This is a genomic window from Fuscovulum ytuae, from assembly GCF_029953595.1.
Taxonomy (GTDB): domain Bacteria; phylum Pseudomonadota; class Alphaproteobacteria; order Rhodobacterales; family Rhodobacteraceae; genus Paragemmobacter; species Paragemmobacter ytuae.
The window spans coordinates 1,210,001-1,438,951 of sequence record NZ_CP124535.1 but is presented as its reverse complement, the minus strand read 5'-3'; the positions used below and the strand labels follow the sequence as shown (position 1 = coordinate 1,438,951).

Sequence of the window (228,951 nt, the reverse complement as noted above, 5' to 3'; positions counted from 1 at the left end):
CGAAACTCCGCGTCCAGATGCGGACCGAGATTCGCGAACTCCACCAGCGCCTGAAAACCACCACCGTCTACGTCACCCATGACCAGATCGAAGCCATGACCATGGCCGACAAGATCGTCGTCATGCAGGGCGGCCGGATCGAACAGGTCGGGGCCCCGCTGGAACTTTACGACCGCCCGGCCAATACCTTCGTGGCCTCCTTCATTGGCTCGCCGTCCATGAACATGATCGAAGGCGTGGTGCAGGGCGGTGCCGTCCGCGCGGGCGGCGCGACCCTTCCCCTGCCGCCGGGGATGAAAGTCGCCGATGGGCGCGAAGTCACCTATGGCATCCGCCCCGAAAACCTCGGCCCCGCTGCATCGGGCATCTCCGGCACCGTGGCCGTGGTCGAACCGACAGGCGCGGAAACCCATGTCGTTATCCGCATCGAAGGCCGCGACCTGACCGCCGTCTTCCGTGACCGCGTCAGCCATCGCCCCGGCGATGCCATCACGCTGGCCCCCGTCGATCCGGCCTCTGTCCATCTTTTTGACCGCGCCAGCGGCACCCGCTTCTGAACCCCGCGCGGGCAGGCGGCTTGACCCCGCCCGCGCCGCGCGCCACGCTCCGCCGCCAAGGGAGGATCACATGCTCAAGGGTATCGACAACCGGCTCAACGCCGATGTGCTGCGCGTCCTGCGCGCCATGGGGCACGGCGACGTGCTGATCGTGGCCGACACCAATTTCCCCTCCGACAGCGTGGCCCGCGCCACCGTCACCGGGGAACTGCTGCGGATGGAAAACCTCACCTGCGCCGAAGCCGTGCAGGCCATCCTCTCCGTCCTGCCGCTCGACACCTTTGTCGATGATTTTGCAGGCCGGATGGAGGTGGTGGGCAACCCCGCCGAAATCCCCCCCGTCCAGCAAGAGGTGCAGGCCGAGATTGACCGCGCCGAAGGCCGCCCCCGCCCCATGATCGGAATTGAACGCTTCGCCTTCTACGACATGGCCCGCCAATCCTATGCCGTCATCCAGACGGGCGAGCGTCGCTTCTACGGCTGCTTCATGTTCCGCAAGGGCGTGATCCCGCCCGACGCCTGATCTCAGGGAACCAGATCCATGTCCGATATCGTCATCCTTGGCATCTTCGTGGCCGACACCGCCTATCGCGCCGACCGCCAGCCCAAGATGGGCGAAACCATCCTCGGCACCTCCTTCGTCCTCGGCCCCGGTGGCAAGGGCTCGAACCAATCCGTGGCCGCCGCCATGGCGGGCGGCAAGACCAGCATCATCACCCGTCTCGGCAAGGATGCCTTTGCCGATATCGCGCGGGCCACTTGGGCCAAGGCGGGCGTGACGCCCCATGTCACCGAGGATGCCGAAAGCTACACGGGCGCCGCCTATATCTTCATTGAGAATGCCACCGGCAACAACGCCATCATCGTGGCCGCAGGCGCCGCAGGGCGCATCTCGGTTGAGGATGTCGAGGCGAACCGCGCCCTGATCGAAGGCGCCAAGGTCTTCATCACCCAGTTGGAACAGCCCATCCCCGCTGCGCGCCGGGCGCTCGAGATTGCCCGCGCCGCCGGCGTGCGCACCATCCTCAACCCAGCGCCCGCTGCGCCGCTGGATGATGACCTTCTCGCCCTGTGCGACATCGTCACCCCGAACGAATCCGAAACCGAAAGCCTGACAGGCCTGCCCGTCACCACCTTGGCCGAGGCAGAGCTTGCCGCCGACGCGCTTCTCGCGCGCGGGGTCGGGGCCTGCCTCATCACCTTGGGCGAAAGAGGCGCGCTCTACCGCGACCGCACCCGTTCGGTCCATGTGCCGGTCATCAGCGCGGGCAAGGTGCTGGATACGACCGGGGCAGGGGATGCCTTCAATGGCGGCTTCGCTGTGGCGCTTACCGAAGGCCGCGACGTGATCGATGCCGTACGCTTCGGCTGCGCGACCGCAGGCATTTCCGTCACCCGCCCCGGCACGGCCCCGGCCATGCCGTCACGGGCAGAAATCGACGCCCTTCTGGCCTGCGGTTCCTGACGCAGGAACCGCGACGGAATTTGACGCAAATTCCGTCCCCCGCCGTCGCTCCCCGCCCGGTTTCTGCGTCAGAAACCGACGCGGAATTTGCGTCAAATTCCGCAGCCGCCCTAATGACCGGGACGCAAAGCCATAACCCAAATCCATGACCCCGGCCCGAATCCCGACCCGAATAGATGGTTAACGCGACCTTTTCCCACCGTGCGTGGCCACAGGTGGCGGCACAAAAGGCGGCACAAAACAGGGCACAGCCATTTTCGCCCTCCCAAAAGGATTAATCCTTTTCTGCCAACACCTTACCTCCTCATTCCAATACCCCCCGTTGACAGCCCCTCCCCCCCGCCGCACTCTCCCCCGCATGACCATTCCCCAGCTTCTCATCTTCGATTGCGACGGCGTTTTGATCGATTCCGAGGTCATCTCTGCCCGCCAGCTCATCGCCGAACTCAAGGGCTACGGGGTCGACATGGACATGGCGTTCGTGAGCCGCCATTTCCTCGGTCGTTCCTATCCCGTCGTCCTGAAAGAGGTGCGCGACCGCTGGGGTGTGCAGCTTCCCGACCGGTTCGAAGCCGACTACCGCGCCCGCCTCCTTGCCGCTTTCGAACGCGAGTTGACGGTGATGCCGGGCGTCGTTGAAACCCTCCGCGCCCTTGCCATCCCCTATTGTCTCGCCACCTCCTCCAGCCCCGAACGCATGCGGAAATCCCTTGAAATCACGGGACTTTCCGCCCTGTTTGACGGCCTTGCCTTCACCGCCTCGGAAGTGGCGCGCGGCAAGCCCGCACCCGATCTTTTCTTGCATGCCGCCGCCCGCATGGGCGCCGACCCCACAGCCTGCATCGTGCTGGAAGACAGCCTGAACGGCCTGCGCGCAGGTCTTGCTGCGGGCATGCGCGTCTGGCGCTTTACCGGGGGCAGCCATCTGAAAGGGCTTGACCTGACCCCGCCCGAAGATGCCATTCCTGAGGCAAGCTTCGACAGTTTCGCCGCCTTGCGCGCTGCGCATCCGGCCCTGTTCGCGGCGGAAAGAGTGACGCCATGACCCTGCACGATGCCGAACCCAGCCAAAGCGACGATGCCGCCCGCGCGGGCTGGCTGTACTACGTCGCGGGCATGACGCAGGACCAGATCGCCCGCGAACTCGGCGTCAGCCGCCAACGCGCCCAACGCCTCGTCAGTCGCGCCATGGCCGAAGGCCTCATCCATGTCCGCATCGAACATCCCATCGCCGCCTGTCTTGAACTGGAACAAGCCCTGAGCGATCGTTTCGGCCTGATCCGCGCCCGCGTCGCCCCCGGCCTTGGCCCGGGTGCCGATGCCGTCCGCGCCATCGCACCCTCTGCCGCGCAGGAATTGGAACGCTTCCTGTCCATGCCCGATCCCTTGGTCATCGCTTTGGGGACAGGGCGCGCCCTGCGCGGCATGGTGGATGCCATGACAACGATGGACGCGCCCCAGCACAGCCTCGTGTCAATGATCGGCAATATCGCACCCGACGGCTCTGCCTCTTTCTTCGATGTCATCATGCGCATCGCTGACAAGGTCCGCGCGCCGCATTACCCCATGCCGATGCCGGTGATTTCCTCGACATTGCAAGAGTTTGCCGCCTTCACCGCGCTTGCGCCCATCGCGCGCGTGCGGGAATTGGCCACCCGCGCCGACGTGGTCTTCGTGGGCGTGGGCCAAATGGGTGATGATGCGCCGCTCCTGGCCGACGGCTTCATCACGCGCGCCGAACTGACTTCGCTTCAGGCGCGCGGAGCGGTGGGCGAGGTGGCGGGTTGGGTCTTCGACGCCGAAGGCACCTATCTGGAAAAACCCGAAAGCACCCGCAATGGCGGCGTCCGCATCGCGCCGCATTTGCCCCGCCCAGCCATCGGCGTGGCGGCAGGCCAGTCCAAAGTGCCCGCGATCCACGCCGCCCTGAAAGGCGGCCTTCTGAACGGCATCGTCACCGACGAAGCCTCGGCCCGGGCGATTCTGCTGCACCGCTAATACCGCAGTGCGGCATAGGCCAACCGCTGCATTAACTTGCCGTCAATCCGGCTGGTTCACCCTGTCCTTTCCCGAAGCGATGACGTTTCAAGCGGAATTTATGCCCGCTGGATGCAATTTTGCTCACGAACAGACTTGACGCAGGGGGGCAATGTGTGGGTAATTGCTCATTAAGCGATGAAATGCTCAATCGCTTCTATGGGAGGGAACCAATGACACTTTCGCTGCGCGCGCTTCTTGGCGCGACGGCCGCGCTTGCCCTGACCGGGGCGGCCATGGCCGAAACCACCATCACCGTGGCCACCGTGAACAACGGCGACATGATCCGCATGCAGGGCCTGATGGATGACTTCTATGCCAAGCATCCCGACATCAAGGTCGAATGGGTCACGCTGGAAGAGAACGTCCTGCGCCAGAACGTCACCACCGATATCGCCACCGGCGGCGGTCAGTATGACGTGCTGACCATCGGCACCTACGAGGTTCCGATCTGGGGCAAGCAGGGCTGGCTCGTCTCGCTGAACGATCTGCCCGCCGAATATGACGTGGATGACCTGCTGCCCGCCATCCGCGGCGGTCTGACGATTGACGGCAACCTCTTCGCCGCGCCCTTCTATGGCGAAAGCTCCATGGTCATGTATCGCAAGGACCTGATGGAAGCCGCAGGCCTGACGATGCCCGACGCGCCGACCTGGGCCGATATCGAAAAGGCCGCCGCCGCGATGACCAACCGCGATGCCGAAATCAACGGCGTCTGCTTGCGCGGCAAGGCGGGCTGGGGCGAAAACATGGCCTTCCTCACCGCGATGTCGAACTCCTTCGGCGCGCGCTGGTTCGATGAAAACTGGAACCCCCAGTTCGATCAGCCGGAATGGAAGGCCACGCTCGACTTCTACCTGAACCTGATGAACAGCTACGGTCCCGCCGGTGCCTCGAACAACGGGTTCAACGAAAACCTGACCCTGTTCCAACAGGGCAAGTGCGGCATGTGGATTGACGCGACCGTTGCGGCCTCTTTCGTGACGGGTGCCGATTCCACCGTGGCCGACAAGGTCGGCTTCGCGCTGGCTCCCGACAACGGTCTGGGCAAGCGCGGCAACTGGCTCTGGGCTTGGTCGCTCGCGATCCCGTCCTCGTCGGACTCTCAGGATGCTGCAAAGGCCTTCATCAACTGGGCGACCAGCAAGGATTACCTCGCTCTCGTCGCCTCGAAGGAAGGCTGGGCGAACGTGCCTCCGGGCACCCGGACCTCGCTTTACGAGAACCCGGAATACGCCTCGGTTCCTTTTGCCAAGATGACGCTCGACAGCATCAATTCGGCTGACCCGAACAATCCGACGGTCAAGCCTGTGCCTTATGTCGGCGTGCAGTTTGTCGCCATCCCGGAATTCCAAGGGCTTGGCACGAGCGTGGGCGAAATCTTCTCGGCGGCGCTGGCTGGCCAGAAGACGGCGGATGAGGCGCTTGCCGAAGCGCAGGCTGCTGTGACCGATGAAATGAAAGCATCGGGCTACATCCAGTAATCCTCCCAACCGGGGTCGGCCTTCGGGCCGGCCCCGTGTTTTCCGATATATTTCAGTTGCTTGCCCAATTGGTTAAGCGGGGATTAACGTAATCCCCCTGCGGCTCGCGCGCCCCTGTGCCCGGCCGTCCCTTCGCGCCCCGAAATCGGAGACCGCCCATGTCCACGCAGTCCACCCGTCTCGCCGCGCGCCTGATGGTGGCGCCTTCGGTGATCGTCCTTCTGATCTGGATGATCGTGCCACTTGCCATGACGCTCTACTTCTCGTTCCGCTTCTACCGCCTACTGACCCCGGATCGGTCCGGATGGGTGGGGTTCAACAATTATCTGTGGTTCTTCAACTCGCCCGATTTCTGGCTCGCGATCTTCAACACGCTGGCCCTTGTCGGAGGGGTTCTTGTCATTACCGTGGTTCTCGGTGTGCTTATCGCGCTCTTGATCGACCAGCCCGTGAAAGGGCAGGGGATGCTGCGCATCCTCGTCATCGCGCCTTTCTTCGTCATGCCCCCGGTGGCGGCCTCGATCTGGGAAAACCTCTTCATGCATCCGCAGAACGGGCTTTTCTCGGCCATCGCCCGGGGTTTCGGGGCGCAGCCGATCCTGTTTCTGGAACAATACCCGCTCTGGTCCGTCATCGGCATCGTCAGCTGGGAATGGCTGCCCTTTGCCACGCTGATCTTCATCACGGCGCTGCAATCGCTGTCTTCAGAACAGCTTGAAGCCGCCGAGATGGACGGCGCGACCCCCGTCAACCGCTTTCGCTATATCATCCTGCCGCATCTGACGCGGGCAATCACGGTGGTGATCCTGATCCAGACCATCTTCCTGCTGGGCATTTTCGGTGAGATTTTCACCACCACCCAAGGCGGCCCCGGCTCTGCCTCCACCACGCTGCCCTACATGATCTTCAAACAGGCCATCGTCGCCAAGGATATAGGCCGCGCGGCTGCGGGTGGGATCATCGCCGTCATCCTTGCCAATATCGTGGCCTATTTCCTGATGCGCGGCATCGGGCGGCATCTGGACAACTGAAGGGGAACCCGACCATGGCCCGCGCCCAATCCCCCCGCCGTCGCCTGATCACCACGCTCGCCGCTTGGGGTGTGGCGCTGACGATCTTCTTCCCCGTCCTCTGGATGATCCTGACCAGCTTCAAGACCGAAGCCTCAGCCGTCGCCATGCCGCCGCAACTCTTTACCGCCGACTGGACGCTCGAGAATTACGCCGAGGTCTGGCAGCGCTCCGACTACCCGCGCTTCTTCTGGAATTCCGTCATCATTTCCGTGGGTTCCACGCTGCTTGGCCTTGCCATCGCGATCCCGGCGGCATGGTCTATGGCCTTTGTCCCCGGCAAGCGGACGAAGGACCTTCTGATGTGGATGCTGTCCACCAAGATGATGCCTGCCGTCGCGGTGCTGATCCCGCTTTATCTGGTGTTCCAGCGCATCGGTTTGTTCGACACCAAACTTGGCCTCATCCTTGCGCTGATGCTGATGAACCTGCCGATCATCATCTGGATGCTCTACACCTATTTCAAGGAAATCCCCGGCGAAATCCTCGAAGCCGCTCGCATGGATGGTGCCAGCCTCTGGAACGAAATCGTCTATGTCCTGACGCCCATGGCGCTGCCGGGCATCGCCTCCACCATGCTTCTGAACATCATTCTGGCGTGGAACGAGGCGTTCTGGACCATCACCCTGACCACCACCAAGGCGGCGCCCCTGTCTGCTTTCATCGCCAGTTTTTCGGCCCCGCAGGGCCTGTTTTACGCAAAACTTTCGGCAGCCAGCGCGATGGCGATCCTGCCGATCCTGATCCTTGGCTGGTTCAGCCAAAAGCAACTCGTCCGCGGCCTGACCTTCGGCGCGGTGAAGTGAGGACATAATGGGACAGATCCAGCTTTCAGCCGTCCGCAAATCCTTTGGCGAGGTGGATGTCATCCCCGGCATCGACCTGATGATCGAGGATGGCGAATTCGTCGTCTTTGTCGGCCCGTCTGGCTGCGGGAAATCCACGCTCCTGCGCCTGATCGCGGGGCTGGAGGATACGACATCGGGCACCATCGCCATCGATGGCAAGGAGGCCACCCACCTGCCACCCGCCAAGCGGGGCCTTGCCATGGTGTTCCAATCCTACGCCCTCTATCCCCATATGACAGTGCGGAAAAACATAGCCTTCCCGCTGAAAATGGCCGGAATGTCCGAAGCCGAGCAGACCGCCCGCGTGGAACGCGCGGCCAAGGTTCTGAACCTCACCTCCTATCTCGACCGCCGTCCCGGCCAGCTTTCAGGGGGCCAGCGTCAGCGTGTCGCCATCGGGCGGGCCATCGTCCGCGAACCGGCGGCCTTCCTGTTCGACGAACCCTTGTCGAACCTCGACGCCGCGCTGCGGGTGGGGATGCGGCAGGAAATCACCGAACTGCACCAGTCGCTCAAGACCACCATGATCTACGTCACCCATGATCAGGTAGAGGCCATGACCATGGCCGACAAGATCGTGGTCCTGAACGCGGGGCGGATCGAACAGGTGGGATCGCCCCTCGAACTCTATCACCGCCCGCATAACCTGTTCGTGGCAGGCTTCATCGGCAGCCCAAAGATGAATTTCCTTGAAGGGGCCGAGGCCGCGAAACATGGCGCAGCCACCATCGGCGTGCGCCCCGAACATTTGGACATTGGCGCAGAGGGCCCGTGGAAAGGCATCGTGGGCCTGGCCGAACATCTCGGATCGGACACCTTCTTCAAGGTCACGCTCGATACCGGAGAGACGATCACCGTCCGCGCCAGCGGCGAGGTGGCGCTCCGCCATGGCGACCGGATCGCTCTTACCCCGCAGGACAGCAAGATCCACCGCTTTGACGCAGCCGGAAAGGCCATGGCATGAGGTTGCAAGGCAAGACCGCGCTCATCACTGGGGCCGCACGCGGCATCGGTCTGGAATTTGCCCGCGCCTATATCGCCGAAGGCGCGCGCGTGGCGCTGGCCGATATCAATGCCGAAGCCGTTGAAAAGGCAGCGCAATCCCTTGGCCCTCAGGCCAGTGCGGTGCAGATGGATGTCACGCAGCAAGACAGCATCGACGCAGGCTTTGCCTCGGCCATCGCGGCGCTTGGCCATCTGGATATCCTGATCAACAACGCCGCTCTCTTCTCCGCCGCCCCCATCGCGGAAATCACGCGCGCCGATTACGACCGCCTTTTCGCGGTGAACGTGGCGGGCACCATCTTCTGCACGCAGGCCGCTGCCCGGCACATGATCGACCGGGGGCAGGGTGGCACCATCATCAATATGGCGTCGCAGGCGGGCCGTCGCGGCGAAAGCCTTGTTGCTGTCTATTGCGCCACCAAGGCCGCGGTCATCAGCTTTACTCAGTCGGCGGGGCTGAACCTCATTTCCCATGGCATCAACGTCAATGCCATCGCCCCCGGTGTGGTGGATGGCGAACATTGGGACGGGGTCGATGCCTTCTTTGCGAAATACGAAGGCAAAGCGCCGGGTCAGAAAAAGCGCGAAGTGGGTGCCGCTGTTCCCTTCGGCCGCATGGGCACTGCCACCGATCTGACCGGGATGGCGATCTTCCTCGCCACGCCCGAGGCGAAATACATCGTCGCGCAATGCTTTGGCGTCGATGGCGGGAACTGGATGGCCTGACATGCGGCTTCAGGGCAAAACGGCATTGATCACAGGCGGCGCGCGCGGCATCGGTGCCGCCTTCGCCCGCGCCTTCCTGCGCGAAGGGGCGATGGTGACGGTGGCCGACCTGACCGACAGCGTCTATGCCGCCGCCGCCGGCATGGGGGCGAAGGCCATTGTCATGGATGTCACCCGGCAAGACAGCATCGAGGCAGGCGTCGCCCAGACAATCGCCGAGATGGGCCATATCGACATCCTCGTGAACAATGCCGGGGTCTACGACCTTGCCCCCATCGCCGATATCACCCGCGACAGTTACGACCGCCTTTTTGCCGTCAACGTGGCCGGAACGCTGTTCACCCTGCAGGCCGTCGCACGGCATATGATCGCGCGAGGACAGGGTGGCAAGATCATCAACATGGCCTCGCAAGCCGGACGCCGGGGCGAACCGTTGGGTGCGATCTATTGCGCCACGAAGGCCGCCGTCATCTCGCTCACCCAATCGGCGGGGCTGAACCTCATCCGTCACGGGATCAACGTCAACGCCATCGCCCCCGGCGTCATCGAAAGCGACATGTGGGATCATGTGGATGCCCTGTTCGCCAAGGCCGAGGGCCTGCCCATTGGCGAAAAGAAGCGCATCGTGGGCCAAGCCGTCCCCTTCGGTCGCTTTGGGACACCGGACGAGGTGGCGGGAATGGCTGTCTTTCTTGCCTCGCCCGAGGCCGATTACGTCGTGGCGCAATGCTACGGCGTCGATGGGGGGAACTGGATGTCATGATGAACGTCACGCACCCGACCCCCGATCTTCCCCTTGCAGGTCACGGCCTGCGCTGCCCATCGCGGGCCATACCGACCGAGGTTTCCCATGACCACGCATGACCCCCTTCCCGTCGCGCACCCCGCCTATGACCGCAGCCGTCTGACCCCTGGCATCGTTCATATCGGCCTTGGCAATTTCCACCGCGCGCATATGGCCGTCTATCTGGACGACCTCTTCGCCAAGGGCCTTGCGATGGATTGGGCGATCCTCGGCGCGGGGGTGCGCGCCCCTGATTCTCGGATGCGCGACGCGCTTCGGGCGCAGGATTGCCTCTCCACCGTCATCGAACTGGACCCTGCCGGAAAAACCGCCCGCCGCATCGGCGCCATGGTGGATTTCATCGAGGTGCAGCCTGACAACGCCGCCCTCATCGCCGCCATGACGCGGCCCGAGATTCGCATCGTTTCTCTGACTGTCACGGAGGGCGGCTATTACGTCGATCCGGCCACAGGCCGCTTTGATCCAACCCATCCCGACATCCGCGCCGACGCGGCACAGCTTGACCGCCCCGCCACCGCCTTCGGCGCGATCCTCGCCGCGCTCCAGGCCCGCCGTGCGGCTGGTGTGGCCCCCTTCACCGTCATGTCCTGCGACAACCTTCCCGGCAATGGCCACGTGACCCGCGCCGCTGTGGCTGGTGTTGCCCGCCTGTCCGATCCCGCGCTCGCTGACTGGGTGGAAACCCATGTCGCCTTCCCCAACGGCATGGTGGACCGCATTACCCCCGCCACTGGCCCGCGCGAACGCGCCATGGCGGCGGCCTTTGGGCTGGGCGACGATCCCGTCCCTGTCACCTGCGAACCCTTCCGCCAATGGGTGCTGGAGGATCACTTCCCTTCCGGTCGCCCGCCGCTCGAACAGGTCGGCGTCACCTTTACCGACCATGTCCACGCCTTCGAGGCGATGAAGATTCGCATCCTGAACGGCGGTCACGCGATCATCGCCTATCCGGGCGGGTTGCTCGACATCGAATATGTGCATGAGGCCATGGCCGAACCGCTGATCTCCGGTTTCCTCGACAAGGTGGAACGCGAAGAGATCATCCCAATCGTGCCACCCGTGCCAAACACGGACCTAGCCGCCTATTACACCCTCATCCGTGATCGATTCTCGAACCCCGAAGTGGCCGATACCGAACGCCGCCTTTGCCTTGATGGATCGAACCGACAACCAAAATTCATCATCCCCTCCATCGCCGACAATCTGGCACGGGGGCATCTGCCACGCGGGCTTATCCTCGAATCCGCGCTTTGGTGCCGCTATTGCATGGGCATGACGGATGGTGGCGCGGTTATCGAGCCGAATGATCCCAACTGGGACAGGCTGCAAAGGGCTGCCCGCGCAGCCTCGGCGGATCCGATGGCATGGCTTGGGATGGAAGATATCTACGGCGATGTCGGACGGGACCCGCATCTGCAAGAGGCTTTTGCAGGCTACCTCAACGATCTTGGGGCGCGTGGTGTGCGTGCCGTGCTTGCGGATTACCTTGCCGGATGACGCAGAAAAGGCCCGGAACACTTCCGGGCCTGCATCGCCCTTAGGTCAAATAACCTAACCCCATTCCCGCGCGCCGATGAGGCGTTCCAGCTCTTCGACAAGGGGCTGCGCCTCTTCGTCGGAAAGATCGACATTTTCGATCTTGACCTGATCGATGCCGTGCTTGGTTATCTCTGTCGGGAGAGGCGGATCCCCCCTGCCGAAATGTTCGTCATAGTAACGTCGCGACATGATGACAAAGCGCGACGTGCCGTGTTCCGACAGACTCACAGGCCCAACCGTCGCCGCCTCATAGACGTCGCTGGCCTTCCGGTTCATAGCGGTCTTCGGAAATTCCCTCATGCTCATGCGGTTCATTCTCGAATTGTCCCTGTGCTGCATACAGACATTAAAGCTGCAGCTTAAAGTACAGGGATGGAAAACAACGGCGATAAACCGAATGAGTATGCGACCCGGTTATCCACCCGTGAACGGCAGTTATCCACAAAAATAAGGCGATTTCTACTCCCGGTTAGCATTTATTGCCAAATCGTCGGGCAACCCAATGCTTTGTGCCGTCGCGCCTGTGGAAAAGGCATCTGGGATGGCACTGTCAGGCGGATAGGTTTGCGCAGCGCCTATGAAATGGGCGTTTTGAACAGAAAAGCGGCAGCATGCGGCGTGGTCCCGTTCCTTTCCCTGTCTTCGATTGCGAGCGCGTTGAACGCGATGCGGGGCGGGCCTTGGATGGGGTTCAGCAACCAGCAAACGGCGCATGACTCTGATTTCCGCCATACCGTCTTCCCCTATGCAGCGCAGTTCTGGCGAGGCATCGGTGCGCCTGCGTCGCGACGGATCGCGAATACAGCTGGTCGGCTTGCGTCAGCAGGGGTCGGCCAAGGCGATCCTGCCCCGTGTCTCGGCTGTGCCCGAGGTGGTCTTTCTGAACACATCCGGCGGGCTTACCGGTGGAGATCGGCTGTCCTATGCGGTCGCGCTGGAAGAGGGGGTGCAGGCAGTTGCAACAACCCAGACCGCCGAACGCGCCTATCGCTCGGTTTCGGGGGCGGCACGCGTCGATGTGGGCATCGAGGTGGGCGCAGGCGGCTGGATCGACTGGCTGCCTCAGGAAACGATCCTATTCGATGCCTCTTCTCTCGATCGTCGAACGCAGATCAGTCTGGGGCCAGACGCAGGCTGCCTTGCGCTTGAGGCGGTGGTTCTTGGTCGACATGCGATGGGCGAAACCGTCCGCAGCATTGCGTTTCGCGACCGCCGCGAGTTTCGCCGTGCAGGCAAGATCCTGCATCTTGAACCCCTTGCACTAAACCACGCGGCCCTAGATGCCGGGCAGGCCGTTCTGGGCGGCGCGCGCTGCTTTGCCAGCCTCGTGATGATCGCGCCCGGCGTGGCCGATGCCCTTGCTCCTCTGCGACAGGTGCTTTCTGAACCGGGTGTCAGTGCCGCCGCCTCGGCTTTTGATGGACGCCTTGTCCTTCGGGTGATGGCAACAGATGGCTGGCCGCTGCGCCGTCAGATCGCGCGGGCGCTTTCGGTCTTGCGGCGTGGGGCGGTCTTGCCGCGCGTCTGGCAGTTTCAGGAGAATGGTCGATGAACCTTACCCCCCGCGAAAAGGACAAGCTGCTTGTCAGCCTTGCCGCCATGGTGGCCCGCAACCGATTAGAACGTGGCGTCAAGCTTAACCATCCCGAGGCGGTGGCGCTTATTACAGACTATGTCGTCGAAGGGGCCCGCGATGGCCGCACTGTTGCCGATCTGATGGAGGCGGGCGCCCATGTCATCACCCGCGATCAATGCATGGAAGGGATCGCCGAGATGATCCACTCCGTGCAGGTGGAGGCGACTTTCCCCGACGGCACGAAGCTTGTCACCGTTCACCACCCAATCCGCTGAGAGGTTCCTATGGCCCGTATCCTTGCCCCAATCCTGACCTTTGCCGCACTGCCCGCGATGGCCCATGACGGGTTTCACCCGCATCCGCATGGCATCGAATATGGTTGGGTAATCGCCGCCTTGGTCGGCCTTGCGGGCGGTCTGACCATCGCTTGGCTGCGGGGGCGGAAATGATCCCCGGTGAGGTTTTTCCAGCCGAGGGCGAGATCATCCTGAACGACGGGGCCGAAGTGACCGTTCTGATGGTGGCCAATACCGGGGACCGCCCGGTTCAGGTGGGCAGCCACTACCACTTTGCCGAAACCAATGCGGGCCTGGACTTCGATCGTGACGCGGCGATGGGCAAGCGGCTGGATATTCCCGCCGGAACAGCGGTGCGTTTTGAACCGGGGCAAAGCCGCGAAGTGCGACTTGTGCCCCTGTCCGGTGGGCGCAGGGTCTATGGGTTCAATGCCAAGGTGATGGGGCAGTTGTGACTTCGCTTGACGCAAGGGCAAGGCGGGTGGAACGCTGATAGTGCCGGAGGAACGCCAAAGGCGTTTCGCCGGTTCCCAGCAGCAGAGAGAGGATTGACCGATGTGTGATGCCTGTCTGATCGAATCCGTGAAGAAATCCATGCTGTCGCGCCGCGCGCTTTTTACCGGGGCGGCGGCGACGACGGCGGCTGTCATGGCCTCTGGCCTGACGACGGCAAGGCCCGCCTTGGCGCAGTCAACGGGCAAGGTCGTTGACCTGACGCACGCCTATGACGGCGCTTTCCCCACCTTCGACGGCAATCCCGGCATCCTCTACGAACCTGCCGTGAAATTCGCGGATTCCGGTTACCAGCTGTGGAAACTGACGATCTTCGAACATACCGGAACGCATATCGACGCGCCGCTTCACTTCACCAAAGACGGAACATCGGTCGCTGACCTGCCGCCGGATCGGCTGGTTTGCCCACTCTGCATCATCGATATCAAGGCCAAGGCGGCAGAAGAACCGAACGCAATGGTCGAACCCGAAGATATCGAGGCCTTTGTGACCGCCAATGGCGCGATCCCTGCCGGGGCCTGTGTCGCCATGAATTCGGGCTGGGCGGCGAAAGTGGGCGACCCCTCCTATCGCAATGACGCGGAAGGCAAATTTGCTTTCCCCGGATTTTCCAAGGCCGCGACAGATATGTTGGCGGGTATGGATGTGGCCTGTATTGGGGTGGATACGCTCTCGCTCGACCCCGGCAATTCCGCCGACTTCGCGGTGCATTTCAGCTGGCTTCCGGGCGGGCGTTTTGGCATCGAAAACCTTGCTGGGTTGGATGGCTTGCCCGCAGCAGGTGCCACGGTCTTTGTCGGGGCGCCGAAACATAAGGGCGGCACAGGCGGACCGGCCCGTGTCATGGCAGTGGTCTGATGGCGGTCGCGCCGATCCTTTCGGACGATGCGGCGGGGGCGGAGGCCCTCGCCGTCTTCGACGATATCCGTGCCAAGCGGCAGACCGATTATGTGAACAATTTCTGGCGCGCGCTGGCGGCGGACCCGGCCCTTCTGAAGGCGACGTGGGATCGTTTGCAGGTGGTGATGGGTCCAGGCAGCCTCGACCCGCTGGTGAAAGAGATGATCTATATCGCCGTCTCGGTCACCAACGGCTGCAGCTACTGCATCCATTCCCACACCGCTGCGGCAAAGGCCAAGGGAATGACGGCGGCCCAGCACGGAGAGCTGATGGCGGTGATCGCCATGGCATCGCAAACCAATGCCCTTGCCACCGCACTTCAGGTGCCTGTGGACTCGCGCTTTTTGGCAGAGGAGGAGAGAGGATGATGCCGGTCGATCTGGTACGCATGCAGATGGCGATGGCCTTTGGCATGCTGGATATGCAGCAAAAAATGGTCAGTGGCGCTTGGCAGATGGCACTTTGGTGGCTGCCGGGTGCTGCAGCGGCGGCGGCTCCGGGTGCGGGCAATATCTGCGCACCGGCTGGGCGTCGGCGGGCAAAGACCTGATCGCCCTTCCAATCGCTCAGCCCATTCTTCCTTGACCTAGGAGTCCTGAAATGCCCTTCGCCATCCCGCGCGCAGCCTATGCTGATATGTATGGTCCCACCGTCGGTGATCGGGTCCGTCTGGGCGATACCGACCTTATTGTTGAGGTGGAGCGGGATCTCATCGCCGAACGGTCTTCGTCAGGGGCCAACGCGCTGCGGTATGGGGAAGAGGTGAAGTTCGGTGGCGGCAAGGTCATCCGTGACGGGATGGGCCAAAGCCAGATCACCCGCGCAGGTGGGGCGATGGATACGGTCATCACCAATGCGCTGATCCTTGATTGGACGGGCATCTACAAGGCCGATGTCGGGCTGCGGGATGGACGTATCGCCAAGATCGGCAAGGCGGGCAACCCTGATACCCAACCGGGGGTGGATGTGATCGTTGGCCCGGGGACCGAGATCATCGCTGGCGAAGGGCGCATCCTGACCGCAGGCGGGATGGATGCGCATATCCATTTCATTTGCCCCCAGCAGATCGATGACGCGCTGCATTCGGGGATCACCACCATGCTAGGTGGCGGGACGGGACCTGCGCATGGCACACTCGCCACGACCTGCACGCCGGGGCCATGGCATATCGGGCGCATGTTGATGGCCGCTGATGCTTTTCCGATGAACCTTGCCTTCGCAGGCAAAGGCAATGCTTCGCTGCCGGACGCTTTGGAAGAACAGATCCGCGCCGGGGCGTCTTGCCTGAAACTGCACGAGGATTGGGGCACGACCCCCGCCGCAATCGACTGCTGCCTGACAGTGGCCGATGCGATGGATGTGCAGGTGATGATCCATACCGACACATTGAACGAAAGCGGCTTTGTCGAAAACACGCTTGCCGCAATCCGGGGGCGCACGATCCATGCGTTTCACACGGAAGGGGCTGGGGGTGGCCACGCACCCGACATTATTAAGGTGGTGTCGTCGCAAAACGTGCTGCCATCGTCGACCAATCCCACCATGCCCTATACGGTGAACACGATCGAAGAGCATCTCGACATGCTCATGGTTTGCCACCACCTTGATCGGAAGGTGCCCGAGGATGTGGCTTTCGCCGAAAGCCGCATCCGGCGCGAGACGATCGCGGCCGAGGACATTCTGCACGACATCGGGGCCTTTTCGGTCATCTCATCCGACAGTCAGGCCATGGGGCGGGTGGGCGAGGTCATCACCCGCACATGGCAGACCGCGCATAAAATGAAGGTGCAGCGTGGCCGACTGGAAGGGGAGCAGGGTGCGAATGACAACCTGCGGGCCCGCCGCTATATCGCGAAATATACGATCAACCCGGCGATCGCGCATGGGCTTTCCGCCCATATCGGCAGCGTCGAGGAAGGCAAACGTGCCGACCTCGTCCTGTGGTCGCCTGCCTTCTTTGGCGCAAAGCCGGAAATGGTGCTGATCGGTGGCTGCATCGTGGTGGCGCAGATGGGTGATCCTAACGCATCGATCCCCACACCGCAGCCGGTGCACACGCGCCCAATGTTCGGTGCCTATGGGCGCAGCGTGGAACGGAATGCCGTGACATTTGTTTCGAAGGCGGGGTTAGAGGCGGATGTGAAGGGCGCGCTTGGCCTTGCAAAGGATGTGCTGGCGGTGGAAGGCTGCCGTGGCATCGGCAAGCGCGACATGCGGCTGAACGATGCCACGCCAACGATCGAGGTTCATCCCGAAACCTACGAGGTGCGGGCTGATGGCGTTCTTCTGACCTGCGAACCGGCGCGCGAATTGCCCTTGGCACAGCGCTATTTCCTGTTCTGATCGCGGGGCGGTTCAGTGCGGCCTAGCACGTCAATGCATAGACCTGTCGGCACCCGCGCCTTGTCCGGATCGCCGGATCGGCCAACCTGGACGAGGCCCGCGTGCTTGCACGGGCAGGGTGCGGACAACCATCCGAAAGCTTTCCCGCCAGAAGGCCGGGTTTTCCCTTATCTCGCGCGGCAGAAGCGCGGCATCAAATTGGCGGACCCGCTGCTCTGTCACCTCGGCCCGGTGCCAACGCCCGGTCAGCATGTCGGCAGGGGCGGCCAGAAGGCTGGCCCGCAACTCCGCCTCGCGCGATTGCAGGCGGGCGATTTCGGCGCGGATTTCGGCAAGTTCGTCGGCGGCGGCGATGGGATGCATGGGCGACTCCATTCTGGGTGGCGGAAGCGTCGCAGGCATGAATTAACAAGCCGTAAGGACGCATGCAGCAAGCGGTGCTAGCATCCGCGGTAACGGCAACTGAAACGGCAGTGGAAAAGGAGGCGGCTGTGGCAGATTACCCCAACGCGATGGCCCTTGTGCGGGCGGCGGAACGGGCCGGTCGTGCTGTGGTGGATCAGGTGGTGCTTGGCTACGAAGATCGTTTCCTGCGGCGCAAGCGGCTGATGACCGAAGGCGGGCAGGGGGTTCTGGTGAACCTTGCGGAAACGGTAAGTGCCGAGGCCGGCGATGCCTTTGAATTGTTGGATGGGCGGCTGATCCTGATTGAAGCGGCTGCAGAGCCGGTGCTGGAAGTGCGAGGTGATCTTCCCCGTCTTGCCTGGCACATCGGTAACCGTCACACGCCGTGCGAGATCGCGACTGACCATCTGGTGATCCGCGACGACCATGTGCTGAAGGCCATGCTTTTGCAGTTGGGCGCACAGGTGACCCATGCGATGGCCCCCTTCCGGCCTGAAGGCGGGGCCTATGGGCACGGGCGCACGATGGGCCATGACCATGGCCACGGGCATGTGCCGCATGTCTTTTCTCTCTCGCATGGCCATGGCCCCCTGAATGTGCAGACCCATGCCTTTCGCCGTGTCGAAGATGAGCCGGAGCCAGCAGAAGAGTGACCGCCGCCCTGATGACACTGGTGCAATGGCTATCCCCTGCTTTTCCGACGGGAGCCTTTGCCTATTCGCACGGGATGGAGCAGGTGATCGCCGACGGTGGCATCCGATCTGGCGTCGATCTGGAAAGCTGGCTGTCGGATGTACTTCGGTTCGGGGCGGGCAAGCAGGATGCCATCCTCCTTTCTGCCGCGCTGGAAAACGGGGCGGATTGGGATGCGTTGGCCACGCTTTGCATCGCCCTTCAACCTTCGGCGGAACGGCTGCGTGAGGTGGCCGAACAGGGCGCGGCTTTCGCTCATACTGTGGCCGCCCTTACACATACCGTCGTGCCTGAACGCCCCCTGCCCGTAGCGGTTGGTGCCGCAGCCGCGGGACTGGGGCTGCAAAAGCACGAAGTGATCGCGCTTTACCTGCATGCCTTTGCTTCGAACCTTGTCTCGGCGGCGGTTCGTTTCGTTCCTTTGGGTCAGAATGACGGGCAGGCGGCGCTGTCGCGCCTGCATCCTCTTATTGCGCAGCTTGCAGAAGAGGCGGCGCTTTTGAGCGTCGATGATATATCGAGCGCGGCCTTGGGCGCCGATCTGGCCGCGATGCGGCATGAAGGCATGGATGTGAGGATCTTCAAAACATGAAAGCGAACGGACCCTTGCGCGTGGGGATCGGTGGGCCGGTCGGCGTGGGCAAGACGACCCTGACAGAGCAGTTGTGCCGTGCCTTGGCGCATCGCTGTTCCATGGCTGTGATCACCAATGACATCTACACGCGCGAGGATGCTGAATATCTGATGCGCGCGCAGGTCCTGCCCGTGGAACGCATCCGGGGGGTCGAAACGGGGGGGTGCCCCCATACGGCGATCCGCGAAGACGCCTCGATCAACCTTGCTGCGGTGGCCGATCTGCGTGGGGCTTTTCCGGATCTTGACTTGATCCTTATCGAAAGCGGCGGGGATAACTTGGCCGCGACCTATAGCCCGGAATTGGCGGACCTAACCATCTACGTGATCGACACGGCGGCGGGGCAGGATATCCCCCGCAAGCGCGGGCCGGGCGTCACGCGGTCGGACCTTCTGGTCGTGAACAAGACAGACCTTGCGCCCTATGTGGGCGTCGACCCGGTTTTGCTGGAAGAGGATACAAAGCGCGCGCGGGGGCAACGGCCCTATGTCATGGCGCGTCTGCGGCAGGGCCTAGGTGTGCCAGAGGTGGTGGATTTCCTCTGCCGCGAAGGTGGGTTGGTGCTGGCTGCCTGATTTGCAGGCAGGGCGCGCAAGGGTCGGCCCGGATCGGGTCGGCCTTTTGCATTTCTGGCCCTTTATCGGCCACCTTTGACCTGAGTCGCTACTTTGAGCCATAGTTAATGCCCAAAAAGGCAGCGCAACCGCTGGATATGCGCAAGCTTTGTGCGGAAAGCCCCGGTTTCAAATTCTGCCTTGCCTGTTCGTAAGGCGATGGTTGCCGCAGCGCGGCGAAGGCGGTCTTCTTTCACCTGCGGGGTCGCTGCGACAACCGTGAAAGAAAAGATGTGCGGCAGGGGACATGATGTGGAAGTCCGCCCCCGCCGCACGGGGTGCAACCAGAGTTGCCTCTCGAAGATAGTCACCCCATCCCAGAAAGGGAAGGGTGCCTTCGGGTGGCCTCGAGAGAGGATTATCCATGAACGGGATCAAGGGGATGATGCTGGGCGGTGCGATGGGCATGGCCCTTGCAACCACCGCGCTGGCACAAGATGAGACGATCAAGGTCGGCGTCCTGCACTCGCTGTCGGGCACGATGGCGATTTCCGAGACGACGCTGAAAGACACGATGCTGATGCTGATCGAGGAGCAGAACGCCAAGGGCGGGCTCTTGGGCAAGCAGCTTGAGGCGGTCGTTGTCGACCCGGCCTCGGATTGGCCGCTTTTCGCGGAAAAGGCGCGCGAGTTGCTGACCGTGTCCAATGTGGATGTGATGTTTGGCTGCTGGACCTCCGTCAGCCGCAAGTCGGTTTTGCCGGTGATCGAGGAACTGAACGGGCTTCTGTTCTATCCGGTGCAGTATGAGGGCGAAGAATCCTCGAAGAACGTCTTCTACACCGGCGCCGCGCCGAACCAGCAGGCGATCCCGGCCACCGACTATTTCCTTGAAGAACTTGGCGTTGAGAAATTCGCCCTGCTGGGCACGGACTATGTCTATCCGCGCACCACGAACAACATTCTGGAATCTTACCTGATCTCCAAGGGTATTCCGAAGGAAGACATCTTCGTGAACTACACGCCCTTTGGCCATTCCGACTGGTCCAAGATCGTGGCCGATGTCGTGGCGCTGGGCGCGGATGGCAAGAAGGTTGGCGTGATCTCCACCATCAACGGGGATGCCAATATCGGCTTCTACAAGGAACTGGCTGCCGCTGGCGTTTCGGCGGATGAAATCCCTGTCGTGGCCTTCTCGGTCGGGGAAGAGGAACTGTCGGGTCTGGATACTTCGAACCTCGCCGGCCACCTTGCCGCGTGGAACTACTTCCAATCCGCAGATACCCCTGCAAATGCGGCCTTCATCGAAAAGTGGAAGGCTTTCGCAGGTGCTGATCGTGTGACCAACGACCCGATGGAAGCCCATGTCATCGGCTTCAACATGTGGGTACAGGCTGTTGAAAAGGCCGGGACCACGGATGTGGATGCGGTGCGCGAAGCGATGTACGGCCTTGAAGTGCCGAACCTGACCGGTGGTATCGCCAAGATGCTGCCGAACCACCACCTGACCAAGCCGGTTCTGATCGGCGAGATTCGGGCGGATGGTCAGTTTGACATCATCAGCCAAACCGAACCTGTTGCGGGTGACGCTTGGACCGACTTCCTGCCGGAATCGGCGGTGCTTGAGGCGGATTGGCAGACCCTGGACTGCGGGATGTACAATACGCAGACGAAGACCTGCGTTCAGATCAAGTCGAACTACTGATCCAAGTGCGACATGCGGGGGGCCGGATGACCCGGCCCCCCCTTTTTTCTGCCGCAGGGTGTGATGCGACATTTCCTTCTTTCCCTAGCCACGGCGCTGCTGCTGGCCTTTCCGGGGTTGGCGCAAGCGCAGAGTTCGGCGACCGAAATCCTGAATGAAAACAGTGATTTGGTCGAAAAGCCGACACGGGCCAAAATCGCCCCGGTGATCGAGGCTTTGGCAGCCAGCGGCGACCCTGTGGCGGCAACAGTGCTGGCCGCTTGGGCCGAAAAGGGCTTGGGCTTACGCAAGTCCGACGGCACGTTCTTCCTGATCGAGGCCAGCGGCGATACGTGGCTCTTGCGGGATATCACCGGGGCCGATGCGGGAACGGCCCCGAAATCCGACGTGGTGGAGTTGCGCCCTAATGCGGGGGTGCGGGGTTTGATCGCAACCGCGCTTGTGCAATTCACCCTGTCTGACCCCGATCCGGCAAAGCGGGCCGAAGCGCTGACCTCTATCGCGCGCGACCCGGAGGAGTCGCATCTGGACCCTTTGCGCGCGGCCATTCCGGGCGAGACGGACCCGGCCTTGAAGGCAAGGAAAGAGCGGCTGGAGCGCCTGCTGACCCTGCGCTTCGACCCTGATAGCGCGGAGCGAGTGGCCGCGATTGAAGGCTTTGGCGCCGATCTCGGCCTTGATCTGCGTGGTGCGTTGAACCCATTGCTTGCCACTTCGCGCATCGCCTTTACGGGTGATCTGTCTGACGGCAGCAACCTCGCGCGAGAGCTGGAGCCGGGGAAAGACCTGTCCGAGGTTGAAGCCTACGACCTGCTGGTTGCCGCAGGCATGGCCCCGGCGCGGCTGACAGTGGAAGAGGCGCGGACGGCACTTCTGGCCAACATCGTTGATGGGGCAGTGGCTGGCATCCCTGTGGCTGACCTGGGCACCCAAGAGGCCCGCGACCGCGCCTATACCGCCCTTGAAGCGGCAGGCAGCGTGCCTGCGGCCGCAACCGACGCAGAGGTGGAAGCTGCAATAGCCGCCCATCGCTTTGCCGAAGTCTATGCGGAACCTGACCCTGCCGTGACGACGGCTGCAAAGGCCGCCCTAGACAAGATCGGCACCAAGGTCGGCGCGATGCAGGCGGCAGACCTTGCCCTTGATGCGATCTCGCTCGCCTCGATCTATTTCCTTGCGGCCATCGGCCTTGCCATCACCTTCGGCGTGATGCGCGTCATCAATATGGCGCATGGCGAATTCATCATGATGGGGGCTTATACGGGCTATGTCGTCCAGCTGTTCATCACGAATTATACCCTTTCCATCCTGATCGCATTGCCATTGGCGTTTGCCGTGACCTTTGCGGCGGGCGTGGCAATGGAAAGGTTGGTGATCCGCCACCTGTACAAGCGACCGCTTGAGACGCTGCTAGCGACCTTCGGCATTTCCATCGCATTGCAGCAGATCGCCAAAAACATCTTCGGCACGCAAGCCCGCCCTCTGACCGCGCCCGGTTGGCTGGACGGCGCGCTGACCTTCAACGACGTGGTGTCGATCAGCTATATCCGTATCGCGATCTTCGTTCTGGCGATGGTGTTCCTGCTGTTCTTCCTTTGGCTTATGAAGCGCACGCGACTGGGGCTAGAGGTGCGGGCGGTGACGCAAAACCCGTCTATGGCCGCCAGCATGGGCATCAACCCTGACCGGATCAACATGCTGACCTTCGGGATCGGGTCCGGTATCGCGGGAATCGCAGGCGTGGCCATCGGCCTTTTCGCCAAGGTCACTTCGGAGCTTGGGTCCGATTACATCGTGCAAAGCTTCATGACCGTGGTTGTGGGGGGCGTGGGCAATATCTGGGGCACGCTTGCCGGGGCTGCACTGATCGGGGCTTTGCAAAAGGGGATCGAATGGTTGAACCCGTCCAACACATTGGCGGCGCAGACATATATGATCCTGTTTATCATCCTTTTCATCCAATTCCGTCCGCGGGGGATCATCGCCCTCAAGGGCCGCGCGGCGGGGGATTGAGCCAGTGGGACTGCTATTTTCTGTCTTCAAATATCCAGCTTTGGTCCTAGGGGTGACACCCTCGGTCCTGGCAGCGATACCAGCGCGAGGCTGACATGACGCGCCAAACCTTTGTAGAGCGGTCCTTTTTGGCCAAGAACCCCTCGGTCCTGTGGTTCATCCTGATCCTTGCGATCTTCACGCTGGGCGTAACGGTCCTGTCCGAGGCCTATGGGGTGGCCTTCCTTTCCACCTCCTTCATCAAGACGCTGGGCAAGACGCTTTGCCTTTGCCTCGTCGCTTTGGCGATGGACTTAATCTGGGGCTATGCGGGCATCCTTTCCCTTGGTCACATGGCCTTTTTCGCCATTGGCGGCTACATGCTTGGCATGTGGCTGATGTATGCGCGGACCGAGGAGATCGTGGTCGCGGCACTGGCGCAGGGGGGGCTGCCCGCTACGGCGGAAGAGATCCGGCAGGGTATCGCTGTACAGATCTTCGGAGTGGTCGGCGCGTCGGAATTCCCGCCGATCTGGGCCTTTGCCCATAGTTTCTGGGCGCAGCTCTTTCTTGTTGTGGCGGTGCCGGGAGTGTTGGCCCTGATCTTTGGCTGGTTGGCCTTTCGTAGCAGGGTGACGGGGGTCTATCTGTCGATTCTGACACAGGCGATGACGCTGGCCCTTGCTCTGTATCTCTTTCAAAATGACAGCGGATTGCGCGGCAATAACGGGCTGTCGGGGTTGCAGAACCTGCCAGGTCTTTCGGATGTATCGCAGGATGACCTGTCGGTCTGGTTCTTCTGGGCCTCGGCTTTTGCCTTGGGGGCGGGCTATGTGCTGCTGGCCTGGGTCGTTTCGGGCAAGTTCGGATCGGTGATCCGGGCCATCCGCGATGACGAACAACGGGTGCGCTTCCTTGGCTATTCCGTTGAAGGATATAAGCTTTTCGTCTTTACCCTCACGGCGGTGATCGCGGCGATTGCTGGGGCGCTTTATTATCCGCAGGCCGGGATCATCAACCCGGCGGAGCTGGCCCCCATCGCGTCGATTTATCTGGCGGTCTGGGTGGCGATTGGTGGGCGTGGGCGGCTTTACGGGGCGGTGATCGGGGCTGCCTTCGTTTCGCTGCTGTCATCTTGGTTCACTGGGGGGCGGGCGCCTTCGATCCCCTTGGGCTTCTACACGATCAACTGGGTGGATTGGTGGCTGGTTCTGCTGGGGTTGTCTTTTGTCGCTGTAACGCTGTTCGCGCCGAAGGGGATTGGTGGGCTGTTCGACCTGTGGCAGGGGCGCAAGAGCCCAGATCGCAAGGGGGCCGCCTTGGGGCCGGATGACGGGGCTTTGCAAGAGAAGGAGGCGTTGAAATGACTGCGCTTCTGGAAGTATCGGGCGTGTCTGTCACCTTTGATGGGTTCCGCGCCATCAACAACCTGTCCTTTTCCATTGGCGCGCAGGAATTGCGGGCCATCATCGGGCCGAACGGGGCGGGCAAGACCACGTTTATGGACATCGTCACGGGAAAGACGCGGCCCGATGCTGGGACGGTAACCTTCGGGGAACGTTCGATTTCCTTGCTATCCTTGTCCGAGGCCGAGATTGCGCGGGTCGGGGTAGGGCGTAAATTCCAGCGACCGACGGTGTTTGAAGATCAGACGGTCGCCGAAAACCTGACCATGGCGCTGAAGGCGCATCGCGCGCCGTGGCGCGTGTTGTTCTGGAACGAGGGGCCGAATGACCGTGCCAAGGTAGAAGAATTGGCGCAAGAGGTTGGTTTGGCAGAACATTTGCCGCGAAAGGCGGGCGAGTTGAGCCATGGGCAGAAGCAGTGGCTAGAGATCGGTATGCTGTTGGCGCAGGGGCCGCGGCTTTTGCTTGTGGACGAACCCGCCGCGGGCATGACGCTGGCGGAGCGGGAGCATACGACCGCGCTGCTGGTGGAGATGGCAAAGACCCGGGCGGTGGTGGTGGTGGAGCATGATATGGAGTTTGTGCGGCGGCTGAATTGCAAGGTGACGGTGCTGCATGAAGGGGCGGTTCTGGCCGAGGGGTCGCTGGAACATGTCACGAAAAATCAACAGGTTATCGAAGTCTATCTGGGGCGCGGCTGATGATCAGGACCGAAGGGCTGACACTGCATTACGGCGGGTCGCAGATCCTTTATGGCATCGACATGGAGGCGAAGGCGGGCGAGGTGACCTGTGTGATGGGGACGAATGGGGTGGGAAAAACCTCACTTCTCAAGGCCTTGGCGGGAACACACCCACGGTCCGGCGGGCGGGTGTTTCTGGGCGGGGAAGAGGTTCCGAAACTGCCGCCGCAGGGGATGGCGAAGCGGGGGTTGGCGGTGGTGCCGCAGGGGCGGATGATCTTTCCCCTGTTGACGGTGAAGGAGAATATGGAGACGGCATTCGCGCTGCTGCCCAAGGCGGAGCATCGGATTCCAGACGAAATTTATGAGCTTTTCCATGTGCTTAAGGATATGGGCCATCGCCGGGGGGGGGATCTTTCGGGCGGGCAGCAGCAGCAACTGGCGATTGCGCGGGCGATGATCATGCGTCCCCGCGTGTTGCTTTTGGATGAGCCGACCGAGGGCATCCAGCCCAATATCATCCAGCAGATCGGGCGGGTGATTGCCTATCTGCGGGAGAAGGGCGACATGGCTATCATATTGGTGGAACAGTATTTTGACTTCGCCTATGGGCTGGCGGATCGGTTTTATGTCCTGAAACGGGGGGCGGTGGCCTTGCAGGGGACGAAGGCCGAACTGTCGCAGGACACGCTGCGGGCGACGGTGTCTGTCTAGTTGCCTTGCCCCTGCATCGGTTGTGCCCTGTTTTGTGCAGGATTTTGTGCAGCAAACTGTGGGCACAGAGCGCGCGGTGGAATGACGCTTTGGAAAAACTTGGCGCGGTGGAGGGGCGGTTCTGCCCCTGCATCGGTTGTGCCCTGTTTTGTGCAGGGATTTGTGCAGCAAACTGTGGGCACAGAGCGCGCGGTGGGGTAACGGGGCAAAAACGCTTTCGAAGCCCGGCAGGACTGGGAGGCCACAAAGGAAAAGGCCCGTCTGCCGGGTGGCAGACGGGCCTTTCCTTACCCGGAAGCCGGGATCAGTTGGTCGCTTCGCCTTCGGCAGGCGCTGCCTCGCCTTCAGCCGGAGCGGCCGAGAAAGAGGCGAGGAAAGCCGCCACATTGGCCGCTTCGGTTTCGTTGTTGAGCTTGAAGGACATCTTCGACTTCGCTTTGTCGTCACCCAGCTTTTCCTTCAGGAACTTGGCCGGGTCGGCAAGGTAGACCGCAAGGTCGGCCTCGGTCCAGGTGAAGCCGCCAGCGCCAAGTGCGACGATCGATTCACCATATTTGAACTCGGGGTAGGTCCCTGCTGCACGACCGATAACGCCATAGAGGTTCGGCCCGGTCTTGGCATTGCGGCCAGCCAGCACTTCGCCGGCCTCATTGGCGACGACGTGGCAGGTCTGGCACTTGTTGAATACCTTGGCGCCCGCTTCGGCATCGCCGGCCGCGAAGGCAGGCGCTGCGAGGACAGTGGAGAGCACGGCAAGGGCAGTCAGTTTGGTCTTCATGGGGATCCTCCCGGTTTCTTGGCGCATCCTAAGATGGTTCGGTCGCATTGTCTGGCAAGTGTTCGTGAAGAAGTTGTGATGATTTCCGCCTATGCCACGGCATGCGCCACGGCGCAGCGCTGCCAAAGAGACGAAAGCGCCGTCACCAGATGGTCGATATCGGCGTCGGAATGCAGCGGGCCGGGGGTGATGCGGAGCCGTTCGGTTCCTTTCGGAACCGTGGGGTAGTTGATCGGCTGCACATAGATGCCCCAGTCATCCATCAGGATGTTCGACACCATCCGGCATTTCACCGGATCGCCGATCATCACGGGGATGATGTGGCTGTCATTGGCCATGTGCGGGATGCCCGCCCGATCCAGCCGCGCGCGGAGTTTGGCGACATTGGCCTTTTGCATGCGCCGTTCTTCATCGGATTGTTTCAGGTGGCGGATGGAGGCGGCGGCAGCGGCGGCCACGGCAGGGGGCAGGGCGGTGGTGAAGATGAAGCCGGAGGCAAAGCTGCGGACAAAGTCGCACAGCGCGGCAGAGCCTGTGATATAGCCGCCGACGCAGCCGAAGGCCTTGCCCAGCGTGCCTTCGATCAGATCGATGCGATGGGCGAGGCCCAACTCTTCCGTCACGCCGCCGCCATGGGGGCCGTACATGCCCACGGCATGCACCTCGTCGATATAGGACAGCGCGCCATGGGCTTCGCAGACCTCGACGATCTCGCGGATGGGTGCGATGTCGCCATCCATGGAATAGACGGACTCAAAGGCCACGACCTTGGGTCGGTCACCCACGGCATGCAGCTTGCGGTCAAGGTCGCGCCAATCGTTGTGCTTCCACAGCACCTTGTCGGCGCGGGAATGGCGGATGCCTTCGATCATGGAGGCGTGGTTCTTTTCATCCGACAGGATGACCGCGTTGGGGATGCGTGCGCCGAGGGTGGAGAGCGCGGCCCAGTTGGAGACATAGCCCGAGGTGAAGAGAAGGGCGGCCTCTTTGCCGTGCAGGTCGGCGAGTTCGTGTTCGAGAAGCAGGTGGTGGTGGTTGGTGCCCGAGATGTTGCGCGTACCGCCTGCACCTGTGCCGCAGGTTTGCACCGCCTCGACCATTGCCTTCACCACGGTTTCGTTCTGCCCCATGCCGAGATAGTCATTCGAGCACCAGACGGTGACATCGCGCACCTTGCCGTCCTTGTGGTTGGCGGCCTTGGGGAAAGACCCGCAGCGACGTTCGAGATCGGCGAAAACGCGGTAATTGCCTTCGGCCTTGAGCGTGTCGAGCTGGTCTTGGAAGATTGCGTCGAAGTCCATGGGGATTATTTCCTCACTGTCAGTGGCTGGTCGGGTCTTGTGAGGCCCGTTGTCTTAGCGGTGGTCAGGTCGGGGCGCTGGGCAGGAAGCATCCAGCGCCAGAGTTTCTGATCGGGCAGCGGCACCACCATGAACCAGTGTTCAAGGAGGGCGAGCAGGGTCAGGGCGGAGAGAAGGGTATAGCCGATCACCTGACCTTCGGTCTGGGCGGACCAGAGCCGTTCAAGGAAACAGGCCACGGCGAAGGAGAGCGCGGTGATTGAGGCCGGGAAGAATGCGTTCATCGAGGCCCGGCGGAAATGGCTGGCCAGATGCGCGAGAGGCCGAGGCAGAAATTCGGTATGGATGCGCGGGACGCCGAAGAAGAGGTTCAGCTTGGCCGAGATGCGCGCGAAGAAGAGGATGGCGAAGGTCCAAAGGGCGAAGCGGTTGGTGGCGCCTTCGCTGATCTGGGCGATGACGCCGAGGGTGCCCATAAGGGCAAGCTCGTGCCACAGGATCGTGCCCACGGCGCGGATGAACCGTTCCCACAGGGGCGCATAGGGCGGGCAGGGGGCCGTATTCGGCCCTGCGATGATGCCTGACAGGAAGGCCAGCTCCAGCCAGCCCCAGATCGCGAGCGCGGCCACGAAGGCGGTGAAGGCCCCGATGGCGGTATCATCTTGAAGCGTGTGGCGCAGCGCGACGAAGCCGCCGAGGAGAAGGGGCAGGCCGAGGATCACACTCCACAAATGGGCGTCGCGGCCTTCCTGATCGGCGCGTTTGACGCGCCACAGGATGATGCCAGTGGAAAACCACCATAGGAACAGGGCCGCGACGGCTGCGATCCACGGGGTATTCATGCGCGGCCCCCCCCTTCTGAGGGGGACCGCGCCGGGCGGTGGGACGCGCCCATCCCGCCGCCGCAACCGCCGCTTTCGCAGCGATATGCAAGATTAGGGGTCAAAAGGACGGCTCCAGCCGGACATTGGCCGGGGGCGTCATGTGTTTGACCGGGATCAGGTAGAGGCCCGCGAAGGCCAGCGCCGCGCGGGCGGAGGCGGTCTTGTGCCCGATCCATCCGGCGATGCCGCCCTTGCGCTTTGCCGCGTCCATGTCGCGCATGGCCTGATCCATGCGGCGCAGGCCTGGGATCCAGCGCGGGTGGTCGATGTCAAGCTCTACCGGGAAGACCTGCCGCGCGATGATGGAGGTCTTGCGGTAGACCTCTTGGTCATACCAGTCGATATCGACGCCGAGGGCGTTGTGGAAATCGACGCGGGCATGATCGCGCACCCACATGGTGGAATAGACGGCGGTCAGGAAGAAGCGGATCCAGAGCTTGTTCGCGAAGGACTGGGTCAGCGCGGGGTCGGTGCGCATCAGAAGCGCGAAGGCCTCACCATGGCTGAACTCGTCGTTGCACCATTCCTTGAACCACTTGAAGATCGGATGGAAGCGCTGTTCGGGATGCGCCTCGAGGTGCCGATAGATGGTGATGTAGCGGGCGTAGCCGATCTTTTCCGAAAGGTAGGTGGCGTAGTAGATGAACTTGGGCCGGAAGTAGGTGTATTTCTTGGCCTTGGTCAGAAAGCCCAAGTTGACGGCCACGCCGGCCTCGCGCAGGGCATCGTTGATAAAGCCTGCATGACGGGCCTCGTCGCGGGACATATAGCTGAACAGCTCGCAGATATCGGGGTTGGAGCCGCGGCGTTTCATTTCCTTGTAAAGCACGCAGCCGGAGAATTCGGCGGTGCAGGAGGAGACAAGGAAGTCGATGAATTCGGCGCGAAGGGCGGGGTCCATGCCCTGCCAATCGACCGTGTCCCAATCAGCGTTCTTCTTGAAGTGTCCCTTGTTCGGGTCGGATTTCATCTGACCCAGAAGCTTGTCCCATTCCGCGCGGACAGGCGTGACGTCGATGCGGTCCATCTCGTCGAAATCGGTGGTGTAAAAGCGCGGGTTGAGAAGCGTGGTTTCGGTCGCCATCGCGGTGGTGTCGAAGGCATCGGCCATTTCGGCGTGCAGCTCGCCGTGGGTGGTGTCGTGCTGCGGTTGGGTATGGGCGTTCACAGCGTCACCTCTTCGGAGAAGGAAAATTCGCAAAGCTCCATGAATTCCAAGTCGCCCGTCAGACGGGTCCATTGGCGTTCTAGCCAGCTTGCGCGGGTGATCGTGGCGGTGCGGTCTTCGATGACGACCTCGCCATAGGCCGCCATGACGGGCGTGCCGTGGACAAGAACCTCGTCACCGGGGTGGACCACGGCGCCGTTGTTGAAACGCACGTGGGCGTGCAGGCTTTCGAAACGATGACTTACTTCGACGGTGCAAGGCACCTGTTCTTTCTGGCGTGTTAGAAGTCCCATTTTTCGGTTCCCTTATTGATCAAGCAGCCGTTCAAACGCGGCTTTGTTGTCGGCACCAAAGGCGTAAAGTTCGGCGCTCCAACCCGTGGTCGGGTCTTCGGCGACGAGGCGGCCATTGGCGTAGCGGACGATGTTGACGGGTGGGTTCCCTTCGACCCGGTGGGTGAGACGCTCGCGCGCCATGGCGTTCTGGATGACGGTGATGAAGCCGCCATGCGGCAGGTCGGCCAGAAGGGTGCCATCAGGGTTCAGAACCTTGACGGCCTGGGCATCAAGGCCTTCGAGGATGATCGCGCGGGTTTCGACCACATCGGCGGCCTTGGGCTGGCCGACGGTGGGGCGACCTGACACCACGGCAGCCGTGGTGATGGCGAGCGTGACCACTGCCAGCGCGAACATGGCGCGCAGGAGGGCGGTGGGGATCATCTCGGCCTTTTGGTTGTGCAGGGCGGGTTGACGGGTTTGCATGATCGTCCCTTTCATTCCGCAGCCACGGCATCGCCCATCGCCGGATCGGCACGGGTGATGACAGGCATGGCAAGGCGGGCCTCGGCGGCCTCGGCCAGTAGTCTGGCCACCCGTTCGGCATCGGGGATGCAGCGCAGGGCGGGTTCGGTGCGTTTCAGGCGGCCGGGGCGCAGATGCGGCCAGAGCGCCAGAAAGGCCAGACGCGTGTCGCCCATGGTTTCCAGCGCGATGGTGCCGGTACCTTTGGATTTCAGGTCCAGCCGCGCCGTGGCAACTTGCGCGAAGGGGATGTTGTAGGTGACCGAAAGCGCGGCGCCGATCTTCATAAGGACGCGGGCCGAGGTGACGGTATAGACCGTCGCCCGCGCCTGTGCCCAAGCGAGAAGCCAGACCACCGCAACGGCGGCAAGGGCAAGGACGGCATAGGGCAGGCCGCGCAGCAAGGCGAGGGCGAGACCGCCATCGACAAAGCCGGCACCCGCCTTCCAGAGCACGATCAGCGCCATATAGGCGGCGATCCAGCGGATCTTAAAAGCCTCGCGCGCAAGGGCCGAGGTGTCGGGGCGGCCCTGCCAGAGGACCTCTTCCCCTTTGGGGAGTGGCGCGGGAATGCCCGGGGCCACATCGAAGGCGAAATCATCATGGTCTGACATCGTTCAGACCCTCCGTAAGCTGAGGTAAGACGGGGCGGCCCGGGCGCAGGCCGCCCCCCTTTGCGTCAGTAGCCGTGCTTGCGCTTGGCTGCGTCGTACATCCAGCCACCCGCGACGTAGCCCGAGATCTTGTCTTCTTCGAGTTTCGTCACGGTGGTGAGGGATTTGGTCTGCGGGATGCCTGCAAAGCTGTCCGAGGCCAGCGCGCGGACGCGGACGCGGTCCGGCCAGATCCGCGCGAGCATCATCGGCACAAGGCGCTTGCCACCATCGTTCAGTTCGATCTCCAGATAGCGGACGAGCTGTTCGGGGGCGTCGACCCACATGTCGGAGACGCGGCCCACGACTTCGAGATCGGCGGCTTGCACCGGCAGGCCGCGCGGGTCGCGCCCGGCGCTGATGACGAAGCCCTTGGCCTGCCCCATCGGGACGATCTTGGCATGGCCGTGGCCGTCAAGTTCCGGCTCGTCGCGGCGCGGCACCCAAGAGGCGGGGCCGACGCCATCGGCCAGCGGATTGCCGGTCGGGGCGTGGGGGAAGCCTTCGGAGACGGCGGTACGGGCCAGTGCCAGATCGCTGCGGCGGTGGGCCGCTTCGTTGGCGGTGGACGGCACTGTCACCTCACCCTTGCCATGCGGCAGTTTGAAGGTCTTGGGCTTTGGCACCGGGAAGGGCCCTTGGTTCGGGGCGGGCGAGCCGTCCTCAAGTTCCAGCGGGTAGCCTTCACGCATGTTTTCGGTTTGCAGATAGTAGATCAGCAGCGCGAAGAAGGCCCAGAAGAGCCAGATCGACAGGCTTGCCAGATCGAAGTTTCCAAAGAAGTTGACACCTACCATGTTCGTGGTCCTCCGGGGTCAGGTTGGGAATTCGGCGAGGCGCAGGCGCGTATCGCCGGAGGTCTTGTCGTTCGGGTCGAGAAGGGGGCGCAGCCGGACCATCGGTCCGAGGGCGGCAAGGGTTGCAAAGAGCAGCCCGATTTCGAGGTGATAGACGAAGGAATAGCCCATCGCCGGGTCGGCCAGTCCGGCACCAAGAGCACCGGACGTGGCCAGATGGCCCACCACGTCGCGGATCGTGCCGCCCATGAAGATCGACAGGCCCTGCGCGGTGGCCTGTGCCGCGCCCCAGGCGCCAAGGGCGATGCCCGCGCCGGCGAGGCTGCCCACCGGCATCGTCATCGCGACGGTCAGGGTGGCGATGGCGAAGAGGCCGCCGCCAAAGCCGATGAGGCCCGCGCCCGCAAAGAAAAGCGCGGTGGAATGAAGGGGGGCCGCGAAGATCACCGCCGAGAAGGCGGCGATGCCCGCAAGGATGCCACGTGCGGCTAGGCGGTAGGGATCGACCTTGCGCGCCAGCCAGCGGGCGGCAAGCAGGAAGCCGGTGAGCGCCCCCGCCGCCGACATGGCGGTGAGGAAGGTGGTCTGCGACACGGACAGGCCGAGGATTTCGCCGCCATAGGGTTCCAGCAGCACGTCCTGCATTGCAAAGCCCAGCGTGCCGAGGACGACCACGACCAGCAGACGACCTGCAGTGCCACCTGCCATCAGATCGGCCCAAGCGTCGGAAAAGCGGGCGCGGGGTTCTTCACGCTCGGCCTTTGACATGGGGCGGAAGCGTTCCTGCTTCCACAGCGCGATGAGGTTAAGGATCAGGGTGGCAAGACCGCAGCCCTGCACCACCTTGACCAGCGTGAGCGGGTCGAAGTTCTGCAAGAGCCAGCCAATGGCCAGCGCGGAAACCCCCATGCCCAGAAGGTTTGCCACGTAGAGGAGGGCCACGACGCGGGGGCGGGTGTCATCGGTCGCCCGATCAGAGGCCAAAGCAAGCCCCGCCGTCTGGGTCATATGCATGCCGAGGCCGGTCATCAGGAAGGCGATGGCGGCAAGGATTTCGCCGGCATAGGGCACTTCGAAGGTGCGGTCGCCCGATAGGACCAAAAGGGCGAAGGGCATGACGGCGAGCCCCCCCATCTGCCAGAGCGAGCCGAACCAGAGATAGGGCACCCGCTTCCAGCCAAGGGCAGAGCGGTGGGTGTCGGAGCGGTGACCCAGAAGCGCGCGGAAGGGCGCGACAAGGACCGGGATGGCGATCATCGCCGCCACGATCATGGCGGGAACCGACAGTTCCACGATCATCACCCGGTTCAGCGTGCCAAGGAGCAGAACCTGCGCCATGCCAACTGACACCTGAAACAGCGACAGGCGCAAAAGCTGCGCGAGCGGTAGGCTTTCCGAGGCCACATCGGCGAAGGGCAGCCAATTGGCGGTGAATTTCTGCAGGTCTTTCTTGCGGAGGATCATGCGCGATACTCCAGACATTCGGAAATGTAGAAGCCGCGGCTGACCCGTTCGACGCGGGCCACCGCGCCGCCCGTGTGGCGGGCGATGGCGCGCCAATCTTGCGGGATCATGGTGGGGGAACGGTCGGCGCGCGGGAAGGCCTTGCCGATGGTGAAGAAGGTCATCAGGAAGGGCGTGCGCGGGGCCACGGTGAAGGTGATATGTCCCGCCGTGCGGTCGGCCAGCTTGCGCAGCGCCGTCGCGATATCGGGGGTGCGGTAGTAGATCAGGCTGTCCATCGCCATGACAAAGTCGAAATGGCCATGCGCGGTGCTGGTCATGTCGCCAGCGGCGAAGGTGACGCGGGGGCGCAGGTCTTCGGTCAGCCGTTGTTCGGCAATGGCGATGAGCTGGGGCGAGATGTCCACTGCCACCACATCCGCGCCGCGCGCGGCAAGTTCCGCCGTCATCAGCCCCGTGCCGCAGCCCGCATCCAGAACGCGCGCGCCCTTCAGATCGGCGGGCAGGCGCGACAGCATGATGGCGCGCATCCGGTCGCGGCCTTCGCGGACGGTCTGGCGGATGCGGCTGACGGGTGCGTCAGAGGTCAGGCGCTCCCACACCTTGGTGGCGCTGCGGTCGAAATAGTCTTCGACGCGAGAGAGCGTGGCGGAATAGTCCTGCATTCTCAGTCAAATCCCAGAAGTTCAAAAATGTCGCGGTCGGGCAGGGGATCGGGGGTCGATCCGGGGCCGCCCACGGACCGCCAGAGCGTTTCGGCCAGCCGCAGATACTCGGCGCGGGCGGTGACGATGTCCTGTTCGTCATCCATCTCGAACAGCGTCTTTTTCTTCAGGCGCGAGCGGCGGATGGCGTCGATATCGGGCATATGGGCGAGGCGGTTGAAGCCGACGCGGGCGCAGTAGCGGTCTACCTCATCCGTCTCGCGCGAGCGGTTGGCGACGCAGCCTGCAAGCTGGACCTTGTAATTGCCCGACTTGGCCTGAACGGCGGCGATGATGCGGTTCATCGCATAGATGCTGTCAAAGTCGTTGGCGGTGACGATCACGGCGCGGTCGGCATGTTGCAAAGGGGCGGCAAAACCGCCGCAGACCACATCGCCCAGCACGTCGAAGATCACCACATCGGTGTCTTCCAGCAGGTGGTGCTGCTTCAGCAGTTTCACCGTCTGGCCCACGACATAGCCGCCGCAACCCGTGCCTGCCGGGGGACCGCCGGCCTCGACGCATTTCACGCCGTTCCAGCCAGTGGCGACGTAATCCTCGGGGCGCAGTTCCTCGGAATGGAAATCGACCTCTTTCAGGATGTCGATCACCGTGGGTTGCAGGCGGCCCGTCAGCGTGAAGGTGCTGTCATGTTTCGGGTCGCAGCCGATTTGCAGCACGCGTTTTCCCATCACGGAAAAGGCCGCCGACAGGTTCGAAGAGGTTGTTGATTTGCCGATCCCGCCCTTGCCATAGACGGAAAAGACCTTGGCCCCTTCGATCTTAAGCGCGGCGTCCTGATGCACCTGCACCGAACCTTCGCCATCCAAGCCTCTCAGCAGGGGGATTTCGTCTCTCGGGCTCATGCGGTCTGCTCCTTCATCTTGGCAGAAATACTCCGGGGGGTGCGGGGGGCTGGCCCCCCGCTCTGCCGGTGTCGCTGGGCGCGCGTTTGGGTCATTCCGCCGCGATCCCTTCCAGCCGATCCTCAAGCTCATCCGCGGCGCGTTGCAGCGCGGCGAGCGTGTCGGCATCGGGTTGCCAATAGTTGCGATCCGATGCCTCAAGCAGGCGCTGGGCCATGCGGGAGGAGGCTTCGGGGTTGAGGGCGGCCAGACGGCGGCGCATCGCCTCGTCCAGCACGAAGGTTTCCGACAGGCGCTGATAGACCCACGGGTCGACCTGCGCGGTGGTGGCGGACCAGCCGAAGGTGTTCGATACCTGCGCCTCGATCTGCCGCACGCCTTCGGCGCCATGGCGCAGGAGGCCTTCGAAATACTTGGGATTCAGGCTGCGCGACCGGGTTTCCAGCGCGATCTGATCCTTGAGCGTGCGGACCGTACCGCCACCGCGGGTCTGGTCGCCGATATAGATCGGGGTTTCGGCCCCGCCGCGCGCGCGTTTGACGGCGCGGGCAATGCCGCCCAGCGTGTCGAAATACTGGTCCACCGTTGTGACGCCCAGTTCCACCGATTCAAGGTTCTGATAGGCGAGGTCGACATCCTTGAGTGTCTTTTGCAGAAGGGCCGCGTTCTGGACGGGTTTGCCATTGCGGCCATAGGCAAAGGATTTGCGGTTCTCATAGGCGTCGGCGAGTTCGTCTTCTTCACCGAAGGCCGAGGAGCCGACCATGACGTTGACGTTGGACCCATAGGCCCCTTCGGCATTGGAGAAGACGCGCAGGGAGGCGGTTTCCATATCCACCCCCATCTCATCGGCATAGGCCAGCGCATGGGCGCGGATGAAGTTCTGCGAAAGCGGTTCCTCGGCCACGGCGGCCTTGTAGGCGGCCTCGGCCAACATGCGGGTTTGCAGGGGTAGGAGGTCGCGGAAGATGCCCGAGAGCGTCATCACCACATCGATCCGGGGGCGGCCCAATTCGGCAAGCGGGATCAGGTCCGCGCCACAGAGGCGGCCGTAATGGTCGAAGCGGGGCTTTGCGCCCATCAGGGCGAGGGCTTGGGACAGCGGGCCGCCGTCGGATTTGATATTGTCCGATCCCCAAAGGACAAGGGCCACGCTGCGCGGCAGGGTCGGATGGGTATCGAGCAGGCGCTGGGCCTGTTGCGCGCCGTCTTTCAGCGCAAAGGCCGTGGGCATGCGGAACGGGTCGAAAGCATGGATGTTGCGGCCCGTGGGCAGGATATCCGTGGACCGGATCAGGTCACCGCCCGGAACGGGGCTGGTGAAATGGCCCCCAAGCGCGCGCAGGATGGCCGGGATTTCGGTCTGGGCCTGAAGCTTGGCATCCAGCGCATCCGCCTCGGCCCCCGTCGCGCCGATCAGGTCGATATAGTCGCGGCGTTCCTGCGGGCCCATCGGGCGGCCCAGGACATGCAGGCCGTCGGGGATGAGTGCGCCTTCGGTTTCCAGAAGCTTGACCCAAAGCTGGTTGGGATCGGTCGGATCAAGGTCCACGGTGCGGGCCTGTTCGACGATCAACTCCCACAGGTCGGCGCGGTCGGGTGCGTCATCGGACGCCGCGCGCCAGCGGGAGAGGGAATCCTTGAGGTCCTGCAAGCCCTTGTAGAGGCCGGACTGCGCCAAGGGCGGGGTCAGGTGGGTGATCGTCACCGCGTTGGAGCGCCGCTTGGCCAAAGTCGCCTCGGACGGGTTGTTGGAGGCGTAGAGGTAGACGTTGGGCATGTTGCCGATCAGGCGATCAGGCCAGCAGGTTTCCGACACGCCAGCCTGTTTGCCCGGCAGGAATTCCAGCGCGCCATGCATGCCGAAATGCAAAAGAACGTCGGCACCGAAATCGTCGCGCAGCCAGCGGTAGAAGGTCATCATGGCGTGGGTCGGTGCGAAGCCCTTTTCGAAGAGAAGGCGCATCGGGTCGCCCTCATAGCCGAAGACGGGCTGCAGGCCGACAAAGACCTTGCCGAATTGGGCACCCAACACCATGACGCCGCGCCCATCGGTCTGCAGCCTGCCGGGAGCAGGGCCCCAGACCCGTTCGACATCCGACAGCCAGCGTGTCTTTGCCACCACTTCGGCGGCGGGGATGATGGTGTGGACATTTGCGGGCTGGCCATAGATGCGGGCCGAGCCACCCATAACCGCTTCGCGCAGATCATCCAGCCTGGCGGGGGGCGTGAGGTCATAGCCTTCTGCCGCCATGGCGTGGAGCGTGTTGAACAGGCTTTCGAAAACGCCGAGATAGGCGGCGGTGCCTGCGGCCCCTGCGTTCGGCGGGAAGCCGTATAGAACGATGCCCACCTTGCGTTCGGCCACCTGCGAACGGCGCAGGGCGGCAAGACGGGCGGTCTTGTCGGCCAGCGCGGTGATGCGTTCATGGCAGGGGGCCATGGCGCGGGTGGTGATGGCCTCGGCGCTGGCGGCTTGGCATTTGTTGTAGCAGCCTGCGCAGCCGTTCAGATCGTGGCGACCTGCAAAGACGGTGGGATTGGTCGCGCCGTCAATTTCGGGCAGGGCGATGAGCATGGTGGTTTCGACCGGGCCAAGCCCGCCGCCCGAAGCGCCCCATTGGCCGAGCGTCTGGAATTCCAGAGGATGGGCGGCGATATAGGGAATATCGAGGTCTTCGAGGGCGGCGACGGCGGCGGGGCTGTCGTTATAGGCGGGGCCGCCAACGAGGGAGAAGCCCGTCAGCGACACCATCGCATCGCAGCGTCCCTTGAAGAAGGCGTCGATCGCGGGGCGGCCGTCGAGGCCGCCTGCAAAGGCGGGAAGGACGGCGATGCCCCTCGCCTCGAACGCCCGAATGACCGCGTCGTAATGGGCGGTATCGGAGGCAAGGATATAGGACCGCAGCATGAGAAGGCCCACAGTCGACACCGCGCCCACCGGGCGGGGGAGGTCCGCCACATTGGTGGTGATACGGGCCGGAAGGTCGGGGTGGTAAAGCCCGACATCCGGGTAGTCGACCGGGGGTTTGGCCGAGACCGCCTTCCAATCGCGATTCGCCGAATAGCGCGAAACGAGGAAGCGGATCATCTGTTCGATATTGTCGTCGGACCCGCCCAGCCAGTATTGCATGGACAGGAACCAGGCGCGCAGGTCCTGCGCCTTGCCGGGCAGGAAGCGCAGGATCTTTGGCAGGCGGCGCAGGATCTTCATCTGCTTTTCGCCTGACGAGCCCGACGGCGCACCAGAGCCGCGCAGCTTCTTCAGAAGTTGCATGGCTGCCGAGGCGGGTTTCGCCATGTCGAGATCGCCCATGCGGGTGAGTTTGACGATCTGCGGATCGGCGATAACACCGACGAAGGCATCAAGCCCGTCGCGCACGGCGCGCAGGTCTTCGATGACGGCGGTGATATGTTCTTCGATGAAAAGAAGGTTCGCCACCACGATATCGGCAGCGCGGATCGCGGCACGGGCACGCGCCAGCGCGGCGGGGTTTTCGGCCCATTCGGCGGCGGCGTGGATCGACACTTCGATGCCGGGGAAATCCTTGGCGAGCGCCGGGGCCACGCGGGCGGCAGGGCCTGCGGCATGGGCGTCAAGGGTGACGATCACAAAACGATAGACCCCGTCGCCGCGATGCGGCGCCGTTTTCTTGTCCGGCGATGTAAAGCTGTCATCGCGCATAATGGGCCTTGGCTTCGTAAAGGGTGTCGACGCTGATCTTGGTCACGCCACGGTCGGCGGCGTATTTCTCGGTGTTGCGCTTGGCCTTGCCGCGGACGAAGAAGGGGATCTTTTTCAATTCGCGTTCGGCATCGGGCAGCCAGATCACCTCGCCCGAGGGGGTGACGACGGGAATCCCTTCGGAAGCCTTCGTCCCTTCATCTTGATCCAATTGCGCGACGGGGGTCTGGGGGGGTGAAACCCCCGGCTCTTCGGCATCCGTGCGCGCCACGGCCTTGCCGCCGTGATGGCTGGCCCCGGCTTCGTCGTGGAATTCGAAATCCTCGCGGAACATTGTCAGGAGATGTTCTTCCAGCCCCATCACAAGGGGGTGGATCCATGTGTCGAAGATCACATTCGCGCCTTCGAACCCCATCTGGGGCGAATAGCGGGCGGGGAAGTCCTGCACATGGACGGGAGCAGAGATGACGGCGCAGGGGATGCCCAGACGCTTGCCGATATGGCGTTCCATCTGCGTGCCGAGGATCAGTTCGGGTTGCAGGCGGGCGATTTCGGCCTCGACCTCTAGGTAGTCGTCGGTGATGAGGGGGTCGACGCCGTAGGCCTTGGCAACGGCGCGTAGGGGCCTTGCGAATTCGCGGTTGAAGCAGCCCATGCCGCAGACCTCGAACCCGATTTCGGTGGCTGCGATGCGGGCGGCGGCCATCACATGGGTGGCGTCGCCGAAGATATAGACGCGCTTGCCGGTGAGATAGGTCGAGTCGACGCTGGCCGACCACCAGGGCAGGCGCAGGCCGGATTCGTCCACTTTCGCAGAAAGACCCGTTATCCCGCTGACTTCATGCAGGAAATCGCGCGTGGCGCCGACGCCGATGGGAACGATCTTGGTGTAGGGCTGGCCGCATACGCGTTCGAGGTGGCGCGCGGCGGTTTCGCCGGTTTCGGGGTAGAGAAGCACATTGAAATGCGCCTGACCCATGCGGGCGATATCGGCAGGCGAGGCGCCCATGGGGGCGGCCACGTTGACCGTGATGCCCATGAGGTTGAGGAGTTTCGTCACCTCGGCCACGTCATCGCGGTGACGGAAGCCAAGCGCGGTTGCACCGAGGATATTGCAGGTGATGGCCTCGGTCCGGGGCATTGGTTTGGCCAATGCCTTGACGATCTGGAAGAAGGTTTCGTCCGCGCCGAAATTCTCTTTCCGCTGGTAGGAGGGGAGTTCGAGCGGGATGACGGGGATGGGCAGGCCGAGTGCCTCGGCCAGACCGCCGGGATCGTCCTGGATCAGTTCGGCGGTGCAGGAGGCACCGACGATCATCGCTTGCGGTTGGAAGCGGGCATAGGCGTCGCGGGCGCTGTCCTTGAAGAGGTTGGCGGTATCCGCGCCCAGATCGCGCGCCTGAAAGGTGGTGAAGGTGACCGGAGGGCGGTGATTGCGCCGTTCGATCATGGTGAAGAGAAGGTCGGCATAGGTGTCGCCCTGCGGGGCGTGCAGCACATAGTGCAGCCCGGTCATGCCGGTCGCGACGCGCATCGCCCCCACATGGGGCGGGCCTTCATATGTCCAAAGCGTGAGTTTCATTCCGCAGCCTCCTTTTGCAGAAGGGCCTTGCGACGGAGGGGGCGGCTGAACAGTCCGGCGAGGTCGCCCGCCTGTTCGTAGAAATGCACCGGTGTGAAGACGAGTTCGATGGCCCATTTGGTGGAGAAACCTTCGGCCTCCAGCGGGTTGGCCAGGCCGAGGCCGCAGACCGTCAGGTCGGGCCGGGCGGCCCGCTGACGGTCAAGCTGCTTGTCCACGTCTTGGCCTTCGGAAATGACCGGGCCCTGCGGCAGAAGGTCGAGGTCGGGTCCGACGAGGCCTTCATGCAGATAGGGGGTGCCCACCTCGATCGCCGTCATGCCGCATTCGCGGGTGAGGAAGCGGGCGAGGGGAATCTCCAACTGGCTGTCGGGGAAGAAGAAGACCGATTTGCCGCGCAGCTCTACCGATTGGGTGGCGATGGCCTTTTGGGCGCGGGCGCGGGGGGCGGCGGTGACCTGTTCGAAGAGGTCGCGGCTGACGCCGAATTCATCCGCGATGGCGCGCAGCCATGCGGTGGTGCCCTCTTCGCCAAAGGGGAAGGGGGCCGGCAGGTGCCGCGCGCCGCGCCGGGTAAGGGCGGCATGGGTGTCGCCCAAGAAGGGTTGGACGAGGGCGAACACGGTGTTGCCGCCCACGGCGGGCAGGTCGCTTGCGCGATGGGCGGGCAGCATGCGGACCGGGCCGATGCCGAGTTGCGCCAGCAAGGATAGGCACTGGTCTTCGACGACATCCGGCATGGCACCCACGATCAGAAGTTCGCGCGCCGTCGTGGCGGGAAGCGTTGGGACCATGGCGGCAAGGCAGGCGTCTTCGCCTTGGGTGAAGGTCGTCTCGATGCCCGAGCCGGAGTAATTGTAGACGCGCACATGCGGTGCGTGGACGGCCGAGAGCCGTTCGGCCGCGCGGGCGAGGTCGAGCTTGATGACCTCGGACGGGCAGGAGCCGACGAGGAAAAGCTGCTTGATGTCGGGACGGCGGGCCAGAAGCCGGGCCACTTCGCGGTCAAGTTCGGCATTGGCATCGGCAAGACCGGCAAGATCCTTTTCTTCGAGGATCGCGGTGCCGAAACGGGGTTCGGCAAAGATCATGACGCCGGCGGCGGCCTGCAGAAGATGTGCGCAGGTGCGGGAGCCAACGACGAGGAAGAAGGCATCCTGCATCTTGCGGTGGAGCCAGATGATTCCCGTCAGGCCGCAAAACACCTCGCGCTGGCCACGTTCCTTGAGGACGGGGGTGGAGCGGCAGCCGGTGGAGGGAAGATCGAGGCTCATACCACCACCTCGGCCATTTGGCGGTTTTCTTCGATGGCCTCAGCCTCGGCATCCAGCCGCGCCATGCGCAGTTTCCACAGGAACTGGCCCGCATTGACGACGTAGGTGGCATAGGCGGCAAGCGCGAGGAACATCTGTTCCGTGGGCGTCAGGGCGCCCGTCCAGAGCGCCCAGAGATAGGCGGTATGAAGCGCGATGACGGCGAAGGAAAACACGTCTTCCCAGAAGAAGGCCGGGGCGAAAAGGTATTGGCCGAAAACGACTTTCTCCCAGATCGCGCCGGTTACCATGATGACATAGAGAAAGCCTGTCTTGATGATGATCGAGACGGTCGCGGCGGTGTAGCCATCGCCTGTCATCAAAAAGCGGATGACCAGCACGACAGACACGGCGAAAGCCACGAATTGGGCCGGCGCCAGAAGGCCCTGAACCAGCGTCCAGCGGGTGGCATCGCGTCTTGCGCGTTCATCTTCGGTGTAAAGCCGCTTGCGCGGTGTTCTGGCTGTTCCGGGGTGCATCGGTAGACGCCGCTCCTTTCGTCTCCTCGCTGGGAAAGGTTAGCGTGGAGGGGCGAAGTGTCAACTAAAACTTACATACATGCGGTGGCTAATGGAGTCGATGCGTCATGGACTGAAAGTTGGAAAAATTGCCTGAAAAATGGGATTTTTTAGTTATTCCTTTGGTTTTTGCGCGGGAAGAATTTTTTCTTTCGGATGGGGGTGTCAATTTGCTTTGACAATCTAGAACCAAAGGGGGACAGTTAAGAGGAGCCGTCTGGGCAGCATTCGTATCTGTGGATGCGGGGTGCCTTGCGGTTCGGGAGCCGGAAATGCAGCATGAAGTTCATCTGGGGTCGGCGCATTTGGCCGAAGGCTCGCAGGGCGGTGTTTCGCGCTTTGCTGCGGAGGTCGTTGCGCGGCTTGTGGCCAAGGACGCGGCCGATGGTTCTGGTTTGCGAGAAGAGCTTGTGATGCGCTTTATGGCGGCGGTGTCGTCTATGGATGCGGCGGCTTTCGAAGAGATGAAACCCGAACTCAAACGCGCGCGTGTATCGGCAGTGATGCTGGCCGATCTTTACATTCCAGAGGTGGCGCGCAGGCTGGGTGAGGCTTGGGAGGCGGATTGCGTGAGTTTCGCGCAGGTCACGATGGGCGTGGCCCGCTTGCAGGCCATCCTGCGCGAGATCGGCAGTGGATGGTCGGCCGATATGGCGGGTGGTTGCGATGCGACGACGCTGCTTTTGGTGCTGCCGCAAGGCGAGCAGCATACGCTTGGGGCCATGGTTCTGGCCGGAAGGCTGCGCCGGATGGGTATATCTGTGTCGGTGAAGATCGCGCCGAGCCTTGCTGAGTTGGCCGATTGTGTGGCGTCGCGGGCATTCGATGGCGCGCTAATCTCTATTGCCTGTGAAGACAGGCTTGAAACTTGCCGGAAACTTGTGACAACCCTAAAGGAAGCAAGCAAAGGCCGTCTGAAAGTGGCCATCGGCGGTGCTTTGGCCGAGGCTGATGAAAACGTAGTGCGGTTGACCGGTGCCGATGTGGTGACCAATGACATTGCACTCGCCCTTGAAAGGGTGGGAGTCGCGTCGGGAATGTTGCCAGAGTTGGAAACGAGTTAACCCTTTTTCGTGGTCGCAGAGAGAGAGGCGGCCTAGGATCGGAAAGAGTGTGACGACCGACGGAAGACATTTGCTGAATGGCGGAAAGTTGCCGCTGATCGCGCCAGATCTCTTGAGTGAGATTATTGCGACAGCGTCAGACATTGCCCTTCTGGTGTCGCCTGCGCGGCGGATCATTTCGGTTCTGGTCAATCCCCATCATCGCAGCTTTGGGCAGTTGACGGATTGGGAGGGCGCGCATCTGAAGGATGTGCTGGCCCCGGAAAGCCTGAAGAAGCTGGAGACGCGCATCAGCGGGATGCATGGCGCGCGTCACGGCGATGTGGCGGTAGAGTTGAATCACGCGGATCAGTCCAACTGGGAATTCCCGGTGCGCTATTCGCTACATCGGATTGGGTCGGACGAATCGATCCTCATGTTGGGCCGCGATCTGCGCCCCATTGCCGAAGTGCAGCAGCAGCTGGTGCAGGCGCAACTGGCGCTGGAACGGGATTACGAGTCGCAGCGGGAAATGGACACGCGTTATCGCGTGGTCATGGAGGTGATGCGCGACCCGATCCTGATGGTGGCCATGGGGTCGGGGCGGATCACCGACATAAACCCAGCGGCGGCGCAGCTTTTGGGTGGCCAGCGGAGCGAGTTGATCGGCGTGGCGGTGGCGCAGGAATTCGAAGGGCGGCGGCGCGGCGAGTTTCTGGAAAGCCTTGCCAATATCGCCGTGGCGGAAAGTTCTGCACCCATCGAGTTGACGGCGAAACGGTCCGGCAAGCGGGTCTTTGTCACGCCGACGGTGTTCCGTGCGGCGGGTGAGCGGGTTCTTTTGTGCCAGCTTGACACGTCTGAGGCCGGGATGGCCGCGACGGATGAATTGGGCGATAGCCTTGCCCGGCTTTACCATGAAGGCGTGGATGGCATCGTCTTTGCCGATGGCGATGGCAATATCCGGGCGGCGAACGAGGCTTTCCTGAACCTGACGGATACGGCCAATATCGCGGCGGTGCGGGGGCGGTCCTTGACCGATTTCCTGGCGCGGGGGGCTGTGGACCTGCGGGTTTTGCTGGATAACGTCAAACGCACCGGGCAACTGCGGCTTTATGCAACGCGCCTGACGACGGATTTCATGGGTCAGATCGCGGTGGAGATTTCGGCCACATGGTTGAATGACCGGCCGAACCCGATCCTTGCCCTTGTGGTGCGGGATGCCAGCCGGGCCGACACGCTGCGCCGCCCGATCGGGCAACCCGATGACGGGGTGCGCAATGTGATGGAACTGGTGGGGTCCAGCACGTTGAAGGACATCGTGGCCGAAACCACCGATGTGATCGAGAAGATGTGCATCGAAACAGCGCTGGAACTGACGCGGAACAATCGCGTGGCAGCGGCCGAGATGCTGAGCCTGTCGCGGCAGTCGCTTTATGTGAAGCTGCGCAAATATGGGCTGTTGAACAAGGACGGCGAATAGGGCTTTGGCCCGAAGAAGGCTGGTTGCGGCGGCGTTGCCGTGCGGAATTCCTTTCATCTTGCCCCCCTTCCCAGCTTGCGCCTTTTCCCAATCCCTTCATTTGTTTTTGGTCTGATTTGACCTGTGTCAAGGTTTTGCGTCAGAAAACTGTCAACTTCAGTTGACAGCTGCGCGGAGGCCAAGATGCGGATCGTTTTCGTCCATCCGAATTATCATTCCGGCGGAGCCGAGATTGCAGGGAACTGGCCGCCCGCTTGGGTCGCCTATTTGACGGGCCATCTGCGGCGGGCGGGGTTCAACGACATCCATTTCATCGATGCGATGACGCATCACATCGGGCCCGAAGAATTGCGGGCGCGGCTGAAGGCGTTGAAGCCCGATGTGGTGGGCCTGACGGCCATCACACCCGCCATCTATGAGGCGGAGGAGGCGCTGCGCATCGCGCAAGAGGTGTGCCCGGACGCGTTGCGGGTGCTGGGCGGAATCCATGCCACCTTCATGTTCCGGCAGGTGCTGGAAGAGGCGCCATGGGTCGATGTCATCGTCCGGGGTGAGGGGGAAGAGATCCTTGTCGCGCTGATGGAGGCGGTGCGCGATGGGCGCTGGCCTGCGGATCGGCGGCGGATCAAGGGGTTGGCCTTCCGCGATGGTGATGAGATCGTGGCGACGCAGGCCGCCAGCACAGTGAAGGACCTGGATGCGATCGACCCGGATTGGTCGATCCTTGACTGGTCGAAATATATCTATGTCCCCTTGGGCGTGAAGGTCGCGATCCCGAACATGGCGCGGGGCTGCCCCTTTACCTGTTCCTTCTGCAGCCAGTGGAAATTCTGGCGCGATTACCGGGTGCGCGATCCGAAAAAGGTTGCAGATGAGATCGAGCGGTTGGTCACCGATCACGGGGTGGGGTTCTTCATCCTTGCCGATGAGGAACCCACCATCAACAAGAAGAAATTCGTCGAATTCTGTCAGGAGTTGATCGACCGGGGGCTCAACAAGCGGGTGACCTGGGGGATCAACACGCGGGTGACGGATATCTACCGCGACCGCGATCTGTTGAAATTCTACCGCGAGGCGGGGCTGGTGCATGTGTCGCTTGGGACAGAGGCGGCGGCGCAGTTGAAGCTGGATATGTTCAACAAGGAAACCACAGTCGCCGAGAACAAGGAGGCGATCCGCCTTTTGCGCGAGGCCGATATCTTCGTCGAGGCGCAGTTCATCGTGGGCTTGGACAACGAGACGAAAGAGACGCTGGAAGAAACCTTCCAGATGGCGTGGGATTGGCAGCCCGATCTGGCCAATTGGTCGATGTATACGCCTTGGCCATTCACGCCCCTGTTTCAGGAAATCCGCGATCAGGTCGAGGTCTTCGACTATTCGAAATACAATTTCGTGACGCCCATCATGAAGCCTGCGGCGCTGACGCGGGGGGAACTTTTGGACGGGGTGATGAAGAATTACCGCCGTTTCTACATGAGAAAGGCGCTGTTTCATTACCCGTGGCGGGGGACGGGGTTCCGGCGGCGGTACCTGCTTGGTTGCCTGAAGGCCTTTCTGAAGGCCGGGGTGGGGCGCACCTTCTATGACCTTGGCAAGGCGGGCTATTGGGGGCCGCAGACCAAGGGCAAGGTGGATTTCCATTTCGACGAGACGCGGACCATCGCGGATGCCCAGATGGCGGATTGGGAAGCAAGCGCCGACCGCGCGGCAAAGGCAGCGGAGCGGCGTGCGGCGGTCAAGGCGCAGATGGCCGAGCGGGCCGAGGAGCGGCGCGCCTTCAAGATGCCCGAAGTCGCGGCCTGCGGCGGCGGCAAGGAGCAGATGGGCGAGGAGGCCTGAGGTCATGGATGGCGGCTTTGTCCCCGTAGCGGCGGCAGAGGCGCGGATCGGGCCGAATGCGATCACGCAGCTGGTGGCCGTGCTGGACCGGGTGGAGGGCCGGGCCTTGCGCGATCAGGTCATGGGGGCGGCAGGGGTGGCCGTGCCGGACCCCAGCCTTGGCATGATCCCCGAGGCGGAGGCGGCGGCGGTGCATCTGGCGCTGCGGATGGCGGTGCCGGAGCGGGCGGAGGGTCTGCTGCGCCTCGCCGGGTTGGCGACGGGCAGCTATATCCTGAAGCATCGCATCCCGAAGGCGGCGCAATGGGTGATCCGGGTTCTGCCTGCGCCCATGGGCGCGCGGGTGCTGGCGGCGGCCATAGCGCAACATTCTTGGACCTTTGCCGGATCGGGGGCGTTTCGCATCACAGGCTGGCATCCCCTGACCTTTGAGGTGGCGGGCAATCCGCTGGTGGCGGGGCTGCGGTCCGATCATCCGCTGTGCCATTGGCATGCGGCGGTGTTCGAGCGGCTTTTCGCGCGGCTGGTCTGGAAAGGATGCGTGGTGCGCGAGGTGGCCTGTATCGCGGCGGGCGATCCGGTTTGCCGGTTCGAGGTTGTGCCGCGCCCCTGACCTGCGGCGTGGCGCGGGGTGGAGCCGTCGGAATTTGAGTATTTGGGCCAAGATGAAGCCCGGGTGTCAGAAAAAGTTGACACATGCGACGTATCGACTCTTGCCCGACTCTCCAATGTACTATGTAGTTGACACATGACTGTCAGCATATCCATACAGCCCCGCCGCCTTCCTGAACCGCGCGCCATGCTGCGGCTGATCAAGCCCATTACATGGTTCCCGCCGATCTGGGCCTATCTCTGCGGATCGGTTTCCGCTGGGGTGCCGCTGTCGGGGAATTGGGGGATGGTGCTGCTGGGCATGGTGCTGGCGGGGCCGATCGTCTGCGGGATGTCTCAGGCCGCGAATGACTGGTGCGATCGGCATGTGGATGCGGTGAACGAACCGGATCGACCGATCCCTTCGGGGCGGATCCCGGGGCGCTGGGGGCTTTATATCGCCTTGGCGATGACCGCGCTGTCGCTGTGGGTTGGGTCCCTGCTGGGGACATGGGGGTTCTGGGCGACCGTGGCGGGTGTGATCGCGGCTTGGGCCTATAGCGCCGAGCCGGTGCGCTTGAAGCGGTCGGGTTGGTGGGGACCGGGGCTTGTCGGGCTGTCCTATGAAGGGCTGCCGTGGTTCACCGGTGCCGCCGTGCTGTTGCAGGCCGCGCCACGGTTCGAGATCGTGATGATCGCCCTGCTTTACGCCTTCGGCGCGCATGGGATCATGACCTTGAATGATTTCAAGGCGCTGGAGGGGGATCGGCAGCATGGCGTGCGGTCCTTGCCTGTGGTGCTGGGGCCGGAGGTGGCGGCCAAGATCGCCTGCACGGTGATGGGCATGGCGCAGGCTTTGGTGATCCCGCTGCTGGCGCTGTGGGGCAAGCCTTTGCATGCGCTGGGCGTGCTGGCGGTGCTGATCTTGCAGATTGCCGCGATGCGGGTCCTGTTCCGCGACCCGAAGGGCAAGGCGCCTTGGTATAACGGGACTGGCGTGGTGCTGTATGTCACCGGCATGATGATTTCGGCCTTTGCACTGCGGGGGCTGGCATGAAGCTGGGCTGGGTCCAGATCGTAAGGCTGGGCCTGGTGCAGATGTGCCTTGGCGCGGTGGTGGTGTTGACCACCTCGACGTTGAACCGGCTGATGGTGGTGGAGCTGGCGCTGCCTGCGGTGTTGCCGGGGCTGCTGGTCGCTTTGCATTACGGGATACAGATCACGCGGCCCAATTGGGGGTTCCGGTCGGATACCAAAGGGAACCGCACGACCTTTATCATCGGGGGGATGGCGGCGCTGTCCCTTGGGGCCTTTCTGGCGGCGGTTGCGGTGGTGCTGTTTCCATCAGGGTTCGGCCTTGGGCTGGCGCTATCGGTACTGGCATACGCGCTGATCGGGGTGGGGGTGGGGGCGTCGGGGACGTCTCTCCTTGCGCTTTTGGCGACGGCGACCGAGCCGCGGCGGCGGGCGGCGGCGGCGACGATTACGTGGCTGATGATGATCCTTGGCATCGCGGTGACAGCAGGGACGGTCGGGGCGCTGTTGGACCCCTACACGCCTGCGCTGCTGTTGGAGATCGTGGGAGTTGTAACCGGAGGCGCAGTGGTTCTGACCACCTTGGCCGTCTGGGGGATCGAACGGCGCGTGGTGGCAGAGCGGGAGGCAGAGACGCTGCCCTTTCGGGCTGGTCTGGCCGAGGTTTGGGCCGAGCGGCGGGCGCGGGTCTTTACCCTGTTCATCTTTTTGTCGATGACCGCCTATTTCATGCAGGAACTGATCCTTGAGCCTTATGCGGGGTTGGTTTTCGGTTTTGCGCCGGGGGAAAGCACGCAGCTTTCGGGGGCGCAGAATGGGGGCGTCTTTGTCGGCATGCTGCTTGTGGGCATCGCGGCGACAGGGCTGCGGATTGGCACGCTGCGGATGTGGGTGATGGGGGGATGCGTCGGATCGGCGCTGTCCCTCATCGCGGTGGCGGCTTTGGGCCAGACGGGGGGCGCTTTGGTGCCTGCGGTGGTGGCCTTGGGCTTTTTCAACGGGATGTTCGCTGTGGCGGCCATCGGGTCGATGATGGCACTGGCCGGGCAGGGGCGCGGAGCGCGCGAGGGCACGCGGATGGGCCTTTGGGGCGCGGCGCAGGCCTTGGCGGCAGGGTTTGGCGGGCTGGTTGGGGCGGCGGCGGCGGATGGTCTGCGATTTGTCCTGCCGGTATCGGATGCCTTTGGCGCCGTCTTTCTGGCCGAGGCGGGGCTGTTTCTGATTGCGGCGCTGATCGCGCTGCGGGTGATCGAAGGGCGGGGCGGTGAGCGCCTGCCCGATGCGCAACTGATACCGGGGGAGTGACCCATGGCATATGACGTCTTCGTGGTAGGTGGCGGGCCTTCGGGTGCGACGGCGGCCGAGGATCTGGCGCGGGCTGGGAAAAGCGTGGCGCTTCTGGATCGGGCGGGGCGGATCAAGCCATGTGGCGGGGCGATCCCGCCGCGCGCCATTCGGGATTTTGAGATCGAGGATGCGCAGATCGTGGCCAAGATCACCACGGCGCGGATGATTTCGCCCACGGGTCGGATGGTCGATATCCCGATCGAGAATGGCTATGTGGGTATGGTGGATCGCGAACATTTCGACGAATACCTGCGCGCAAGGGCGGCCAAGGCCGGGGCGGAGCGGCTGACCGGAACCTTTCTGCGGGTGGAGCGGGACGCAGGCGGCACCCATGTCGTCTGGCGCGACAAGGCGACGGGAGAGGAGCGGCGGTCGGCCACCCGGATTGTGATCGGTGCGGATGGCGCGCGCTCGGTCGTGGCGCGGGCAGAGGTGCCCGGTGGCAGCACAATTCCTTACGTCATCGCCTATCACGAGATCATCAAGGCCCCCGAACCTTCGCCTGATTATGACCCCGACCGCTGTGACGTGATTTATGACGGGCGGATTTCCCCGGATTTCTATGGCTGGGTCTTTCCGCATGGCAATCAGGCCAGCGTGGGGATGGGCACGGGGCTGGATGGGGTGGATCTGAAGAAGGCCACGGCGGACCTGCGTGCGGCATCGGGCCTGACGGATTGCGAGACGATCCGCAAGGAGGGCGCACCGATCCCGTTGAAGCCCTTGGACCGTTGGGACAATGGGCGCGATGTGGTGCTGGCGGGCGATGCTGCCGGGGTGGTTGCGCCCTCATCCGGTGAGGGCATCTTTTACGCCATGGCCGGGGGGCGGGTGGCTGCCACGGCAGCGCAAGCGGTTCTGGCGTCAGGCAAGGCAAGTGATTTGCGGATCGCGCGCAAACTTTTCATGCGCGAGCATGGCACGGTGTTCCGGGTCTTGCGGTCGATGCAGGATGCCTATTATCGCAGCGACGAGCGGCGCGAGAGGTTTGTCAGCCTGTGCCATGATGTGGATGTGCAAAAGCTGACCTTCGAGGCCTATATGAACAAGAAGCTGGTGAAGGCGCGGCCCATGGCCCATGTGAAGATCGGGATGAAGAACATGGCGCATCTGTTACGGCTAGTCTCGCCGGTCTGGACCTGAAGCCATGGCCATGCTTGCCCCCACATCCGCAGCGCTTGAAGAGAATATCCCGGCTTGGGTGGATGGTCGTCTTGTTCCAGTGGGGAAGATGGAGGTGCATCTAAAGGGGCTGCGCCACAAGGCCGTGTCCGTTTTTGTGATGCAGGGGCGGCGGGTGCTGATCCAGCAGCGGGCGCTGGCCAAGTATCACACGCCGGGCCTGTGGGCGAATACCTGCTGCACCCATCCGCGCTGGGACGAGGATCCGGCGGCCTGCGCGGTGCGCCGCTTGCGCGAGGAATTGGGGATCGAAGGGCTGTTTCCGGTCTTTGCCGATCGGGTCGAATACCGCGCCGAGGTGGGGGGCGGGATGATCGAGCATGAATTGGTTGATATTTTTGTGGCCGAAGCCCCTGCCGCGCTGACGGTGGTGCCGCACCCGGACGAGGTGGCGGCGGTGCGTTGGGTCGATCTTTATGATCTGTCAGCCGAAGTGCTGCGGTCGCCGGAACGGTTCACGCCTTGGCTGCGGATTTATCTGGAACAGCATATGGATCGCATCTTTGGCAGTCTGGTCGCGGGGCGCTGAGCGGATTTAGGCGGTACGTCTGGCGGGGACGCCGGAGGCAAGCCATTCCTTTGGCGTTCCGCGCCGTAGGCGTGATCGCCGGGGGCTATGTCGTCTGGGGAGGGTTTCCCAGCCGATTGCGCAGGGCCGGGAGCTTTCTGGTCAGGGAAAGCAAGGGTCAATCCGGGGTCAATCCGGCGAGGAAGTGCAGGATCAGGTCGGCGACGGCTTGGGGCGCCTCTTCATGCACCAGATGGCCGTGATCGGCCAGTTCGACATAGCTGGCCGCCGACATCTGATGGGCCGCATCGCGCGAGATGCGGGCAGGGACGGCAAGATCGCCGGACGAGGCAATCAGAAGGGTAGGGGTGGCGATGGTGGGCAATTGGCGCATCAGATCGTCCAGCCGCCATTGGGCCATCATGCCAAGCGTGCCGTCCACATGGGCTGCATCGCGGACAAGCGTCAGATATTGCGCTTGCCCCGCCGCATCGAGGGGGGAGCCTGTGGCGGTGAGGAGTTTGTTCACCGTGGCGGGATTTCCCCAAAGCTTTGCGACGACATGTGGGATGAAAGGGGTGACGGCTAGCACGCGCGCCAGAAGCGGGAACATCACGCCTGCCGCCCCGTCAAAGGCCCCAAGGGCCGCGTTGATGCCGACGATGCCCTTTGGATTGAGGAGTGGGGACAGCCGCAGCGCGAGGGCCGCGCCTGCCGAATGGCCAATGATGGCGGAGACGGCGATATCCATCGTTTTGCAGAGCGTGGCCACGTCTTCGGCCATAGCGTCGATGCCGTATCGGCCCCGCGCCCCGGATCGGGTGAAGCCTTGCCCCGGCAGATCGGGGACGATGACCCTGTAATGGGTGGCGAGCAGGGGGATAAGGTTGCGGAAACTGTGGCCCGCGCCGCCTGCGCCATGCAACATAAGGAGGCAGGGGCCTTTGCCGATATCCACGACCGACCAGTCATGCGGGCGTGAGGCGACGCGGCGGGTCTTGTCGCGATAGGGCCAATCCTGCGGCATGCGGTCGGGCGGCATGCTTTCCTTGGGCCTGCGGGGGGCGGTCATGTCAGGTCTCCAACGCCTCGCCCAACACGGTGGACAGACGGCGCGCATCGGCGCGGGGCAGGGCGAGGTAGGGGGCATCCATGATCTGGGCAAGGGTGCGCAGCGCGGGTTGCGGGCGGTTGGCCACGTCGATCACAAGGGCGGGGGTGGCAGACGCGCGGATCTGGCGGGCAAGGAGGGTTGCCTCATCCTCGGCCCGCGCGCGGTCGGGGGTGCCATCGAGGGCGATATTGCCGCGCCCATCGGTTAGAATGGCGATGGTCGGGGTCATGCCGCGCTGTTTCGCCTGTGCTGCCGTGGCCAGCGCCAGTTGCAGGCCAGAGGCGAGCGGGGTGCCGCCCCCGCCCGGAACGCCCGCCAACCGCCGCTTGGTTTGCACCAGCGAGCGGGTTGGGGGCAGGATGAGTTCTGCCGCGCGGCCCTTGAAGGCCAGAAGCGAGACATGGTCGCGGCGCGCATAGGCCTGCGCGAGGAGAAGTTCGATTGCCCCTTTCGCCTCGGCCAGACGGGCGAAGGCGGCGGAGCCGGAGGCATCGACGGCGAAGATCAGCACGCGGTCTGAGGTTTCGCGGAAGCGTTTGAGGCGGATATCGGCAGCGCGGACCAGAAGGGCGGCATCGCGGTCGGGCGTCTGGGCGCGGCGGAGCGGTTGCCACGGGGCGGCGGCGCGCAGAGTGGCGACAAGGTCGATGCGCGCGCCGGGTTCAAGGCGGCCGGGGCGCGAGGGCAGGGGGCGACCCCGGCGGTTGCCGCCCCGTTCGGCCCCGGTGCCGCCTGCGGATTTCGCGGCACGGGCGGCGCGGCCAGCGGCCAGCGCCTCCAACAGATCGCGGGGCAGGGCGGCGAGGGCGGCCTCGACCAGCATGTCCTCGGGGATGGATTGGGATTGGTCTTCGGACTGTGCCTCACCGTCATCCGGGGTCTGATCGGGGGGTGGGGGGGAGTCGGGAGGTGCTTCGGCCTGATCGGGAAGCGGCGTGGTGCGGTGGCCATAGACCAGGGCGGCCCCTCCGGCGAGGTCGTCTTCGGTGATGGCGTCGTGGCCTGCCCAAGCGGCATGAGCGCGGGCAGCGGCAGCGGCCAGCAGCGGCGCACGGAGGGAGGGGATGCCAAGTTCGGCGGCGGCGCGGGTGAGGGCGTCGAGTTGATCGGGGGTCAGGGTGAGGTGGGGCAGGTTTGCGCGGGCCTTGGCAAGCTGTTGCGGATCAAGGGAAATCTCGCGGGAGTCGGAGAGGGAGATATCGGTCAGATCAAGAAACAGTGCCAGTCGGTCAGAAAGCGCGGGGGCAAGGGTTTCGTCCGCCTCGGCCCCTTCGTCCAGCGCGATAAGGGTGTGGGCGGGGGCGTCCAGCGCTGTGGCGAGGCGGGCGGCAAGGCCGGGGGGGCAGCGTTCGGCCATGGTCAGGATGAGCGCGGCAGGCTGGGCGAGAAGGCCTTGCTGCATCACGGGATGGCCTGTGGCCAGCGTGGCGGCAAGGTCCAGCCCACCAAAAAGCGCGTCATCGGCGATGGTGGGGTGGAGGCGGCGCTGCGGCAGGGGCAGGGCGGCAAGGCCTGCCGTCACGCGGTCGCGCACGGGGCCCGAGCGGGCACGCAGCCACAGCCCCTTGAGCCCGCCCGGATCGGTGGCAAGGCAGGCGAGCGCGGTTTCGACCCGGCCCCAGGGATCATCCATGGTCAGGGCAGCACCTCGGTCACGGCGCGGATGACGCGGGAGGTGGACCCGGCCTCGTCCAAGGGATCGCGGCGCAGACGGTGCGAGAGGCACATGGGGGCCACGGCCTTGAGGTGGATGCGGCCCACCGCATCATCCCCTTCGAAGGCGGCCAATGCGCGGGCGGCGCGCAGCAGGGTGAGTTCGCCGCGCAAGCCGTCAGAGCCGATGGCGATGCAGAGGCTGGCGCAATCATGCAGGACGGTATTCGGGGTCGTGATCTGTGGCAGCGCGGCGCGGGCGGCAAGGATGCGGTCGCGAAGGGCTGCATCCTGCGGGCGCCAGGTTTCCATGAAAGCCCCATAGTTGGTTTCATAACTGTCGCGGCGGCGGATCACCTCGACCCGTGTATCGACATCGCGGGGGGATGTGACTTCGACGGAAAATCCAAATCTATCAAGGAGTTGTGGGCGAAGTTCGCCTTCCTCTGGGTTGCCGGAGCCGACAAGGACAAAGCGGGCGGGGTGGCGGATGGAGAGGCCCTCGCGTTCCACCACATTCTCGCCGGACTGCGCCACGTCGAGGAGGAGATCGACGATGTGATCCTCAAGCAGGTTCACTTCGTCAATGTAGAGGTAGCCGCGATTGGCGCGGGCGAGGAGGCCGGGTTCAAAAGCCTTTTCTCCGCGTGTCAGGGCGCGTTCGATGTCGAGGGCGCCCACGACGCGGTCTTCTGTGACGCCAAGGGGCAGGTCCACCACCGGGGTGGGTTTGGTGATGATGCGGTCTGTGGCCCCTTGCGCCCAATCGGGCACCTGCACGGGACTGGCAGAATTGACGGGGCAGCCTTCGACCGCCTCGATCTCTGGCAAGAGGGCGGCGAGGGCGCGGACGGCGGTGGATTTGCCCGTGCCGCGATCCCCAAAGACGAGGACGCCACCGATGGCGGGATCGACCGCCGTCAGGATCATGGCCTGTTTCATCGCCTCTTGCCCGACGATGGCAGAGAAGGGGAAGGGTTGCTTCATGTTCTTACCGTAAGGTCTTGGATCATCTGATTATTCCGGATCATGCGGCCTTGGCCGGGGTGAGGTTGGCCAAGGGATCGACGCCGTTCCAGCTGCCCATGCTGCCCAGAAGGCGGAAGCGGGCATAGAGTTCTTCGTTAAACCAGTTGCCGTCCCGCACGGCCTTGATGGCACGGCCATGAGGGCCGTCGCCACGCGCGAAGGCGGCCATGCTGGCCGTATCGGGCCATATGGAAAAGGTGACCTGATGCAGAAGCGGCACCTCGCCGATGCCGATCTTGAAGGCGACATTGGGGTCGGTGCCGATCACGGCAGAGATGGAGGGCACGCGATCCCAGAATTTAAGCGCGCGCGAGGGGCGGACCGTGGCACGGGTCAGGGCTGCAAGGGGGCCTTGGGAGTTCTGGCCAGGCAGGTCGGGGAGGAAAGGGTTCACGCCGGCCCAGCGGCCACGGGCGGAGAGGGGATCAAGGAAGATGGTCCAGCTTTCCCCGGCCCTTGCGCGCCATCTTTGCCAGACGGGGCTGTCAGTGGTGGCGGCGCGGGCCGTGGATTCATCCGGCCAAGTGGCAAGGATGGCCCAGACGCCCCAATTCGGACGAGGGGTGAAGCCTTCCCCGGTGCCGGAACCGCAGAGCTTCCAGAACAGCGCGCGGCGTTCGCGGCGCAGGGCAAGGCGTGCGGCCCCCATCTGCCCGATCACCCAAAGGCGCGGGAGAACCCCGTCGAAGCGGAAGAGGCTAAGGCTGGTGACGGAAATGGCGCGACCCTCCTGTCGGATGGTGTAAACTTAGTCTGACATTATATGTTGCCAAGGGAAAGCGAAAACGGCGTTATGCGGCGATGTGACCTGTGATATTGTAAATCAAACTAGACACTCTATCATCGAATCCATGGAACACACATCGCGCCATCGCCCCGCCGACGTTTCTGCCCCCTTAGAGGCGGATCATGCCATCGTGATCGGGGCAGGTCTGGGGGGGCTTGCCTCGGCCATGCGGTTGGGCGCGAAGGGGTGGCGGGTGACGGTTATCGATCGGCTGGATCGGGTGGGCGGGCGCGGGTCTTCGATCACCAAAGGCGGGCATCGCTTTGATCTGGGGCCGACGATTGTGACCGTGCCGCAAGGCTTGCGCGATTTGTGGGCGGCCTGCGGGCGGGACTTTGACCGGGATGTTCGGCTGGTGCCGATGGAGCCGTTCTATGAGATCCGATTTGATGACGGATCGACCTTTACCGCGCGACAGGACGAGGCCTTGATGAAGGCCGAGGTGGGACGGATTTCGCCTCGTGATGTAAAGGGTTACGAGAAGTTCCTGAAGGATAGCGAAGCGCGCTATTGGTTCGGCTATGAAGATCTGGGGCGACGGCCGATGCATCGGCTTTGGGACCTGATCAAGGTGCTGCCGAAGTTCGGGATGATGCGGGCGGATCGGTCCGTCTATGCTCATGCGGCGGGACGGGTGAAGGATGAGCGGTTGCGCTTTGCGCTATCCTTCCATCCGCTGTTCATCGGGGGTGACCCGTTCAACGTGACATCGATGTATATCCTTGTCAGCCATCTGGAAAAGGCCTTTGGCGTGCATTACGCGATGGGCGGGGTGCAGGCGATTGCCGAGGGCATGGCGCGGGTGATCGCGGCACAGGGGGGCGAGGTCGTCCACAATACGGAAGTGGATGAAATCGTTACAGAAAATGGGCGCGCGGCGGGCGTAAGGCTGATGTCCGGTGAGGTGATGCGCGCGGGGCTTGTCGTCAGCAATGCGGATGCGGGCCACACCTATACGCGGCTGTTGCGTAACCTGCCAAGGAAGCGCTGGACGGATCGCAAGGTGAAGGATGCCCGTTGGTCCATGGGGCTTTATGTCTGGTACTTCGGGACGAAGGGCACGCGCGATATGTGGCGCGATGTCGGGCACCATTCCATCGTCGTCGGCCCCCGCTATCGGGAGCATATTAAGGATATCTTCATCCGCGGGAAGTTGGCGGATGACATGAGCCTTTATGTGCATCGGCCAAGCGTGACCGATCCGTCCTGTGCGCCCGAGGGCGATGATACGTTCTATGCCCTGTCACCGGTTCCCCATCTTGGTTTCGACAATGGTGTGGACTGGGCCGAGGAGGAACCGCGCTACCGCGCCAAGATGGCGAAGATGCTGGACGAGCGGCTGATCCCTGGTTTTCGCGATCGCATCACCGAGGAGATCAGCTTTACGCCCGAAACCTTTCGCGACCGTTACCTGTCGCCGTACGGTGCGGGATTTTCCATCGAGCCGCGCATTCTGCAATCGGCTTGGTTCCGGCCGCACAACATCTCGGAAGAACTGCCGGGGCTGTTTCTGGCCGGGGCGGGGACGCATCCGGGGGCGGGGCTGCCCGGCGTGGTGGGGACGGCGGAGGTTTTGGGAATGCTTGTCCCCGATGCGCCCAAACTGTTGAAACAGCGCGAGGAATTGAGGATGGCTGCGGAATGATCGACCCGCGCGACATGGCCCATTGCCGCGAGGCGATCCGAACGGGATCGCTGTCTTTCCATGCGGCGTCGCGGCTTTTGCCGGGGGCGGTGCGCGACCCGGCGCTGGCGCTTTATGCCTTTTGCCGGATGTCGGATGATGCGGTGGATGAGGGGTCCGATAAGGCGGGGGCGGTGCTGGCGCTGCGGGATCGGTTGGATCTGGTCTATCGCGGCACGCCTGCCAATGCGCCGGCGGACCGCGCCTTTGCGGCGGTGGTCGAGGGGTTTGAGATGCCGCGCGCCTTACCCGAGGCGCTTTTGGAAGGCTTTGCCTGGGATGCGGTGGGGCGGCGTTATGAGACGCTGTCGGGGGTGATGGATTATTCCGCGCGGGTGGCGGCGGCGGTCGGCGCGATGATGTGCGTGCTGATGCGGGTGCGCGATGCGGATGCCTTGGCGCGGGCCTGCGATCTGGGTCTGGCGATGCAACTGACCAATATCGCGCGGGATGTGGGTGAGGATGCGCGGGCCGGGCGGATCTATCTGCCGACGGCGTGGCTTTGGGCGGAAGGCATTGATCCCGATGCATTTCTGGCGCGGCCAAAGGCCTATCCGGGGGTGGCGCGGGCGGCCTTGCGGCTGCTGGATGAGGCGGATCGGCTTTATGCGCGGGCGGAGGCGGGGGTGGCATCGCTGCCCCTGTCCTGCCGCCCCGGCATTCATGCGGCTGGGATGATCTATGGCGCGATCGGCGGCTGTGTGCGCCGAGCGCGGGGGGATAGCGTGACGGCGCGGGCGAGCACGGGACGTGTCCGAAAGCTGGCCTGTCTGGCGGCGGCGACGGGGAAGGCGGCGGTGTCGGCGCTGGGGCCAAGGGCGGCGGTGCTGCATGCGGGGCCGGAGCCGGAGGTGGCCTTTCTGGTGCGGGCAGCGGCGCGGGGCGAGGCGCGACGGGGGCGGTCTGATGCGCTGCTGGCGGTGCTGGCACAGCTCGAGGCGCAGGATCGCGGCTTGGCCTAAGGGCCCTGATCACAAGGTTTTTCTTGGACGAAACCCCAAGCCGGGTTAGATCGACCCCGCAACCATGCGGAGGGCGCGATGGAATTTCTCACGCTGTTTCTGACCTATCTGGCGGCCTGCGGGGCGGCGGCGGCGACGGGGGCGATGTTCCAGCCGGGAGAATGGTATCGGGGCCTTGCAAAGCCACGCTGGACGCCGCCGGATTGGCTGTTTCCGGTGGCGTGGATGGTTTTGTATCTGTCGATGTCGGCAGCGGCGGCGCGGGTGGCGATGATGCCCGATAACGGGCAGGCCTTAGCGCTTTGGTCTGTGCAGATCGCGCTGAACACCTTGTGGACGCCCGTTTTTTTCGGGCTGCGGCGGATCGGTGCGGGGCTGGTGATCATCTTCCTGTTGTGGCTGGCGGTGGCGTCGACCATGGTCGCCTTTTGGCAGCATGACGCCATCGCGGGGGTTTTGTTTGTGCCCTATCTGCTTTGGGTGACGGTGGCGGGCATGCTGAATCGGTCGGTGTGGTATCGCAACGTGGCGGCCTGAGATTTCAAGGGTTTGGCCGATAACGGCTGTGCCGGGTTTTGTGCCGCAAACTGTGGGCACAGAGCGCGCGGTGAATGGCGTTGCTGCGCAACGCTGCGGCGAAGGGCTGCCGAAAATCTGCGTCAGATTTTCAGGCGATTTCTGCGCGCAGAAATCGCGCCGGAAATTGGCGCAATTTCCGGTCAGGACGCGGTCCAGCCCGCCCGCCTTGGCACACGGACAGCCAGCATCGGTTTCAAGAGCGGTTGGCGGAAGCGGGTGAGGTCGAGCGCTTCGTGCACGCCTTGCGTGACCTCTCCCATCAGCCGGGTTTCAACCACACTGCGCGAATAGAAGGGCGCGTCGAGCATGGGCAGCACCTGCCGGGGCCTTGTGCCGGGATCGGCGCGGGTTTCGCGACGGACGAGCCAATTCGTGCGAGCAAAGGCGGTGCGGGGTGGGGCGGAGACTTCGCGCGCCTCGCCAGACGTGCTGACTTCGAGCGCGAAATCCTGCTGGGTGCCGTCGCGCCAAGTGGCGTCATAGAGGCACAGCGCGCGATCCCGCATGGGAAAGCGGCCCCATGTCCAGAAATCAAAATCCGCCTCAAGCGCCGCGCTGCCGAAATTGGCGTCGAAATAGCCGTGGCCTTCCCAATCATGGCCTTGGGTGAGTTCCACCTTGATGCGAGCGGTGGGGGCAAAGGGGCGCCATTGGTGGCGGGGGTGGAGGGCAAGCTCTACCCCGGTGATGGCCGAGGGGATGAGGGTGATGCGCCCCCTGACGCGGGAGATGAGGGGCGGCGAGGAAACCTCGTCCACATCGATCACCAGTTCCCGCCCCGTCCAATGCATGCGGGAGGGGCCGATGGTGAGGGTGTCCTTTTCCTGCCGAAGCGCGGCGGTGCCGCGGTCGGTCATGGTGAAGCGGCCGCCGGGGCCGTAGGTGGCGACGTTGAGGCAGACATGGTTTTGCGGGTTGCGCCGCCCCGACCAGGCATACCAGGGCGAGAAGACCGAACCGATGAAGCCTATGACCGAGACCGCGCGCTTTCCGTCATCGGAGATGCCGTCGAGATACCACCACGCATAACCATCGGGGCCGACCTCGACGCGGAAATCCGGTCCTGCGTGATCGCCTCGGCCGCGTGCATCGCGGAGAGGGCTGCCATCGGCACGCCCGCCCCCGGATGCGCCCCGCCCCCCGCCAGATAGAGGCCCGGCAGGGCGGTTCGGGCGGGAGGGCGTTGAAAGCTGGCCATCGTCCCTTCGGGTGATCGGCCATAGATCGCGCCTTTCGAGGCCGGAAAGAGCCGGTCCAGCGCAGCGGGAGAGGTGAGCGCCTCTGGCCCCGGCGGGTTCAGCGTCAGCCCCATGCGGGAAAGTCGGTCGAAGGTGATCTGTCGGCATTGGTGGAAATCCTCGGGGCGGAGCGCGGGCAGGCCTGCGGGGGCGTTCAGGATGATCTCGAACCGTTCGGGGCCAGATGCGGGGCCGCGCGTGCGGTCTTCGGCGCAAAGATAAAGCGTCGGGGCGGTGGGCATTTTGCCGTCGCCAATCGGCCCCCATTCGCGGGTCGTATCTTCGGTGAAGAAGAGGTTGTGATGGATCAGGTCGGGGGCTTTGGGGCCGGTCGCCTGCGAGGCGAAGGCCCAGACGAGGGCGGAAAGGCTGCGCGGTTGGCTGGCGCTTTGGGGGAGCGCCTCGGCGGCGGCGCTGCCCAGACGGCCCGTTGCCAGTGCGGCGGGGTCGCCGTTGAAGACGACGAAATCGCAGGGAAGGGTGCGGCCATCGGCGATCTGCACGCCCGTGACGTGGCCATTCTGGCGCTGGATACGGGCGGCTTGGGTGGCGTAGCGGAAGGTCACCCCCATCCGTTCGGCCAAGGCGGCGAGGGCGGCGGCGAGATGGTGCATCCCGCCTTGGACGGCCCAGACCCCCCGCGCCTCGGCCCGCCAGATGAGCGACAGGACGGCGGGAGAGTGGGTGGGGCGGCCGCCGACATAAGTGGCGTAGCGGGCAAATAGCTGGACTAGGCGGGGGTCGCGGAAGTGACTTTTCAGCCAGCGTTCAAGCGAGAGACCCGGCAGGAGCGCGGGCCAGAGGCGCGGGCGAGCCAGCGCGGCGCGGGCGATGGCGGGGAGGTCGGGGCGGGGGGCCTGCATCACAGGGGCGTCGAAGGCGGTAAAGAGGTCTTCGGCAAGGCGGTCGAATTTCAGGAAGGCCTCTGCCTCGCGCGGGCCTGCGAAGGCGCGGATGTTTTCGGCGTTCTGGGCGCGGTCGGTGGAAAGGTCGAGCGCGTCGGACCCCGGCCACCAATGGCGCGCAAGGAGCGGCTGGGGGATCAGGGTGAGGTGATCGTCAAGCCTTTCGCCATTCAGCGCGAAGAGGGTGTCGAAGACGTGCCGCATGGTCAGGACAGTGGGGCCGGTATCGACGGGGCCAGCGGCGGAGGGGATGGCGCGGGCCTTGCCGCCCGGTGTTGCGGCGGCCTCGACCACGGTCACTTGCAGGCCAGATGCGGCAAGGCGGATGGCGGAGGCAAGGCCCCCCATCCCGGCGCCGATGACGATGACCCGGTCCTGTTGCATGGCGTCAGAGTGTAGGGAAGCCCTTGAAGTTGTCCATCCTGAATTACAACAGAGTGTAAGATTTAGTTTACACTTTGCGTCAGCGGTGCGAGACTGCGGGGCAGGACAGCGAAAGGAACGGTCATGGGCGTTGCGGGCGGCGTGAATGGCGGCATGGACCTGAGGATCGAGGCGGCGGTGGCCGCGGCGCTTTCGCTGGGGCAGGGGGCGATCGGCGGGACCGAGGCCCCGGCAAAGCTGCGGGCGGCGCTGGATCATGCGGTGTTTCCCGGTGGCGCGCGAATTCGGCCTACGATTCTTGTGTCGGTCGCGCGGGCCTGTGGCGATGATCGCCCGCATCTGACGGATGCGGCGGCGGCGGCGTTGGAGCTGATCCATTGTGCGTCGCTGGTGCATGACGATCTGCCCTGTTTCGACGATGCCGATATCCGGCGCGGCAAGCCCACGGTGCATCGCGCCTATGGCGAACCGGTGGCGGTGCTGACGGGCGATTCGCTGATCGTGTTGGCCTTTGAGGTATTGGCGCGGGCGGCGGGGGATCATCCGCGGCGGGCGGTGGAGTTGATCCGCGTTCTGGCGCAGCGGACGGGGATGCCGGGCGGCATATGCGCCGGGCAAGGATGGGAGAGCGAGGCGGAGGTGAACCTTGCCGCCTATCACCGCGCGAAGACCGGGGCGCTGTTCATCGCGGCGACGCAGATGGGGGCCATCGCGGCGGGGCAGGAGGCCGAGCCGTGGGAGGAATTGGGCGCGCGGATCGGCGAGGCCTTTCAGGTGGCCGATGATTTGAAGGATGCGCTGCTGACGGCGGCAGAGATGGGCAAGCCTGCGGGGCAGGATGCGGCCCATGCGCGGCCTTCGGCGGTGCGGGAACTGGGGGTGCAGGGGGCTGTCCGGCATCTGAAGGATATTCTGGGGGGCGCGATTGCGTCGATCCCGTCTTGCCCTGGCGAGGCGATGCTGGCCGCGATGGTGCGGGCCTATGCCGAACGGATGACGCCGGTCGATCTGCAACCGGTGCGGGGATGAGCGACGCGGCCGCAGGCCCCGCAGCCCGCCCTGTGCGGGCGCGCCAGCCTTGGGCGGTGCGGCTGGGCCTGTCGCCACGGTTTCATGCCTTTTGCGCGAAGGTGCCTGGGTTGCGCCATTTGGCGCGCGCCGAGGGCGTGGCGCTGTTCGATATTGTTCAAGGCTTCGTGCAATCGCAGGCGCTGCTCGCGCTGGTGGAGTTCCGGGTGTTGCATCGGCTGGCCGAAGGGCCTGCGCCCTTGGCCGCCTTGGCCGGGCCTGCGGGGGTTCCAACCGAGCGGATGGCCATTTTGATGAAGGCGGGCGCCGGGCTTGGCCTTGTGGCCGAGCGGCGGGGGATGTGGCGGTTGACGGTGCGGGGGGCGGCCTTTCTTGCCGTGCCGGGGCTGGAGGCGATGGTGCGCCATCATCCCGTCCTTTATCGCGATCTGGCCGATCCGGTGGCCTTTTTCAGGGGCGAAACGCAGCCGGAACTGGCGGGGTTCTGGCCCTATGTCTTTGGCGCGGGGGGCGCGGCGGACCCTGAGCTTGCCGCGCGCTATTCGGCGCTGATGGCGGACAGTCAGGGCTTGGTCGCGGCGGATACGCTGGCGGCGGTCGATTTCCGGGGTGTGCGGCATCTGATGGATGTGGGGGGCGGGACGGGGGCCTTTTTGACCGCCGTGGGAAGTGCGCATCCGGGGTTGGAGATGACGCTCTTTGATCTGCCGGCCGTGGTGCCGGGCGCGGAGGCGCGGTTCGCCGCAGCCGGGATGCGGGGGCGGGTGCGAATCGTGCCGGGGTCGTTCCGGGATGATCCGCTGCCTAGCGGGGCGGATGCCATCTCACTGGTCCGGGTGCTGTACGACCATGCCGATGCGACGGTGGCGCAGCTGCTGCGCGCGGTTTGGGCGGCGCTGCCTGAGGGCGGGCGGATCGTGGTTTCCGAGCCGATGGGGGGTGGCGACACACCGGATCGGGCAACGGATGTGTACTTTTCCGTTTACACCCTGGCCATGCAAACCGGACGGGTGCGGTCTGGTGCGGAAATCACGCGCCTTCTGAGCGCGGCAGGCTTTGTGGATTGCCAGTTCCGGCAAGGATTTCGGCCTTTTGTCACTTCGGTTGTGACCGGGGTGAAGACTGTCAGCGACAGCACACAAAAAAGTGTCTAATTAAATTGACACTGCGCGCTGTCAGTCTATCCTTACACATAGCCAACCACTCGACCCCGTTCGGGAGAGTCGCGGCGCAGGGGGAAGAAACGTGAGAACGACCGCAGTCATCCTTTCCGGCCCGAGGGAGCTTTCGCTTCAGCCGCTGGACCTTGTCGCCCCGGGCGCGGGGGATCTGGTGGTCGAGATCGCGCATTCCGGCATTTCCACGGGCACCGAAAAGCTGTTCTACACCGGAACGATGCCGCCTTTCCCGGGCATGGGCTATCCGCTTGTCCCCGGCTATGAAGCGGCCGGCGTGGTGGTCGAGGCGGGGGCCGAAAGCGGGTTCCGCGTCGGTGAACATGTTTTTGTCCCTGGTGCAAACTGCTTTGCGGGCGATGTGAAGGGGTTGTTCGGGGGCGCGTCGCGCCACTTGGTGACGCCTGCGCATCGCGTGGCGCGGATCGATGGCGGCATGGGCGCGGAAGGTGCGCTTCTGGCGTTGGCTGCGACGGCGCGGCATGCGCTGGCGGGGTTCGACACGGCGCTGCCCGATCTGATCGTGGGTCATGGCACGCTGGGCCGTCTGTTGGCGCGGTTGACGCTGGCGGCGGGTGCGCCTGCCCCGACCGTGTGGGAAACCAATCCGGCGCGGCGCGAGGGCGCGGCAGGCTATGCCTGTATCGCGCCCGAAGACGACCCGCGCCGGGATTACAAGGCCATCTATGACGCATCCGGCGCGAAGGGCCTGCTTGACCAGTTGGTGATGCGGCTGGCCAAAGGGGGCGAGGTTGTGCTGGCGGGGTTCTATACGGAACCTGTCTCTTTCGCCTTTCCGCCCGCCTTCATGAAAGAGGCGCGCTTCCGCATTGCCAGCGAATGGCAGCCAGATGACCTGACTGCGACGCGCGCGCTGATCGAAAGCGGGGCGCTGTCTCTGAAAGGTCTTATCACCCACACCCGTCCGGCGACCGATGCGCCCGAGGCCTATGCGACGGCCTTTGGCGATGCGGCCTGCCTCAAGATGATCCTCGATTGGAAGGCCACGGCATGAACGACGTTCCCAACCTGAAGGATTTTGACACCCGCCTGCGCGATGAAGCGCATGAGGAACCGACACTGGAAGTGCCGCAGGACCCTCCTTCAAAGAAGACGCAGATCATCGCGATCTACGGCAAGGGCGGGATCGGCAAGAGCTTCACGCTGGCCAACCTGAGCCACATGATGGCCGAGATGGGCAAGCGCGTGCTGCTGATCGGCTGCGATCCGAAGTCGGATACGACTTCGCTTCTGTTTGGCGGCAAGGCTTGCCCGACGATCATCGAAACCTCCACCCGCAAGAAGTTGGCAGGGGAAGAGGTGAAGATCGGCGATGTCTGCTTCAAGCGCGGCGGGGTCTTTGCGATGGAGCTTGGCGGGCCGGAGGTCGGTCGCGGCTGCGGCGGGCGCGGCATCATCCACGGCTTTGAGCTTTTGGAAAAGCTGGGGTTCCATGATTGGGACTTTGACTATGTCCTGCTGGATTTCCTTGGTGATGTGGTCTGCGGCGGGTTTGGCCTGCCGATCGCGAGGGACATGGCGCAGAAGGTGATCGTGGTCGCGTCGAATGACCTGCAATCGCTGTATGTGGCCAACAATGTCTGTTCGGCGGTGGAGTATTTCCGCAAGCTGGGCGGCAATGTTGGCGTCGCGGGCATGGTCATCAACAAGGATGACGGTACGGGCGAGGCTGCGGCCTTCGCGGCGGCGGTGAATATTCCGATCCTTGCCAGCATTCCGGCGGATGACGACCTGCGGCGCAAATCGGCGAATTATCAGATCGTGGGCACCAATGCGACGCAATGGGGCGGGCTGTTCACCGAGCTGGCCGAGAACGTGGCCGAGGCGCCGCCGCTCCGGCCCAAGCCGCTGACTCAGGACGGGCTTCTGAGCCTGTTCGATGCCGAGACGACCGGGGCCGATTTCGTTCTTGAGCCTGCAAACGATGCCGACATGCGCGGCAAGTTCGCGGGCGAGGTGAAGTCCTTGGAAGTGGTCTATGACGATGTTTGACCTTTCCGCCCTTGAGAAACTGGAAGAGGCGCTGCGCGCCATGGCCCGGAAGGGGACGAAGTGATGGCTGGCGAGATCCGCTATGACCAGGCTGCCGAGACGCCCGTGACCGAGGGGCTTCGCCCCGAAGTGGGCGAGGCCGCTGCGGTCGGTGCGGACGTGGCCGCTATGGACGGGATGGGCTGCCATGCGGGGGCGGCCGAGATGGAGGCTGCGGCGCGGGCGGCGGGGAATTCGGAAATCCTTGACCGCTATGCCGCCGATTACCCGCAAGGCCCGCATGACAAGCCGCAAAGCATGTGCCCGGCCTTTGGGTCTTTGCGCGTGGGCCTGCGGATGCGGCGGGTGGCGACGGTTCTGTCGGGGTCGGCCTGCTGTGTCTATGGCCTGACCTTTGTGTCGCATTTCTACGGGGCGCGGCGGTCGGTGGGCTATGTGCCGTTCAATTCCGAGACACTGGTGACGGGCAAGTTGTTCGAAGACATCCGCGATGCGGTGCATGAGCTGGCTGATCCCGAACGCTATGATGCGGTGGTGGTGACGAACCTGTGCGTTCCGACGGCGTCGGGCGTGCCGCTGAAGCTGCTTCCCAATGAAATCAACGGTGTGCGCATCGTGGGGATCGACGTGCCGGGGTTCGGCGTGCCGACCCATGCCGAGGCCAAGGATGTGCTGGCGGGCGCGATGCTGAACTATGCGCGGCGCGAGATCGAGGCGGGGCCTGTGGCGGCACCGGAGCGTGGGCGGTCGGATCGCCCGACGGTGGCGCTGCTGGGTGAGATGTTCCCCGCCGATCCGATGATGATCGGGGCGATGCTGGCACCTTTGGGGCTGGCGGCGGGGCCGGTCGTGCCGTGCCGCGAATGGCGTGAACTTTATGCCGCGCTCGATTGCGGTGTGGTGGCTGCGATCCATCCTTTCTACACGGCAGCAATCCGCGAGTTTCAGGCGGCGGGGCGCAAGATCGTGGGATCGGCCCCGGTGGGCCATGATGGCACGATGGAATGGCTTGCGGCCATAGGCGCGGCCTATGGCGTGGCGGCGGACCGTATTGCGGCGGCGCAGAACGGCTTTGGTCAGGCGATCAAGGGGGCGCTGGCGGATAATCGGATCGAGGGGCGGATCACGCTGTCGGGCTATGAAGGGTCCGAACTCTTGGTGGCGCGGCTTCTGGTCGAAAGCGGGGCGGATGTGGCCTATGTGGGCACGGCCTGCGCCAAGACCGAATGGTCGGCAGCGGATCGCGACTGGCTGGAAGCGCGCGGCGTGGCGGTGAAATATCGCGCGTCGCTGGAAGATGATTGCGCCGCGATGGAGGCTTTCCGCCCCGATCTGGCCATCGGGACGACCCCGGTGGTGCAGAAGGCCAAGGAATTGGCCATTCCGGCGCTGTATTTCACCAACCTGATTTCGGCGCGGCCTCTGATGGGGCCTGCCGGTGCGGGGTCCTTGGCGCAGGTGGTAAATGCCGCCATGGCGAATAAGGCACGCATGGACGGGATGAAGGAGTTCTTCGAGGGCGTCGGAACCGGCGACACGGCGGGCATCTGGGAAGGGGCGCCGAACCTGCGCCCCGATTTCCGGGCGGCGCATCAGAAGAAGCTGGAAAAGGCCGCCAAGGCCGCGCAAGCGGAGGCGATGATCTGATGTTGATCCAGGATCATGATCGCGCGGGCGGCTATTGGGGGGCAGTTTATGCCTTCTGCGCCGTCAAAGGATTACAGGTGGTGATCGACGGCCCGGTGGGCTGCGAGAACCTGCCTGTGACATCCGTGCTGCATTACACGGACGCTTTGCCGCCGCATGAGTTGCCCATCGTGGTGACTGGTCTGGGCGAGGAAGAACTGGGCCGCGACGGCACCGAAGGCGCGATGAAGCGCGCGTGGAAGACATTGGACCCGGCGCTGCCTGCGGTGGTTGTCACCGGGTCGATTGCCGAGATGATCGGCGGCGGCGTGACGCCGATGGGGACGAATATCCAGAGGTTCCTGCCGCGCACGATCGATGAGGATCAGTGGCAGGCCGCCGACCGGGCGATGACGTGGATTTTCACCGAATTCGGAATGACCAAGGGCCGGATGCCGGTGGAGAAAAAGCGCGAGGATGGTGACCGCCCACGCGTGAACATCCTTGGCCCGATGTATGGTGTCTTCAACATGGCGTCGGACCTGCATGAAATCCGCCGTTTGGTGGAAGGCATCGGGGCCGAAGTGAACATGGTTCTGCCCTTGGGCGCGCATCTGGCCGAGATGCGCAATCTGGTGAATGCCGACGTCAATATCGTGATGTATCGCGAATTCGGGCGGGGTTTGGCCGAGGTGCTGGGCAAGCCTTACTTGCAGGCGCCCATCGGCTTGGACAGCACGACGAAATTCCTGCGCAAGCTGGGCGAGTTGCTGGGGCTGGACCCGGAGCCGTTCATCGCCAAGGAAAAGCATTCCACGCTGAAGCCCGTCTGGGATCTGTGGCGGTCGGTGACGCAGGATTTCTTTGGCACGGCGAATTTCGCCATCGTGGCGAATGAAACCTATGCGCGTGGCATCCGGCATTATCTGGAAAGCGACCTTGGGCTGCCTTGCGCCTTTGCCGTGGCGCGGCAGGCGGGGGCCAAGACCAACAACGAACAGGTGCGGGCGATGATCCGCCAGCATCGACCCTTGGTTCTGATGGGGTCGATCAATGAGAAGATGTATCTGGCCGAGTTGAAGGCAGGGCATGGCCCCCAGCCGCATTTCATCGCGGCCTCCTTCCCCGGTGCCGCAATCCGCCGCCATACGGGCACGCCCTTCATGGGCTATGCCGGCTGCGTCTGGCTGTTGCAGGAGGTCTGCAACGGGCTGTTCGAGGCGCTGTTCCACATTCTGCCGCTGGGGTCCGAGATGGACAGTGCCGCGGCGACGCCAACCACCCTGCGCCGCGACTTCCCTTGGGATGCCGATGCACAGGCCGAACTGGACCGGATCGTTTCCGAACATCCGATCCTGACACGGATTTCCGCTGCGCGGACCCTGCGGGACGCGGCCGAGAAGGCCGCGCTCGATCAAGGTGCGGAGCGGGTGGTCAAGGAAACGGTGGAGGCCCTGCGGGGTTCATCCGCCCAGACAATCAGAGGAGGGACTGCATGAGCGATCATACCGCCGGCGAGAATGGGCATCACGTCCACCGCGCACCGCGCGCAGAGTTCTACGTCTATTTCGCCCTGATCTTCCTTGTGGCGATCCCCTTCGCCGCCATCGCTTGGGTCGTGCAGACGATCCTTGAGCGGCGGCTGCCGGTGCATGGGCCCTTGGCCCGCGCCTGGCGCGAGGCGGGATCAATCACGCCGAACATCTTCCGGCCCTAAAGGCCCGATGCCCGGCCCCGATGGGGCAGGGAACCGCTTTCTCTGGGTTGCGCCCGACCCGTCACCGCTTCGCCCTCCCGCAGTCTATCGCGGGGTGGTGAGAACTCGGAAAGGCATTCCGCCTGACCGTGAACCCCGCCGCAGGGAGTGCGGCGTCAGTCTGCCCATCCGGAGGATAGAATGGCTGATAAATCCGACCTGAGCTTCACAGGTCTTACCGACGAGCAGGCGCAGGAACTGCACTCGGTGTATATGAGCGGGCTTTGGCTGTTCACGGCCATCGCTGTTGTCGCCCATATCGCCACGTACATCTGGCGCCCTTGGTTCTGAGGAGGATCAAAACATGTCCAAATTCTACAAGATCTGGCTCATTTTCGATCCCCGTCGCGTCTTTGTCGCGCAGGGCGTCTTCCTGTTCTTGCTGGCTGCGATGATCCACCTGGTGGTTCTGAGCAACGGCATCAACTGGTTCCAAACCGCTGCTGCCGTCGGCAACGCCGCAATGTAAGCCGCCGAAAGGCACTGGCTGCGGGCGGAGGGGTCACCTTCGCCCGCGGCGACCCGAACGGGCAAATCCGACGGCCAGAAGAACGACCGCCGGTCGCAACATAGCGGAGAGGGAAGCATGGCACTGCTCAGCTTCGAACGGAAATATCGCGTGCCGGGGGGCACGCTCATCGGCGGGAACCTGTTCGACTTCTGGGTCGGGCCATTCTACGTTGGTTTTTTTGGCGTCACGACATTCTTTTTCGCGGCGCTTGGCACGATCCTGATCTTCTACGGCACGGCCATGGAAGGCGTCTGGAACCCGTGGCTGATTTCAATAGATCCCCCGCCCGTGGAATACGGGCTGGGTTTTGCGCCCCTGATGGAGGGGGGACTGTGGCAGCTGATCACGATCTGCGCCCTTGGTGCCTTCATTTCCTGGGCGCTGCGTGAGGTGGAGATTTGTCGCAAGCTGGGGATGGGCTTTCACGTACCCGTCGCCTTTGGCGTCGCGATCCTTGCCTACGCGACCCTTGTGGTGTTCCGGCCGCTGATGATGGGGGCATGGGGCTACGGCTTCCCCTATGGCATCTGGACGCACCTCGATTGGGTGTCGAACACGGGCTATACCTACGGCAACTTCCACTACAACCCTGCCCACATGATCGCGGTGTCGTTCTTCTTCACGAACGCGCTGGCGCTGTCGCTGCATGGGGCCCTGATCCTGTCTGCCGCCAATCCCGAAAAGGGCAAGGAAATGCGGACGCCGGATCACGAGGACACCTATTTCCGCGACCTGATCGGCTATTCGGTCGGCACGCTGGGCATCCACCGTCTGGGCCTTCTTCTGGCGCTGAACGCCGGGTTCTGGAGCGCGGTCTGCATCATCATCTCGGGCACCATCTGGTTCGACCAGTGGGTTGTCTGGTGGGATTGGTGGTTGCAACTGCCGTGGTGGGCCGACATCGCAGGAGGCGTAAATGGCTGAGTATCAGAACATCTTCACCCAAGTTCAGGTGCGTGCCGCCCCCGAGATGGGGATGGTGGAAGGGGTGGAACTGTCGAACCGCACCAAAGGCGCGTCCTTCTCGACCCTTGCGGGTTGGTTCGGGAATGCGCAACTGGGGCCGGTCTATCTGGGCACCATGGGCGTGATCTCGCTGATGTCGGGCGCGGTCTGGTTCATGCTCTGCGGGGCGTGGTTCTGGTATCAGGCCGGGTTCAACCCGGCGGTGTTCCTGCGGGACCTGTTCTGGTTCTCGCTTGAGCCGCCATCGTCGGAGTATGGGCTGGGCTTTGCGCCCATCGCGGAAGGCGGGCTGTGGCTGATCGCGTCCTTCTTCCTGCTGATCTCGGTCTGCGCTTGGTGGGTGCGAACCTATCTGCGGGCGCAGGCGCTGGGTATGGGCAAGCATGTAAGCTGGGCCTTTGCATCGGCGATCTGGCTGTTCCTTGTGCTGGGCCTCTTCCGGCCGATCCTGATGGGATCGTGGTCCGAGGCCGTGCCCTATGGGATCTTCAGCCACCTCGACTGGACCAACAACTTCAGCCTGACCTATGGCAACCTGTTCTATAACCCGTTCCACGCGCTGAGCATCGCCTTCCTTTACGGCTCGGCCCTCTTGTTCGCCATGCATGGCGCCACCATTCTTGCGGTGTCGCGCTTTGGCGGGGACCGGGAACTGGAGCAGATCGCAGACCGGGGCACCGCGTCGGAACGCGCGGCATTGTTCTGGCGCTGGACCATGGGTTTCAACGCGACGATGGAAGGTATTCACCGCTGGGCGTGGTGGTTTGCGGTGCTGGTGACGCTTACGGGCGGGATCGGCATCCTGATCACCGGGACGGTCGTGGACAACTGGTACGTCTGGGCACAGGACCACGGCTACGCGCCGCTGGATTGAGGAGGAAATGATGACTGACAACGACTTCCTTCAACAGAAGCCGGGTGCGGCGCTGCGGTCCTGGGCCTTGTACCAGATGATGGCCGGGGCGGGATGGGCGGCCTTGTTCGTCCTGTCGGTCGCCGCGCTTCTCTTCGCGGTCTGGGGGATCGGTCTTTTGCTTCCGGAAGAAAGCAAGCAGGCACCCGATCCGAACGCCTTCCTGATCACGGCCCCCGCCGTGACGGATGTCGCCTGATCTGAAACTTGGGTCCGGGCGCGCAATGCCCGCCCGGACCGCCATCATTCGGGCCAATTCGCCGGCCCGGATCCGGGGCGCAACCACAGCCCGGTTCCCTTCCTGTTGGCGACAGGGACCTGGTGCCGTGTTGGTAGACCCGACACGGCACTTTTTTCTTTCCCGGAAAGGGGATAGCCATGAGCAGCATCGACAGCCGGACGCCGACCCTCGACCGCGTGGCGGGGCCTTCCGACCTGAAGGGTCTTTCCGACGCGGAGCTTGCACGGCTGGCGCATGAGTTGCGGCGCGAGACGATCGAGGTGGTCAGCCGGACGGGCGGGCATCTGGGATCGTCGCTTGGTGTGGTGGAATTGACGGTGGCGATCCATGCCGTCTTTGACACGCCGCGTGACAAGCTGATCTGGGATGTCGGCCATCAATGCTATCCGCACAAGATACTGACCGGGCGGCGCGATCGGATGGGCTCGCTGCGGCAGGGGGGGGGCGTGTCGGGCTTCACCAAGCGGTCGGAAAGCGAATACGATCCCTTTGGGGCGGCGCATTCTTCGACCTCTATCTCGGCCGCCTTGGGCTTTGCCATGGGGCGGGAGATGGGGATGCCGGTGGGCGATACCATTGCCGTCATTGGGGATGGGGCCATCACGGCGGGCATGGCCTATGAGGCGATGAACCATGCGGGCCATCTGGGCAAGCGGCTGTTCGTGATCTTGAATGACAATGACATGAGCATCGCGCCACCTGTGGGGGCCTTGTCGAAATATCTGAACGAGATTGCGGCCAAGGGTCCGCTTGCGCTGTTCAAGGCGGCTGCGGAGGAGTTTGAGAACCATCTGCCGGGACCGATGCGCGATGGCGCGCGGCGGGCGCGGGCACTGGTGACGGGGATGCCGGGAGGCGGGACGCTGTTTGAGGAGTTGGGCTTTTCCTATGTCGGCCCCATCGACGGGCATGACATGGGGCAGGTGCTGGCCACGCTGCGGGCGGCAAGGGCGCGGGCGACGGGGCCGGTGCTGATCCATGCGGTGACGGTGAAGGGCAAGGGCTTTGCCCCCGCCGAGAACAGCGCGGACAAGTATCATGGTGTGTCGAAGTTCAACCCTGAGACCGGAGAGCAGGCCAAGGCCAAGTCCAACGCGCCCTCTTATACAACGGTCTTTGGCAATGCGCTGACGGAAGAGGCCGCGCGCGATCCGCGCATCTTGGCCATCACGGCGGCGATGCCGTCGGGGACGGGGCTGGACATCATGGCGCGGCGCTTCGCGTCGCGGGTCTTTGACGTGGGGATTGCCGAACAGCATGGCGTGACGCTGGCCGCAGGCATGGCGGCGGCGGGGTTGAAGCCGGTTTGCGCGATCTATTCCACCTTCCTACAGAGGGGATACGACCAGATCGTGCATGACGTGGCGCTACAAGGCTTGCCCGTGCGCTTTGCCATCGACCGGGCGGGTCTGGTGGGGCAGGATGGGGCGACCCATGCGGGGGCCTTTGACATCGGGTTTCTGGCGAACCTTCCCGGCTTTACTGTAATGGCAGCGGGGGATGAGGCGGATCTGGTGCATATGGTGGCCACCGCCATGGCGCATGACGAAGGCCCCATTGCCTTCCGCTATCCGCGCGGCGAAGGGATGGGGGTGGAAATGCCCCTGCGGGGCGAGCCGTTGCCCATCGGCAAGGGGCGCGTGCTGCGGGTTGGGTCGGATGCGGCGATCCTGTCCTATGGTGCGCATCTGGCAGAGGCTCTGGCGGCGGCTGAGATGCTGGAGGCAGAGGGCATTTCGGTAACGGTGGCCGATGCGCGTTTTGCCAAGCCGCTGGATACCGCACTGATCGACCTGCTGGTCGAGGATCACCCGGTGCTTGTGACGCTGGAGACAGGGGCGACGGGTGGCTTCGGCGCGCTGGTCCTGCACCATCTGGCCAATTCGGGCGGGTTGGAGAAGGGCCGCGCGATCCGCACGATGACCTTGCCCGACCGGTTCATCGATCAGGGCAGCCCCGCGCAGATGTATGACTGGGCGGGGCTGTCCGCCAAGGACATCGCGGCGACGGTGCGCCGCGCCACGGGGCGGCACGAAGTGGCGCGGCCTGGGTTGCGGTTGGTCTGACCGGGTGGATGGGCAGGATTGCCCATCCTACGCGGGGGCCGATGGGTAGGTTGGGCGATACCGCCCATCCTACGGTTCAGGCATGGCCCACCTTCTGGCGCTGTTCGCCAAGGCCTTCGATGCCAAGGCGCATCACCTCGCCGCCTTTCAGGTAGACGGGCGCGGGTTTCACGCCCATCCCCACGCCGGGGGGCGTGCCGGTCGAGATCACGTCGCCGGGATGCAGGGTCATGAACTGGCTGACGTAATGCACCAGATGGCGGACGCCGAAGACCATCGTCTTTGTCGAGCCATTCTGGTAGCGGTGGCCATCCACATCGAGCCACATGGAAAGGTTCTGAGGATCGGCCACCTCATCCGCCGTCACGAGCCAAGGGCCGATCGGGCCGAAGGTGTCGCAGCCCTTGCCCTTGTCCCAAGTGCCGCCACGTTCGATCTGAAACTCGCGTTCCGAGACGTCATTGATGACGCAATAGCCTGCGACATGATCCATGGCTTCGGCCTCGGATACGTAAGAGGCGGGTTTGCCGATGATGACGCCCAGTTCCACTTCCCAATCCGTCTTTTGGGAATTGCGGGGGATCAGCACGTCGTCATTCGGGCCGACGATGGCGGAATTGGCTTTCAGGAAGATCACTGGTTCCTTCGGCACCGGCAGATTCGATTCCGCGGCGTGATCGGCATAGTTCAGGCCGATGCAGACGAATTTGCCCACCTGACCGACACAGGGGCCGATGCGGGCATCGGCGGGCAGTTCGGGCAGGGTGTTCGGGTCAATGGCGCGCAGGCGGTCAAGGCCCTCGGGCGTCAGCGTTTGGCCCGCAATATCGGGCACGATGCCCTGCAAGCTGCGAATGCGGCCTGCCGCATCAAGAATGGCCGGCACTTCGGCCCCGGGTTGACCCACGCGCAACAGTTTCATCCGTCCCTCCCTCTGAAGCGCGGGCAGGGAACCCCGGTTGCGCGGGATTTGCAAGACCCGCTTGTGCCACTAAAAAGCGTGGCGGCGCGGCGACAAGACGCAAAGCCTTGTTCGCGTTCGGACCTTTGGCCCGTTGCCCACCCCGGTGAAGTGTGGCAGACACGTTGACGGAAACCTCCAGACTGATGAGTTCAGACCGATGAGTGACTTCGCGACCCGGCGGGTGATGATGGTGGACACGCAGGTGCGCCCTTCCGACGTGACCAAGTTTCCAATCATCGAGGCGATGCTGACCGTGCCGCGCGAGGTGTTCGTGCCGCAGGGCAAGCGCGAGGCGGCTTATGTGGGTGAGAACCTTGAAATTGCCGCAGGACGTGTGGTGCTGGAGGCGCGGACGCTGGCCAAGATGCTGGATGCGCTGGATGTGCAGCCAACGGAGCTGGTTCTCGATCTGGGGTGTGGCCTTGGCTATTCGACGGCGGTGATCGCGCGTCTGGCCGATGCCGTTGTCGCGGTCGAGGAGGATGAGGCGTTAGCCGCCGAGGCGCAGCGCAGCCTGTCGGCCGAGGGTGTGGACAATGCCGCCGTTGTGGTGGGACCGCTGACCGCCGGGGATGCGAAACATGCGCCTTTTGATGTGATTACCATTCAGGGCGGGGTCGAGGTGGTGCCGCAGGCGATCCTTGATCAGCTGAAGGAAGGCGGGCGGATCGGTGCGGTCTTCATGGAAGGCGCATTGGGCGTGGCGCGTGTGGGATATAAGATTGATGGTGCGGTGACGTGGCGGCAGGTGTTCAATGCCGCGGCCCCGGTTTTGCCGGGATTTGCGGCGGTGCGCGGGTTCGTTCTTTGACGTGATGGTTCAGGCCCCGCAAGGTTTTGGCGCGGGGCAATCGGAATGAGCGGGCCGCCGAACGGGCCGCGACGGGAGAGGGTTGTTGATGATGCGCAGATTCCTTTCGGCTGTGGCGGTTTCCGTCCTTGGGCTTGGTGCCGGGGCGGTTCAGGGTGAAACGCTCGCCGATGCGCTGGTTTCGGCCTATAAGAACTCCAAGCTTTTGGATCAAAACGAAGCGCTGTTGCGGGCGGCGGATGAGGATGTGGCGCAGGCAGTGGCCGCGCTGCGCCCGGTGGTCAATTTCGTGGCCGAAGCGCAGAACAGCGATACAGACCCCGATACGTTCGGGGCGGATGAGTTGCAGACGACCTTCCAATTGGCGGTGCAGTGGACAGTTTACGATTTCGGGCGCAAGCGCGCGGGCGTGGAGATCGCCAAGGAAACCGTGCTGGCAACGCGCGAGGCGCTAAAGGATCTTGAGGCGCAGGTGCTGCTTTCGGCGGTCAGCGCCTATGTCGATGTGCGGTTGCAGGCCGAGATCGTGTCGCTGCGCCAGAACAACGTGCGGCTGATTACGCAGGAATTGCGGGCGGCGCAGGATCGGTTCGAGGTGGGTGAGGTGACGCGCACCGATGTGGCCATCGCCGAGGCGCGGCTTGCGGCGGCGCGGTCGGGTCTGGCGGCGGCGGAAGGCGATTTCGCCGTGGCGCGCGAGCGGTATCGTGCGGTGACCGGGGCCTATCCGGGCAATCTGGCGGGCCTGCCTGCGCTGCCCAAAACCGCGCGGTCGATGGAAGAGGCGCGCATGATCGCGCTGCGGACCCATCCCGACATTTTGCAGGCACAGCGTCAGGTGACGATCGCCAATCTGGGAGTGGAAGCGACGAAGGCCGAAATGCGCCCGTCGATCACCCTGCAGGGCGGCATTGCGAAAAACGTGGATACCGACACCCGGCGCGATAGCCTGTCCTTGTCGTTCAACCAGACGCTTTATGCCGGGGGCGCGCTGCATTCGGCCCATCGCGCGGCGCTGGCGAATAAAGAGGCGGCGGAATCGGGGCTTTTGCAGACCACGATCACCGTGGGCGAGAATGTCGGCAATGCTTGGTCTGCGCTGGAAGTGGCGGCTGCCTCGATCCAGGCGGGCACGTTGCAGGTGCAGGCCGCGCAGACTGCCTTTGAAGGGGTGCGCGAGGAAGCCACCTTGGGTGCGCGCACGACGCTTGACGTTCTGAACGCCGAGCAGGAACTGCTGGACGCACGGGCGACGAAATTGCAGGCCGAGGCGCAGCGCTATGTGGGCGTCTATAGCCTGTTGTCGACGATGGGGCTTTTGTCTGTGGAACATCTGGGTCTTGGCGTGCCGACCTATGACCCGGCGGTCTATTATAACGCCGTGAAAAACGCCCCGATCACCAGCCCGCAGGGCAAGAAGTTGCAGCGCATCCTCGACAAGATCGGCGACTAAGAGGTTGGCCAAAGGGTCACGGCAAGGCGGCACATGGGTGCCGCCTGTTGCCTTTCCTTGATATCGCCACTGTTGTGGGCGATAGAATCGTATCCATGCATCGCGCATCCGAGAGGTCTGCACCGAAATGTCCGAACGGTTGAGTTCCGTCGAGATCGAGGATGTTCTGTCCTCTATTCGCCGTCTGGTGTCCGAAGATCTGCGGCCCAGCCCGAAATCCGAGGCGGCTGCGCCCTCTGTGGCGGCGGCGGCAGAGGCCCCGGCGGGGGACAAGCTGATTCTGACGCCGGCCCTGCGGATCGATCCGGAAACGGAAGAAGCGGCGAAGGCCTCTGAGGCCTCGGTGCCGTCTTTTCAGTCGGTGCGGCAAGGGCGGGGCGCATCGGTCGTGGACCGCGTGACGCGGGCGATGCCGGAAGAGGATTGGGAACCTGTGGCCGAAGCGGCGGCGGAGCCGCGGTCGGATTGGGCGAGCGAGGCAGAGGCGGCAGTCGAGGCTGCGGGCGAGGCATGGTCCGAGGCCCCGGTCGCCCCGGTGGAACAGACGGCCGATCCGTCCATGGAGATGGAGGCCGAGGAGGCAGAGGCACCGATGGTGACCGAGGCCGAGGACTGGCCGCCGTCGGATGCGCCGGAAGCGAATTGGTCCGACCCCGGTGAACAGGCCCCGATGGAGGCCGAGGCGCCCGAAGATCCGGGTTGGTCCGAGGTGGAGCCGATGGCGATTGACCGTCCCACGCCTGTGGAGGGCGGTTTGCCTGCGCCGGAAAGCGCGGTGCCATCCGATCTGCCCGATTGGGCGCGGATGGAGACGGAGGTAGAGGCCGAGCCGGAGGTGGCGCTTGAGTCAGCGCCTGCGGCGACAGCGGGGCCGTCCGCCGTGTCAGAGGATGCCGATTGGGCCGATGCCGCCGAGGCCGAGATTCGGCGCGAGCTGGAGGATGAGGCGACGGCCACGGTCTTTGCGCGGTTTGACGATGACGACCATGATGATCGGCATTTCGACGAAGAGATGCTGCGCGATCTGGTGCGTGACATCATCCGCGAGGAATTGCAGGGCGCGCTGGGCGAGCGGATCACCCGCAATGTGCGCAAGCTGGTGCGCGCCGAAATTGCGCGGGCGCTTGCGGTGCGGGATTTCGAATAAGGCGACTGCCGGGAAAAACGAAACGCGCCCCATGGGGCGCGTTTTGCTTTGGCGGGACGACGCGCCCTGATCAGGCGGCTTCGGCCTGTTCGGCCTCAAGCGCGTGGCGGCGTTCCGATTCCTCGCGCGACAGCGCGACAGAAGTCCGCACGCCTTTGGCGACGAAATCCATCAGGCCTTTGACGACCCGTTCATTGGGATCGATCCCGGCGCAGGACAGAACTTCGCGCCCATCGCGGGAGCGCGCCCAGCGGGCGATCTGTTCCGGGCCATTCCCGTATTTCTTGTCATCCGCGATCGCATCATCGAGCGCAGCGAGAACCACGGCAGCGAAGAGCTTGCGCGCCCGCTGACCCTGTTCGTAATTGAAGGCGGTGCCATCAACGAAATCGACCATCTCGTCGTTGTCCTGTTCTTGTCTTTTCTGGCGTCCGGCGAATATGACCATTTGGTCACGATTCGGTATTGTCCTTTTAGCAGGTCAGCCATGCATTTGGTGCAAGACTTTCCTGTATCGATACAATATATCGTCGGATCGGCGATAACCTGCCCGCGACATATAGGCAGTGTTTACAATTCTTCAACTTATTTGTGCCTTTTTCCCGTCACGTCACAGTGACGAGGGCAAAGCTCATGCCACATTGTCCGGGGCAAGGGTGATTGTGGCTTCTCCGGCCTGCATCGGGCCTGTCGCGCGGTCGAGCCGGAGATGGGCAAGGGCGTGGTCGCCAGAGCGGGTGAAAAGGGTTCCAGCCTCGCGCCCATCGGCCAAGATCGGGCTGCCGAAAGGGGCGTCGCCCGTGATGCGGACGCGGACAAGGCCTTTGCGCAGTTCGGTCTTGTGCTTCATCCGTGCGGTGACTTCTTGCCCGACATAACAGCCCTTGCGGAAATCGACGCCGTGCAGGCGTTCGAACCCCGCTTCGAGGATATAGCTGTCATCGGGGATCAGTTCGCGGCCCGCATCCGGGATCACATGGGCGACGCGGATCGCGTCCCAGTCGATGGCGGGGTCCGTGCCGGGGGTGGTGGTGTAGAGCCGCCAGCCCAAGGCTGGATGGCGCGGGTCGGGGAAGGCGCCTTCAGGGGCGGGGCCTAGGCCGCGCAGGACGTGCAGGGACGACGGCGCGAGGCGCACATCGGCGCGCAGGCGATACATGTTCAGGCGGCGGAGCGTGGCATCGGCCAGCGCTTCGGGCAGGTCAAGAAGAAGGGTGCCGTCGGGCAGGCGGGCGATCAGGAAATCGGCCAGATATTTGCCCTGCGGGGTGAGGAGGGCGGCCCAGACAAGGCCCGCGCCCGTTTCCAGCGGGCGGACATCGTTGGAGACAAGACCCTGAAGAAAATGCAGCGCATCGGCCCCGTCGAGGGTGACGATCCGGCGATCTGTGGCCTTTTCCCCGTGCATCTGCGGTATCCTTTCGGGGGCCAAGATAAGCGTCAGTCCTTGAACTGCAAGGCGTAGAGGCCGGCGTAGAGGCCGCCTTGGGCGATCAGGTCATCATGGCGGCCCTGTTCGACGACGCGGCCCTTGTCGAGGACGAGGATCTGATCCGCCTCGCGCACGGTAGAGAGGCGGTGGGCGATCACCAGCGTCGTGCGGCCCTTGGCGAGGGAGGCCAGCGCCTCGGCCACCGCGGCCTCGGACCGGCTATCGAGCGCGGAGGTCGCCTCATCCAGAAGAAGGACGGGCGCATCCGCGACGAGGGCGCGGGCGATGGCGATGCGCTGGCGCTGGCCACCCGACAGGGCCGATCCGCGCGGGCCTGCGGGGGCGTCAAGGCCGCCGGGGAGGGTGGAGAGAAGGTCGGCCAGTTGCGCGGCCTGAGTGACGCTGGACAGGCGGTCTTCGGGGATGTCGGGCCGGCCGAGAAGGATGTTTTCGCGCAGGGATTCGTCGAAGAGCGCGGTGTCCTGCGAGACGGTGGCAAAGAGGGCGCGTTGATCGGGAAGCGTGAGGCGGGTGGCGGGGTGGCCGTCAATCAGGATGTCGCCCGCAACGGGTTCGGCAAGGGCCGTGAGCAGGTGGAAAATCGTGGATTTCCCCGCGCCAGAGGGACCGACGATGGCGGTCATCCGGCCAGCGGGCGCGGTGAAAGAAAGGCCGTTCAGAACGGGCACGCCGGGATAGGCGAAATGCACGTCGCGGAATTCGATGCCGGGGCTTTGGGTGGCAGCAGGCAGGGGCTGCGCGTCAGGGCGGCGTTCTTCGGTATCGGTGTCGAGCAGGCGGAAGATGCGTTCGAGGGAGGCGGCGGCGATCTGCCATGTTCCGGCCACTTCGCCCAGACGGCGAATGGGTTGGAAGGTGAGCGTCATGGCTGTGAAGAAGGACATGAATTCGCCGACCGTGCGTTCGCCTTCCGCCACCTCGCGCCCGCCGAGCATGAGGACGGCGAAGAAGCCCAGCCCCGTGACGATGTCGATCATGGCGGGCATGGTCTGGGCCGCGACGATGGATTTGGAATAGGCGCGGTTCAGGGCGCGGACTGTCGTCAGGAAGCGGGTGGATTGGTAGGTTTCAAGACGGTTCAGCTTGATCGCGTTGATGCCGTGGAAAATCTCGTCCAGCCGGGTGGAGCGGGCGGCGGTCGCCTCGCGCAGCTGGACGGATTTGCGGCGCAAATAGCGTTGCAGGACAACGGCGGGCACGATGAGGAGGGGCGCACCGATAAGAGCGGCGAGTGTCCATTGTGGGTCGATGGCGATGGCGACGGCGAAAAGGCCGATGAGGGCGACGATGTCGCGGCCGGCCGAAACGATGACGGTTTGCCAGATGCCTTGGACGGCGGTGGTGTCGCCTTGCACCCGGTCCATTAGCGCGCCGGGGGGATGGTTCTGGAAGAACCCGCCCGACTGGCGCAGGATATGCGCCAGCATATCCACCTGCATGGCCGAGGCGATGCGGACCGAAACAAGGGTGAGGAGAGAGCGCGACACGATGGTGGTGATCGCGCGCAGGACGAAAAGGCCGAGGATGGCAAGGCCCACCCAGAGGATTTCCCCTCCACCATCGGGGCCGAAGACGCGGTCGAACAGCGGTTCGATCATCCAAGAGAGCAGGCCGAGCGTGCTGCCTTCCACCGCCATGACGATGAAGGCCGCGATCATCAGCCAAAGATGCGGGCGCAGATAGCCTTGCCACAGCCTGCGGAACAGGGGGCGCGAGGCATAGGCGGGGTCGCCATCCCCTGTCCGGTCGATTGCATGGGTCTTCTGCGGTTCGGGCAAGCGGCTAAGCCTTTGGCTGCGGGGCCTATGGGTGCCCGTGACTAGCGCGAATGGGGTGGAGCGGCAAGGGTTGGGGGGGGGTGGGGGGGGTGGTTGACCTTCCTTTGCGGCGGGCATAGCCATTGGGCGCTTGCCCCAAGGAGGATGCGATGACCCTGTCGAACGGCCGCCCTTATCTGGCCATTCCCGGCCCTTCGGTGATGCCTGACCGCGTTCTGGCGGCCATGCATCGGGCGGCCCCCAATATCTATGAGGGCAAGCTGCCGGAGATGGTGGAAACGCTGTGGCCCGATCTGCGGCGGGTGGCGGGGACGGCACAGAACGTGGCGCTGTTCATCGCCAATGGGCATGGCGTCTGGGAAGCGGCGAATATGAACCTCTTCTCGCGCGGGGACCGGGCGCTGGTCTTGGCGACGGGGCGGTTCGGCCTGTCCTGGGCCGAGTCTGTGCGGGCGCTGGGGGTAGAGGTGGAGGTGCTGGATTTCGGCAAATCCTCCCCTGTCGATTTCGCGCGGGTGGAGGCGGCGCTGCGGGCGGATAAGGCGCATCGCTTCAAGGCGGTGCTGACGACGCATGTGGATACCGCGAGCACGGTGCGGACGGATGTGGCGCAGTTGCGGTCGGTGATGGATGCGGTGGGGCATCCCGCGCTGCTGGCGGTGGATTGCATCGCGTCCCTGGCTTGTGACGCGTTTCGCATGGATGCATGGGGCGTCGATGTGATGGTGGCGGCCAGCCAGAAGGGGCTGATGGTGCCGCCGGGAATCGGGTTCGTCTGGTTTTCGGAAAAGGCGCGCGAGCGGTGCCGGACATCGGACCTGCGGACGCCCTATTGGGATTGGACCCCGCGCGCGGATGCGGCGGAGTTCTGGCAGTATTGGAACGGCACGGCGCCGACGCATCATCTGTTCGGGTTGCGTGAAAGCCTGACGATGATCTTGGACGAGGAAGGGCTAGAGGCGGTCTGGGCGCGGCATGAGGTGCTGGCGCAGGCAGTCTGGGCGGCGTTCGACTGCTGGGCCGCGGGGAACCCGGAGATCGGGCTGAACGTCGCGGAGCCTGTGCATCGGGGCCGATCGGTCACGGCGGCGCGGTTGGGTGCGCCGCATGCGACGCGGCTGCGGGAATGGACGGAACAGAAGGCGGGCGTGACGTTGGGGATCGGGCTGGGGATGGCGGCATCGACGGACCCCGCCTATCACGGCTTCCTACGGGTGGCACATATGGGGCATGTGAATGCACATATGACGCTGGGCGCACTGGCGGTGATGGAGGCGGGGATGGTCAGCCTTGGCATTCCCTTTGGTGAGGGCGGCCTTGCCGCCGCCGCCGGGGTTGTGGGGCGCGCGGTGGTTTAGCCGCCGTTCTTGGCAAGCCAATCCTGCATCCATTTGATCTCGCCTTCCTGGGCTGCGATGATCTCTTCTGCCAGCTTCTTCACATCGGAGTCGGTGCCGTGGTCGATCACGACGCGCGACATGTCTATGGCCCCCTGATGGTGGGCGATCATGCCACGGATGAAATCGATATCGGCATTGCCGGTGAAGGGGATATCCATGCCCATATGCATGCGGGCATTGGCATCCTTAAAGGCCATGGTGGAGGGGCTGTCGTCCATCATCCCGTGGTCGGCCCCATGCGACATGCCATGGCCGGAATGATCCGCCGTCTGGGCCGCCAAGGGAAGGGCGAAGGTCAGGGAAAGAAGGGCGGCGATGGACAGGTGGCGGGTCATGGATTCCTCGTTTGGTTCAGCTTGTCGAAAGAGTCTGAAAGGTTCCCCCTGCTGGAAGGCAAGACACAGGGACGTGACAGTTTTGCGCGCTGCGCATTCGTCGGGCGGAATGCCCTGCGGCGGGGCCTTTGCACCCCGCCCCTGCATGGGCGCACAGGGCAAAAGGGGCAGGGGCCTTTGCAGGCGCGGCTAGGCGGCCTATCCTGTAGGACGACGGAAGGATGACCACGCCATGACAGCCCAAGGCCGCCGACCTGTTGTCGGGATCATCGGCAACATGAACATGATCAACAACGAATATCCCGTCCATGCCGGTGGCCTTATGAATTCCGAGGCGGTGGCGAAGGTGGCGGGATGCCTGCCGGTGATCATTCCAACGAACCCGGCTTTCGTGTCGGTTGAGGAGTTGCTGGAGTTTTGCGATGGGTTCCTTTTGACCGGGGGGCGCCCGAATGTGCATCCGAGCGAATATGGCGAGGCAGAGACGCCCGCGCATGGCAGTTTCGACCGCTGCCGGGATGCGGTGACGCTGCCCTTGGTGCGGGAGTGCGTCGCGCGGGGACAGCCCTTCCTTGGCATTTGCCGTGGGTTTCAAGAGGTGAATGTGGCGCTGGGCGGCACGCTACACCCCGAGATCCGCGATCTGCCGGGGCGGATGAACCATCGGATGCCGCCTGATGGCACGATGGAAGAGAAGTTCGCCCTGCGCCATTCGGTGCGGTTCACGCCGGGGGGCGTGTTTCATCGGCTGATGGGGGCGGAAGAAGTGATGACCAACACGCTGCACGGGCAGGGGATCGCGCGGGCGGGTCAGGGGATCGTGATTGACGGTCTGGCCCCGGATGGGACGCCCGAGGCGATCTATGTGAAGGATGCGCCGGGGTTTACCCTTTCGGTGCAATGGCATCCGGAATGGAATGCCGCCGCCGATCCGGTGTCGCGGCCGCTGTTCACGGCCTTTGGCAAGGCGGTGGCGGAATTTGCCGCCGCACGGCGGGCGGGGCCTGCAGCTTTGGCACGGCGGGCCTGATCAGCGCGTCACGGTAAGACCGTCGAAGATGGCCGCGAGCGCGGCATGCGCGGCGCTGCGCTGCGCATCCGTGCCGCCATCGCAACCCGCGAGCCAGAGCGCCTGCGCCATCACCGCACCGTTCAGCAGATGCGCTGCTGCGACGGGGTCAAGCGGGCGGATACGCCCCGCCGCTATAAGGGCTGCAAGTTCTTCGACGATGGTGGCAAAGCCGCTTTCCATCAGGATATCCATCGCGCGGGCCCCCATGACGGCAGGCGCATCGCGAAAGAGGATGCGCGCATTGGCGGGTTGCAGCGCGAGGTCGAGATAAGCGTGATAACAGGCGGTGAGGCCGTGCCACGGGTCGCCTGCGGCGTCGTAGATGCGGTCAAGTTCATCCCCGATTTCGGCATCGACGGCACGGAAGACGGCCTCGAACAGCCCGGCCTTGTTCTGAAAATGGTGATGCAATGCGCCACGGGTCACGCCTGCCTCGGCGGCCAATGCATCGAGCGAGACATGGGCGAACCCTTGGGTGGCAAAGGACTGCCGCGCGGTGGCGAGCAGGCGCGCGGCGGTCTGTTCTGCGGCCTCGGCTCGGCCCTGTGGGCGAAGGGTGGGTTGTGCTGAGATTGACATACGGTCCGTATGTGAGTTAGGGGTTTCACATACGAACCGTATGTGAAACGGAAGGGCGCGGCAAGTGCAAGGGCAGGGGTTGATCGGAGCGATCTGGCGGGAAGTGCCGGGGATCGTGGGTCTGGCGCTGCCGATCGTGATGGGGTTGGCGGCATCGACGCTGATCGGGGTGACGGATTCGGTGATGCTGGCGCCTTTGGGGCCGGTTCCACTGGCGGCGGTCGGGCTGACCGGGGCGGTGGCGGTGCTGTTCTATGCGGCGATCTATGGCCTGTTGTCGGCGCTGTCGGTGCGGATTGGGGCCGCTTGGGGCGCGGGTGCGGGGCTGGCGATACCGGGTATCCTGCGGTCTGGGCTGGCCTTGGGCGCGTTGGTGGGGGTGGGTTCGGCGGTGCTTATGGCGGCGCTGTGGCCATTGCTGCCGCTGTTGCGCCAGCCAGAAGAGGTTGTGGGGGCGATGCGGGCCTATTGGTTCTGGATCTGTGCCTTCCTGATCCCCTTTGCGGTGCTGACTGTCTTCAAGTCGGCTTTCGAGGCGGTGGATCGCCCTTGGCTGGGGACGGCCTTTGCCTTTCTCGGCGTCGTGATCAACGTGCCACTGAACTATGCGCTGATCTGGGGGATCGGTCCTCTGCCGCAATTGGGGCTGACGGGGGCAGGGCTTGCCTCGTTCCTTGCCGAGACGCTGGCCTTGCTGGCGGCCTATCTCTGGTGGCGCCTTGCCCCGTCGATGCGGCGGTTGCGGCTGCGGCGGCAGGTGGCGCTGCGCGACATGGGGGTGACGTTCCGTGAGGGCGCGCCACTTGGGGCGATGTATGTGGTGGAAACCGCGTCGGTCAGCGTGGCGACGCTGATGATCGGGGCCTTTGGCACGGTGGCCTTGGCGGGAAATCAGGTGGCGCAGGCGGTGGGCGGGGTTCTTTATATGCTGCCGCTTGGCGTAGCGGGCGCGGTGGCGATCCGTGTGGCGCAGGAACGGGGGGCGGCGAATATGGGCGCGCTTCGCCCCATTGCGCTGGCCGCTGTGGTGGTGGCGGGGGTCTGGCTGGTTGCAGCGGCAGTGGCGTTGGCGTTGGAAGGGGAGGCGATTGCACGGCTGGTGACCGACGACCCTGAGGTGGTGGCGGTGGCGGCGGCGATCTTTCTGGTCTTTGCGCCGATGCAGATCAGCGACGCGGTGCAATCGGCGATGCTGGGGTCGCTGCGGGGGCTGTCTGATACTGCTTGGCCTGCGGTGGTGTCGGCCATTGCCTATTGGCCCGTGGCCCTGCCGCTTGGCTATGCCTTGGCGCATTGGGGCGGTATGGGGCCTTCGGGCATCTGGGCGGGCTATATCCTTGCGCTGGCTGCGGCCGGGGTGGCGCTGACGTTGCGGTTCTGGCGCAGAACGGCCTTGTTGGGGGATGGGGCATAGGTCTAGATGGTGGAAACGGTTTCACGTCGGGAGGGGCTGGGATGAAACGGTCACGCATCAACGAGATCATGGCAGCGGCGGATGACATGATCCGCCATTATGGGTTCGTCCTGCCTCCCTTCGCTTATTGGTCGCCGGACGAATTCAAGGCGCGGAAAGACAGCGCGGGGGCGATCATCCAGGCCCGGATGGGGTGGGACATCACCGATTACGGGCAGGGGGCATTTGATGAGTTGGGGCTGTTCCTGTTCACGCTGCGGAACGGGCGGCTGGCCGATCTGCAGCGTGGCGGTGGCATGTGCTATGCTGAAAAGCTGTTGATCTCGCGGGCGGATCAGCATTCGCCCTGCCATACCCATGTGGTCAAGGCTGAGGATATCATCAACCGCGGCGGGGCCAAGTTGGCCGTGCGGTTGAACGGGTCGAACCCGGATGGGAGCTTTTCCGAAACCCAAGGTGGTGTGGTGCATTGCGACGGGGTGCCGCGGCCGTTCACAGGGGGCGAGGTCATCCTTTTGTCGCCGGGGGAAAGCGTGACGCTGATGCCGGGGGATTGGCACGCCTTCTGGGGTGAGGGCGGCGATGTGCTGATCGGCGAGGTGTCGACGGTGAATGACGACGTCACCGACAATGTCTTTGTTTCCAAGAAGATCGGGCGGTTTTCCGAAATCGAAGAGGATGTTGCGCCAAAGCATCTTTTGGTGTCGGATTACGATCGCTGGCTGGCCTGAGGGCAGGCCGAGAATGGAAAAAGGGCCGCTGCGGGGTGCCGCAGCGGCCCTTTGCTTTGCGGCGGTTGCGTCAGCCGTTTGTCGTTGTGGTCGTTGTCGTGGACGGCGCGGTGGTGCTGGGCGTGGTGGCCGCCGGGGCCTGAAGCGCGGGTGGCACGCCTTGCAGCAGCGGGTTGAAGCTGGGCATGGCGGCGGGCACGACAACGGGGGCGGGTTCCACCTTTTTCACCGGCGTGGGCGGCGGCAGGATCAGGCGGGTGGGGTATTCGCCATCGCGCGTCAGCACGACAACCTTTTCGCCACCCTGAAGGCGGTTGTAGAGGTCGATCACATCCTGATTGATCATACGGATGCAGCCCGATGAGGCATTCCGCCCGATCGACCGCCATTCCGGCGTGCCGTGGATGCGGTAGCCGTAATCCACGCCGTTCGTTGTCAGGTAGATGGCGCGGGCGCCAAGCGGGTTGGTCGGACCTCCCGGCTGGCCTTTTTCCCATTTCGCCAGTTTCGGGTCGCGGGCGATCATTTCCTTTGGCGGGGTCCAAGTCGGCCAGGGTTTCTTTTCGTTGACGATGGCGGTGCCGGCCCATTCAAAGCCCGCACGTCCGACCGAGATGCCATAGCGGATCGCCTGGTTCTTGCCCGTCACGTAATGCAGCACGCGCTGGGATGGGTTTATGATGATGGTTCCCGGTGCCTCGGCTGTTTCGAAATAGACGGACTGGCGGCGGAACTGTTGGGGGATTTCCTCGACCGGCAGGGCGGGGATGTCGATATTGGCATCCTTGGTAGCCAGATAGGCCCCTTCGACAAGCTTCGGTTCGCCCGGCTTGACGTTGGACATTGTTGTCCCGCCTTCGTGGACGCAGGCGGAAAGAATGGTGGCAAGGGCAAGGGCGGCAAAGGTCTTGAAAACGGCAGGGAAGGGGGCGCGCATAAATCGGTGGTCCATCGGTAAGGCAGGCAGAGCAGGGCCTGCGGAAGGCAACATTCTAACCGCCGCAGGCCCAAGCGTCAAAGCGTCAAAGGGTCGTCCGGACCTGCCAAAGCTCGGGGAATAGTTGGACTTCGAGCATCCGTCGCAGATAGGACACACCTGACGTGCCGCCCGTGCCGCGCTTGAACCCGATAACCCGTTCGACAGTGGTGACGTGATTGAAACGCCAGCGGCGGAAGTAATCTTCGAAATCCACCAGTTTCTCGGCCAGTTCATAGGCTTGCCAATGGCGGGCGGGGTCGCGGTAGACGGTTTCCCACATCGCGCGGACATCGTCATTGGTAGACCATGATTGCGCCCAGTCACGTGTCAGGATGGCCGAGGGCACGGGCAGGCCGAGCCGGGCGACATGGGCCAAGGCCGCGTCATAAAGCGAGGGGCGGGCCAATTCCGCCACGAGCCGCGCGAGGATATCGGGTCGGTGGGCATGGGGGCGCAGCATGGCGGGGTTGCGGTTGCCCACAGCGAATTCGATGAGGCGGTATTGCCAGCTTTGGAAGCCCGAGGACTGGCCGAGATCATCGCGAAAGCGGGAATAATCCGACGGCGTCATGGTGCGCAGCACGTCCCATGCGGAGTTGAGCTGTTCGAAAATGCGGGCCACGCGGGCAAGCATCTTGAAGGCCTCGGGGGCGCGGTCGGCATCAAGGCAGCGGCGGGCGGCGTCGAGTTCGTGGAGTGCAAGGCGCATCCACAGCTCGGACGTTTGGTGCTGGATGATGAACAGGAGTTCGTCATGCGCATCGGTCATGCAGTGTTGTGCGTCGAGGATGCGGTCGATCTGGAGGTAATCGCCGTAGGACATGCGCCCGTCAAAAGACATTTGCGCGCCATCTCGGGCGGGGTCGAAGGGGGTTTGGGTCATCGTCTTTCTCCTTGGAATATTGTGGATCAGGGAGCGAGACGGGCCTTTCCATTCTGGACCGAGAGGTTGCCGATGCGCCGCCACAGCGCGATCCACCCTGCCGGGCGGCAGAGCGGATGGCGCGAGGAACGCTGGCGGGCGGCGGGAAGAGGCATCAGGTGACCTTGGCGCGTGTCTTGAATTCGGGCCGGTCCCAAGCGCGGGTGGCCATGATGCGAGACAGGATATCGACGGCGCGATCCACTTCGTCAAACCCGATATAGAGCGGGGTGAAGCCAAAGCGCAGGATATCAGGCGCGCGGAAATCGCCGATCACGCCTTCGGCGATGAGGGCTTGCATGATGGCATAGCCTTCGGGGTGGCGGAAACTGACCTGCGAGCCACGCTGGGCGTGATCGCGCGGCGTGGCGAGGGTGAGGTCGGGGCAGGTGCCTTCAACCCCGGCGATGAAGCGGTCAGTGAGGGCGAGGGAGCGGGTGCGGAGGTCGGCCATATCGACCTGATCCCAGATGTCCATCGCCGCTTCGAGTGCGGCGAGTTGCAGGACGGGGGGCGTGCCCACGCGCATCCGTTCGATCCCGCGACCGGGGCGATAGGCAAGGTCGAAGGCGAAGGGGGATTCGTGGCCAAGCCAGCCCGACAGCGCGGGGCGGACGGTGTCGGCATGGCGCGGGGCGACATAGATAAAAGCCGGGCCGCCGGGGCCGGAATTGAGGTATTTATAGGTGCATCCCACCGCGAAATCGGCCCCGACCCCCGCCAGATCGACGGGCAGGGCACCTGCGGAATGCGCAAGATCCCAGATCGTGAGCGCGCCCATGGCATGGGCCTTGGCGGTGATGGCGGCCATGTCATGGCGTCGGCCCGTGCGATAATCGACTTCAGTGATCATGGTGACGGCGACGGTGTCGTCGATGGCATCCATCACCTCTTCCGGGGCGACGGTGCGCAGGGAATAGCCATTCCCAAGCGTGCGGACGAGGCCGTCAGCCATGTAGAGATCGGAGGGGAAGTTGCCCGTATCAGACAGGATCACCCGCCGCGTCGGGTTGAGTTCGAGGGCAGAGGCGAGGGCCTGATAGACCTTGATCGACAGCGTGTCGCCCATCACCACCGTGCCGGGTTCACCCCCGATCAGGCGGGCGATGCGATCCCCGATGCGGGCGGGTTGATCCATCCAGCCCGCTTTGTTCCAGCCGGTGATGAGCATCTGGCCCCATTCTTCGGTCACTGTGCGCGCCACGCGTGCAGCGGCAGCCTTGGGCAGGGGGCCAAGGGAATTGCCGTCCAGATAGATGACCCCTTCGGGCAGATCGAAGGCGGCACGGGTGGCGGTGAAGTCGGTTGTCATGGCGGTCTCCGTTCGTCAGTCCCTTCCATGCCTGCTTCGGCGGGCAGGCACAACAGGGCGTGGGCCTGCCTCGCCGCGCATGGCATCTTGCCAATCGCGCCTGCACGCGAAAGAAAGAACGCCCCGAACGACTAGGGCCAAAGCGGAAAGGGGAAACGCGGGTGCCGAAATTCGTCGATCTGCCGCCTGTCTGGTTGCTGGCTTTTATTGGGGCCGTCTGGACGCTGGGCCATGCGCTGCCTTTGCCGCTGTTCGGGGCGCTGGGCGATGCTGTGGGGGCGGGTCTTGCCTTTGTGGGGGGCGGACTTTTTGCCACGGCGATCTGGGAGATGGGGCGAGCGCGGACGACAGTGATCCCCCATCGCGCAGCATCTGCCCTTGTGACGGGTGGGATATTCCGGCTGACGCGCAATCCGATCTATCTGGGCGATGTGGCCTTTTTGCTGGCCGCGATCCTATGGCTGGACGTGCCGCTTGCCCTGCCGCTTGTGCCGGTTTTTATGCGGGTGATCCGGGTCCGGTTCATCGAAGGGGAAGAGGCACGTCTACGCGCGAGCTTTGGCGCGGCCTTTGATGATTGGGCGGCGCGTGTGCGGCGCTGGCTTTAGTCACGCCGTTTCGAGAAAGGGTCGAAAAGATGTTCGATAGGGATTTGAAATATTCTTGCGCAGTGATAAGTGCGCGGTCTGAGAGAGCGAAGTGCTGCACCCGCAGCGTAAACCGGGGGAAATAGCGTGAAGATCGGGGCACCGAGAGAGATTTTCGAAGGCGAGAACCGCGTGGCGATGACGCCCGATTCGGTTCAGGCCTTGGCCAAGCTGGGCCATTCAAGCGTGATTGAGGCAGGCGCAGGCGCAAGGGCGGGCTTTTCGGACGATGCCTATCGCGCGGCAGGGGCCGAGGTTCTGGCCGATGCGAAGGCCGTTTTTGAGGCTGCCGATGTGGTCGTCAAAGTGCGCGGGCCGGAGGCTTCGGAAGCGGCAATGCTGAAGAAGGGGCAGACGCTCATCTCTTTCTTCTGGCCCGCGCAGAATGAGGCGCTCTTGAAGCAGGTGGCCGATGCCGGGGCGACGGTGGTTGCCATGGACATGGTGCCGCGGATTTCCCGTGCCCAGAAGATGGATGCGCTGTCGTCGATGGCCAATATCGCGGGTTACCGCGCGGTGATCGAGGCGGGGAACAATTTTGGCCGCTTCTTCACCGGGCAGGTGACGGCAGCGGGCAAGGTGCCGCCGGCCAAGGTTCTGATCGTGGGGGCGGGTGTTGCCGGGCTTGCCGCCATCGGGACCAGTGTGTCCTTGGGGGCCATCGTCAACGCCTTTGACGTGCGGCCCGAAGTGGCCGAGCAGATCGAATCGATGGGGGCGAATTTCGTCTTCCTTGAGTTCGAGCAGACGCAGGATGGGGCGGCGACGGGTGGCTATGCGGCCCCGTCTTCCCCGGAATTCCGTGAAAAGCAGCTGGCCAAGTTCCGCGAACTTGCGCCCGATATGGACATCGTCATCACCACCGCCCTGATCCCCGGCAGGCCTGCGCCGAAGCTGTGGACCGAGGATATGGTCAAGATGATGAAGCCGGGGTCGGTTATCGTCGACCTTGCGGCGGAACGGGGTGGCAACTGCGATCTGACGGTGCCTGACCAGAAGATCGTGACCGATAATGGTGTCACCATCGTCGGTTACACCGATTTCCCCAGCCGGATGGCGGCGCAGGCTTCGACGCTTTATGCGACGAACATTCGTCACATGCTGACGGACCTGACGCCCAAGAAGGACGGCGTCATCCACCACAACATGGAGGATGACGTGATCCGCGGCGCGACCGTGGCGCATGAGGGTGCGGTGACCTATCCGCCACCGCCGCCCAAGATCGCGGCCATCGCGGCAGCCAAGCCCAAGGAAAAGGCCAAGGAACTGACCCCCGAAGAGAAACGGGCGCAGGAAATGGCGGCCTTCAAAAAGCAGACCCGCGATCAGGTGGCGATGCTGGTGATCGGCGGCGGTCTGATCCTGCTTGCGGGGCTTTATGCGCCTGCCTCGTTCATGTCGCACTTCATCGTCTTCGTGCTGTCGGTCTATGTGGGCGTTCAGGTGATCTGGAACGTGTCGCATTCCTTGCACACGCCGCTGATGGCGGTGACCAACGCGATCTCGTCGATCATCATCCTTGGCGCGTTGATGCAGATCGGGTCGGGCAACTGGCTGGTCGTCATCCTTGCGGCGCTGTCGGTCTTCATGGCGGGGATCAACATATTCGGTGGCTTCATGGTCACCCGGCGCATGCTCGCCATGTTCCAGAAGTCGTAAGGAGCGCGCGGAATGGAATACGGATTTACGACCGCGGCTTATGTCGTTGCTGCGGTGCTTTTCATCCAGTCGCTTGGCGGCTTGTCGGGGCAGGAAAGCGCCAAGCGCGCGGTGTGGTATGGCATTGTCGGCATGGCGCTGGCGGTGGCGGCGACGCTTTATGGCCCCGGTGCGGGCAACTGGCTGATTTCTCTGGTCATGGTGGCCGTGGGCGGCGTGATCGGCTGGTATGTGGCGCAGCGGGTGCAGATGACCGAGATGCCGCAGCTTGTGGCGGCGATGCACTCTCTCGTCGGTTTGGCGGCGGTGTTCATCGGGTTCAACACCCATATCGAACTGACCGCGATTGCCGGGATGGACGATGCGGCGCGCGAGGCGCTGACGGGCTTTGCCGCAAAGATCGCCGAGAAGACGGCGGTCGAGGTGGCCATTCTGCGGGTGGAGACCTTCCTTGGTGTCTTCATCGGGGCGGTGACCTTTACCGGGTCGGTGATTGCCTTTGGCAAGCTGGCAGGCAAGGTGGACGGGAAGGCCAAGAAGCTGCCCGGTGGGCATGTGCTGAATGCGGGCGCGGCGATCATCTCGCTGGTGTTGCTGTTCGTTTACTTGCAGTCGGGGTCGACGCTGGCGCTTTTGGTGATGACGCTGGCCGCGCTGTTCATTGGCTATCACCTGATCATGGGGATCGGCGGGGCGGATATGCCGGTCGTTGTGTCGATGCTGAACAGCTATTCCGGCTGGGCGGCGGCGGCGATCGGCTTCTCGCTGTCCAACGACCTGCTGATCGTTGTTGGCGCGTTGGTCGGTTCTTCGGGTGCGATCCTGTCCTACATCATGTGTAAGGCGATGAACCGGTCTTTCATCAGCGTGATCCTTGGCGGTTTCGGTGGCACCACTGGGCCGGCGATGGAGGTCACCGGTGAGCAGATCGCCATCGACGCCGATGGCGTGGCGGCGGCGCTGAATGATGCGGATAGCGTCATCATCATTCCGGGTTACGGCATGGCGGTGGCGCAGGCGCAGCAGTCGGTGTCGGAACTGACGCGTAAGCTGCGGGCGAAGGGCAAGAATGTGCGTTTTGCCATTCACCCCGTGGCGGGCCGTCTGCCGGGGCATATGAACGTGCTTCTGGCAGAGGCGAAGGTGCCCTATGACATCGTGCTGGAGATGGACGAGATCAACGAGGACTTCCCCGAGACGGACGTCGCCATCGTGATCGGGTCGAATGACATCGTGAACCCGGCAGCACAGGAAGACCCCAACAGCCCCATCGCCGGGATGCCGGTGCTGGAATGCTGGAAGGCCAAGCAGGTCTTCGTGTCCAAGCGGGGCCAAGGGACGGGCTATTCGGGGATCGAGAACCCGCTGTTCTACAAAGAGAACACGCGGATGTTCTATGGTGACGCGAAGAAGTCCATCGATGCGCTGCTGCCGATGATCGACTGACCGGAGAGGTGGGCGGGATCGCCCATCCTATGGTCAGGCGTGGTGTAGGATAGGCAGGTCTGCCCTTCACGGAAGGCCCCGGTCCCAGGACCGGGGCCTTTTTCTTTGCCGCCAAATCTGATCCGCAAGGGCCTTGAGGCGCATAAGGCGCGGGCTTTTCTGCAACATAAGCCTTGCATACCCTTGTATTCCTGCAATTTGCTGGAAGCGGGCCGTGCTGCGGCCTACCTCGCGGGAAAGACATGCAGGACCACCATGCCCACGATCCCCGACCATCCGCTTCGCTATGCCCTTGTGAACGAGCTGCACGCGCGGCCTTTCCCGTCGCTCGACGTGCCGAGCCATGCGGTCTATGTGGCCTTCAAGGAACCCGTCGATGCGGCGAACCGGGATCGCAGCAAGGATCGGGAGCATCTTCTTGGGCTGCTGGACCGTCATGCCTCGGCCCATCCGCAGCCTGAGGCCACGCATTTTTCGGGGCCAATCGGGCGGCATGACCTGAAATGGGAAAGCCATACTGAATTCGTGACCTATTCGGCCTTCGGGCCGGGCCTTTCAAAGCGGGCCTTTGACCCGGCGGAGGCGGAGGTTTTCCCCGAATCCTGGCTGGCCGCCGCACCGGGTAAGCGGATTTGCTCTGTCCTGATCCGGGTGGAAGAGATGCCCGCCGATGATGACGCGGTGATGGCCAAGCTGGAGGAATGGTTCGTTCCCGAAAGCCTTGCCGTCAGCCGCGTGGTGGATGGCGCGGCCATCGTGGCAGGGGATTTCCGGATCGATCCGGCGGGGCATATGCGCTTTGCCGTCTTTGTGCGCCCCGGCACGGGCAGCCGCCGCGTGGGGCGGATCGTGCAACGGCTCTGCGAGGTGGAAACCTATCGGTCGATGTCGATGCTGGGGTTGATGCGGTCGCGGCAATTGACGGGGCGGCTGAATGCGCTGGATCCCAAGCTGATGGCGCTTGTTTCGGCGTTGGATACATCGGAGCGATCACCCGAGGCGGCGCTGCATGAATTGCTGGCAATCTCGGCGGAATTGGAAAGTCTGGCTGTGCAGTTCTCGTTCCGCTTTGGAGCGACGGCGGCCTATGAGGCCATCGTCAACCAGCGGATCGAGGTGATGCGCGAGCAGCGCATTCAGGGCCGGCAGACTTTTGGCGAGTTCATGATGCGCCGCTATGATCCCGCGATGCGGACGGTGAAATCTGCCGAGGCGCGGCTGAAGAGCATGGCGGAACGGGCGCAGCGGGCGGCGGAATTGTTGCGGACGCGGGTGGATGTGGAACGCAGCGCGCAGAACCAGAAGCTTTTGGAAAGCATGGATAAGCGGGCCGATCTGCAATTGCGGCTGCAACGCACGGTGGAAGGTCTGTCGACGGTGGCGATCAGCTATTATGCCGTGAACCTTGCGGCCTATGCGCTGGAACCCCTCGCGCATCGGGTGCATCTGTCGCATGGCGCCTTGATGGCGATCCTGACGCCCGTTGTCCTGCTGGGGGTGTGGTTGATGGTGCGGCGGATCCGGAACCACTTTGACTAGGTAGGATGGGCGGTTTCGCCCATCTTACCGATCAGCGCCCCCGGATACGGGGGTCCAGCGCATCGCGCAGCCCGTCGCCAATGTAATTCACCGACAGAACGGTCAGCGAGATCGCAAGGCCGGGCCAGACCACCCGTTCCGGGTAGGTGCGAATTTCGGCGATCCCGTCATAGAGCAGTCGTCCCCAAGTCGGGAAATCGGGCGGGAAGCCGAGGCCGAGGAAGGACAGCACGGATTCCGTGATGATCGCCGCCGCGATTCCAAGCGTGGCTGCGACGAGAACGGGCGACAGCACGTTGGGCAGGATATGCCGCGTGATGATCCGGCGAGAGGGCGTGCCGATGGACCGGGCGGCCAGCACGAATTCTCGTTCCTTGAGCGCCAGAACCTCACCCCGCACGACACGAGCCGCCTGCATCCAGCTGGTCAGGCCAATCGCCATGACGATCAGAAGGAAAGTGCCAAGCCGCGGACCGAGCACGCCTGCGATCGGGTCACGGAAGAGGAAAATCATCACAAGGAGAAGGGGCAGCAGCGGCAGGGCGAGGAAGAGGTCGGTCAGGCGCATCAAAAGCCCGTCGATGCGGCGGAAATAGCCCGCCAGCACGCCCACGGTCGTGCCGATGAAGATGGCGACAAGCATGGCGACCATGCCCACGGCAAGCGAGATGCGCCCGCCGAACATCATGCGGGCCAGCATGTCGCGGCCCAATTGATCGGTCCCGAGGGGATGGGCAAAGGAAGGCCCCTGATTGCGCATCTTGAACATCTTCACCGTGTCGCTTTCGATGAAGTTCGGATCGATCCGCCACACAAGGGGGCCAAGCAGGCAGAGCGTGGCCAGCGTTCCCAGCATCACGAGGGCAGTCATCGCCCCCTTGTGCTTGCGGAATTGCGCCCAGACATCGGCCCAAGGACCGCGGACCTTTTCGATCTTGAGGGTCGTGTCAGTCATAGCGGATCCGCGGGTCAAGGATGCCGTAAAGGATATCGGCGATCAGGTTGAACATCACGATGAGCACCGCGAAGATGAAGGTCACGGTCTGCACCGTGGGCAGGTCCGAGACGTTGATGGCCCCGATCAGGAGCGCCCCAATGCCGTTGATCTTGAAGATCTGCTCGGTCACGATGGCACCGCCAAAAACGGTGGGCAGGCCGAGGGCGATCACCGTCACGACGGGGATCAGTGAGTTGCGCAGGACGTGTTTCAGCACGACCTTGCCTTCGCCCATCCCCTTGGCCCGTGCGGTGCGGACGTAATCCTGACCGAGGTTTTCAAGGACGGAGGAACGGGTGTAGCGGCTGATTTCGGCCGCGTTGAAAAGGGCCAGCACCATCACGGGCAGGGCCATCTGGGACAGCATACGCTTGAGGCTTTCCCAATCCGTGACTTCCAGATTGGTGTCATAGATCGTCGGGAACCAGCCCAAATTGACGGCGAAGATCAGGATCAGAAGGTTGCCCGTAAAGAAGGTCGGTACGGAAAAGCCTGCCATGGCAAAGAAGGTGCCGGCCTGATCGAACCATGAATATTGGCGATAGGCGGAATAGATGCCGATGGGCAGGGCGATCAGCACACCGATCAGATAGGCGGTGCCGACGACTGTCAGCGTCTGGGGCAGGCGTTCGCCGATGATCGACATCACCGGAACCTTGGACTGCCAGCTGATGATGCGCTGGGCACCTTGCGCGAAGTCGGTGCCGAACAGGGCGTCGATCCCGTAAAGCGGTTCGATCCAGAAAAACTGTTTCAGCCAGAGGAGATAGCGCACCATGACGGGCTGATCCGCGCCCATGGCGGCGAGCATTTTCTGGCGCACCTCAGGGGGCACGGTGAGGGGAACGTCCGACAGAGGGCTGCCGGGGGCGAGGTCGACCAGAAGAAAGATCACGAGGCTGATCAGAAGCAGCGTCGGGATCGCGGTCAGCAGTCGCCGGAGCGTGAATGTCAGCATGGACGTCCCAAGGATACGGGGAAAGGAAAGGAAGGGGCGCGCAGCTGGCCATGCCGCCGCGCGCCCCGAATAGTGTCAGATCACTTCACGCGGGTCCAATCTTGGACGTTCCACAGTTCGGTGTCCCACGAGTTCATCACGAAACCATCGAGCGTGTTCGACTTGGCCGAGAAACGGCCGCGGTCAACCAGCGGGATGACGATGTTGCTGTCCTTGGTCAGCATGTCGTTCAGTTTCTTGACGAGTTCGCCGCGTGCTTCGATGCCCGAAGTGGTGGAGAGTTCCTTAACCAGCGCGTCATAGGCCGGGTCGCAGAAGCGGTTGATGTTTTCGCCCTGCCACTGATTTTCCGGGCCCGGGATCTTGTCGCACAGGTATTGCGCCATGTAGGGCTCGGCATCGGTGCCGTCGAAGTTGTTGGCATACATTTCGACATCGGCATAGAACTTCTGGAAGGTGTCGGGCGAGGCCGCGTCACCACCGAAGAAGACCGAAGCGTCGATCGACTTCAGTTCCACTTCCACGCCGATCTCGTTCCACCAGCCCTTGATGAGGGCTTGGAAGTCCTGACGCACCGCGTTGACCGAGGTCTGGTAAAGGATCGACAGTTTCTTGCCGTCCTTGTCGCGGATGCCGTCGCCATCGGTATCGGTCCAGCCGGCCTGTTCCAGAAGGGCCTTGGCCCCTTCAAGGTCTTGCGTCAGGCATGCGGTGTTGTCCGAGGCCTGATAGGCCGGAGCGGGGACGAGGTTGCAGGTCGGGCGACCCGCGCCACCATAGCCGATATCCACCAGCGTCTGACGGTCGATAGCGATCGACATCGCCTTGCGCACGTTCGGATCCGAGAAGATCGGATGCGGATGCTTGGTGGTGGAGCGTTCGCCTTCCGGCAGGGCGGGCGAGGGATCGGTCATGTTGATCTCGATCCGTTCGACGAGCGTGCCGAAGGCGTTGACAAAGCTGCCCTTGCCGCCGGCTTCCATCTGGGCCTGCTGGTCGGGGTTGATCTGGGTGTTCCAAGCGTAGTCGAATTCGCCGGTTTCCATCACGGCAGAGGCCGCCGAAAGTGCGTCGCCGCCGCCCTTGATCGTGACCTTGCCGAAGGCGGGCTTGGAGGCGTCACGGTAGTTCGGGTTGGCTTCGAGCGTGACCACGTCATTCACCTTGAAGTCGGTGACGATGAAGGGCCCGGTGCCAACGGGTTTGGAGTTTTGTTCGACGCAGCTTGCCGCCGCAGCGCCCATGCAGGATTCGAACTGCGCCTTTTGCAGGATCGGCGCGGTGCCACCCGTGAAGGGCTGATAGGGATAGGGCTTGGGTGCCGCAAAGTTCACGACGATGGTCAGGTCGTCGGGCGTGTCGATCGAGGCAATGCCTTCATATTTCGCGCCCTGCGCGCAACCGCCATCGGGGGCGGTGCAGTATTCATAGGTGAATTTCACGTCGGCCGAGGTGACCGGGGTGCCGTCGGACCAAAGGAGACCTTCCTTCAGTTTCCAGGTGATCGAGGTGAGGTCAGCCGAGACGCCGCCATTTTCGACCGTGGGGATATCCTGCGCGAGGCGCGGGAAAAGCTGGCCGTCCTGATCGAAACCGGCCAGCGGTTCAAGGACGAGGGAGCCCGCTTCGACGTCCTTGGTGCCCGAGGACAGGTAGGCGTTCAGCGTCGAGACGGCCTGGTAATAGAATACCTTGACCTCGCCGTCTGCGCCCCGTTCGGCATGGGCCGCCGGGGCCAGCACGAAGGCTGCCGCAGCGCCCAGAAGGGCGGTTCTGAATTTCATGTCAGTTCTCCTTGTTGGTTGTGCTCGCGCACCTCGGGACCGGGGGATGCGTGCCCCCCGGCTGTATCGGTATTTGCCGCGACCAGATGGCAGGCGACGAAGCGGCCCGGCTGAACCTCGGTCAGGGGGGGCTTCGTCTCGCGGCAGAGGGGGATCACCTTCGGGCAGCGCGTGCAGAAATTGCAGCCCTTGGGCGGATTGGCAGGTGAGGGCACATCGCCCTTCAAAATTATGCGCTGGCGGGTGGCTTCGACTGTGGGATCGGCCTCGGGCACGGCGGAAAGCAGGGCCTGCGCATAGGGGTGAAGCGGTTCGGCATAAAGCGCGTCGCGGGGCGAAAGTTCCGCGATCTGGCCCAGATACATGACCGCCACCCGATCCGCGATGTGGCGGACCATGGACAGGTCATGGCTGATGAAGAGGTAGGTTAGGCCCAGCTTGTCTTGCAGGTCTTCCAGAAGGTTCACCACCTGCGCCTGAATGGACACGTCAAGGGCGGCGATGGGTTCATCGCAGACGATGAATCTGGGGTTCAGCGCAAGGGCACGGGCGATGCCGATACGCTGACGCTGACCGCCGGAAAATTCATGCGGGTAGCGGTTGGCAAAGCGACGGTTGAGCCCGACCTGATCCATCAATTCATAGATGCGTTCGGTCTTTTTCGCCTCGGTCCAGTCGGTGTGTTCATCCAAGGGTTCCCCGATGATGGCCGCCACCGTCATGCGGGGGTTGAGGCTGGCTTGCGGGTCCTGAAAGACCATCTGCATCGTGGGGCGTTTTTTGCGCAGCGCATCGGGGGGCAGGGAGGCGATATCCTCGCCGCCGATCACCACCGACCCGGAGGTCGGTTCATAAAGCCGCAGAAGGGCGCGGCCCACGGTGGATTTGCCGCAGCCGGATTCGCCCACGAGTCCAAGGGTTTCGCCCTGAAAGATGTCGAAGCTGATGCCATCGACGGCCTTCACGTCGCCCACCTTGCGGCGCAGCACACCTGCATAGATGGGAAAATGCATCTTCAGGTCGCGCACTTTTACAAGGGGCTCAGGCATGGGCCACCTCTGGGTTCCAGTGGCAGGCGACGTCATGGCCTTGACCGACGGGCAGGCCATCAATGGCGCGGCGCTGGGGGTTTTCCGTTTCGCAGCGGGGATGCGCATGGGCGCAGCGCGCGCGGAAGGGGCAGGCCGTGGGTTCGCCGATCAGGATTGGCGGTTGGCCTTGAATCACCTCAAGCCGCGCGGCACGGGTGCCGGTCAGGGCGGGCACGGTTTTCAGAAGGGCGCGCGTATAGGGGTGGCGGGGATTGGCGAAGAGTTCTTTCACAGGGGCCTGTTCGACAACCTGACCGCCATACATAACCATCACGCGATCGGCGATCCCGGCGATGACGCCCAGATCATGGGTGATCCAGACGATGGCCATGCCAAGTTTCTGGCGCAGTTCCTTGACCAGTTCGATGATCTGGGCCTGGATCGTCACATCAAGCGCGGTGGTGGGTTCGTCAGCGATCAAAACGTCGGGATCGCAGGCCAGGGCAATGGCGATCATCACGCGTTGACGCATGCCACCGGAAAACTGATGCGGGTAGGATTTCAGGCGCTTTTTCGCATCGGGAATGCCGACGAGGGACAGCAGTTCTGCCGCACGGTCGGCGGCTTGGGCCTTGGTCATCCCCATATGCTTCATCAGGGGTTCCATGATCTGGTTGCCCACGGTGAAGACGGGGTTGAGGCTGGTCATCGGGTCTTGAAAGACGAAACCCACCTTGGCCCCGCGCACCTCTTGGAGGTCGCGGGGGGCGAGTTTCAGGAGGTCACGCCCTCCCAGCAGGACTTCGCCGCCGCGCACCTCGGCGGGGGGAGAGGGGAGGAGACCGATCAGCGACATCATTGTGACGGACTTGCCCGAACCGCTTTCGCCTACGACCCCCAAAAGCTCGCCGGGGCGCAGGTGAAAGCTGACGGAATTCACGGCATGAATCTCGCCGCCGCGGGTCTTGAAAACGGTCTTTAGTCCCCGCACATCGAGGACGGGCGAAGCCCCGTCGGGCATGAAAAGACCCCCCAAGGTCACATGATTATTGTTCTTTTTCCGGGGGGGCGTTGCGCCTTGGCCCGGCGTGTTTCGGCGAGTGTTAGAGATTTTTCGCATTGCCGCAAGCCGCTTGTGCGGGGTGACCCCACGTCATGTCGCCGGGCAGGTGTGACCCTTGACCCTGCGCGGGCAAGCAGCCAACCTGTGGACGCCTTTCAGGAAAGCCCAGAATGCCCGCGCCCTTGCCCAAAACGACGCCTGATCCTGTCTTGCTCTCTACTCGTGAAATCCTTGAAAGGCTGGTGGCCTTTCGCACGGTCAGCCGCGACAGCAATCTGCCCTTGGTCGATTGGGTAGAAGCCTATCTGGCGGAGCATGGCATCACCGCCCACAGGCATTGGAACGAGGATCGCACAAAGGCCGCGCTTTTCGCCCATGTGGGGCCATGGGAGGAGGGGGCCGTGGTCCTTTCGGGCCACACAGATGTGGTGCCGGTGGATGGGCAGGTCTGGACATCCGACCCTTGGGTGGTGGTGGAGCGGGAGGGGCGGCTTTATGGGCGCGGCACCTGTGACATGAAGGGGTTCGATGCGCTGGCGATCTGGGCCTTGGTCGAGGCGCAGCGGCGCGGGGTGAAGCGACCTTTGCAGATCGCGCTAAGCTATGACGAAGAGGTGGGCTGCACCGGCGCGCCGCCGATGATCGCGGCGATGCAGGGGGTATTTCCCAAGGGCGCGGTTGCGGTGATTGGCGAGCCGTCGCGGATGCAGGTCATCAACGGGCACAAGGGCGGGACGGGGTTCCATGTCCATGTGAAAGGGTTTGAGGTGCATTCCTCGCTGCTGCCTCATGGCGTTTCGGCCATCATGGAAGGGGCGCGGCTGATCCAATGGGCGAATGCGCGGAATATGTGGATACAGGCGCAGGCGGTTTCGTCCGTGGCGGCGGGGTTCGATCCGCCTTTCACCACGTTGCATGTGGGCATGATTTCGGGCGGGACGGCGCATAACATCACCGCCGCCGATTGCCGTTTCGCGCTGGAGATGCGGGTGGTTCCGGGTGAAGAGATCGAGACGCATGTGTCTGAATTTCTTACCGAAGTAGCGCGGGTTGAGGCGGGCATGAAGGCCGTGAGGCCGGAGGCGGGCATCCATCTGGAACGGTTTTTCGGGGTGCCCGCGCTGCTGCCCGAACCAGAGGGGGTGGCCGAGGCCCTGATCCGCCGTCTGACAGGGGGGAATGCGGTGGGCGTCGTGTCCTATGGCACGGAAGCAGGGCAGTTTCAGGAGGCGGGCTATTCTGCCGCGATCTGCGGGCCGGGCGACATCGCGCAGGCGCATCAGGCCGATGAATGGCTGGCGGTGAGCGAGTTTGAGGCGGGGCAGCGCTTCATGGAGCGGCTTTTGGAGGAGTTGTCGGCATGATGCGCTTTCCGATTTCCGAGGCGTCTCCGGTGCGGTTCGGGGGAGAGGCCCCCAAAGCCTGTGATGTGGTGGTGCTGGGCGGCGGGGTCATCGGGGTGATGACGGCGTGGTTTCTGGCCGAGAAGGGTTTGCGCGTAACCCTTTGCGAAAAGGGCAGAATCGCCGGGGAACAATCCAGCCGCAACTGGGGCTGGATCCGCCAGCAGGGGCGCGACATGGGCGAATTGCCCATCATGATGGAGAGCATGCGCATCTGGAAATCCTTGGCGCAGGAGTTTGGCGAAAGGCTGGGGTTCCGGCAGGAAGGTGTTCTCTATCTTGCCAAGACCGAGCGCGAGATGGCGGGGTTCGAGGCCTGGCTTTCGGAGGCGCGGGCCTTTGGCGTGGACAGCCATATGGTGACTTCGGGCGCGGTGGCCGAGCGGTTGAAGGGCAGCGTGAAGGGCTGGACCGGGGGATTGCTGACACCGTCGGATGCGCGGGGGGAGCCTTGGGCGGCGGTGCCTACGCTGGTGGAAGGGGCGATCGCGCGGGGGGCGGTGGTTCTGGAGAACTGCGCGGTGCGGCGTCTGGACCGGCAGGGCGGGCGGGTGACGGGGGTATTCACCGAGAAGGGGCGGATCGGTTGCGATCAGGTCGTGGTGGCGGGGGGCGCGTGGTCATCGCTGTTTCTTCGGGCCGAGGGGGTGGCCATTCCGCAACTGGCCGTCTTGGCCAGCGTGGCGGCGACGGAGCCGATGGCGGAGGTGTTCGCGGGCAATGCCTGCGACGACGATTTCGCCTTTCGGCGGCGGCAGGATGGCGGCTATTCCATCGCGCCGGGATCGGGGCATGACTTCTTTGTGGGGCCGGATGCGTTTCGCAACATTGGCGTCTATCTTCCTGTTTTGAAAAAGGATTTCCGTTCCACAGCGTTCAAGGCGATGGCGCCTGCGGGCTATCCCGATGCTTGGGGGACGAAGCGGCGCTGGGGGGGCGATGAGGTGTCGCCCTTTGAGGGGGTGCGGGTGTTAAACCCTGCGCCGAACATGGAGCGGATCGGGCGGGTGCAGGCGGCGATGGCGTCGGCTTTTCCGGGGCTGGGGCGGCCGAAACTGCGGGCGGCATGGGCGGGGATGATCGATACGATGCCGGATGTGGTGCCGGTGGTGGACCGGGTCGCGGCAGTGCCGGGGCTGGTGGTGGCCACGGGGATGAGCGGGCATGGATTCGGGATCGGGCCCGGAATGGGGCGCGTGGTGGCCGATCTGGTGGCGGGGGATGCGGTGGGGCATGACCTTGCACGGTTCCGGCTTTCACGGTTTTCGGATGGGTCGCGGCTGGTGCCGGGGCCGTCGCTTTGATGTTCCTGGCGTTGCGGTTGGGGGCGCGGTGGTTTTTTTGAGTATTTGGGCCAAGGTGAGGGGGCGGGCGTTAACCTTAAAGATTGATGAAGAGCGGCGCGGTGGGGCGGGTTTTGCCTTGATCTTTTGGGCGTTGCGCCTTGGTTGGGCGGCGAGTCTTGAGTTTTTGGACCAAGGCGAATGGGTTGGGCGGGCGTGTTAACCTTAACGGGTGGCGGCGGTCCGCGCTGGATTTCGGGGCGTGTGATCAGGTGGGACTTTGATCAGGCGGGACGAAGGTCGGGGGCGGGCCGGCATGAGCTGGCTTGCGACTGTGCGGCGCAGACCTTAAGGTTTTGGGTATGACTGCGCGCGCTGCCCCCCTGATTGATCCTTTTGCCCGGCCGATTTCCTATTTGCGGGTATCGGTGACGGATCGCTGCGATTTCCGCTGCACCTATTGCATGGCGGAAAACATGACATTCCTGCCCAAGGCGGAACTTCTGACTTTGGAGGAGCTGGACCGGCTTTGTTCGGCCTTTGTCCGGCTGGGGGTGGAGAAGCTGCGCATCACCGGGGGGGAGCCTTTGGTGCGCAAGGGCATCATGACCTTTTTCCGGGCCATGTCGCGCCATCTGGAAAGTGGCGCCTTGCGGGAATTGACGCTGACCACCAACGGGTCGCAGCTTGCGAAATATGCGGGCGAATTGGCCGAATGCGGTGTGCGGCGGATCAATGTGTCGCTGGATACCCTTGATATGGCGAAGTTTTCCGCGATCACGCGCTGGGGTCGGCTGGGGCAGGTTCTAGACGGGATCGCCGCCGCCAAGGCGGCGGGGTTGCGGGTGAAGATCAATGCCGTGGCGCTGAAAGGGTTCAATGAGGAGGAGCAATTCTCGCTGACCGAATGGTGCGCGGCCGAGGGGCATGACCTGACCTGGATCGAGGTGATGCCGATGGGCGATCTGGGCGGTGAGGATCGGCTGGGGCAATATTGGAGCCTCAAGGATGTGCGCGCGCGCTATGGTGAGCGGTTCACCGTGACCGATCTTGCGGAGCGGACGGGGGGACCTGCGCGCTATGTCCGGCTGGAGGAGACGGGGCAGAAGGTGGGGTTCATCACGCCCCTGACCCATAACTTCTGCGAAAGCTGCAACCGGGTGCGGCTGACCTGCACGGGTGAGCTTTATATGTGCCTTGGGCAGGAGGATATGGCCGATCTGCGCGCGCCCTTGCGGGCGAGTGCCGAGGACGGGCTGGTGGAAGAGGCGATCCGGGCGGCGATTGCCAGAAAGCCCAAGGGCCATGATTTCGACTATTCGCGCCAGACCGTGAGCGGGCAGGTGTCGCGGCATATGAGCCATACGGGCGGCTGAGGCGCGGTTCGGGCCAAGCCCTTGGGGATGTTGGTTAATTCACCGACTTTTGTGAAAACGGTTGTGCCCTGTTTTGTGCCGAGTTTTGTGCCGCATTCTGTGGCCACGCACGCTGTGGCAGCCTTTCGTTAACCTGACGCCGAAATGACAGCCTGTCGCATGGGGCAGCCGGTCGCAGACCCCTCGTATCGCGGGGGTGGTGCCCTATCTTGCGGGTGAACCTGAAAGGTGAGTCATGGATACGCTTTTGCTGTCCCGCATCCAGTTTGCGGCGAATATTTCCTTCCACATCCTGTTTCCCACGATCACCATCGCGCTGGGATGGGTCCTTCTGTTTTTCAAGCTGCGCTTCAACCGGACGGGGGAGCGGAAGTGGATGGACCTTTACCTGTTCTGGGTGAAGGTCTTTGCGCTGTCTTTCGCGCTGGGCGTGGTGTCGGGGATCACCATGTCTTTCCAGTTCGGCACGAATTGGCCGGGCTTTATGGAGACGGTGGGGAATGTGGCGGGGCCGCTGCTTGCCTATGAGGTGCTGACAGCCTTTTTCCTTGAGGCGGTCTTTCTTGGGATCATGCTGTTCGGGGCAAGCCGGGTGCCGGGGTGGTTGCATACGCTGGCGACCTTTCTTGTGGCCTTTGGCACGACGATGAGCGCCTTCTGGATTCTGGTCCTGAACAGCTGGATGCACACGCCCGTGGGGCATGAGCTGCGGGATGGCATTGTCTATGCGGTGGATTGGGGGGCGATCATCTTCAATCCGTCGATGCCTTACCGTCTGTCGCATATGCTGCTTGCGAGCGGGTTGACGGTGGCCTTTCTGATTGCGGGGCTGTCGGCCTATCGGTGGTTGCGGGGGGATCGTGCGCCCGAAGTGGCGACGGGGCTGCGGTTTGGTGTGATCCTTGGCGCGGTGCTGATCCCGATCCAGATCCTTGCGGGTGACATGCATGGTCTGAACACGCTGGAGCATCAGCCGGCCAAGGTGGCGGCGATGGAGGGGAATTGGGAGACGCAATCCCATGTGCCGCTGCTGCTGTTCGCCCTGCCGGATGAGGCGGCGCGGGAAAATGCGATGGAGATCGGCATCCCGTCGATGGCGTCTGTCATCCTGAAGCATGACCCTGCGGGCGTGGTGCCGGGGTTGAATGATTTCGTGGCGGAGGATGGCACGGTGCTGCATCCGCCGGTGGCGCCTGTCTTCTGGTCCTTCCGCATCATGGTCGGGATCGGGATGCTCATGCTGGTGGCAAGCTGGGCCGGGGCGTGGATGCTGTGGCGGCGCGGGGTGGAGGGAATGCCGAAGCCTTACCTCTGGGGTCTGACGGGGATGACCTTTGCCGGATGGGGCGCCACCTTGGCGGGTTGGTACACGACCGAGATCGGGCGGCAACCGTGGCTGGTGCAAGGCGTGCTGACGGTAGAGCAGGCGGTGGGCGATATCGCGTCCGGTATGGTTCTGTCGACGTTGCTTGCCTATGTGGCGGTCTATCTGGCGCTGCTGGCGGCCTATGTTGGCGTGATCTTCCATCTGGCGCGGAAGGGCGGGCGCTATGATGCGCCCGTTGCTTCGCCCGGCATGCAACCGGCGGAGTGATGGCGATGTTTGATCCTGTTGCGCTGCCCTTGATCTTTGCCGCCCTGATGGGGGTGTCGATCCTGCTTTATGTTGTGCTGGACGGGTTCGACCTTGGGGTGGGCCTGTTGTTTCCCTTTGCCGAAGAGGCGGAGCGGGATCGCATGATCGCATCCATCGGGCCGTTTTGGGATGCCAATGAGACATGGCTGGTGCTGGCCATCGGCATTCTGCTGGTGGCCTTCCCGGTCGCGCATGGGGATATCCTGACGGCGCTTTATCTGCCTGTGGCGGTCATGCTGATCGGGTTGATCCTGCGGGGGGTGGCGTTCGAATTCCGGGCCAAAGCGCCACTTGGGCACAAGCGGCCTTGGGATGTGGCCTTCTGGGCGGGGTCGTTGATGACGGCCTTGGCGCAGGGTTTCATGCTGGGCATGTATGTGATGGGGCTGGAATGGACATGGCCCAAGGTGGCCTTCGCGCTGGGCACAGCGGGGGCTTTGGCTGTGGCCTATAGCTTTATCGGGGCGGGCTGGGTGATCCTGAAGACGGATGGGGTCTTGCAGCGGAAGGCCGTGGACTGGGCCAAGGGCGGCATCTGGGGGATGGTGCTGGGCATGGGGGCGGTAAGCGTCGCCACGCCTTTGGTGAGCGAGCGGATTTTCGACAAGTGGTTCCGTTTCCCCGAGATCGTAACGCTGGCCCCGCTGCCGCTTATGTCGGGGCTGCTGGTGGCGCTTCTGTGGCTGGCGCTGCGGCGGTTGCCGACGGCGAATGACAGTTTCGCGTGGTTCCCTTTCGTGGGGGCTGTGGTTCTGATGGTGCTGGGCTTCTTTGGGATGGCCTACAGCTTCTACCCCTATATCGTGCCGGAACAGTTGACGATCTGGGAGGCGGCGGCGGCGACGGAGAGCCTGTCGATCATCCTTGTCGGCACGCTGGTCGTGCTGCCGATGATCCTTGGCTATACGGTGCTGGCCTATGTGATCTTTCGCGGGAAGGCCACCAAGCTGTCTTATGATTAGACGCTGAGCGTGACCGCGAGAAGGCCGAACGCGGCGGGGAGCGCCTGGATGAAAAGGATGCGGCGGCTGGCGGTCGCCGCACCGTAAAGGCCCGCGATCAGAACGCAGGACAGGAAGAAAAGGGCGAGGGGGCGGCCATCGGTGGTGGTGCCTTCGAGGACGGCCCAGAAGAGGCCTGCGGCGAGGAAGCCGTTGTAGAGGCCCTGGTTCGCGGCGAGCGTCTTGCTGGCCCTTGCGAAATCCTCGGTCGTGCCAAAGGCGCGGCGGGTGCGGGGATGTTCCCAGCGGAACATCTCCAACACCAGAATATAGACATGCAGCGCGGCGATGGCGGCTGTGAGGGTGGTGGCGATCATGCGGCGGGCATCCGCGCCTCTACCATCCCGGCATACCAGCTTGCTCCGAAGGGGATCACGTTGTCGTCGAAATTATAGGCGGGATGGTGGACCATCGCCGTGTCGCCATTGCCCACGAAGATATAGGCCCCGGGGCGTTCGTTCAGCATGAAGCTGAAATCCTCGGCCCCCATGAGGGGGGCGGTGTCGGGATCGACTTGGCCAGAGACTTGGCGCGCGACCTCGACCGCGTAATCGGTGTTGGCCTCGGCGTTGATCGTGACGGGGTAGCCGCGGGAATAGGCGACTGCGGCGGTTGCGCCGAGCGCCATGGCGGTGCCGGAGACGATTTCCGAGATGCGGCGTTCAACGAAATCCTGAACGGCGTGGTCCATGGTGCGGACGGTGCCCTTCATCTTGACGACCTGCGGGATGACGTTGTGGGCGGTGCTGTCGGTTTCCACGGTGCAGACCGACACGACGACCTGTTTCAGCGGGTCCACGTTGCGGCTGGCGATCGTTTGTAGGGCGACGATGATATGGGCGGCCACGACGGTGGTATCCACGCAGTCATGGGGTTTCGCGGCATGGCCGCCTTTGCCCGTCACCGTGATTTCGAACTGGTCGGCGGCGGCCATCAGCGCGCCCTTGCGGATGGCGAAATGGCCCACGGGGATGCCGGGCATGTTGTGCATGCCGTAAACCTCTTGGATGCCCCAGCGATCCATCATGCCGTCGGCGACCATCTCGCGCCCGCCGCCGCCGCCTTCTTCGGCGGGTTGGAAGATGACGACGGTGGTGCCGTCGAAGTTGCGGGTTTCGCAGAGGTATTTGGCGGCACCGAGCAGCATGGCGGTGTGGCCGTCATGGCCGCAGGCATGCATCTTGCCGGGGGTTTTGGAGGCATAGGGGACGCCGGTCTGTTCGATGATCGGCAGCGCGTCCATATCGGCGCGCAGGCCGACAACGCGGCCGGATGTATCGGTCTTGCCCTTGATGACGCCGACAACGCCAGTGCGGCCGATGCCTGTCACCACCTCATCGCAGCCGAACGCGCGCAGCAGGTCAGCCACGCGGGCGGCGGTGCGGTGGACGTCAAAAAGAAGCTCTGGGTGTTCGTGGAAATCGCGCCGCCATGCGGTGATTTCGGGGAGGAGTTCGGCAAAGCGGTTCTTGACGGGCATGGGGGTCTCCTTTCCACGCAGCCTAGCGCAGGTGGGATTGGGCGCAAGCGGGATCAGGCGAAGCGGCGGCGGGCGTCCAGCGCAAGGCCGGTGCCGACCGATCCCAGCATATCTCCGGTGGCGAGGCGGGCTTGGGGCAGGGCGTCGGCCACCATCGCGCGGAGGAGGGGAAGCTGGGCCGAGCCGCCCGTCAGGAAGACAGTGGCGATGCGGTCGGAGGGAAGGCCTGCCGTTGTGAGGGTGCTGTTGATCAGCGTGCGAAGGCGGGTGACGGGGTCCGAAAGGGCGGCGTCAAAGGTTTCGCGCCGGATCATCGGGTTGGGGCCTGTGGTCAGGGGGGCGAGCATCAGGCGCGTGGCGTCGGTGTCGGAGAGGGCGATCTTGGCCCGCTCCACCTCGATCGCGATGGCGTGGCCTTGGCGGTGGGTGACGGCGTGGATCATGCGGTCGATGAGGTCGGGCCGGTCTGCCTCGTGCCGCAGACCTTTGAGATCGGCCATGACGCGCGGGGCATAAAGCGCGTTGATGCGGTGCCATGTGGCCATGTCCTGCCAGTAATGGCGGGGAAGGATGCCTGCGCCCTGTTTCGAAGTGGAGAGATAGCCGAGATGCGGCATCGCCTCGGCCAGCGACAGGAGGCGGTCGAAATCGGTGCCGCCGACACGGATGCCACCGGTGGCGAGGATATCGGCAGATCGGTCCGCTGCGCGGGCGCGGCTGGGCGACAGGCGGAGGATGGAAAGGTCGGAGGTGCCGCCGCCGATATCGAAGACGAGGACGAGTTCCTCGGTCGTCAGGCCTTGTTCATAATGCAGCGCGGCTGCGACGGGTTCATATTGGAATTCGATATGGCGAAAGCCGCAGGCATGGCCGATTTCCTTGAGTGCCGATTGTGCGGCAGCGTCGCCTGCGGGGTCATCATCGACGAAATGGACGGGGCGGCCGAAGACGGCGCGGTCGATGCCGGGGGTGGCGGCGTCAAGCCTGTGGCGGAGATGCCCGATGAAGCGGGCGAGAACCTCGCGGAACGAGATGGCCCGCGCGCCGATGGCGGTGCGGTCGTTGATGAGGCCAGAGCCGAGGGTGGATTTCAGGCCGCGCAGGAGGCGGCCATCTTCGCCTTCCAGATAGGCCGCCAGCGCGGCGCGGCCAAATTCGACCTGCGGATCATCGCTGTGGAAAAAGACGGCGGAGGGGAGGGTGACCTCATCGCCTTCCAGCGGCAGCAGGCGTGCGCCGCCCGCGTCGGCAAGGCCGAGGGTGGAGTTGGAGGTGCCGAAGTCGATGCCTGCGAAGGTCATGCTGGCCTCTTTCCTGTTGCGGGCGGTCAGGCCAGATGGCGCGCGGCTTCTTTGCGGGCGAAGGATTTCAATGCGGTGCCGGGGCCGTCGAGGAAGGCGCGGGTGCGGGCGGCGTCGTGTTTCGAAAGGTCACGCAGCCACCATGCGATGGCCTTCTGGATGAACCAGTCGCGGTCTTGGATATAGGTTTCGGCCCAAGCAAGGGCGCGGTCGCGGATGGCAAGATCGCCCGCTTTGGGGTGGTTCATCTTGGCATAGGGCAGGGTGATGACAAGGGCCGCACGGCGCGTCCACATATTGGGGCTTTGCGTCCAGTCTTCGACCGTGTCGATCCGCGCGGGATCGGCGAGCAGGCGTTTCTGCCCAGCGATGGTGGCGTGATCGGCCAAGGCCCATGCGTCGAAGCTTTGGGTCCAATGGCAGATCAAGTCCCATGCGGGGCCATCGGGACGCAGTCGGGCTTGGGTCAGGAGTTTGGCGGCGGCGACGCGGGCTTCGTGGATATCCGTCTCCCATAGCGCGGCGGCAAGGGCGGTGCGGTCTCCCACAGAGAGGGCCGCGCGCCAGTCGGCGACCCGTTCCTCGATCAGGGGAACGGGGATGCCGAGATAGGGGCGCGGGGCCTTGTGATAGGCCGCCATCTCGGCGGCCTTTGCCGGATCGGCCAGCGCGTGGAGTTCGGCGAGTGCTGTTTCGGTGGGGATCATTCCACCGTCACCGATTTCGCCAGATTGCGCGGCTGGTCCACATCTGTGCCCTTGGCGATGGCGGTGTGATAGGCGAGGAGTTGCGCCGGAACCGCATAGAGGATGGGGGCGAAGGCAGGGGGCGCCTCGGGCAGGGTGAGGGTGGCCCATGTGCCGCTGCCTGCCTCGGCCACGCCTTGTGCATCCGAGATGAGGAGGACCTTGCCGTGGCGGGCCATCACCTCTTGCATGTTCGACACCGTCTTTTCGAAAAGCGCGTCGCGCGGGGCCATGACGATGACGGGGACGCGGGCATCGATGAGCGCGATGGGGCCGTGTTTCAGTTCACCTGATGCATAACCTTCGGCGTGGATGTAGCTGATTTCCTTGAGTTTCAGCGCTCCCTCAAGGGCCATGGGATACATCGCCCCGCGGCCAAGGAAGAGGATATCCTGCGCCTCGGCCAATTCTTCGGCGATATCGGCGATGGCTTGCGACAGGCTAAGGGCGTGGTTCATCAGACCCGGCAGGTTGCGCAGGGCCGAGAGGTGGGTGGCAAGGCCCGCGGCATCCAGCCTGCCGCGATCCACCGCCGCCTTGAGGGCGAGAAGGGCAAGAACGGTGAGCTGGCAGGTGAAGGCCTTGGTAGAGGCGACGCCCACCTCGACACCGGCAAGGATGGGCAGCGACAAATCGCTTTCCCGCGCGATGGAAGAAGTGGGGACGTTGACCACGGAAACGGTTTTGGCGACGTGATCCTTGGCATAGCGAAGGGCGGCCAGCGTGTCGGCGGTTTCGCCCGACTGGCTGACGAAAAGCGCCCATGAGGTGGGGGAAAGCGGCGGTTCGCGGTAGCGGAATTCCGACGCGATGTCGATTTCGGCAGGCAGGCCCGCGATCTGTTCGAACCAGTATTTCGCGACATGGCAGGCATAGGAGGCTGTGCCGCAGGCGACCATGGTGATGCGGTCGACGGTGGCGAAATCCACCTCGGGCGGGAGGTTCAGGCTGGTGCCATCGGTGCCGATGTAATGTTTGAGCGCGTCGGCGATGACGACGGGTTGTTCGGCGATTTCCTTGGCCATGAAATGCTTGAAACCCGCCTTTTCGATGCGCGTGGCTTCGATCTGGATGCGGGTCTCGGCGCGGTTGGCGCGGCGGTCATGAGCATCGAAAATCTCGGCCCCCTGCCGGGTGAGGATGGCCCAATCCCCTTCCTCCAGATAGGTGATCCGGTCGGTGAGCGGGGCCAGCGCGATGGCGTCGGAGCCGACGAACATCTCGCCCTTGCCATGGCCGATGGCGAGCGGGCTGCCCTTGCGGGCGGCGATCATCAGATCGTCCTGCCCATCGAAAAGGAAGCAGAGCGCGAAGGCGCCTTGCAGGCGGTGGAGCGTCTGGCGCGCGGCCTCGACCGGGGTTGCGCCACGGTCCATGTGGAGTTGGGCAAGAAGGGCGATGGTTTCGGTATCGGTTTCGGATTCCTGCACATAACCGGCGGCGGCGAGTTCTTCGCGCAGTTCGCGGAAATTCTCGATGATCCCGTTATGGACGACGGCGACGGGGCCGGCGCGGTGGGGATGGGCATTGGTCACGGTGGCCGCGCCATGGGTGGCCCAGCGGGTATGGCCGATGCCGGATTTCCCGGCGAGCGGTTGGTGAACCAGCATGTCGGAGAGGTTGACTAGCTTGCCCACAGCGCGGCGACGGTCCAGACGGCCAGCGTTGACGGTGGCGATCCCGGCACTGTCATAGCCGCGATATTCAAGGCGTTTCAGCGCCTCGACCAGCAGCGGCGCTGCCTCGTGGTTCCCAAGGACCCCTACAATTCCGCACATTTTTACTGCCCTTTTGCCTTGTTGGCTTTTATAGACTTTAACTTTTCGAACAATTTGGGGGCGAGCCCCAGTTTGTTGACCTGTTTCGCGCGCCCCAGTGCCACGGCCTCGGCGGGGATGTCTTCGGTGATGACGGACCCCGACCCGGTCAGGGCATCGTCGCCCACCGTGACAGGGGCGACGAGCATGGTGTCCGATCCGATGAAGGCGCGTTTGCCGATCTTGGTGCGGTGCTTCATGACCCCGTCATAATTGCAGGTGACGGTGCCTGCGCCGATATTGGTATGCTCTCCGACATCAGCGTCGCCCAGATAGGTCAGGTGGCCAACCTTCACGCCTTCGTCGAGTATGGCGTTCTTGATTTCCACGAAATTGCCGACATGGACATCTTCGGCCAGTTCCGCGCCGGGGCGCAGGCGGGCGAAGGGGCCGACGGTGGCACCGCGTGAGATGTGGCAGCCTTCGAGATGGCAGAAGCCCTTCACCTCGGCCCCTGATTCAATCGTGACGCCGGGGCCGAAGATCACGTTGGGGCCGATGATGGCATCTCGGCCGATATGGGTGTCGAGCGCGAAGAACACGGTTTCCGGCGCGGTCAAGGTGACGCCGTTTTCCAGCGCCTCGGTCCGGGCGCGGGATTGGAAGGCGGCCTCGGCGCGGGCAAGCTCGGCGCGGGTGTTGATGCCCAGCGTTTCGGATTCGTCGCAGAGGATGAGGCCAGCGGAAAGCCCCTCGGCCCGGGCCAGCGCCACGACATCGGGCAGGTAATATTCGCCGGAGGCGTTGGCATTGCCGACGGCGGCGCAGAGGCGCATCAGCGTCGCCGCGTCGGCGCAGAGGACGCCGGAGTTGCACAGCGTGACGGCACGCTCCTCCTCGGTTGCGTCTTTCCATTCGACGATGCGGTGAAGCGTGTCGCCTTCGGCGATCAGGCGGCCATAGCGGCCCGGATCAGCGGCGTGGAAGCCCAGCACGACGACGGCATGACGACGGCGGGCGTCGCGCATGGCTTGCAGGGTTTCGGGGCGGATGAAGGGCGTGTCGCCATAAAGGACAAGAGCATCACCCGGCACGCCTTCCAAAAGCGGCGCGGCTTGCAGGACAGCATGGGCGGTGCCCTTCTGTTCGGATTGCAGGGCGGTCTGGATATCGGGGTCGAAGGCGCGGGCGGATTGCGCCACCTGTTCCGCGCCATGGCCGGTGACGACGATGGTGGCTTCGGGGTCCAGCGCGCGGCCTGCGGCAAGCGCGTGGTGCAGCAGCGGGGCCGCCCCCACCTGATGCAGGACCTTGGGCAGGTCGGAATTCATCCGCGTGCCCTGACCCGCGGCGAGAACGATAAGCGAAACCGGCATGCTGCCCCTTTCCTTCTTTTGCCGCCCGTTTTACCCCCATCCGTGCGGGCCGCAAGGGAGGCCCGCTTCACGGAGGGTTACGCGGTGTTGCAAGAGCGGCGGACGGTGGTCTTTGATCTGGACGGCACCTTGGCCGATACATCCGCCGATCTTCTGGCGGCGGCCAATGCCTGTTTTCGCGACTTGGGGCATGGCGATGTGCTGGGCGCGGGGGATGCGCTGACGGCCTTTCATGGCGGGCGGGCGATGCTGCGGCTGGGGTTCGCGCGCTTGGGGCTGGAGGGGGCAGAGGCGGTGGTCGATGCGCAATATCCCCGGCTTTTGGCGGCCTATGCCGAGGGAATCTGCCGCGAGACGCGGCTTTATCCGGGCGCGGTGGCGGCGGTCGAGCGGCTGCGCGCGCGGGGTTTTGCCACGGCGATCTGCACCAATAAGCCAGAGGGTCTGGCGGAAACATTGGTCGGGCAGTTGGGCGTCAGGGGTCTGTTCGATGCACTGGTCGGCGCGGATACACTGCCCGTGCGCAAGCCGGACGCGGCGCCCTATGTCGCGTCGGTGACGCGGGCGGGGGGCGTGGTGGCGCGGTCGATGCTGGTGGGGGATACAGAGACGGACCGCAAAACGGGCATCGCGGCGGGGGTGCCTGTCGCGCTTGTGACCTTTGGTCCCGAAGGGCGAAGGATCACGCGGCTTGACCCGGAGGCTCTGCTGGATCATTTCGATGATCTGCCGGAACTGGCGGAAAGGCTGGTGCGCTGATGGATGGGGCAGGCGAGGGTTCGGAGCGGTTCACGGGAAGTTTCACCCAGCAAGAGCCGATCCCCGAAGAGGGGATTGCGGCGGCGCTGGAGGTGCTGCGCCACGGGCGGCTGCACCGCTATAACACCGCGCCGGGCGAAGTGGCAGAAACCGCGCTGCTGGAAGAGGAATTCGCGGCCCTGACCGGCGCGCGCTACTGCCTTGCGGTGGCTTCGGGCGGCTATGCCATGGCCTGTGCATTGCGGGCGGTGGGGGTGACGGCTGGGGATGCGGTGCTGTCGAACGCCTTCACGCTGGCCCCGGTGCCGGGGGCGATTGCCTCCATCGGCGCGCGTCCCGTCTTTGTGGAGGTGACGGAGGACCTGACGATTGATCTGACCCATCTGGAGCGGCAGGCGAAGGCGAGCGGGGCGAAGGTGCTGCTTCTGTCCCATATGCGGGGGCATGTCTGCGACATGGACCGGCTTATGGCCCTGTGCGATGGGCTGAGGGTGATGGTGGTGGAGGATTGCGCCCATACGATGGGGGCGCGCTGGAAAGGCGTGCCGTCGGGGCGGCATGGGCGCGTGGGCTGCTATTCTATGCAGACCTACAAGCATGTGAATTCGGGCGAGGGCGGGTTCATCATCACCGACGATGCCGAGGTGGCGGCACGGGCGGTGCTGCTGTCGGGGTCCTATATGCTTTATGCCCGCCATCGTGCGGCACCCGCGCCGGAAGTGTTCGAGGGGCTGCGGCTGGAGGTTCCCAATATCTCGGGCCGGATGGACAATCTGCGCGCGGCGATCCTGCGGCCTCAGTTGACGCAGCTGGAGGAGCGGGTGGCGCGCTGGGGCGCGCTTTACCGAAGGTTGGAGGCGGGGCTGGAGGCGGTGCCCGGGCTGCGGCTGATCCCGCGGCCGGAGGAGGAGCTTTATGTCGGGTCGTCTTTCCAGTTCCGGCTGCCCGATTGGCCCGAAGGCCGCATCCGCGCGCTGATTGCGCGCTGCGCGGGCCGAGGCGTGGAGCTAAAATGGTTCGGAGCGCCCGAGCCTGTGGCCTTTACCAGCCGTTACGACCATTGGCGCTATGCTTCGCCCACGCCCCTGCCCGCGACAGATCGGGTCTTGGCGGGGTTGATCGATATGCGCGTGCCGCTGACCTTTACGGCAGAGGATTGCGCGCTGATCGCGCGGATCATCAAGAACGAAGTGCTGGCGGTTCAGCAATCGGGTGAAGAGGCGGCCGTGGCGGTGCCCTTGGCAGATTGAGCGGGGGCGAAAAATTTTCGGACGAAAATTTTTCTGGGGCGATCCTGCGGGGCAGGATCGGGAAAATTTTTCTTCGAAAAATTTTCGGGCCTCGCAGAATTTTCTGCGAAAATTCTGCGGCCTAGGGTTGGGCGGGGTGCCAGAGAGGGACAGTTGAGATCGACATCTTGGCCGAGCCTTCGGTCACTTCCCGCGCATGGGCCACGTAGATCAGCGTGTTGTTCTGCGCATCATAGATGCGCGTGACCGAAAGGGATTTCAAAAGAAGGGACTGGCGTTCGGAGAAGATTTCCTCTCCCGCAGCGCTGCGGTCGATCTCGCCCAGCGTGATCGGCCCGGTCTGGCGGCAGGCGATGGAGGAATTCGACGGGTCCTCAAACCAGTTGCCCTGCATAAGGCGGTCCAGCGTCGAGCGTTCGAAATAGGCCAGATGGCAGGTGACGCCTGTGACCTCTGGGTCGGGGAGTGCCTCGATCAGGATGTCATTGCCGATCCAATCGACGCCGACGCGGCCCACCTCTTCGGCCATAGCCGGCGCGGGGATGAGCGAAGCGAGGAGCAGGGCGAGGGGGGCGGTGTGACGCATTTGGCCTTCCTTTCGCAGGTGTTACGGCGAGTGAAGCGCAAGCGGCACGGCCTTGCCAGTGGCAAACTGAGAAAGCTGCGGGCGACTCGGCCCGTCATGGTGCGGGTGCGGGGGGCTGTCGGGCCGGATTTCCCGGTGTGCCGTTGCATACAATTTGCGGAATCCCTTGTCGCATGTGGGCTTTTTCGGCCTGCCTTCGGTTGACCGCGGGCGGGGGGAAGAGTAAACGGTGCGCCAAGAGAACAAGCGGCCCGGAAGTGGTCGCAGCTCGCATGTCGCCAGCCGAAGGAGCGCCTCGTGGACCCAATCCTCCGAGAGTATCTTCCCATACTCATTCTTCTAGCATTGGCGGTGGGGCTTGGGCTTGTCCTGATGCTGGCCGCAGCGGTGCTGGCGGTGCGGCGGCCGGACCCTGAGAAGGTGTCGGCCTATGAATGCGGGTTCAACGCATTCGATGACGCGCGGATGAAGTTCGACGTGCGCTTCTACCTTGTGTCGATCCTCTTCATCATCTTCGACCTAGAGGTTGCCTTCCTATTCCCTTGGGCTGTGGCCTTTGGCGAGATCAGCATGACGGCCTTCTGGTCGATGATCGTCTTCCTTGCGATCCTGACCGTCGGCTTTGCCTATGAATGGAAGAAAGGAGCGCTGGAATGGGAGTGAGCACATCCCTGAACCAGGCGGGTGGCGATCATGAGGTCGCGGTCCAGGCGCTGAACCGGGAATTGCAGGACAAGGGGTTCCTGCTGACCTCGACCGAGGACATCATCAATTGGGCGCGGATCGGGTCCTTGCATTGGATGACCTTCGGTCTGGCCTGCTGTGCGGTGGAGATGATGCATACCTCCATGCCGCGCTATGATCTGGAGCGGTTCGGGACGGCGCCGCGCGCCTCGCCCCGGCAATCGGACCTGATGATCGTGGCGGGCACGCTGACCAATAAGATGGCGCCTGCGCTGCGCAAGGTTTACGACCAGATGCCCGAGCCGCGCTATGTGATCTCGATGGGGTCCTGCGCGAATGGTGGGGGCTATTACCACTATTCCTATTCCGTCGTGCGGGGCTGTGACCGGGTGGTTCCGGTCGATGTCTATGTGCCAGGCTGCCCGCCCACGGCAGAGGCTTTGCTTTACGGTATCTTGCAGTTGCAGCGGAAGATCCGCCGCACTGGCACCATTTCGCGTTGAGGAGGGCAGAGCATGTCCGAAGCCCTTGAGGAACTGGCGGCCCATATCGGGTTCAAGCAGCCCGATGCGGTGCTGGGATCGCGCGTGGCTTTTGGTGAGTTGACGCTGGATGTGGCGCTGGCGCATCTGGAGGCGCTGGTGGAATTCCTGCGCACCGACAGCGCCTGCCGTTTCACCTCGCTGGTCGATATCACGGCGGTGGATCATCCGAACCGGGCAGAGCGGTTCGACGTCGTCTACCACTTCCTGTCGATGTATCAGAACCACCGTATCCGGCTGAAAGTTGCGGTGGGCGAAGAGGATATGGTGCCGTCGCTGAACGACATCCATCCCAGCGCGAACTGGTTCGAGCGGGAAGTGTTCGACATGTTCGGCATCCTGTTTTCGGGGCATCCCGACCTGCGCCGCATCCTGACGGATTACGGGTTTCGGGGCTATCCGCTGCGCAAGGATTTCCCGACCACGGGCTATACCGAGGTCCGTTATGACGAGGCGCAGAAGCGGGTGGTCTATGAACCCGTGAAGCTGGTGCAGGAATATCGGCAATTCGATTTCATGAGCCCGTGGGAAGGGGCCGAATACATCCTTCCCGGTGACGAGAAAAAGGCCTGAGGGCGCGGGCCTGTCCGGTGACGGGCGGGCGGCACGCTATGCGAGGTAGGACGATGGACGGCAGCTTTGACGACGCGCTGACGGGCGAACAGAAGATCCGCAATTTCAACATCAATTTCGGGCCGCAGCACCCGGCGGCGCATGGTGTGCTGCGTCTGGTGCTGGAGCTGGATGGCGAGATCGTGGAGCGCTGCGATCCGCATATCGGGCTTTTGCATCGCGGCACCGAAAAGTTGATGGAAAGCCGGACCTATCTTCAGAACCTGCCCTATTTCGACCGGCTGGATTACGTCGCGCCGATGAATCAGGAACATGCCTGGTGTTTGGCGATCGAGCGGCTGACGGGCACGGTCGTGCCGCGCCGGGCAAGCCTGATCCGCGTGCTTTATTCGGAAATCGGGCGGGTGTTGAACCATCTGCTGAACGTGACCACGCAGGCGATGGACGTCGGCGCGCTGACCCCGCCGCTTTGGGGGTTCGAAGAGCGCGAAAAGCTGATGGTCTTTTACGAGCGCGCCTGCGGGGCGCGGTTGCATGCGGCCTATTTCCGGCCCGGTGGCGTGCATCAGGACCTGCCGCCGCAATTGATCGACGATGTCGACGCATGGGCCGAGGCTTTCCCGCGCGTGCTGGATGATATTGACGGGCTCTTGACGGAAAACCGCATCTTCAAGCAGCGCAACGCCGATATCGGGATTGTCACGGAAGAGGATATCCAGAATTGGGGCTATTCCGGCGTCATGGTGCGCGGGTCGGGCCTTGCATGGGACCTGCGGCGGTCGCAGCCCTATGAGTGCTATGACGAATTCGACTTCAAGATCCCGGTGGGCAAGAATGGCGATTGCTATGACCGCTATCTCTGCCGGATGGCCGAGATGCGGGAGTCGACCTCTATCATCCGGCAGGCCTGCGCCAAGCTGCGCGAGCCTGCGGCCAAGACCGACATTCTGGCGCGGGGCAAGGTGACGCCGCCGAAGCGGGGGGAGATGAAGACCTCGATGGAGGCGCTGATCCACCACTTCAAGCTTTACACCGAAGGGTTCCACGTGCCGGCGGGCGAGGTCTATGCCTGTGTCGAGGCGCCGAAAGGCGAATTCGGCGTCTATCTGGTGGCCGATGGCACCAACAAACCCTATCGCGCCAAGATCCGCGCGCCGGGGTATCTGCACCTGCAATCCATGGATTACATCTGCAAGGGGCATCAGCTTGCCGACGTATCCGCCATCATCGGCACGATGGATGTCGTGTTCGGGGAGATCGACCGCTAATGCTGCGCCGCCTGCATCCTGTTCAGCCTGAAAGCTTTGCCTTCACGCCCGCCAATCTGGAATGGGCCAAGGGGCAGATTTCGAAATATCCCGAAGGCCGTCAGGCCAGTGCGATCATCCCGCTGTTGTGGCGCGCGCAAGAGCAGGAAGGGTGGCTGACCCGTCCGGCGATCGAGCATGTCGCGGATATGCTGGGCATGGCCTATATCCGGGCGCTGGAAGTGGCGACCTTCTATTTCATGTTCCAGTTGCAGCCCGTGGGCAGCGTGGCGCATGTGCAGATTTGCGGCACCACGTCCTGCATGATCTGCGGGGCGGAAGAGTTGATCGCGGTCTGTAAGGAATTGATCGCGCCCGCGCCGCATACTCTTTCGAAGGACGGCAAGTTTTCTTGGGAAGAGGTGGAATGCATGGGTGCCTGTGCCAATGCGCCCATGGCCCAGATCGGCAAGGACTACTACGAGGACCTGACGGCGGAAAAGCTGCGCGAGTTGATCGCGCGGTTTTCCAAGGGCGAGGTTCCGGTGCCGGGCCCGCAGAATGGCCGCTATGCGGCAGAGCCTTTGTCGGGGCTGACCTCGCTCAAGGATTTTGAAAGCGGGAAGAAGCAATACAACGCCTCGGCCCAGTTGGCGGTGGATATTGGCGATACGGTGAAGCGGATCGACGGCACGGAAGTGCCGATCCTGACGCCGTGGCTGGGCAAGCCGAAGGCGGCGGCGAAGGCTAAGGTCGCAGAGACGGTGGGGGCAGAGGAAAAACCTGCCGCCAAGGCCGCTGCAAAGCCCAAGGCAGCAGCGAAACCCAAGGCCGAGGCGGGCGAGGCAAAGCCCCGCGCGCCACGGGCGAAGAAGACGGACAAAGACTGACGGAAGACCTTAACCCGGGGGGTGATACCCTCTGAAACACAGGGACGAAGCCATGAAACGTGTCGAACATCTGAACGCGCCGTCGTTGAGCGGCTGGATCATTGCCGCAGGGCTGGGCGTGGTCGCCTTTGCCGTGTCCAAGGTTGTGGGCGGGTTTGACTATACGACATCGGGTTTCTTTGCTGCGTTGGTGACGGTTGGCGTGGGGGTGGTGCTGGGTATGCCTTGGGGGGCAGAGGACCGGATCGCCAAGCCGGAGGTCGAGGCCGAGGCGCATCCCGTAGCACAGGCCGAGGCGGCGGCTTCGGTCGCGGCAGCGGCACCTGCGGTGGCTGCGGTTACCGCTGCCCCGGTGGCTGCGCCTGTGGTGGTTGAGGCGGCCCCGGCTGCGGCGGGTGAGCAGAAGCCTGCGGGTCTGGCCGCGCCGCGCGGTGGCACGGCGGATGACCTGAAGGTGATCGAAGGCGTTGGCCCGGCGATGGAAAAGCTGCTGAACGAGCATGGTATCTATCACCTTGACCAGATCGCGGCTTGGGGTCCGGCAGAGGTGGCGTGGATGGATGGCAACCTGAAAGGGTTCAAGGGCCGGGTGACCCGCGACAAGTGGGTGGCGCAGGCCAAGCTGATCGGCGAGGTGGGGATGGAGGAATTCCTGCGCCGCGCCAAGACGAACGATTACTGAGGCCGGGGGATGCGCAAGCCCACGCCAGAGGAGATGCACGTCGCGCGGCAGGCAAGGCTTGTGGCCTTTGTCATTGCCGCGACGATGATCCTGTGGATGGGGGCGCAATACCTTGGCGGTCAGATGGGGTGGGAGACGCGGTTTGTCTTCCTCTTTGATCTGGCGGCGATGGCGGCCTTTTTCTGGGCGCTGGTCGTGACATACGGAATCTGGCGCAAGCGCCGGGGCAATTGAGGGGCTAGGGATGCTCAAGGATCAGGATCGCATCTTCACCAACCTGTACGGGATGCATGACCGCAGCCTTGCGGGGGCGAAGAAGCGTGGCCATTGGGATGGCACCGCCGAGATCATCAAACGCGGGCGCGACACGATCATCGATCAGGTGAAGGCATCGGGTCTGCGCGGGCGTGGGGGGGCGGGCTTTCCCACGGGGTTGAAGTGGTCCTTCATGCCCAAGCAAAGCGATGGGCGGCCGTCCTATCTGGTGGTGAATGCCGACGAGTCCGAGCCCGGGACCTGCAAAGACCGCGAGATCATGCGGCACGATCCGCATACCCTGATCGAGGGATGCCTGATCGCGTCCTTCGCGATGGGGGCGAATGCCTGCTACATCTATATCCGCGGCGAATATATCCGCGAGCGCGAGGCGCTGCAGGCGGCGATCGACGAATGCTATGACGCGGGGCTTCTGGGGAAGAACGCGGCGAAGTCGGGTTGGGATTTCGACCTGTATCTGCATCACGGGGCCGGGGCCTATATCTGCGGCGAGGAAACGGCGCTCTTGGAAAGCCTTGAGGGCAAGAAGGGCATGCCGCGGATGAAGCCGCCCTTCCCGGCGGGGTCGGGGCTTTATGGGTGCCCGACCACAGTGAACAATGTTGAATCCATCGCTGTGGTGCCGACGATTCTGCGCCGGGGGCCGGAATGGTTTGCGGGCTTTGGACGGCCGAACAATGCCGGGACGAAGCTGTTTGGTATTTCGGGCCATGTGGAAAACCCCTGCGTGGTGGAAGAGGCGATGTCCATCCCGCTGAAGGAATTGCTGGAGCGTCATTGCGGCGGCGTGCGTGGCGGGTGGAAGAACCTGAAGGCCGTTATTCCGGGCGGGTCTTCGGTGCCCTTGCTGACGCAGGCGCAATGCGATGACGCGATCATGGATTTCGACTGGCTGCGCGAGCAGCGGTCGGGTCTGGGGACGGCGGCGGTTATCGTGATGGATCAGTCCACGGATGTGATCAAGGCGATCTGGCGGCTGTCGAAGTTCTACAAGCATGAAAGCTGTGGCCAGTGCACGCCCTGCCGGGAGGGCACGGGCTGGATGATGCGGGTGATGGACCGTTTGGTGCGCGGGGATGCGGAGGTCGAAGAGATCGACATGCTGCTGAGCGTGACCAAGCAAGTGGAAGGCCACACGATCTGCGCCCTTGGCGATGCGGCGGCATGGCCGATCCAAGGCCTTGTGCGGGCCTTCCGGGACGAGATCGAGGACAGGATCAAGGCCAAGAAGACGGGCCGCCTGTCGGCGGTGGCGGCGGAGTGAGGCGGATGGCGGCAGCCCTTTCCCTGACGCTGGGCCTTGCGGCCTGCGCGGCCCCGCAGGGCGGCGGGACGGCGGTGCCGTCCGCGCCCTTGCGGGTGACGAATGGAGGGCTGCCTTTCGCCTATCACGAGGGGGCTGCGGCCAAGCGGGTGGCGCTGGAGACCTGCGCGGCGGAAGGCCGGGAGTTGCGCACATCGATCTATGACAGGTTCGACGCGGGCGCCTGGGTCTTTGTGGAGGGCTGCGCATGACGCCCGCCGGAATGCATCTGGCCGAGTTGAATGTGGGCCGCCTGCTGGCGCCGACGGATGATCCGCGCGTGGCGGAATTCATGGCGGCGCTGGACCGGGTGAATGGTCTGGGCAAGCGGATGCCGGGTTTCGTGTGGATGATGGAAGGGTCGGGCGCGCCGGGTGTGGGGAATACGGAAGCCAAGATCGATGGCGATCCGCAGTTCGTTTCCAATCTGACGGTCTGGGAAAGCGTCGAGACGCTGGAGAATTTCGTCTGGAACACCGTACATCGGGCGTTTTACGAGCGGCGGGCCGAATGGTTCGAGGTGCTGGGCAAGATGCATTTCGTGATGTGGTGGGTGCCTGCGGGGCATCGGCCCACACTGGAGGAGGCGCTGGCGCGGCTGGCGCATCTGCAAGCCCATGGGGACAGCGACCATGCCTTTGGCTGGACCTGGTTGAAAGAGGCGCAACTGTGGAAGGACCACCGTTGCGCCCAAGTGGCGGCGGAGTAGGGATCATGTGTTACGGCAATATCGACCCCAAGCTTGCCCTGCGCGAAACCGAGGCGCGGATGAAGGGCGTTTCGGTTTTTACCAAGGAAAACAAGGATGACGCGGCGCGCCCGGCTTTTGGGGCGGCGGGCTGGCTGCGTGCCGCCATGGCGCGGCTGATGCGGAAGGACGAGGCGCATGTCTAATCTGAAGGCCATCTCTATCGACGGGATCGTGGTCGAGGTCGATCCGGCGATGACGATCATTCAGGCGGCCGAGGTGGCGGGCGTGGAAATCCCGCGCTTCTGCTATCACGAGCGGCTGTCGATCGCGGGCAACTGCCGGATGTGTCTGGTGGAAGTGGTGGGCGGCCCGCCGAAGCCTGCGGCATCTTGCGCGATGCAGGTGCGCGACCTGCGCCCCGGTCCGAATGGCGAGCCTGCGGTGGTGAAGACCAAATCACCCATGGTGAAGAAGGCCCGCGAGGGCGTGATGGAGTTTCTGCTGATCAACCATCCGCTGGACTGCCCGATCTGCGATCAGGGCGGGGAATGCGATTTGCAGGATCAGGCCATGGCCTATGGCGTTGATTTTTCACGCTATCGTGAGCCCAAGCGGGCGTCTGATGACCTGAACCTTGGTCCGCTGGTGGCCACCAAGATGACGCGCTGCATTTCCTGCACGCGCTGTGTGCGGTTCACGACCGAGGTGGCCGGGATCACGCAGATGGGCCAGACGGGACGGGGCGAGGATAGCGAGATCACATCCTATCTGAACATGACGCTCGACAGCAATTTGCAGGGCAACATCATCGACCTGTGCCCGGTGGGGGCGCTGACGTCGAAGCCCTATGCGTTCACGGCGCGGCCTTGGGAATTGACCAAGACGGAAACCATCGACGTGATGGATGCGCTGGGGTCGAATATCCGGGTGGATACGAAGGGGCGCGAAGTGATGCGCATCCTGCCGCGCAACCATGACGGCGTGAACGAGGAATGGATTTCCGATAAGACGCGCTTTGTCTGGGATGGGTTGCGGCGGCAGCGGCTGGATACGCCTTATATCCGCGAGAATGGCAAGCTGCGGAAAGCGGGTTGGGGCGAGGCGCTGGCGGCGGCCGCGGCGGCGATGAAGGGCAAGCGGGTTGCCGGGCTGGTGGGTGATCTGGCACCGGTCGAGGCGGTTTATTCGCTGAAGGCACTGGTCGAGGGTCTGGGCGGGCATGTGGAATGCCGCACGGATGGGGCGCGTCTGCCGGTGGGCAATCGTTCGGCCTATGTGGGCAATGCGCTGATCGAGGATATCGACGCGGCGAAGTCCATTACCCTGATTGGAACCAACCCGCGGGTAGAGGCGGCGGTTCTGAATGCGCGCATCCGCAAGGCGTGGCTGAACGGTGCGCAGGTCACGGTGTACGGTCCTGCGGTCGATCTGACCTATGATTACACCCATGCGGGCACCGATCGCGCGGCGTTGGTCGCGGCAGTGGCGGCAGCGCAGCCGTCGGACAAGCCCGGCGTGGTGATCGTCGGCCAAGGCGCGATCAACGAGGCGGATGGCGAGGCGGTCCTTTCGCAGGCCATGGCGCTGTGCGCCGCGACAGGGGCGAAGCTTCTGGTGCTGCAGACCGCGGCGTCGCGCGTGGGCGCGATGGATGTGGGGGCGGTGACAGAGGGTGGATTGGCGGCGGCCACCGAAGGGGCGGAGGTAATCTATAACCTTGGCGCCGATGAGGTGGAGATCGCGGCCGGGCCCTTCGTGATCTATCAGGGCAGCCATGGCGACCGGGGTGCGATGCGCGCCGACATCATCCTGCCGGGCGCGGCATGGACGGAAGAAAATGGGCTGTTCGTGAATACCGAAGGCCGCCCGCAACTGGCGCTGCGCGCCGGTTTCGCGCCGGGAGAGGCGAAGGAAAACTGGGCCATCCTGCGGGCCTTGTCGGCGGAGTTGGGGGCTGCGCTGCCTTGGGACAGCATGGCGGCGCTGCGCCGCGCACTGGTGGCCGCGCATCCGCATCTGGGACGGGTGGATGAGGTGGCAGAGGCCGAGTGGCAGGCGCTGGAGGTGAAGGCCCCGGCGAAGGCCGATTTCCGGCTTGCGATCCGCGATTTCTATCTGACCAACGCGATTGCCCGTGCATCGGCCCTGATGGGTGAGTTGTCGGCCATGGCGGCCGAACGGGCAAAGCCCGCGCTTGCGGCGGAGTGAGGCATAGAATGGCGCGGAGCTTCGGCAGCATGGCAAGGGCAGGGGTCGCGGCAGCGGCCTTGGCCGCCTGCGCGCCTGCAACCGGGCCAGAGGTCGCCGGGCGCGCGGATTTCGATCCGGGCTATCGGGGGATCGAGACGATCCTGCTGGACGGCGATCTGGTGAATTTCCGCGTGGCGATGACCGGCGCGCGAGACAAAGCCGATGTAGAGGCCTATGCGCGTTGCGCGGCGGCTCAATATGCGCTGATCCGTGGTGCGGGCTTTGCCCGGCATGTGCGGACGACCGTGGCGCAAACTGGTTCAATCTGGCGGGGGGATGCGGTCTATACCATCTCGGCCGCCCTGCCCGAAGGGTTCCGAACGATCGACGCCGAAGTGACGGTGCGCGATTGCGGAGCGCTGGGCATACCGACTGTCTGAGGGAAAGGCATCATGAACGAATTCTTCACAACGGGGACGGGGACGGCGGTTCTGGTGGCGGCGCAGGCGCTGCTGCTCGTCGGGTTCGTGATGCTGTCGATGCTGTTTCTGGTTTATGGCGACCGAAAGATCTGGGCCGCGGTGCAGATGCGGCGCGGGCCGAACGTGGTGGGGCCGTGGGGTCTGTTGCAGACCGTGGCCGATGCCGCGAAATACGTCTTCAAAGAGATCGTGGTCCCTGCCGGGGCGGATCGTCCGGTCTTTTTCCTTGCGCCGATGCTGTCCTTCGTGCTGGCGCTGATGGCTTGGGCTGTGATCCCCTTCGATGATGGCTGGGTGCTGGCCAATATCAACGTGGCGATCCTCTTCGTCTTCGCCATGTCCTCGCTTGAGGTTTATGGCGTGATCATGGGGGGATGGGCGTCAAACTCCAAATACCCGTTCCTTGGTTCGCTGCGGTCGGCGGCGCAGATGATTTCCTATGAGGTGTCGCTGGGCCTGATCATCATCGGGATCATCATTTCCACGGGGTCGATGAACCTTTCGGCCATCGTTGCGGCGCAGGATGGTGATCTGGGGCTGTTCAACTGGTTCTGGCTGCCGCATCTGCCGATGGTGGTGCTGTTCTTCGTGTCGGCGCTTGCCGAAACGAACCGCCCGCCCTTTGACCTGCCGGAAGCGGAATCCGAACTCGTGGCGGGGTTCATGGTGGAATATTCCTCGACGCCCTTCCTTCTGTTCATGGCCGGGGAATATATCGCCATCTATCTGATGTGCGCGCTTCTGAGCCTGCTGTTCTTCGGCGGCTGGCTGTCGCCCATTCCGGGGCTGCCCGACGGGTGGTGGTGGATGGTGGCGAAGATGGCCTTCTTCTTCTTCCTGTTTGCCATGGTGAAGGCGATCACGCCCCGCTACCGCTATGACCAGCTGATGCGGATCGGTTGGAAAGTGTTCCTGCCGCTTTCGCTGGCCTGGGTCGTGATCGTGGCGTTTCTTGCGAAATTCGAGGTCTTCGGCGGCTTCTGGGCGCGCTGGGCAATTGGAGGCTGATGACGATGGCGAACATCGATTGGACCCGCGCAACGCGCTATTTCCTGTTGCAGGATTTCATCAAGGGCTTTGCCTTGGGCATGAAGTATTTCTTCGCGCCGAAGGCCACGCTGAACTACCCGCATGAGAAGGGCCCGCTTTCGCCCCGGTTCCGCGGCGAACATGCGCTGCGCCGTTATCCCAATGGCGAGGAACGCTGCATTGCCTGCAAGCTGTGCGAGGCGGTCTGCCCGGCGCAGGCCATCACCATCGATGCCGAACCACGCGAGGACGGCAGCCGTCGGACCACGCGCTATGACATCGACATGACCAAGTGCATCTATTGCGGCTTCTGCCAAGAGGCCTGCCCGGTGGATGCCATCGTCGAGGGGCCGAATTTCGAATTTTCGACCGAGACGAGGGAAGAGCTTTTCTACAACAAGGAAAAGCTTCTGGAGAACGGCGCCCGCTGGGAAGCGGAGATCGCACGCAACCTTGAACTTGACGCACCCTATCGGTGACGGATCGGATTTTCGGAATGAATGACGCCTTCACCAAGATGTTCCAGCAGATGATGGAAAGCAGCCAGGAAATGGTGCGCGCCTTCAATCCTGCCTTGGAGAATATGCAGGTGAAGGGGTTCGACCAATTCTTCCCCACCATGTCGAAGGACATGATGGAGATGTGGTTCGGCAAGACCTTCAACCGCGAAGGTCTGGATGCAAAGACCCGGCTTCTGGTGACCATCGCCGCGCTGACGGTGTTGGGCGCGCAGGCCGAGCCGCAGCTGAAGCTGACGGTGCGGCACGCGCTGGAGGCCGGGGCCACGCAACGCGAGATCGCCGAGGTGATCTGGCAGATGAGCATGTTCGGCGGCCTGCCCGCCATGCAGAAGGCGCTGGAGATTGCCCAGTCCGTCTTCGGCGAGATCGAGGAGAAAGACGCATGAGCGTTGCTGATTACGCCTTCTATGCCTTTGCCATCGTCACGGTGACGGCAGGCCTTCTGGTGACGGTGAGCCGCAACCCCGTGCATTCGGTGCTGTGGCTGATCCTTGCTTTCCTGTCTTCGGCGGGGCTTTTCGTCCTGCTGGGGGCGGAGTTCGTGGCGATGCTTCTGATCATCGTCTATGTGGGCGCGGTGGCGGTGCTGTTCCTGTTCGTCGTGATGATGCTGGATATCGATTTCGCGGCCCTGAAGGGCGAGATGGCGAAATACATGCCGCTGGCGTTGTTGATCGGGGTCGTGATCCTGATGCAGATCGGGCTGGGCGTGGGGGCTTGGGTGCAGGCTGACGGTGCGCTTGGTCTGCGGCAGGCGGTGGCGCCGGATGCAGGTCAGGTGGAGAACACCAAGGCGCTGGGGCTGATCCTTTATGACAAGTACATCTACCTGTTCCAGGCTTCGGGCCTGATCCTGCTGGTGGCGATGATTGGGGCGATCCTTCTGACGCTGCGGCACCGGAAGGATGTGAAACGGCAGAATGTGCTGGCGCAGATGTGGCGCGACCCGGCCAAGGCGATGGAATTGAAGGATGTGAAGCCCGGTCAGGGATTGTGACGGGCTTTGGTGCGTGTGAGCGCACCTGAGGATGAGTAGGATGGGCGGTTCGCCCATCCCCAAAAGGAAAAAGGCCGAAGGCCTGAGGGAACCGAAGATGGTTGGACAGTGGACGCAAGGTGGAAAGGCAGGGCGCGGCTTGGCCGTGGCTCTGGGTCTTTCGACGCTTGCCCTTCTGGCCGGCTGCATTTCGGACGAACAGGCCGTGGATATGGGCCTTGCCACGCAATGCGAGGCCGATGGCACCGTGGCAAAGCTGGGCGATCCGGCCGGGCGTTACGTCACCAAGACCAATGTTGAGGTCTGCAAGGGCCCGCGGCGCGACAGCTATAACGAGACGGCGCTGGAGATCATCGACTGCGGCAACTTGACGACGCTGCGCGTGGGCGTCATCCGCCAAAGCGCGGATCAGGCGCGGCGTGGCGCGGATTACAATCACAGTGTTCCTGTGGAACAGGCGCGGCTGCGTCTGAGGGTCGGGCTGACCGATCTGGCAGGAACCGAGGTCGCGCTGGCCGCGGCGGGCGTGCCTGTCACCCGCGTTGCGGGGCAGGGCGCGGAGCAATGCACGAAACTGGCCGCCGGGGCGGCGCAAACGAACTGAACGGGCAATCCGCCCGGAGGGAACGAGAATGGTTGGACTTGAACATTACCTGACGGTCGCCGCGGCGCTGTTCGTGATTGGGATCTTTGGCATCTTCTTGAACCGGAAGAATGTCATCGTGATCCTGATGTCGATCGAGTTGATGCTTCTGTCCGTGAACATCAACCTCGTGGCCTTCTCGTCCCATTTGGGCGATCTGGTCGGACAGGTCTTTACCATGTTCGTCCTGACCGTCGCCGCCGCCGAGGCCGCCATCGGCCTTGCCATCCTCGTCGTCTTCTTCCGCAACCGCGGGACGATCGACGTGGAAGACGTCAACGTGATGAAGGGTTAAGCCGCCATGGCAACGATCATCCTCCTTGCGCCGCTGGTCGGCGCGCTGATCTGCGGCTTCGGCTGGCGTTTCATCGGCGAGAAGGCCGGGCAGATCATCGCAACCGCGCTGATCTTTCTGGCGGCGATCTTGTCATGGGTCATCTTCCTGACCTTTGACGGCGAGACCTACAAGGTCGTGCTGATGCGCTGGATCGAAAGCGGCAGCATGGGCAGCGAATGGGCGATCCGCATCGACCGTCTGACGGCGATCATGCTGGTGGTGGTGAATTCGGTCTCGGCGCTCGTGCACCTCTATTCCTTTGGCTACATGGCGCATGACGACAATTGGCGGGACGATGAGCCCTATCGGGCCCGGTTCTTTGCCTATCTGTCCTTCTTCACCTTCTCGATGCTGATGCTGGTGACGTCGGACAATCTGGTGCAGATGTTCTTCGGTTGGGAAGGGGTGGGGGTCGCGTCCTATTTGCTGATCGGGTTCTATTACAAGAAACCTTCGGCCAATGCGGCGGCGATCAAGGCCTTTGTGGTGAACCGGGTCGGGGATTTCGGCTTTGCGCTGGGGATTTTCGCGCTGTTCTACCTGACGGACAGCATCCGGTTTGACGATGTGTTTGCGGCTGCACCCGCCCTGGCCGAGACGAACCTGACCTTCCTTTGGGGGGAATGGAACGCGGCGAACCTGATCGGGGTTTTGCTGTTCATCGGGGCGATGGGGAAATCGGCGCAGCTGTTGCTGCATACATGGCTGCCCGATGCGATGGAGGGGCCGACGCCCGTGTCCGCGCTGATCCATGCGGCCACGATGGTGACGGCAGGGGTGTTCCTTGTCTGCCGGATGTCGCCCATCTACGAATTCGCGCCGCATGCCACGGCCTTCATCACGGTGCTGGGGGCGACGACGGCCTTCTTTGCCGCGACCGTGGGTCTGGTGCAGAACGACATCAAGCGCGTGATCGCCTATTCGACCTGTTCGCAGCTTGGCTACATGTTCGTGGCGGCGGGTGTGGGCGTCTATTCGGTGGCGATGTTCCATCTGTTCACGCATGCCTTCTTTAAGGCGATGCTGTTCCTTGGCGCGGGGTCGGTGATCCATGCCACGCATCACGAGCAGGACATGCGGTTCTACGGGGGCCTGCGCAAGAAGATCCCGCTGACTTTCTGGGCCATGATGATCGGCACGCTGGCCATCACGGGCGTGGGCATTCCGCTGACGCATTATGGTTTCGCCGGGTTCCTGTCGAAGGATGCGGTGATCGAAAGCGCCTATGTGGGCAGCCATTATGCCTTCTGGCTGCTGGTTGTGGCGGCAGGGTTCACGTCTTTCTATTCGTGGCGGTTGATGTTCCTGACCTTCTATGGCGAGAGCCGGGCCAAGGCGCATGGGCATGGCCATCACGGGCATGATGATCACGGGCATGGCGATCATGGGCATCATGAGCCGCATGAAAGCCCGACGGTCATGTTGATCCCGCTTGGGGTGCTCGCGCTGGGCGCGGTGTTTTCGGGGATGATCTGGTACAACGTGTTCTTTGGCGATGAGGCCAAGGTCCGCGGCTGGTTCGGGCTGCCTGTGGCCGAGCAAATGGCGGATGCTGGTCATGGCGAAGATGCGGCCCATGGCGCGACCGAGGGCGAGGGTCATGCCGCCACGACGGCGTCCGAGGGCGAGGGGCATGGCGAGGGTGAGAAGGCGCATGCCTTCCCGCAGCCGGAACCCGGTCAGGGCGCGATCTTCATCGGGCCTGAAAACCATGTGCTGCACGAGGCGCATCTGGTGCCGAAATGGGTGAAGGTGTCGCCCTTCGTCGCGATGGTCCTTGGCTTCCTTCTGGCCTTCCAGTTCTACATCCGCCGTCCGGACCTGCCCGGCAAGCTGGCCGAGCAGCAGCGCCCGCTTTACCTGTTCCTGCTGAACAAGTGGTATTTCGACGAGCTTTACGACTGGATCTTCGTGCGGCCTGCAAAATGGCTGGGCGGGTTCCTTTGGAAGAAGGGCGACGGCGCGGTGATCGATGGTTCGATCAATGGCGTTGCCATGGGGATCATCCCGTTCTTCACCCGGCTCGCGTCACGCGCGCAGTCCGGCTACCTGTTCCACTATGCCTTTGCCATGGTTCTGGGCATCGCTGCCCTGATCACGTGGATGACGCTCTCGGGGGGCGCGCACTGATATGGAAAACCTCCTCTCCATCATCACCTTCATTCCGGCTGTCGCGGCGGCCATCCTTGCCTTGTTCTTGCGCGGGGATGATGCGGCGGCGCAGCGGAATGCGAAATGGCTGGCGCTGCTGGCCACGACGGCGACCTTCCTTGTTTCGCTGTTTGTGCTGTTCGGGTTCGACCCGGCTGATACCGGGTTCCAGTTCGTAGAAGAGTACGACTGGATCCTTGGCCTGCAGTACAAGATGGGCGTGGATGGGATTTCGGTCCTGTTCGTGATGCTGACGACCTTCCTGATGCCGATCACGATCGCGGCCTGCTGGGAGGTGGAGCATCGGGTGAAGGAATACATGATCGCCTTCCTTCTGCTGGAAACGCTGATGCTGGGCGTGTTCTGTGCGCTTGACCTCGTGCTGTTCTATTTGTTCTTCGAAGCTGGGCTGATCCCGATGTTCCTGATCATCGGCATCTGGGGGGGGAAGGAGCGCATCTATGCGGCCTTCAAGTTCTTCCTCTACACCTTCCTGGGGTCGGTGCTGATGCTGGTTGCCATGATCGCGATGTATATGGATGCGGGCACGACCGACATCCCGTCGCTTCTGGCGCATAACTTCGGGTCGGAGGACATGCAGGTATTGGGCGTCCATGTGGTGGGCGGCCTGCAAACGCTGCTATGGCTGGCCTTCTTTGCGTCCTTCGCGGTGAAGATGCCGATGTGGCCGGTGCATACATGGCTGCCCGATGCCCACGTGCAGGCCCCGACGGCGGGGTCGGTTGTTCTGGCGGCGATCCTTCTGAAGATGGGGGGCTATGGCTTCTTGCGGTTCAGCCTGCCGATGTTCCCGGTGGCGTCCGATCTGCTGGCACCCTTGGTCTTCTGGATGTCGGCGATTGCCATCGTTTACACGTCGCTGGTGGCGCTGGCGCAGCAGGATATGAAGAAGCTGATCGCTTATTCGTCGGTGGCCCATATGGGCTATGTGACGATGGGGATTTTCACTGCGAACCAGCAGGGGATCGACGGGGCCATCTTCCAGATGCTGTCGCACGGCTTTATCTCAGGCGCCTTGTTCCTGTGCGTTGGCGTCATCTATGACCGGATGCACACGCGCGACATCGACGCCTATGGTGGGTTGGTGAACAGGATGCCGGCCTATGCACTGATCTTCATGTTCTTCACGATGGCCAATGTGGGCCTGCCGGGGACATCGGGCTTCGTCGGCGAATTCCTGACGCTGATGGGTATCTTCCAGGTGAACACATGGGTCGCGGCTGTGGCGACGACGGGGGTGATCCTGTCGGCGGCCTATGCGCTGTGGCTGTATCGCCGGGTGGTCATGGGCGATCTGGTGAAGGAAGCGCTGAAATCCATCACCGACATGAACCGCCGCGAGAAGGCGATCTTCGCGCCGCTGGTGGCGATGACGCTGATCCTTGGCGTCTATCCGTCCTTGGTGACCGATATCATCGGGCCGAGTGTCGGGGCGCTGATTTCCGATTACCAGGCTGCGCTGCCCGTCGTGGACGGCACGCAACTGGCGCAGAACTGAGGGGACGTTCGAGATGACGCCGCAAGATTTTTCGACCGTTCTGCCCGAGGTGGTGCTGGCCGTCTATGCGATGGCCGCGCTGATGTTCGGGGTCTATACGACGAAGGACAAGGCTGCCCCCTTGATCAGCTGGGCCACGGCGGGGCTGTTCCTTGCGCTGGCCTTGTGGATCGGCGCAGGTGGGGTGGGGGAGCGGACGGCCTTTGGGGGCATGTTCATCGACGATCCCTTCGCGCGCTTTGCCAAGGTGATGATCCTTGTTTCTGCGGCGGCCGTGCTGATCATGAGCCAGGATTACATGATCCGGCGCGATCTGCTGCGGTTCGAATATCCGATCCTGCTGGCGCTTGCGGTCGTCGGCATGATGATGATGGTGTCGGCGGGCGACCTCATGGCGCTGTATATCGGGCTCGAGCTGCAATCGCTGGCCCTTTACGTGGTGGCGGCGGTGCGGCGCGACAGTGTGAAGTCGACGGAAGCAGGGTTGAAGTATTTCGTCCTTGGCGCTCTGTCTTCGGGCATTCTGCTTTATGGCGCGTCGCTGACCTATGGGTATGCCGGCACGACGCTGTTTTCGGGCATCTTGTCGTCGCTGCATCATGGCGCGCCGATTGGTCTGCTGATCGGTCTGGTGTTCATGCTGGCCGGGTTGGCCTTCAAGGTGTCGGCGGCGCCCTTCCACATGTGGACGCCGGATGTGTATGAAGGGTCGCCTACGCCGGTGACGGCCTTCTTCGCGACGGCACCGAAGGTTGCGGCCATGGCGCTGCTGGCGCGGTTGTCTTGGGATGCCTTTGGCGCGATCCCCGGTGATTGGACGCAAGTGCTGGCGGCATTGGCGGTGATTTCGATGTTCCTTGGCGCGGTGGCGGCCATCGGGCAGCGGGATATCAAGCGTCTGATGGCCTATTCGTCGATTGCCCATATGGGCTATGCGCTGGTCGGTCTTGCGGCGGGCACGGCGGAAGGCGTGCAGGCCATGCTGATCTATATGGCGATCTATGTGACGATGAACGTGGGCATCTTTGCCTTCATCCTGTCGATGGAAAAGGACGGGCGTCCGGTGACCAGCATCGACAGCCTGAACATGTTTTCCAAGAAAGAGCCGATGAAGGCACTGGCCATGCTGGTGCTGATGTTCAGCCTTGCCGGCGTGCCGCCGATGGTGGGCTTCTTCGGCAAGTTCTACGTGCTGAAAGCGGCGGTCGATGCCGATATGACGTGGTTGGCGCTGGCCGGGGCGGTGGCTTCGGTGATCGGGGCCTTCTACTACCTCCGCATCGTCTTCTTCATGTATTTCGGCAAGGAAACCGAGGGCGTCGAGTCCCGCATGGCCCCTGCGCAATGGGCGATGCTGGTGGCGGTGTCGGTTATCATGGTGGCGGGGATCGTGAACCTGTTCGGGATCGAACCCGTGGCCGCCATCGCGGCGGAAGCCCTTGTCCGGTAACGTGTCCGATGCGCCATGGCCGGAGGGGGTGGGCCGCCGCCTTCTGAATACGGTCGACAGCACAAATGCCGAAGCTTTCCGGCTGGCCCCGCAGATGGCGGGGCCTTGCTGGATTCTGGGCGGTGAGCAGACGGCGGGCCGGGGGCGGCGGGCGCGGGCATGGGCCAGCCCGCGGGGGAATTTCCACGGCACGCTGCTGTTGCATCCCAAGGAGCCCGCGGCAGAGGTGGCGCTGCGGTCCTTTGCGGCCGCGCTGGCGCTGCGCGAGGCTTTTGTTGCGGTGACGGGCCTGCCTGCGGCCTTTTCCCTGAAATGGCCGAATGATGTGCTGTTGAACGGCGGCAAGGTGGCGGGCATTCTTTTGGAGAGCAGCGGGGCAGGGCAGGGGGTGGCCCATCTGGCCATCGGGATCGGGGTGAACCTGATTGCTGCACCCGATCCGGCGCAGGTAGAGGCGGGGGCGGTGCGGCCTGTTTCGCTTTTGTCCGAGACGGGGGTGCGGGTTTCGCCAGAGGCTTTTCTGGCCGCGCTGGCCCCGGCCTATGCGCGCTGGGAAGCGATCTTTACGTCGCAAGGTTTCGCGCCATTGCGGGCCGAGTGGCTGGCCCATGCGGCGCGGCTGGGCGAAGTGATCCGGGCGCGGACGGGGGCTGAGACGCGCGAGGGCCTGTTTGAGACGATCGACGACAGTGGCGCGCTGATCCTGCGCCAACCGGGCGGGTCCGTCGCCATTCCGGCGGCGGAGGTTTTCTTCTGACAGGGGGGAAGGATGCTCCTCACCATCGATTGCGGGAATACGAACACGGTCTTTTCGATCTGGGACGGGACGCGCTTCATCGCGACGTGGCGGATCGCGACCGATCACAAACGGACAGCTGATGAATACCATGTGTGGCTGTCATCCTTGATGATGCTGACGAAGACCGAGGCCACGATCACGGATGCGATCATCTCATCCACCGTGCCGCGGGTGGTGTTCAATCTGCGGGTTCTGTGCAACCGCTATTTCGATTGCCGTCCGTTGGTGGTGGGGAAGCCGGAATGCCGCCTGCCCGTGGCGCCGCGCGTGGATCAGGGCACAACGGTGGGGCCGGACCGATTGGTCAACACTGTCGGCGCGCATGATCGCCATGGCGGCGATCTGATCGTGGTGGATTTCGGCACGGCTACGACCTTTGACGTGGTGGATACGGATGGGGCCTATATCGGTGGCGTCATCGCGCCGGGGGTGAACCTGTCGCTTGAGGCGCTGCATATGGCTGCCGCCGCGCTGCCGCATGTGGATGTCAGCCGCCCGGCCAAGGCCATCGGCACGAATACGGTGGCCTGCATGCAATCGGGCGTGTACTGGGGCTATATCGGGCTTGTCGAGGGGATCGTGCGCGAAGTGCGCAAGGAACGCGACCGCGAAATGAAGGTGATTGCTACGGGGGGCCTTGCCTCCCTTTTCGCGCAGGATACCGCGCTATTTGACAGCGTCGAGGATGACCTGACCATGCATGGTCTGATGCTTATCGATGCCTATAACAAGGAACTGGAACGCGCATGACTGTGAACCGGCTGATCTACCTTCCCCTCGGCGGTGCCGGGGAGATCGGGATGAACGCCTATGTCTATGGCTATGGACCTGCCAACAAGGAACGGCTGATCCTTGTCGATATCGGGGTGACCTTTCCGGATATGGACACGACGCCGGGGGTGGATCTGATCCTGCCGGATGTGAGTTGGCTGGAAGAGAATCTCGACCGTCTGGAGGCGATCTTCATCACCCATGCGCATGAGGATCATATCGGTGCCTTGGGGCATCTGTGGCCGAGGTTGCAGAAACCCGTTTACGCCCGTCGCTTTACCGCAACGGTCGGACGGTTGAAGTTCGAAGAGCAGGGGTTGCCCATCGAGGCGATCAACATCGTGGAGGCGCGGCCCGCCACGGTGGAGGTGGGGCCGTTCAAGGTTCAATTCGTTCCGGTCAGCCATTCGATCCCTGAAAGCGCGGCGCTGGTGATCGATACGCCGGCCGGGCGGGTGGTGCATTCGGGCGACTTCAAGCTGGACCCGAACCCGGTCGTGGGAGAGGCGTGGGACGACGCGCGGTTCACCGAGATCGCGGCAGAACGGCCGGTGAAGGCGCTGATGTGCGATTCCACCAACGTCTTCTCGCTGCATCCGGGGCGATCGGAAAGTTCGATCCGCGAGCCGATCCGCGAATTGGTGGCCAGCCGGGGCGGGCTGGTGGTGGCCACGACCTTTGCATCCAACGTGGCGCGTCTGAAGACGCTGGCCGAGGCGGCGAAAGCGGCGGATCGGTCGGTCTGCCTGATGGGACGCGCCATGAAGCGGATGGTGGCGGCGGCTGAGCAGTCGGGGGTTCTGACCGATTTCCCGCGCACGGTTTCGCCTGAGGATGCGGCGGATATCCCACGCGGGAACCTGATGCTGATCGTGACGGGATCGCAGGGCGAACGGCGGGCGGCATCCGCGCAGCTGTCGCGGGGCAAATATCTGGGGATGGAGATGAAGGCGGGGGACCTGTTCCTGTTTTCGTCAAAGACCATTCCCGGCAACGAGCGCGAGGTGCTGCGCATCGTCAACAACTTTTCGGAGATGGGCGTTGACGTGATGGATGACGGGGGTGGGAGATACCACGTCTCGGGCCATGCGAACCGCCCGGATCTGGAGCAGGTGCATCGGCTTTTGCTGCCTGACATGCTGATCCCCATGCATGGCGAGCATCGGCATTTGCGCGAACATGCCCGGATCGGGGCTGAGGCTGGGCTGGCGACGGCGGTGGTCACCAATGGGATGATCGTCGATCTGACGGGGGAGGCCCCGGTGACGGTGGGCCATGTGGAGACGGGGCGGCTTTATCTGGATGGCAGCGCCATCGTGGGGGCGTTGGACGGGGTGATCCGCGACCGCATCCGCATGGCGCTGAACGGCAAGGTTATGGTGACGGTGATCCTTGACGATGACAATGAGGTGCTGGGCGAGGCTTGGGTCGAATGCATGGGGCTGGCCGAAAAGGGCCGGTCGGGCGTTCTGGCCGAGGTGATCGAGGGGGAATTGAACGATTTCCTTGATGGTGCCGGGCGCAAGATCCTGTCGGATGACGACAAACTGGACGAGGCGCTGCGGCGCATCGTGCGGCAGGTGGGCATGGAAGAAATCGGCAAGAAGCCGGAAGTGACAGTGGTGGTCAGCCGGTTGATGGCGGAGTAATCGCCCCTTGGGGCGAAACGAAAGGCCGGTCCCTTGCGGGGCCGGCCTTTTCGCTTGGCGTTGGGGGGAGATTCTTCCTACGAAGAATCCTTGCCGGCGGTTTAGCCGTCCGTGCCGTTGGCGGGGCTGTCGTCCTCACCCTCATCCGCAGTGGGGGCGGCGATCTTGAAGCTGCGCAGGATGAAATCCGGCACATGGTCGCCCATCCCGACAACCGGGGGACCGGAACGGTCATCGCGGTCGCGGTAACGGTCGCGGCGATCGTCGCGCCCTTCGCGGCGGTCGTCCCGGCGGGGACGGTCTTCGCGGCGCGGGGCCGGAACTTCGGCCATCACGGGTTCGGGGGCTGCTTCGACAACCACCTCTTCGCGGCGTTCGCGGGGGGCGCGGTCTTCACGCGGTGCCCGTTCTTCACGCGGTGCCCGGTCTTCACGCGGTGCCCGGTCTTCGCGTGGGCCACGATCTTCGCGCGGGCCACGGTCGCGGCCACGGCCACGGCCACTGCGTTCACCGCCACGGCCGCCGCGATCTTCGCGCGGGCGGTCGGAGCCTTCGCTGGCGAGGTCCAGCCCTTCGGGTAGATCACCACGCGGGATGGACTGTTTCACAAGGCTTTCGATGGCACCCAGATATTTGTCATCGGCAGGCACGGCGATGGTGAAGGCCTTGCCCTGACGGCCTGCGCGGCCAGTGCGGCCGATGCGGTGGACGTAATCCTCGGGGTGGGAGGGCACGTCGAAGTTGAAGACATGGCTGACGGCGGGGATATCCAGCCCGCGCGCGGCCACGTCGGAGGCCACGAGAAGGTGAAGCGTGCCGTCCCGGAATTCATCCAACGTCTTCATCCGCTGCGACTGTTCCAAATCGCCGTGGATGGGGGCCGCGTTGAAACCGTGGGATTTCAGGGATTTCGCCACCACATCCACATCCATCTTGCGGTTGCAGAAGATGATTGCGTTGGTGCAGGCCTCACCCTCACCCCGGATCAGCGCACGAAGGACGGCGCGCTTTTCGGTGAAGCTGCGGTCTTTGCGGGTGGGTTGGAACTGGATCAGCTTCTGTTCGATTGTGGCCGAGGTGGTGGATTGGCGCGCCACCTCGATCTTTGCCGGGTTCGACAGGAAGGTGTTGGTGATCCGTTCGATTTCCGGCGCCATCGTCGCGCTGAAGAACAGGGTCTGACGCGTGAAGGGGGTCAGTTGGAAGATGCGTTCGATATCGGGGATGAAGCCCATGTCAAGCATGCGGTCGGCTTCATCCACCACCATGATCTGCACGCCTGTCAGCAAAAGCTTGCCGCGTTCGAAATGGTCCAGCAGACGACCGGGGGTGGCGATGAGGACATCGACGCCGCGATCAATCAGCTTGTCCTGTTCGCCGAAGGACACGCCGCCGATCAGAAGGGCCTTCGTCAGCTTTGTATGCTTGGCATAGATGTCGAAGTTTTCTGCCACCTGCGCCGCGAGTTCACGGGTGGGCGCGAGGACGAGGCTGCGCGGCATACGGGCGCGGGCGCGGCCTTGGCCCAGAAGGGTGATCATCGGCAGCGTGAAGCTGGCGGTCTTGCCCGTTCCGGTCTGGGCGATGCCAAGGACATCGCGGCCTTGCAGGGCGTGGGGGATGGCCTGTGCCTGAATGGGCGTGGGCGTTTCATAGCCCGCTTCGGTGATGGCCTGAAGTACGCGCGGATCGAGCGCGAGATCGGAGAATTTGGTCATATGCGTCCTTAAGGATGCGGGATCGGCCCGCATGGGTGAAGGGACGCTGCTGTCCGGGCGCCCCGGCGTCAATTCGGGCCCGAAAGGCCCGTTGCTGCGTTAGCTGAAATTACGACGAGGGTCAATGATCCGCCTTGGACGCCAAGGTTGACAGGGCGTTACGGGCCAAGTTACGACAATTCGGTTGGTTTTTGTGGCGAGTGGGGTGTTTCTTGATGGAGACGGCGCGCAAGGCGACCGATCCCGTCATGGCCGGGCCGGATGAGGCCTTGGCCTTGCCTGATGCAAATTCGCCTCCGCCACCACCGCCGCCTCAGCCCTCGCCTGCAGCCGATATGCCCGCCGCCACCTTGCCTGAAGGTGGGGTGCAGCCCTTGGTTTATTATGCGGTCTGGCTACCGGGGCCTGCGGGGGCGCCTACAGGGGCGCCGATCTATCTGCCCGCTGGAGGGGGCGCGTTGCCGCCTGTGGCAGGTAGTCCGCCCCCTGTAATGGCCCCGGCCCCGGCGCAGGCGCCTGGCGGGGCGGGCTCTGCTGCATCCCAAGCGCAGGCGCATAATCAGCGCCTTTTGGTCTGGGCGATCATCCTTGGGGTAATGGCCGTGCATTTGCCGTGGATCGCCTATCTGGTGGCCGTGCATGGCTGCTGGGGCACCTTCATCGATGCCTGCTGGCAGGCCCCGGTGACGGAAGGGTTACTGGAGGGCGAGATCGATCCTTTCGCCGAGACGGTGGGGGACCCCTATCTCTTTGCCCGGATCGTGTTTCTGATGCTGCGCGTGCAGGCCGTGCTGTCCGCCGATTGGGGGGAATACAGCCAGGCGATGCAGCTATCGACGGGATTGGGGTCATTTGTGCTGACCCGGATCGTTGCTTCGAACGGGCTGGTCTTTCAGGCGCGCGGGAAGGCTGTCTATCTGGCAGCGCTGTGCCTGACGCTGTTTTTCATCCTGTTCTGGGCCGAGTTGCACCTGACCTCGGACGAGGGTCACCCGCTCTTGGGGGATGATACGGTGCTGGATTACATCTCGCAGACCCTGCCGCCCGATTTCGCGAGTTATGGATCGGTGCGCGACGGGCTGATGCAACTTCTGCAATTCCTGCGGCTTGCCGATGCCCTGATCCTTGGGGCCTGCCTTGCTTTGCCGACAACCCAGAGAAAGACCGCGTGATGCCAATGCTATGCCTGTTTGCCGATTTTCGCCGTCTTGCCGCCTGCCTTGGCCTTGTTGCGGGGCTGGTCGCCTTGTCCGGGGCGGAGGGTGCAGCGCGCGAAACTGAGCTGCGGTTCGATTTCGCCTTTGTCGAGACGGGGTTGCCTGCGCCTGCGCCAGAGATCGTGGTGACGGATCTTTATTCGGATCGCCCCCTTTCGGTTGCGACGGTTGAGGCTGAGGCAGAGGGTTTGGCCCGTCGCGTGGTGCTGTTGGAGGCGGATCGCTTTGATGGGCCCTATGCGCGGCTGCGCGTGGCGGTATCCGGGCTGCAATTGCCCGCGGGCGACAGCAAGAGCGATGAGGTGATCCGTTTTGCCTTTGAAATGGTGCTGCGGCGCGATCTGTTGCCGGATGGGCCCTTGGAGGTGCGTATCCCCGTCGTCACCACATCGCGGCGGCAGGCGATGAAGCCCTATATGGCGATGCCTGAGTTGCAGGAGGACTTGCCGGATCGGTTCTTCATGGCGCAGCAGTGGATGTCGCTTTATCAGGCCAGCGCCGAGGCCGTGGCGGCGGCCCCGCAGGGCTTTGCGCTGCATCGGCTGATTGCGCGGGCGGTGGTGGATTTCGCCATCGCCACCGCGGATGCGCGACGTGGGCCGGTCCTGATCTTGCCGACGCCGGAACTGAAGCAGACGCTTGATCTCTATTGGGCGTCGATGCCGACGGGGCAACGGACGCATATCGCGGCCTATGAGGATGCGCGCACGATCCTGTGGCTGGAGGTGCCCTTGGCGGAAGAGATGTTGCGCCGCGCAAGGCGGAGCGGGATCGAGGCCCCCGCCGCCTGTGCGCAGGCGCGCGAACATCTGGATTTCTTTGCCCGACGTTTGCCTGCCGAAGAAGAGGCCGGGCGGGTGGATCGGCTGTTCCCTTCGCCCGGCACGCTTGCCGGGTATCTGGAGGGGCGGCGGCTGGACATCCTTTTTGCCTGCACCCGCTTGCGTATCTGAACGGGCGTAAACCTTTATCAAGACGGGCGATCTGTGACCGAAGTCGCATGGCGCGGCGGAGGGGGGTATGCGAGGATCAGACCATCCCGCACCTATGCAAGGCCCGCCGCCCATGTCTTTCGAACGTCTGGTGAAAACCCTCCATTCCTGGTTGGGCGTGCTGATCCTGCCTTGGGTTGTGGCGATCGGCTTTACCGGGCTTTATATGAACCATGACGACCTGATCCTGTCGATCTTCCCGACCGAGCATTATGCGACGGATGGCTTCGACAGCTCGCCGCTGGCGCGGCCGCAGGATGAGGCTTCGGCCGAGGCGATGGCGGCGCGATTGGCACCGGGGGCGGACCTGTTCCTTGACGATGAGGAGGACCGTTTTCGGCATCGGGATGTCTTTATCTTCGATGCCGGGGATGTCGACGTGATCGTGGATCAGGCGACAGGTTTTGCATGGACCGACAGCCGCTATATGACGCGGACCTATGCACCGGATGGGACGTGGCTGCATACAAGAGTGCGATGGTCGCGGGTGCTGTCTTCGATCCACGAAAGGGGCTGGGTGGGCACGGCGCTGGGTACGTGGCTGGCCGATATCACTGCGGGGGCCTTGGTGATCTTTGGGCTGTCTGGGCTTGTACTGTTTGCAATGCCGCGCCTGCGACGGCGGAAGAACCGCCGCGCGAAGGCGGCGATGCTGAAGGCGGTGGTGGCGCGCGGGTAGCGATTTCTGGCGCAGAAATCGCGTCGGAATTTGACGCAAATTCCGGTTTGTGGCGGGGCGTTTCAGTCTAGGTGCGTTTCAGTTCAAGGACGTGTGGGTCGCTGCGGAATGTGGGTCACATTCCAAGAGACCTTAGACCATCATCTCTTTCGTCGCGGTGAGTCTGAGTTCGGGATAATCGCGTTCCACCCGGTCGATGTCCCATTTCAGGCGCGTCAGATAGACCATGTCGCCGTCATTGTCGGTGGCGATATGGCCCTTGTTGACGTTGACGAAACGCTCCACCTCGGCCTTTGGGCCGGAAACCCAACGGGCAGAGGTGAACTGTGAGGCTTCGAACCGCACAGGAAGGGAGTATTCCTGTTCGATCCGGCTGGCCAGCACCTCGAATTGCAAAGCGCCCACAACACCCACGATGAAGCCTGAGCCGATCATCGGTTTGAAGACCTTGGCGGCCCCTTCTTCAGCAAACTGCATCAGGGCCTTTTCCAGATGCTTGGCCTTCATCGGATCGCCCGCGCGCACGCCTTGCAAAAGTTCCGGTGCGAAAGAGGGAATGCCCGTGAAGCGGAGGCTTTCGCCCTCGGTCAAGGCGTCACCGATGCGGAGTTGGCCATGGTTCGGGATGCCGATGATATCGCCCGCCCATGCCTCTTCGGCCAGTTCGCGATCAGCGGCAAGGAAGAGGACAGGGTTCGACACCGCCATCGGTTTCTTGGACCGGACATGCAAGAGTTTCATGCCCCGTTCGAAATGACCCGATGCAAGGCGGACAAAGGCCACGCGGTCGCGGTGTTTGGGGTCCATATTGGCCTGAACCTTGAAGACGAAGCCGGTGACGGGCGTTTCATCCGCCGCGATCTGGCGTTCTGCGGCCTTTTGCGGCTGGGGCGTGGGGCCGTATTCGCCCATCCCATCCATCAATTCCTTTACCCCGAAGGAGTTGATAGCAGAGCCGAACCAGATTGGCGTCATGGACCCGTTGAGGAAACTTGCCCGGTCGAAGGCGGGCAGGAGTTCGCGCGCCATCTCGACCTCTTCGCGCAGCTTGGCGAGGAGGTCGGCGGGGATATGGTCGGCCAGCTTCGGGTCATCCAGACCGTTGATCTTGACCGATTCCGCGACGCGGTTGCGGTCGGCGCGATCCATGATCTCCAACCGGTCATGGAGGAGGTCATAGGCCCCAAGGAAATCGCGGCCCATGCCGATGGGCCATGAGGCGGGCGTCACGTCGATGGCGAGGTTCTGCTGGATCTCGTCGATGATTTCGAAGGTGTCGCGGGATTCGCGGTCCATCTTATTGCAGAAGGTCAGGATCGGCAGGTCGCGCAGGCGGCACACCTCGAACAGTTTCTGCGTCTGGGATTCTACGCCCTTTGCGCCGTCGATCACCATGATGGCCGCATCCACCGCCGTGAGCGTGCGATAGGTGTCTTCCGAAAAGTCCGAGTGGCCGGGGGTATCGACAAGATTGAAGCGATACTGGCCATAGTCGAAAGACATGGCCGAAGCGGAAACAGAGATGCCGCGTTCCTGTTCCATCTTCATGAAGTCGGACCGCGTGCGCCGCGCTTCGCCCTTGGCGCGGACCTGACCGGCCATCTGGATCGCGCCCCCGAAGAGGAGGAATTTTTCGGTCAGCGTGGTCTTGCCAGCGTCGGGATGCGAGATGATCGCAAAGGTCCGGCGGCGGGCGATTTCGGGCGGAAGGGTGGGGCGGTTGTCCAGCATGGCGGGCATGTAGCCGAAAGCGCGCGGGCCGTCCACTGGGCAGGCGGCTTGCAGGGCGCGGCGTGGGCAGTTAGGCCTTGGAAAACCACGGAGGGCGACGATGGATCTGGGCATCAGGGGCAAACGGGCGCTGGTTTGCGCATCAAGCAAGGGGTTGGGCCGGGGCTGCGCCGAGGCGTTGGCTGCGGCGGGGGTGGACCTTGTCCTGAACGCGCGTGGGGCAGAGGCGTTGGAGGCGACGGCAGCAGCGATCCGGGCGCGGCACAATGTGGGCGTGGTCGCGGTGGTCGCCGATATCACGACGGAAGAGGGCCGCGCGCGGGTGCTGGACGCCGCGGGGGAGGTGGATATCCTCGTCACCAATGCAGGCGGCCCACCGCCGGGCGTGTGGTCGGACTGGACGCGCGATGATTTCATCCGGGCGCTGGATGCAAATATGCTGACACCCATCGCGCTGATGCAGGCGGTTCTGCCGGGGATGATGGCGCGGGGCTGGGGGCGGGTGGTCAACATCACCTCGCAATCGGTGAAGGCCCCCATCGCGGCGCTGGGCCTTTCCAATTCTGCCCGCGCGGGGCTGACGGGGTTCGTGGCGGGCACCTCGCGGCAGGTTGCGCCGCATGGGGTGACGATCAACAACCTGCTGCCCGGCATCCATGACACGGACCGGGCTGTGAGCCTTGATCAAGGGGTGGTGAAGGCTGAAGGGATCAGCATGGAAGAAGCGCGGGCGCGTCGCGCGGCGACGATCCCCACGCGACGCTATGGCGACCCGGCCCACTTTGGCGCGGCTTGTGCGTTTTTGTGCTCGCAGCAGGCGGCGTTTATGGTGGGGCAGAATGTGTTGCTGGATGGGGGGGCGACTTTGGCGACGTTGTGAGGGGGCATTTGCGCGAGCCTTCCCCTTGCGTTACCGTAGGGCGTCTTGTTGCCAAGAATTCGTGCAGCTTATGGGTTTCGGTGAGTTAGGGTGGTGTTTCGTTGCAGGTGGAATTTGACTTCGTACGAATGGATAGGTTCCATTACAGCTTTTCAGAATGCACTTTCCCCGAGAGTCCAGTCGGCAATCGAGGTGAAGTGTTAGATGAGCAGTTTCTTTTAGACCGAAATACTCTTACTAAAAAGCTTTTAGAGCGATATCAGAAATATCGCTCAAGTAGGAATTTCAGGTCCGGCGTTTATCATCTGTATAATCAGAAGGTTTTCGACAACTGGGGACTCGTCTTGTCTCAGGCAGAAGGGTCACTGTTGAATGGTTCTGATGGATTCGGTTGGCCCAAAGGGGCCTTTGAATTCATGGCTCGGAAGGGCTTATTGCAACTGGTGGATGATTCTGGTGGCGTCCTTCAGTTTCCTGATTTGGTATTCGATCGCACAAGTCGTGCCGCAGCCCTTTTGACATTTCCGGGAGCCTTAACCTACGGGCATTGGATCGTGGATATCTGGGGGCGTATCGAGATTCTCAAAAGATCTGGATTATTCTGGAAGATAGAACATTTCATTCTGCCGGCCCCACATCGAGATTGGATGAATCGTTTCCTGAAGCTTTTCGAGATCGATGAGTCGCGCGTCTTTCTGGTGGATAAGGTCAATGGCGTATTCTGCGAGGAACTGTTCGTTCCAACAGTTCCAACGCAGTCACCTGGTGGAATTATTCCACCAGAACTTGCGCGCAGTATATTTAGGCCAACGGCATCTTTCATTAATTCTTGGACCCTCTGCCCAAGAGAAGCAGACCGGGCCCCCCTTTTCATTATACATAAGCATTTGACATCCAGTCGAAGAAGGTTGCTGGCGAATGCGGATCAGGTTGCTCAGGCTGTGATTGAAATTGGTGGTCGCGTGATTGACCCGCTTGAGGTCGAGATTGGAGAGCTGCTTGCAGAAATCCGTCGCGCCAGCGTTGTTATTGGTCAGGATTCATCAGCTTTGCATAATTTGGCCTTCGTTGGCCGTGATCTGATTGTAATTGAAACCGAACCGCGTGCGAACCTCCTGCACTTTTGCATTCAGGATGCCTTGCAAAATCGAATTACCTATGTGAGCGCCCGCTGGATTGATGAAGGCTGGGTGGTCGAACTAGATGAGATCAAGAGGATGCTCCTCTCGATCTCATTGTCGTCAAAATAGACCTCGTTGTTTTATGTTCTGATTAAACGTTAGCGCTTTTCTTGGCTGAGTTGCGCTACTTTTCCATTCAGGCGACGAATTTCGTTCCACATGTCCACGATTGTGAAGTCGAGCTGTGCAATGCGTTTTGCCATGTTCTGAATCGTCTCATTTGGCATTGATGGCTCAATCCGCGCCTCGATATAGATGCGTGTCTTTTCGAAGAAATCATGATTGAGTTTCCTTGACTCTTCAAGAAAACTTGGAATTTCTGGCAGATTGCTGGCAATCGAAAGGAGTTCATCTTCGTTGAACGAGTTGCCGTCATAGAAGCCGACCGGATGTCGAAAATATCGATATTTGTCGACGCCAAGACGTGTAGAGGGAAGGACTGCCTTCTTACCCAAAAGCATCGCCCAATAGGCTCCATGATAGGAGCTTACGAGGATGACCTGTGACGACAGTATGTATTTTGCAACCTTACCTATCGGCTGTGCATTGGTTACGAATGAAGGAAGCCCTTCAACCGCGAAGTTTGTTTCTAAAGCGCTTTTGATTGTACCGATGGTTCTTTTGATTGGAACGCTATCTTGCGGCGTTAGAAATGCGGGATTAAGACAGGAAACACAGGGAAGATATGGTAGCCCCGATGGATGCATGTAGTCGCGCACGCCAACGATTGCAGCGCGATCATAGTGAATTTCTTCGGTAGCCGTCTTTTTTCCGAAGATATTGTCTTTATTGTATTTGTGCGTTCCGGCGCCCCATATAATAACATTATCGCAGCAATTGATCAGTCGATTGAGAACCCTGTTTAATTCATCGGAGTTGTCCAGTAATCCTCCTCCACCAAAGATGACAATGTCGTCACGCTCGATCTCATGCCAGAGCACTGCCCAATCGGAATGGAGGATGCAGGTATACTGCGCAAAATAATCCGGGAAATAGTAATAGGGGCAGCAAATCCAATCACCAAGATTCGCTGCAACGTAGCGCTTCTCGAGGTGATGAACAAAATGGATTTTTCCTGCTTTTTTCATTGATTTCGTCCGATGATGTTGAATTACGTTTCGTTTTTGACGTCGCTCACTCTCGCGCCCCAAACAACTCCACCGCCTCAAACGCGGCGCGCATGAGGGTGCGGCCCCTTTCGAAGGAATAGCTCCGCGCGGCGTGGGTGCGGGCGTTGTCGACGAGGCGTTGCCAGAGTGCGGTGTCGTCGTTCAAGCGGGCAATCGCTTCGGCCCAGTCCTGCGGGCGGTCGGCGATCAGGCAATCCTCGCCGTCGCGCAGGCCGGTGCCTTCGGCGGCGATGGGGCTGAGGACGCAAGGCGTGCCACGGGCAAGCGCGTTCAGCACCTTGCCCTTTATGCCAGCCCCGGAGAGGAGAGGGGCCACGAAGATGAGGTGCTTGTCATAGGCTTCGGCCGCGTCATCAACATAGCCGATGGGGAGGATGGTTTCGCTTGCCATCGCCTTGAACTTTTCCGGCATGCGCGAGCCATAGATCGACAGGCACAGGTCGGGGCGGGTGGTGGCAAGCGGACCCATCACCTCGCGCAGGAACCAATCGAGGCCTTCGACATTGGGGTGGTGCTGGAAACTGCCCAAGAAGGAAAGGCCAGAGCGTCCGTCGCGCGGGGCCACGGTTTGGGGCAGGTCGAGGACCCAAGGGCAGGTCATGACTCTGACGGCGCCTTCCGAGATTGCGTCGATCACGGCATGTTCGGTGGGGTTATAGGACAGGACGAGATCAGCGCTGCGCATCGCGGCGAATTCCTGTTCGCGGACGGCGCGAGCGTCATCGATCTGGGTGGGGTCTTTCTCCGCCATCGCCCGCCGGAGGAGGCGCAAATAGTGCAGATCGGCGTTGTTCATGATGATCCGCGCTTCGGGATTGCGCGCGCGGATGCGGGGGGCCGCGTTCTGCATCACGTGATAGCGGGTGATGTAGAAGGCATCGAATTCGCCTGCCCTTGCATCAAAGAATTCGTCAAAGCTGCGGTAGAAGGGGGCGACGATCACCTCGACCCCCATTCGTTGCAGGTCTTCGGTGTAGCTGCCCATCCATGCCAGATTTTCCGGCAGGAAGGTGACCTTGTAGCCGAGGGATTGCACCAGCCGAATTTCCTGAAGGGCGGCATAGCTGCCTGCGTCGCGGTCGGGTGCGGGTGTCGTGGTGTCGATGAAAAGGATACGGCCCTGAATCCCGCGGTCCTTTTCCAGATCGGGTGCTGTGCCGACCTTGGAGAAACCCGTGAAAGCCTTGGCCCAGCGGCGTTTGAACTTGGGGCGGTTGACTTCCTGATAGCGTTTGAAGCCAGACGAGGTATCCGTGCCGCTGGTCAGCCCTTCGTAATGGTAGACAATGGAGGACGGGATATACCACGTCGTGAAGCCTGCCTCGCGGACCTTGAAGGCAAGGTCGGTGTCTTCGAAATACATGGGTTCCAGATAGGTGGAGAGACCGTCCACCTTGTCCCAGATCGCACGGGAGGTCAGGAGGGCGGCGCCTGACAGGTAATCGGCCTGACGAGCATAGCTGAAGCGCGGGTCCCATGGGTTTTGCAGGCGGCCATAATTCCAAGGGTCGCCCGTGCCCCAGATGATGCCACCCGCCTCTTGCTGGCGACCATCGGGGTAAAGGAGGCGTGAGCCGACAAGGCCCACGCGATCAAAGCGCTGAAAGGCGTCGAGCAGCGCGTCAAGCCAGCCGGTTGTGGGTTCGGTGTCGTTGTTCAGAAGCGCGACATAGGTGCCGCGCGCCGCCGCGACGCCGGCATTACAGGCCTTGATAAAGCGTTGCGGCGTTTCGTTATGCAGGACGGTGATTCCTGTGACGATCTTTTCCAACGCCGCGGTTTCGTCGGTGGAGCCATCGTCGACGACGATCACTTCAAACGTCGCCTTGTTCCATGCAAGCAGAAGCGCACAGAGCGCGGCATAGGTGACCTTCACCTTGTTATGGGCCGGGATCACGACGGAAACATCAGGTTTCGAGACCTCGGGGAAGGACAGGGGTTTGAGGGTGAGTGCCTCATGCCCCGCTTCCAAGGCATCTATCGCGGTGTTCAGTTGGGCGATCAGGGCGGCGGGGCTGCCAGCGGCGCAATGGGCGCGCAGGGCCTTGTAGCGGTGGGCCGATTGGGGAAAGAGGTCGGGCGCGTGGGGGGCGCGGCTTTCGCGCTGCAAGTGTTCCAAATCGGTGACTTGGCGTTTCAGCAGGGTCCAGTCCTGCCAGAGGATTTGCATTCCGGCACGGTCACGCAGTTCAAGGCGGGCCTGGCGCCCAGTCAAAAAGCGGGGTGGAAAACGCAGGGCCGATTGGCCTGCGGGCAAAGTCACCGGAAAGGCGGCGGTGCCATTGATCCACATGACGCCCGAAAAGCCCGTTGTGCAATTGAGTTCCAACATATGACCGAAGTCTTTGGACAGCGCGACTTCGGCCAGACTGGGGGGGAAAAGCAGCTGCTCCGGTGCCGAGGGTTGGCAGAGACGGAAGGCCCGCCCTGCACCAAGCATCTGGGGGGGCAGGGTCGCGCAATACCAATGCGCGGGGGCCTGTGAGTGTAGGCGTTTGGCCACCGAGCGTGAAGTGCTGGGTTCGGGCCGGCCCATGATTTCCAGCCGGGGATCGGCGAAGAAAAACACGTAAGGGTCATCGGGGCTAATTTCGGCGGCACCGAGGAAGGAAAGGTCGATTTGAAGAACACTGCCCGGCGGGCTGTCGGGCAGGATAAGTTCTACGTGCTGATACCCTTCGACAGCGGAGCCGCCGCTGAATTGGATGGCATAGGGCACGTCGATGCGGTGAAGGTCCATCCCTTCGGCCGAAACGATGCGCAAGACAAGGTTCGCCCGCCCGCGATGAACAGCGATGCAGGCAGTGAAGCGCTTGGGATGGCTGCTTTCCGCGATCTCGATCGGAAGGGTAAGGGGAACGGTGACCCGATGGTCGAGGGCATCGGGAGGAAAGGCCAGCCTCAGACTATCCCATGTTTCGACCTGCCAATCGCCATGACCGTTGAGCGATTTTTCGATCCGGCCTTCGCTGGGCGACAGGTCGAAGGGCAGCAGGCGCGCGATACGCCCTGTCGCGACGGGATCGTCAATGCGGTCAAAGGCGATCTGATGGTCGCCAGAGGCGACATAGATGTTGGTTCCGTCAATCGGCATGTTGGTGGCGATGAAGACCTCGCCGTCGAGACATTGGACCTCTGAAATCCTGATTTGTTTGGTCAGTTGCGAAATGAATTTCATGCTGCCCTCAAGTCCCGAAATTTTGCTGCGTCGATTTATCGAAGCGCCCGGTCCTTGCAGACGGGCGCGGGTCAGGCGGATCCAGTTCTGATCTGCCGGATGGAATTGCCGCAGAAATGCATACATCTGCCGTTCTGCGTTTTCGGAATTGTAGCCACGGCTTTGCGGGTGGCGGATGGCGCAGGTCAGATCGCGGCAGATGCGCAACTTGGCGCGATGCGCGATGCAGATGGCCGCCCAATCGATGCCCCAGCCAAGGTTGTTTTCTGCGAAAGACAGGGTAGAGAGCGCCTCGGCCACAGGCAGCGAGAACGCCCAGACGACGCCATCGGTTTGCATGACGTCGATGCAACCATTGCCCCCGGGCGGCGCTGTGGCCACCAAATCGGTCGGCCATGGTGTTTCGTCGAGGTCGGGGGCCCAGATGCCGATGCGGCGGTCTTGACCCAAGATGGCCACACTGCGCCGTGCCAAGGAGGCCCAATCGTCATGGTCGCCATCCGCGCTGATGATCAGAAGATGCGTGGTCTTTGGCGCTGCATGGAAAAGATCGAGCGCCTTGCGGAACTTCCAGCCGAAGAACCAGCTTTGCGGCACCTCATGCCATGTGCCGCTGCCGGTTTCGGGCGTTCCGGCATGGTTCGAATAGATGACATCAAGGCGCGCGACAGCGGGAAGGACGGCTTCGGCGATCTGGGACGCCGCAGCATGCATGCCGTCCCAACTGATCACGACGGCATGTAGCGCGCAGCCAGACTGCGTGCGGGCGGTCAACATGCCACGAAGATCGTTCAAACTCGCACACCAGATCACACACTACGTGGACAGGCTATTCGGCTGGGGCGGTGCTTGCAAGATGCCGCGCGCGTCAGGGGATTTGTGCGGACCTCCCCCTTGCGTCCCATGGCGGTATCGCCTAATCACGCCACACCTCTGGAGCGTGGCGGGTTGGCGGAGAGGTTACGCAGCGGATTGCAAATCCGTGAAGACCGGTTCGATTCCGGTACCCGCCTCCAGAGCTTTTCTTCGCCGGACCGTTACTCCAGAACGCTTTCGCGCCATTGCGCGCGCGCGAGCCAGTCGGGGTTGATCTCCACGCCCCAGCCGGGTGCGTCCAGGACCGTGACATGGCCGTCCTCGACCCGGTAGGGATCGCCGAGGAAAAGCCCCTCTTGCCACGGGTAGTAGTCCGGGCCTTCGATCGAGAGTTCCAGATAGCGGCCTGCATTCGGCAAGGCCTTCAAGAGATGCATCGTGCACATGGTGACAAGGCTTAGGTTCGCGGCATGCGGCGTGATGGGCAGGCCAGCCGCGGCGCCCATGCGGGCCACTTCCAGCGTGCGGGTGATGCCGCCCATATACATGACATCGGGTTGCAGGATGTCGACCGATTGGCGGGCGATCATATGCGCCCAGGTGGCGAATTCGCAGTCCTGCTCGCCGCCCGTCACGTCGAGCTCGAGCGCGGCGCGCACCTCGGCGGTTTGGTCATATTCCCAATAGGGGCAGGGTTCTTCGAAATGGCCGATGCCTTCATCTTGCAGCCTTTTGCCCACTTCGATGGCACGGGCAGGGGAGTAGCAGGAATTTGCATCGACCAGCTTGTCGATCCCGTCACCCAAGGCGCGGGCAACGGTGGGGATGACCTCTTCCGTCCGGCCGGGCCATTCGTCGAGGTCGCGGCCGCATTCGCGGCCCACCCGCCATTTGAAGGCGGTAAAGCCCTTCTCGTCGCGCAGGGCGCAGAAGCGCGCGGCCTCATCCTTGGGCGTGATGTCGCGCTTCATGGAGGAAGCATAGGCGCGCAAGGGGCCCGGTGTGCCGCCGAGAAGGGCCACGACCGGCTGGCCCAGCCTTTTGCCGTTCCAATCCCAAAGCGCGGTATCAAGCCCTGCCATGGCGCGGCGTAGGTAAGAGCCGGGATATTTGTGTTCTCGTTCACCGATCAGGGCGAGGGTGTCGGCGAATGCGGTGGCATCGGTGCCAAGGGCGTGGGGCGCGATTTGACGGTGAAAGACCTGCGCTGTGATGTCGGCATTGTAGGTGGAAATCTGCCCCCAGCCTGTCTGGCCGTCTTCGGTGGTGACCCGCACGAAGGCGAGGAATTCATTCCCGAAGGTTTCCAGACGGGTGATGCGCATCGGTATGTCCTTTCATTTGGGCCAAGTGAAGCGGGGGGCTTGGGACAGGTCTGTTCCGGGCGCGACATGCTGGCGCGGTTTCCGGCCATGGCGGGCGGCATGCTTTTCGCAAGCAGGCGGTCGGGCAGTGCCCGGATGGCTGTGAGAGGCGAAAGACATGACGGCGATGACCTTCGATCTTGGGGGCGCGGCCCCCGTGACAGCGGGGGGCACGTGGGGGCCTGATGTCTTTGGCTACCTTTACACCGGGTTTCGCAGCTTTACCCGGTTTGAGGCGCAGCTGGCAGATCAGCAGGTGGGCATGCTGGTCTGGCCCGGCGGGTTCATCGCCGAGATGTTCCCCGATCGCTATGGCATGGAATATCCCGGACTTTTCAATCCGGCCTTCCCGCGTCCCGATCTGACGGAGATGATGGCCGATGCTGTGGCGCGGGGGGCGGGGTTGTCCGTCGTTCTTCCTTCGCTGCGCTATCTTGGGAATGAGGCGGCCTTGCGGGCCGATCTGCACGGGTTTCTGGATGATCTGCTGGGGGGCACCTATGGGCCCGCGCCGGATCGGTTGGTCTTGCAGGTGGGCAGCGAGTTTTATGGCACCATGCCTGATCCGGGGCAGGCGGCGACCGACTATGGCAAGCTGGCCGAGGTCTTCATTCAAGAGATTTCGGCGGCCCTGGCCGATCCGGCGGTGAACAGCACGGGCATGGAGGTAGAAATTGCCGTGCAGGGCGGCCGGGATCTGGCCGAAGATGCGGCGATCCGGGCGGAATTGTCGGATGCCTCGCTGCGCGCGGTGGATCAGGTGATCCATTACCGCTTTGCCTTGACAGCCGAAGGGATCGATGGGCGGGTCGAGGATGTGGCGGCAGTCATGGAGGCGTGGCGGGCAGAACTTGCCGTCTTGGGGCAGGAGGGGCCGGGGCTTTATCTGGGGTCATGGGGCGTGGCGTCCTATACACGGGATGAGGCGTTGAATGATTTCCTTGCGGCGGATGCGGCGGCGGGTGGGTCGCTGGGTCCGGGCGATGTCGATCTGGACGGGCGCAGCATGACGGCCTTTGAAGAGTTCTGGCAAAAGGCGATGGCGGCGCGGGATTACGGCACCGATCACCCGCGCCTGATCCTTGAAATGCTGACAGAATACGGGGCCGAGGGGATGACGACGGCGGCGGTCTATGGCACCGACGTGATCCATCCGGGGCGGACATCCTTCACCGATATAAATGGGGTGGCGCAGGATTTCGTGGGTCAGCGGATGCTGGATATGCTGGCCGAAAGCGTGGGCGGGACGCAGGCGCTGGATATCGGGCTCACGAATGTGCCCGGTGATGCGGTCTGGGCCTATGGGTTTGAAAATGAAGACAAACTGGTGGTCTTTCTGGCAAACGATGCGGCGGTGCCGGGTGGGGTGAAGCTGGACCTGCCGGGGATGGGATCAGTCTATAGGCAAGCGGCGGCAGACAGCCTGCGGGCCGCGGTGCCCGAGGATTGGATGGCGCGCTTTGGCATCCCCGACAATCCGGATGTGGACGAAAGCGCAGAGGGCGAAAGCTATGCGCTGGGTGCGCGGCAGGGGGCCGTGCTGCAGGTCGTTGACGGTGGTGTGGAGGTGGTCTTTTCCGCCCCCGGCGAGGTGATCCGCGTGGCCTTTGCCAAGACAGAGGCCGGGTTGGATGAGATTGCAGGCTTTACGGACGGGGATATCGTGGCGCTGGAGGCAGCGCCGCTGGACAATGGGGATAGCGGGGAGGATGACCTGCCGATGGTGCCCGTGCCCGAAGAGGTTACGCCCGAAGACGATGATGTTTTCGATGGTGGCGGCGTGGGCGACACCTTGGGCATGTTGTTGGGGATGATGCCGCTTTTGTTCCTGTTCGGGTTGGCCTGACGTCAGAGCGGCAGGGCGCGGGCGCCTTCGGCATTTGACGCCTCGGCTCGGTCCAGCATTTGTTGCAGGCGCGCGGCGCGGGCGAAATCGGGGATTGCGGGGCCTTCGCCCCGGATCGCGGCGATGAAGCGGCGATAGACGGTGGGGACGGGCGGGCAGGCGACGCGCCGCCATGTGGCGCTTTCCAGATCGGGGGAAAGGCAGGCGGAAAGGCGGCTTTTGCCCTTTTCAAAAGACACATCCAGCGCGCCCTTGTCACCATGAAGCCGGAGACGCAGGTCATTCAGATGCCCAGTGGCGAAGCGGGTGGCTGTGACGGTGCCGAGTGCACCATTTGTCAGGCGCAGCTGCATTGTGGCGCTGTCATTGGCATCAAGGACATAGTCGCCAATCCGGCCCCCCGGTGCCTTGTCGAATGTGGCAAGGCGGCAGGAGAGGTCTGCCACATCAAGACCCGCTGCAAAGGTTGCAAAATCAAGGATATGGATGCCGACATCTCCCAGAACGCCCTTTGATCCATGCGCCGTGGACAGCCGCCAGAGCCATTGGCTTTCCCGATCCCAATGGCCCCAAGCGGGCTGCACGAGCCAGCTTTGCAGATAGGATGCCTCGAAATGCCGGATCGTTCCGATGCTGCCTTCGGCCACCATCTGCGCGGCCTTTTGCAGGGCGGGGACGTTGCGATAGGTGAGGTTGACCATGGCGATCACGCCCGCGCGGGCGGCGGCATCGGCCATCTCTTGCGCGTGGGCGGCGTTCGTGGCGAGGGGTTTTTCGCAAAGCACATGCTTGCCTGCGGCCAAGAGGGGCAGGGTCGTGGGGTGATGCGCGGCATCTGGGGTGACGTTGGTCACGGCGTCGAACCCGCCCCATGCCAGCGCGGCGTCAAGGCTGGTGAAGCGGTGGGGAATGGCGAAACGGTCGGCGAAAGCGTCGAGCTGTTCGGCGCGGGTATCGACCCCCGCCACGATCTGCACGCCGGGGATTTTTCTGAAATGTTCCGCATGGTTGGCGGCCATTCCTCCGGTGCCGAGGATCAGAAGGCGGATGGGGTGGGGCATCAGCGGAACCCCTCTTCGCCGGCCTGATGCAGGCGGGGGCCGCGCTCGGTGATGGGTTCTGGTGCGACCTCGACCGGGACATTGGGGGCGGCATTGGGATTGGCGATCCGGGTGGCGGGGTTATGCGCCCATTTCACCGCGTTCAGGATGACGCGCTGAACGTTCGAGTCGTGATACGTTGGATAGGTTTCATGGCCGGGGCGGAAGTAGAACACATTCCCCGCGCCGCGCTTGTAGGTGAGGCCGGAGCGGAACACCTCGCCCCCTTGGAACCACGAGACGAAGACCGTTTCCATCGGTTCAGGCACGCCGAAGGGTTCGCCATACATCTCTTCATGCTCCAACTCGAAACTGTCGGGCAGGCCTGCGGCGATGGGATGGTTGCGAGAGGTGAGCCAGAGGCGTTCACGTTCGCCCGCCTCGCGCCAGGTGAGGTTGCAGGGGCTGCCCATCAAGCGCTTGAAAGGTTTGGCGAAATGGGCCGAATGCAGGAAGATCGCCCCCATGCCGGACCAGACGGCATCGCAGACGCGGTCGACGACGGCATCTTGCACATCGCCATGCGCGGCATGGCCCCACCAGACCAGCACATCAGTCGCGGCAAGGCGTTCAGGCGTTAGCCCGTGGTCGGGTTCCTGAAGCGTCGCGGTGGTGGCGGTGACACCCGGATCGCGGTTCAGCGCGGTGGCGATGGTGCTGTGCATCCCATCGGGATAAAGCCCCGCCACGATGCGGTTCTTCTGTTCGTGGACGTTTTCGCCCCAGACTGTGACGCGGATGGACATGGACCCCTCCCAAGCGTTGAAAGCGCTTTGGAAGGGGTAGGGGGGACGCCCCGCGACTGTCAAGGATTCGCGGGGTCTTGTGGTTCAAATCGGTTTGGTCAGCGCGCCTCGGCCACCGCATCGGGATTGCCCCGGTTCCAGCGGATGGAGGACCAGAGCGACAGGCCGATCAGCGCGGCACCACCAAGGCCGGTAATGACCTCGGGGATGTGGAACAGGGTTTGGCTGAACATGATCACAGACAGGATCAGGATGGCGTAGAAGGCCCCGTGTTCGAGATAGCGATATTGTTGCAGCGTGCCCTTTTCGACCAGCATGATCGTCATCGACCGCACATACATCGCCCCGATGCCAAGGCCGATGGCGATGACGAAGAGGTTGTTTGACAAGGCAAAAGCGCCGATCACGCCGTCGAAAGAGAAAGAGGCATCCAGCACCTCAAGGTAGAGGAAGGCCCCAAGGCCACCCTTCGCTGCCGCCGACATGGTTTCCTGTGATTTGTCCAGCAGGCCACCCACGGTTTCCACCACGAGGAAGGTCACGAGGCCATAGATGGCCGAGGAAACAAAGGCCGTCGATTCAGCACCTTGCAGGAATTTTGAGAAGAGGAGGATGGTGATCAGGACCACCCCCACCTCGACCCCGCGGATGGTTGCGGTGGCAGCAACCTTCTCTTCCAACCAGCGCACCCAATGGACATCCTTTTCGGCGTCGAAGAAATAGGTCAGTCCCACCATCATCAGGAAAGCCCCACCAAAGGCCGCGATGGGAAGATGCGCCTCATGCATGATGCGGCTGTATTCTTCGGGCTGGGTGGAGGCGAGGATGATGGCCTGCCACGGGCCGATATTGGCGGCCAAAACCACGATCAGAAGGGGGAAGACGATCCGCATCCCGAAGACCGCGATGAGGATGCCCCACGTCAGGAAGGCGCGCTGCCATTCGGGGCGCATGTCCTTGAGTTTGTTGGCATTCACGATTGCGTTGTCGAAGGAGAGAGAGATTTCGAGGACGGCCAGAACACAGCAGATGAAGAAGATCGACAGCATGCCCGACAGGGTGCCGGTGCTTGCCCAGCCCAGCCAAGCGCCAAGCGCAAGGCCAAGGCCGGTGACGATGAAGGCCCAGGTGAAATACTGAAGCGTCGATTTCTGTGCCGATGGGGTGGTCATGGGGTGATCCCTTGCCGAGGCGGAGATGGCAGACAGGCGGGGGGCGCGGCGCGAGGGGCGTCCGTGACGATCCGGCGGGTCGGTCAGGTCCTTGCGACTGTTGCTCCGCAGTGCCGACATCGCGAAAGCGTCGCAAGACTTTCGCCAGAGGGGCCCGGTCACCAGGGTTTTGCCACCCGACAGGGGGGCTGCGGTTGTTCATACGGTTTCGGATATGAAAATCAAACGATTTTTGGTGCGACCGGCCTAACCCTTTGCGAACGCTGGATTAAGGGGCGAACTGGGGTGAAAAAATTTGTGCCCTGTTTTGTGCCGGGTTTTGTGCCGCAACCTGTGGGCACGCAGCGCGCGGTGATCGGGCATTAACCAATCTATGCCTTGGTGAGTCGCGCGCATCTGGCCTTATGGCGACTTTCTCTCTGGCCCTATCGGCGCGGGCTGCGGTAGAGGATTATGGCAGGGATCGCCCCCGCCTTTTGCCGGGGCCTGCTGCATTTCATGAAAGGACGCACCCATGGAAGGGTTGGACCGTTTCAACGATATCTCGGAAGTGGTCGAGGCCGACCGCGCCCATGTCTGGCATCACCTGAGCCAGCACAAGCAATATGATGCCGGGGTCGATCCGCGCGTGATCGTCGAAGGCAAGGGGATGAAGGTCTGGGACGCCAAGGGCAAAGAGCATATCGATGCCGTGTCGGGCGGGGTCTGGACGGTGAATGTGGGCTATGGCCGGGAAAGCATCGCCAATGCGGTGCGCGACCAGCTGATCAAGATGAACTATTTCGCAGGCGCGGCGGGGTCGGTTCCGGGGGCGATCTTTGCCCAGCGGCTGATCGAGAAGATGCCGGGGATGACGCGGGTCTATTATTCGAACTCGGGCTCCGAGGCGAATGAGAAGGTCTATAAGATGGTGCGCCAGATCGCGCATCGCCACCATGGCGGGAAGAAGTGGAAGATCCTGTATCGGGATCGCGATTACCACGGGACCACGATCGCGGCACTGGCCAGCGCCGGTCAGGACCAGCGGGCGATGCAATATGGCCCCTTCCCGGATGGCTTCGTGCGGGTGCCGCATTGCCTTGAATACCGCAAGCAATGGGATGTGGAGAACTATGGCGAGCGCGCCGCGGATGCCATCGAAGAGGTGATCCTGCGCGAGGGCCCCGATACGGTGGGCTGCCTGATCCTTGAACCCGTCACCGCCGGCGGCGGCGTGATCGTGCCGCCGAAGGGGTATTGGGAGCGGGTGCAGGAAATCTGCAAGAAATACGATATCCTTCTGGCCATCGACGAGGTTGTCTGCGGCGTGGGCCGGACGGGGACGTGGTTCGGCTATCAGCATTACGGCATCCAGCCCGATTTCGTGACCATGGCGAAAGGCGTGGCCTCTGGTTACGCCGCCATCTCCTGCACGGTGACGACCGAGCGGGTCTTTGAGATGTTCAAGGACGACCCGACCGATCCGATGAGCTATTTCCGCGACATTTCCACCTTCGGGGGCTGCACGAGCGGGCCTGCGGCGGCGCTTGAGAATATGAACATCATCGAGCGGGAAGGGCTTTTGGAGAACACGGTGAAGATGGGCGACTATTGCCTTGGCAATCTTCAGGCCCTGATGGAAAAGCACAAGGTCATCGGGGATGTGCGCGGCAAGGGGTTGTTCCTGGGGGCCGAGTTGGTGGCGGATCGGGCGACCAAGGAACCTGCGGATGAAAAGAAAGTGCAGGCAGTGGTGGCCGATTGCATGGCGCAGGGCGTGATCATCGGGGCCACGAACCGCAGCCTGCCGGGGCTGAACAACACGCTCTGCCTGTCGCCCGCGCTGATTGCCACGAAGGATGACATCGACCACATCACCGGGGCCATCGACAGCGCGTTGACCCGCGTTTTCGGCTGATCTTCAACTGCGGTTAAGGTTAATGCGCGCGGCCCCCGGAAGAGGGGGCCGCGCATGTCTTTTGCGGCGCCTGCGCGCGTGCCGCGCTTCGGCTTTGAGATTTTTTGAGTATTTGGGCCAAGATGAAGGGGCAAGGTGCAGGGCTTTGGCTTCATCTTGGGAAAAATACTCTCGGGGGGAGGCCCGCAGGGCCGTGGGGGGCAGACAGCCCCCCATGCCACGGTGAGGCCGGGCTTGACGCCCGCCGGAGGGGCGCGCCTTATGGCCAGACCGAAGGGGGGATAGGTCCAGATGGCGATACCTGTGGAGCGTTTCTATCTGGCTGAGGGGGTGAGCGGGACGCTACAGCAGCGCATCCGTGCGATGGTGGCGGATGGCATCCTGACGGGGCGGTTTCGGGCGGGGGAGAAGATGCCCTCGTCGCGCGGCTTGGCGGCGCATCTGGGGGTGAGCCGGATCACCGTGACGCTGGCCTATACCGAATTGGTGGCGGCGGATTACCTGACGGCGCGGGGGCGGTCGGGCTATTTCGTGAGCGAGGGGGTGCCGGTGCAGCCGGAATTCCGTCCTGCACCGCAGGCCACCGGCACGGTGGATTGGGAGTCGCTTTGCGCCGGGCGGTTTTCAAGGATGGAGCGGGTGGAGCGGCCCGAGGATTGGCGCGCCTATCCCTATCCTTTCATCTATGGGCAGGCGGACCCTGCGCTGTTTGACCATCAGAATTGGCGGCTTTGCGCCTTGCAGGCTTTGGGGCGGCGGGAGTTCGAGACGCTGACGGCGGATCGCTATGAGCGGGATGATCCGCTGCTCATCGAATATCTGTTGCGCAACATCCTGCCGCGCCGGGGGATTGAGGCGCGGCCTGCGGAGGTACTGGTCACGATGGGCGCGCAGAATGCGCTGTGGCTGGCGGCGCAGGTCCTGTTGCGGCCCGGCGGTCATGCGGTGGTGGAGAACCCCGGCTATCCGGGGTTCCGCGCGATGGTGGCGCAGGCCGGGGCGCGGGTGACGCCGGTGGCGGTGGATGAGGGGGGGCTGTCGGTGGACAGCCTGCCCGAGGGCGTGGATGTGGTCTTTACCACGGCAAGCCACCAAAGCCCGACCAATGCCACCATGCCCGTGGCGCGGCGCACGGCGCTGTTGCGGGCGGCGGAGGAGCGGAATTTCCTTGTGGTGGAAGATGATTACGAGTTCGAGATGAGTTTCCTGACGCCCGTTTCGCCATCGATCAAGAGCCTCGATTCCGGGGGGCGGGTTGTGCATGCGGGGTCGTTTTCCAAGTCGATCTTTCCCGGGCTGCGCCTTGGCTGGCTGGTGGGACCGGAGCCGTTCATCCGCGAGGCGCGGGCGCTGCGCGCGCAGGTCTTGCGCCATCCGCCGGGGCAGTTGCAGCGGACGGCGGCGCATTTTCTTTCGCTGGGACATTACGATGCGTTGGTGAACCGGATGAAGGCGGCCTTCGCCAAGCGGCGCAAGGCGATGGAGGAGGCGATTGCGCTGCACGGGTTGCGGGTGGCGGGGCAGGGGGGATTTGGCGGGTCGTCCTTTTGGATGGAGGCGCCGGAGGGAGTGGATACCGAGACGCTGGCGCTGCGGTTGCGGCGGGAGGGCGTGCTGATCGAGCCGGGGCGGGTGTTCTTTCACCCCGGCACGGAGCGGCGGAACTTCTATCGGCTGGCCTATAGTTCGATCCCGGTGGGCAAGATCCCGGACGGGATCGCGCTGGTGGCGCAGGCGATGCGCGAGGGGTGAGGCGGCACGGGTGGCTGGCGTTGGACCGGGGGTGCCTTGCCCCCGGCCCCCCCGAGGAAATCATTCAGACAGAAAATCTGCGGGGCGGGTTGCAAGTGATTGCGGGCGCTGTGTTTATTTTCGGCATCAGGGGGCAAGGGCTGTGCCCTGTTCTGTGCCGGGTTTTGTGCCGCAAACTGTGGGCACGCGCGCTGAGGTTGGGGCGCGTTAACCTTAATGGGGCGTGAGGGGCTGTCGGGCGGGGGCAGGCGAACTGGACTTAAGTGGCCTTGCTTTCTGGCCCTAAGGCCACGGGGTGGCGGAGGGGTAGAAGGGGGCAAAGCGGCCTTGTGGGGCCGATAAGGATTGCCAAGGAGACGGCACATGCGGATGACGACGGAAGAGGCTTTCGTGAAGGTGTTGCAGATGCATGGCATCGACAATGCCTTTGGCATCATCGGATCGGCCTTCATGCCGATTTCCGATCTGTTCCCGCAGGCGGGCATCACCTTCTGGGACTGCGCGCATGAGGGATCGGGCGGGATGATGGCGGATGGCTTTACGCGCGCCTCTGGCCGGATGTGCATGATGATCGCGCAGAATGGCCCCGGCATCACCAATTTCGTGACCGCCGTGAAAACCGCCTATTGGAACCATACGCCGCTTCTTTTGGTGACGCCGCAGGCGGCGAACCGGACCATCGGGCAGGGCGGGTTTCAGGAAGTGGAGCAGATGGCGCTGTTCAAGGACATGGTCTGCTATCAGGAGGAGGTGCGCGACCCGAACCGCGTGGCCGAGGTTCTGAACCGCGTGATCCTGAACGCCAAGCGCCATTCGGCCCCTGCGCAGATCAACATGCCGCGGGATTATTTCACGCAAGTCATCGATATCGACCTGCCCGCGGTGGTGGAATTCGAACGGCCCGCAGGCGGAGAGGCCGCGATGGCCGAGGCGGCGGCGCTGCTGTCCTCTGCCAAGTTCCCGGTCATCCTGAACGGGGCGGGCGTGGTGATCGGCGGGGCGATCCCGGCCTCTATGGCGCTGGCCGAGCGGTTGTCGGCCCCGGTCTGCGTTGGGTATCAGCATAATGACGCCTTCCCGGGCAGCCATCCGCTGTTTGCGGGGCCTTTGGGATATAACGGGTCCAAGGCAGGGATGGAGCTGATCAAACAGGCCGATGTGGTGTTGGCGCTGGGCACGCGGCTTAATCCGTTTTCGACGCTGCCGGGCTATGGCCTCGACTACTGGCCGAAGGATGCGAAGATCATTCAGGTGGACATCAACCCGGCGCGGATCGGGCTGACGAAGCGGGTCACGGTGGGCATCGTTGGCGATGCCAAGAAGGTGGCCGAGGGGATTATGGCGAAGCTGGCTTCCAATGCCGGGGAAGCGGGGCGGCAGGCCCGGCTTGACCTGATTGCCACGACGAAGAGCCGTTGGGCGCAGCAATTGGCGTCGATGGATCATGAGGATGACGATCCGGGCACCACTTGGAACGAACGCGCGCGGGCGGCCAAGCCCGATTGGATGAGCCCGCGCATGGCGTGGCGCGCCATCCAGAGCGCGTTGCCGAAAGAGGCGATTATCTCGTCCGACATCGGGAACAATTGTGCCATCGGGAATGCCTATCCGACCTTTGAAGCGGGGCGGAAATATCTGGCACCGGGGCTGTTTGGTCCTTGCGGATACGGTCTGCCGTCGATCGTGGGCGCGAAGATTGCCTGCCCGGATGTGCCTGTGGTGGGGTTCGCGGGCGATGGGGCCTTTGGGATTGCTGTGACCGAACTGACCGCCATCGGGCGGCCGGAATGGCCTGCCATCACCATGGTGGTGTTCCGCAATTACCAATGGGGCGCGGAGAAGCGGAATTCGACCCTGTGGTATGACGACAATTTCGTGGGGACGGAATTGGATACACAGGTGAGTTACGCCGGGATTGCCAAGGCCTGCGGGTTGCAGGGCGTGCAGGCGCGGACGATGGAGGAATTGCGGGACGCTTTGGCCAAGGCGGTTGAGGATCAGATGGTCCATGGCAAGACCACGCTGGTCGAGGCGCTGATCAATCAGGAACTGGGCGAGCCGTTCCGGCGGGATGCGATGAAGAAGCCTGTCGCGGTGGCCGGGATCAGCAAGGCGGATATGCGCGCGCAGGTCGTTTGATGCCCTTTGATCTGTCCCTTGTCGGGACGGTCTGGATGGCGGTGGCCGTGCTGGGCGCCGCCTTCATCCGGGGCTATTCGGGCTTTGGCTATTCGGCCATGGTGATTGCGGCGTCATCCCTTGTGATGAACCCGCTGAACATGGTGGCGGTGGTGGTGATCCTTGAGACCGCGATGAGCCTGCAGGCCGCGCGGGGCATATCGGGCGATGTGGATTGGCGGCGGGTGGGCCTGCTTTTGGCCGGCGCGGCGGTGGGGCTGCCGCTGGGTCTGTGGCTGTTGACGGGGATTTCCGAAGATGCGGCGCGGGCGGTGATTTCGGCCTATGTGCTGTGCATGTGCGGGGTTCTGTTGGCCGGGTGGCGGCTGGCGGGCGAGGCGCGGGGTCTTTCCAATCTGGGGATGGGGGTGATCTCGGGTCTGGCGAATGCGCCGGGGATGGGAGGGCTTCCGATCGCGGCCTATTTCGCGGCGCAACCGATGCGGGCGGCGGTGTTCCGGGCGACGTTGATTGCGTATTTCCCGCTGCTCGACCTCTATTCCGCGCCGCTTTACTGGTATGCGGGGCTGGTGAGTTGGGACACGCTCTGGGCATCGCTGATCGCGCTGCCTTTGACATTCTTGGGGAACTGGCTGGGGGGGCGGCATTTCCTGAACACCGATCCGCAGGATTTCCGGCGGTTTGCTATCCTTCTGCTGGCGGGGCTGGCGGGGATGGGTCTGGTGAAGGCGCTGCTGTGAGCTTGGTTCTGGTCGTCAATGCGGGGTCGTCCAGCCTGAAGGTCGCGGTCTTTGACGCGGGCTTGCGCGAGGTGTTGGCGGGCCGGGTGACCGAGATCGGCGGGCCGGCCGCGCGGGTAGAGGTGGGGCCTCTGGTCGGGCCGCGCCCGGTGGCGGATCATGCGACGGCGCTGGCCTTGGTCTTTGAGGGGATGGAAGAGGCGGGCATTCCTGTCGCCGCGCTGACGGCGGCGGCGCACCGGGTGGTGCATGGGGGGGCGGCGCTGGTGGCACCTGCCCGGGTGACGGAGGGCCTGCTGACGCAGGTGGAGGCCTGTGTGCCGCTGGCGCCTTTGCACAATCCGGCGAACCTGACGGCGATCCGCGCGCTGGCGCGGCTGGCCCCCGATCTGCCGCAATATGCGAGTTTTGACACGGCTTTCCATGCCGGGATGCCCGAGGTGGCGGCGCGCTATGCCCTGCCTGCCGAGGCCGAGGCGCTGGGCCTGCGGCGCTATGGGTTTCACGGGATCAGTTACGCCTCACTTGTTCGAAAAGTGCAAGAAATGGCTGGGAATGGTGTTCCCAAACGGCTTCTTGCGTTCCATTTGGGCAATGGGGCATCGGCTTGCGCAATCCTTGGTGGGCGGTCGGTGGCCAGCACGATGGGCTATTCGCCCTTGGATGGGCTGACCATGGGGACGCGGGCCGGGGGGATTGACGGGAATGCCGTTCTGAGACTGGCTGAGGTGCATGGGATTGCGGGGGCAGGGCGCATCCTGAACCGGGAGAGCGGGCTTTTGGGCCTTGGTGGCGCGTCGGATATGCGCGCGCTGCACCGGGCGGGGACGGCGGAGGCGCGGTTCGCGCTGGCGCATTTCTGCTATTGGGCGGTGCGCCATGCAGGCAGCCTGATCGCGGCGATGGGGGGCCTTGATGCGGTGGCCTTCACGGGCGGGATTGGCGAGAATGATGCGGAGGTGCGGGCGGAAATCCTTCGGGGTTTGCGTTTTGCTGGCGTAGAGTTCGACGAAAGCGCGAATGCGCAGGGCGCGACGGTGCTGCATTCAGAGGGCGCGGGGGTTGCCGTCTGGATCGTCGCGGCGGAAGAGGAACGGCAGATTGCCATGGAGGCCATGCAGGTGCAGGCCGCCGAGCAGACGGGAGAGGCGTGATGGGGCAGCCGAAGGTGGAGACATCGCCGAAAGTGTCGGACGAGGTGAAGAAGACCACCTGCTACATGTGCGCCTGCCGCTGCGGGATCAACGTGCATCTGACATCGGGCAAGGTCACCTATATCGAAGGGAACCGCGACCATCCGGTGAACAAGGGCGTGCTTTGCGCCAAGGGGGCGAGCGGCATCATGCAGGTGACGGCGCCGTCACGACTGCGCGCACCGCTGCGGCGGGTGGGGCCGCGTGGATCCGGGGCGTTTGAGGAGATTTCCTGGGAAGAGGCGCTGGAGACGGCGGTGTCATGGCTAAAGCCGTTGCGGGAGGAAGCGCCGGAGACGCTTGCCTTCTTTACCGGGCGGGATCAGAGCCAGTCTTTCACGGGCTGGTGGGCGCAACAGTTTGGCACGCCGAATTATGCCGCGCATGGGGGTTTTTGTTCCGTCAACATGGCGGCGGCGGGGATTTACACGATCGGCGGGGCCTTCTGGGAATTCGGGCAGCCGGATTGGGCGCATACGAAGCTGTTCGTCCTGTTCGGGGTGGCCGAGGATCATGACAGCAACCCGATCAAGATCGGGATCGGCAAGCTGAAGGCGCGGGGGGCCAAGGTCATTGGGGTGAACCCGGTGCGGACGGGCTATAACGCCGTTGCCGATGAATGGGTGGGGATCACGCCGGGGACGGATGGGCTTTTGATCCTGTCGCTGATCCATTGCCTGTTGGAGGCGGGGAAGATCGATCTGGATTATCTGGCCCGCTGGACCAATGCGCCGCTTTTGGTGAATGGCACGGACGGGGCAGAGAAGGGGCTGATCCTGAAGAATGCCGAAAGCCAGCCCTTTGTCATCGACAAGCGGACGGGTGCGCCCGCACCTTGGGACGGGGCGGGGGTGCAGCCCGATCTGGGCGCGGTGTGGCAAGGGCATCGGACGGTGTTCCAGCATATGGCGGAACGCTATCTGTCCGACGACTATGCGCCGGAGGCGGTGGCGGAGCGTTGCGGTGTGCCTGCGCCGCGGATACGGGCCTTGGCGGCCGAACTGGCGCGGGTGGCGTTCGACGAGGCGTTCGAACTGCCTGTGGCATGGACGGATTTCCGGGGGGATCGGCATGAGAGCATGACCGGGCGGCCTGTCAGTTTCCATGCGATGCGGGGGATTTCGGCCCATTCCAACGGGTTCCAGACGGCGCGGGCGCTGCATCTGTTGCAGATCCTGCTCGGGACGGTGGAGGTTCCGGGCGGCTATCGGCTGAAGCCGCCATATCCCAAGCCGGTTGAGGCGCATCCGACGCCGCATTTCGTGGCGGCACCGGGGAAGCCTTTGTCAGGACCGCATCTGGGCTATGTCCGCGGGCCTGAGAATTTGGCGCTGAAGGAGGATGGCAGCCCTTGGCGGATCGACAAGGGGTTCACATGGGAGAACCCGTTCAGCGCGCATGGGTTGATGCATATGGTCATCCCCAATGCCCATGCGGGCGATCCCTACAAGGTGGATACGCTGTTTCTCTATATGGCGAATATGTCGTGGAATTCGTCGATGAATTCCGCCCGCGTCATGGAGATGCTGACCGACAAGCGCGAGGATGGGGCGTATGTCATCCCGCGCATCATCTATTCCGATGCCTATGCCTCCGAGATGGTGGCCTATGCCGACCTGATCCTGCCGGACACGACCTATCTGGAGCGGCATGATTGCATTTCGCTGCTGGACCGTCCGATTTCCGAGCCGGATGCGGCGGGGGATGCGATCCGCTGGCCGGTGGTGGAGGCGGATCGGGATGTGCGGGGGTTCCAGTCGGTGCTTCTGGACCTTGGGGCGCGGTTGGGCCTGCCGGGGATGGTGAAAGAGGACGGGACGCCGAAGTTCAAGGATTACGCCGATTATATCGTGAACCATATCCGGCGGCCCGGAGTGGGGCCCTTGATCGGCTTTCGGGGGGCTGAGGGTGATAAGGAAGGACGGGGCGATGCAAACCCCGACCAATTGGCGCGCTATATCGAAAATGGCGGCTTCTATCAGGCGCATGTGCCGGAAGGCGCTGCCTTTATGAAGCCGTGGAATGCCGCCTATCAGGATTGGGCTGTGGCGACGTCCTTTTATGAATCGCCACAGCCCTATCTGTTTTCGATCTGGTCGGAGCCGATGCGGAAGTTCCAGCTTGCCGCCGAAGGACATGGTTTCCTGCAACCGCCTGACCATTTGCGGGACAGGTTGAAGGTCGCGATGGACCCGTTGCCCGTCTGGTATCCGCCCTTCGGGGAGGCGGCGGCGGAGGGGTTCCCGGTCCATGCGATCACCCAGCGGCCGATGGCGATGTATCATTCATGGGGCAGCCAGAACGCTTGGCTGCGGCAGATCCATGGGAAGAATTACCTCTATCTGCCGACGAAGATCTGGGAGGCGGAGGGGTTTGCGGAAGGCGACTATGCGCGGGTGACATCCCCCACGGGCGAGATTGTGGTGCCCGTGGCGCATATGGCGGCGTTGAACCCCGACACAGTCTGGACGTGGAATGCGATCGGCAAGCGGCGGGGGGCTTGGGCGCTGGACGAAGGGGCGCCGGAGGCCAATCAGGGGTTCTTGTTGAACCATCTGATTTCCGAGCTTTTGCCGGGGGAGGGGCGGCTGTCGAATTCCGACCCGGTGACGGGGCAGGCGGCGTGGTTCGACCTGCGGGTGAGGATTGCGAAGGTGGGGCCGCGCGAGCGGGCGGAGCCTTCGTTCGAGGTGCTGCCGCAGGTGGTGCCGAAGGGGAGGGCGCGGGGATGAGGGAGGCGAAAACTGACGCAGTTTTCGCGTCGAATTCTGACGCAGAATTCGGGAAGCGGAGCAAGGCTCCGCTTTCGGAATGTGCGTCACATTCCGCGCCGTTTTCTGTGCCAGAAAACGGGGGCCTGCGATGACCGGATTGCCGGAGCGGACAGAAAAGAAGCTGGGTCTGGTGATCGACCTTGATACCTGCGTGGGCTGTCATGCCTGTGTCACCGCCTGCAAGGGGTGGAACGATCAGGGCTATGGCGTGCCCTTGTCGGACCAGAACCCTTACGGGGCCGATCCGTCGGGGACCTTCTTAAACCGAGTTCATAGCTTTTCAGTGCAACCTGATGAAATGCCTGCGCAAATCATCAACTTCCCCCGGTCCTGCCTGCATTGTGAGGATGCGCCCTGCGTCACCGTCTGCCCGACGGGGGCGAGTTACAAGCGGGCCGAGGATGGCATCGTTCTGGTGAATGAGGATGCCTGTATCGGCTGTGGCCTTTGCGCCTGGGCCTGCCCCTATGGTGCGCGGGAATTGGATATGGATGCGGGGGTGATGAAGAAATGCACCCTGTGCGTCGACCGCATCTATAACGAGGCTTTGCCGGAAGAAGACCGCGAGCCTGCCTGCGTGCGCACCTGCCCCACGGGGGCGCGGCATTTCGGGGATTTCGCGGACCCCACGAGCAAAGTCAGCCGTCTGACGGCCGAGCGGGAGGGGTTTGCGCTGATGCCAGAGATGGGGACGCGCCCCGTGAACCGCTATCTGCCGCCAAGGAAGAAGGATCGGCCGCAGGAGGCGTCATTGCTGGCCCCCCTGCTGGACATCAAGGCAACGGGGCTGGCCGGGTGGCTGGACCGGGTTTTGGGGAAATTGTGAATGCATCCGGCACCGTCTGTCATCATCTTTACCGTGCTGTCGGGGCTGGGCTTTGGGTTCCTTGCGCTGCTTGGGATCTTTGGGGCGCAGGGGATGGCGGCCTTTTTCCTTTGGGGCCTGGGCTATGGCCTGGCCGTGGCGGGGCTGGTGTCTTCGACCTTTCACCTTGGTAATCCGCAGCGGGCGCTTTTGGCCTTTACCCAATGGCGGACGAGTTGGCTGTCGCGCGAGGCTTGGGCCTCGGTCGTGACGCTGCTTTTGTTCGCGCCGCAGGCTTTGTCGGATTGGCTGGGCCTTGGCTGGGGGCGGGGCTTTGGCATGGCGGGGGCGGCGATGGCGGTTGTGACCGTCTATTGCACGTCGATGATCTATGCCCAGATCCGGGCCGTGCCGCGCTGGCATCATTGGACGGTGCCCTTGGTCTTTGTGGCCTATGCGCTGTCGGGGGCCATGGTGATGGGGGCGATGCGGCCCTTTGCGGCTTGGGCGCTGGTTCTGTTGGGGATCACGCTGGCGCTGCATTGGCATTTCGGCAAGGCGGCCTTTGCCAAGGCGGGGGCCACGATGGAAAGCGCGACGGGACTGGGCCGGATCGGGGCGGTTTCGGTCTTTGAGCAACCCCATACAGGGGGGAATTATCTGCTGCGGGAGATGATTTTCGTGGTGGGGCGAAAGCATGCGGATCGGGTGCGGATCATTGCCATGGTCTGTTCGGTGATGCTGCCTGCGCTGGCCTTGATGCTGATCCCCGGTATGGCATCGGTGATCGTGGCGGTGGCCTTTCATCTCTTGGGCGCGCTGGCGCAGCGCTGGCTGTTCTTTGCCGAAGCCGAGCATGTGGTGGGGCTTTACTACGGGGCGCGCTAGGGGTGGCGTGATGGGTGCGGGGCGCTAGGTTCCGGTGCCGGAGGCCCCTTGCTGTGTTCATCCTGACGCCTGACACGATCTGGAATCCCGGCGCATTGGAGATGCGGCAGGTGCCGCGGCGTGTCTTTGGCCGGGTGATGATCTTTCCGCGCCGGGGGGCGGGGGTGGGTCTGTGGCTGCGGCTGATCTTTGAGATCGAGGTGTTGCGCTATCTGGTGGCGCTGTTGCCGTTTCTGCTGGGGGCGGTGCTGTTCCCGCGCTATGCGCTGGCGATTTCGCAGGCGCCTTTGCCTATGCTGATCGTGATTTATCTGTTCGAGGCCAAGGTGTTGCGGCTGTCGAAGCCTGCGGCGAAGGCTTTGGCGTCGGAGGCGGAGGTGGAGCGCGGGCTTGACCTGTTGCGTGTGCGGGCGGTGGCGGTTCTGTCGAAGATCGCGGCAGGGCGGGGGATGGCCGAGGGGCGGCTGCATCTGGTGGTGGAGCAGTCCGAGATGTGGCGGATGCCCCCCCTGACGCTTGTCTCTGTTCAAAGCGAGGCGGGGCCGGAGGTGATGCGTCTCTCTGTGGACGAGCGGGCGCTGTTGGCGGGGCTGTTCGATGATGGCTTTTCGGAGCGTGATTTGTTGCGGGTGAACCTTGCGGCGGGGGCCTGTCTGCGGGACGTGGCCTTTGATGTGCGGGGCGTGTCAGCCCATGCGCGGTTGGCAGCCCTGATCGGTTAGCGCGAGAGGTCGAGCGTTGCGCCCCAAGGCGCGTGCGGCGCGTGGCGGGCGTCGGGGATGGCCCAGATCACGGGGAAGCGGGGTTTTGGGGGAAGCGGGGCCTCCATATCCGTCAGGACGATGAGGATGGAGGGGGTCAGGGCGGCCGCTGCTGCGAAGGCGGGGGCGAAGGCGGTGCCACCGCCGCGCGGGGCTTGCAGGGTTCTCAGGTGGGTGGTGGCGGTGGCGGGGTCGAGGCGGATCGCCGGGGCGGGGCTGTCGTCGAAGGGGATGAGGTGGATCTCGGCCCGCGTGCGGCGGGCAATGGCGGTGCATTCGGCCATGAGGAGTGTCAGGGCGTCATCCGTGATGCTGCTGGAGGTGTCGAGCGCGATGACCACGCGGGGGGCGGGGGATTGGCGGGCGGTTCCGGGTTGGAAGGCGGGTTCGGGTGTCTGGTCCTGTTGTGCCTGCGCCATGGCGGCGATGAAGGCGCGGGCGGGGCGGCGGTGCGTGGACTGGGGCGCGTCCAGCGTGGCGCGGCTGAGGAGGCGGCGGAGGATCACCTCCCACGGGGTCTGCGGTTGGGGGATGTCGGCTAGGCGAAGGTTGGCGGCACCGATGCCGCGCCCGGCGCTGCGGCCTGCCTCCAGTGCGCGGGAGAGGTGGCGGTGCCAATCGGCATCGGTCTTTGGGTCGGGGGTGTCGGCGGGGCCGGTGTCGGGGGTCAGGTCGGGGCGGAAGCCTTGGGCTGTGGCGTAGGAGAGGGCGCGGGATTGCGCGTCGCCGGTGCCGCCGGGGGTGGTGTCGCGCAAGGAATGATAAAGGCGGTCCACGTCCCAATCGGCAAGTGCCTGCCGGGGCGCGACGGTGGTGCCGAGGGCGTTGGCCAGAAGGCCCGTGAGGGTGAGGGCGGGGCGGGGCAGGGCGTAATCGGCGGCGAGAAGGGTTTCGTTCACGATGGCATCGGCGGCGATCTGCCAGAGGCGGGCGTCGAAACGGTCGCCCATGCGGAGGGCGAGGTTGGCGAGGCGGGGGGAATGGCGCAGCGCCACATGCAGGATGTGATGGGCGGCAAGGCCCATCTGTTCGTGGCGCGGCAGGGTGTCGAATTCAGGGCCGTAATGGATGGTCTGGCCCGTGGTTTCGGCGGGCGGGCCATGGTCGCGGTCGCGGTGATCGCACCAGAGCGCGAGGGCGGCCATCGCGGGGTCATGTTCGTTCAAGGCGCGCAGTGCGGTGGTGGCGCGGGCGGAGTGGCGGGTCATTCTGGCCCCCTCATTCTGGCCCCCTCATTCCAGCCCTTGGGCCTGCCGTTCGGCGCGGTATTCGGCATAAGCGGGCGAGGTGCGGAAGGCCTCGGTCAGGTTATGGGTCAGGGCTTTCTGGATCAGGAGTTCGAAGCCATGGGTGCAGAGTTCCGCGAGGGGGAGGCGGGCGAATGGGGCGTCGGGGCGCAGGCGGGGCAGGTGGCGGAGGTCGGCCATCACCTCGATCACCTTTGGCAGGGTGGCGTCGTCGGCGGTGCCGATCAGGGCATAGGTCAGGGCGGTGAGGCCGGTCATCGTTTGGGGGTAGAGATCGGGGCGTTTCCCCTTGGGGGCATCCAGCAGGTCGGCCACTTGGACGGTGGCGGCGATTTCCTCGACCACCAGCAGGAATTCGGCGGCGGCGGCGTCGCCGATGGTGCCCGCGATCATGGGCGCGCGCAGGCGCGGGTCGCGGATGGCGTGGAGGATATCGGAGACGCGGACCCATGACCGGGGGGTGCAGGCGATGGTGAGGCCACGGCGGAGCGCGTCTTCGGAGTTTTCCAGAAGGTCGGGGCGGGTGCGGATGAAGGTGATGACGGCGGGGTGCAGCCCGCGCGGCACGGCATAGCGGGTGAGCCAATCCGTCGCCTCGGCCTTTATATGCAGGTGGATGAGGCGGTCAGCCAGCGCCGTGCCCATCTCATAGGCCACCGCGCCGTCATCGGTGCCGTTTCCTGCGGCGACGAGGAAGCAGGAGGCGGGCAGTTGGTGGCGACCGACGCGGCGTTCTTGCAAGAGGCCGTAGACCGTGGGTTGCAGCGTTGGTGCGGCGGCGGTGAGTTCGTCGAGAAACAGGATTGCCGGGCGGGCGGGGTCATCCGGCAGGTCTTCGGGGCGATACCAGACGGTGCGGCGGGTGGCGTGGTCGTAGAAGGGCAGGCCGCGCAGGTCTTGCGGTTCGATGGTCGTCAGGCGCAGGTCGAAAAGCTGTGCGCCGGTTTCCTGCGCCAGTTGCGCGACGATGTCGGATTTGCCGATGCCGGGGCGGCCATGCAGCATCCATGCGGCGGTGAGGTGGCCCGACGCTTGCGCGGCGTGGGCGGCGCGGAGGAGGGAGAGCGCCTCGCCCGCCGAGACGGGGGCGGTGTTGACGGTCATGGGGCGTGGTCCTTTCGCGCGGGTCTGTGCGGGGGAAGGCTAGTGGTTGTGCGGGGCTTGGCAAGGCGGGGCGGTTGTTCTTGGAGCGGGGGAGGCCTAAGACTGTGCGCGGGGCCGTGCTTTGGGCGCGGTATGGGAAGGGAACGGGCAGATGGACGGGATCGAACTGGCGACGCTTTTGCCGGTGATCGGGGCTTTGATCGTGGCGGGGGCCTTGATCGGGCTGTTGGCCGGGGTCTTTGGCATCGGGGGCGGGGCGATTTCGGTGCCTGTCTTTTATGAATTGTTCCGAGTGCTGGATTACCCGGAAGACCTGTGGATGCCGATGGCGGTGGGCACGTCACTGGCGGTGATCATTCCCACTTCGCTGAATTCGGCGCGGGGGCATTATCTGCGCGGGACGGTGGATATGGACCTGATCCGTATCTGGGCCGTGCCGGTGATCTTAGGCGTCTTGGTCGGGTCGGTGATCGCGCGCTATGCCGAGCCGATTGTGTTCCAGCTGGTCTTTATCTTCGTGGCGGGGACGAATGCGGCAAAGCTTTTGACGGGCGGGAAAGGCTGGCGGCTGGCTGAAGGCTTGCCGGGGCGCGGGGTGCTGGTCGGCTATGGCGGGATCATCGGGCTGTTGTCGGCGCTGATGGGGATTGGCGGGGGGGCGATTACCAACCTGCTGTTGACGCTGCATGGCTATGACATTCGCCGGGCGATTTCGACGGCGGCGGGGGTGGGTGTTCTGATCGCCTTGCCGGGGACCGTGGGCTATATGCTGGCGGGATGGGGCAAGCCGGGGCTGCCGGGGGATGCGCTGGGCTATGTGAGCCTTTTGACCTTCGCGCTGACCATTCCCACCACGCTTTTGACCACGCGGTTTGGGGTGAAGCTGGCCCATACCCTGCCCAAACGGGTGCTGGAGACGGGGTTCGGGATCTTTCTTCTGACGGTCTGTGCGCGGTTTGTCTGGGACATGCTGGCCTGAGGAGGCGTTGATGGCTTTGGCGGTGGTGACGGCCGGAACCTCGGCCATCGGGCGGCATCTGGTGGTGGCCTTGGCGCGGGCGGGGCATGACGTGGCGCTGACGCATCTTGGCAGCGCCGATCTGGCCGCGCGGGTCGTGGCGGAGGTGGAGGCGCTGGGCCGTCATGCGCTGGCGGTCGAGGTGGATGCGGGCGATGAGGTGGCCGTGCCGGCCTTCCACGCACAGGCGGCGGACTGGGCGGGGGCTGCACCTGCGGTTCTGGTCAACAATGCGGGCATCCAGACATGGGCCGCACTGATGGACCTGCGGGCGGATCAATGGGATGCCGTGATGCGGACCAATCTGCGCGGCACGTTCCTAAACACGCAGGCTGCCGCGCGGTTGATGATTGCGGGGGGCATGGCGGGGTCCATCGTCAATCTGGGATCGGGCTGCAACAAGGTCGCCTTCCCGCGACTGGTGGATTACACGGCGTCGAAGGGCGGGATCGAGCAATTCACCAAAGCGGCGGCGAGCGAGCTTGGCCCCCATGGTATCCGCGTCAACTGCGTGGCCCCCGGCGCGATTGCGACCGAGCGGACGGCGGCAGAGGCGGGGGATTATGCGGGGCAATGGTCGCCGCTTACGCCCTTGCGCCGGGTGGGGACGCCCGAAGATATCGCAGGGCCGGTGCTGTTTTTCTGTTCGCCTGCGGCGGGGTTCGTGACGGGCCAGACCTTGTGGGTGGATGGCGGGGTCTTTTCGCAGGCGCCTTGGCCTTACGAGACCTGAGCCGCTTCGGGCCGGTTCAGGGGTGGGTCGGGCGCATCCTCCAGATGGCGGGCAAGCGTGCTGCGCAGGGCGGAAGGGGCCACGGGTTTCACCAGATAGTCGGACATTCCGGCGGCTAGGCCCGCGTCGCGGTCGCCTTCATCCGATTGTCCGGTAAGTCCGATGATCGGGACGTGGGCGCGGGCGCTGGGCAGGGCGCGGATGCGGCGGGTGGCTTCGATGCCGTCCATTACGGGCATCTGGCAATCCATCAGGATGAGGTCGACCTCGCGGTCAAGGAGTGCCTCGATCGCCTCGGCCCCGTTGCTGGCGGTGACCGTGTCAAACCCCTGATGGGAGAGAAGGGCGGCGGTCACTTCGCGGTTCATGGGGTTGTCATCGACAATCAGGGCGGCGCGGCCTGCGAAGGGCTTGGGTGCCGCGGGATCAGGGGCTTGGGTCACGGTCTGGCCCTTAAGGTCGGCACCATTGATCACGCCAATCAGGCGGGGGATCAGGACATCGGGATCGATGGGTTTCAGGACGAGGTCGCGGAAGCCATGGGCATAAGCCTCTTCCACGGCCTGATGGCCGCCGCGATGCGACAGAAGGACCAAGGGAGGCAGGGTGTCCCTCAGCGCGGAGCGGAGGCGGGCGGCGGCGATATGGCCGTCGGCATCGGGCATCCGGCTGTCGATGAGAAGCGCGTCAAAGCGGGTTTGGCGGGCTGCGGCGAGGGCTGTGGCGACATCTGCTGCAATGGTGGGACGGGCCCCGGCGGCGGTGAGTTGACGGCTTATGGCGGCAGCGGCGCGGGGATTGTCATCCAGAAGCAGGAGGCGGCGGCCCTTCAGCGGGGGCTTGCCTGCAGGCGCAAGGCCGGGCGCCGCATCAAGCGGCAGGCGAACCCAGAACCGGCTACCTGCGCCGGGGATGCTTTCGACGCCCACCTCGCCCTGCATGAGATCGGCCAATTGGCGGCAGATGGCGAGGCCAAGCCCAGTGCCTCCGTAAAGGCGGGCCGTCGAATCCTCGGCCTGCGAGAAGCTTTGGAACATACGAGTGATCTGATCGGGCGACATGCCAAGCCCGGTATCGGTGACGGTAAAGCGCAGGCCGCCTGACGGATCGGGGGCAACCTCAAGCCGGATCTCGCCGCTTTGGGTGAATTTGAGCGCGTTGCTGAGATAGTTCAGCAGAATCTGGGTGAGGCGGAGCGGATCGCCCATGAGGCGCGGTGGCAGGGCCGGATCGGCGTCGAGGATCAGCTCCAGCCCTTTATCGGCGGCGGCGGCGGCGATGCTGTCGCAGGCGGCGCGCAGGACAGCGTTCAGCGCGAATTCGGTGCGTTCGATGCGCAGCTTGCCCGCCTCGACCTTGGACAGATCGAGAACGTCATTGACGATGGACAGAAGATGCTGACCTGCGGATTGCAGTTTGAGCATATAGTCGCGCTGATGCGCGGTCAGCGGGGAGCCGAGCAGGAGGTCGCCATAGCCGATCATCGCATTGATGGGCGAGCGCAATTCATGGCTCATCTGGGCGAGGAATTCGGATTTCAGGCGGGCGGCCTGTTCGGCGATGTCGCGTGCCTGTGCCAGTTGCGCGGCGGCGGCCCGTTCCTGCGTCGCGTCCGAGATGACCCAGACCACGCCTTGGCCCGGATCGCGCGCATCGATCGCCTTGGCGCGCAGGTTTACCCAGCGGAGCGAGCCATCACCGCAGGCAAGCTGTGTGGAGGCGGAGAAGGTTTCGCCGCGCGCCATGTGATCCTGTGCATGGCTGCGCAGACGCGGCCATTCGGCGGGATCGGAGAGGAAAACGTCCGGGCTGGCCCCGATCAACTGATCCATCGGCCGCAGCAAGAGCGCCGCAAGGCCGGGATTGGCCGAGGCGATGCGACCGTCGCGGACGAGGGCGATGCCGCTATCGGCGGTGGTGAGGATGGTCTGGAGTTCTTCGGTGAGGGCGGTGAGTTCCTCGGTGCGGCGGGCAACTTGCGCCTCGAGCGTGCGTTGATAATTGGCGAGGGCAATTTCGGCCTGACGGGTGACGGTGATGTCGTTCCACAGGGTGAAGATGTCGACGTGATCGCCATCGGCGACGGCGGTGAGCATCACCTCGATCAGCACGGGCGAGCCATCGGCGCGCAGATGTTCCCAGTCGAATTTCACGCTGCCCTCGCGCAGGGCGCGGTCGATGAGCGCTGCGGATTTTTCCGCCGAGCCTGTGCCGTCGGGTTGGAATTCCGGCGAGATTTGGTCGGGGCGCAGGCCGATGAAGCTGGCACCGTTGCGATAGCCGAGGATGGTATGGGCGGCGGCATTGGCTTCGGTGAAGACGCCGTTTTGCAAGACGGCGGTGGCCTGTGCAGAGTGGTGGAAGGTGTGGCGAAAGCGTTCTTCGCTGCGGGCAAGGCGCTGTGTGGCAAGCGCGCCAAGGGAGCGTCCCGCAAGGCGGGACGCGGCAAGATCGACGAGAAGGCGTTCTTCGGGATACAAATGGGCGTTTTGACCTGCGCGGGCATAGACCGCGATTTCGCCCGCCTCGACCCCTTCGATCATCATGGGGCTGGTATGGACGGGAGCAGCGGTGTCGGAAGGTGCTGCATTATGCAGGGCATCGAAAAGACGGAGGCGGAAGCGGAACTGGCCCGGCGCTCCGATGGCGGTTTCCAAGGCCTGCGCCACGTCGGCAAGGGTGGCTTGCGTGGGCCGTGTCATGTCTTCGGTCGCAAGGAAGACGGCATGTAGCGCGTCGCTTTCGCGGATGCGCTTATGCAGCGCCTCGGCGATCACGAGGCGCGCTTCGGCAAGGCGGTGCAGTCTGCCGCGCAGAAGGATGGCGATGGCAAGCGCGCTGACGACAAGAAGGATGAGGGCAAGGACGGACCAGAGGCCAAAAGGCGCGGCGGCGACATCGGTCTGGGCTGCGGTCCGGTTGGGGGCAACGGCCAGGCCAAGAAGGGTGGGGAGCAGGATGCAAAGGGGGCGGGTGTTGCGGTCTTGGCGTCCGTGTGGGTGCAGCGGCATTCGGTCTTCCTGCTTTGACGATCCGTCGCATGGCCGACGTGGCGATTCGCCGCGACCTACGGCTTTTGCTGTGGGCCGCGGGGAAAGCTGTGTCGTTAAGAGAACTTTACAAGGTCAGATTCGTAGCGGCTTTGCGCCAGATCAAATCCACCATAGCGTGTTTTTTAGGGCGGTGGAAAATGGGACTATGCCGCGAATTCGCGCTTCGTGAATGATATTGCGGTTGGAAAATAAAATCTTTTCAGTGTCTTGGCCTGTTGCAGATCACGCGTTGCCCCGTGGTTGGGGCCTTCGCGTCGAGCGGTTGCCGCCGCGACGCATTCTGTCAGAGGTGGAGTGAGAAAAGAGTTCGCACCTGCTGCGGGGCGGTCGATGTGAAATTTCTCTTGATGCACATGAAAATCATTCGCATAAATTGCTTGTCCGGGATGGCTTGCCTCCATCCTTTGTCGACAGGCCCGTTCCCGCGACCCCGGGACGGGCCTTATGCTTTTTGGGGCTGGTCCATGCGTGTTGGGCTGCCCGAAGGCGGCTCTGATGATGAGCGTTGCATCAATATGCTATTCGGACTGGCCGACAAGGACGAGGGGCGCGCTGGGCGCAAGGAAAGGCTGGTGTGCGCCTGCGTCGACGATCATCAGGAAAAGCGCGACACTGGACAGCATCACGATGAACATGGCGGCGGACAGGAGGGCGAAGATGCGGTCCATGGTAAGCTCTCCAGACTGGGGACTGGTTGACTGAGATCAGCTTGAGCGAGGGAGGCCGGGGCTGGCAAGCGTGAGCCGTTAGGCCTTCTGTTTAGGTTGCCGCTGGGTGGGCGCGTTGTGCGTTGGGTTTAGGCGCAGGGCGGCGTTTTGGACCTGTGGTTTATGAAAAACCGGGGTATCGGCCCCAAAAATCGGCGCGGCGTGCTGTGGACTTGTGGCTGTGTCGCGGCGGGTCGGGGCAGCGATTGCGGCACGCAGGCAGGACAGGGCCGAATGATTCGCCGAATGATTCAGAGGTCGCGTCGTCGAGGAGGTGGGCCAGCATCTCTTCGATCAGCACCGGGTCGCATGCGACGGGGCGCTTTGCTCTCGATACATGGAAGGTGACATCGACGCTTTTGCGCAACCGGGTTTCGGCAAAGGCGCGGACTCTTTCGCGCAGTTGGGCCACGAGGTCGACTGTCTGCGCCAACGCCTTGAGCGGGCGGCCACGCCCCTGTTCAAGCGACAGAAGCGGTGAGGTGAGGCGGCCGGTCATGCGCGCGGTTTCGGCCAGAGCGCGCGCAGGGCTGATCGCGCCGGAGGCCTTGCTTGCGGCGCTGGATGTGTTTGAGGGCGGGCCGTTGACCGAACCGGCCGCCCCGCTTTTGCCGCATCCTCGGATGATCGCCACACCGCATACCGTTTTCGTGGCGGAGGAGGAGGTTGATCTGCAAGTCGTGGATGTCTTTGGTCCGGTGAATGTCGTCGCGGAACGGCGGCCCGTTCACCTTGTCACCCCGGCGGGCGTTTGACGCCGACCAGCCGCGCCGCGACCGGGGCGCCGAGGATCACCACCACCATACGTGTCAGGTGGTGGAGGATGACAAAGCCCAGATCGGCCCCGGTGGCCAGCGCCAGCACCGTCATTTCCGCCTGCCCGCCGGGGGCGAAGGCGAGGAAAGCTTCGACCGGGTGGGCAAGGCCGGTCAGGGTGACGAGTTCGGTAAAGAGCGCGGCGAGGGCGGCCAGCAAGGCGACGAAGGCAAGGCCCGAGAGGATGAAGGCGCGCAATTCGCGCAAGGTGACGCCGACATAATGGACGCCGATCCCGATCCCGATGAAAAGCTGGGCGGCCAGTATCGCCTCGGTCGGGGGGCGGGTATGGATGAGGTCGGAGAGCGAGAGCGCGGCCGTCAGGACCATCGGGCCAAGGATCGAGGCGCCAAACAGCCCGATCCGTTCCGCGATTTTCCAGCCCGCCACGGCGGCCAGCGCGAGCAGCGCCATTTCCCCCAAGGGCAGGTCGCGCGCCGGGGTGCCGATCGCGCCGCCCAAGCCCGACCCATAGGCCCAGGTCAGAATGATGGGGGCAAGGGTCACGAGGATAAGAACCCGTGTCGCATGGATCAGCGAGAGGGCGCGGATATCGGCCCCGGCCTCTTGGCCGAAGGTGACCATGTCCTGCAATCCGCCCGGCATGGCGGCATACCAAGCGGTGGCCGGATCGTGGCCCATGCGGCGAAAGAAGGGAAAGCCCACCAATCCGATGATGGCCACATAGACCGGCACCAGCGCCACGCTGCCGGCCATCGTGGGGATACGGGCGACGACATCGGGGGTGATCGAGGCCCCGACTGCCGCGCCAAGGACGGTGCGCGCTAGGGTCGAAACCGGCCCCATGCCCTTGAGCGGCGCACCGGCCAGCGCGGCGATCAGGCAGGCCGTCATCGGGCCAAAGAGAAAGGGCAGGGGCAGGTGCAAGAGGTGGAACAGCCCCGCGCCGAGCAGCGCAAGGGCGAGCGTCGCTGCGCGTCGGGCCAATTGGGGGGGCATGGGCCTCTCCTTGCCTCGTATTGTATCCAAGTGTATGCAGATGGACGCAATGAATGCAAGCGAGTCGATGGATGGTTGAGGAAAGCGAACTTCCGCAGGGGCAGGGGGCCTATCGCCGTTTGCTGGAAGAAATCCGCATGGGAACCCTGCCGCCCGGTGCGCGGTTGCGCGAGACGGAGCTTGCCGAAAGGCTGGGCATCAGCCGCACCCCGGTGCGTGAGGCGATCCGGCAGTTGGAGGCGGATGGTTTGGTGGCCCATCTGCCACGGCAGGGGGCCACGATCCGCAGCCTTGATCATGCGGAAGTGGTGGAACTCTATGAGATGCGGGCCGTGCTGGAGGGCACAGCGGCGCGGTTGGCGGCGCGCGCGGCGTCAGAGATCGAGCTTGCCGAATTGGCGGCGCTGAATGCGGAACTCGCCGCCAGCCCGGCAGGCCCAGATGCCCGTGAGGTGAACCGGCAGTTTCACCGAAGCCTTCTGGATGCCGCGCGCAACCGCTTTTTGCTGAAATCCATGAGCGCGCTGCAGAAGACGCTGCTGATCCTTGGCCCCACAACCCTTGCCGATCCAGATCGGGCCGTGGCCGCCGTGGCGGAACATGCGGCCGTGCTGGCTGCGCTGGAGGCGCGCGATGGGGCCGCCGCCGAAGCCGCGATGCGCACGCATGTGGGGGCGGCCTTGTCGGCGCGCTTGCGCGGGATGCGGGGGCGCGCCTTGCCGATGGAGGATGAGGGATGACGGCTTGGCCGGAGATTTTTGACCTTGCCGTGGTGGGCGGCGGCAATGCCGCGCTTTGCGCCGCGATCACCGCCGCCGAAGCGGGTGCGAGCGTCCTGATCCTTGAAAGTGCACCGCTGCCCTATCGGGGGGGCAATTCGCGCCACACCCGCAATTTTCGCTGCATGCATCAGGGGCCGATCTTTCCCCTGACCGACAGTTACGAGGAAGAGGAATACCTGCACGACCTGATGCTGGTGACGAAGGGCAAGACCGATGAAGGGCTGGCCCGTCTGGCGATCCGATCTTCAGAAGAATGCCTGCCATGGATGCAGGCGCATGGCGTGCGGTTCCAGCCGTCGCTGTCCGGCACCTTGTCGCTGTCGCGGACCAATGCCTTTTTCCTTGGGGGTGGCAAGGCGCTGGTGAACGCCTATTACAACACGGTCGCCGATCTGGGTGTGATCGTCGCCTATGAGGCCGAGGTGACCCATGTTCACCGAGAGGGCGACCGCATCACCCAACTGGAGGCGCAGATTGCCGGGCGCCCGGTGACGGTGAAGGCGCGAGCTTTCGTCCTTGCCTCGGGCGGGTTTCAGGGCGATGTCGATTGGCTGGCCCGCGCATGGGGGCCTGCGGCGCGCAATTTCCTGATCCGGGGCACGCCTTATAATCGCGGGGTGGTTCTGCGCGACATGCTGGATCAGGGGGCGGAAAGCGTGGGTGACCCCACGCAATGCCATGCCGTGGCCATTGATGGGCGCGCGCCGAAATTCGATGGCGGGATCGTGACGCGGCTGGATTGCGTGCCCTTTTCCATCGTCGTGAACAAGGAGGGCGACCGTTTCTATGACGAGGGCGAGGATGTCTGGCCAAAGCGCTATGCCATCTGGGGCCGTCTGGTGGCGGCCCAACCCGATCAGGTGGGTTTTGCCCTGATCGATGCGAAATCCATCGATCTGTTCATGCCGTCGGTCTTTCCCCCGGTGAAGGCCGACACGATCGAGGGGCTTGCCGTGGCGATGGGCCTTGATCCGCAGGCGGTGCGGCGGACGGTTGACAGTTTTAACGCCGCCTGCCGTCCGGGCCCGTTCCACCCTACGGAATTGGATGGATTGCGGACCGAAGGGTTGAACCTGCCCAAGACGAATTGGGCGCGCCCCTTGGATACACCGCCTTTCTATGGATACCAGCTGCGCCCCGGTGTGACCTTTACCTATCTGGGCCTCAAGGTGGATGAACGGGCGCAGGTCCACAGTGCCGAAGGGCCGATCCGCAATCTTTGGGCTGCGGGCGAGATCATGGCCGGGTCGATCCTTGGCGAAGGCTATCTGGCGGGCTTTGGCATGACCATCGGCACCGTCTTTGGACGCATCGCGGGCAAGGAGGCCGCCGCCTATGTCGCTTGACCAGACGCCCCTGACAGGGACGGCCACGGACGAGGCCCGCCGCCAGATCGAGATCTGCAATGCCTGCCGCTATTGCGAGGGGTTCTGTGCGGTCTTTCCTGCCATGACCCGACAAAAGGCCTTTGCGGCGGGGGATCTGACGCAATTGGCCAATCTCTGCCACAACTGCCGGGGCTGCTATTACGCCTGCCAATATACCGCGCCGCATGAATTCGCGCTGAACATTCCTGCCGCCTTGGCGGAGGTGCGGGTGGAAAGCTGGGAGCGGCTGGCGCGTCCGCAGGCGATGGCGCGGATGTTCCAGACGCATGGGGTGGCGATGGCCGGGCTTTTGGTCGTGGTGCTGGCGTGGTTCTTCTGGGCAATGTCGGTTTGGCGGCCTGAGGGAGGGTCGGGTTTCTATGCCTATCTTGCGCATGGCACGATGGTGGCGATTTTTACCCCGGCCTTTCTGGTGCCTCTTGCGCTGATCGCGCTGTCGCTTCGCGATTATTGGCGCGAGGTTGGCGGGGGGCGGGTGCGGCTTTCGCATCTTCAGTCGGCGCTGCATTCGGCGGCGAAGATGAAGAACCTGTCGGGTGGCCATGGTGAAGGGTGCAACTTCGAAGAGGGTGACCGCTTTTCCGACCGGCGGCGGGTGTTTCATCAGGTGATGATGTATGGCTTCCTTTTGTGTTTCGCCTCCACCGCCAGCGGCACGATCATGCATTACGCGCTCGGATGGGAGGCGCCCTATCCGCTGCTATCCCCGCCCAAGCTGCTGGGCCTGCCCGGAGGGGTGATGATGGTGGCGGGGACGGCGGGGCTGGTTTGGCTGAAGCTCCGCGCGGATCGCAATTTGGGCGCGGCGCGGGTTTGGGGTGGGGAGATGGCCTTCATTCTGCTGCTCGGCGGCGTGGCGGTGACGGGGCTGGCGCTTTATGCGGCAACCGGATCGGCCCTTGTGGGGCCGTTGCTTGCCATCCATCTGGCGACGGTCATGGTGCTGTTCCTGCTGATGCCGTTTTCCAAGATGGTCCATGGATTTTTCCGCCTTGCCGCCCTGGTGGCCGAGGCAGGGATGCAACGACCGTCGGGCAAGAGCTGAGGCCGGCGCTGTGCTGGTTTGGCGCTGAACATCCCGTCAGCGCGGGGCCAAGGCCATAGCCGCTCTTTGGTGGCGGGTGGCCGGAAGAAGGGGCGCGGCAGAGGTGCGAGCCGGATTGTTTCGGCCTTGCCTATGGGCCTGATCCGATCCTGCTTGCCGCGACGCGCGGGTCATATGGCCGCTTGCCCCGTTGGTGGCGGGGGCGTGCAGGGCGGAGAAAGATGCGCGGTATCTGCGCCAGAGCGTCGCGTCGGGCCAAGCGATCAGTCTGTCAGGCGGCCTTGCAGCAAGAGTTTGCGACGGACCTTGCGGCAATCGATCTGCGCTCTGTTGGGCGTTGCGTTAACGCCCTTGGATTGGCGTGAGCCGCCCTTGTCTGGGATAAAGCGTCGGCCCGACAGAACTTTTGAGAGGGCTGTTTTGATGACGGGCAGTCCGCTTGTCTTGAAGACCACGCCGCTGACGCCTGCCACGAAAAGTTCGATCACGGATGCCCGATCATCGCCGGTGAAAACGAGGATGTGGCAGCCGGGTGCTTTTTGCTTGATGGCCCGCACGGATGAGAAGCCCAGCATTCCCGGCATGTGCAGGTCAAGGATGATCGATTGAAAGGCAAGCGGACCGTCAAGGAGGCGGCTGAGTTCGGCGAAACTTCTCGCGGTCATGCAGTCATAGGCACCGTTTGCCCCGAGCATGCGCGCGAGCGCGTCAGAGATCAGGTCGTCATCTTCGGCGATGAGGATTTGCGCCTTTTGGTCAGGCCTTCCCGTACTCCGTCTGGTCTGCCCTTGGTCACGGCTTTCGGCAGGGAGCGTTGTTGCGAGGCTGGCCTTGCACTCATGCGGCGTCATGCTGGGCCCTCCTAAGGGAAATCGCCTATCACCCCTAGGCGGATTTGGGACATCCAATGCTCGGTAGGACGCAGTCCGATCCGGGCGATGTATCACGACCGTTTAATTAAAATATCAATTAATGTCACGCGCAGATGGCCAAATGCGTGGATCAGACCTAGGTCGAATGCCGAGAAAATTCCCCCCAATAGGGTGGGATAAAATTTTCCCAAGGTAGGAAAAAACCATACCATAATGTATTTTAATACATACCAATGACTAACGATTACGCCTTTGGGTGAGTCCGTCATCTGGGGGGCAGGTTGCGGAGATGGCGCCCCGCAGATGTTCCAGCGATCTTGATGCTTTGCGATCGGTCACTGGGGGAGCTGTGGGTGGCGAAGCGGAAGGGGCTTCTGGTGCGGAATTTCCGGAAAATGCATTTAAAAACAAATGAATATGATGTCTTTCTTCTGGCGTGACCAGCTTGGCGAAGGACGGAATCGGTGAGGCGTGACCTTGATTGACGTGCCGATTCAGCCTTGAATTTCTGGCGTTTTGTTGTTGCTGATCCGGTCTTCCCTGTGGCCGGACGGGGGGAGGGCGGCCTTAAATCTTGCAATTCCGAATTGCCACAATTGACCCCATCCTTATTTTAGCACCATCAAAAATTACGATGCGACCAAGGTCCAATCTACCTGGCGACCTTTATCGAAAACTCCGCAAGACCATGGGCGTTAGTTTCAAAGCTCATCCCGTGCCAAAAAAACCCATCCAATGAAGCAGTCCTTGCTGCTGCCCCCAAATACAGGATCGGGAATATGGTCAAGCTGAACATCAACGACCTCGCGCATATCATCGAGCAAATCCGTATCGCGGAGGCCCATACCGCCGCAATCGCGGCCGGGAGTGACCCGCGTGCGGCCTTGGCCGAACTGGTTACGAATCCGCTGATCCCATACGGGCTGCGGACGGTGACGGGGGAGTTGAACAATTTCCAAGTCGGGATGGTCACCAGTGGTGCGGCAGACCAACCGATGCAGCGCCTCTTGACCCCGGTGTGGCAGGCAGCCGAAGCCGATGCCCGGACCGGCGCACCCACCAGCTATGAACAGACGTCGGGTTCCGTCTATGACAGCCAGCCGCGGACGATTTCGAACCTTGTTTCCGACCAGACACTTGGCAACTTTGCCGCGATCTCTTCCGCGCTTGCGATCAATGGCGTCACCGGCGCCGAGAATCTGTCCCAGACGGCCGCGATTTGGGAGGTCTATAAGGCGGCGCTTGGCGCTGAGGTGACCTCGCCCACCGAAGCCGACCACATGCGCGCCCTTGAGGCTCCGGCCGTGCAAGAGGCGCTGGCGGCGCATGGCATTCAAATGGACGGGATCAACGTCCTGTTGGGCAACGTGGCGGCCGACCTTGGCGATACCGCGCCCTATAACAGCTTTTTCACCATCTTCGGCCAGTTCTTCGACCACGGTCTGGACCTGACCAACAAGGGGGGGAACGGGTCGGTCTTTATCCCCCTGCAGAAGGATGATCCGCTTTATGACGCGAACAGCCCGACGAATTTCATGGTGCTAACGCGGGCGACCAACAGCGTTGACGAGAATGGCAATGTCATCCGCGAAAACGGCAACAAGACGACGCCGTGGATCGACCTGAACCAGCTTTATACCTCGACCCCGTCGCATCAGGTGTTCTTGCGCGAATATGTGATGGTGGATGGCAAGCCGATCGCGACCGGCATGATGCTGGAAGGGGCGGCGGGCGGCCCGCCGACATGGGCCGATGTCAAGGCGCAGGCCCGTGAGGTGCTCGGGATCGAGCTTTCGGATCTGAACGTGCATTCGGTTCCGGCGTTGTTGACCGACCTTTATGGCAATTTCGTCCCGGCGGCGAATGGGATGCCGCAACTTGTGATGGGTGATGGTTCGGTCGTTGCGGGGAACTTGGACGCCCCGGTGAGTGCCATGTTGGCCGCCTCGACGGGGCATGCCTTCCTGGACGATATCGCGCATGCCGCGACACCGGGCTTTGTGGACCATGACCGCAATCCCGCCACAGGTGCGATCCAGAAGCTGCCTGATGCGGACGGGGATACGGCGAATGCGCAGCCCATCAATGGGTTCGGCCAGGCGACGACCTACGACAACGAATTGCTGGACCGTCACTTCATCGTGGGCGACGGGCGTGGCAATGAAAACATCGCACTGACCGCGATCCACACGGTCTTTCACAGTGAGCACAACCATCAGGTTGAGGCCATCAAGTCCACCCTGCTGGCAGGTGGGGATGTTGCGCTGCTCAATGAGTATCTGATCACCGATCTGCCGGTGAACAGCGACCCGGCGAGCCTGACCGCGGAAGAGATTGAAGCGCTTGTGTGGGATGGGGTGCGGCTGTTCCAAGCGGCGCGCTTCACCACCGAGCAGGTCTATCAGCATCTGGTCTTTGAAGAGTTCGTCCGGTCCGTTGCCCCGCAGATCGACCCCTTCGTCTTCTCGAACACGGCCGAAATTCCGGTGGGGATCAGCCAGGAATTCGCGCAGGTCGTCTATCGTTTCGGCCATTCGATGCTGAACGAGACGGTCGACATGTTCGGCTATCAGAACAACGAGTTGGGGCTGACCAAGGAAACGCTGTTCGATGCCTTCCTCAACCCTGTCATGTTTGATGCGCAAGGGATTGATGCCCATGCGGCGGCCGGGGCGATCCTGCGCGGGATGACCCGCCAGCAGGGCAACGAAATCGACGAATTCCTGACCGAGGCGCTGCGCAACAACCTTGTCGGGCTGCCGCTTGACCTTGGGGCGCTGAACATGGCGCGGGCCCGGGACACCGGCATTCCGTCGCTGAATGAGGCTCGCAGCCAGTTCTTTGCCCAAACCGGCAACACCTATGTGAAGCCATATGAAAACTGGACGGACTTTGCCGCCAATATCAAGACGCCGCTTTCGGTGGTGAACTTCATCGCGGCTTACGGCACGCATGAGACGATCACCTCTGCCACCACGTTCGAATTGAAGCGGGATGCGGCAACGAAGCTGGTGCTGGGGGGCGATACTTCCCCGGCAGACCGTCTGGACTATCTGAACGGGACAGGCGCTTGGGCCGGACGTGAAACCGGTCTGAACAATGTGGACTTCTGGATCGGCGGTTTGGCCGAAGCGAAGATGACGTTCGGCGGGATGCTGGGGTCGACTTTCACCTTCGTCTTCGAAGCGCAGATGGAAATGCTGCAGAACAACGACCGCTTCTACTATCTGTCGCGGTCGCAAGGCATGAACCTGCTGACGCAGCTGGAAAGCGATAGCTTTGCCGATCTGATCCAACGCAACACGGATGGTGAGCATCTGGGCCTGTCGATCAACGGCGCGGCCTTCCAGACGGCGGCATGGGTGCTTGAACTGGACCAGACGAAGCAGTGGAACCCGGAACTTGGTTCGGCAGACCCGACCCGACCGACGGATGTTCTGTCTTCGATGCTGGGCAGCGAAAGCCTTGTGGTTCGTAAGGACCTCGATAACGACGGGGATATGGACTTCATCAAGTACCTCGGTGGCGACCATGTCGTTATCGGCGGTACTGCCGAGCGCGACATCATTGTCAGCGGCGCGGGCGACGATGGTCTTTGGGGCTATGATGGGGATGACGATATCGAAGGCGGCTTCGGCGTCGATCACATCCATGGCGGTGAAGGGTCCGACCTGATCACCGATATGGGCACCGATGTTGGTGCAGCAGACGTCCTGAAGGGCGAGGGCGGTGATGACCTGATCAACGGCGGGATGGGTCTTGACCTTGTCTTTGGCGGATCGGGCCGTGACGTGCTGGCTGGCGGCGATGAGGCGAAGGACGTCTTCGGTGGCGAGGGCGACGACTTCATCCGCGCGGCATCGGGCGGTGGTGGCGTCTACTACGGCAACGAAGGCAATGACTGGCTGGAAGGCCAGGGGAATATGAACACCCTGACCGGTGACAATTCGGAACTGTTCTTCAACAGCCGCATCATCGGCCATGACGTGATGCTGGCGGGCGAGAACGACACCGATTTCGACGCGGAATCCGGTGACGACATCATGACCGGGGGCATCGGGATCAACCGCTATAACGGGATGGCCGGGTTTGACTGGGTCACCCATAAGGGTTCGGACTACCCCGTCGATGCCGATATGAATATCAGCATCTTCGTCAACCAGCAGAACCTGATCCTGCGTGACCGTTTCGATCTGGTCGAAGGTCTGTCGGGCTGGAATGGCGACGACAAGCTGACCGGGCGCGAAGCGACCGGCGGTGCTGTGGAGGGTGCGAATGCGGCAATCACCTCGCTGACTGCCCCGATCGCATCCTATTCCAACGCCCTGCTGGAAGAGAATGTTGACCGGATCGCGGGCCTGCGGGACCTGGTGGACCATCTGCAAACCTTTACGATCACGCAGCAAAACACCGGTGAAACCAAACTGGCCCGTATGGCTGCCGATGGAAACTCGGACATCCTTCTGGGCGGTGCCGGTTCCGATGTCATTCGGGGCATGTCCGGCAATGACATCATCGACGGCGACAAGTGGCTGAACGTTCGGATTGAAGTACTGGACGATGCCAACAACGCCTTTGCCACGACGGACGGCTTGACCAAGCAGGTCATCTCGCTGGTCGACGGTGTCGTCACCTATCTGGGCCAAACGATCAACGCGGTTGCAGGCGAAGCTTTGTTCGGTGGCAAGACGCTGGAAGCGGCGCTCTTTGCCCGCGAGGTGAAGGCGGCCGATCTGAATGTGGTGCGCGAGATCATTGACGGCGATCTGGACAACACCGGGATCGATACGGCGGTCTATTGGGATGATCGTGGGAATTACGACATCACGGTCAATGCCGATGACAGCGTGACCGTGACTCATGATGCCAACGCGAGCGGGCCGATAGACCCGACGACAGGCCGCGCCCTGCGCAGTGACGGGTCAGACCGTCTGTCCAACATCGAACGGATTCAGTTCGGTCTGGATGCCGGTGCACCCACGCTGAGCGTGATCAACGGCACGGATGCAGGGATCAGGATCGATGGCACTGCCTTCTCCGAGATCATCTTCGGAGGTGGCGGTAATGATCGGATCTTTGCGGACGCTGGCGCAGATACGATCTCGGGCGGTCTGGGCAATGACACGATCAACGCCGGGAACGGCAACGACACGATCCATTGGTTCGCAGGCCATGGGGTTGATGTGGTGAACGGTCAGGGTGGCAATCTCGACACCTTCGTCGTGCATGGCAATGACGAGGTGGAAACCTTCCGCATCTATGCGGTGGCGCTGAATGACGCGACGACACCGCGTGCCAATGTCACCAACAGGTCCAATCTGGAGCAGATCGGTGTCACCCTGCTGGCCAATACCGAGATCGTGATCACCCGCGTGGTCGGAGGTGTCGAAACGGTTGTGGCGCAACTCGACAATATCGAGGAAATCACGATCAACACGCTGGACCTTGGGGATCGTCTGAGGAACGGCACGTCGCAAGGCGATACCATCCAGGTGATCGGGAACTTCAACCCGACCAGCCTGAACTTCGACACCATCACGATCGATGGGTCGGAGGCCAGTGAAACTGTGGATATCTCGGGGCTTGAATCGGCGCACCGCATCCTCTTCCGGTCCAATGGCGGGAATGACTTTGTCGTTGGCACGCTGCGGGCACAGGATGTGATCGAGATCGCGGAAGGTTCCGATCCGGCCGCCTATACCGAGACGGACAACGGCGATGGCACCATCACCATGTCGGACGGCACCCATTCGGTGACCTTTACGGGCACGATGGACAGCCTGCCGACGCTGGCACCGAAGGGCACCCATCAGCCCGGCGAAGGCGTCGCGGATGGGTCGTCGGATACGGGCTCGGAAGGCGAAGGCACCGAGGGCGAAGGCTCGGAAGGTGAAACCGGGGATGCCGCCGAGAACGGGGCAGAAACCGTCTCGCCCGATGACGGAGCGAGCGGGTCCGAGGGCGAAGCGTCGGGCGGCCATGATGATGTCGCCGATGACGAGGCCGAGGATGCCGATGACGACGCTCCGGGCGCGGGTTCGGGCAGCGGCACGGGGTCGGGCACTGGCACGGGCACTGGGACGGGCGGCGGTGTGCCGGTTGTTGACGGTGTGGTGCTGATGCCGGGGTCTGCGGCGGGTGTCATGGTCGGCGATGCCGGTGATGACGTGATCGTCGGTGGCGAAGAGGGCGATGCCCTCCTTGGCAAGGGCGGGTCGGATATCATCCTTGGCAATGGCGGCAATGATGTTGCGGTCGGCGGCAGCGGTGGTGACGTGATCGAAGGCGGCGCGGGTCGTGACGTGCTTCTGGGCGGCGAAGGGGATGACGTCTTCCTCGCGGCGTCTGATGACGGGGCGGACATGCTCTTTGGCGGTGAAGGCAGTGATACGCTTGACCTGTCGGCCCTGACCGAGGATGCGGTGATCGATCTGGGGGCCTATACGGCGATCGGGACGGCGCGCATCGGCGGTGTGACCGATCACCTTGTAGGGATCGAGAATGCCACCGGCGGGATGGGCAATGACGTGATCAAGGCGTCCTTGTCGATCAACGTGCTGACGGGCGGGGATGGTGATGATGTCTTCGTCTTCGTCTCGGCTGGCACGGCGGATGGCGACGTGATCACGGACTTCCGTCCGGGCGACAAGATCGACCTGTCGGGCATCGACGCGATGGTGGGCATGAATGGCAATCAGGCCTTCACGCTGGCCGATCAGGGCACGACGGCGGCGGGCAGCCTGGTGATCCGGGAGGTTGCGACCGAGAACGGGGTGGACACGATCATCGACGGGTTCACCGACGGTGACGCGGATGCCGACTTCTCGATCACGCTGCGCGGGGCGCATACCCTCGACAGCTCGTCCTTCAACTTCTGATGACAATCACCCCCGGCCGGGCAACCGGCCGGGGGGCTGCAATCTTCGCAAAGTTCAAGGGAGTGCTCAGGATGCAAGGACTTGACGATTTCGGGCATCTGCAAGAGTTGATCAGCGAGTGGGCCGAAATTGGACGTGTTGATCTGGATATCTGGGATGCAGAGCAGGTCATATCGGTGATCTCAGGCAACCCAGATTTTCGTGAAAAGTTTGTCGCCTTGCTGGAATCTCGTCTGGCCGCATCGGTCCAGTGACTTTCAGACCGCCATCGACCCGTGAGGCGCAAGATATGCCGCGGGGCGCGCTTGTCCTTTCTTTACCTTAGGGTCGATCTGGCACCACCTCTCGATGTGATTGAATCCGCTGCCCGGAAAGTTCTGAGAACGGGTTCATGCGCCATAGATGGGCGGATTTCGCATAAGCCTTAGGTCTGACGTAATATCAGCTTGCGCCTGAGGCTTAAAATTACATCCATAAATTAAAATCGATATATACTTCTAATCGAAGAAAAACATACTTTTTGTATTTATGCATACCTTAGTATAATTTAAGCCCCTCGTCGCAAAGCAGCGGCAGAGCGTGTCTGCGAGCAGTCGTTTCGGAGAATCGGTCTGAATGTCTTCCTTCGCGCCTCTGGCTTGCGCGCTGGATTTCAGAGCTTTCCTTCTGTCCTGGTTGGACTTTTTATCAATAATATTCAATAGATTGTGATATTCCTATGTGTGCAGCTTCCTGACAGGACGACGCGCGGTGCATCGGTTTTTCCTGCTCTTTCTTGATGGGCGAAGTCTGATCTTCTGGCCAATAGGTCGCAATTTATTGGGAATTTGAGGATATTGGCAGGTCGAGGGCGGGGCTTCTGAAATTTCCGCTGCGGCAAGTCCCAAAATCCTGGGTTTTCGGGTCGGTTTCTGGGCCAGAATGCGGTTCGACTTTGGTCTAAAGATGCATCCAACTTTAATCTAAAATGTAATTGGACCATCGGAGTTACCAAAAATGCCTTCCACATGCCAAATCCCCCGCATCGGCATGGCAATTGAGAATGCTACTGCTTATCACATTCGCATAGGAAGATATCATGGTGACCGTCAATCGGAACGACCTGCAGTTCATCCTGCAGCAGATCAAGATCGCTGAAGCTGACGCACGCGGTGAGCCGCTGCTTGGCAACCTGATCCCGACGAGCGAACTGCCCTGGGGGCTCCGCCGAGTTGATGGGAGCAACAACAACCTGAACGCGGATCAGGGGACCTATGGGGCTGCGGCGCAGGAGTTTCCGCGTGCGACGACGCCGAGCTGGGTGAATGAGGGCGATGACGGGATGGCCTTTGGCCCGCCGATCATGCAAAACGGCGTGCCGGTCGATTTTGGCTTTGCAGCCGATGGTGTTCCCCCGGGCTACATCCCGCTGAACAACGGCCTTGGCCCGAACGGGACCGATCTGCCGGCGACCTATCTGTCGAACAATGACTATGCGCAGCGCTTCCCGAACGATCCGACGCTGGGGTCGCGTGCGATCCAGGCGGGCGACGTTGTGGACGCCGATCCGCGCATCATCTCGAATCTTGTGGTTGACCAAACCTTGAACAATCCTGTGGCGCTTATCTCTGCGTTTCAGATTGCAGGTCACGACGACCCCTATGCGGCGGCGGCACTGATCCAGGATCACTATTCCAACTACAAGATCGCGGTTGCCGCTGGAAGCATGGCTGATGCCGAGGAGCTGAAGTCGCTCATTCTGGCTGAGCTTGATCAGGCCGGCTTGCCCTATGAGGCGAGCCTGAACGGCGATCTTACGAAGCTGACGATTGTGGTGCCGAACGTGGCGCCGGATGAAGGGCTGTCGGCCCCCTTCAACTCTTGGATGACCTTCTTCGGTCAGTTCTTCAGCCACGGCCTCGATCTGGTTCAGAAGGGCGGCTATGGCACGGTCTATATCCCGCTGCAGGAAGATGATCCGCTTTACAATCCGGCGTCACCCAACACGAACTTCATGGTTGTGACGCGGGCCACGCTGAATGAGAACGGCGAGGCGATGAATGCTGTCACGCCCTTCGTCGATCAGAACCAAACCTATACGTCGCACCCGTCGCATCAGGTGTTCCTGCGGGAATATGTGCTGGTCGACGGCAAGCCGGTTCCGACGGGCAATCTGCTGAACGGCAATACCGAGTCCGGTGGCGGGATGGCCACCTGGGGCGATGTGAAGGCGCAGGCGCTGAACATCCTTGGCATCGAGTTGAACGACCTGAACGTCCATTCCGTGCCGCTGCTGGCGACCGACCCCTATGGCAACTTCATTCCCGGTCCGAACGGCCTGCCGCAGATCGTGAAGGTGGTGGGTGACCAGCGGGTGCTGGTAGAGGGCAATATTGACGCCCCGGTCAGCACGATCGGCGCCGTCTCGGCGGGCGTGGCGTTCATGGATGACATCGCCAATAACGCCAACCCCGGCTTCTTTGACCCGGATGGCCCCGGCCCGCTGGGTCTGGTCCAAAAGCTGCCGGACAGCGATAGCACCGTCAGCGTGGCGACGGATCGTCAGCCGACGGGCACCTATGACAATGAACTTCTCGACGCGCATTACATCGCCGGGGATGGGCGTGCGAACGAGAATATCGGCCTGACGGCGGTGCACCATGTGTTCCATTCCGAACACAACCGCCAAGTCGATCTGATGAAGACCATCCTCATCAATGATGCGAAGGCCATTCTTGCGGAAACCGGTGACGTCCTTGCTGCAACCGAGTTCTTGAACGAGTGGCTGGCGGTTCCGGTGACGACTGCGGCGGATTTGTCTGATGGCGCGATCAACGCTTTGGCATGGAACGGCGAACGGCTGTTCCAGTCGGCCAAGTTCGTGACCGAGATGCAGTATCAGCACCTTGTCTTTGAAGAGTTTGCCCGCAAGGTGCAGCCCTTCGTGAACGTCTTCGTGAACTATGACGGCGTGCTGGACCCGGCGATTGTCAGCGAGTTTGCGCACACGGTCTATCGCTTTGGCCATTCGATGCTGAACGAGACGGTGGATCGCTATGACGCGGCTTACAACGCCGATCACATCGACCTGATCTCGGCCTTCCTGAACCCGGTGGCATTTGCCGAAAGCGGGATCGATGCCGACGCGGCTGCGGGTGCCATTGCGCGTGGTATGACGCGCCAGCGTGGCAACGAGATCGACGAGTTCGTGACCGAAGCGCTGCGCAACAACCTTGTGGGCCTGCCGCTGGACCTTGCGGCGATCAACATCGCCCGTGGCCGGGAAACCGGCGTGCCGTCCTTGAACGAGGCGCGGGCGCAGTTCTTTGCCGGCTCGGGCGACAGCCAGATCAAACCCTATGAAAGCTGGTTCGACTTCGCGATGAACCTCAAGCATCCGGCTTCGATCATCAACTTCATCGCGGCCTATGGCACCCATGAGACCATTGTCGACGCAGAGACCGTGGAAGCGAAACGGGATGCGGCCACGCTTCTGGTTCTGGGTGGTGAGGGTGCGCCCACCGACCGTATGGACTTCCTGAATGCGACCGGCGCCTATGCGGGTGGTGATCTGGGTGGTCTTAACAAGGTCGATTTCTGGGTCGGCGGTCTGGCCGAGAAGAAGATGGTCTTCGGCGGCATGCTGGGATCGACCTTCAACTTCGTCTTCGAAGTGCAGCTTGAGGCGCTGCAGGATGCGGACCGGTTCTATTACCTGTCCCGCCTAGCGAACCTGAACCTGACGGCGCAGATGGAGAACAACAAGTTCTCTGAAATGATCCACCGCAACACGGATGCCACGCATCTGCCGGGCGATGTCTTCTCGACCCCTGATTTCTTCATCGAGGCGGACCAGTCCAAGCAGTTCAATGCAGAGCTGGGAGGGGCAGACCCGACGGAGGGTGGCGATCCGATCCTGTCTGCGATGATGCCGAAAGTCATCCGGGTGGATACCAATGGAGACGGGATCAGCGAGTCTGTGCGCTTCACCGGGGCCGAGCATGTGGTCATGGGCGGCACGGATGGCAATGACATCCTGATCGGCGGCAAGGGTGACGACACCTTCTGGGGCGATGCCGGCAATGACCGCATGGAAGGCGGCGAAGGCAACGACTTCTTCTTCGGCGGTGACGGTGACGACATCATCACGGACGAGTTCGGCGATGACGAGGTCCGTTCGGGCGCGGGCGATGACGTGGTCACGGCGGGGCAGGGGATCAACCTGATCATCACGGACACCGGCAGCGACTTTGTCTGGGGTGGCCCGGATACCGACGATATCTTGCTTGGCCAAGACAATGACTTTGCCCATGGCAGCATCGGCGGTGGGATGATCATGGGTGGGGAAGGAAACGACTGGCTGGAAGCCGGCGGTTCCAACAACCTGCTTCTGGGCGACAATGGTGACCTTGTTCAGGGTCTGCCGATCAAGCGCAGTGTCGACAGCCCGATCGTGGGCCATGACGTCCTGATCGGTGGTCCTGGCAATGATGATTTCGATGCCGAAACCGGTGACGACATCATGGTGGGCGGCAGCGGCACGAACAAGTTCTTTGGTCAGCTGGGCTTTGACTGGGCCAGCCATGCCAACACGCCAGAAGGCGTCACGGCTGACATGCTGAACCGCCTGTTCGCCCCACCGGCGGTGGCGGCTTCGCCTGCGACGGTTCTGGATCGCTATTCCCAGACCGAAGGCCTTTCAGGGTCGGCCCATGCCGATGTCTTGCGCGGCGACGACCAGACCGACCTTACCGTCGACCATGCGCTTCTGGATCAAAATGTGTCGCTGATCAATGGGATGGACGCCTTCCTCTCGGGTGTTGATGAGACGGGCGAGGTTCGTTTCAGCGCAGGCAACATGATCCTCGGCGGTGGCGGGAGCGACCTTATCGAAGGCCGGGCGGGAGATGATTTGATCGATGGTGATCACTTCATCAGTGCCAAGATCCGTGTCACGCCGGAGAACGGTGATCCTGCCTACTTCGTGTCCAGCATTGCCGAAATCCAAGCCAAGATGTTCACCGGTGAGATCAAGCCGCGCGAACTGAGCATCTGGCGCGAAGTGGCGGACGGCGGTGCGGCGGGTGATGTCGACGTGGCCGAATATTCCGGCAACCTCGCCGATTACACGATCGAAGGCCTTGACACGCTGACCGGCTCGGCGACCGACCTTGATGGGGACGGCTGGATCACGATCACCGACACCCGTGCCGGTGGCACCGATGGTGTGGACCGCGTCAATAACATCGAACGTGTCCTCTTTGCCGATGGCACGATCAAGATCGCGGAGCACGAAAACCGCATCGCCGAAGGCCGTGTCACGGTTCTGGCAAATGGTGTGGCCACGGCCGATGGTCAGCCCGTCGGGGTAGCCGGTCAGGTGCTGACGGCATCCATGGCCACGGTAAGGGATCGCGACAATATCTCGGTCGATAACGCGACGGGGACCATCGATGCCGGGGTCGAATACCGTTGGCAGGTCGAAACGGCAGCAGGCAGTGGCATCTTCACCGATATCCTGCGCATCGTGGCCGACAACTTCACCCCGATGACTGGTGAAAGCTACACGGTGTCGGCGGCAGAGGCCGGACTTGCGATCCGTGTCGTGGCCCGGTTCAAGGATGCCGACGGCGCTATCGAAACCGTCTATTCCAACGCCAATGAAGGCGGTAACCCGCCGGAGCCGATCCCGGCCACCGGGGCACCGATCATCAGCGACACGACGCCGACGGAAAATCAGGTGCTTTCGGCCGATACGACCGCGATCGCCGATGAAAACGGACTGGGCGCCTTCTCTTATCAGTGGCAATCCTCAGCTGACGGCGTGACCTGGGCGAATATCGACGGGGCGACCGCGGCCACCTTTGCACCTGCTCAGGCGGAAGTCGGATCGGTTCTGCGCGTGGAAGTGAGCTTTACCGATGGGATTGGCACTCGCGAAACACTCTACTCGGCTGCGACGGAAGTTGTCGGGGATCGGATCGACGGAACCAATGCTGGCGATCTGATCGACGGCACGGTTGGCGCCGACCTGATCTTTGGAAACAACGGTGCTGATACGATTGCCGGCGGTGCAGGTGCCGATACCGTGGATGGCGGTCTTGGACTTGATCGGATTGATGCCGGTGAAGGAGACGACCTCATCATTTGGAACGCAAATGTTCTTGGCACGGCAACCGATGGTCGAGACATCATCAATGGCGGTGCCGGGATCGATACGATCCAGATCACCACGCGGGCATTCGCGGCGGAAACCTACCGCATCTATACCCGTGACGCGGCGATTGCAGCAGGGATAACCCCCGGTGCCAACACGGAGATTGTCATCACCCGCAACGGGACTGACAACGAATCCCGTATCCTGCAACTCGACAATATCGAAGAGATCGTGATTACGGGTCCGCTTGGCGGCGCCATCGATGTAACGGCTCCGACGGACGGCGCGCCTGTGGGTGGTACGGCGAATGGCGACAGGGTCATCGTGATCGGTGATTTCTCGACCACGAGCCTTGCGCTGAACACGATCACGATCAACGGGTCGGATCAGGATGACGAGGTGGATATCTCGGCGCTCAGCTCTGCGCACCGGATCGTCTTCCGTACGGCTGGGGGGAATGACACGGTTGTTGGCACGCTGCGCCCGCAAGACGTCATCGAAGTCCCTGCCGGGACTGATCCTGCAGACTATGTGGCGATGGATAATGGCAACGGCACGGTGACCATGTCGAACGGCACGCATTCCGTGACCTTCACAGGAGCCATCGATGCTTTGCCCGTCCTGTCTCCGGAAGGGACCTACCATCATGATGGTGGTGCTCCGTCTGCGGGCGACACGGGTGGTGTTTTGTCGCCTGCGCCTTTGCTGACGTTGAATGATGCTGCGGGGCTTTTGGATCTTGTGCGTGGCATCAACCCGGATGGGAATGACGATGCGGCCAATGCATTGGGTGTTCGCACTTTGACGGGTGAGGGCAACAACTTTGCCGACCCGACGCTGGGCGCGCATGGGGAACCCTTTATTCGCATCACGCCGAACCGGTCGGGCACGCGTGAGGAAGGCGGGGTCAACAACGCGGTCAACCCGATCTTTGACGGGCTGGATGCGCGCACCATCTCGGACATCATCGGCACGCAGGAAGAGGGGCTTGCCCCAAGCGCGCAGGCCAACATCTTCTTCATGGCCTTTGCGCAATACTTCGACCATGGGCTGAGCTTCATCCCGAAGGGGGGGGCAGGCACCATTCAGATCGGTGATGTCGGCATGGGCGCCCGCGCCCAGAACCCGGCCGACCTGACCCGCGCCTCGGTGGTGGGCTTTGATGAGGATGGCGCGGCACAGCACCTGAACATCACCTCGCCCTTCGTGGATCAGAACCAGGTCTATGGCTCCACCAGCATGATCGGCCAGTTGCTGCGCGAAGGCGACGGGATGGGCGGTCTGGGGGCACGCGTGATCCTTGGGGCGGAGGATCCTTCGGCCCCGGGCTACAAGCTGCTGCCCACGCTGCGCGAGGTGCTGGAGCATCACATCGAGAATGGAACGGTCTTCCAGGGCAGCGATCTGCCCAATGGTGGCCAGACCCTGCTTGAGTTCTATCCGACGCTGAAGAATGAGGATGGCACCTATAACACTGACGTCGTGAAGGCGCTGACCGCGAACTTCATGGGCGAAGGCCAGCCTTTGATCCTTGATGCCAACCCCTTCATCAACCTGCTCGACCATGTCGTGGCCGGTGACGGGCGGGTGAACGAGAACATCACGCTGACTTCGATGCACACGATCTTTGCGCGCAACCACAACTATCATGTGGAGCAGCTTGAAGGTCTTTATGCCTCGAATGGCACGGTACTGACGGCGGAGGAACTTTTCCAAGCCGCCAAGATCGTGAACGAGGCCGAGTATCAGCGTGTGGTCTTCACCGAGTTTGCCGAGAAGCTGCTTGGCGGCGAGGGAATCCGTGGCGAAGGCGATCATGGCTTCACCGAATGGAACCCGGATACGAATGCGGCGATCAGCCAGGAATTCGCCTCTGCGGTTTACCGGTTTGGTCACACCATGATCGGTCAGACCATCTCGGTCAGCAATGCAGATGGGACGGTGTCGCAGGTGTCGCTCTTTGATGCCTTCCTCAACCCGACCAATGCCGAAGGGGCCTTCACGCAAAGCCTTCAGACGCTGGCGCAATACGGCTATGTCCCGCAGCCCGGCTATCTGCAAATCGGCGCGGCCTCGGTTCTTGAAGGCATCGCGGGTCAGGCGGCCGAAGAGGTGGACGTGAACATCGTGGACGGTGTCCGCAATGATCTGGTCCGGGTCAGCGCCGACCTTTTCGCCTTCAACGTGGCCCGTGGCCGCGATGTGGGGCTTGGCACGCTGAACCAGGTGAAGGCGGCGCTTCTGGACTCGGAGAGCCCCTATATCCAAGAGGCGCTCAGCTTCGTGGATGCGGGTCTTCTGCAACCCTACACGAGCTGGGAAGACTTCGGCGCGCGCAACAACCTGTCGGAGGCGGTGCTGACCCAGTTCCGTCAGGCCTATCCTGACCTTGTCTTGGAGGATCAGGCGGCTGCGGATGCCTTCTCGGCACTGAACCCCGAGATCGCCTTGGTCGACAATGGCGATGGCAGCTTCACCGTGAAGGGCATCGACCGGGTCGATCTCTGGGTCGGTGGTCTGGCCGAGGCCAAGGTGAACGGCGGGATCGTGGGCTCCACCTTCTGGGTGGTGATCCATGAACAGCTTGACCGTCTGCAGGAAGGTGATCGCTTCTACTACATCGACCGACTGGAGAACTTCGACCTCTACCAGAACTTCGTCGAGGGCCAGAGCTTCGCCGATATCGTGATGCGCAACACCGGCCTGACTGGGCTGGATGAGCGGATCTTCGAAGTGTCGGATGAAGACAATGGTGCAGGCGCCGGGACCGGCGGTGACGACACCGGTGTCGATGCTGGAAACGGCGATGCGCAAGCGCCTGGTTCCGAGACCGGGGATGCCGCCGAGAACGGGGCAGAAACCGTCTCGCCCGATGACGGAGCGAGCGGGTCCGAGGGCGAAGCGTCGGGCGGCCATGATGATGTCGCCGATGACGAGGCCGAGGATGCCGATGACGACGCTCCGGGCGCGGGTTCGGGCAGCGGCACGGGGTCGGGCACTGGCACGGGCACTGGGACGGGCGGCGGTGTGCCGGTTGTTGACGGTGTGGTGCTGATGCCGGGGTCTGCGGCGGGTGTCATGGTCGGCGATGCCGGTGATGACGTGATCGTCGGTGGCGAAGAGGGCGATGCCCTCCTTGGCAAGGGCGGATCGGATATCATCCTTGGCAATGGCGGCAATGATGTTGCGGTCGGCGGCAGCGGTGGTGACGTGATCGAAGGCGGCGCGGGTCGTGACGTTCTTCTGGGCGGCGAAGGGGATGACGTCTTCCTCGCGGCGTCTGGGGATGGGGCGGACATGCTCTTCGGTGGTGACGGCAGCGATACGCTTGACCTCTCGGCCCTGACCGAGGATGCGGTGATCGATCTGGGGGCCTATACGGCGATCGGGACGGCGCGCATCGGCGGTGTGACCGATCACCTTGTGGGGATCGAGAATGCCACCGGCGGGATGGGCAATGATGTGATCAAGGCGTCCTTGTCGATCAACGTGCTGACGGGCGGGGATGGCGATGATGTCTTCGTCTTCGTCTCGGCCGGCACGGCGGATGGCGACGTGATCACGGACTTCCGTCCGGGCGACAAGATCGACCTGTCGGGGATCGACGCGATGGTGGGCATGAATGGCAACCAGGCCTTCGAGCTGGCCGGTCAGGGCACGACGGCGGCGGGCAGCCTGGTGATCCGGGAGGTTGCGACCGAGAACGGGGTGGACACGATCATCGACGGGTTCACCGACGGTGACGCGGATGCCGACTTCTCGATCACGCTGCGCGGGGCGCATACCCTCGACAGCTCGTCCTTCAACTTCTGATGACAATCACCCCCGGCCGGGCAACCGGCCGGGGGCCACTCATCCCTCATAACGCTCTAAGGAATGTGCAAGATGCAGGTATTGGATGACCTCGCGCACCTGAACAACCTGATAAAGGAATGGGAAGAGGTAGGTAAGGTGGACTTGGATGATTGGAATGCAGATTTGGTGATGTCGCTCATCTCCTGCAATCCAGACTTCCGGAGGAGGTTCCTGTCCCTCTTGGAACAGAGGCTCAGTGGACCGCTTCAATAGGGATCACTCGGTCCGGCAAGGGAGCACCCCGTCCCGGACCAATCCCGAAATTGGACCTTAGTCCAAAAGACGATCAGACGCAGAGCCAAAGCAATCCGCCACCCCTGCTGGCATAAAGGTGGGGTTGGCGCGTTCGTCGCTTCCCGAAACTGGAAAGCAAGCGGCACTTCAGCTGGTTTTTTGTTTACCCACCGCGATTACGCATGAGAGGCAGTTATGGCGCATCCGATGTCGAGTGCAGATCCTTTGGCTTTGCGGAAGGCGCGTTCGTTGTTGAACGCGGACTTGGCGCGGTATGGTTGGGCGTTGTTTGGGATTTCTGGTTTGATCAGCGTTTTGGCGCTGACGGGTTCGTTTTACATGTTGCAGGTATATGACCGGGCGTTGACGTCTGGCTCGGTACAGACGCTGGCGTTTTTGTCGATTTTGGCTTTGGCCTTGTACATGGTTCAGGGCGGTTTTGACACGATCCGGAGCCAGGTTTTGGTGCGGATTGGGGCGCGTCTGGACCAGCGTCTTGCGCCTTTGTCGCACAAGGTTGCGATTGACATGCCGCGCTATGGGTTTTCGACGACGGAGGCGCTGGAGCGGGGCCGGACGGTGGACACGCTGCGGAACTTTTTGGGCTCGCAGGCGCCTGCTGCGATTTTTGATCTGCCCTTTGTGCCTGTGTTTTTGGTGTTTGTGTATCTGCTGCACCCTGTTCTGGGGGCAGTGACGCTGGGTGGCGCGGTTGTGCTGGCGCTTTTGACGATGCTGGCAGAGTTCAAGTCGCGGGATTTGGCCAAATCGGCGCAGCGTGCGCTGGTGGTGCGCAATACGATCTCGGAATCCAACACGCGCAACTCGGAAAGCCTGATCGCGATGGGGGCGACGGGGCGTGCGGTGGAACGCTTTGCGGCGGCCAACCGTCAGCATCTGGACCTTCAGACGCGGGCCTCGGACATCACCGGGACGATGGGGGCGATGTCGCGAGTGCTGCGGATGCTCTTGCAATCGGGGCTCTTGGGTCTTGGGGCGTTCTTCACGATCCAGGGCGAGCTGTCGGCGGGGGCGATCATCGCGGTGTCGGTGGCCTCGGGTCGGGCGCTGGCGCCGATCGATCAGGTGATTGCGAACTGGAAGGGGATTGTGTCGGCGCGGCACGCTTGGACGCAACTGCGCGACACGTTGGTGGCGCTGTCGGCGGAGAAGACGCCGGTGATGCTGCCCTCGCCGACGCAATCCTTGCGGGTTGAGAACCTGACGGTGGCCTCGCCTGCGAATGGCCGGGTGCTGTTGTCGGAGGTGAGCTTTGAATTGCAGGCGGGTCAGGCGCTGGCGATCGTGGGCCCGTCGGGCGGGGGCAAGTCGACGCTGTTGCGGGCGCTTGCGGGTGTCTGGCCGGTGCTGCGCGGGTCGATCCGCTATGATGACGTGGACCTTGCGCAATGGGACCCGTCGCGGATGGGCGAGATCATCGGCTTTTTGCCGCAGGAAGTGGGTCTCTTCAACGGGACGGTGCGCGAGAACATCAGCCGCTTTGACACGAACAAGGACACGGATGCGGTCTACAAGGCGGCGGTGGCGGCGAATGTGCACAAGATGATCGCGGGCCTGCCCGAGGGCTATGACACCGAGGTGGGGGCGCTGGGGACCGCGCTTTCCGCCGGGCAGCGCCAGCGGATCGGACTTGCGCGCGCGCTTTATCAGGACCCGTTCGTGGTGCTGCTGGATGAACCCAATGCCTCGCTTGATGCGGTGGGGGAGCGGGCGCTGAACGATACGATCAAGGCGATCCGGGCGCGTGGCGGCATCGCGGTGATCGTGGCGCATCGTCCGAGCGTGCTGGCGGCGGTGGATATGGTGGCGGCGGTGCATGCCGGTCGTCTGGCGGCCTTTGGCACGAAGGAAGAGGTTTTGGGCAACCGCGACGGCAAGGTGGTGGCGCCCACCACGGTGGCGGGCAGCGATCAGATCAACCTCGGCCCGGCCGAGCGCGAGTTGCAGGCTGCGGCGAATGCGAACTGAGGCGGCAGGCTGAGGTGGGGCCGCGGCCCCGAGTGACGGATGGGGCGCAACACGCCCAGCCAGAACAGACAGCAGGAACGGACAAAGGAAGGAGGCGGAGATGGAAATCAAGACCAAGCACCGCAAATCGGCCGAGGCGAACAAGCCGAAGGGGCGCGCCCTCTTCACCTTGGCCGAACGGAAGGAAGCCCCCTTTGCGGCGATGTTCGCGGCGCTGACCTTGACGCTTGCGGCCTATGTGAAGACGGCCTTTGGCGGCACCGCCCAGCCCAGCGACCCGACCGACCAGCCCGTCGACCGTCAGGCTGCCGAACAGGTGTCGGCCCCACGCCATCCGGGGATGGAGGAGGCTGCGCCGCCGGTGGAATTTGCGGAGCTGGACGAGGGTCAGCCGCTGATCACCGGCTCGCTGCCCGGTGAGGATGGCGATATGGGCCGCATCGGCCGCGGGCCCGGACAGCTGGATCTGTCGCGCTTCTTCCCCGATGCCGACCCGACGATGGACATGCCCGACCTCTATCTGGCCGACCGGCCCGAGATCGCCACGGCGGCGCTGCCCTCGATGTTTGGCACCAGCGGCAGCCTGCCGCTGATCCCCGGTGCCCCCGGCGGTGGTGCGGGGGGCGGCACGGGGGGCAGCACGGGGGGCGGCGCGCCCGGCAATACCGCTGGCACGGGCACGGGCGGCAATGGCCCTGGCGGGAATGGCCCCGGCGGGAATGGCACGGGCACGGGCGAGGACGATGCCACGGGCATCGTGGGCATCAGCTTCCAGGACCTCTTTGCCCAGCTGGCCTCTGTGGTGCGGCCCTTCCATGCCACCACGGTGCGCGACATCTCGAACCTCGCCATCGGCGATTGGGTCAGCCAGCACGAGCTTTACAAGCTGCGCGGCGGCGAGACGCGGCCCGATCTCGACACCGCCTATCTGGCCCGCGAAGAGCGCACCTATGACCTCGTCTCCAACCCGGAGTCGAAGGCCGCCTTCATCGAGGAATACTTCCCCAGCCTCGATACCCCGGGCAACAGCACGATGCCCGAGGCAAGCCTTGCCGAAGGCCCGGTGACCACCGCCTTCCTGACCGCCAATGGCATGGCAGGCGACATGAGCAATGACACGGGCCTCCAGCCCGACCCGCTTTTGGCGACCGATAGCGTGACGGGCCTCTTGTGATGGCGGCCCATCTGTCAGGCCCCGCGCGGGCCTGACGGACCCCGAACCCTCCTCCTCCCCCCCCTCCTCGGGGACCTGCCTGCAGGCCCCCGCCAAGCACCGAGTGACGAAGATGATGTCGATGGCCTCCAACCTGCCCTATCCGCCCGATCCGACCGCCGCCTTCTCGTTGCGCGGCCGCCTGATCGCCGCTGCAACGCTGACCGCCTTCCTCGTCGGGGGCATCGGCTTCTGGGCCGCGACCGCGCGTCTGGATGCCGCCGTGATCGGCTCGGGCTCCGTCCTTGTGAAGAGCGATGTCCAAAGCGTGCAGCATGTCGATGGCGGCACGCTGAACCAGATCCTCGTCGCCGCCGGGGACGAGGTCACGGCAGGCCAGCCCGTCCTCATCCTCGACACCTTCGAGCTGGAAACCCGCATCGGCATGCTCTCATCCCAATTGATGGAGGCCGAGGCCCGCGCCGCCCGCCTTGCCGCCGAACGCGACGGCAGCGAGATGGTGCTGCCCACGAGCTTTGACGCCGCCAATCCCGAGGCCGTCCGCATCCTTGAGGGCGAGCGCCGCCTGATGGAGGAAAACCGCCTCAACCGCGAGGTCCAGCTGACCGCCCTTGATCTGCAGGCCGATCAACTGCGCTTTGACACCGAAGGCCAGACCGCGCGCCGCCAATCGGTGGCCGAGGAACTGGCCCTTGTCGAGGCAACCTATGCCCGCTTCGACAAGCTGCAAAAGGCAGGCTCCGTCGAAAAAAGCCGCCTCGACGAGATCCTGCGCGACCTCACCCGCATGCGCGGCGAAATGGGCGAGATCAACGCCAACCTCGCCCGCAACGAAACCCGCCAGACCGAGATCACCCTCGAACGCGACCGCCTCATGGCCACCGCAAAGGCCGATGCCCATCGCGAGTTGCGCAGCCTCGAACCCCAGATCACCGACCTGCGCCAGCAACTGACCGCCGCCCGCGAGAAAAAGGACCGCGCCGTCCTGCGCGCCCCCGCCACAGGCACCGTCAATGAGGTCAATGTCTCAACCCTCGGCGAGGTCATCCCGCCCGGCAAGACACTCGTCACCGTCGTGCCCAGCGAAACCGACCTCATCATCGAATTCCGCATCTCAACCACAGATATCGACGCCATCGAACCCGGCCAAAAAGCACGCCTGCGCTTCCCAACCTTCAACCAGCGCATCACGCCCGAAATCGACGGCATCGTCGAAACCATCGCCGCCGCAGCCGTCATCGACCCCCAAACAGGCCTCAACTATTACAAAGCACGCGCCAAAGCGACCGGAAACCTCGATGACCTCGGTTCCAGAGGCCTCGTCCCAGGAATGCCCGTCGAAGTCTATATCCCAACTCAAGAACGCGTCGTCCTCTCATACCTCATACAACCCGTCCTCGACCAAATGAACCGCGCTATGCGCGAGGAATAAACGGGAAGGGCTTGGCCTTTAGGGGCAAGCCGAGGGATGAAACGGCATCTTGAGTGAAGCTGCCAGTTGAAGAATTGCATCCCAATGGCCAAACAAGGCCATTGGGATGTTTTTCTATTCCATTTGGTATTTCCGAATGAGATCGGAGTCATTTGCACAGAGTCACGGTCGGCTTGAGAAATACGAAAAACAATTGTTATTCTAGCCAAAAGCCAAAAAGGCATCGAGAGCAGATCAATCGTCAAGACTTACGTATCCAGCCATGACGAAAGATGGAGGCAAATTTGCGAGCAACTGTTTTTGTCTGTGACGAACATCCGATCATACATATCGGTCTTTCGGCCTGTCTTCGGGACGACGCCGATATTGTGGTTGTCGGTGCCGGCGCATGGTCCGAGGAGACGGTGGAGGCGGCGGCAAACTCCAATCCCGATGTTCTGATCTTTGACCTCAATCAGACCAAAGAGGGCAAGGCCCGCTTGCGGCGCTTGAACAAGGCATGCCCGAAGACAAAACTCCTTATTTTCACGGGTGATTCCGAGTTGGAGGATACCGTGGACGCGCTTCAGGCCGGGGCGTCGGGCCTGATCACCAAATGGGGCGATCCCGCACAGGTGCGGCTTGCGGTTTCGCGTCTGGTGCGCGGGGATAATTATCTTGAGCCCAATGTCGCGATGCAGGTGATAAGCGCGTTGAAAAAGGCCGAGGACCGTCGTCGTGAATTGAGTTCGATGCAACTGACCTTTCGCGAAGAGCAGGTTCTCAAATGTCTGCTGAAAGGCGCAACAAATTCGCAGATCGGTGAAAGCCTGAATATCAGCGAGAAAACCGTCAAGCATTATATTGGCTGTCTGAAGGACAAGTTCAATGCAGCGAACCGGCTTGAAGTTGTTCTGAGCGCCCAACGCTATTCCTTCGCCTGAATGCCTCGGCAGTTCAAAAAGCAGAGCGGGAGACGCGCATGAATATCCTGATCGTTGACGACGATCTTACCAATCGCCTTGTCGTTCGGTTGTTGATGGAACTGCGCGGGTTCTCGATCTTGGAGGCGGATGGAGGCCATGAGGCCGCGCGTGTTCTTCATGACGACAGGGTCGATGCCGTTTTCATGGATATCCATATGCCGGAAATGGACGGCTACGAGGCCACGCGTATGTTGCGACGTGGTGTTCTGGGGGAGCGGATACCTGTCTTCGCGCTGACCTCGGCGACTTCTGAAGAAACGCGCCAGCGTTGCATTGAGAGCGGCATGAACGGCTTTATCCGGAAACCCTTTGATGCCGGCATGGCGGAGCAGGTCCATCACGTCCTAGAGCAGTGTGCTGCCGGAGTGGACGATGCGAGCTGGCTTCTTGGCTAGGTGATGAACCGACAAGCGCGCTTGCTTTTGATCGCGCGCGGGGTTTGACCCCGCCAGTGACCCGAACGTCTCTTGTCGTTTGGCTTTTGCGTGCCGCCGACGAAAGATCAAGGACGTATGACATGTCTTTAGGGATGTGGCGGAGAGGGTGGGATTCGAACCCACGGTAGGCTTGCACCTACTCCGGTTTTCGAGACCGGCGCGATCGACCACTCCGCCACCTCTCCGTGCGCTTGGGGGTCGTTTGTGCGGCGGTGTCTAGCGGGGTCACGCGGGGCTTGCAAGGCCGATTTCGAGGATGGCGGGGGGATTTTCTGGGCGGATGAGGCGCAGGCTCGCGCAGATGTGGGGGCGGGTGGCTTGGCAAGCGGGGCGGCTTTCCTTAGCTGTGGGCAGAGGCGGTCTGCGTTCAGGAAAAGGAGAGGCTGTTATGGCGGATGCGATGGAGGCCAAGGCGATCGGGGTGCTGGGGCGGGGCGTGGCCCTTGCCGCGCTGATCGGGGTCTTTGGCGCGCAGGCCGTGCCGCAGCGGGCCATGGCGCAAGAGGGCGGGGCCGCGACGGAGGTGCAGGCCGAAGCAGCGGCGATCCGTCCCGAAGTGGCCACCTTGATGGAGACGATGCGGATCGGGGATATCGTCGCGCTGCTGCGCGAGGAGGGGATCGATTACGGCCGCACGCTGGAGAATGACATGTTTCCCGGCGCGGGCGGTGCGGGATGGGAGGCGACCGTCGGTCTGATCTATGACGGGGCGCGGATGCAGGCGGCTTTTGGCGCGTCGTTGAATGCCGCTCTGGACGGGCAGGGCGAGGCGACGGAAGCGGCGCAGGCGTTCTTTGGGTCTGACCTTGGCCAGAAGGTGCTGGGGCTGGAGATCGAGGCGCGGCGGGCGCTTTTGGATGATGTGACCGAAGAGGCGGCCAAGGTTGCTTGGGAAGAAATGGCGGCAGAGGGTGGCACACGGGTCGATCTGCTGGAGACCTTTGTCGCGGCCAATGATCTTGTCGAATCGAATGTGATGGGGGCGTTGAATTCCAACCTGGCCTTCTACAAGGGTATGGCAGAGGGCGGCGCCTTCGGGGATGACATGACCGAAGAACAAATGCTGTCGGATACCTGGGCGCAGGAGGGGGAAATCCGCGCCTCGACCGAGAACTGGATCTTCCCCTATCTGGCGCTGGCTTATGGGCCTTTGTCGGATGAGGAATTAGGCCAATATATCGACTTCTCGAAAAGCGCGGCGGGGCAGGCGTTGAATGTGGCGCTGTTTGCCGCCTTTGACGATGTCTTTACCCCGGTGTCGGGGGCGCTGGGTTTGGCGGTGGCGCGGCAGATGCAGGGGCAGGATATCTGAGCCCGCGCGGATTGCGGGATCGGGCTTGACTTCGTTTGGGCTTGCCCCGATAAGCGCGCATCCCGGCGAGGCGCGAGTCTGGCCGGGTTCGTATTTTCATGACGCCCGTGAGGGCGCGCTGTCCGAGGCGGGGAAACCCCGGAACGCCTGAGAGATCGGGGGCCACAGGGCGCGGAGCAAGGAAGAGGAAGACCCATGTTCGCGGTCCTGAAGACCGGTGGCAAGCAATACAAGGTGCAGGCGGGTGACGTGCTGCGCGTTGAAAAGCTGGCTGCCAATGCTGGTGACAAGATCCAGTTCAACGAGATCCTGATGGTGGGTGGCGACACCGTGACCGTCGGCGCGCCCACCGTGGCGGGCGCCGGCGTCGTGGCGGAAGTCATCGACCAGATCAAGGGCGAGAAGACGATCCACTACGTCAAGCGTCGCCGCAAGCACAGCTCGCAGCGCACCAAGGGCCATCGTCAGCAGCTGACGCTGGTCCGCGTGACCGAAGTTCTGGCTTCGGGCGCCGAGAAGTCGGGCGTGGCCGCTGCGACCGGCACGGCCGATGCGCGCCGCGCCGCCCATAATGCCGAAGCGGCCCCCGCTGCTGCCGAGGCGACTGCGAAACCGAAGCGCGCCAAGAAGGCCGCTGAAGCCGTTGCGGAATAAGGAGTAACACCCCATGGCACATAAAAAGGCAGGCGGTTCTTCCCGCAACGGGCGCGACAGCGCCGGTCGTCGTCTGGGCGTGAAGCTTTATGGCGGTCAGGCCGCCATCCCGGGCAACATCATCGTCCGTCAGCGCGGCACGACCTTCTTCCCGGGTCAGGGCGTCGGCATGGGCACGGATCACACGATCTTTGCTGTGGCCGAGGGCAAGGTGGCGTTCAAGAAAGGCCTCAAGGGCCGCACTTTTATTTCGGTTCTCCCCGTTGCGGAGGCAGCCGAGTAAGCCGAACCTTTACATTCGGAATGTAGATGGGGGATCGGCTGAAAGGCCGGTCCCCTTCCTCATTTCCGGCCCCGTGGCCCGGAGTTGGGGCGGGAGGAGAGAAATTGGCCGGGCCTTCGGGGCCGGTCATGGAAAGGTCGGAATGCGGGCTCAATTCCCTGGCAAGACGGCCGTAACCACTTGAACGGGGCGGATGCGCCCCCGACATGCGCTTCATCAGGAGGGAAGCCATGATGCTGGACAAGATCGCCGCACTGCCCGAAGGGGCCATTGCTGCCGGACGTTTCGTGCTGCGCCCCGTGCGCAAATCGGATGCCGGTCTCTTTGCGATGTATGCAGGTGACAAACGCGTGGCCGAGGCGACGCGATCCATTCCGCATCCGCTTCCCCCCGGCGCGGCCGAGGCCTTTGTCACGCGCGCGATGCAGGCGGGCGGGGATGAGGATGTCTGGGTCATGGACGGCGCGGCCTCGGGCCTTGCCGAAGTGCTGGGCGTGATCAGCCTGAAGCGGATGGACGAGACGAAATGGGATCGCGGCCAATCCGAGATCGGCTATTGGGTCGCGCCCGCCTTCTGGAACACGGGGTTCGCCTCGGAAGCTGTGCGGGCGCTGATCGCGGCCAATCCGCAGGGCAGCCGGACAATCTTTGCCGAGGTGTTTCAGGACAACGCGGGATCGGCGCGGGTCCTGACCAATGCCGGGTTCCAGTATCTGGGCGATGCCGAGACATTCTCGGTCGCGCGCGGCGCCCGCGTGCCGACCTGGACCTATATCCGCAAGCTGGATTGAGGGCAGGCCGGGGGGGCCATCCGGCCCCCCCGGACCCCCCTCTACCTTCAGGCCCTGACTTGGCGCTGGGGCCGGGCGTTTCTTTTTGAGTATTTGGGCCAAGATGAAGGGGCGTTTGGCGGGAAGGCTTGAGCCTTTGGCCTTTGTCCACTATCGCCTTTTGCAATGTCGCCTGTGGCGATCCTGATGAAAGCCGGATGAGATGAAATTCCTTGACCTAGCCAAAGTCTATATCCGCTCGGGCGGCGGCGGGGCGGGCTGCGTTTCGTTCCGGCGCGAGAAGTTCGTGGAATTCGGGGGGCCTGACGGGGGCGATGGCGGTAATGGCGGGTCGGTCTGGGCGGAAGCTGTCGAGGGGCTGAACACGCTGATCGATTTTCGCTATCAGCAGCATTTCTTTGCCAAGAATGGCCAGCCCGGCATGGGCAGTCAGCGGACCGGGAAATCGGGTGAGGATATCGTCCTGAAGGTGCCGGTGGGGACCGAGGTCATCGATGAGGATGAAGAGACGGTGATTGCCGACCTTGTCACCGTGGGGCAGCGGGTGCTGTTGGCCAAGGGCGGCAATGGTGGTTTTGGGAACCTGCATTTCAAGACATCGACCAACCGCGCGCCGGGGCGGGCCAATCCGGGGCAGGAGGGGGTGGAGCGCACCATCTGGCTGCGGCTGAAACTGATTGCAGATGCGGGACTTGTGGGCCTACCCAATGCGGGGAAATCGACTTTCCTTGCCGCTGTGTCGAATGCCCGGCCGAAGATCGCGGATTATCCCTTTACCACGCTGATCCCGAACCTTGGCGTCGTGGGCGTGGACGGGCGGGAATTCGTGATGGCGGATATTCCGGGCCTGATCGAAGGGGCCTCCGAAGGGCGGGGGCTGGGGATGCAGTTTCTTGCGCATGTGGAGCGGTGCAAGGTGTTGTTGCATTTGGTGGATGGGACATCGTCCACCATCACCAAGGATTACCGAACCATCGTGCATGAGTTGGAGGCCTATTCCGAGGTTCTGGGGGACAAGCCGCGGATCTTGGCGCTGAACAAATGCGATGCTTTGGATCAGAAGACGATCACGACGCGGAGGAAGGCGTTGGAGAAAGCGTCGGGCGGGCGCGTGCATGTGATTTCGGGTGCGGCGGGGATGGGGTTGCAGGATGTGCTGCGCGCCATCTATGCCGAGATCCAAGGGGCGGAGCCGGAGAAGGAGACGGGGCCGTGGCAGCCGTGAGCGGGGTGCGCGGCGCAGTGCCCGATGTGCGGGCGGCGCGGCGGATCGTGGTGAAGATCGGGTCGGCACTGCTGGTGGACCGGGCGACGGGTCTGCGGCAGGGCTGGCTGTCGGCGCTTGCCATGGATGTGGCCGAGGCAAAGCTGCGCGGCACGGATGTGGTGCTGGTCTCGTCGGGGTCTATCGCGCTGGGTCGCAAGGTGCTGGGCCTTCCGGCGGGGGAGTTGACGCTGGAGCAATCGCAGGCGGCAGCCGCGGTGGGGCAGATCCGGCTGGCGCGGGCCTATGAAGAGGTGCTGGCGCCACACGGGATCACGACGGCGCAGGTTCTGGTGACGTTGGAGGATACGGAGGACCGGCGGCGCTATCTGAACAGCCGCGCGACGATGGAGACGTTGCTGGGGCTGGGCGTGGTGCCCATCGTGAACGAGAATGACACGGTGGCGACGGACGAGATCCGGTTCGGGGATAATGACCGGTTGGCGGCGCAGATCGCGGTGACGGTGGGGGCGGATCAGTTGATCCTTCTGTCGGATGTGGACGGCTTTTATTCGGCCAATCCGAAGGAGGATGCCTCTGCCGTGCGGTTCGACGTGGTGGAGGCGATCACGCCCCAGATTGAGGCGATGGCGGGCGATCCCATCTCGGGCCTCTCCAAGGGGGGTATGAAGACCAAGCTGATGGCGGCAAAGACTGCCGTTGCGGGGGGCTGTGCCATGGCCATCATGGAAGGGTCGGTGATGCGGCCGCTGAAGGCCTTGACCGAGGGCGCGGCGCGGACATGGTTCGTGCCGGGGGCGGACCCGCAGCTGGCGCGGAAACGCTGGATCAATGCGATGAAGCCAAAAGGCGAGGTCGTGGTGGATGCGGGCGCGGTGGCGGCGCTGGCGATGGGCAAATCCCTTCTGCCTGCGGGTGTCCGGGCAGTGAAGGGGACCTTTGGGCGCGGGGAGCCTGTGGCGATCCTTGGCCCCGATGGCGCGGTGTTGGGCAAAGGGTTGATCCGCTATACTGCGGCAGAGGCCAAGGCGATTGCGGGGCATAAGTCGGGCGAGATCGAGGGTATCCTTGGCTATGCCGGGCGGGCGGCGCTGATCCATCGGGATGATATGGTGGTCTGAAATGGATGGTGTCGGACCGGGGGCCAGCCCCCGGACACCCGGAGTAATTCAGCCAAGATGAAGGGGCATTTGGCATGGACGGCAATTTCGCGGACATGATGGCCGGGATCGGGGCGGCGGCGCGGGCGGCGGCGGCGGAACTCGCCTATGCCGAGGCTGGTGCCAAGCGGGCGGCGCTCGAGGCGGCGGCGGACGCCGTCTGGGCGCGGCGGGACGAGATCATCGCGGCCAATGCCAAGGATATGGAGTTCGGGGTGGCGAAGGGGTTGTCGCCCGCGATGCTGGACCGGCTTAAGTTGGACGAGGGACGGATCGGCGGGATCGTCGAGGGCTTGCGTGCGGTTGCGGCGCAGAAGGACCCGGTGGGCGAGGTGATCGCGGAATGGGATCGGCCCACGGGGCTGCATATCCGCCGGGTGCGCACGCCCTTGGGTGTGGTGGGGGTGATCTATGAAAGCCGCCCCAATGTGACGGCGGATGCCGGGGCCTTGTGCCTTAAGGCGGGGAATGCGGTGATCCTGCGGGGGGGATCGGAGAGCTTCCATTCCTCGACCGCGATCCATGGCTGCATGGTGGAGGGGTTGCGCATGGCGGGCTTGCCGGAGGCGGCGATCCAACTGGTGCCTACGCGGGACCGGGGGATGGTGGAGGCCATGCTGCGGGCGGTGGAATGGATCGATGTGATCGTGCCGCGCGGGGGCAAGGGGTTGGTGGGCCTTGTGCAGCGCGAGGCGCGGGTGCCGGTCTTTGCCCATCTGGAGGGCATCTGCCATGTCTATGCCGATGGCGATGCCGATCTGGAGAAGGCGCGGCGCGTGGTCATCAATGCCAAGACGCGGCGGACGGGGATTTGCGGGGCGGCGGAATGTCTGCTGATCGACCGGGCCTTCTGGGAGAAACATGGCGGCGTCTTGGTGACGGACCTTTTGGAGCGGGGGGTCGAGGTGCGGGCAGAGGGCGATCTTCTTTCAGTGCCGGGGACGGTTCCGGCGGGGTCTGACGATTTCGGCTGCGAATTTCTGGACATGATCATCGCGGCGCGGATCGTCGATGGCGTGGATGGGGCGATCGACCATATTCGCCGCTATGGCAGCCAGCATACGGAAAGCATCCTGACCGAGAATGACGCCACCGCCGCACGGTTCTTTGAGCGGTTGGACAGCGCGATCCTGATGCGCAATGCGAGCACGCAATTCGCGGATGGCGGCGAGTTCGGCATGGGGGCCGAGATCGGCATCGCCACCGGCAAGCTGCATGCGCGGGGGCCCGTAGGGGCGGAGCAGTTGACCAGTTTCAAATATCTGGTGACCGGGGACGGGACGATCAGAAGCTGAAGCGGAGCGCGGCGGGCAGGTCTTCCAGTTCCGGGCGGCGGCCAAGAGCGGCGATGGCGCTGGCGGCGAGGGGGAAATGCACCTCGGAGGCATCCAGCGGCGGGTCGATGGCCGCAGCGGGCGACAAGAGCAAGGTTCTAAGGCGCGGGTCATCGCGCAGGCGGGGGGAGGTGAGGGTGAAGGACCAGCCCACCTCATCCCTGAGGGCGCGGATCTGCCCCGCGCTGCGCATGAGGGTTTCAGCGCAGAGGAGCGCGAGGAAGGCGGCCTTCACCTCTTCGCGGGGAAGATCGGCGGGGCTGGCCCAGTCGACCACAAGGCGGCCATGCGGATGCAGATCGGCAAGGATCGACTGGATTTCCGTCCGGCTGAGCGATTGGCCGGCGCGCGCGATGCCGAAGGCCACACGGAAGAACCGGATGCGTGCGTTGAGGGTGGCCACGCTTTGGGCGATGAGGGCGATTTCTTCGGACGGTGCGCCCTGCGTCAGGGCCAGCAGTTCGACCCCGTTGCCGATGGCCCCGATCGGACCGATAAGGTCATGGCAGAGGCGCGAGCCGAGAAGGGCCGTAAGGTCGGGATGGGGGGACATGGAACACTCCGGCACTGGGAAAGGAACAGGGCATGCATGAACTTCTGGAGCCGGGCATGTTCGTGCGCCATCCGACGGAACCGGATTGGGGGCTCGGGCAAGTGCAATCGAACATCGGCGGCAGGGTCACGGTGAATTTCGAACATCAAGGCAAGGTGGTGATCGATGCGCGCAGGGTGGACCTGACGCTGGTTTTCGATCCCGGCAGATGATGGGCTTTCACGCCCGATTTGCAATCCCCGGCTATAACGGTTTGATGTCGCGGGCGTTGCAATGGGGCGGGTCACTGCGTACATCCTTGGTCAATGGGCCGGGGCCAGAAGGACCGGGGGTGGGATCATGCCGGAAGACCGGATGATATCGGAGGAGTCCATCTACGCGCTGCGATTGGCGCGGGATGCGCGCGATCTGCAGGCGGCGCAGCGGCTGCGCTATCGGGTCTTTGTCGAGGAACTGGGGGCGGATGGCCCGCTGGTGGACCATGCGGCGCGGCTGGAACGCGACGTTTTCGACGAGATTTTCGATCACCTCCTGCTGATCGACACGCGCGTCGACCCGGAAACGATGGACCATGTTGTCGGGGTTTATCGCCTTTTGCCATCGGATCGGCTTGGCCCCGAGGGGCGGTTCTATTCGGAAGGGGAATATGACCTGACCCCCCTGCGCGAGAGCGGGCGAAAGCTTTTGGAACTGGGGCGGTCCTGCGTGCATCCTGATCATCGCGGCGGGACGGGGATGTTCCACCTGTGGAACGCGCTGGCGGATTACGTGCTGGAGCGGGGGATTGAGGTGCTGTTTGGCGTGGCGAGTTTCCACGGCACCGATATCGCGCGGCTTACGCCGTCCTTGGCCTATTTGCATCATCATCATCTGGCGCCGCCCGGCCTGCGCGTTGTGGCGCGGGGGGATGGGTATCAACGGATGGACTTGCTGCCGCCAGAGGCGCTGGACCGCAAGGCCGCGATGGCGGCGACCCCTGCGCTGATCAAGGCCTATTTGCGTCTGGGCGGGTTCGTGGGCGAGGGGGCGTGGATCGACCGCGATTTCAACACAACGGATGTCTGTCTGGTGATGGATACCGAACGCATGTCGGCGCGGCATCGCGGCTATTATACGCGGGGCCGGGGTTGAGCGCAGCGGAAGAGGAGTGGAAAGAGGCCCGGATGGAGGTGCCCGAGGTCGGCGCCATGGGCTGGGTCCGGGTTCTGTGGCGCGGGGCGCTGCTGGGGGGCGTGACCTATGGCTGTCTGGTCCTTTTGCTGGCGCTGCGGCTGGTGGAGCGGCCGCTCTTCGGAGTGCAGCGGCCTTGGACGCCCTATATCACGCAATTCGTCTGCAAGATGGCCTTTCGCATCCTGCGCCTGCCCCTGATTGTGCGGGGGCGTGTGATGCGGCAGCGCGGGGCGGTGGTGGCCAACCATGCGTCATGGCTGGATATTTTCGCGCTGAATGCGGCGCAGCGAGGGTATTTCGTCGCCAAATCCGAGGTGGAGCGCTGGGCAGCCATCGGCTGGCTGGCGCGGGCGACGGGGACGGTGTTCATCGCGCGCAAGGGCAGCGAGGCGAAGCGCCAGCAGGCGGTGTTCGAGGATCGGCTGCGGGCGGGGCATCATCTGATGTTCTTTCCCGAAGGCACCAGCACGGATGCGGTGCGGGTGCTGCCCTTCAAATCCACGCTTTTTGCGGCCTTTTGGTCGCATGGTTTGGAAGAGGTGATGTGGATCCAGCCCGTGACACTGGCCTATCGCGCGCCGGAGGGGTGCGATCCGCGCTTCTATGGCTGGTGGGGGGATATGGAATTTGCGGGCCATCTGCTGATGGTCTTGGCGCAGAGGCGACAGGGGCGAGTGGAGGTCGTGTTTCATGACCCCGTCCCGGTGGATGCCTTCCCGGATCGCAAGGCGTTGGCTGCCCATTGCGAGGCGGCGGTAAGGAAAGGGTTGGAAGGGCGGCTTTAGGGTGGGTCGAACCCCACCCTACCCATCACCCGAGCGGGGCGAGCAGGGCCTTCAACGCGGCGGCGGGGTCGTCCTTGGACCAGATTTCCTCGCCCACGGCGAAGAAATCGGTGACGGGGCCGAATTTTTCCACCAGTTCTACGGTCAACGCGCCTTCGGCGACGACGGGAACCTCGATCATTTCGGACCACCATTGGAACAGGTCCCAGTCGGCATGGGAGCCATCGCCCAAGGGCGTGGCGCCGATCGGGCCGAAGCAGACGTAATCGGCCCCAGCCTCGCCCGCCGACATCCCCTCATGCCGGGTGATGCCGCAATGTGCGCCAATAATGGCCTCGGGCAGGTCTTTTCTGACCTTGCGCAGTGAGCGCGCGCCGTCGGTGAGGTGGACGCCATCAAGGCCCAAGCGTTCCACCAGAAGAACATGGCGTTCGATGACGACCGCCACATCGCGTTGATGTGCCGTGAGGCGGATCGCGTCGGCGGCGCGCAGGATGCGGTCTTCGTCCTTTGTGGCAAGGGCGATGCGCAGGCAGGCGATTTCAGTCGCGTCCAGCACCGCTGCCAATTGGTCGGGATAGGCGTCGAGGTCCAGTTCGGGCGGGGTGATGAGATAGATCTGCGGGCGGTCTTGGTCGGCCATGGGGCGCTCCGGCGTGCGTTTTGGCGGGAATAGCGCAGATTTCCGGGGAAGGCGAGGGCGGCTTGGGGTTGTCCGGTGGGGCGCGGGCGCGTATCTGGCCCGGATATGACCTAACCAGAGGCCGCCCCCGTGACTGAGACGATCCCGCCCTGTTTCATCCTTGTTCGCCCGCAGATGGGCGAGAATATCGGGGCGGCCGCGCGGGCCATGCTGAATTTCGGGCTGGAACGGATGCGGATCGTCGATCCGCGCGACGGTTGGCCCAATCCAAAGGCGGTGGCGATGGCGTCGGGCGCGGGGCGGGTTTTGGATCATGCGGGGATTTTCCCCGACATCCCGACTGCGATTGCCGATTGCGATTTCGTCTTTGCCACCACGGCGCGGGGGCGGGAATTGGTGAAGCCCGTCGTGACGCCCGAACGCGCGATGGAGATGACGCGGGCCATGGTGGCAGAAGGCAAGCGGGTGGGGGTCCTGTTCGGCCCCGAACGCGCGGGGCTGGAGAATGAGGATATTGTGCCCGCCAATGCCATCGTGACCGTGCCCGTGAACCCGGATTTCCCTAGCCTGAACCTTGCGCAATGCGCGCTGCTGTTGGGCTATGAATGGCGGCGGCAGACCGAGGAGGTTGTGCCGGAAGTGATGGGTCTGGCGCGGACCGAATTCGCCACGCGGCTGGAGGTGGAACGGCTGTCGGATCATTTCGAGGAGCGGTTGGAGGTGGCGGGGTTCTTCTATCCGCCGGATAAGGCGCCGCATATGAAGCTGAATATGCGCAACATGTTCGCGCGGCTGGGCCTGACGCGGGCCGAGGTGCAGACCTTTCACGGGATGCTGCGGCAGATCGCCTATAAGCTGCGCAAGCAGGGGGAGTGAGGCGCCTGTGCTGGGCGTTGGACCGGGGGTTTTGCACCCCCGGACCCCCGCAGAGTATTTTTGCCAAGATGAAGCCGGGCGCAGGAAGACGCGCGCAGTTCGCCGCAGCCCCTTGAAGGGGGCGGGGGGTGGGCATACCCTCCGCGCCGAATGAGGGAGACGGCAAGATGGCGGGCAGGGACAGGGCTGGCAAGCGCAGCATCTTTGAAGAGGTGGGGCAGGGGGTGGCATCCGCCCCGCCGCAGGGGGGCATGATCGCCGCCAAGGCACGCGGCGCGCGGCGGGGCATCCGGATTTGGCTTGTCATGCTGTTCTTGCTGGTTGCGACCATGATCGCCGTGGGGGGGATGACGCGGCTGACGGATTCCGGGCTGTCGATCACCGAATGGCGGCCCGTGACCGGGGCCATCCCGCCGATGGATCAGGCGACCTGGGAGGCGGAGTTTGAGAAATACCGCGCCATCCCGGAATATCAGTTGCAGAACAAGGGGATGAGCCTTGAGGACTTCAAGGTCATCTATTGGTGGGAATGGGGCCACAGGCAAATGGGCCGGGTGATCGGTCTGGTCTGGCTGGTGGGTTTCTTGGGCTTTCTTGTTGCGCGGCAGATCCCGGCGGGTTGGACAGGGCGGCTGTTCGGTCTGGGTGTTCTGGGCGGGGTGCAGGGGGCCATCGGTTGGTGGATGGTGTCGTCGGGCCTGACGGGGACGATGCTGGATGTGGCCTCTTATCGCCTTGCCACGCATCTGGGGTTGGCCTTTGTCATCCTTGGGCTGATCGCGTGGTATGTCTTCCTGCTGGGGCGGACGGAGACCGAGTTGATGCAGGCGCGGCGGGGGCGGGAGGCAAAGCTGTTTTCCATGTCCACCGGGCTGATGCATTTCGCCTTTCTGCAGATCCTGCTGGGCGCGCTGGTGGCCGGGATCGATGCAGGGCGTGCCTTTCCGACATGGCCCTTGATGAATGGGCAGTTTTTTCCGGCGGATGCCTTCTATGTGCCGGATGGCAATGGCGGCAGCCTGCCCATCTGGCATGCTTTCTTTGAAAATCCGGGGCTTGTGCAGCTCATGCACCGGATGAGCGGCTATCTTCTGTTTGTCTTTGCCGTGGTCGTCTGGCTGCGGGGGCGGCGGTCGGCGCATGCGGCGACGCGCGGGGCCTTTCATGCCGTGCTGGCGATGATGGTGGCGCAGATGGGCCTTGGCATCGCGGCAGTCCTGACGGCGGCGCATGTGCATGTGGCGATCACCCATCAGATTGGGGCCGTGATCTTGTGGGTGCTGATCATCCGCGCACGACATATGGCCGGGTATCCGGTGGCAGGGTCTATCCGGGAGGGGACGGCATGACGGCCTATGACGATCTGATGGCGTTCCAGCGCGAGACCGAGGCGCTGGCGCAGGTGGCGGGACGGCTGGGTTGGGATCAGGAAACGGTCATGCCGCGCGGCGCGGCGGGGCAGCGGGCCGAAGAGATGGCGGCGATGGAGGGGGTGCTGCATGCGCGGCGCACCGATCCGCGCATTGCCGACTGGCTATCGGCGGCGGCGGCGGCAGATGAGGTGGCGGCGGCGCAGTTGCGGCTGATCCGGCGGAGTTATGACCGGGCGGTAAAGGTGCCTGCACGGCTGGCGCAAGAGATCGCGCGGGTGACGAGCATGGCGCAGGGCATCTGGGCCGAGGCGCGGGCGCGCGAGGATGTGCCGGGCTTCTTGCCCGTGCTGGCCGATGTGATCCGGCTGCGGCAGGAGGAGGGCGCGGCTCTGGCGCAGGGGGGCGATCCTTACGATGCGCTGATCGGGGATTACGAGCCGGGTGCCACGGCGGAAAGCATTGGTGCGATCTTTGATCGGATGCGGCCCCGGCTGGTGGCCTTGCGTGAGCGCGTGCTGGGGTCGGCCAAGCAACCCATTGCCATTGAAGGGCATTTTGGGCAAGAGGCGCAGATGCGCATGGCGCGCGATCTGGCCACGGCCTTTGGCTATGACTGGAGCCGGGGGCGGTTGGACCTCGCGGTGCATCCTTTTTCATCGGGGTCGGGGGATGATGCGCGGATCACCACGCGCGTGGCGGAGGCGGACCCGTTCAACTGTTTCTATTCCACCATCCATGAGGTGGGACATGCCTGCTATGAGCTGGGCATAGACCCAGACTATCGCCTGACGCCATTGGGGTCGGGCGTGTCTATGGGTGTGCATGAAAGCCAGAGCCGCATCTATGAAAACCAGCTGGGCCGCAGTCGTGCCTTTACCGGATGGATGTTCGGGCAGATGCGCGCGCGCTTTGGCGATTTCGGTGTTGCGGATGCCGACAGCTTCCATGCGGCGGTGAACCGGGTGCAGCCGGGCTTCATCCGCACCGAGGCCGATGAGGTGCATTACAACCTGCATGTGATGATGCGGTTCGATCTGGAACGCGCGCTGATCCGGGGCGATCTGGCGGTGGGTGATCTGGAGGCGGCGTGGAACGACCGCTTTGCCGCCGATTTCGGCGTGGCGGTGGATCGGCCGTCGCATGGCATGTTGCAGGATGTGCATTGGTCGGTGGGCCTGTTCGGCTATTTCCCGACCTATAGCCTTGGCAATGTTTACGCAGGCTGTCTGCACCGTGCGCTGCGGGCCGATATTCCCGATCTGGACGCGGCTTTGGCCGAGGGCGATGCTGCGCCTGCGACGGGCTGGCTGCGCGAAAAGGTGCAGCGCCATGGTGGGCTGCGGACGCCGCGCGACACCATTGCCCATGCCTGCGGGTTCGATCCGGATGAGGGGCCGCTTTTGGATTACATCGAGGCGAAATTCGCGGCGATCTATGACCTTTGAGCGAGGCGAGGGGCGGGCTGTCTGGACGCTCGCCCTGACGCAGGCGCTGGGATATGCCTGTTTTTTCTATATTTTCGCGGCGCTGCTGATCTATTGGCAGCGCGAGGCTTGGCTGTCGGATGGGGTCATCGCGGCGGGGCCTTTGCTGGCCACGGCGGTGTCGGCGGTGGTGGCACCGGGGGTGGGCCGCGCGCTGGACCGGGGGCGGGCGGTCGCGATGATGGCGGCGGGGCCTGTGATTGGGGCGGCGGCCTTGGTGGTGCTGGCTGTGGCCGAGGGGGCCGTGGGGTGGTTTCTGGGTTGGGCGGGGCTGGGGCTGGCGCAGGCCTTGTGCCTTTATGACGTCTGTTTCGGGATGATGATCCGACGTTTCGGGCCAGAGGCGCGGGGGGCGATCACGCGGGTGACGCTGGTGGCGGGGCTGGCCTCGACCCTGGCCTTTCCGGCGGGGGCTTGGCTGGCGGGCGAATGGGGCTGGCGGGGGGCGGTTTGGGTGGCGGTGGGCGTTGCGTTGGGCGTGATGCTGCCCCTGCAAGTCTGGGCGGCGCGGGTGATGGCGCGGGGGACGGAGGCCGAGGTCACGGCACGGGATGTGCCACGGCTGGGCTGGGGTAAGGTGCTGCGGATGCCGGGGTTTGTGGGGCTTGCGGTGTTGTTTTCCTTGGTCAATTTGAACCACTGGATGCTGGTGAACCATATCCGCCCGATGTTGGAAGCGCTGGCGGTGCGGGCCGATCTGGCGATTCTGGCGGCGGCGGCGATTGGGCCTGCGCAGGTCGCGGGGCGGTTGGTGCTGGCGGGGGCGGGGGCGCGGCTGGGCACCGGGGCGGCGGCGCAGGTGACGGTTGGGGCGCTGGTGCTGGCGCCCGGGTTTTTGCTGCTGGCGGTGGTCTGGCCTGCGGCGGCGGTGGGTTTCGCGATCTGTCAGGGGGCGGCGATGGGGATCATCACGATCCTGCGGCCCGTGCTGGTGGCCGAGACGCTGGGGCAGGAGAGATACGGTGCGGTGTCGGGGATGATGGCCATTCCGGGGCTGGCGGCGATGGCGGTGGCGCCCTTGATCGGGACCGGATTGGTGGCGCTGGGAGGGGTGTGGTTGATGATTGGGGTGGGGTTTGCGCTGGCGTTGACGGCGGCGGGCGCGCTGGCGGTAAGGCGTTGATTGCAGGGGATTAACGGGTTCCGAGCGGCGGTAACGGCTGTGCCCTGTTTTGTGCCGGATTCTGTGCAGCAAACTGTGGCCACGCGCGGTGGGAAAAGGGTGCATTAACCTTTCTTCGCTGGGCCGTGGGCCTATGGCCCATCCTAGAGGTCATTAATGGAGGTGATGGGCCGGATGGCCCATCCTACGGGGGCAGGATGGGTGATTGCCCCTCTATCCGATCAGGCCCAATCGGGTTTGCGCTTTTCCAGAAAAGCGCGGATGCCTTCATCCGTGTCGCGCCAGAGCATGTTTTCCACCATGGCGGCCCCGGTCAGGGCATAGGCCTGATCGAGCGGCAGGCCCATCTGATCGTAGAAGCTGCGCTTGCCGATCTTGACGGCGGCGGTGAGTTTGCTGGCCAGTGTCTCGGCCAGCGCGCGGGTGGTGGCGGAAAGCTCGGCCACGGGCGCGGTGCGGTTCACCAGCCCCACTTCGCGGGCGCGGGGGGCGGGGAGGAATTCGCCGGTGGTGAGCATCTCGAACGCCACGGCGGGCGGCACCTTGCGGGTGAGCGCCACCATGGGGGTGGAGCAGAAGAGGCCGATATTGACGCCATTCACGCCAAAGCGCGCGTCTTCGGCCGCCACGACCATGTCGCAGGAGGCGGCAAGCTGGCAGCCTGCGGCGGTGGCGATGCCCTGCACCTCGGCGATGACCGGCTGGGGCAGGAGGGGGAGGCGCTGCATCATGGCGGCGCAATCTTCGAACAATTGGCGGAAGAAGGCGGCCCCGCGATCGGCGGTTTCGCGGGCGGCCTGCATTTCCTTCAGGTCGTGGCCCGCGCAGAAGGCGCGGCCCGCGCCACGCAGGATGACGACGCGGGTGGAGCGGTCGGCGGCGAGGCGGTCGAGTTCTGCCGTGATGCGCGCGATCATGGCCACGGAGAGGGCATTCAGGCTGTGGGGGGAATTGAGGGTGAGCGTGGCGATGCCGCCCTCGTCTTGGCGTTGGATCAGGTCTTCGGTCATTGCATCCCCCTTCAGGCTTTGCCAGACGATAGGGGTTGGCGGCGGAAGAGGGAAGCGCATGGAATTGAAGATGGACCGCGATGCCTTGACGCTGTTCCTGCGGCGGGATTTCGCGCAGGTGGCAGAGGATTTCGCCGTGGAGCGGGCGGATGCGGGCGGCGTGACCCTGCGGTTGCGGGTGGCAGAGCGGCATTTGCGACCGGGCGGCACGGTGTCGGGGCCGTCGATGTTTGGATTGGCGGATGTGGCCTTGTATCTGGCGATCTTGAGCAGGCTTGGGCCGGTGTCGCTGGCGGTGACGACGAATTCGAGCATGGATTTCATGCGCAAGCCCGTGGCGGGGCGGGATGTTCTGGCGGAGGCGCGGCTGTTGAAGCTGGGCCGGGTGCTGGCGGTGGGGGATGCGCTGTTGTTTTCGGAAGGGGAGGCGGCGCCTGTGGCGCGGGCGTCGATGACCTATGCGATACCGCCGGGGGCGGTGGATGGGGGGAGGGCAGGGTGAAGCCTGCCTTCGGCGAATAAGTTCAAGACAGAGCGGCGTGGCTGTGATCTGATCCCGGTTAGGGGAGGAGTTGCCATGCATATCTATAAAAGCCCAAGGTCGGCCATCGCGCCGGCGGCTGTGTCTGTCACCGAGATGGTCTTTGCCAATCTGGAAACCCGACCTGATGAGGTCGTGCTGATCGATGGCCCGACGGGGCGCAGTCTGACGGCGCGGGACTTCATGGATCAGGTGCGCCGTTTGGCGGGCGGGTTGACGGAGGCCGGGTTCGGGGCGGGGCATTGCGTGGCGATCATGGCGCCGAATATGCCGGAATTCTGTGTGGTCTTTCATGCCGTCGCGCTGGCGGGCGGCACGGTCACCACGATCAACCCGACCTATACCGCGCCGGAGGTGGCGCATCAGTTGAAGGATGCGGGGGCGGAGCTTTTGGTCACGATCGGCCCGTTCCTTGAGGTGGCCTGCGCAGCGGTGCCGGGGACGGGGGTGCGCGAGATTGCGGTGATCGGGCCGGGGGAGGGGGCGTTGCCGCTGACCGCGCTGATGGGCGCGCCCTTGGCCGGGCAGGTTCCGGTGGACCTTGAGCGGCATGTGCTGGTTTTGCCCTATTCGTCGGGCACGACGGGGCTGCCCAAGGGGGTGATGCTGTCGCATCGGAACCTGACGGTAAATGTCGAGCAGATCGTCGAGATCGCGGATTTCCGCGCGGGTGAGGCGACGGCGGGGTTCCTGCCGTTTTTCCATATCTATGGCATGACCGTGCTGATGAATATGCATCTGGCGGGGGGCGGGACCTTGATCACCCTGCCGCGCTTTGATCTGGAGATGTTCTTGCGCCTGTCGCAGGACCACAAGGCGCGGCGCATGTGGGTGGTGCCGCCTGTCGCGCTGGCATTGGCCAAGCATCCGATGGTGGATCAGTTCGACCTTTCCGCCTTGGAACAGGTCTTTTCGGGGGCGGCGCCTTTGGGGCCAGAGCTTTCGGATGCGGTGGGGGCGCGGCTGGGCTGCATCTGTCTGCAAGGCTATGGGATGACCGAGATGTCACCTGTGTCGCATGCCAATCCGGGGCGCGCGGCGCGGGCGGGGGCGTCGGGGCTGCTTCTGGCCAATACCGAGGCGCGGATCGTTGACCCTGAGACGGGGCAGGATCAGGGGCCAGGGGGCGAGGGCGAGCTATGGGTGCGGGGGCCGCAGGTCATGCTGGGCTATCTGAACAATGCCGCAGCCACGGCGGCGACTTTGGATGCCGATGGCTGGCTGCATACCGGGGATATCGGGCGGATCGATGCGGATGGCTATCTGTTCATCGTCGATCGGTTGAAGGAGCTGATCAAGTTCAAGGGGTTTCAGGTCGCCCCGGCCGAGGTGGAGGCGGCGCTCATCGCGCTGCCGGGCATCGTGGATGCGGCGGTGGTGGGGCAGGCCGACCCGGAGGTGGGCGAATATCCCGTTGGCTTTGTGGTGCGCGCCGAGGGCGGGCCGGATGAGGCGGCGATCCGCGCGCATCTGGAGGGCAACCTTGCCCACTATAAGCAGTTGCATCGGATCATCGTCACCGATGCCATTCCGAAATCGGCTTCCGGCAAGATCCTGCGGCGGCTGTTGCGGGATCGGCTGGCGGCAGGAGCGGCTTAAGGCGCCTGCCGGGCCAAATGGAAACGGCCCCCGATTGGGGGCCGGTTGCGGCGCTGGCCGTTCGCGATCAGCCCTTGGGGCGGGTGAAGCGGCCTTCGATCTGCGCGCCGGATTCGATCACGAGGGAGGTGTAGTTCACATCCGCTTCGACCTTTGCGGTGGCGCGGAGGGTGAAGGTTTGGGTCGAGACGCGACCGTCAAGCTTGCCCTTCACCTCGACCGTTTCGGCGCTGACCGATCCTTTGACGGCGCCTTCGCCGCCGATCAGCAGGCTGCGGGCCGACAAGGTGCCGTCGATGTCGCCAAACACCTCGACCGCGCCGGAGGAGGTGATTTCCCCGGTGATCCGCAGATCAGAGGCGAGGATGGATTTCCCGGCATTTGTCGCAGCACCGGAGGAGGGGCTGCGGCTGGGCGGGGCGGGCGGGGCGATCGGGTCTGTCTTGCTGAACATGCATTCCTCCGGGGCACAGGGTCGATAAGGGGGGAAGCGGGGGCCGAGGTCAAGAGGAACGGGGCAGGCTTGCGGAAATCGGCAAGTGGGCGGAGGGGGATGTCGGTTCCGGGGCTGACAAGCGGGGGCAGGGGCGGTTGGATGGGGGCGGGAATCAACGGGCGAGAGGGGATGCGCGATGGCGGGGCAGGGGACAGGGCAGGGATTTTTCACGCCGGTATCGGGGTTTGACCTCCCACGATTCGCGGGCATCCCGACCTTCATGCGGCTGCCGCATGTGGGGCTGGACGATCCGCGTCTGGCCGAGGTGCAGATCGGGCTGATCGGCGCGCCGTGGGATGGGGGGACGACGAACCGCCCCGGCCCACGCCACGGACCACGGCAGTTGCGCGACCTGTCCACCATGATCCGGGCGCAGAATGGGGCGACATGGGTGGCACCCTTCGCATTGGCGCGTTGCGCTGATCTGGGGGATGTGGCGCCCAATCCGGGCGATCTGATGGATTCGCTGGCGCGGATGGAGGCCTTTTATACGCGCGTGGTGGCGGCGGGGGTTCTGCCCTTGACCGGGGGCGGGGATCACCTCTGTTCGCTGCCGATCTTGCGGGCGGTTGCCAAGGCGCGCCCCGTGGGCATGGTGCAATTCGACAGCCATACCGACCTGAACGACATCTATTTCGGCACGTCGCGCTATAATCACGGCACGCCCTTCCGCCGCGCGGTGGAAGAGGGGCTGATCGATCCCAAGCGATATGTGCTGATCGGCATCCGGGGCACCGCCTATGGGCGGGAGGATTGGGATTTCGCCGCCGCCAATGGCATCCGCATCATCCCGATTGCCGAGTTTCATCGCCGTGGGGTGGAAGATGTGATGGCCGAGGCGCGCGAGATTGTGGGCCAAGGGCCGACCTATGTGACCTATGACATCGATTTCGTCGATCCGACCTTTGCGCCGGGGACCGGGACGCCGGAGGTGGGGGGACCCAACAGCTGGCAGGCGCTGGAGGTGGTGCGGGGCTTGCGGGGGCTGGATATCGTGGGGGCGGACCTTGTGGAGGTGAGCCCGCCCTTTGACCCCTCGGGCGGCACGGCCTGGCTGGGGATTTCGCTGATGTTCGAGCTTTTATGTGTGATGGCGGAGCGGGTGGGGCAGCGGGGTTAGGGGGGCCTTGCCCCCCGCGCCGCCTTCGGCGACGCTCCCCCCAGAGTATTTTTGACCAAGATGAAGAAGAGGGCAGGGATGGACGTTGATCTGATCGTGATGAATGCGCGGGTGATCACGATGGATGCGGGGCGGCCCTTCGCGCAGGCCGTGGCGGTGCGGGCAGGCCGGATCGCGGCCGTGGGCGGGGCCGAGGTGGCGGCGCTGGCCGGCCCTGCGACGCGGGTGGTGGATGCGGGGGGGCGGACGCTCTTGCCGGGTTTCGTGGAAAGCCATCTGCATCTGGTTCTGGGCGGGGCCGAACTGGTGCAATTGCAGATCGGCGGCGTGATGGGGTTTGATGCGCTGAAGGCGGCCTTTCTGGACTATGCGGCCAAGAACCCGGAGCGCGCGCTGTTGATGGCGCAGGGGGCGGCCTATGAGATTCTGGGCGCGCCTGTGACACGGCATGATCTGGATCGGGTGATCGCGGATCGGCCCATCGCGATGATGGCGCCCGATCACCATACGGTCTGGGCCAATACGCTGGCCTTGCAGATGGCGGGGCTTTTGCATGGGGCGCAGATGCCGCATGGCCATGAGGTGGTGATGGGGCCGGACGGCACAGCCACCGGGGAACTGAGGGAGTTCGAGGCCTTTGGTCCGGTGCTGGCCCTTGGCGGAGAGGCGCATCTGCAACTGGGGATCGCCACGGGGGGCGAGCCGGAGCCCTGGCCGGATCAGGCGACCTTTGCGGCGGACCTTGATAAGGTCGTGGCGGGGCTTGCGCATTGCGCGGCGCAGGGGATCACCACAATGGTGAATATGGATGGCAACCGCTATACCTGCGCGCTGCTTGCGGCGCTGGAGGAACAGGGGCGGCTGACCGCGCGCGTGCGCGTGCCCTTCCATATGAAGCCGCATATGGAGCTGTCGGA

205 protein-coding genes, 2 tRNA genes and 1 pseudogene (2 of these 208 only partly in view) are annotated in these 228,951 nt (G+C 63.4%); 143 read left to right on the top strand and 65 right to left on the bottom strand.

Annotated elements, in window-relative coordinates; all coding sequences use genetic code 11:
* From QF092_RS06925 to QF092_RS06870, 12 genes are all read left to right on the top strand, one after another.
* Window positions 1–557 carry the 3' portion of an ABC transporter ATP-binding protein gene (locus tag QF092_RS06925; RefSeq protein WP_281468876.1) on the top strand. Its footprint begins 496 nt before the window's first position, so 557 of the gene's 1,053 nt are visible here — the last part of the coding sequence; its start codon lies beyond the left edge, outside the window; it ends in the stop codon at window positions 555–557.
* 70 nt (window positions 558–627) lie between these two features.
* The gene (locus tag QF092_RS06920) at window positions 628–1,080 is read left to right on the top strand and encodes an RbsD/FucU family protein (RefSeq protein ID WP_281468874.1); all 453 of its coding nucleotides are present in this window, start codon (window positions 628–630) and stop codon (window positions 1,078–1,080) included.
* Window positions 1,081–1,098: 18 nt separating this feature from the next.
* Window positions 1,099–2,022, top strand: a complete 924-nt coding sequence (rbsK, locus tag QF092_RS06915; RefSeq protein ID WP_281468872.1) for a ribokinase — start codon at window positions 1,099–1,101, stop codon at window positions 2,020–2,022.
* Between the two features lie 358 nt (window positions 2,023–2,380).
* Window positions 2,381–3,067 carry an HAD family hydrolase gene (locus QF092_RS06910; RefSeq protein WP_281468870.1) on the top strand — a complete coding sequence of 229 codons (687 nt, stop codon included), beginning with the start codon at window positions 2,381–2,383 and terminating at the stop codon, window positions 3,065–3,067.
* A complete protein-coding gene (locus QF092_RS06905) occupies window positions 3,064–4,020 on the top strand; it encodes a sugar-binding transcriptional regulator (protein ID WP_281468867.1) in 957 nt (318 codons plus the stop codon). The genes QF092_RS06910 and QF092_RS06905 overlap by 4 nt, the downstream gene beginning before the upstream one ends.
* Window positions 4,021–4,232: 212 nt before the next feature.
* Window positions 4,233–5,543, top strand: a complete 1,311-nt coding sequence (locus tag QF092_RS06900) for an ABC transporter substrate-binding protein (protein ID WP_281468866.1) — start codon at window positions 4,233–4,235, stop codon at window positions 5,541–5,543.
* A gap of 158 nt (window positions 5,544–5,701) precedes the next feature.
* Window positions 5,702–6,574 (top strand): carbohydrate ABC transporter permease, encoded by an 873-nt coding sequence (locus QF092_RS06895; RefSeq protein ID WP_281468864.1) that lies wholly within the window; start codon window positions 5,702–5,704, stop codon window positions 6,572–6,574.
* A gap of 14 nt (window positions 6,575–6,588) precedes the next feature.
* Complete coding sequence (locus tag QF092_RS06890; RefSeq protein ID WP_281468862.1) at window positions 6,589–7,419, top strand: carbohydrate ABC transporter permease; 831 nt, start codon at window positions 6,589–6,591, stop codon at window positions 7,417–7,419.
* Between the two features lie 7 nt (window positions 7,420–7,426).
* Entirely contained in the window at window positions 7,427–8,425 is a 999-nt protein-coding gene (locus tag QF092_RS06885; RefSeq protein ID WP_281468860.1) for an ABC transporter ATP-binding protein, read from the top strand.
* Complete coding sequence (locus QF092_RS06880) at window positions 8,422–9,192, top strand: L-iditol 2-dehydrogenase (RefSeq protein WP_281468859.1); 771 nt, start codon at window positions 8,422–8,424, stop codon at window positions 9,190–9,192. The genes QF092_RS06885 and QF092_RS06880 overlap by 4 nt, the downstream gene beginning before the upstream one ends.
* Window position 9,193: 1 nt before the next feature.
* Window positions 9,194–9,955: an L-iditol 2-dehydrogenase gene (locus tag QF092_RS06875; RefSeq protein WP_281468857.1), complete on the top strand. Its 762-nt coding sequence runs from the start codon at window positions 9,194–9,196 to the stop codon at window positions 9,953–9,955.
* 87 nt (window positions 9,956–10,042) lie between these two features.
* The gene (locus QF092_RS06870) at window positions 10,043–11,494 is read left to right on the top strand and encodes a mannitol dehydrogenase family protein (protein ID WP_281468855.1); all 1,452 of its coding nucleotides are present in this window, start codon (window positions 10,043–10,045) and stop codon (window positions 11,492–11,494) included.
* A gap of 54 nt (window positions 11,495–11,548) precedes the next feature.
* On the opposite strand, the gene QF092_RS06865 is transcribed toward QF092_RS06870, so the two are convergent.
* The gene (locus QF092_RS06865; RefSeq protein ID WP_281468853.1) at window positions 11,549–11,842 is read right to left on the bottom strand and encodes a hypothetical protein; all 294 of its coding nucleotides are present in this window, start codon (window positions 11,840–11,842) and stop codon (window positions 11,549–11,551) included.
* Between the two features lie 406 nt (window positions 11,843–12,248).
* Between QF092_RS06865 and QF092_RS06860 the strand changes: the two genes are divergently transcribed.
* From QF092_RS06860 to ureC, 8 genes are all read left to right on the top strand, one after another.
* Window positions 12,249–13,088: an urease accessory protein UreD gene (locus QF092_RS06860; RefSeq protein ID WP_281468851.1), complete on the top strand. Its 840-nt coding sequence runs from the start codon at window positions 12,249–12,251 to the stop codon at window positions 13,086–13,088.
* Window positions 13,085–13,387: an urease subunit gamma gene (locus tag QF092_RS06855; protein WP_281468849.1), complete on the top strand. Its 303-nt coding sequence runs from the start codon at window positions 13,085–13,087 to the stop codon at window positions 13,385–13,387. Before QF092_RS06860 ends, QF092_RS06855 begins: the two co-directional genes overlap by 4 nt.
* Before the next feature lie 9 nt (window positions 13,388–13,396).
* Window positions 13,397–13,561 (top strand): hypothetical protein, encoded by a 165-nt coding sequence (locus tag QF092_RS06850; protein ID WP_281468846.1) that lies wholly within the window; start codon window positions 13,397–13,399, stop codon window positions 13,559–13,561.
* Window positions 13,558–13,863 (top strand): urease subunit beta, encoded by a 306-nt coding sequence (locus QF092_RS06845; RefSeq protein ID WP_281468844.1) that lies wholly within the window; start codon window positions 13,558–13,560, stop codon window positions 13,861–13,863. Before QF092_RS06850 ends, QF092_RS06845 begins: the two co-directional genes overlap by 4 nt.
* 100 nt (window positions 13,864–13,963) lie before the next feature.
* Complete coding sequence (locus QF092_RS06840) at window positions 13,964–14,779, top strand: cyclase family protein (protein WP_281468842.1); 816 nt, start codon at window positions 13,964–13,966, stop codon at window positions 14,777–14,779.
* On the top strand, window positions 14,779–15,189 hold the full coding sequence (locus tag QF092_RS06835) for a carboxymuconolactone decarboxylase family protein (protein ID WP_281468840.1): 411 nt from the start codon (window positions 14,779–14,781) through the stop codon (window positions 15,187–15,189). The genes QF092_RS06840 and QF092_RS06835 overlap by 1 nt, the downstream gene beginning before the upstream one ends.
* On the top strand, window positions 15,186–15,371 hold the full coding sequence (locus QF092_RS06830) for a hypothetical protein (RefSeq protein WP_281468839.1): 186 nt from the start codon (window positions 15,186–15,188) through the stop codon (window positions 15,369–15,371). Before QF092_RS06835 ends, QF092_RS06830 begins: the two co-directional genes overlap by 4 nt.
* A gap of 50 nt (window positions 15,372–15,421) precedes the next feature.
* Window positions 15,422–17,164: an urease subunit alpha gene (ureC, locus tag QF092_RS06825; RefSeq protein WP_281468837.1), complete on the top strand. Its 1,743-nt coding sequence runs from the start codon at window positions 15,422–15,424 to the stop codon at window positions 17,162–17,164.
* A 30-nt stretch (window positions 17,165–17,194) separates the two neighbouring features.
* On the opposite strand, the gene QF092_RS06820 is transcribed toward ureC, so the two are convergent.
* The gene (locus QF092_RS06820) at window positions 17,195–17,527 is read right to left on the bottom strand and encodes a hypothetical protein (protein ID WP_281468835.1); all 333 of its coding nucleotides are present in this window, start codon (window positions 17,525–17,527) and stop codon (window positions 17,195–17,197) included.
* Between the two features lie 128 nt (window positions 17,528–17,655).
* On the opposite strand from QF092_RS06820, the gene QF092_RS06815 reads away from it, so the two are divergent.
* From QF092_RS06815 to urtE, 8 genes are all read left to right on the top strand, one after another.
* A complete protein-coding gene (locus tag QF092_RS06815) occupies window positions 17,656–18,222 on the top strand; it encodes an urease accessory protein UreE (RefSeq protein ID WP_420026506.1) in 567 nt (188 codons plus the stop codon).
* Window positions 18,219–18,854 carry an urease accessory protein UreF gene (locus QF092_RS06810; protein WP_281468833.1) on the top strand — a complete coding sequence of 212 codons (636 nt, stop codon included), beginning with the start codon at window positions 18,219–18,221 and terminating at the stop codon, window positions 18,852–18,854. The genes QF092_RS06815 and QF092_RS06810 overlap by 4 nt, the downstream gene beginning before the upstream one ends.
* Window positions 18,851–19,471 (top strand): urease accessory protein UreG, encoded by a 621-nt coding sequence (gene ureG / locus QF092_RS06805; protein WP_281468831.1) that lies wholly within the window; start codon window positions 18,851–18,853, stop codon window positions 19,469–19,471. The genes QF092_RS06810 and ureG overlap by 4 nt, the downstream gene beginning before the upstream one ends.
* 403 nt (window positions 19,472–19,874) lie before the next feature.
* Window positions 19,875–21,155, top strand: a complete 1,281-nt coding sequence (gene urtA, locus QF092_RS06800) for an urea ABC transporter substrate-binding protein (RefSeq protein ID WP_281468829.1) — start codon at window positions 19,875–19,877, stop codon at window positions 21,153–21,155.
* Window positions 21,156–21,218: 63 nt separating this feature from the next.
* On the top strand, window positions 21,219–23,168 hold the full coding sequence (gene urtB / locus QF092_RS06795; protein ID WP_281468827.1) for an urea ABC transporter permease subunit UrtB: 1,950 nt from the start codon (window positions 21,219–21,221) through the stop codon (window positions 23,166–23,168).
* Window positions 23,169–23,263: 95 nt separating this feature from the next.
* Entirely contained in the window at window positions 23,264–24,514 is a 1,251-nt protein-coding gene (gene urtC / locus QF092_RS06790; RefSeq protein WP_281468825.1) for an urea ABC transporter permease subunit UrtC, read from the top strand.
* Window positions 24,511–25,254, top strand: a complete 744-nt coding sequence (gene urtD / locus QF092_RS06785; protein ID WP_281468823.1) for an urea ABC transporter ATP-binding protein UrtD — start codon at window positions 24,511–24,513, stop codon at window positions 25,252–25,254. Before urtC ends, urtD begins: the two co-directional genes overlap by 4 nt.
* A complete protein-coding gene (gene urtE, locus QF092_RS06780) occupies window positions 25,254–25,949 on the top strand; it encodes an urea ABC transporter ATP-binding subunit UrtE (RefSeq protein ID WP_281468821.1) in 696 nt (231 codons plus the stop codon). Before urtD ends, urtE begins: the two co-directional genes overlap by 1 nt.
* A 304-nt stretch (window positions 25,950–26,253) precedes the next feature.
* Here urtE and QF092_RS06775 read toward each other — a convergent pair whose 3' ends face one another.
* The 15 genes from QF092_RS06775 to bchF all read right to left on the bottom strand — a co-directional run bounded on the left by QF092_RS06775 (window position 26,254) and on the right by bchF (window position 42,423).
* A complete protein-coding gene (locus QF092_RS06775; protein ID WP_281468819.1) occupies window positions 26,254–26,727 on the bottom strand; it encodes a c-type cytochrome in 474 nt (157 codons plus the stop codon).
* Between the two features lie 89 nt (window positions 26,728–26,816).
* Window positions 26,817–28,028 (bottom strand): 5-aminolevulinate synthase, encoded by a 1,212-nt coding sequence (gene hemA, locus QF092_RS06770; protein ID WP_281468817.1) that lies wholly within the window; start codon window positions 28,026–28,028, stop codon window positions 26,817–26,819.
* A 5-nt stretch (window positions 28,029–28,033) separates the two neighbouring features.
* Complete coding sequence (gene puhE, locus QF092_RS06765; RefSeq protein WP_281468815.1) at window positions 28,034–28,870, bottom strand: putative photosynthetic complex assembly protein PuhE; 837 nt, start codon at window positions 28,868–28,870, stop codon at window positions 28,034–28,036.
* 100 nt (window positions 28,871–28,970) lie between these two features.
* Window positions 28,971–30,023 carry a magnesium-protoporphyrin IX monomethyl ester (oxidative) cyclase gene (acsF, locus tag QF092_RS06760; protein ID WP_281469818.1) on the bottom strand — a complete coding sequence of 351 codons (1,053 nt, stop codon included), beginning with the start codon at window positions 30,021–30,023 and terminating at the stop codon, window positions 28,971–28,973.
* A 53-nt stretch (window positions 30,024–30,076) separates the two neighbouring features.
* Window positions 30,077–30,373 (bottom strand): hypothetical protein, encoded by a 297-nt coding sequence (locus tag QF092_RS06755; protein ID WP_281468813.1) that lies wholly within the window; start codon window positions 30,371–30,373, stop codon window positions 30,077–30,079.
* Window positions 30,374–30,385: 12 nt separating this feature from the next.
* Window positions 30,386–30,841 carry a photosynthetic complex assembly protein PuhC gene (gene puhC / locus QF092_RS06750; protein ID WP_281468812.1) on the bottom strand — a complete coding sequence of 152 codons (456 nt, stop codon included), beginning with the start codon at window positions 30,839–30,841 and terminating at the stop codon, window positions 30,386–30,388.
* A gap of 11 nt (window positions 30,842–30,852) precedes the next feature.
* Complete coding sequence (puhB, locus tag QF092_RS06745) at window positions 30,853–31,494, bottom strand: photosynthetic complex putative assembly protein PuhB (RefSeq protein ID WP_281468810.1); 642 nt, start codon at window positions 31,492–31,494, stop codon at window positions 30,853–30,855.
* Window positions 31,495–31,559: 65 nt separating this feature from the next.
* Window positions 31,560–32,330: a photosynthetic reaction center subunit H gene (gene puhA / locus QF092_RS06740; protein WP_281468807.1), complete on the bottom strand. Its 771-nt coding sequence runs from the start codon at window positions 32,328–32,330 to the stop codon at window positions 31,560–31,562.
* 18 nt (window positions 32,331–32,348) lie between these two features.
* The gene (locus QF092_RS06735; RefSeq protein ID WP_281468804.1) at window positions 32,349–33,794 is read right to left on the bottom strand and encodes a PucC family protein; all 1,446 of its coding nucleotides are present in this window, start codon (window positions 33,792–33,794) and stop codon (window positions 32,349–32,351) included.
* A complete protein-coding gene (gene bchM / locus QF092_RS06730; protein ID WP_281468802.1) occupies window positions 33,791–34,459 on the bottom strand; it encodes a magnesium protoporphyrin IX methyltransferase in 669 nt (222 codons plus the stop codon). Before bchM ends, QF092_RS06735 begins: the two co-directional genes overlap by 4 nt.
* Window positions 34,460–34,461: 2 nt before the next feature.
* Entirely contained in the window at window positions 34,462–35,364 is a 903-nt protein-coding gene (gene bchL, locus QF092_RS06725) for a ferredoxin:protochlorophyllide reductase (ATP-dependent) iron-sulfur ATP-binding protein (RefSeq protein WP_281468800.1), read from the bottom strand.
* 91 nt (window positions 35,365–35,455) lie between these two features.
* Window positions 35,456–39,049 carry a magnesium chelatase subunit H gene (locus QF092_RS06720; protein ID WP_281468798.1) on the bottom strand — a complete coding sequence of 1,198 codons (3,594 nt, stop codon included), beginning with the start codon at window positions 39,047–39,049 and terminating at the stop codon, window positions 35,456–35,458.
* On the bottom strand, window positions 39,039–40,631 hold the full coding sequence (gene bchB, locus QF092_RS06715) for a ferredoxin:protochlorophyllide reductase (ATP-dependent) subunit B (protein ID WP_281468796.1): 1,593 nt from the start codon (window positions 40,629–40,631) through the stop codon (window positions 39,039–39,041). The genes QF092_RS06720 and bchB overlap by 11 nt, the downstream gene beginning before the upstream one ends.
* On the bottom strand, window positions 40,628–41,905 hold the full coding sequence (locus QF092_RS06710; RefSeq protein ID WP_281468794.1) for a ferredoxin:protochlorophyllide reductase (ATP-dependent) subunit N: 1,278 nt from the start codon (window positions 41,903–41,905) through the stop codon (window positions 40,628–40,630). Before QF092_RS06710 ends, bchB begins: the two co-directional genes overlap by 4 nt.
* On the bottom strand, window positions 41,902–42,423 hold the full coding sequence (bchF, locus tag QF092_RS06705) for a 2-vinyl bacteriochlorophyllide hydratase (protein WP_281468792.1): 522 nt from the start codon (window positions 42,421–42,423) through the stop codon (window positions 41,902–41,904). Before bchF ends, QF092_RS06710 begins: the two co-directional genes overlap by 4 nt.
* A gap of 311 nt (window positions 42,424–42,734) precedes the next feature.
* Here bchF and QF092_RS06700 point away from each other — a divergent pair, with 311 nt between their 5' ends.
* From QF092_RS06700 to idi, 8 genes are all read left to right on the top strand, one after another.
* Complete coding sequence (locus tag QF092_RS06700) at window positions 42,735–43,526, top strand: cobalamin B12-binding domain-containing protein (protein ID WP_281468790.1); 792 nt, start codon at window positions 42,735–42,737, stop codon at window positions 43,524–43,526.
* 70 nt (window positions 43,527–43,596) lie between these two features.
* Window positions 43,597–44,988 (top strand): transcriptional regulator PpsR, encoded by a 1,392-nt coding sequence (ppsR, locus tag QF092_RS06695; RefSeq protein WP_281469816.1) that lies wholly within the window; start codon window positions 43,597–43,599, stop codon window positions 44,986–44,988.
* Window positions 44,989–45,171: 183 nt separating this feature from the next.
* Window positions 45,172–46,827, top strand: a complete 1,656-nt coding sequence (gene bchE / locus QF092_RS06690; protein ID WP_281468788.1) for a magnesium-protoporphyrin IX monomethyl ester anaerobic oxidative cyclase — start codon at window positions 45,172–45,174, stop codon at window positions 46,825–46,827.
* Window positions 46,828–46,831: 4 nt separating this feature from the next.
* On the top strand, window positions 46,832–47,440 hold the full coding sequence (gene bchJ, locus QF092_RS06685) for a bacteriochlorophyll 4-vinyl reductase (protein ID WP_281468786.1): 609 nt from the start codon (window positions 46,832–46,834) through the stop codon (window positions 47,438–47,440).
* Window positions 47,441–47,575: 135 nt separating this feature from the next.
* Window positions 47,576–48,475, top strand: a complete 900-nt coding sequence (chlG, locus tag QF092_RS06680) for a chlorophyll synthase ChlG (RefSeq protein WP_281468784.1) — start codon at window positions 47,576–47,578, stop codon at window positions 48,473–48,475.
* The gene (locus tag QF092_RS06675; RefSeq protein ID WP_281468782.1) at window positions 48,472–49,758 is read left to right on the top strand and encodes a BCD family MFS transporter; all 1,287 of its coding nucleotides are present in this window, start codon (window positions 48,472–48,474) and stop codon (window positions 49,756–49,758) included. Before chlG ends, QF092_RS06675 begins: the two co-directional genes overlap by 4 nt.
* A 3-nt stretch (window positions 49,759–49,761) precedes the next feature.
* Window positions 49,762–50,943 (top strand): geranylgeranyl diphosphate reductase, encoded by a 1,182-nt coding sequence (locus QF092_RS06670; protein ID WP_281468780.1) that lies wholly within the window; start codon window positions 49,762–49,764, stop codon window positions 50,941–50,943.
* Between the two features lie 4 nt (window positions 50,944–50,947).
* A complete protein-coding gene (gene idi, locus QF092_RS06665) occupies window positions 50,948–51,511 on the top strand; it encodes an isopentenyl-diphosphate Delta-isomerase (protein WP_281468778.1) in 564 nt (187 codons plus the stop codon).
* 157 nt (window positions 51,512–51,668) lie between these two features.
* Here the strand turns inward: idi and bchO are convergent, their stop codons facing one another.
* From bchO to crtA, 4 genes are read right to left on the bottom strand one after another with little or no spacing between them, the layout of a single operon-like run.
* Window positions 51,669–52,562 carry an alpha/beta fold hydrolase BchO gene (gene bchO / locus QF092_RS06660; RefSeq protein WP_337250656.1) on the bottom strand — a complete coding sequence of 298 codons (894 nt, stop codon included), beginning with the start codon at window positions 52,560–52,562 and terminating at the stop codon, window positions 51,669–51,671.
* A gap of 1 nt (window position 52,563) precedes the next feature.
* Window positions 52,564–54,237: a magnesium chelatase subunit D gene (locus QF092_RS06655; protein ID WP_281468775.1), complete on the bottom strand. Its 1,674-nt coding sequence runs from the start codon at window positions 54,235–54,237 to the stop codon at window positions 52,564–52,566.
* A gap of 2 nt (window positions 54,238–54,239) precedes the next feature.
* Window positions 54,240–55,244, bottom strand: a complete 1,005-nt coding sequence (gene bchI / locus QF092_RS06650; protein ID WP_281468773.1) for a magnesium chelatase ATPase subunit I — start codon at window positions 55,242–55,244, stop codon at window positions 54,240–54,242.
* 40 nt (window positions 55,245–55,284) lie between these two features.
* Complete coding sequence (crtA, locus tag QF092_RS06645; protein ID WP_420026532.1) at window positions 55,285–56,004, bottom strand: spheroidene monooxygenase; 720 nt, start codon at window positions 56,002–56,004, stop codon at window positions 55,285–55,287.
* Window positions 56,005–56,137: 133 nt separating this feature from the next.
* Between crtA and QF092_RS06640 the strand changes: the two genes are divergently transcribed.
* From QF092_RS06640 to tspO, 3 genes are all read left to right on the top strand, one after another.
* Window positions 56,138–57,718, top strand: a complete 1,581-nt coding sequence (locus tag QF092_RS06640) for a phytoene desaturase (protein ID WP_281468770.1) — start codon at window positions 56,138–56,140, stop codon at window positions 57,716–57,718.
* Complete coding sequence (gene crtB, locus QF092_RS06635) at window positions 57,715–58,719, top strand: 15-cis-phytoene synthase (protein ID WP_281468768.1); 1,005 nt, start codon at window positions 57,715–57,717, stop codon at window positions 58,717–58,719. Before QF092_RS06640 ends, crtB begins: the two co-directional genes overlap by 4 nt.
* 78 nt (window positions 58,720–58,797) lie before the next feature.
* Window positions 58,798–59,256, top strand: a complete 459-nt coding sequence (tspO, locus tag QF092_RS06630; protein ID WP_281468766.1) for a tryptophan-rich sensory protein TspO — start codon at window positions 58,798–58,800, stop codon at window positions 59,254–59,256.
* 182 nt (window positions 59,257–59,438) lie between these two features.
* On the opposite strand, the gene crtC is transcribed toward tspO, so the two are convergent.
* On the bottom strand, window positions 59,439–60,302 hold the full coding sequence (gene crtC / locus QF092_RS06625; protein ID WP_281469812.1) for a carotenoid 1,2-hydratase: 864 nt from the start codon (window positions 60,300–60,302) through the stop codon (window positions 59,439–59,441).
* A complete protein-coding gene (gene crtD, locus QF092_RS06620) occupies window positions 60,266–61,825 on the bottom strand; it encodes a 1-hydroxycarotenoid 3,4-desaturase CrtD (RefSeq protein ID WP_281468764.1) in 1,560 nt (519 codons plus the stop codon). The genes crtC and crtD overlap by 37 nt, the downstream gene beginning before the upstream one ends.
* 123 nt (window positions 61,826–61,948) lie before the next feature.
* Here crtD and QF092_RS06615 point away from each other — a divergent pair, with 123 nt between their 5' ends.
* From QF092_RS06615 to dxs, 13 genes are all read left to right on the top strand, one after another.
* On the top strand, window positions 61,949–62,854 hold the full coding sequence (locus tag QF092_RS06615; protein ID WP_420026505.1) for a polyprenyl synthetase family protein: 906 nt from the start codon (window positions 61,949–61,951) through the stop codon (window positions 62,852–62,854).
* A complete protein-coding gene (locus QF092_RS06610; RefSeq protein ID WP_281468762.1) occupies window positions 62,851–64,008 on the top strand; it encodes a methyltransferase in 1,158 nt (385 codons plus the stop codon). Before QF092_RS06615 ends, QF092_RS06610 begins: the two co-directional genes overlap by 4 nt.
* A 91-nt stretch (window positions 64,009–64,099) precedes the next feature.
* Window positions 64,100–65,044, top strand: a complete 945-nt coding sequence (bchC, locus tag QF092_RS06605; RefSeq protein ID WP_281468760.1) for a chlorophyll synthesis pathway protein BchC — start codon at window positions 64,100–64,102, stop codon at window positions 65,042–65,044.
* Entirely contained in the window at window positions 65,041–66,042 is a 1,002-nt protein-coding gene (locus QF092_RS06600; RefSeq protein ID WP_281468758.1) for a chlorophyllide a reductase iron protein subunit X, read from the top strand. The genes bchC and QF092_RS06600 overlap by 4 nt, the downstream gene beginning before the upstream one ends.
* Before the next feature lie 168 nt (window positions 66,043–66,210).
* On the top strand, window positions 66,211–67,689 hold the full coding sequence (gene bchY / locus QF092_RS06595) for a chlorophyllide a reductase subunit Y (protein ID WP_420026531.1): 1,479 nt from the start codon (window positions 66,211–66,213) through the stop codon (window positions 67,687–67,689).
* On the top strand, window positions 67,689–69,167 hold the full coding sequence (gene bchZ, locus QF092_RS06590) for a chlorophyllide a reductase subunit Z (protein ID WP_281468754.1): 1,479 nt from the start codon (window positions 67,689–67,691) through the stop codon (window positions 69,165–69,167). Before bchY ends, bchZ begins: the two co-directional genes overlap by 1 nt.
* Complete coding sequence (gene pufQ / locus QF092_RS06585; RefSeq protein ID WP_281468753.1) at window positions 69,164–69,385, top strand: cytochrome PufQ; 222 nt, start codon at window positions 69,164–69,166, stop codon at window positions 69,383–69,385. The genes bchZ and pufQ overlap by 4 nt, the downstream gene beginning before the upstream one ends.
* A 180-nt stretch (window positions 69,386–69,565) precedes the next feature.
* A complete protein-coding gene (gene pufB, locus QF092_RS06580) occupies window positions 69,566–69,715 on the top strand; it encodes a light-harvesting antenna LH1, beta subunit (RefSeq protein ID WP_101920918.1) in 150 nt (49 codons plus the stop codon).
* A 13-nt stretch (window positions 69,716–69,728) separates the two neighbouring features.
* Entirely contained in the window at window positions 69,729–69,893 is a 165-nt protein-coding gene (gene pufA / locus QF092_RS06575) for a light-harvesting antenna LH1, alpha subunit (RefSeq protein WP_281468751.1), read from the top strand.
* A 117-nt stretch (window positions 69,894–70,010) separates the two neighbouring features.
* Complete coding sequence (pufL, locus tag QF092_RS06570; RefSeq protein ID WP_281468749.1) at window positions 70,011–70,859, top strand: photosynthetic reaction center subunit L; 849 nt, start codon at window positions 70,011–70,013, stop codon at window positions 70,857–70,859.
* Complete coding sequence (gene pufM / locus QF092_RS06565; RefSeq protein WP_281468748.1) at window positions 70,852–71,775, top strand: photosynthetic reaction center subunit M; 924 nt, start codon at window positions 70,852–70,854, stop codon at window positions 71,773–71,775. Before pufL ends, pufM begins: the two co-directional genes overlap by 8 nt.
* Before the next feature lie 10 nt (window positions 71,776–71,785).
* The gene (gene pufX, locus QF092_RS06560) at window positions 71,786–72,013 is read left to right on the top strand and encodes an RC-LH1 core complex protein PufX (RefSeq protein ID WP_281468746.1); all 228 of its coding nucleotides are present in this window, start codon (window positions 71,786–71,788) and stop codon (window positions 72,011–72,013) included.
* Window positions 72,014–72,192: 179 nt separating this feature from the next.
* Window positions 72,193–74,121 (top strand): 1-deoxy-D-xylulose-5-phosphate synthase, encoded by a 1,929-nt coding sequence (gene dxs / locus QF092_RS06555; protein WP_281468744.1) that lies wholly within the window; start codon window positions 72,193–72,195, stop codon window positions 74,119–74,121.
* Between the two features lie 76 nt (window positions 74,122–74,197).
* Here dxs and QF092_RS06550 read toward each other — a convergent pair whose 3' ends face one another.
* Window positions 74,198–75,043 carry a fumarylacetoacetate hydrolase family protein gene (locus QF092_RS06550; RefSeq protein WP_281468742.1) on the bottom strand — a complete coding sequence of 282 codons (846 nt, stop codon included), beginning with the start codon at window positions 75,041–75,043 and terminating at the stop codon, window positions 74,198–74,200.
* A gap of 199 nt (window positions 75,044–75,242) precedes the next feature.
* Between QF092_RS06550 and QF092_RS06545 the strand changes: the two genes are divergently transcribed.
* The 3 genes from QF092_RS06545 (at window position 75,243) to QF092_RS06535 (ending at window position 78,496) form a co-directional block, all read left to right on the top strand.
* Window positions 75,243–75,896 (top strand): protein-L-isoaspartate O-methyltransferase family protein, encoded by a 654-nt coding sequence (locus QF092_RS06545; protein WP_281468740.1) that lies wholly within the window; start codon window positions 75,243–75,245, stop codon window positions 75,894–75,896.
* Window positions 75,897–75,984: 88 nt separating this feature from the next.
* Window positions 75,985–77,349: a TolC family outer membrane protein gene (locus QF092_RS06540; RefSeq protein ID WP_337250655.1), complete on the top strand. Its 1,365-nt coding sequence runs from the start codon at window positions 75,985–75,987 to the stop codon at window positions 77,347–77,349.
* Window positions 77,350–77,476: 127 nt separating this feature from the next.
* On the top strand, window positions 77,477–78,496 hold the full coding sequence (locus QF092_RS06535) for a hypothetical protein (RefSeq protein ID WP_281468738.1): 1,020 nt from the start codon (window positions 77,477–77,479) through the stop codon (window positions 78,494–78,496).
* Window positions 78,497–78,566: 70 nt separating this feature from the next.
* On the opposite strand, the gene QF092_RS06530 is transcribed toward QF092_RS06535, so the two are convergent.
* The 3 genes from QF092_RS06530 to QF092_RS06520 all read right to left on the bottom strand — a co-directional run bounded on the left by QF092_RS06530 (window position 78,567) and on the right by QF092_RS06520 (window position 81,700).
* Window positions 78,567–78,893 (bottom strand): DUF6280 family protein, encoded by a 327-nt coding sequence (locus QF092_RS06530; RefSeq protein WP_101920910.1) that lies wholly within the window; start codon window positions 78,891–78,893, stop codon window positions 78,567–78,569.
* 234 nt (window positions 78,894–79,127) lie between these two features.
* Entirely contained in the window at window positions 79,128–79,904 is a 777-nt protein-coding gene (gene ygfZ, locus QF092_RS06525) for a CAF17-like 4Fe-4S cluster assembly/insertion protein YgfZ (RefSeq protein WP_281468735.1), read from the bottom strand.
* Between the two features lie 32 nt (window positions 79,905–79,936).
* Complete coding sequence (locus QF092_RS06520; protein WP_420026530.1) at window positions 79,937–81,700, bottom strand: ABC transporter ATP-binding protein; 1,764 nt, start codon at window positions 81,698–81,700, stop codon at window positions 79,937–79,939.
* Window positions 81,701–81,876: 176 nt separating this feature from the next.
* Here QF092_RS06520 and QF092_RS06515 point away from each other — a divergent pair, with 176 nt between their 5' ends.
* A complete protein-coding gene (locus tag QF092_RS06515; protein WP_281468733.1) occupies window positions 81,877–83,085 on the top strand; it encodes a pyridoxal-phosphate-dependent aminotransferase family protein in 1,209 nt (402 codons plus the stop codon).
* On the opposite strand, the gene copM is transcribed toward QF092_RS06515, so the two are convergent.
* Window positions 83,082–83,462: a CopM family metallochaperone gene (gene copM / locus QF092_RS06510; RefSeq protein ID WP_281468731.1), complete on the bottom strand. Its 381-nt coding sequence runs from the start codon at window positions 83,460–83,462 to the stop codon at window positions 83,082–83,084. The genes QF092_RS06515 and copM overlap by 4 nt on opposite strands.
* A gap of 232 nt (window positions 83,463–83,694) precedes the next feature.
* Between copM and QF092_RS06505 the strand changes: the two genes are divergently transcribed.
* On the top strand, window positions 83,695–84,492 hold the full coding sequence (locus tag QF092_RS06505; protein WP_281468730.1) for a gamma-glutamyl-gamma-aminobutyrate hydrolase family protein: 798 nt from the start codon (window positions 83,695–83,697) through the stop codon (window positions 84,490–84,492).
* On the opposite strand, the gene QF092_RS06500 is transcribed toward QF092_RS06505, so the two are convergent.
* Complete coding sequence (locus QF092_RS06500) at window positions 84,493–85,113, bottom strand: TetR/AcrR family transcriptional regulator (protein ID WP_281468728.1); 621 nt, start codon at window positions 85,111–85,113, stop codon at window positions 84,493–84,495.
* Between the two features lie 79 nt (window positions 85,114–85,192).
* Here QF092_RS06500 and QF092_RS06495 point away from each other — a divergent pair, with 79 nt between their 5' ends.
* On the top strand, window positions 85,193–86,527 hold the full coding sequence (locus QF092_RS06495) for an MATE family efflux transporter (protein ID WP_281468725.1): 1,335 nt from the start codon (window positions 85,193–85,195) through the stop codon (window positions 86,525–86,527).
* Window positions 86,528–86,568: 41 nt separating this feature from the next.
* The gene (locus QF092_RS06490; protein ID WP_281468723.1) at window positions 86,569–87,258 is read left to right on the top strand and encodes a D-lyxose/D-mannose family sugar isomerase; all 690 of its coding nucleotides are present in this window, start codon (window positions 86,569–86,571) and stop codon (window positions 87,256–87,258) included.
* Window positions 87,259–87,328: 70 nt separating this feature from the next.
* Here QF092_RS06490 and QF092_RS06485 read toward each other — a convergent pair whose 3' ends face one another.
* From QF092_RS06485 to kynU, 4 genes are all read right to left on the bottom strand, one after another.
* Complete coding sequence (locus QF092_RS06485) at window positions 87,329–88,210, bottom strand: L,D-transpeptidase (protein WP_281468721.1); 882 nt, start codon at window positions 88,208–88,210, stop codon at window positions 87,329–87,331.
* Between the two features lie 70 nt (window positions 88,211–88,280).
* Complete coding sequence (kynA, locus tag QF092_RS06480) at window positions 88,281–89,120, bottom strand: tryptophan 2,3-dioxygenase (protein WP_281468719.1); 840 nt, start codon at window positions 89,118–89,120, stop codon at window positions 88,281–88,283.
* Window positions 89,121–89,146: 26 nt separating this feature from the next.
* Complete coding sequence (locus QF092_RS06475; RefSeq protein ID WP_281468718.1) at window positions 89,147–89,275, bottom strand: hypothetical protein; 129 nt, start codon at window positions 89,273–89,275, stop codon at window positions 89,147–89,149.
* Window positions 89,275–90,471, bottom strand: coding sequence for a kynureninase (gene kynU, locus QF092_RS06470; protein ID WP_281468716.1), 1,197 nt, complete (start codon window positions 90,469–90,471; stop codon window positions 89,275–89,277). Before kynU ends, QF092_RS06475 begins: the two co-directional genes overlap by 1 nt.
* Before the next feature lie 161 nt (window positions 90,472–90,632).
* Here kynU and QF092_RS06465 point away from each other — a divergent pair, with 161 nt between their 5' ends.
* From QF092_RS06465 to QF092_RS06450, 4 genes are all read left to right on the top strand, one after another.
* Entirely contained in the window at window positions 90,633–91,079 is a 447-nt protein-coding gene (locus tag QF092_RS06465) for a methyltransferase family protein (protein ID WP_281468714.1), read from the top strand.
* 126 nt (window positions 91,080–91,205) lie between these two features.
* Window positions 91,206–92,777 carry a Re/Si-specific NAD(P)(+) transhydrogenase subunit alpha gene (locus tag QF092_RS06460; protein ID WP_281468712.1) on the top strand — a complete coding sequence of 524 codons (1,572 nt, stop codon included), beginning with the start codon at window positions 91,206–91,208 and terminating at the stop codon, window positions 92,775–92,777.
* Between the two features lie 12 nt (window positions 92,778–92,789).
* Window positions 92,790–94,223 carry an NAD(P)(+) transhydrogenase (Re/Si-specific) subunit beta gene (locus QF092_RS06455; protein ID WP_281468710.1) on the top strand — a complete coding sequence of 478 codons (1,434 nt, stop codon included), beginning with the start codon at window positions 92,790–92,792 and terminating at the stop codon, window positions 94,221–94,223.
* Window positions 94,224–94,478: 255 nt separating this feature from the next.
* Complete coding sequence (locus tag QF092_RS06450; protein WP_281468708.1) at window positions 94,479–95,762, top strand: DUF3422 family protein; 1,284 nt, start codon at window positions 94,479–94,481, stop codon at window positions 95,760–95,762.
* 31 nt (window positions 95,763–95,793) lie between these two features.
* On the opposite strand, the gene QF092_RS06445 is transcribed toward QF092_RS06450, so the two are convergent.
* The 5 genes from QF092_RS06445 to QF092_RS06425 form a co-directional block, all read right to left on the bottom strand.
* On the bottom strand, window positions 95,794–96,717 hold the full coding sequence (locus QF092_RS06445; protein WP_281468706.1) for an ABC transporter permease: 924 nt from the start codon (window positions 96,715–96,717) through the stop codon (window positions 95,794–95,796).
* Window positions 96,710–97,717: an ABC transporter permease gene (locus tag QF092_RS06440; RefSeq protein WP_281468704.1), complete on the bottom strand. Its 1,008-nt coding sequence runs from the start codon at window positions 97,715–97,717 to the stop codon at window positions 96,710–96,712. The genes QF092_RS06445 and QF092_RS06440 overlap by 8 nt, the downstream gene beginning before the upstream one ends.
* A gap of 80 nt (window positions 97,718–97,797) precedes the next feature.
* The gene (locus QF092_RS06435; RefSeq protein ID WP_281468702.1) at window positions 97,798–99,501 is read right to left on the bottom strand and encodes a peptide ABC transporter substrate-binding protein; all 1,704 of its coding nucleotides are present in this window, start codon (window positions 99,499–99,501) and stop codon (window positions 97,798–97,800) included.
* Window positions 99,498–100,550 carry an ABC transporter ATP-binding protein gene (locus tag QF092_RS06430; protein ID WP_281468700.1) on the bottom strand — a complete coding sequence of 351 codons (1,053 nt, stop codon included), beginning with the start codon at window positions 100,548–100,550 and terminating at the stop codon, window positions 99,498–99,500. Before QF092_RS06430 ends, QF092_RS06435 begins: the two co-directional genes overlap by 4 nt.
* Window positions 100,543–101,553, bottom strand: coding sequence for an ABC transporter ATP-binding protein (locus QF092_RS06425; protein ID WP_281468698.1), 1,011 nt, complete (start codon window positions 101,551–101,553; stop codon window positions 100,543–100,545). Before QF092_RS06425 ends, QF092_RS06430 begins: the two co-directional genes overlap by 8 nt.
* Window positions 101,554–101,765: 212 nt before the next feature.
* Here QF092_RS06425 and argE point away from each other — a divergent pair, with 212 nt between their 5' ends.
* The 5 genes from argE to QF092_RS06400 all read left to right on the top strand — a co-directional run bounded on the left by argE (window position 101,766) and on the right by QF092_RS06400 (window position 108,255).
* On the top strand, window positions 101,766–102,959 hold the full coding sequence (argE, locus tag QF092_RS06420; protein WP_281468696.1) for an acetylornithine deacetylase: 1,194 nt from the start codon (window positions 101,766–101,768) through the stop codon (window positions 102,957–102,959).
* On the top strand, window positions 102,959–104,302 hold the full coding sequence (locus QF092_RS06415) for an NAD(P)/FAD-dependent oxidoreductase (protein WP_281469804.1): 1,344 nt from the start codon (window positions 102,959–102,961) through the stop codon (window positions 104,300–104,302). Before argE ends, QF092_RS06415 begins: the two co-directional genes overlap by 1 nt.
* Window positions 104,303–104,643: 341 nt before the next feature.
* Window positions 104,644–105,657 (top strand): GTP 3',8-cyclase MoaA, encoded by a 1,014-nt coding sequence (moaA, locus tag QF092_RS06410; protein ID WP_281468694.1) that lies wholly within the window; start codon window positions 104,644–104,646, stop codon window positions 105,655–105,657.
* A 235-nt stretch (window positions 105,658–105,892) separates the two neighbouring features.
* Window positions 105,893–107,251 (top strand): cytochrome ubiquinol oxidase subunit I, encoded by a 1,359-nt coding sequence (locus tag QF092_RS06405; protein WP_281468693.1) that lies wholly within the window; start codon window positions 105,893–105,895, stop codon window positions 107,249–107,251.
* A 5-nt stretch (window positions 107,252–107,256) separates the two neighbouring features.
* A complete protein-coding gene (locus QF092_RS06400; RefSeq protein ID WP_420026504.1) occupies window positions 107,257–108,255 on the top strand; it encodes a cytochrome d ubiquinol oxidase subunit II in 999 nt (332 codons plus the stop codon).
* Here the strand turns inward: QF092_RS06400 and QF092_RS06395 are convergent.
* From QF092_RS06395 to glmU, 6 genes are read right to left on the bottom strand one after another with little or no spacing between them, the layout of a single operon-like run.
* Window positions 108,252–108,611 carry a DUF1304 domain-containing protein gene (locus tag QF092_RS06395; RefSeq protein WP_281468689.1) on the bottom strand — a complete coding sequence of 120 codons (360 nt, stop codon included), beginning with the start codon at window positions 108,609–108,611 and terminating at the stop codon, window positions 108,252–108,254. The two genes, QF092_RS06400 and QF092_RS06395, sit on opposite strands and share 4 nt — an antisense overlap.
* Window positions 108,608–109,774 (bottom strand): M20 aminoacylase family protein, encoded by a 1,167-nt coding sequence (locus QF092_RS06390; RefSeq protein WP_281468687.1) that lies wholly within the window; start codon window positions 109,772–109,774, stop codon window positions 108,608–108,610. Before QF092_RS06390 ends, QF092_RS06395 begins: the two co-directional genes overlap by 4 nt.
* A 53-nt stretch (window positions 109,775–109,827) precedes the next feature.
* Window positions 109,828–111,075 carry an Hsp70 family protein gene (locus QF092_RS06385; RefSeq protein WP_281468685.1) on the bottom strand — a complete coding sequence of 416 codons (1,248 nt, stop codon included), beginning with the start codon at window positions 111,073–111,075 and terminating at the stop codon, window positions 109,828–109,830.
* A 26-nt stretch (window positions 111,076–111,101) separates the two neighbouring features.
* Window positions 111,102–111,779 (bottom strand): DNA alkylation repair protein, encoded by a 678-nt coding sequence (locus QF092_RS06380; protein WP_420026529.1) that lies wholly within the window; start codon window positions 111,777–111,779, stop codon window positions 111,102–111,104.
* The gene (glmS, locus tag QF092_RS06375) at window positions 111,779–113,599 is read right to left on the bottom strand and encodes a glutamine--fructose-6-phosphate transaminase (isomerizing) (protein ID WP_281468681.1); all 1,821 of its coding nucleotides are present in this window, start codon (window positions 113,597–113,599) and stop codon (window positions 111,779–111,781) included. Before glmS ends, QF092_RS06380 begins: the two co-directional genes overlap by 1 nt.
* A 2-nt stretch (window positions 113,600–113,601) precedes the next feature.
* On the bottom strand, window positions 113,602–114,954 hold the full coding sequence (gene glmU, locus QF092_RS06370; RefSeq protein ID WP_281468679.1) for a bifunctional UDP-N-acetylglucosamine diphosphorylase/glucosamine-1-phosphate N-acetyltransferase GlmU: 1,353 nt from the start codon (window positions 114,952–114,954) through the stop codon (window positions 113,602–113,604).
* A 42-nt stretch (window positions 114,955–114,996) separates the two neighbouring features.
* On the opposite strand from glmU, the gene QF092_RS06365 reads away from it, so the two are divergent.
* The gene (locus QF092_RS06365; protein WP_281468677.1) at window positions 114,997–115,713 is read left to right on the top strand and encodes an HAD family hydrolase; all 717 of its coding nucleotides are present in this window, start codon (window positions 114,997–114,999) and stop codon (window positions 115,711–115,713) included.
* Window positions 115,713–116,963 carry a DegT/DnrJ/EryC1/StrS family aminotransferase gene (locus QF092_RS06360; RefSeq protein ID WP_281468675.1) on the top strand — a complete coding sequence of 417 codons (1,251 nt, stop codon included), beginning with the start codon at window positions 115,713–115,715 and terminating at the stop codon, window positions 116,961–116,963. The genes QF092_RS06365 and QF092_RS06360 overlap by 1 nt, the downstream gene beginning before the upstream one ends.
* A 121-nt stretch (window positions 116,964–117,084) precedes the next feature.
* Here QF092_RS06360 and QF092_RS06355 read toward each other — a convergent pair whose 3' ends face one another.
* Complete coding sequence (locus QF092_RS06355) at window positions 117,085–117,549, bottom strand: CreA family protein (RefSeq protein ID WP_281468673.1); 465 nt, start codon at window positions 117,547–117,549, stop codon at window positions 117,085–117,087.
* 297 nt (window positions 117,550–117,846) lie between these two features.
* On the opposite strand from QF092_RS06355, the gene QF092_RS06350 reads away from it, so the two are divergent.
* The 25 genes and pseudogenes from QF092_RS06350 (at window position 117,847) to QF092_RS06230 (ending at window position 138,975) form a co-directional block, all read left to right on the top strand.
* Window positions 117,847–118,212, top strand: a complete 366-nt coding sequence (locus QF092_RS06350) for an NADH-quinone oxidoreductase subunit A (protein WP_281468671.1) — start codon at window positions 117,847–117,849, stop codon at window positions 118,210–118,212.
* Window positions 118,203–118,736, top strand: a complete 534-nt coding sequence (locus QF092_RS06345; protein WP_281468669.1) for a NuoB/complex I 20 kDa subunit family protein — start codon at window positions 118,203–118,205, stop codon at window positions 118,734–118,736. Before QF092_RS06350 ends, QF092_RS06345 begins: the two co-directional genes overlap by 10 nt.
* 12 nt (window positions 118,737–118,748) lie before the next feature.
* A complete protein-coding gene (locus QF092_RS06340) occupies window positions 118,749–119,348 on the top strand; it encodes an NADH-quinone oxidoreductase subunit C (RefSeq protein WP_281468667.1) in 600 nt (199 codons plus the stop codon).
* A 53-nt stretch (window positions 119,349–119,401) separates the two neighbouring features.
* A complete protein-coding gene (locus QF092_RS06335; RefSeq protein WP_281468665.1) occupies window positions 119,402–120,616 on the top strand; it encodes an NADH-quinone oxidoreductase subunit D in 1,215 nt (404 codons plus the stop codon).
* A pseudogene (gene nuoE / locus QF092_RS06330) lies at window positions 120,616–121,470 on the top strand (NADH-quinone oxidoreductase subunit NuoE); the annotation flags it as partial. The gene QF092_RS06335 and the pseudogene nuoE, both read left to right, overlap by 1 nt.
* 67 nt (window positions 121,471–121,537) lie before the next feature.
* The gene (locus QF092_RS06325; protein WP_281468663.1) at window positions 121,538–122,167 is read left to right on the top strand and encodes an NADH:ubiquinone oxidoreductase; all 630 of its coding nucleotides are present in this window, start codon (window positions 121,538–121,540) and stop codon (window positions 122,165–122,167) included.
* Window positions 122,168–122,176: 9 nt separating this feature from the next.
* The gene (locus QF092_RS06320; protein ID WP_281468661.1) at window positions 122,177–122,401 is read left to right on the top strand and encodes a DUF5337 domain-containing protein; all 225 of its coding nucleotides are present in this window, start codon (window positions 122,177–122,179) and stop codon (window positions 122,399–122,401) included.
* Between the two features lie 10 nt (window positions 122,402–122,411).
* Window positions 122,412–123,707 (top strand): NADH-quinone oxidoreductase subunit NuoF, encoded by a 1,296-nt coding sequence (gene nuoF / locus QF092_RS06315; RefSeq protein ID WP_281468659.1) that lies wholly within the window; start codon window positions 122,412–122,414, stop codon window positions 123,705–123,707.
* A gap of 5 nt (window positions 123,708–123,712) precedes the next feature.
* On the top strand, window positions 123,713–123,958 hold the full coding sequence (locus QF092_RS06310) for a hypothetical protein (protein ID WP_281468657.1): 246 nt from the start codon (window positions 123,713–123,715) through the stop codon (window positions 123,956–123,958).
* A complete protein-coding gene (locus QF092_RS06305; RefSeq protein WP_281468655.1) occupies window positions 123,955–124,455 on the top strand; it encodes a DUF3291 domain-containing protein in 501 nt (166 codons plus the stop codon). The genes QF092_RS06310 and QF092_RS06305 overlap by 4 nt, the downstream gene beginning before the upstream one ends.
* 5 nt (window positions 124,456–124,460) lie before the next feature.
* On the top strand, window positions 124,461–124,640 hold the full coding sequence (locus tag QF092_RS06300; protein WP_281468653.1) for a hypothetical protein: 180 nt from the start codon (window positions 124,461–124,463) through the stop codon (window positions 124,638–124,640).
* Window positions 124,633–126,645 carry an NADH-quinone oxidoreductase subunit NuoG gene (gene nuoG / locus QF092_RS06295; protein WP_281468651.1) on the top strand — a complete coding sequence of 671 codons (2,013 nt, stop codon included), beginning with the start codon at window positions 124,633–124,635 and terminating at the stop codon, window positions 126,643–126,645. The genes QF092_RS06300 and nuoG overlap by 8 nt, the downstream gene beginning before the upstream one ends.
* An 8-nt stretch (window positions 126,646–126,653) precedes the next feature.
* On the top strand, window positions 126,654–127,067 hold the full coding sequence (locus QF092_RS06290; RefSeq protein WP_281468649.1) for a hypothetical protein: 414 nt from the start codon (window positions 126,654–126,656) through the stop codon (window positions 127,065–127,067).
* A gap of 12 nt (window positions 127,068–127,079) precedes the next feature.
* Window positions 127,080–128,117, top strand: coding sequence for an NADH-quinone oxidoreductase subunit NuoH (gene nuoH, locus QF092_RS06285; protein WP_281468647.1), 1,038 nt, complete (start codon window positions 127,080–127,082; stop codon window positions 128,115–128,117).
* Window positions 128,118–128,122: 5 nt separating this feature from the next.
* Entirely contained in the window at window positions 128,123–128,617 is a 495-nt protein-coding gene (gene nuoI / locus QF092_RS06280) for an NADH-quinone oxidoreductase subunit NuoI (protein WP_101920862.1), read from the top strand.
* Between the two features lie 17 nt (window positions 128,618–128,634).
* On the top strand, window positions 128,635–129,045 hold the full coding sequence (locus QF092_RS06275) for a carboxymuconolactone decarboxylase family protein (protein ID WP_281468645.1): 411 nt from the start codon (window positions 128,635–128,637) through the stop codon (window positions 129,043–129,045).
* Window positions 129,042–129,656 (top strand): NADH-quinone oxidoreductase subunit J, encoded by a 615-nt coding sequence (locus QF092_RS06270; RefSeq protein ID WP_281468644.1) that lies wholly within the window; start codon window positions 129,042–129,044, stop codon window positions 129,654–129,656. The genes QF092_RS06275 and QF092_RS06270 overlap by 4 nt, the downstream gene beginning before the upstream one ends.
* A gap of 97 nt (window positions 129,657–129,753) precedes the next feature.
* A complete protein-coding gene (locus tag QF092_RS06265; protein ID WP_281468642.1) occupies window positions 129,754–130,260 on the top strand; it encodes a hypothetical protein in 507 nt (168 codons plus the stop codon).
* 28 nt (window positions 130,261–130,288) lie between these two features.
* Window positions 130,289–130,594, top strand: a complete 306-nt coding sequence (nuoK, locus tag QF092_RS06260) for an NADH-quinone oxidoreductase subunit NuoK (RefSeq protein ID WP_023665161.1) — start codon at window positions 130,289–130,291, stop codon at window positions 130,592–130,594.
* A gap of 6 nt (window positions 130,595–130,600) precedes the next feature.
* Entirely contained in the window at window positions 130,601–132,766 is a 2,166-nt protein-coding gene (nuoL, locus tag QF092_RS06255) for an NADH-quinone oxidoreductase subunit L (protein ID WP_281468638.1), read from the top strand.
* A 1-nt stretch (window position 132,767) separates the two neighbouring features.
* The gene (locus QF092_RS06250) at window positions 132,768–134,306 is read left to right on the top strand and encodes an NADH-quinone oxidoreductase subunit M (protein WP_281468636.1); all 1,539 of its coding nucleotides are present in this window, start codon (window positions 132,768–132,770) and stop codon (window positions 134,304–134,306) included.
* 13 nt (window positions 134,307–134,319) lie between these two features.
* Window positions 134,320–135,756 carry an NADH-quinone oxidoreductase subunit NuoN gene (gene nuoN, locus QF092_RS06245; RefSeq protein ID WP_281468634.1) on the top strand — a complete coding sequence of 479 codons (1,437 nt, stop codon included), beginning with the start codon at window positions 134,320–134,322 and terminating at the stop codon, window positions 135,754–135,756.
* Window position 135,757: 1 nt separating this feature from the next.
* On the top strand, window positions 135,758–136,513 hold the full coding sequence (locus tag QF092_RS06240) for a biotin--[acetyl-CoA-carboxylase] ligase (RefSeq protein ID WP_281469801.1): 756 nt from the start codon (window positions 135,758–135,760) through the stop codon (window positions 136,511–136,513).
* Between the two features lie 12 nt (window positions 136,514–136,525).
* A complete protein-coding gene (locus QF092_RS06235) occupies window positions 136,526–137,305 on the top strand; it encodes a type III pantothenate kinase (RefSeq protein WP_281468632.1) in 780 nt (259 codons plus the stop codon).
* Window positions 137,302–138,975: a ribonuclease J gene (locus QF092_RS06230; protein ID WP_281468630.1), complete on the top strand. Its 1,674-nt coding sequence runs from the start codon at window positions 137,302–137,304 to the stop codon at window positions 138,973–138,975. The genes QF092_RS06235 and QF092_RS06230 overlap by 4 nt, the downstream gene beginning before the upstream one ends.
* A 101-nt stretch (window positions 138,976–139,076) precedes the next feature.
* Here the strand turns inward: QF092_RS06230 and QF092_RS06225 are convergent, their stop codons facing one another.
* On the bottom strand, window positions 139,077–140,693 hold the full coding sequence (locus QF092_RS06225) for a DEAD/DEAH box helicase (RefSeq protein WP_281468628.1): 1,617 nt from the start codon (window positions 140,691–140,693) through the stop codon (window positions 139,077–139,079).
* Window positions 140,694–140,908: 215 nt separating this feature from the next.
* On the opposite strand from QF092_RS06225, the gene QF092_RS06220 reads away from it, so the two are divergent.
* The 3 genes from QF092_RS06220 to QF092_RS06210 all read left to right on the top strand — a co-directional run bounded on the left by QF092_RS06220 (window position 140,909) and on the right by QF092_RS06210 (window position 143,581).
* Complete coding sequence (locus QF092_RS06220; protein ID WP_281468626.1) at window positions 140,909–141,865, top strand: hypothetical protein; 957 nt, start codon at window positions 140,909–140,911, stop codon at window positions 141,863–141,865.
* Window positions 141,865–142,863 (top strand): hypothetical protein, encoded by a 999-nt coding sequence (locus QF092_RS06215; RefSeq protein ID WP_281468623.1) that lies wholly within the window; start codon window positions 141,865–141,867, stop codon window positions 142,861–142,863. Before QF092_RS06220 ends, QF092_RS06215 begins: the two co-directional genes overlap by 1 nt.
* 112 nt (window positions 142,864–142,975) lie before the next feature.
* The gene (locus tag QF092_RS06210) at window positions 142,976–143,581 is read left to right on the top strand and encodes a PepSY-associated TM helix domain-containing protein (RefSeq protein WP_281468621.1); all 606 of its coding nucleotides are present in this window, start codon (window positions 142,976–142,978) and stop codon (window positions 143,579–143,581) included.
* 132 nt (window positions 143,582–143,713) lie between these two features.
* Here the strand turns inward: QF092_RS06210 and QF092_RS06205 are convergent, their stop codons facing one another.
* A complete protein-coding gene (locus QF092_RS06205) occupies window positions 143,714–145,312 on the bottom strand; it encodes a peptide chain release factor 3 (protein WP_281469799.1) in 1,599 nt (532 codons plus the stop codon).
* A gap of 100 nt (window positions 145,313–145,412) precedes the next feature.
* Here QF092_RS06205 and QF092_RS06200 point away from each other — a divergent pair, with 100 nt between their 5' ends.
* Together QF092_RS06200 and QF092_RS06195 are read left to right on the top strand one after the other, a co-directional pair.
* Window positions 145,413–146,192 (top strand): SDR family oxidoreductase, encoded by a 780-nt coding sequence (locus QF092_RS06200; protein WP_281468619.1) that lies wholly within the window; start codon window positions 145,413–145,415, stop codon window positions 146,190–146,192.
* 128 nt (window positions 146,193–146,320) lie between these two features.
* A complete protein-coding gene (locus tag QF092_RS06195; protein WP_281468617.1) occupies window positions 146,321–147,442 on the top strand; it encodes a glycosyltransferase family 61 protein in 1,122 nt (373 codons plus the stop codon).
* A 29-nt stretch (window positions 147,443–147,471) separates the two neighbouring features.
* Here QF092_RS06195 and QF092_RS06190 read toward each other — a convergent pair whose 3' ends face one another.
* Window positions 147,472–148,461, bottom strand: coding sequence for a glycosyltransferase family protein (locus QF092_RS06190; protein ID WP_281468616.1), 990 nt, complete (start codon window positions 148,459–148,461; stop codon window positions 147,472–147,474).
* A 46-nt stretch (window positions 148,462–148,507) separates the two neighbouring features.
* The gene (locus tag QF092_RS06185) at window positions 148,508–152,458 is read right to left on the bottom strand and encodes a glycosyltransferase (RefSeq protein WP_281468614.1); all 3,951 of its coding nucleotides are present in this window, start codon (window positions 152,456–152,458) and stop codon (window positions 148,508–148,510) included.
* Between the two features lie 165 nt (window positions 152,459–152,623).
* Between QF092_RS06185 and QF092_RS06180 the strand changes: the two genes are divergently transcribed.
* A tRNA-Cys gene (locus QF092_RS06180) sits at window positions 152,624–152,697 on the top strand.
* Between the two features lie 21 nt (window positions 152,698–152,718).
* Here QF092_RS06180 and QF092_RS06175 read toward each other — a convergent pair.
* Window positions 152,719–153,822, bottom strand: coding sequence for a mandelate racemase/muconate lactonizing enzyme family protein (locus QF092_RS06175; RefSeq protein WP_281468612.1), 1,104 nt, complete (start codon window positions 153,820–153,822; stop codon window positions 152,719–152,721).
* A 157-nt stretch (window positions 153,823–153,979) separates the two neighbouring features.
* On the opposite strand from QF092_RS06175, the gene QF092_RS06170 reads away from it, so the two are divergent.
* Complete coding sequence (locus QF092_RS06170) at window positions 153,980–155,707, top strand: hypothetical protein (RefSeq protein ID WP_281468609.1); 1,728 nt, start codon at window positions 153,980–153,982, stop codon at window positions 155,705–155,707.
* 2 nt (window positions 155,708–155,709) lie between these two features.
* Here QF092_RS06170 and QF092_RS06165 read toward each other — a convergent pair whose 3' ends face one another.
* The 3 genes from QF092_RS06165 to QF092_RS06155 form a co-directional block, all read right to left on the bottom strand.
* Window positions 155,710–156,768, bottom strand: coding sequence for a Gfo/Idh/MocA family protein (locus QF092_RS06165; protein ID WP_281468607.1), 1,059 nt, complete (start codon window positions 156,766–156,768; stop codon window positions 155,710–155,712).
* On the bottom strand, window positions 156,768–157,553 hold the full coding sequence (locus QF092_RS06160) for a ThuA domain-containing protein (protein ID WP_281468605.1): 786 nt from the start codon (window positions 157,551–157,553) through the stop codon (window positions 156,768–156,770). Before QF092_RS06160 ends, QF092_RS06165 begins: the two co-directional genes overlap by 1 nt.
* A gap of 98 nt (window positions 157,554–157,651) precedes the next feature.
* Entirely contained in the window at window positions 157,652–158,725 is a 1,074-nt protein-coding gene (locus tag QF092_RS06155; RefSeq protein ID WP_281468603.1) for a DUF475 domain-containing protein, read from the bottom strand.
* Window positions 158,726–159,239: 514 nt separating this feature from the next.
* On the opposite strand from QF092_RS06155, the gene tpa reads away from it, so the two are divergent.
* From tpa to QF092_RS06110, 9 genes are all read left to right on the top strand, one after another.
* A complete protein-coding gene (gene tpa, locus QF092_RS06150) occupies window positions 159,240–160,622 on the top strand; it encodes a hypotaurine--pyruvate aminotransferase Tpa (RefSeq protein ID WP_281468601.1) in 1,383 nt (460 codons plus the stop codon).
* Between the two features lie 291 nt (window positions 160,623–160,913).
* Window positions 160,914–162,374, top strand: a complete 1,461-nt coding sequence (locus QF092_RS06145; RefSeq protein WP_281468599.1) for an aminotransferase-like domain-containing protein — start codon at window positions 160,914–160,916, stop codon at window positions 162,372–162,374.
* Window positions 162,375–162,737: 363 nt separating this feature from the next.
* Window positions 162,738–164,513, top strand: a complete 1,776-nt coding sequence (gene xsc, locus QF092_RS06140; protein WP_281468597.1) for a sulfoacetaldehyde acetyltransferase — start codon at window positions 162,738–162,740, stop codon at window positions 164,511–164,513.
* Window positions 164,513–165,253: a sulfite exporter TauE/SafE family protein gene (locus QF092_RS06135; RefSeq protein WP_281468595.1), complete on the top strand. Its 741-nt coding sequence runs from the start codon at window positions 164,513–164,515 to the stop codon at window positions 165,251–165,253. Before xsc ends, QF092_RS06135 begins: the two co-directional genes overlap by 1 nt.
* On the top strand, window positions 165,250–166,407 hold the full coding sequence (locus tag QF092_RS06130) for an acetate/propionate family kinase (RefSeq protein ID WP_337250654.1): 1,158 nt from the start codon (window positions 165,250–165,252) through the stop codon (window positions 166,405–166,407). Before QF092_RS06135 ends, QF092_RS06130 begins: the two co-directional genes overlap by 4 nt.
* On the top strand, window positions 166,407–169,178 hold the full coding sequence (locus QF092_RS06125) for a molybdopterin oxidoreductase family protein (RefSeq protein ID WP_281468594.1): 2,772 nt from the start codon (window positions 166,407–166,409) through the stop codon (window positions 169,176–169,178). The genes QF092_RS06130 and QF092_RS06125 overlap by 1 nt, the downstream gene beginning before the upstream one ends.
* 130 nt (window positions 169,179–169,308) lie before the next feature.
* A complete protein-coding gene (locus QF092_RS06120) occupies window positions 169,309–170,046 on the top strand; it encodes a 4Fe-4S dicluster domain-containing protein (RefSeq protein WP_281468592.1) in 738 nt (245 codons plus the stop codon).
* On the top strand, window positions 170,047–170,913 hold the full coding sequence (locus tag QF092_RS06115) for a dimethyl sulfoxide reductase anchor subunit family protein (protein ID WP_281468590.1): 867 nt from the start codon (window positions 170,047–170,049) through the stop codon (window positions 170,911–170,913).
* Window positions 170,914–170,966: 53 nt separating this feature from the next.
* The gene (locus QF092_RS06110) at window positions 170,967–171,635 is read left to right on the top strand and encodes a hypothetical protein (protein WP_281468588.1); all 669 of its coding nucleotides are present in this window, start codon (window positions 170,967–170,969) and stop codon (window positions 171,633–171,635) included.
* Here QF092_RS06110 and QF092_RS06105 read toward each other — a convergent pair.
* Together QF092_RS06105 and QF092_RS06100 are read right to left on the bottom strand one after the other, a co-directional pair.
* On the bottom strand, window positions 171,632–172,882 hold the full coding sequence (locus QF092_RS06105; protein ID WP_281468586.1) for a vWA domain-containing protein: 1,251 nt from the start codon (window positions 172,880–172,882) through the stop codon (window positions 171,632–171,634). The two genes, QF092_RS06110 and QF092_RS06105, sit on opposite strands and share 4 nt — an antisense overlap.
* Window positions 172,883–172,906: 24 nt before the next feature.
* Window positions 172,907–174,025, bottom strand: coding sequence for an AAA family ATPase (locus QF092_RS06100; protein WP_281468584.1), 1,119 nt, complete (start codon window positions 174,023–174,025; stop codon window positions 172,907–172,909).
* 151 nt (window positions 174,026–174,176) lie between these two features.
* Between QF092_RS06100 and QF092_RS06095 the strand changes: the two genes are divergently transcribed.
* Complete coding sequence (locus QF092_RS06095) at window positions 174,177–175,004, top strand: sulfite exporter TauE/SafE family protein (RefSeq protein ID WP_281468582.1); 828 nt, start codon at window positions 174,177–174,179, stop codon at window positions 175,002–175,004.
* Window positions 175,005–175,014: 10 nt separating this feature from the next.
* On the top strand, window positions 175,015–175,776 hold the full coding sequence (locus QF092_RS06090) for an SDR family NAD(P)-dependent oxidoreductase (RefSeq protein WP_281468580.1): 762 nt from the start codon (window positions 175,015–175,017) through the stop codon (window positions 175,774–175,776).
* Here QF092_RS06090 and QF092_RS06085 read toward each other — a convergent pair.
* The 3 genes from QF092_RS06085 to QF092_RS06075 all read right to left on the bottom strand — a co-directional run bounded on the left by QF092_RS06085 (window position 175,764) and on the right by QF092_RS06075 (window position 180,035).
* Window positions 175,764–178,787 (bottom strand): PAS domain-containing hybrid sensor histidine kinase/response regulator, encoded by a 3,024-nt coding sequence (locus tag QF092_RS06085; RefSeq protein ID WP_281468578.1) that lies wholly within the window; start codon window positions 178,785–178,787, stop codon window positions 175,764–175,766. The genes QF092_RS06090 and QF092_RS06085 overlap by 13 nt on opposite strands.
* Before the next feature lie 560 nt (window positions 178,788–179,347).
* Complete coding sequence (locus QF092_RS06080) at window positions 179,348–179,497, bottom strand: hypothetical protein (protein ID WP_281468576.1); 150 nt, start codon at window positions 179,495–179,497, stop codon at window positions 179,348–179,350.
* 160 nt (window positions 179,498–179,657) lie between these two features.
* Entirely contained in the window at window positions 179,658–180,035 is a 378-nt protein-coding gene (locus tag QF092_RS06075) for an ATP-binding protein (protein WP_281468574.1), read from the bottom strand.
* On the opposite strand from QF092_RS06075, the gene QF092_RS06070 reads away from it, so the two are divergent.
* On the top strand, window positions 180,034–180,291 hold the full coding sequence (locus QF092_RS06070; RefSeq protein ID WP_281468572.1) for a hypothetical protein: 258 nt from the start codon (window positions 180,034–180,036) through the stop codon (window positions 180,289–180,291). The genes QF092_RS06075 and QF092_RS06070 overlap by 2 nt on opposite strands.
* On the opposite strand, the gene QF092_RS06065 is transcribed toward QF092_RS06070, so the two are convergent.
* Entirely contained in the window at window positions 180,272–181,312 is a 1,041-nt protein-coding gene (locus QF092_RS06065) for an AbrB family transcriptional regulator (protein WP_281468570.1), read from the bottom strand. The genes QF092_RS06070 and QF092_RS06065 overlap by 20 nt on opposite strands.
* Before the next feature lie 71 nt (window positions 181,313–181,383).
* Between QF092_RS06065 and QF092_RS06060 the strand changes: the two genes are divergently transcribed.
* The 3 genes from QF092_RS06060 to tcuB are packed head-to-tail and all read left to right on the top strand — an operon-like array spanning window position 181,384 to window position 184,527.
* Entirely contained in the window at window positions 181,384–182,052 is a 669-nt protein-coding gene (locus QF092_RS06060) for a GntR family transcriptional regulator (RefSeq protein WP_281468568.1), read from the top strand.
* Window positions 182,049–183,440, top strand: coding sequence for an FAD-dependent tricarballylate dehydrogenase TcuA (tcuA, locus tag QF092_RS06055; RefSeq protein WP_281468566.1), 1,392 nt, complete (start codon window positions 182,049–182,051; stop codon window positions 183,438–183,440). Before QF092_RS06060 ends, tcuA begins: the two co-directional genes overlap by 4 nt.
* Window positions 183,430–184,527 carry a tricarballylate utilization 4Fe-4S protein TcuB gene (gene tcuB / locus QF092_RS06050; RefSeq protein WP_281468564.1) on the top strand — a complete coding sequence of 366 codons (1,098 nt, stop codon included), beginning with the start codon at window positions 183,430–183,432 and terminating at the stop codon, window positions 184,525–184,527. Before tcuA ends, tcuB begins: the two co-directional genes overlap by 11 nt.
* 263 nt (window positions 184,528–184,790) lie before the next feature.
* Here the strand turns inward: tcuB and QF092_RS06045 are convergent, their stop codons facing one another.
* The gene (locus QF092_RS06045; protein ID WP_281468562.1) at window positions 184,791–185,378 is read right to left on the bottom strand and encodes a response regulator; all 588 of its coding nucleotides are present in this window, start codon (window positions 185,376–185,378) and stop codon (window positions 184,791–184,793) included.
* Between the two features lie 800 nt (window positions 185,379–186,178).
* Here QF092_RS06045 and QF092_RS06040 point away from each other — a divergent pair.
* From QF092_RS06040 to QF092_RS06005, 8 genes are all read left to right on the top strand, one after another.
* Window positions 186,179–192,277 (top strand): peroxidase family protein, encoded by a 6,099-nt coding sequence (locus QF092_RS06040; protein WP_281468560.1) that lies wholly within the window; start codon window positions 186,179–186,181, stop codon window positions 192,275–192,277.
* A 71-nt stretch (window positions 192,278–192,348) separates the two neighbouring features.
* Window positions 192,349–192,531 (top strand): hypothetical protein, encoded by a 183-nt coding sequence (locus QF092_RS06035; protein WP_281468558.1) that lies wholly within the window; start codon window positions 192,349–192,351, stop codon window positions 192,529–192,531.
* Window positions 192,532–193,355: 824 nt separating this feature from the next.
* A complete protein-coding gene (locus QF092_RS06030; protein WP_281468556.1) occupies window positions 193,356–202,226 on the top strand; it encodes a peroxidase family protein in 8,871 nt (2,956 codons plus the stop codon).
* A 471-nt stretch (window positions 202,227–202,697) separates the two neighbouring features.
* On the top strand, window positions 202,698–204,491 hold the full coding sequence (locus QF092_RS06025; protein WP_420026503.1) for a type I secretion system permease/ATPase: 1,794 nt from the start codon (window positions 202,698–202,700) through the stop codon (window positions 204,489–204,491).
* 100 nt (window positions 204,492–204,591) lie between these two features.
* Window positions 204,592–205,665, top strand: a complete 1,074-nt coding sequence (locus QF092_RS06020) for a hypothetical protein (RefSeq protein WP_281465874.1) — start codon at window positions 204,592–204,594, stop codon at window positions 205,663–205,665.
* Between the two features lie 112 nt (window positions 205,666–205,777).
* Window positions 205,778–207,097 (top strand): HlyD family type I secretion periplasmic adaptor subunit, encoded by a 1,320-nt coding sequence (locus tag QF092_RS06015; RefSeq protein ID WP_281469795.1) that lies wholly within the window; start codon window positions 205,778–205,780, stop codon window positions 207,095–207,097.
* A 272-nt stretch (window positions 207,098–207,369) separates the two neighbouring features.
* On the top strand, window positions 207,370–208,020 hold the full coding sequence (locus QF092_RS06010) for a LuxR C-terminal-related transcriptional regulator (RefSeq protein WP_281468554.1): 651 nt from the start codon (window positions 207,370–207,372) through the stop codon (window positions 208,018–208,020).
* A 38-nt stretch (window positions 208,021–208,058) separates the two neighbouring features.
* A complete protein-coding gene (locus QF092_RS06005) occupies window positions 208,059–208,457 on the top strand; it encodes a response regulator (protein ID WP_281468552.1) in 399 nt (132 codons plus the stop codon).
* A 137-nt stretch (window positions 208,458–208,594) separates the two neighbouring features.
* On the opposite strand, the gene QF092_RS06000 is transcribed toward QF092_RS06005, so the two are convergent.
* Window positions 208,595–208,684: transfer RNA gene (locus QF092_RS06000), tRNA-Ser, on the bottom strand.
* A 203-nt stretch (window positions 208,685–208,887) separates the two neighbouring features.
* Between QF092_RS06000 and QF092_RS05995 the strand changes: the two genes are divergently transcribed.
* The 7 genes from QF092_RS05995 (at window position 208,888) to QF092_RS05965 (ending at window position 215,219) form a co-directional block, all read left to right on the top strand.
* Window positions 208,888–209,811, top strand: coding sequence for a DUF2059 domain-containing protein (locus QF092_RS05995; RefSeq protein WP_281468550.1), 924 nt, complete (start codon window positions 208,888–208,890; stop codon window positions 209,809–209,811).
* Window positions 209,812–210,006: 195 nt separating this feature from the next.
* On the top strand, window positions 210,007–210,465 hold the full coding sequence (rplU, locus tag QF092_RS05990; protein WP_281468548.1) for a 50S ribosomal protein L21: 459 nt from the start codon (window positions 210,007–210,009) through the stop codon (window positions 210,463–210,465).
* A gap of 13 nt (window positions 210,466–210,478) precedes the next feature.
* Window positions 210,479–210,748: a 50S ribosomal protein L27 gene (gene rpmA / locus QF092_RS05985; protein ID WP_281468546.1), complete on the top strand. Its 270-nt coding sequence runs from the start codon at window positions 210,479–210,481 to the stop codon at window positions 210,746–210,748.
* A gap of 230 nt (window positions 210,749–210,978) precedes the next feature.
* Window positions 210,979–211,539, top strand: a complete 561-nt coding sequence (locus QF092_RS05980) for a GNAT family N-acetyltransferase (protein ID WP_281468544.1) — start codon at window positions 210,979–210,981, stop codon at window positions 211,537–211,539.
* Window positions 211,540–211,741: 202 nt separating this feature from the next.
* On the top strand, window positions 211,742–212,764 hold the full coding sequence (obgE, locus tag QF092_RS05975) for a GTPase ObgE (RefSeq protein WP_281468542.1): 1,023 nt from the start codon (window positions 211,742–211,744) through the stop codon (window positions 212,762–212,764).
* A 17-nt stretch (window positions 212,765–212,781) separates the two neighbouring features.
* On the top strand, window positions 212,782–213,885 hold the full coding sequence (gene proB / locus QF092_RS05970) for a glutamate 5-kinase (protein WP_281469794.1): 1,104 nt from the start codon (window positions 212,782–212,784) through the stop codon (window positions 213,883–213,885).
* A 74-nt stretch (window positions 213,886–213,959) separates the two neighbouring features.
* Window positions 213,960–215,219, top strand: a complete 1,260-nt coding sequence (locus tag QF092_RS05965) for a glutamate-5-semialdehyde dehydrogenase (protein WP_281468541.1) — start codon at window positions 213,960–213,962, stop codon at window positions 215,217–215,219.
* Here QF092_RS05965 and QF092_RS05960 read toward each other — a convergent pair.
* Window positions 215,209–215,811, bottom strand: a complete 603-nt coding sequence (locus QF092_RS05960) for a histidine phosphotransferase family protein (protein ID WP_281468538.1) — start codon at window positions 215,809–215,811, stop codon at window positions 215,209–215,211. The two genes, QF092_RS05965 and QF092_RS05960, sit on opposite strands and share 11 nt — an antisense overlap.
* Window positions 215,812–215,843: 32 nt before the next feature.
* Here QF092_RS05960 and QF092_RS05955 point away from each other — a divergent pair, with 32 nt between their 5' ends.
* The 3 genes from QF092_RS05955 to olsA all read left to right on the top strand — a co-directional run bounded on the left by QF092_RS05955 (window position 215,844) and on the right by olsA (window position 217,769).
* Window positions 215,844–216,023, top strand: coding sequence for a DUF3553 domain-containing protein (locus QF092_RS05955; RefSeq protein WP_281468536.1), 180 nt, complete (start codon window positions 215,844–215,846; stop codon window positions 216,021–216,023).
* Window positions 216,024–216,165: 142 nt separating this feature from the next.
* Complete coding sequence (gene olsB / locus QF092_RS05950) at window positions 216,166–216,942, top strand: L-ornithine N(alpha)-acyltransferase (RefSeq protein ID WP_281469792.1); 777 nt, start codon at window positions 216,166–216,168, stop codon at window positions 216,940–216,942.
* Window positions 216,939–217,769, top strand: a complete 831-nt coding sequence (gene olsA / locus QF092_RS05945; RefSeq protein WP_474198318.1) for a lyso-ornithine lipid O-acyltransferase — start codon at window positions 216,939–216,941, stop codon at window positions 217,767–217,769. Before olsB ends, olsA begins: the two co-directional genes overlap by 4 nt.
* A gap of 25 nt (window positions 217,770–217,794) precedes the next feature.
* Here the strand turns inward: olsA and QF092_RS05940 are convergent, their stop codons facing one another.
* Entirely contained in the window at window positions 217,795–218,412 is a 618-nt protein-coding gene (locus QF092_RS05940) for a thiamine phosphate synthase (RefSeq protein WP_281468534.1), read from the bottom strand.
* Between the two features lie 129 nt (window positions 218,413–218,541).
* On the opposite strand from QF092_RS05940, the gene QF092_RS05935 reads away from it, so the two are divergent.
* The 4 genes from QF092_RS05935 to QF092_RS05920 all read left to right on the top strand — a co-directional run bounded on the left by QF092_RS05935 (window position 218,542) and on the right by QF092_RS05920 (window position 223,268).
* The gene (locus QF092_RS05935; RefSeq protein WP_420026502.1) at window positions 218,542–219,288 is read left to right on the top strand and encodes an RNA methyltransferase; all 747 of its coding nucleotides are present in this window, start codon (window positions 218,542–218,544) and stop codon (window positions 219,286–219,288) included.
* Between the two features lie 167 nt (window positions 219,289–219,455).
* Window positions 219,456–220,637, top strand: coding sequence for a heme A synthase (gene ctaA / locus QF092_RS05930; RefSeq protein WP_281468532.1), 1,182 nt, complete (start codon window positions 219,456–219,458; stop codon window positions 220,635–220,637).
* Window positions 220,634–222,106: a carboxypeptidase M32 gene (locus tag QF092_RS05925; RefSeq protein WP_281468530.1), complete on the top strand. Its 1,473-nt coding sequence runs from the start codon at window positions 220,634–220,636 to the stop codon at window positions 222,104–222,106. Before ctaA ends, QF092_RS05925 begins: the two co-directional genes overlap by 4 nt.
* Window positions 222,096–223,268: an MFS transporter gene (locus QF092_RS05920; protein ID WP_281468528.1), complete on the top strand. Its 1,173-nt coding sequence runs from the start codon at window positions 222,096–222,098 to the stop codon at window positions 223,266–223,268. The genes QF092_RS05925 and QF092_RS05920 overlap by 11 nt, the downstream gene beginning before the upstream one ends.
* Window positions 223,269–223,489: 221 nt before the next feature.
* Here the strand turns inward: QF092_RS05920 and QF092_RS05915 are convergent, their stop codons facing one another.
* Entirely contained in the window at window positions 223,490–224,278 is a 789-nt protein-coding gene (locus tag QF092_RS05915; protein WP_281468526.1) for an enoyl-CoA hydratase, read from the bottom strand.
* A gap of 58 nt (window positions 224,279–224,336) precedes the next feature.
* Here QF092_RS05915 and QF092_RS05910 point away from each other — a divergent pair, with 58 nt between their 5' ends.
* Window positions 224,337–224,780: a PaaI family thioesterase gene (locus QF092_RS05910; protein WP_281468524.1), complete on the top strand. Its 444-nt coding sequence runs from the start codon at window positions 224,337–224,339 to the stop codon at window positions 224,778–224,780.
* 75 nt (window positions 224,781–224,855) lie between these two features.
* Window positions 224,856–226,418, top strand: coding sequence for an AMP-binding protein (locus QF092_RS05905; RefSeq protein WP_281468523.1), 1,563 nt, complete (start codon window positions 224,856–224,858; stop codon window positions 226,416–226,418).
* 67 nt (window positions 226,419–226,485) lie between these two features.
* Here the strand turns inward: QF092_RS05905 and QF092_RS05900 are convergent, their stop codons facing one another.
* Window positions 226,486–226,872 carry a bactofilin family protein gene (locus QF092_RS05900; RefSeq protein WP_281468521.1) on the bottom strand — a complete coding sequence of 129 codons (387 nt, stop codon included), beginning with the start codon at window positions 226,870–226,872 and terminating at the stop codon, window positions 226,486–226,488.
* A 178-nt stretch (window positions 226,873–227,050) separates the two neighbouring features.
* Here QF092_RS05900 and QF092_RS05895 point away from each other — a divergent pair, with 178 nt between their 5' ends.
* Together QF092_RS05895 and QF092_RS05890 are read left to right on the top strand one after the other, a co-directional pair.
* Window positions 227,051–228,034 carry an agmatinase gene (locus QF092_RS05895; protein WP_281468519.1) on the top strand — a complete coding sequence of 328 codons (984 nt, stop codon included), beginning with the start codon at window positions 227,051–227,053 and terminating at the stop codon, window positions 228,032–228,034.
* 78 nt (window positions 228,035–228,112) lie between these two features.
* On the top strand, window positions 228,113–228,951 hold the 5' portion of the coding sequence (locus QF092_RS05890; RefSeq protein ID WP_281468517.1) for an amidohydrolase. The gene runs 823 nt beyond the window's last position; only the first 839 of its 1,662 coding nucleotides appear in the window; its start codon is at window positions 228,113–228,115; the stop codon falls past the right edge of the window.

Coding starts and splice junctions, on each gene's coding strand:
- moaA (WP_281468694.1), top strand. CDS start 104,644: ATGACTGCGCGCGCTGCCCCCCTGATTGATCCTTTTGCCCGGCCGATT.
- QF092_RS06225 (WP_281468628.1), bottom strand. CDS start 140,693: ATGACCAAATTCTCCGATCTCGCGCTCGATCCGCGCGTACTTCAGGCC.
- tcuA (WP_281468566.1), top strand. CDS start 182,049: ATGACGGCTTGGCCGGAGATTTTTGACCTTGCCGTGGTGGGCGGCGGC.
- QF092_RS06170 (WP_281468609.1), top strand. CDS start 153,980: ATGACGGCGATGACCTTCGATCTTGGGGGCGCGGCCCCCGTGACAGCG.
- QF092_RS05960 (WP_281468538.1), bottom strand. CDS start 215,811: ATGTCCCCCCATCCCGACCTTACGGCCCTTCTCGGCTCGCGCCTCTGC.
- QF092_RS06385 (WP_281468685.1), bottom strand. CDS start 111,075: ATGACCTTCGCAGGCATCGACTTCGGCACCTCCAACTCCACCCTCGGC.
- QF092_RS06040 (WP_281468560.1), top strand. CDS start 186,179: ATGGTCAAGCTGAACATCAACGACCTCGCGCATATCATCGAGCAAATC.
- QF092_RS06220 (WP_281468626.1), top strand. CDS start 140,909: ATGGAGACGGCGCGCAAGGCGACCGATCCCGTCATGGCCGGGCCGGAT.
- QF092_RS06235 (WP_281468632.1), top strand. CDS start 136,526: ATGCTCCTCACCATCGATTGCGGGAATACGAACACGGTCTTTTCGATC.
- bchE (WP_281468788.1), top strand. CDS start 45,172: ATGCGGATCGTTTTCGTCCATCCGAATTATCATTCCGGCGGAGCCGAG.
- bchL (WP_281468800.1), bottom strand. CDS start 35,364: ATGAGCCCGAGAGACGAAATCCCCCTGCTGAGAGGCTTGGATGGCGAA.
- QF092_RS05905 (WP_281468523.1), top strand. CDS start 224,856: ATGCATATCTATAAAAGCCCAAGGTCGGCCATCGCGCCGGCGGCTGTG.
- QF092_RS06835 (WP_281468840.1), top strand. CDS start 14,779: ATGGCGGTCGCGCCGATCCTTTCGGACGATGCGGCGGGGGCGGAGGCC.
- QF092_RS06875 (WP_281468857.1), top strand. CDS start 9,194: ATGCGGCTTCAGGGCAAAACGGCATTGATCACAGGCGGCGCGCGCGGC.
- QF092_RS06675 (WP_281468782.1), top strand. CDS start 48,472: ATGAAGCTGGGCTGGGTCCAGATCGTAAGGCTGGGCCTGGTGCAGATG.
- QF092_RS06215 (WP_281468623.1), top strand. CDS start 141,865: ATGCCAATGCTATGCCTGTTTGCCGATTTTCGCCGTCTTGCCGCCTGC.
- QF092_RS06655 (WP_281468775.1), bottom strand. CDS start 54,237: ATGGATGATCCCTGGGGCCGGGTCGAAACCGCGCTCGCCTGCCTTGCC.
- bchJ (WP_281468786.1), top strand. CDS start 46,832: ATGGATGGCGGCTTTGTCCCCGTAGCGGCGGCAGAGGCGCGGATCGGG.
- pufA (WP_281468751.1), top strand. CDS start 69,729: ATGTCCAAATTCTACAAGATCTGGCTCATTTTCGATCCCCGTCGCGTC.
- QF092_RS06610 (WP_281468762.1), top strand. CDS start 62,851: ATGAGCGACGCGGCCGCAGGCCCCGCAGCCCGCCCTGTGCGGGCGCGC.
- bchZ (WP_281468754.1), top strand. CDS start 67,689: ATGTTGATCCAGGATCATGATCGCGCGGGCGGCTATTGGGGGGCAGTT.
- copM (WP_281468731.1), bottom strand. CDS start 83,462: ATGACCCGCCACCTGTCCATCGCCGCCCTTCTTTCCCTGACCTTCGCC.
- QF092_RS06070 (WP_281468572.1), top strand. CDS start 180,034: ATGCGCGCGGTTTCGGCCAGAGCGCGCGCAGGGCTGATCGCGCCGGAG.
- ygfZ (WP_281468735.1), bottom strand. CDS start 79,904: ATGCACGGGGAAAAGGCCACAGATCGCCGGATCGTCACCCTCGACGGG.
- QF092_RS06085 (WP_281468578.1), bottom strand. CDS start 178,787: ATGCCGCTGCACCCACACGGACGCCAAGACCGCAACACCCGCCCCCTT.
- QF092_RS06640 (WP_281468770.1), top strand. CDS start 56,138: ATGGAACACACATCGCGCCATCGCCCCGCCGACGTTTCTGCCCCCTTA.
- bchI (WP_281468773.1), bottom strand. CDS start 55,244: ATGAAGCAACCCTTCCCCTTCTCTGCCATCGTCGGGCAAGAGGCGATG.
- glmU (WP_281468679.1), bottom strand. CDS start 114,954: ATGCCGGTTTCGCTTATCGTTCTCGCCGCGGGTCAGGGCACGCGGATG.
- QF092_RS06015 (WP_281469795.1), top strand. CDS start 205,778: ATGATGTCGATGGCCTCCAACCTGCCCTATCCGCCCGATCCGACCGCC.
- QF092_RS05900 (WP_281468521.1), bottom strand. CDS start 226,872: ATGTTCAGCAAGACAGACCCGATCGCCCCGCCCGCCCCGCCCAGCCGC.
- QF092_RS06920 (WP_281468874.1), top strand. CDS start 628: ATGCTCAAGGGTATCGACAACCGGCTCAACGCCGATGTGCTGCGCGTC.
- QF092_RS06425 (WP_281468698.1), bottom strand. CDS start 101,553: ATGCCCGACGGGGCTTCGCCCGTCCTCGATGTGCGGGGACTAAAGACC.
- nuoN (WP_281468634.1), top strand. CDS start 134,320: ATGACGCCGCAAGATTTTTCGACCGTTCTGCCCGAGGTGGTGCTGGCC.
- QF092_RS06325 (WP_281468663.1), top strand. CDS start 121,538: ATGAAACGTGTCGAACATCTGAACGCGCCGTCGTTGAGCGGCTGGATC.
- QF092_RS06230 (WP_281468630.1), top strand. CDS start 137,302: ATGACTGTGAACCGGCTGATCTACCTTCCCCTCGGCGGTGCCGGGGAG.
- idi (WP_281468778.1), top strand. CDS start 50,948: ATGGCCATGCTTGCCCCCACATCCGCAGCGCTTGAAGAGAATATCCCG.
- dxs (WP_281468744.1), top strand. CDS start 72,193: ATGAGCAGCATCGACAGCCGGACGCCGACCCTCGACCGCGTGGCGGGG.
- QF092_RS05915 (WP_281468526.1), bottom strand. CDS start 224,278: ATGACCGAAGACCTGATCCAACGCCAAGACGAGGGCGGCATCGCCACG.
- bchB (WP_281468796.1), bottom strand. CDS start 40,631: ATGAAACTCACGCTTTGGACATATGAAGGCCCGCCCCATGTGGGGGCG.
- QF092_RS06840 (WP_281468842.1), top strand. CDS start 13,964: ATGTGTGATGCCTGTCTGATCGAATCCGTGAAGAAATCCATGCTGTCG.
- QF092_RS06270 (WP_281468644.1), top strand. CDS start 129,042: ATGAGCGTTGCTGATTACGCCTTCTATGCCTTTGCCATCGTCACGGTG.
- QF092_RS06265 (WP_281468642.1), top strand. CDS start 129,754: ATGGTTGGACAGTGGACGCAAGGTGGAAAGGCAGGGCGCGGCTTGGCC.
- QF092_RS06345 (WP_281468669.1), top strand. CDS start 118,203: ATGGGAGTGAGCACATCCCTGAACCAGGCGGGTGGCGATCATGAGGTC.
- nuoK (WP_023665161.1), top strand. CDS start 130,289: ATGGTTGGACTTGAACATTACCTGACGGTCGCCGCGGCGCTGTTCGTG.
- QF092_RS06550 (WP_281468742.1), bottom strand. CDS start 75,043: ATGAAACTGTTGCGCGTGGGTCAACCCGGGGCCGAAGTGCCGGCCATT.
- QF092_RS05910 (WP_281468524.1), top strand. CDS start 224,337: ATGGAATTGAAGATGGACCGCGATGCCTTGACGCTGTTCCTGCGGCGG.
- QF092_RS06195 (WP_281468617.1), top strand. CDS start 146,321: ATGGATAGGTTCCATTACAGCTTTTCAGAATGCACTTTCCCCGAGAGT.
- bchM (WP_281468802.1), bottom strand. CDS start 34,459: ATGCAGGACTATTCCGCCACGCTCTCTCGCGTCGAAGACTATTTCGAC.
- QF092_RS06430 (WP_281468700.1), bottom strand. CDS start 100,550: ATGCCTGAGCCCCTTGTAAAAGTGCGCGACCTGAAGATGCATTTTCCC.
- QF092_RS06845 (WP_281468844.1), top strand. CDS start 13,558: ATGATCCCCGGTGAGGTTTTTCCAGCCGAGGGCGAGATCATCCTGAAC.
- QF092_RS06865 (WP_281468853.1), bottom strand. CDS start 11,842: ATGAGCATGAGGGAATTTCCGAAGACCGCTATGAACCGGAAGGCCAGC.
- QF092_RS06300 (WP_281468653.1), top strand. CDS start 124,461: ATGTGTTACGGCAATATCGACCCCAAGCTTGCCCTGCGCGAAACCGAG.
- QF092_RS06045 (WP_281468562.1), bottom strand. CDS start 185,378: ATGACGCCGCATGAGTGCAAGGCCAGCCTCGCAACAACGCTCCCTGCC.
- QF092_RS05940 (WP_281468534.1), bottom strand. CDS start 218,412: ATGGCCGACCAAGACCGCCCGCAGATCTATCTCATCACCCCGCCCGAA.
- pufX (WP_281468746.1), top strand. CDS start 71,786: ATGACTGACAACGACTTCCTTCAACAGAAGCCGGGTGCGGCGCTGCGG.
- QF092_RS06290 (WP_281468649.1), top strand. CDS start 126,654: ATGGCGCGGAGCTTCGGCAGCATGGCAAGGGCAGGGGTCGCGGCAGCG.
- tpa (WP_281468601.1), top strand. CDS start 159,240: ATGGAAGGGTTGGACCGTTTCAACGATATCTCGGAAGTGGTCGAGGCC.
- QF092_RS06210 (WP_281468621.1), top strand. CDS start 142,976: ATGTCTTTCGAACGTCTGGTGAAAACCCTCCATTCCTGGTTGGGCGTG.
- QF092_RS06830 (WP_281468839.1), top strand. CDS start 15,186: ATGATGCCGGTCGATCTGGTACGCATGCAGATGGCGATGGCCTTTGGC.
- QF092_RS06035 (WP_281468558.1), top strand. CDS start 192,349: ATGCAAGGACTTGACGATTTCGGGCATCTGCAAGAGTTGATCAGCGAG.
- pufL (WP_281468749.1), top strand. CDS start 70,011: ATGGCACTGCTCAGCTTCGAACGGAAATATCGCGTGCCGGGGGGCACG.
- urtC (WP_281468825.1), top strand. CDS start 23,264: ATGACGCGCCAAACCTTTGTAGAGCGGTCCTTTTTGGCCAAGAACCCC.
- QF092_RS06160 (WP_281468605.1), bottom strand. CDS start 157,553: ATGTCCATCCGCGTCACAGTCTGGGGCGAAAACGTCCACGAACAGAAG.
- QF092_RS06700 (WP_281468790.1), top strand. CDS start 42,735: ATGCAGCATGAAGTTCATCTGGGGTCGGCGCATTTGGCCGAAGGCTCG.
- QF092_RS06400 (WP_420026504.1), top strand. CDS start 107,257: ATGTTTGATCCTGTTGCGCTGCCCTTGATCTTTGCCGCCCTGATGGGG.
- pufB (WP_101920918.1), top strand. CDS start 69,566: ATGGCTGATAAATCCGACCTGAGCTTCACAGGTCTTACCGACGAGCAG.
- QF092_RS06155 (WP_281468603.1), bottom strand. CDS start 158,725: ATGACCACCCCATCGGCACAGAAATCGACGCTTCAGTATTTCACCTGG.
- QF092_RS05920 (WP_281468528.1), top strand. CDS start 222,096: ATGACCTTTGAGCGAGGCGAGGGGCGGGCTGTCTGGACGCTCGCCCTG.
- QF092_RS06755 (WP_281468813.1), bottom strand. CDS start 30,373: ATGGGACTTCTAACACGCCAGAAAGAACAGGTGCCTTGCACCGTCGAA.
- QF092_RS06530 (WP_101920910.1), bottom strand. CDS start 78,893: ATGGTCGATTTCGTTGATGGCACCGCCTTCAATTACGAACAGGGTCAG.
- QF092_RS06600 (WP_281468758.1), top strand. CDS start 65,041: ATGAACGACGTTCCCAACCTGAAGGATTTTGACACCCGCCTGCGCGAT.
- crtB (WP_281468768.1), top strand. CDS start 57,715: ATGATCGACCCGCGCGACATGGCCCATTGCCGCGAGGCGATCCGAACG.
- QF092_RS06670 (WP_281468780.1), top strand. CDS start 49,762: ATGGCATATGACGTCTTCGTGGTAGGTGGCGGGCCTTCGGGTGCGACG.
- QF092_RS06445 (WP_281468706.1), bottom strand. CDS start 96,717: ATGACTGACACGACCCTCAAGATCGAAAAGGTCCGCGGTCCTTGGGCC.
- rbsK (WP_281468872.1), top strand. CDS start 1,099: ATGTCCGATATCGTCATCCTTGGCATCTTCGTGGCCGACACCGCCTAT.
- QF092_RS06005 (WP_281468552.1), top strand. CDS start 208,059: ATGAATATCCTGATCGTTGACGACGATCTTACCAATCGCCTTGTCGTT.
- ctaA (WP_281468532.1), top strand. CDS start 219,456: ATGGCGGGCAGGGACAGGGCTGGCAAGCGCAGCATCTTTGAAGAGGTG.
- QF092_RS06100 (WP_281468584.1), bottom strand. CDS start 174,025: ATGACCGTCAACACCGCCCCCGTCTCGGCGGGCGAGGCGCTCTCCCTC.
- QF092_RS06905 (WP_281468867.1), top strand. CDS start 3,064: ATGACCCTGCACGATGCCGAACCCAGCCAAAGCGACGATGCCGCCCGC.
- QF092_RS06455 (WP_281468710.1), top strand. CDS start 92,790: ATGGAATACGGATTTACGACCGCGGCTTATGTCGTTGCTGCGGTGCTT.
- QF092_RS06125 (WP_281468594.1), top strand. CDS start 166,407: ATGGGGCAGCCGAAGGTGGAGACATCGCCGAAAGTGTCGGACGAGGTG.
- obgE (WP_281468542.1), top strand. CDS start 211,742: ATGAAATTCCTTGACCTAGCCAAAGTCTATATCCGCTCGGGCGGCGGC.
- nuoL (WP_281468638.1), top strand. CDS start 130,601: ATGGCAACGATCATCCTCCTTGCGCCGCTGGTCGGCGCGCTGATCTGC.
- QF092_RS06115 (WP_281468590.1), top strand. CDS start 170,047: ATGCATCCGGCACCGTCTGTCATCATCTTTACCGTGCTGTCGGGGCTG.
- crtD (WP_281468764.1), bottom strand. CDS start 61,825: ATGCAACAGGACCGGGTCATCGTCATCGGCGCCGGGATGGGGGGCCTT.
- QF092_RS06545 (WP_281468740.1), top strand. CDS start 75,243: ATGAGTGACTTCGCGACCCGGCGGGTGATGATGGTGGACACGCAGGTG.
- QF092_RS06390 (WP_281468687.1), bottom strand. CDS start 109,774: ATGCCCGTCAAGAACCGCTTTGCCGAACTCCTCCCCGAAATCACCGCA.
- QF092_RS06275 (WP_281468645.1), top strand. CDS start 128,635: ATGAATGACGCCTTCACCAAGATGTTCCAGCAGATGATGGAAAGCAGC.
- QF092_RS05895 (WP_281468519.1), top strand. CDS start 227,051: ATGGCGGGGCAGGGGACAGGGCAGGGATTTTTCACGCCGGTATCGGGG.
- QF092_RS06885 (WP_281468860.1), top strand. CDS start 7,427: ATGGGACAGATCCAGCTTTCAGCCGTCCGCAAATCCTTTGGCGAGGTG.
- QF092_RS06135 (WP_281468595.1), top strand. CDS start 164,513: ATGCCCTTTGATCTGTCCCTTGTCGGGACGGTCTGGATGGCGGTGGCC.
- bchY (WP_420026531.1), top strand. CDS start 66,211: ATGGACGGGATGGGCTGCCATGCGGGGGCGGCCGAGATGGAGGCTGCG.
- QF092_RS06900 (WP_281468866.1), top strand. CDS start 4,233: ATGACACTTTCGCTGCGCGCGCTTCTTGGCGCGACGGCCGCGCTTGCC.
- QF092_RS06415 (WP_281469804.1), top strand. CDS start 102,959: ATGCGCTTTCCGATTTCCGAGGCGTCTCCGGTGCGGTTCGGGGGAGAG.
- QF092_RS06310 (WP_281468657.1), top strand. CDS start 123,713: ATGGCGGCAGCCCTTTCCCTGACGCTGGGCCTTGCGGCCTGCGCGGCC.
- QF092_RS06505 (WP_281468730.1), top strand. CDS start 83,695: ATGACAGCCCAAGGCCGCCGACCTGTTGTCGGGATCATCGGCAACATG.
- QF092_RS06025 (WP_420026503.1), top strand. CDS start 202,698: ATGGCGCATCCGATGTCGAGTGCAGATCCTTTGGCTTTGCGGAAGGCG.
- QF092_RS06060 (WP_281468568.1), top strand. CDS start 181,384: ATGGTTGAGGAAAGCGAACTTCCGCAGGGGCAGGGGGCCTATCGCCGT.
- urtB (WP_281468827.1), top strand. CDS start 21,219: ATGCGACATTTCCTTCTTTCCCTAGCCACGGCGCTGCTGCTGGCCTTT.
- QF092_RS06890 (WP_281468862.1), top strand. CDS start 6,589: ATGGCCCGCGCCCAATCCCCCCGCCGTCGCCTGATCACCACGCTCGCC.
- nuoH (WP_281468647.1), top strand. CDS start 127,080: ATGAACGAATTCTTCACAACGGGGACGGGGACGGCGGTTCTGGTGGCG.
- QF092_RS06855 (WP_281468849.1), top strand. CDS start 13,085: ATGAACCTTACCCCCCGCGAAAAGGACAAGCTGCTTGTCAGCCTTGCC.
- QF092_RS06010 (WP_281468554.1), top strand. CDS start 207,370: ATGGAGGCAAATTTGCGAGCAACTGTTTTTGTCTGTGACGAACATCCG.
- QF092_RS06075 (WP_281468574.1), bottom strand. CDS start 180,035: ATGACCGGCCGCCTCACCTCACCGCTTCTGTCGCTTGAACAGGGGCGT.
- puhE (WP_281468815.1), bottom strand. CDS start 28,870: ATGAATACCCCGTGGATCGCAGCCGTCGCGGCCCTGTTCCTATGGTGG.
- QF092_RS06615 (WP_420026505.1), top strand. CDS start 61,949: ATGGGCGTTGCGGGCGGCGTGAATGGCGGCATGGACCTGAGGATCGAG.
- QF092_RS06250 (WP_281468636.1), top strand. CDS start 132,768: ATGGAAAACCTCCTCTCCATCATCACCTTCATTCCGGCTGTCGCGGCG.
- QF092_RS06335 (WP_281468665.1), top strand. CDS start 119,402: ATGGACGGCAGCTTTGACGACGCGCTGACGGGCGAACAGAAGATCCGC.
- QF092_RS06175 (WP_281468612.1), bottom strand. CDS start 153,822: ATGCGCATCACCCGTCTGGAAACCTTCGGGAATGAATTCCTCGCCTTC.
- QF092_RS06090 (WP_281468580.1), top strand. CDS start 175,015: ATGGCTTTGGCGGTGGTGACGGCCGGAACCTCGGCCATCGGGCGGCAT.
- QF092_RS06095 (WP_281468582.1), top strand. CDS start 174,177: ATGGACGGGATCGAACTGGCGACGCTTTTGCCGGTGATCGGGGCTTTG.
- tcuB (WP_281468564.1), top strand. CDS start 183,430: ATGTCGCTTGACCAGACGCCCCTGACAGGGACGGCCACGGACGAGGCC.
- bchF (WP_281468792.1), bottom strand. CDS start 42,423: ATGCACCCCGGAACAGCCAGAACACCGCGCAAGCGGCTTTACACCGAA.
- QF092_RS06910 (WP_281468870.1), top strand. CDS start 2,381: ATGACCATTCCCCAGCTTCTCATCTTCGATTGCGACGGCGTTTTGATC.
- QF092_RS06535 (WP_281468738.1), top strand. CDS start 77,477: ATGTCCGAACGGTTGAGTTCCGTCGAGATCGAGGATGTTCTGTCCTCT.
- QF092_RS06145 (WP_281468599.1), top strand. CDS start 160,914: ATGGCGATACCTGTGGAGCGTTTCTATCTGGCTGAGGGGGTGAGCGGG.
- QF092_RS06860 (WP_281468851.1), top strand. CDS start 12,249: ATGACTCTGATTTCCGCCATACCGTCTTCCCCTATGCAGCGCAGTTCT.
- ureC (WP_281468837.1), top strand. CDS start 15,422: ATGCCCTTCGCCATCCCGCGCGCAGCCTATGCTGATATGTATGGTCCC.
- urtD (WP_281468823.1), top strand. CDS start 24,511: ATGACTGCGCTTCTGGAAGTATCGGGCGTGTCTGTCACCTTTGATGGG.
- QF092_RS06340 (WP_281468667.1), top strand. CDS start 118,749: ATGTCCGAAGCCCTTGAGGAACTGGCGGCCCATATCGGGTTCAAGCAG.
- nuoF (WP_281468659.1), top strand. CDS start 122,412: ATGCTCAAGGATCAGGATCGCATCTTCACCAACCTGTACGGGATGCAT.
- QF092_RS05980 (WP_281468544.1), top strand. CDS start 210,979: ATGATGCTGGACAAGATCGCCGCACTGCCCGAAGGGGCCATTGCTGCC.
- QF092_RS05995 (WP_281468550.1), top strand. CDS start 208,888: ATGGCGGATGCGATGGAGGCCAAGGCGATCGGGGTGCTGGGGCGGGGC.
- QF092_RS06080 (WP_281468576.1), bottom strand. CDS start 179,497: ATGGACCGCATCTTCGCCCTCCTGTCCGCCGCCATGTTCATCGTGATG.
- urtE (WP_281468821.1), top strand. CDS start 25,254: ATGATCAGGACCGAAGGGCTGACACTGCATTACGGCGGGTCGCAGATC.
- puhB (WP_281468810.1), bottom strand. CDS start 31,494: ATGTCAGACCATGATGATTTCGCCTTCGATGTGGCCCCGGGCATTCCC.
- puhA (WP_281468807.1), bottom strand. CDS start 32,330: ATGGTAGGTGTCAACTTCTTTGGAAACTTCGATCTGGCAAGCCTGTCG.
- QF092_RS06850 (WP_281468846.1), top strand. CDS start 13,397: ATGGCCCGTATCCTTGCCCCAATCCTGACCTTTGCCGCACTGCCCGCG.
- hemA (WP_281468817.1), bottom strand. CDS start 28,028: ATGGACTTCGACGCAATCTTCCAAGACCAGCTCGACACGCTCAAGGCC.
- QF092_RS06735 (WP_281468804.1), bottom strand. CDS start 33,794: ATGATCCTCCGCAAGAAAGACCTGCAGAAATTCACCGCCAATTGGCTG.
- pufQ (WP_281468753.1), top strand. CDS start 69,164: ATGAGCGATCATACCGCCGGCGAGAATGGGCATCACGTCCACCGCGCA.
- ureG (WP_281468831.1), top strand. CDS start 18,851: ATGAAAGCGAACGGACCCTTGCGCGTGGGGATCGGTGGGCCGGTCGGC.
- kynU (WP_281468716.1), bottom strand. CDS start 90,471: ATGACAACCGACTTCACCGCCACCCGTGCCGCCTTCGATCTGCCCGAA.
- bchO (WP_337250656.1), bottom strand. CDS start 52,562: ATGACCGCCCCCCGCAGGCCCAAGGAAAGCATGCCGCCCGACCGCATG.
- QF092_RS06870 (WP_281468855.1), top strand. CDS start 10,043: ATGACCACGCATGACCCCCTTCCCGTCGCGCACCCCGCCTATGACCGC.
- tspO (WP_281468766.1), top strand. CDS start 58,798: ATGGAATTTCTCACGCTGTTTCTGACCTATCTGGCGGCCTGCGGGGCG.
- QF092_RS06120 (WP_281468592.1), top strand. CDS start 169,309: ATGACCGGATTGCCGGAGCGGACAGAAAAGAAGCTGGGTCTGGTGATC.
- QF092_RS06475 (WP_281468718.1), bottom strand. CDS start 89,275: ATGCCTCTTCCCGCCGCCCGCCAGCGTTCCTCGCGCCATCCGCTCTGC.
- QF092_RS06440 (WP_281468704.1), bottom strand. CDS start 97,717: ATGCTGACATTCACGCTCCGGCGACTGCTGACCGCGATCCCGACGCTG.
- QF092_RS05955 (WP_281468536.1), top strand. CDS start 215,844: ATGCATGAACTTCTGGAGCCGGGCATGTTCGTGCGCCATCCGACGGAA.
- QF092_RS06540 (WP_337250655.1), top strand. CDS start 75,985: ATGATGCGCAGATTCCTTTCGGCTGTGGCGGTTTCCGTCCTTGGGCTT.
- nuoG (WP_281468651.1), top strand. CDS start 124,633: ATGTCTAATCTGAAGGCCATCTCTATCGACGGGATCGTGGTCGAGGTC.
- kynA (WP_281468719.1), bottom strand. CDS start 89,120: ATGACCCAAACCCCCTTCGACCCCGCCCGAGATGGCGCGCAAATGTCT.
- xsc (WP_281468597.1), top strand. CDS start 162,738: ATGCGGATGACGACGGAAGAGGCTTTCGTGAAGGTGTTGCAGATGCAT.
- QF092_RS05925 (WP_281468530.1), top strand. CDS start 220,634: ATGACGGCCTATGACGATCTGATGGCGTTCCAGCGCGAGACCGAGGCG.
- QF092_RS06020 (WP_281465874.1), top strand. CDS start 204,592: ATGGAAATCAAGACCAAGCACCGCAAATCGGCCGAGGCGAACAAGCCG.
- QF092_RS06500 (WP_281468728.1), bottom strand. CDS start 85,113: ATGTCAATCTCAGCACAACCCACCCTTCGCCCACAGGGCCGAGCCGAG.
- rplU (WP_281468548.1), top strand. CDS start 210,007: ATGTTCGCGGTCCTGAAGACCGGTGGCAAGCAATACAAGGTGCAGGCG.
- QF092_RS06305 (WP_281468655.1), top strand. CDS start 123,955: ATGACGCCCGCCGGAATGCATCTGGCCGAGTTGAATGTGGGCCGCCTG.
- chlG (WP_281468784.1), top strand. CDS start 47,576: ATGACTGTCAGCATATCCATACAGCCCCGCCGCCTTCCTGAACCGCGC.
- QF092_RS06490 (WP_281468723.1), top strand. CDS start 86,569: ATGAAACGGTCACGCATCAACGAGATCATGGCAGCGGCGGATGACATG.
- QF092_RS06515 (WP_281468733.1), top strand. CDS start 81,877: ATGACCCTGTCGAACGGCCGCCCTTATCTGGCCATTCCCGGCCCTTCG.
- pufM (WP_281468748.1), top strand. CDS start 70,852: ATGGCTGAGTATCAGAACATCTTCACCCAAGTTCAGGTGCGTGCCGCC.
- QF092_RS06450 (WP_281468708.1), top strand. CDS start 94,479: ATGCCCACGATCCCCGACCATCCGCTTCGCTATGCCCTTGTGAACGAG.
- acsF (WP_281469818.1), bottom strand. CDS start 30,023: ATGGCCGATGCCTTCGACACCACCGCGATGGCGACCGAAACCACGCTT.
- QF092_RS06200 (WP_281468619.1), top strand. CDS start 145,413: ATGGATCTGGGCATCAGGGGCAAACGGGCGCTGGTTTGCGCATCAAGC.
- QF092_RS06190 (WP_281468616.1), bottom strand. CDS start 148,461: ATGAAAAAAGCAGGAAAAATCCATTTTGTTCATCACCTCGAGAAGCGC.
- nuoI (WP_101920862.1), top strand. CDS start 128,123: ATGGCGAACATCGATTGGACCCGCGCAACGCGCTATTTCCTGTTGCAG.
- QF092_RS06775 (WP_281468819.1), bottom strand. CDS start 26,727: ATGAAGACCAAACTGACTGCCCTTGCCGTGCTCTCCACTGTCCTCGCA.
- QF092_RS06405 (WP_281468693.1), top strand. CDS start 105,893: ATGGATACGCTTTTGCTGTCCCGCATCCAGTTTGCGGCGAATATTTCC.
- QF092_RS05965 (WP_281468541.1), top strand. CDS start 213,960: ATGGACGGCAATTTCGCGGACATGATGGCCGGGATCGGGGCGGCGGCG.
- QF092_RS06395 (WP_281468689.1), bottom strand. CDS start 108,611: ATGATCGCCACCACCCTCACAGCCGCCATCGCCGCGCTGCATGTCTAT.
- QF092_RS06165 (WP_281468607.1), bottom strand. CDS start 156,768: ATGCCCCACCCCATCCGCCTTCTGATCCTCGGCACCGGAGGAATGGCC.
- QF092_RS06720 (WP_281468798.1), bottom strand. CDS start 39,049: ATGCGCGATGACAGCTTTACATCGCCGGACAAGAAAACGGCGCCGCAT.
- QF092_RS06185 (WP_281468614.1), bottom strand. CDS start 152,458: ATGTTGACCGCCCGCACGCAGTCTGGCTGCGCGCTACATGCCGTCGTG.
- QF092_RS06360 (WP_281468675.1), top strand. CDS start 115,713: ATGGATGGGGCAGGCGAGGGTTCGGAGCGGTTCACGGGAAGTTTCACC.
- urtA (WP_281468829.1), top strand. CDS start 19,875: ATGAACGGGATCAAGGGGATGATGCTGGGCGGTGCGATGGGCATGGCC.
- QF092_RS06065 (WP_281468570.1), bottom strand. CDS start 181,312: ATGCCCCCCCAATTGGCCCGACGCGCAGCGACGCTCGCCCTTGCGCTG.
- QF092_RS06710 (WP_281468794.1), bottom strand. CDS start 41,905: ATGAGCCTCGATCTTCCCTCCACCGGCTGCCGCTCCACCCCCGTCCTC.
- QF092_RS06320 (WP_281468661.1), top strand. CDS start 122,177: ATGCGCAAGCCCACGCCAGAGGAGATGCACGTCGCGCGGCAGGCAAGG.
- olsB (WP_281469792.1), top strand. CDS start 216,166: ATGATATCGGAGGAGTCCATCTACGCGCTGCGATTGGCGCGGGATGCG.
- glmS (WP_281468681.1), bottom strand. CDS start 113,599: ATGTGCGGAATTGTAGGGGTCCTTGGGAACCACGAGGCAGCGCCGCTG.
- QF092_RS06105 (WP_281468586.1), bottom strand. CDS start 172,882: ATGACCCGCCACTCCGCCCGCGCCACCACCGCACTGCGCGCCTTGAAC.
- QF092_RS06435 (WP_281468702.1), bottom strand. CDS start 99,501: ATGAAATTCAGAACCGCCCTTCTGGGCGCTGCGGCAGCCTTCGTGCTG.
- puhC (WP_281468812.1), bottom strand. CDS start 30,841: ATGCAAACCCGTCAACCCGCCCTGCACAACCAAAAGGCCGAGATGATC.
- QF092_RS06820 (WP_281468835.1), bottom strand. CDS start 17,527: ATGCATCCCATCGCCGCCGCCGACGAACTTGCCGAAATCCGCGCCGAA.
- QF092_RS06895 (WP_281468864.1), top strand. CDS start 5,702: ATGTCCACGCAGTCCACCCGTCTCGCCGCGCGCCTGATGGTGGCGCCT.
- argE (WP_281468696.1), top strand. CDS start 101,766: ATGCCCGCGCCCTTGCCCAAAACGACGCCTGATCCTGTCTTGCTCTCT.
- QF092_RS06355 (WP_281468673.1), bottom strand. CDS start 117,549: ATGCGTCACACCGCCCCCCTCGCCCTGCTCCTCGCTTCGCTCATCCCC.
- QF092_RS06880 (WP_281468859.1), top strand. CDS start 8,422: ATGAGGTTGCAAGGCAAGACCGCGCTCATCACTGGGGCCGCACGCGGC.
- QF092_RS06205 (WP_281469799.1), bottom strand. CDS start 145,312: ATGCTGGACAACCGCCCCACCCTTCCGCCCGAAATCGCCCGCCGCCGG.
- QF092_RS06485 (WP_281468721.1), bottom strand. CDS start 88,210: ATGGACCACCGATTTATGCGCGCCCCCTTCCCTGCCGTTTTCAAGACC.
- QF092_RS06030 (WP_281468556.1), top strand. CDS start 193,356: ATGGTGACCGTCAATCGGAACGACCTGCAGTTCATCCTGCAGCAGATC.
- rpmA (WP_281468546.1), top strand. CDS start 210,479: ATGGCACATAAAAAGGCAGGCGGTTCTTCCCGCAACGGGCGCGACAGC.